The sequence below is a fragment of the Streptomyces qinglanensis genome (genome assembly GCF_900111245.1).
Taxonomy (GTDB): domain Bacteria; phylum Actinomycetota; class Actinomycetes; order Streptomycetales; family Streptomycetaceae; genus Streptomyces; species Streptomyces qinglanensis.
On record NZ_FOGO01000001.1, the window covers coordinates 572,580 to 799,012 of the forward strand.

General features: G+C 73.2%; 194 protein-coding genes, 1 tRNA gene, 1 other RNA gene and 4 pseudogenes (2 of these 200 cut by a window edge). 99 read left to right on the forward strand and 101 right to left on the reverse strand.

The genetic code is table 11. The features are described from left to right. Positions 1-902: the 5' portion of an aldehyde dehydrogenase family protein gene (locus BMX65_RS02475; RefSeq protein WP_074998407.1), read on the reverse strand. It extends 565 nt beyond the left edge of the window; 902 of the gene's 1,467 nt are visible here — the first part of the coding sequence; it begins with the start codon at positions 900-902; its stop codon lies beyond the left edge, outside the window. Positions 903-1,120: 218 nt separating this feature from the next. Between BMX65_RS02475 and BMX65_RS02480 the strand changes: the two genes are divergently transcribed. Beyond that, the gene (locus BMX65_RS02480) at positions 1,121-2,059 is read left to right on the forward strand and encodes a Gfo/Idh/MocA family protein (RefSeq protein WP_074998408.1); all 939 of its coding nucleotides are present in this window, start codon (positions 1,121-1,123) and stop codon (positions 2,057-2,059) included. Here BMX65_RS02480 and BMX65_RS02485 read toward each other — a convergent pair. The 3 genes from BMX65_RS02485 to BMX65_RS02495 all read right to left on the reverse strand — a co-directional run bounded on the left by BMX65_RS02485 (position 2,013) and on the right by BMX65_RS02495 (position 4,769). Continuing rightward, a complete protein-coding gene (locus BMX65_RS02485; RefSeq protein WP_074998409.1) occupies positions 2,013-3,254 on the reverse strand; it encodes an MFS transporter in 1,242 nt (413 codons plus the stop codon). The two genes, BMX65_RS02480 and BMX65_RS02485, sit on opposite strands and share 47 nt — an antisense overlap. Positions 3,255-3,472: 218 nt before the next feature. Further along, positions 3,473-3,910, reverse strand: coding sequence for a MerR family transcriptional regulator (locus tag BMX65_RS02490; protein WP_074998410.1), 438 nt, complete (start codon positions 3,908-3,910; stop codon positions 3,473-3,475). A gap of 61 nt (positions 3,911-3,971) precedes the next feature. Beyond that, positions 3,972-4,769: a putative protein N(5)-glutamine methyltransferase gene (locus BMX65_RS02495; RefSeq protein WP_074998411.1), complete on the reverse strand. Its 798-nt coding sequence runs from the start codon at positions 4,767-4,769 to the stop codon at positions 3,972-3,974. A 402-nt stretch (positions 4,770-5,171) separates the two neighbouring features. Between BMX65_RS02495 and BMX65_RS02500 the strand changes: the two genes are divergently transcribed. The 5 genes from BMX65_RS02500 to BMX65_RS02520 all read left to right on the forward strand — a co-directional run bounded on the left by BMX65_RS02500 (position 5,172) and on the right by BMX65_RS02520 (position 13,338). Continuing rightward, positions 5,172-6,086 carry a S1 family peptidase gene (locus BMX65_RS02500; protein WP_074998412.1) on the forward strand — a complete coding sequence of 305 codons (915 nt, stop codon included), beginning with the start codon at positions 5,172-5,174 and terminating at the stop codon, positions 6,084-6,086. Positions 6,087-6,310: 224 nt separating this feature from the next. Then, positions 6,311-6,958 carry a response regulator transcription factor gene (locus tag BMX65_RS02505; protein ID WP_026004998.1) on the forward strand — a complete coding sequence of 216 codons (648 nt, stop codon included), beginning with the start codon at positions 6,311-6,313 and terminating at the stop codon, positions 6,956-6,958. A 76-nt stretch (positions 6,959-7,034) separates the two neighbouring features. Continuing rightward, a complete protein-coding gene (locus tag BMX65_RS02510) occupies positions 7,035-10,229 on the forward strand; it encodes an alpha-N-acetylglucosaminidase (protein WP_239501797.1) in 3,195 nt (1,064 codons plus the stop codon). A gap of 53 nt (positions 10,230-10,282) precedes the next feature. Beyond that, on the forward strand, positions 10,283-11,407 hold the full coding sequence (locus tag BMX65_RS02515; RefSeq protein WP_107437371.1) for a sensor histidine kinase: 1,125 nt from the start codon (positions 10,283-10,285) through the stop codon (positions 11,405-11,407). 35 nt (positions 11,408-11,442) lie between these two features. After that, on the forward strand, positions 11,443-13,338 hold the full coding sequence (locus BMX65_RS02520) for a hypothetical protein (protein WP_239501798.1): 1,896 nt from the start codon (positions 11,443-11,445) through the stop codon (positions 13,336-13,338). 136 nt (positions 13,339-13,474) lie between these two features. Here BMX65_RS02520 and BMX65_RS02525 read toward each other — a convergent pair whose 3' ends face one another. Continuing rightward, entirely contained in the window at positions 13,475-14,428 is a 954-nt protein-coding gene (locus BMX65_RS02525) for a helix-turn-helix domain-containing protein (RefSeq protein ID WP_074998415.1), read from the reverse strand. Positions 14,429-14,530: 102 nt separating this feature from the next. Between BMX65_RS02525 and BMX65_RS02530 the strand changes: the two genes are divergently transcribed. From BMX65_RS02530 to BMX65_RS02545, 4 genes are all read left to right on the forward strand, one after another. Beyond that, on the forward strand, positions 14,531-15,610 hold the full coding sequence (locus tag BMX65_RS02530) for a saccharopine dehydrogenase family protein (RefSeq protein ID WP_074998416.1): 1,080 nt from the start codon (positions 14,531-14,533) through the stop codon (positions 15,608-15,610). 86 nt (positions 15,611-15,696) lie between these two features. Further along, positions 15,697-16,608: a metal-dependent hydrolase gene (locus BMX65_RS02535; protein WP_074998417.1), complete on the forward strand. Its 912-nt coding sequence runs from the start codon at positions 15,697-15,699 to the stop codon at positions 16,606-16,608. Beyond that, positions 16,605-17,735, forward strand: coding sequence for a PDR/VanB family oxidoreductase (locus tag BMX65_RS02540; protein WP_074998418.1), 1,131 nt, complete (start codon positions 16,605-16,607; stop codon positions 17,733-17,735). Before BMX65_RS02535 ends, BMX65_RS02540 begins: the two co-directional genes overlap by 4 nt. Positions 17,736-17,781: 46 nt before the next feature. Further along, the gene (locus BMX65_RS02545; RefSeq protein WP_074998419.1) at positions 17,782-18,498 is read left to right on the forward strand and encodes a TetR/AcrR family transcriptional regulator; all 717 of its coding nucleotides are present in this window, start codon (positions 17,782-17,784) and stop codon (positions 18,496-18,498) included. A gap of 15 nt (positions 18,499-18,513) precedes the next feature. On the opposite strand, the gene BMX65_RS02550 is transcribed toward BMX65_RS02545, so the two are convergent. Together BMX65_RS02550 and BMX65_RS02555 are read right to left on the reverse strand one after the other, a co-directional pair. Then, a complete protein-coding gene (locus BMX65_RS02550; RefSeq protein ID WP_074998420.1) occupies positions 18,514-19,284 on the reverse strand; it encodes an ABC transporter permease in 771 nt (256 codons plus the stop codon). After that, positions 19,281-20,243, reverse strand: a complete 963-nt coding sequence (locus BMX65_RS02555; protein WP_074998421.1) for an ABC transporter ATP-binding protein — start codon at positions 20,241-20,243, stop codon at positions 19,281-19,283. The genes BMX65_RS02550 and BMX65_RS02555 overlap by 4 nt, the downstream gene beginning before the upstream one ends. Positions 20,244-20,403: 160 nt before the next feature. Between BMX65_RS02555 and BMX65_RS02560 the strand changes: the two genes are divergently transcribed. Continuing rightward, positions 20,404-21,096: a response regulator gene (locus tag BMX65_RS02560; RefSeq protein WP_074998422.1), complete on the forward strand. Its 693-nt coding sequence runs from the start codon at positions 20,404-20,406 to the stop codon at positions 21,094-21,096. 31 nt (positions 21,097-21,127) lie between these two features. Here BMX65_RS02560 and BMX65_RS02565 read toward each other — a convergent pair whose 3' ends face one another. From BMX65_RS02565 to BMX65_RS02585, 5 genes are all read right to left on the reverse strand, one after another. Beyond that, positions 21,128-22,141: a LacI family DNA-binding transcriptional regulator gene (locus BMX65_RS02565; protein ID WP_074998776.1), complete on the reverse strand. Its 1,014-nt coding sequence runs from the start codon at positions 22,139-22,141 to the stop codon at positions 21,128-21,130. Beyond that, positions 22,138-23,799, reverse strand: a complete 1,662-nt coding sequence (locus BMX65_RS02570) for a glycoside hydrolase family 13 protein (RefSeq protein ID WP_074998423.1) — start codon at positions 23,797-23,799, stop codon at positions 22,138-22,140. The genes BMX65_RS02565 and BMX65_RS02570 overlap by 4 nt, the downstream gene beginning before the upstream one ends. Before the next feature lie 73 nt (positions 23,800-23,872). After that, positions 23,873-24,703 (reverse strand): sugar ABC transporter permease, encoded by an 831-nt coding sequence (locus tag BMX65_RS02575; protein WP_074998424.1) that lies wholly within the window; start codon positions 24,701-24,703, stop codon positions 23,873-23,875. 5 nt (positions 24,704-24,708) lie between these two features. Continuing rightward, a complete protein-coding gene (locus BMX65_RS02580; protein WP_074998425.1) occupies positions 24,709-25,635 on the reverse strand; it encodes a carbohydrate ABC transporter permease in 927 nt (308 codons plus the stop codon). 602 nt (positions 25,636-26,237) lie between these two features. Continuing rightward, positions 26,238-27,518, reverse strand: a complete 1,281-nt coding sequence (locus tag BMX65_RS02585; RefSeq protein WP_074998426.1) for an extracellular solute-binding protein — start codon at positions 27,516-27,518, stop codon at positions 26,238-26,240. Between the two features lie 247 nt (positions 27,519-27,765). Between BMX65_RS02585 and BMX65_RS02590 the strand changes: the two genes are divergently transcribed. Genes BMX65_RS02590 through BMX65_RS02600 form a run of 3 tightly spaced genes read left to right on the forward strand, consistent with a single transcriptional unit; the run spans position 27,766 to position 31,459 of the window. Further along, the gene (locus tag BMX65_RS02590; RefSeq protein ID WP_074998427.1) at positions 27,766-29,418 is read left to right on the forward strand and encodes a glycoside hydrolase family 13 protein; all 1,653 of its coding nucleotides are present in this window, start codon (positions 27,766-27,768) and stop codon (positions 29,416-29,418) included. Between the two features lie 25 nt (positions 29,419-29,443). After that, entirely contained in the window at positions 29,444-30,520 is a 1,077-nt protein-coding gene (locus BMX65_RS02595; protein ID WP_107437372.1) for a LacI family DNA-binding transcriptional regulator, read from the forward strand. Between the two features lie 36 nt (positions 30,521-30,556). Beyond that, on the forward strand, positions 30,557-31,459 hold the full coding sequence (locus tag BMX65_RS02600) for a phosphatase PAP2 family protein (RefSeq protein WP_074998429.1): 903 nt from the start codon (positions 30,557-30,559) through the stop codon (positions 31,457-31,459). Between the two features lie 67 nt (positions 31,460-31,526). Here BMX65_RS02600 and BMX65_RS02605 read toward each other — a convergent pair whose 3' ends face one another. Both BMX65_RS02605 and BMX65_RS02610 read right to left on the reverse strand, forming a co-directional pair. Then, on the reverse strand, positions 31,527-34,550 hold the full coding sequence (locus BMX65_RS02605) for a bifunctional [glutamine synthetase] adenylyltransferase/[glutamine synthetase]-adenylyl-L-tyrosine phosphorylase (protein ID WP_074998430.1): 3,024 nt from the start codon (positions 34,548-34,550) through the stop codon (positions 31,527-31,529). Between the two features lie 242 nt (positions 34,551-34,792). Beyond that, positions 34,793-36,154 carry a glutamine synthetase family protein gene (locus BMX65_RS02610; RefSeq protein WP_019358688.1) on the reverse strand — a complete coding sequence of 454 codons (1,362 nt, stop codon included), beginning with the start codon at positions 36,152-36,154 and terminating at the stop codon, positions 34,793-34,795. A gap of 390 nt (positions 36,155-36,544) precedes the next feature. Here BMX65_RS02610 and BMX65_RS02615 point away from each other — a divergent pair, with 390 nt between their 5' ends. Together BMX65_RS02615 and BMX65_RS02620 are read left to right on the forward strand one after the other, a co-directional pair. Next, positions 36,545-37,687, forward strand: a complete 1,143-nt coding sequence (locus BMX65_RS02615) for an LLM class flavin-dependent oxidoreductase (protein WP_074998777.1) — start codon at positions 36,545-36,547, stop codon at positions 37,685-37,687. Further along, entirely contained in the window at positions 37,684-38,352 is a 669-nt protein-coding gene (locus BMX65_RS02620) for an FMN reductase (RefSeq protein WP_074998431.1), read from the forward strand. Before BMX65_RS02615 ends, BMX65_RS02620 begins: the two co-directional genes overlap by 4 nt. Before the next feature lie 67 nt (positions 38,353-38,419). On the opposite strand, the gene BMX65_RS02625 is transcribed toward BMX65_RS02620, so the two are convergent. The 4 genes from BMX65_RS02625 to BMX65_RS34090 form a co-directional block, all read right to left on the reverse strand. Next, positions 38,420-38,989: a hypothetical protein gene (locus tag BMX65_RS02625; RefSeq protein ID WP_074998432.1), complete on the reverse strand. Its 570-nt coding sequence runs from the start codon at positions 38,987-38,989 to the stop codon at positions 38,420-38,422. Between the two features lie 50 nt (positions 38,990-39,039). Further along, positions 39,040-41,373, reverse strand: a complete 2,334-nt coding sequence (locus tag BMX65_RS02630) for a DUF6571 family protein (protein ID WP_074998433.1) — start codon at positions 41,371-41,373, stop codon at positions 39,040-39,042. Continuing rightward, positions 41,370-41,792: a hypothetical protein gene (locus tag BMX65_RS02635; RefSeq protein WP_079171649.1), complete on the reverse strand. Its 423-nt coding sequence runs from the start codon at positions 41,790-41,792 to the stop codon at positions 41,370-41,372. Before BMX65_RS02635 ends, BMX65_RS02630 begins: the two co-directional genes overlap by 4 nt. Before the next feature lie 352 nt (positions 41,793-42,144). Beyond that, complete coding sequence (locus BMX65_RS34090) at positions 42,145-42,633, reverse strand: helix-turn-helix domain-containing protein (RefSeq protein WP_079171650.1); 489 nt, start codon at positions 42,631-42,633, stop codon at positions 42,145-42,147. A gap of 135 nt (positions 42,634-42,768) precedes the next feature. Between BMX65_RS34090 and BMX65_RS02645 the strand changes: the two genes are divergently transcribed. From BMX65_RS02645 to BMX65_RS02660, 4 genes are all read left to right on the forward strand, one after another. Further along, on the forward strand, positions 42,769-42,990 hold the full coding sequence (locus BMX65_RS02645) for a hypothetical protein (protein ID WP_074998435.1): 222 nt from the start codon (positions 42,769-42,771) through the stop codon (positions 42,988-42,990). Positions 42,991-43,142: 152 nt separating this feature from the next. Then, complete coding sequence (locus BMX65_RS02650; protein ID WP_074998436.1) at positions 43,143-44,348, forward strand: acyltransferase family protein; 1,206 nt, start codon at positions 43,143-43,145, stop codon at positions 44,346-44,348. A 27-nt stretch (positions 44,349-44,375) separates the two neighbouring features. Then, complete coding sequence (locus BMX65_RS02655; protein WP_074998437.1) at positions 44,376-45,800, forward strand: sensor histidine kinase; 1,425 nt, start codon at positions 44,376-44,378, stop codon at positions 45,798-45,800. Beyond that, positions 45,797-46,480, forward strand: coding sequence for a response regulator (locus tag BMX65_RS02660; protein WP_074998438.1), 684 nt, complete (start codon positions 45,797-45,799; stop codon positions 46,478-46,480). The genes BMX65_RS02655 and BMX65_RS02660 overlap by 4 nt, the downstream gene beginning before the upstream one ends. A 104-nt stretch (positions 46,481-46,584) precedes the next feature. Here BMX65_RS02660 and BMX65_RS02665 read toward each other — a convergent pair whose 3' ends face one another. Beyond that, positions 46,585-47,799, reverse strand: a complete 1,215-nt coding sequence (locus BMX65_RS02665; RefSeq protein WP_074998439.1) for a S8 family peptidase — start codon at positions 47,797-47,799, stop codon at positions 46,585-46,587. Between the two features lie 128 nt (positions 47,800-47,927). Next, positions 47,928-48,980, reverse strand: coding sequence for a helix-turn-helix domain-containing protein (locus BMX65_RS02670; protein ID WP_074998440.1), 1,053 nt, complete (start codon positions 48,978-48,980; stop codon positions 47,928-47,930). Between the two features lie 142 nt (positions 48,981-49,122). On the opposite strand from BMX65_RS02670, the gene BMX65_RS02675 reads away from it, so the two are divergent. The 3 genes from BMX65_RS02675 to BMX65_RS02685 all read left to right on the forward strand — a co-directional run bounded on the left by BMX65_RS02675 (position 49,123) and on the right by BMX65_RS02685 (position 53,305). Further along, positions 49,123-49,662 carry a hypothetical protein gene (locus BMX65_RS02675; RefSeq protein WP_074998441.1) on the forward strand — a complete coding sequence of 180 codons (540 nt, stop codon included), beginning with the start codon at positions 49,123-49,125 and terminating at the stop codon, positions 49,660-49,662. A gap of 105 nt (positions 49,663-49,767) precedes the next feature. Further along, the gene (locus tag BMX65_RS02680; protein ID WP_074998442.1) at positions 49,768-51,375 is read left to right on the forward strand and encodes a multicopper oxidase family protein; all 1,608 of its coding nucleotides are present in this window, start codon (positions 49,768-49,770) and stop codon (positions 51,373-51,375) included. A 178-nt stretch (positions 51,376-51,553) separates the two neighbouring features. Next, complete coding sequence (locus tag BMX65_RS02685; RefSeq protein ID WP_074998443.1) at positions 51,554-53,305, forward strand: NAD+ synthase; 1,752 nt, start codon at positions 51,554-51,556, stop codon at positions 53,303-53,305. A 94-nt stretch (positions 53,306-53,399) separates the two neighbouring features. On the opposite strand, the gene BMX65_RS02690 is transcribed toward BMX65_RS02685, so the two are convergent. Continuing rightward, a complete protein-coding gene (locus tag BMX65_RS02690) occupies positions 53,400-54,599 on the reverse strand; it encodes an MFS transporter (RefSeq protein WP_074998444.1) in 1,200 nt (399 codons plus the stop codon). 300 nt (positions 54,600-54,899) lie between these two features. Beyond that, the gene (locus tag BMX65_RS02695) at positions 54,900-55,949 is read right to left on the reverse strand and encodes an endonuclease/exonuclease/phosphatase family protein (protein WP_079171651.1); all 1,050 of its coding nucleotides are present in this window, start codon (positions 55,947-55,949) and stop codon (positions 54,900-54,902) included. Positions 55,950-56,422: 473 nt separating this feature from the next. Between BMX65_RS02695 and panB the strand changes: the two genes are divergently transcribed. The 3 genes from panB (at position 56,423) to BMX65_RS02710 (ending at position 59,309) form a co-directional block, all read left to right on the forward strand. Then, positions 56,423-57,250, forward strand: coding sequence for a 3-methyl-2-oxobutanoate hydroxymethyltransferase (gene panB, locus BMX65_RS02700; protein ID WP_074998445.1), 828 nt, complete (start codon positions 56,423-56,425; stop codon positions 57,248-57,250). A gap of 173 nt (positions 57,251-57,423) precedes the next feature. After that, the gene (locus BMX65_RS02705) at positions 57,424-58,425 is read left to right on the forward strand and encodes an ATP-binding cassette domain-containing protein (RefSeq protein ID WP_074998446.1); all 1,002 of its coding nucleotides are present in this window, start codon (positions 57,424-57,426) and stop codon (positions 58,423-58,425) included. Continuing rightward, a complete protein-coding gene (locus BMX65_RS02710) occupies positions 58,422-59,309 on the forward strand; it encodes an ABC transporter permease (RefSeq protein WP_074998447.1) in 888 nt (295 codons plus the stop codon). Before BMX65_RS02705 ends, BMX65_RS02710 begins: the two co-directional genes overlap by 4 nt. A gap of 103 nt (positions 59,310-59,412) precedes the next feature. On the opposite strand, the gene BMX65_RS02715 is transcribed toward BMX65_RS02710, so the two are convergent. The 3 genes from BMX65_RS02715 to BMX65_RS02725 all read right to left on the reverse strand — a co-directional run bounded on the left by BMX65_RS02715 (position 59,413) and on the right by BMX65_RS02725 (position 64,521). Next, positions 59,413-62,781, reverse strand: a complete 3,369-nt coding sequence (locus tag BMX65_RS02715) for an AfsR/SARP family transcriptional regulator (RefSeq protein WP_239501799.1) — start codon at positions 62,779-62,781, stop codon at positions 59,413-59,415. 294 nt (positions 62,782-63,075) lie between these two features. After that, complete coding sequence (locus BMX65_RS02720; RefSeq protein ID WP_074998449.1) at positions 63,076-63,441, reverse strand: hypothetical protein; 366 nt, start codon at positions 63,439-63,441, stop codon at positions 63,076-63,078. 123 nt (positions 63,442-63,564) lie between these two features. Then, on the reverse strand, positions 63,565-64,521 hold the full coding sequence (locus BMX65_RS02725; RefSeq protein WP_074998780.1) for a LysR family transcriptional regulator: 957 nt from the start codon (positions 64,519-64,521) through the stop codon (positions 63,565-63,567). Positions 64,522-64,727: 206 nt separating this feature from the next. Here BMX65_RS02725 and BMX65_RS02730 point away from each other — a divergent pair, with 206 nt between their 5' ends. Both BMX65_RS02730 and BMX65_RS02735 read left to right on the forward strand, forming a co-directional pair. Continuing rightward, positions 64,728-65,738 (forward strand): EamA family transporter, encoded by a 1,011-nt coding sequence (locus tag BMX65_RS02730; protein ID WP_074998781.1) that lies wholly within the window; start codon positions 64,728-64,730, stop codon positions 65,736-65,738. A gap of 110 nt (positions 65,739-65,848) precedes the next feature. Then, positions 65,849-66,646 (forward strand): site-2 protease family protein, encoded by a 798-nt coding sequence (locus BMX65_RS02735; RefSeq protein WP_074998450.1) that lies wholly within the window; start codon positions 65,849-65,851, stop codon positions 66,644-66,646. A gap of 19 nt (positions 66,647-66,665) precedes the next feature. On the opposite strand, the gene BMX65_RS02740 is transcribed toward BMX65_RS02735, so the two are convergent. Both BMX65_RS02740 and BMX65_RS02745 read right to left on the reverse strand, forming a co-directional pair. Beyond that, complete coding sequence (locus tag BMX65_RS02740; RefSeq protein WP_074998451.1) at positions 66,666-66,863, reverse strand: hypothetical protein; 198 nt, start codon at positions 66,861-66,863, stop codon at positions 66,666-66,668. Between the two features lie 81 nt (positions 66,864-66,944). Beyond that, positions 66,945-68,426: an MFS transporter gene (locus tag BMX65_RS02745; RefSeq protein WP_074998452.1), complete on the reverse strand. Its 1,482-nt coding sequence runs from the start codon at positions 68,424-68,426 to the stop codon at positions 66,945-66,947. Between the two features lie 197 nt (positions 68,427-68,623). On the opposite strand from BMX65_RS02745, the gene BMX65_RS02750 reads away from it, so the two are divergent. Beyond that, positions 68,624-69,337 (forward strand): bleomycin resistance protein, encoded by a 714-nt coding sequence (locus BMX65_RS02750; protein WP_074998453.1) that lies wholly within the window; start codon positions 68,624-68,626, stop codon positions 69,335-69,337. Positions 69,338-69,463: 126 nt separating this feature from the next. Here BMX65_RS02750 and BMX65_RS02755 read toward each other — a convergent pair whose 3' ends face one another. From BMX65_RS02755 to BMX65_RS02780, 6 genes are all read right to left on the reverse strand, one after another. Beyond that, the gene (locus BMX65_RS02755; protein WP_074998454.1) at positions 69,464-70,189 is read right to left on the reverse strand and encodes a hypothetical protein; all 726 of its coding nucleotides are present in this window, start codon (positions 70,187-70,189) and stop codon (positions 69,464-69,466) included. 13 nt (positions 70,190-70,202) lie between these two features. Then, on the reverse strand, positions 70,203-70,916 hold the full coding sequence (gene npdG / locus BMX65_RS02760; protein WP_074998455.1) for an NADPH-dependent F420 reductase: 714 nt from the start codon (positions 70,914-70,916) through the stop codon (positions 70,203-70,205). Positions 70,917-71,013: 97 nt separating this feature from the next. Beyond that, positions 71,014-71,565 carry a hypothetical protein gene (locus BMX65_RS02765; protein WP_074998456.1) on the reverse strand — a complete coding sequence of 184 codons (552 nt, stop codon included), beginning with the start codon at positions 71,563-71,565 and terminating at the stop codon, positions 71,014-71,016. Positions 71,566-71,620: 55 nt separating this feature from the next. Continuing rightward, positions 71,621-74,023, reverse strand: coding sequence for a DUF6571 family protein (locus BMX65_RS02770; protein WP_074998457.1), 2,403 nt, complete (start codon positions 74,021-74,023; stop codon positions 71,621-71,623). Positions 74,024-74,036: 13 nt separating this feature from the next. Beyond that, entirely contained in the window at positions 74,037-74,294 is a 258-nt protein-coding gene (locus BMX65_RS32395; protein WP_143081796.1) for a hypothetical protein, read from the reverse strand. A gap of 359 nt (positions 74,295-74,653) precedes the next feature. Then, on the reverse strand, positions 74,654-75,466 hold the full coding sequence (locus tag BMX65_RS02780; RefSeq protein ID WP_074998459.1) for a TrmH family RNA methyltransferase: 813 nt from the start codon (positions 75,464-75,466) through the stop codon (positions 74,654-74,656). 390 nt (positions 75,467-75,856) lie between these two features. Here BMX65_RS02780 and BMX65_RS02785 point away from each other — a divergent pair, with 390 nt between their 5' ends. From BMX65_RS02785 to BMX65_RS02810, 6 genes are all read left to right on the forward strand, one after another. Further along, positions 75,857-76,051 carry a hypothetical protein gene (locus BMX65_RS02785; protein WP_074998460.1) on the forward strand — a complete coding sequence of 65 codons (195 nt, stop codon included), beginning with the start codon at positions 75,857-75,859 and terminating at the stop codon, positions 76,049-76,051. Between the two features lie 198 nt (positions 76,052-76,249). Then, a complete protein-coding gene (locus tag BMX65_RS02790) occupies positions 76,250-77,056 on the forward strand; it encodes an HlyD family efflux transporter periplasmic adaptor subunit (RefSeq protein WP_074998461.1) in 807 nt (268 codons plus the stop codon). Between the two features lie 182 nt (positions 77,057-77,238). Further along, complete coding sequence (locus BMX65_RS02795) at positions 77,239-79,356, forward strand: NHLP family bacteriocin export ABC transporter peptidase/permease/ATPase subunit (protein WP_239501843.1); 2,118 nt, start codon at positions 77,239-77,241, stop codon at positions 79,354-79,356. A gap of 89 nt (positions 79,357-79,445) precedes the next feature. Further along, positions 79,446-82,382 (forward strand): NHLP bacteriocin export ABC transporter permease/ATPase subunit, encoded by a 2,937-nt coding sequence (locus BMX65_RS02800; protein ID WP_425315508.1) that lies wholly within the window; start codon positions 79,446-79,448, stop codon positions 82,380-82,382. Positions 82,383-82,565: 183 nt separating this feature from the next. Further along, positions 82,566-83,573: a hydroxyacid dehydrogenase gene (locus BMX65_RS02805; RefSeq protein WP_079171655.1), complete on the forward strand. Its 1,008-nt coding sequence runs from the start codon at positions 82,566-82,568 to the stop codon at positions 83,571-83,573. 97 nt (positions 83,574-83,670) lie between these two features. Continuing rightward, a complete protein-coding gene (locus tag BMX65_RS02810; protein WP_074998463.1) occupies positions 83,671-85,035 on the forward strand; it encodes an MFS transporter in 1,365 nt (454 codons plus the stop codon). Between the two features lie 72 nt (positions 85,036-85,107). Here BMX65_RS02810 and BMX65_RS02815 read toward each other — a convergent pair whose 3' ends face one another. Next, complete coding sequence (locus BMX65_RS02815) at positions 85,108-85,341, reverse strand: hypothetical protein (protein ID WP_074998464.1); 234 nt, start codon at positions 85,339-85,341, stop codon at positions 85,108-85,110. Positions 85,342-85,480: 139 nt separating this feature from the next. On the opposite strand from BMX65_RS02815, the gene map reads away from it, so the two are divergent. Then, positions 85,481-86,338, forward strand: a complete 858-nt coding sequence (map, locus tag BMX65_RS02820) for a type I methionyl aminopeptidase (RefSeq protein ID WP_074998465.1) — start codon at positions 85,481-85,483, stop codon at positions 86,336-86,338. Positions 86,339-86,465: 127 nt separating this feature from the next. Continuing rightward, positions 86,466-87,152 (forward strand): biliverdin-producing heme oxygenase, encoded by a 687-nt coding sequence (locus tag BMX65_RS02825; protein ID WP_074998466.1) that lies wholly within the window; start codon positions 86,466-86,468, stop codon positions 87,150-87,152. A gap of 79 nt (positions 87,153-87,231) precedes the next feature. Here the strand turns inward: BMX65_RS02825 and BMX65_RS02830 are convergent, their stop codons facing one another. From BMX65_RS02830 to BMX65_RS02840, 3 genes are all read right to left on the reverse strand, one after another. Then, positions 87,232-87,678 carry a hypothetical protein gene (locus tag BMX65_RS02830; protein WP_143081797.1) on the reverse strand — a complete coding sequence of 149 codons (447 nt, stop codon included), beginning with the start codon at positions 87,676-87,678 and terminating at the stop codon, positions 87,232-87,234. Between the two features lie 86 nt (positions 87,679-87,764). Further along, positions 87,765-89,930, reverse strand: a complete 2,166-nt coding sequence (locus BMX65_RS02835; protein ID WP_074998468.1) for a hypothetical protein — start codon at positions 89,928-89,930, stop codon at positions 87,765-87,767. A gap of 22 nt (positions 89,931-89,952) precedes the next feature. Beyond that, positions 89,953-90,414: a hypothetical protein gene (locus tag BMX65_RS02840; protein WP_239501801.1), complete on the reverse strand. Its 462-nt coding sequence runs from the start codon at positions 90,412-90,414 to the stop codon at positions 89,953-89,955. Between the two features lie 195 nt (positions 90,415-90,609). Here BMX65_RS02840 and BMX65_RS02845 point away from each other — a divergent pair, with 195 nt between their 5' ends. Next, positions 90,610-91,803: an RtcB family protein gene (locus BMX65_RS02845; protein ID WP_074998470.1), complete on the forward strand. Its 1,194-nt coding sequence runs from the start codon at positions 90,610-90,612 to the stop codon at positions 91,801-91,803. 102 nt (positions 91,804-91,905) lie between these two features. Here BMX65_RS02845 and BMX65_RS02850 read toward each other — a convergent pair whose 3' ends face one another. The 3 genes from BMX65_RS02850 to BMX65_RS02860 are packed head-to-tail and all read right to left on the reverse strand — an operon-like array spanning position 91,906 to position 94,112. Continuing rightward, entirely contained in the window at positions 91,906-92,481 is a 576-nt protein-coding gene (locus BMX65_RS02850; protein ID WP_074998471.1) for a TetR/AcrR family transcriptional regulator, read from the reverse strand. A 1-nt stretch (position 92,482) separates the two neighbouring features. After that, positions 92,483-93,892: an amidase gene (locus BMX65_RS02855; RefSeq protein WP_074998472.1), complete on the reverse strand. Its 1,410-nt coding sequence runs from the start codon at positions 93,890-93,892 to the stop codon at positions 92,483-92,485. Further along, the gene (locus BMX65_RS02860; protein ID WP_074998473.1) at positions 93,879-94,112 is read right to left on the reverse strand and encodes a hypothetical protein; all 234 of its coding nucleotides are present in this window, start codon (positions 94,110-94,112) and stop codon (positions 93,879-93,881) included. Before BMX65_RS02860 ends, BMX65_RS02855 begins: the two co-directional genes overlap by 14 nt. Before the next feature lie 138 nt (positions 94,113-94,250). Between BMX65_RS02860 and BMX65_RS02865 the strand changes: the two genes are divergently transcribed. Beyond that, on the forward strand, positions 94,251-95,177 hold the full coding sequence (locus BMX65_RS02865) for an MBL fold metallo-hydrolase (protein ID WP_074998474.1): 927 nt from the start codon (positions 94,251-94,253) through the stop codon (positions 95,175-95,177). 196 nt (positions 95,178-95,373) lie between these two features. On the opposite strand, the gene BMX65_RS02870 is transcribed toward BMX65_RS02865, so the two are convergent. Then, positions 95,374-95,736, reverse strand: coding sequence for a MerR family transcriptional regulator (locus BMX65_RS02870; protein ID WP_074998475.1), 363 nt, complete (start codon positions 95,734-95,736; stop codon positions 95,374-95,376). A 95-nt stretch (positions 95,737-95,831) separates the two neighbouring features. After that, on the reverse strand, positions 95,832-96,605 hold the full coding sequence (locus BMX65_RS02875) for an SDR family NAD(P)-dependent oxidoreductase (RefSeq protein WP_074998784.1): 774 nt from the start codon (positions 96,603-96,605) through the stop codon (positions 95,832-95,834). 439 nt (positions 96,606-97,044) lie between these two features. On the opposite strand from BMX65_RS02875, the gene BMX65_RS02880 reads away from it, so the two are divergent. Further along, positions 97,045-98,601 carry a sugar transferase gene (locus BMX65_RS02880; protein WP_239501802.1) on the forward strand — a complete coding sequence of 519 codons (1,557 nt, stop codon included), beginning with the start codon at positions 97,045-97,047 and terminating at the stop codon, positions 98,599-98,601. 136 nt (positions 98,602-98,737) lie between these two features. Here the strand turns inward: BMX65_RS02880 and BMX65_RS02885 are convergent, their stop codons facing one another. Continuing rightward, positions 98,738-99,727 carry a GDP-L-fucose synthase family protein gene (locus BMX65_RS02885; RefSeq protein WP_074998476.1) on the reverse strand — a complete coding sequence of 330 codons (990 nt, stop codon included), beginning with the start codon at positions 99,725-99,727 and terminating at the stop codon, positions 98,738-98,740. A 147-nt stretch (positions 99,728-99,874) separates the two neighbouring features. Here BMX65_RS02885 and gmd point away from each other — a divergent pair, with 147 nt between their 5' ends. The 4 genes from gmd (at position 99,875) to BMX65_RS02905 (ending at position 104,659) form a co-directional block, all read left to right on the forward strand. Beyond that, a complete protein-coding gene (gmd, locus tag BMX65_RS02890) occupies positions 99,875-100,891 on the forward strand; it encodes a GDP-mannose 4,6-dehydratase (protein ID WP_074998477.1) in 1,017 nt (338 codons plus the stop codon). A gap of 120 nt (positions 100,892-101,011) precedes the next feature. Continuing rightward, positions 101,012-103,099, forward strand: a complete 2,088-nt coding sequence (locus BMX65_RS02895) for a CBM96 family carbohydrate-binding protein (protein ID WP_074998478.1) — start codon at positions 101,012-101,014, stop codon at positions 103,097-103,099. Further along, complete coding sequence (locus BMX65_RS02900; protein ID WP_074998479.1) at positions 103,096-103,623, forward strand: hypothetical protein; 528 nt, start codon at positions 103,096-103,098, stop codon at positions 103,621-103,623. Before BMX65_RS02895 ends, BMX65_RS02900 begins: the two co-directional genes overlap by 4 nt. Positions 103,624-103,699: 76 nt before the next feature. After that, complete coding sequence (locus BMX65_RS02905; RefSeq protein ID WP_074998480.1) at positions 103,700-104,659, forward strand: glycosyltransferase family 2 protein; 960 nt, start codon at positions 103,700-103,702, stop codon at positions 104,657-104,659. On the opposite strand, the gene BMX65_RS02910 is transcribed toward BMX65_RS02905, so the two are convergent. Beyond that, positions 104,562-105,758 (reverse strand): glycosyltransferase, encoded by a 1,197-nt coding sequence (locus BMX65_RS02910; RefSeq protein ID WP_074998481.1) that lies wholly within the window; start codon positions 105,756-105,758, stop codon positions 104,562-104,564. The two genes, BMX65_RS02905 and BMX65_RS02910, sit on opposite strands and share 98 nt — an antisense overlap. Positions 105,759-105,911: 153 nt before the next feature. On the opposite strand from BMX65_RS02910, the pseudogene BMX65_RS02915 reads away from it, so the two are divergent. After that, positions 105,912-107,423, forward strand: a pseudogene (locus tag BMX65_RS02915) (O-antigen polymerase); the annotation flags it as partial. Here the strand turns inward: BMX65_RS02915 and BMX65_RS02920 are convergent. From BMX65_RS02920 to BMX65_RS02930, 3 genes are read right to left on the reverse strand one after another with little or no spacing between them, the layout of a single operon-like run. After that, a complete protein-coding gene (locus BMX65_RS02920) occupies positions 107,386-108,801 on the reverse strand; it encodes an MATE family efflux transporter (RefSeq protein ID WP_079171657.1) in 1,416 nt (471 codons plus the stop codon). The pseudogene BMX65_RS02915 and the gene BMX65_RS02920 sit on opposite strands and share 38 nt — an antisense overlap. A gap of 32 nt (positions 108,802-108,833) precedes the next feature. Beyond that, positions 108,834-110,570 (reverse strand): lipopolysaccharide biosynthesis protein, encoded by a 1,737-nt coding sequence (locus BMX65_RS02925; protein ID WP_079171658.1) that lies wholly within the window; start codon positions 110,568-110,570, stop codon positions 108,834-108,836. Further along, positions 110,567-111,874 carry a glycosyltransferase family 4 protein gene (locus tag BMX65_RS02930; RefSeq protein ID WP_079171685.1) on the reverse strand — a complete coding sequence of 436 codons (1,308 nt, stop codon included), beginning with the start codon at positions 111,872-111,874 and terminating at the stop codon, positions 110,567-110,569. Before BMX65_RS02930 ends, BMX65_RS02925 begins: the two co-directional genes overlap by 4 nt. Before the next feature lie 252 nt (positions 111,875-112,126). Between BMX65_RS02930 and BMX65_RS02935 the strand changes: the two genes are divergently transcribed. Then, positions 112,127-112,609 carry an FAD synthase family protein gene (locus BMX65_RS02935; RefSeq protein WP_074998485.1) on the forward strand — a complete coding sequence of 161 codons (483 nt, stop codon included), beginning with the start codon at positions 112,127-112,129 and terminating at the stop codon, positions 112,607-112,609. Here the strand turns inward: BMX65_RS02935 and BMX65_RS02940 are convergent. Further along, on the reverse strand, positions 112,569-113,312 hold the full coding sequence (locus BMX65_RS02940; RefSeq protein ID WP_074998486.1) for a CDP-alcohol phosphatidyltransferase family protein: 744 nt from the start codon (positions 113,310-113,312) through the stop codon (positions 112,569-112,571). The two genes, BMX65_RS02935 and BMX65_RS02940, sit on opposite strands and share 41 nt — an antisense overlap. A gap of 120 nt (positions 113,313-113,432) precedes the next feature. Here BMX65_RS02940 and BMX65_RS02945 point away from each other — a divergent pair, with 120 nt between their 5' ends. Continuing rightward, positions 113,433-114,443, forward strand: coding sequence for an SCO2278 family lipoprotein (locus tag BMX65_RS02945; protein ID WP_476756064.1), 1,011 nt, complete (start codon positions 113,433-113,435; stop codon positions 114,441-114,443). Positions 114,444-114,656: 213 nt separating this feature from the next. Here the strand turns inward: BMX65_RS02945 and BMX65_RS02950 are convergent, their stop codons facing one another. After that, on the reverse strand, positions 114,657-115,487 hold the full coding sequence (locus tag BMX65_RS02950; protein WP_074998487.1) for a bifunctional DNA primase/polymerase: 831 nt from the start codon (positions 115,485-115,487) through the stop codon (positions 114,657-114,659). Positions 115,488-115,703: 216 nt separating this feature from the next. Between BMX65_RS02950 and BMX65_RS02955 the strand changes: the two genes are divergently transcribed. Next, the gene (locus tag BMX65_RS02955) at positions 115,704-116,576 is read left to right on the forward strand and encodes a glycerophosphodiester phosphodiesterase (RefSeq protein ID WP_074998488.1); all 873 of its coding nucleotides are present in this window, start codon (positions 115,704-115,706) and stop codon (positions 116,574-116,576) included. A 75-nt stretch (positions 116,577-116,651) separates the two neighbouring features. On the opposite strand, the gene BMX65_RS02960 is transcribed toward BMX65_RS02955, so the two are convergent. Further along, positions 116,652-117,269, reverse strand: coding sequence for a TetR/AcrR family transcriptional regulator (locus BMX65_RS02960; RefSeq protein WP_074998489.1), 618 nt, complete (start codon positions 117,267-117,269; stop codon positions 116,652-116,654). Positions 117,270-117,403: 134 nt separating this feature from the next. On the opposite strand from BMX65_RS02960, the gene BMX65_RS32675 reads away from it, so the two are divergent. Both BMX65_RS32675 and ddaH read left to right on the forward strand, forming a co-directional pair. Continuing rightward, positions 117,404-117,574 (forward strand): DUF6243 family protein, encoded by a 171-nt coding sequence (locus tag BMX65_RS32675; protein WP_177214175.1) that lies wholly within the window; start codon positions 117,404-117,406, stop codon positions 117,572-117,574. 111 nt (positions 117,575-117,685) lie between these two features. Beyond that, a complete protein-coding gene (gene ddaH, locus BMX65_RS02965; protein ID WP_074998490.1) occupies positions 117,686-118,492 on the forward strand; it encodes a dimethylargininase in 807 nt (268 codons plus the stop codon). Positions 118,493-118,579: 87 nt separating this feature from the next. Here ddaH and BMX65_RS02970 read toward each other — a convergent pair whose 3' ends face one another. The 3 genes from BMX65_RS02970 to BMX65_RS02980 form a co-directional block, all read right to left on the reverse strand. Further along, positions 118,580-119,581, reverse strand: coding sequence for a small ribosomal subunit Rsm22 family protein (locus BMX65_RS02970; RefSeq protein WP_074998491.1), 1,002 nt, complete (start codon positions 119,579-119,581; stop codon positions 118,580-118,582). Between the two features lie 72 nt (positions 119,582-119,653). Further along, positions 119,654-120,826, reverse strand: a complete 1,173-nt coding sequence (locus BMX65_RS02975; RefSeq protein ID WP_239501804.1) for a serine hydrolase domain-containing protein — start codon at positions 120,824-120,826, stop codon at positions 119,654-119,656. After that, positions 120,808-122,433, reverse strand: a complete 1,626-nt coding sequence (locus BMX65_RS02980; RefSeq protein ID WP_074998493.1) for a multidrug effflux MFS transporter — start codon at positions 122,431-122,433, stop codon at positions 120,808-120,810. The genes BMX65_RS02975 and BMX65_RS02980 overlap by 19 nt, the downstream gene beginning before the upstream one ends. Before the next feature lie 159 nt (positions 122,434-122,592). Between BMX65_RS02980 and BMX65_RS02985 the strand changes: the two genes are divergently transcribed. The 3 genes from BMX65_RS02985 (at position 122,593) to rnpB (ending at position 125,397) form a co-directional block, all read left to right on the forward strand. After that, positions 122,593-123,462: an SDR family oxidoreductase gene (locus BMX65_RS02985; protein ID WP_107437374.1), complete on the forward strand. Its 870-nt coding sequence runs from the start codon at positions 122,593-122,595 to the stop codon at positions 123,460-123,462. Positions 123,463-123,669: 207 nt separating this feature from the next. Next, positions 123,670-124,854, forward strand: a complete 1,185-nt coding sequence (locus tag BMX65_RS02990) for a lactate 2-monooxygenase (RefSeq protein WP_074998494.1) — start codon at positions 123,670-123,672, stop codon at positions 124,852-124,854. A gap of 132 nt (positions 124,855-124,986) precedes the next feature. Next, positions 124,987-125,397, forward strand: an RNA gene (rnpB, locus tag BMX65_RS02995) — RNase P RNA component class A. A gap of 1,103 nt (positions 125,398-126,500) precedes the next feature. Here rnpB and BMX65_RS32400 read toward each other — a convergent pair. The 3 genes and pseudogenes from BMX65_RS32400 to BMX65_RS03005 form a co-directional block, all read right to left on the reverse strand. Next, positions 126,501-126,866: a hypothetical protein gene (locus BMX65_RS32400; RefSeq protein WP_143081798.1), complete on the reverse strand. Its 366-nt coding sequence runs from the start codon at positions 126,864-126,866 to the stop codon at positions 126,501-126,503. A gap of 271 nt (positions 126,867-127,137) precedes the next feature. Next, positions 127,138-131,034: pseudogene (locus BMX65_RS03000) on the reverse strand (DUF6531 domain-containing protein); the annotation flags it as partial. Between the two features lie 23 nt (positions 131,035-131,057). Next, complete coding sequence (locus BMX65_RS03005; protein WP_239501807.1) at positions 131,058-131,483, reverse strand: WXG100 family type VII secretion target; 426 nt, start codon at positions 131,481-131,483, stop codon at positions 131,058-131,060. Positions 131,484-131,907: 424 nt separating this feature from the next. Between BMX65_RS03005 and BMX65_RS03015 the strand changes: the two are divergent. The 5 genes and pseudogenes from BMX65_RS03015 to BMX65_RS03035 all read left to right on the forward strand — a co-directional run. Beyond that, a pseudogene (locus BMX65_RS03015) lies at positions 131,908-133,007 on the forward strand (IS3 family transposase); the annotation flags it as partial. A 656-nt stretch (positions 133,008-133,663) separates the two neighbouring features. Next, positions 133,664-133,825, forward strand: coding sequence for a hypothetical protein (locus BMX65_RS33250; RefSeq protein WP_239501808.1), 162 nt, complete (start codon positions 133,664-133,666; stop codon positions 133,823-133,825). A gap of 400 nt (positions 133,826-134,225) precedes the next feature. Next, positions 134,226-134,770: pseudogene (locus BMX65_RS03025) on the forward strand (Uma2 family endonuclease); the annotation flags it as partial. Positions 134,771-135,126: 356 nt separating this feature from the next. Then, on the forward strand, positions 135,127-135,678 hold the full coding sequence (locus BMX65_RS03030; protein ID WP_079171686.1) for a pyridoxamine 5'-phosphate oxidase family protein: 552 nt from the start codon (positions 135,127-135,129) through the stop codon (positions 135,676-135,678). A 195-nt stretch (positions 135,679-135,873) separates the two neighbouring features. Then, positions 135,874-136,749: a universal stress protein gene (locus tag BMX65_RS03035; protein ID WP_074998495.1), complete on the forward strand. Its 876-nt coding sequence runs from the start codon at positions 135,874-135,876 to the stop codon at positions 136,747-136,749. A 276-nt stretch (positions 136,750-137,025) separates the two neighbouring features. Here the strand turns inward: BMX65_RS03035 and BMX65_RS03040 are convergent, their stop codons facing one another. The 5 genes from BMX65_RS03040 to BMX65_RS03060 all read right to left on the reverse strand — a co-directional run bounded on the left by BMX65_RS03040 (position 137,026) and on the right by BMX65_RS03060 (position 141,228). Further along, entirely contained in the window at positions 137,026-137,742 is a 717-nt protein-coding gene (locus BMX65_RS03040; RefSeq protein WP_074998496.1) for a response regulator, read from the reverse strand. Positions 137,743-137,982: 240 nt separating this feature from the next. Continuing rightward, positions 137,983-138,609: a hypothetical protein gene (locus tag BMX65_RS03045; protein ID WP_074998497.1), complete on the reverse strand. Its 627-nt coding sequence runs from the start codon at positions 138,607-138,609 to the stop codon at positions 137,983-137,985. 313 nt (positions 138,610-138,922) lie between these two features. Continuing rightward, complete coding sequence (locus BMX65_RS03050; protein WP_074998789.1) at positions 138,923-139,579, reverse strand: hypothetical protein; 657 nt, start codon at positions 139,577-139,579, stop codon at positions 138,923-138,925. A gap of 270 nt (positions 139,580-139,849) precedes the next feature. Next, positions 139,850-140,713 (reverse strand): isocitrate lyase/PEP mutase family protein, encoded by an 864-nt coding sequence (locus tag BMX65_RS03055; protein ID WP_074998498.1) that lies wholly within the window; start codon positions 140,711-140,713, stop codon positions 139,850-139,852. A gap of 104 nt (positions 140,714-140,817) precedes the next feature. After that, complete coding sequence (locus BMX65_RS03060) at positions 140,818-141,228, reverse strand: nitroreductase/quinone reductase family protein (RefSeq protein WP_074998499.1); 411 nt, start codon at positions 141,226-141,228, stop codon at positions 140,818-140,820. A 377-nt stretch (positions 141,229-141,605) separates the two neighbouring features. Here BMX65_RS03060 and BMX65_RS03065 point away from each other — a divergent pair, with 377 nt between their 5' ends. The 3 genes from BMX65_RS03065 to BMX65_RS03075 all read left to right on the forward strand — a co-directional run bounded on the left by BMX65_RS03065 (position 141,606) and on the right by BMX65_RS03075 (position 144,166). Continuing rightward, entirely contained in the window at positions 141,606-141,758 is a 153-nt protein-coding gene (locus tag BMX65_RS03065; RefSeq protein ID WP_338068924.1) for a hypothetical protein, read from the forward strand. 216 nt (positions 141,759-141,974) lie between these two features. Beyond that, the gene (locus BMX65_RS03070) at positions 141,975-143,363 is read left to right on the forward strand and encodes a radical SAM protein (RefSeq protein WP_074998501.1); all 1,389 of its coding nucleotides are present in this window, start codon (positions 141,975-141,977) and stop codon (positions 143,361-143,363) included. 191 nt (positions 143,364-143,554) lie between these two features. Further along, the gene (locus tag BMX65_RS03075) at positions 143,555-144,166 is read left to right on the forward strand and encodes a dihydrofolate reductase family protein (protein WP_074998502.1); all 612 of its coding nucleotides are present in this window, start codon (positions 143,555-143,557) and stop codon (positions 144,164-144,166) included. A gap of 49 nt (positions 144,167-144,215) precedes the next feature. Here the strand turns inward: BMX65_RS03075 and BMX65_RS03080 are convergent, their stop codons facing one another. After that, the gene (locus BMX65_RS03080) at positions 144,216-144,725 is read right to left on the reverse strand and encodes a DinB family protein (RefSeq protein WP_074998503.1); all 510 of its coding nucleotides are present in this window, start codon (positions 144,723-144,725) and stop codon (positions 144,216-144,218) included. A 379-nt stretch (positions 144,726-145,104) separates the two neighbouring features. Between BMX65_RS03080 and BMX65_RS03085 the strand changes: the two genes are divergently transcribed. From BMX65_RS03085 to eda, 3 genes are all read left to right on the forward strand, one after another. Further along, on the forward strand, positions 145,105-146,826 hold the full coding sequence (locus BMX65_RS03085) for an FAD-binding oxidoreductase (RefSeq protein WP_420856788.1): 1,722 nt from the start codon (positions 145,105-145,107) through the stop codon (positions 146,824-146,826). A 121-nt stretch (positions 146,827-146,947) separates the two neighbouring features. Then, positions 146,948-147,736 (forward strand): peroxide stress protein YaaA, encoded by a 789-nt coding sequence (gene yaaA, locus BMX65_RS03090; protein WP_074998505.1) that lies wholly within the window; start codon positions 146,948-146,950, stop codon positions 147,734-147,736. A 74-nt stretch (positions 147,737-147,810) separates the two neighbouring features. After that, positions 147,811-148,443, forward strand: coding sequence for a bifunctional 4-hydroxy-2-oxoglutarate aldolase/2-dehydro-3-deoxy-phosphogluconate aldolase (gene eda, locus BMX65_RS03095; protein WP_074998506.1), 633 nt, complete (start codon positions 147,811-147,813; stop codon positions 148,441-148,443). Between the two features lie 85 nt (positions 148,444-148,528). On the opposite strand, the gene BMX65_RS03100 is transcribed toward eda, so the two are convergent. After that, positions 148,529-150,136: a TlrC/CarA/OleB/SrmB family ABC-F type ribosomal protection protein gene (locus BMX65_RS03100; protein ID WP_074998507.1), complete on the reverse strand. Its 1,608-nt coding sequence runs from the start codon at positions 150,134-150,136 to the stop codon at positions 148,529-148,531. 233 nt (positions 150,137-150,369) lie between these two features. On the opposite strand from BMX65_RS03100, the gene BMX65_RS03105 reads away from it, so the two are divergent. Beyond that, on the forward strand, positions 150,370-150,921 hold the full coding sequence (locus BMX65_RS03105; RefSeq protein WP_074998508.1) for a hypothetical protein: 552 nt from the start codon (positions 150,370-150,372) through the stop codon (positions 150,919-150,921). A gap of 43 nt (positions 150,922-150,964) precedes the next feature. On the opposite strand, the gene BMX65_RS03110 is transcribed toward BMX65_RS03105, so the two are convergent. From BMX65_RS03110 to BMX65_RS03120, 3 genes are read right to left on the reverse strand one after another with little or no spacing between them, the layout of a single operon-like run. After that, a complete protein-coding gene (locus BMX65_RS03110) occupies positions 150,965-152,248 on the reverse strand; it encodes a bifunctional RNase H/acid phosphatase (RefSeq protein WP_074998509.1) in 1,284 nt (427 codons plus the stop codon). A gap of 25 nt (positions 152,249-152,273) precedes the next feature. Continuing rightward, positions 152,274-153,017 (reverse strand): zinc ribbon domain-containing protein, encoded by a 744-nt coding sequence (locus BMX65_RS03115; RefSeq protein ID WP_074998790.1) that lies wholly within the window; start codon positions 153,015-153,017, stop codon positions 152,274-152,276. After that, positions 153,014-153,943, reverse strand: a complete 930-nt coding sequence (locus BMX65_RS03120; RefSeq protein ID WP_074998510.1) for a Nif3-like dinuclear metal center hexameric protein — start codon at positions 153,941-153,943, stop codon at positions 153,014-153,016. Before BMX65_RS03120 ends, BMX65_RS03115 begins: the two co-directional genes overlap by 4 nt. Before the next feature lie 213 nt (positions 153,944-154,156). On the opposite strand from BMX65_RS03120, the gene BMX65_RS03125 reads away from it, so the two are divergent. After that, positions 154,157-155,503 carry a hypothetical protein gene (locus tag BMX65_RS03125; protein ID WP_074998511.1) on the forward strand — a complete coding sequence of 449 codons (1,347 nt, stop codon included), beginning with the start codon at positions 154,157-154,159 and terminating at the stop codon, positions 155,501-155,503. Positions 155,504-155,857: 354 nt separating this feature from the next. Here the strand turns inward: BMX65_RS03125 and BMX65_RS03130 are convergent, their stop codons facing one another. The 7 genes from BMX65_RS03130 to BMX65_RS03160 form a co-directional block, all read right to left on the reverse strand. Further along, a complete protein-coding gene (locus BMX65_RS03130; protein ID WP_074998512.1) occupies positions 155,858-156,877 on the reverse strand; it encodes a 3-oxoacyl-ACP reductase in 1,020 nt (339 codons plus the stop codon). Positions 156,878-156,981: 104 nt separating this feature from the next. Further along, positions 156,982-158,067: a Zn-dependent alcohol dehydrogenase gene (locus BMX65_RS03135; protein ID WP_074998513.1), complete on the reverse strand. Its 1,086-nt coding sequence runs from the start codon at positions 158,065-158,067 to the stop codon at positions 156,982-156,984. A 48-nt stretch (positions 158,068-158,115) separates the two neighbouring features. Further along, the gene (locus tag BMX65_RS03140) at positions 158,116-158,973 is read right to left on the reverse strand and encodes a MaoC/PaaZ C-terminal domain-containing protein (RefSeq protein WP_074998791.1); all 858 of its coding nucleotides are present in this window, start codon (positions 158,971-158,973) and stop codon (positions 158,116-158,118) included. Positions 158,974-159,331: 358 nt separating this feature from the next. Further along, positions 159,332-160,861 carry an MFS transporter gene (locus tag BMX65_RS03145; RefSeq protein WP_074998514.1) on the reverse strand — a complete coding sequence of 510 codons (1,530 nt, stop codon included), beginning with the start codon at positions 160,859-160,861 and terminating at the stop codon, positions 159,332-159,334. A gap of 84 nt (positions 160,862-160,945) precedes the next feature. Further along, positions 160,946-162,139 (reverse strand): thiolase C-terminal domain-containing protein, encoded by a 1,194-nt coding sequence (locus tag BMX65_RS03150; protein ID WP_074998515.1) that lies wholly within the window; start codon positions 162,137-162,139, stop codon positions 160,946-160,948. Between the two features lie 346 nt (positions 162,140-162,485). After that, a complete protein-coding gene (locus BMX65_RS03155; RefSeq protein WP_079171661.1) occupies positions 162,486-163,835 on the reverse strand; it encodes a hypothetical protein in 1,350 nt (449 codons plus the stop codon). Further along, on the reverse strand, positions 163,832-164,938 hold the full coding sequence (locus BMX65_RS03160; protein ID WP_074998516.1) for a hypothetical protein: 1,107 nt from the start codon (positions 164,936-164,938) through the stop codon (positions 163,832-163,834). Before BMX65_RS03160 ends, BMX65_RS03155 begins: the two co-directional genes overlap by 4 nt. A 222-nt stretch (positions 164,939-165,160) precedes the next feature. On the opposite strand from BMX65_RS03160, the gene BMX65_RS03165 reads away from it, so the two are divergent. The 6 genes from BMX65_RS03165 (at position 165,161) to BMX65_RS03190 (ending at position 171,248) form a co-directional block, all read left to right on the forward strand. After that, positions 165,161-165,796: a class I SAM-dependent methyltransferase gene (locus tag BMX65_RS03165; protein WP_074998517.1), complete on the forward strand. Its 636-nt coding sequence runs from the start codon at positions 165,161-165,163 to the stop codon at positions 165,794-165,796. A gap of 65 nt (positions 165,797-165,861) precedes the next feature. After that, on the forward strand, positions 165,862-166,815 hold the full coding sequence (locus tag BMX65_RS03170; protein ID WP_074998518.1) for an N-acetylmuramoyl-L-alanine amidase: 954 nt from the start codon (positions 165,862-165,864) through the stop codon (positions 166,813-166,815). Between the two features lie 131 nt (positions 166,816-166,946). Next, entirely contained in the window at positions 166,947-167,816 is an 870-nt protein-coding gene (locus BMX65_RS03175; protein WP_074998519.1) for a DUF5336 domain-containing protein, read from the forward strand. A 125-nt stretch (positions 167,817-167,941) separates the two neighbouring features. Beyond that, positions 167,942-168,952, forward strand: coding sequence for an LLM class F420-dependent oxidoreductase (locus BMX65_RS03180; protein WP_074998792.1), 1,011 nt, complete (start codon positions 167,942-167,944; stop codon positions 168,950-168,952). A 205-nt stretch (positions 168,953-169,157) separates the two neighbouring features. Then, entirely contained in the window at positions 169,158-170,198 is a 1,041-nt protein-coding gene (locus BMX65_RS03185) for an alpha/beta hydrolase (RefSeq protein WP_074998520.1), read from the forward strand. Positions 170,199-170,585: 387 nt separating this feature from the next. Further along, entirely contained in the window at positions 170,586-171,248 is a 663-nt protein-coding gene (locus BMX65_RS03190) for a TetR/AcrR family transcriptional regulator (RefSeq protein ID WP_074998521.1), read from the forward strand. Positions 171,249-171,381: 133 nt separating this feature from the next. Here BMX65_RS03190 and BMX65_RS03195 read toward each other — a convergent pair whose 3' ends face one another. The 3 genes from BMX65_RS03195 to BMX65_RS03205 all read right to left on the reverse strand — a co-directional run bounded on the left by BMX65_RS03195 (position 171,382) and on the right by BMX65_RS03205 (position 174,767). Further along, positions 171,382-172,449 (reverse strand): glucosidase family protein, encoded by a 1,068-nt coding sequence (locus tag BMX65_RS03195; RefSeq protein WP_074998522.1) that lies wholly within the window; start codon positions 172,447-172,449, stop codon positions 171,382-171,384. Further along, on the reverse strand, positions 172,446-173,261 hold the full coding sequence (locus tag BMX65_RS03200; RefSeq protein ID WP_074998523.1) for a class I SAM-dependent methyltransferase: 816 nt from the start codon (positions 173,259-173,261) through the stop codon (positions 172,446-172,448). The genes BMX65_RS03195 and BMX65_RS03200 overlap by 4 nt, the downstream gene beginning before the upstream one ends. Before the next feature lie 90 nt (positions 173,262-173,351). Then, positions 173,352-174,767, reverse strand: a complete 1,416-nt coding sequence (locus tag BMX65_RS03205; RefSeq protein ID WP_074998524.1) for a glycosyltransferase family 4 protein — start codon at positions 174,765-174,767, stop codon at positions 173,352-173,354. A gap of 261 nt (positions 174,768-175,028) precedes the next feature. On the opposite strand from BMX65_RS03205, the gene BMX65_RS03210 reads away from it, so the two are divergent. Continuing rightward, complete coding sequence (locus BMX65_RS03210) at positions 175,029-175,682, forward strand: TetR family transcriptional regulator (protein ID WP_074998525.1); 654 nt, start codon at positions 175,029-175,031, stop codon at positions 175,680-175,682. Positions 175,683-175,736: 54 nt separating this feature from the next. Here the strand turns inward: BMX65_RS03210 and BMX65_RS03215 are convergent, their stop codons facing one another. From BMX65_RS03215 to BMX65_RS03225, 3 genes are read right to left on the reverse strand one after another with little or no spacing between them, the layout of a single operon-like run. Beyond that, positions 175,737-176,651, reverse strand: coding sequence for a 5-oxoprolinase subunit C family protein (locus tag BMX65_RS03215; RefSeq protein WP_079171662.1), 915 nt, complete (start codon positions 176,649-176,651; stop codon positions 175,737-175,739). Continuing rightward, the gene (locus BMX65_RS03220; protein WP_239501810.1) at positions 176,641-177,549 is read right to left on the reverse strand and encodes a 5-oxoprolinase subunit B family protein; all 909 of its coding nucleotides are present in this window, start codon (positions 177,547-177,549) and stop codon (positions 176,641-176,643) included. Before BMX65_RS03220 ends, BMX65_RS03215 begins: the two co-directional genes overlap by 11 nt. Beyond that, positions 177,546-178,325: a LamB/YcsF family protein gene (locus tag BMX65_RS03225; RefSeq protein WP_074998526.1), complete on the reverse strand. Its 780-nt coding sequence runs from the start codon at positions 178,323-178,325 to the stop codon at positions 177,546-177,548. The genes BMX65_RS03220 and BMX65_RS03225 overlap by 4 nt, the downstream gene beginning before the upstream one ends. A gap of 124 nt (positions 178,326-178,449) precedes the next feature. On the opposite strand from BMX65_RS03225, the gene BMX65_RS03230 reads away from it, so the two are divergent. The 5 genes from BMX65_RS03230 (at position 178,450) to BMX65_RS03250 (ending at position 182,942) form a co-directional block, all read left to right on the forward strand. Further along, positions 178,450-179,160, forward strand: coding sequence for a GntR family transcriptional regulator (locus BMX65_RS03230; RefSeq protein ID WP_074998527.1), 711 nt, complete (start codon positions 178,450-178,452; stop codon positions 179,158-179,160). Positions 179,161-179,401: 241 nt separating this feature from the next. Continuing rightward, positions 179,402-180,154 (forward strand): DUF969 domain-containing protein, encoded by a 753-nt coding sequence (locus BMX65_RS03235; protein ID WP_074998528.1) that lies wholly within the window; start codon positions 179,402-179,404, stop codon positions 180,152-180,154. Beyond that, the gene (locus BMX65_RS03240; protein ID WP_074998529.1) at positions 180,151-181,119 is read left to right on the forward strand and encodes a DUF979 domain-containing protein; all 969 of its coding nucleotides are present in this window, start codon (positions 180,151-180,153) and stop codon (positions 181,117-181,119) included. The genes BMX65_RS03235 and BMX65_RS03240 overlap by 4 nt, the downstream gene beginning before the upstream one ends. 51 nt (positions 181,120-181,170) lie before the next feature. Continuing rightward, positions 181,171-181,842 carry a pyroglutamyl-peptidase I gene (gene pcp, locus BMX65_RS03245; RefSeq protein ID WP_074998530.1) on the forward strand — a complete coding sequence of 224 codons (672 nt, stop codon included), beginning with the start codon at positions 181,171-181,173 and terminating at the stop codon, positions 181,840-181,842. Then, entirely contained in the window at positions 181,839-182,942 is a 1,104-nt protein-coding gene (locus BMX65_RS03250) for a DUF2891 family protein (RefSeq protein ID WP_074998531.1), read from the forward strand. Before pcp ends, BMX65_RS03250 begins: the two co-directional genes overlap by 4 nt. 456 nt (positions 182,943-183,398) lie before the next feature. On the opposite strand, the gene BMX65_RS03260 is transcribed toward BMX65_RS03250, so the two are convergent. Beyond that, complete coding sequence (locus tag BMX65_RS03260) at positions 183,399-184,268, reverse strand: hypothetical protein (RefSeq protein ID WP_143081799.1); 870 nt, start codon at positions 184,266-184,268, stop codon at positions 183,399-183,401. A gap of 181 nt (positions 184,269-184,449) precedes the next feature. On the opposite strand from BMX65_RS03260, the gene BMX65_RS33255 reads away from it, so the two are divergent. Further along, positions 184,450-184,947: a hypothetical protein gene (locus tag BMX65_RS33255; RefSeq protein ID WP_239501811.1), complete on the forward strand. Its 498-nt coding sequence runs from the start codon at positions 184,450-184,452 to the stop codon at positions 184,945-184,947. Positions 184,948-185,311: 364 nt separating this feature from the next. Here the strand turns inward: BMX65_RS33255 and BMX65_RS03275 are convergent, their stop codons facing one another. The 7 genes from BMX65_RS03275 to BMX65_RS03305 all read right to left on the reverse strand — a co-directional run bounded on the left by BMX65_RS03275 (position 185,312) and on the right by BMX65_RS03305 (position 188,955). Further along, entirely contained in the window at positions 185,312-185,518 is a 207-nt protein-coding gene (locus BMX65_RS03275) for a hypothetical protein (RefSeq protein WP_074998534.1), read from the reverse strand. Next, positions 185,515-185,910: a hypothetical protein gene (locus BMX65_RS03280; protein ID WP_074998535.1), complete on the reverse strand. Its 396-nt coding sequence runs from the start codon at positions 185,908-185,910 to the stop codon at positions 185,515-185,517. The genes BMX65_RS03275 and BMX65_RS03280 overlap by 4 nt, the downstream gene beginning before the upstream one ends. After that, complete coding sequence (locus tag BMX65_RS03285; protein ID WP_074998536.1) at positions 185,903-186,139, reverse strand: hypothetical protein; 237 nt, start codon at positions 186,137-186,139, stop codon at positions 185,903-185,905. Before BMX65_RS03285 ends, BMX65_RS03280 begins: the two co-directional genes overlap by 8 nt. After that, a complete protein-coding gene (locus tag BMX65_RS03290) occupies positions 186,136-186,330 on the reverse strand; it encodes a hypothetical protein (protein WP_143081800.1) in 195 nt (64 codons plus the stop codon). Before BMX65_RS03290 ends, BMX65_RS03285 begins: the two co-directional genes overlap by 4 nt. Before the next feature lie 138 nt (positions 186,331-186,468). Continuing rightward, positions 186,469-186,792: a hypothetical protein gene (locus BMX65_RS03295; RefSeq protein ID WP_244905660.1), complete on the reverse strand. Its 324-nt coding sequence runs from the start codon at positions 186,790-186,792 to the stop codon at positions 186,469-186,471. Positions 186,793-187,055: 263 nt separating this feature from the next. Further along, entirely contained in the window at positions 187,056-188,237 is a 1,182-nt protein-coding gene (locus BMX65_RS03300) for a helix-turn-helix domain-containing protein (protein ID WP_074998539.1), read from the reverse strand. 82 nt (positions 188,238-188,319) lie between these two features. Beyond that, on the reverse strand, positions 188,320-188,955 hold the full coding sequence (locus BMX65_RS03305; protein ID WP_177214176.1) for an HAD family hydrolase: 636 nt from the start codon (positions 188,953-188,955) through the stop codon (positions 188,320-188,322). Positions 188,956-189,174: 219 nt separating this feature from the next. Here BMX65_RS03305 and BMX65_RS03315 point away from each other — a divergent pair, with 219 nt between their 5' ends. After that, positions 189,175-189,432, forward strand: coding sequence for a hypothetical protein (locus tag BMX65_RS03315; protein WP_074998541.1), 258 nt, complete (start codon positions 189,175-189,177; stop codon positions 189,430-189,432). A 485-nt stretch (positions 189,433-189,917) separates the two neighbouring features. Here BMX65_RS03315 and BMX65_RS03320 read toward each other — a convergent pair whose 3' ends face one another. Beyond that, entirely contained in the window at positions 189,918-190,151 is a 234-nt protein-coding gene (locus tag BMX65_RS03320; protein WP_074998542.1) for a ferredoxin, read from the reverse strand. A 171-nt stretch (positions 190,152-190,322) separates the two neighbouring features. Next, complete coding sequence (locus BMX65_RS03325) at positions 190,323-191,909, reverse strand: aldehyde dehydrogenase (RefSeq protein WP_079171663.1); 1,587 nt, start codon at positions 191,907-191,909, stop codon at positions 190,323-190,325. A 194-nt stretch (positions 191,910-192,103) separates the two neighbouring features. Between BMX65_RS03325 and BMX65_RS03330 the strand changes: the two genes are divergently transcribed. The 7 genes from BMX65_RS03330 to BMX65_RS03365 all read left to right on the forward strand — a co-directional run bounded on the left by BMX65_RS03330 (position 192,104) and on the right by BMX65_RS03365 (position 201,366). Then, positions 192,104-193,156, forward strand: coding sequence for a Strvi_7410 family MBL fold metallo-hydrolase (locus BMX65_RS03330; RefSeq protein WP_074998543.1), 1,053 nt, complete (start codon positions 192,104-192,106; stop codon positions 193,154-193,156). A gap of 525 nt (positions 193,157-193,681) precedes the next feature. After that, complete coding sequence (locus BMX65_RS03335; RefSeq protein WP_074998544.1) at positions 193,682-195,013, forward strand: SCO2321 family membrane protein; 1,332 nt, start codon at positions 193,682-193,684, stop codon at positions 195,011-195,013. Further along, positions 195,010-195,876: an SCO2322 family protein gene (locus BMX65_RS03340; RefSeq protein WP_239501812.1), complete on the forward strand. Its 867-nt coding sequence runs from the start codon at positions 195,010-195,012 to the stop codon at positions 195,874-195,876. Before BMX65_RS03335 ends, BMX65_RS03340 begins: the two co-directional genes overlap by 4 nt. A gap of 237 nt (positions 195,877-196,113) precedes the next feature. Next, positions 196,114-197,586 carry an energy-coupling factor transporter transmembrane component T gene (locus tag BMX65_RS03345; protein ID WP_074998545.1) on the forward strand — a complete coding sequence of 491 codons (1,473 nt, stop codon included), beginning with the start codon at positions 196,114-196,116 and terminating at the stop codon, positions 197,584-197,586. Beyond that, positions 197,583-199,391 carry an ABC transporter ATP-binding protein gene (locus BMX65_RS03350; protein ID WP_074998546.1) on the forward strand — a complete coding sequence of 603 codons (1,809 nt, stop codon included), beginning with the start codon at positions 197,583-197,585 and terminating at the stop codon, positions 199,389-199,391. Before BMX65_RS03345 ends, BMX65_RS03350 begins: the two co-directional genes overlap by 4 nt. Continuing rightward, complete coding sequence (locus BMX65_RS03355) at positions 199,388-200,308, forward strand: ECF transporter S component (protein WP_074998547.1); 921 nt, start codon at positions 199,388-199,390, stop codon at positions 200,306-200,308. Before BMX65_RS03350 ends, BMX65_RS03355 begins: the two co-directional genes overlap by 4 nt. A gap of 464 nt (positions 200,309-200,772) precedes the next feature. Continuing rightward, entirely contained in the window at positions 200,773-201,366 is a 594-nt protein-coding gene (locus BMX65_RS03365; protein WP_074998549.1) for a TetR/AcrR family transcriptional regulator, read from the forward strand. Positions 201,367-201,431: 65 nt separating this feature from the next. Here BMX65_RS03365 and BMX65_RS03370 read toward each other — a convergent pair whose 3' ends face one another. After that, positions 201,432-202,601, reverse strand: coding sequence for a steroid 3-ketoacyl-CoA thiolase (locus BMX65_RS03370; RefSeq protein WP_074998550.1), 1,170 nt, complete (start codon positions 202,599-202,601; stop codon positions 201,432-201,434). A gap of 316 nt (positions 202,602-202,917) precedes the next feature. On the opposite strand from BMX65_RS03370, the gene BMX65_RS03375 reads away from it, so the two are divergent. Further along, on the forward strand, positions 202,918-204,168 hold the full coding sequence (locus BMX65_RS03375) for a cytochrome P450 (protein WP_074998551.1): 1,251 nt from the start codon (positions 202,918-202,920) through the stop codon (positions 204,166-204,168). On the opposite strand, the gene BMX65_RS03380 is transcribed toward BMX65_RS03375, so the two are convergent. Further along, positions 204,140-205,048, reverse strand: coding sequence for an AraC family transcriptional regulator (locus BMX65_RS03380; protein WP_074998552.1), 909 nt, complete (start codon positions 205,046-205,048; stop codon positions 204,140-204,142). The genes BMX65_RS03375 and BMX65_RS03380 overlap by 29 nt on opposite strands. Before the next feature lie 138 nt (positions 205,049-205,186). Here BMX65_RS03380 and BMX65_RS03385 point away from each other — a divergent pair, with 138 nt between their 5' ends. Beyond that, positions 205,187-205,597 (forward strand): DUF2000 domain-containing protein, encoded by a 411-nt coding sequence (locus BMX65_RS03385; RefSeq protein ID WP_074998553.1) that lies wholly within the window; start codon positions 205,187-205,189, stop codon positions 205,595-205,597. Here the strand turns inward: BMX65_RS03385 and BMX65_RS03390 are convergent. Both BMX65_RS03390 and BMX65_RS03395 read right to left on the reverse strand, forming a co-directional pair. Further along, entirely contained in the window at positions 205,518-207,776 is a 2,259-nt protein-coding gene (locus tag BMX65_RS03390; RefSeq protein ID WP_074998554.1) for a bifunctional glycosyltransferase 87/phosphatase PAP2 family protein, read from the reverse strand. The two genes, BMX65_RS03385 and BMX65_RS03390, sit on opposite strands and share 80 nt — an antisense overlap. 440 nt (positions 207,777-208,216) lie before the next feature. Beyond that, positions 208,217-209,194 carry a helix-turn-helix domain-containing protein gene (locus BMX65_RS03395; protein WP_074998797.1) on the reverse strand — a complete coding sequence of 326 codons (978 nt, stop codon included), beginning with the start codon at positions 209,192-209,194 and terminating at the stop codon, positions 208,217-208,219. A 127-nt stretch (positions 209,195-209,321) separates the two neighbouring features. Here BMX65_RS03395 and BMX65_RS03400 point away from each other — a divergent pair, with 127 nt between their 5' ends. The 3 genes from BMX65_RS03400 to BMX65_RS03405 all read left to right on the forward strand — a co-directional run bounded on the left by BMX65_RS03400 (position 209,322) and on the right by BMX65_RS03405 (position 210,359). Further along, positions 209,322-209,618: a hypothetical protein gene (locus BMX65_RS03400; RefSeq protein ID WP_074998555.1), complete on the forward strand. Its 297-nt coding sequence runs from the start codon at positions 209,322-209,324 to the stop codon at positions 209,616-209,618. After that, a complete protein-coding gene (locus tag BMX65_RS32680) occupies positions 209,615-209,776 on the forward strand; it encodes a hypothetical protein (RefSeq protein ID WP_162637618.1) in 162 nt (53 codons plus the stop codon). Before BMX65_RS03400 ends, BMX65_RS32680 begins: the two co-directional genes overlap by 4 nt. A gap of 229 nt (positions 209,777-210,005) precedes the next feature. Next, a complete protein-coding gene (locus tag BMX65_RS03405; protein ID WP_074998556.1) occupies positions 210,006-210,359 on the forward strand; it encodes an antibiotic biosynthesis monooxygenase family protein in 354 nt (117 codons plus the stop codon). A 1-nt stretch (position 210,360) separates the two neighbouring features. On the opposite strand, the gene BMX65_RS03410 is transcribed toward BMX65_RS03405, so the two are convergent. From BMX65_RS03410 to BMX65_RS03425, 4 genes are all read right to left on the reverse strand, one after another. Then, positions 210,361-211,020, reverse strand: a complete 660-nt coding sequence (locus BMX65_RS03410; protein WP_074998557.1) for an HAD-IA family hydrolase — start codon at positions 211,018-211,020, stop codon at positions 210,361-210,363. Positions 211,021-211,224: 204 nt separating this feature from the next. Continuing rightward, on the reverse strand, positions 211,225-212,415 hold the full coding sequence (locus tag BMX65_RS03415; protein WP_143081801.1) for a peptidoglycan-binding domain-containing protein: 1,191 nt from the start codon (positions 212,413-212,415) through the stop codon (positions 211,225-211,227). A gap of 157 nt (positions 212,416-212,572) precedes the next feature. Next, positions 212,573-214,561 (reverse strand): MDR family MFS transporter, encoded by a 1,989-nt coding sequence (locus tag BMX65_RS03420; RefSeq protein WP_074998559.1) that lies wholly within the window; start codon positions 214,559-214,561, stop codon positions 212,573-212,575. 261 nt (positions 214,562-214,822) lie between these two features. After that, a complete protein-coding gene (locus BMX65_RS03425) occupies positions 214,823-215,407 on the reverse strand; it encodes a TMEM165/GDT1 family protein (protein WP_074998560.1) in 585 nt (194 codons plus the stop codon). A gap of 493 nt (positions 215,408-215,900) precedes the next feature. On the opposite strand from BMX65_RS03425, the gene BMX65_RS03430 reads away from it, so the two are divergent. Both BMX65_RS03430 and BMX65_RS03435 read left to right on the forward strand, forming a co-directional pair. Further along, a complete protein-coding gene (locus BMX65_RS03430; protein WP_074998561.1) occupies positions 215,901-216,581 on the forward strand; it encodes an HNH endonuclease family protein in 681 nt (226 codons plus the stop codon). 142 nt (positions 216,582-216,723) lie between these two features. Beyond that, positions 216,724-218,442 carry an alkaline phosphatase D family protein gene (locus tag BMX65_RS03435; RefSeq protein ID WP_074998562.1) on the forward strand — a complete coding sequence of 573 codons (1,719 nt, stop codon included), beginning with the start codon at positions 216,724-216,726 and terminating at the stop codon, positions 218,440-218,442. A gap of 47 nt (positions 218,443-218,489) precedes the next feature. Here BMX65_RS03435 and BMX65_RS03440 read toward each other — a convergent pair whose 3' ends face one another. Next, the gene (locus BMX65_RS03440; RefSeq protein ID WP_239501813.1) at positions 218,490-219,338 is read right to left on the reverse strand and encodes a superoxide dismutase family protein; all 849 of its coding nucleotides are present in this window, start codon (positions 219,336-219,338) and stop codon (positions 218,490-218,492) included. A 182-nt stretch (positions 219,339-219,520) separates the two neighbouring features. Between BMX65_RS03440 and BMX65_RS03445 the strand changes: the two genes are divergently transcribed. Further along, a complete protein-coding gene (locus tag BMX65_RS03445; RefSeq protein ID WP_074998563.1) occupies positions 219,521-220,378 on the forward strand; it encodes a DedA family protein in 858 nt (285 codons plus the stop codon). Here BMX65_RS03445 and BMX65_RS03450 read toward each other — a convergent pair. Then, the gene (locus BMX65_RS03450; protein WP_239501815.1) at positions 220,347-221,384 is read right to left on the reverse strand and encodes a glycoside hydrolase family 18 protein; all 1,038 of its coding nucleotides are present in this window, start codon (positions 221,382-221,384) and stop codon (positions 220,347-220,349) included. The two genes, BMX65_RS03445 and BMX65_RS03450, sit on opposite strands and share 32 nt — an antisense overlap. Before the next feature lie 411 nt (positions 221,385-221,795). Here BMX65_RS03450 and BMX65_RS03455 point away from each other — a divergent pair, with 411 nt between their 5' ends. Together BMX65_RS03455 and BMX65_RS03460 are read left to right on the forward strand one after the other, a co-directional pair. Next, positions 221,796-222,689, forward strand: a complete 894-nt coding sequence (locus BMX65_RS03455; protein WP_074998798.1) for a glycoside hydrolase family 25 protein — start codon at positions 221,796-221,798, stop codon at positions 222,687-222,689. Positions 222,690-222,693: 4 nt separating this feature from the next. Further along, entirely contained in the window at positions 222,694-222,960 is a 267-nt protein-coding gene (locus BMX65_RS03460) for a hypothetical protein (RefSeq protein ID WP_074998565.1), read from the forward strand. Positions 222,961-223,253: 293 nt separating this feature from the next. Here the strand turns inward: BMX65_RS03460 and BMX65_RS03465 are convergent, their stop codons facing one another. Beyond that, positions 223,254-223,829 (reverse strand): CGNR zinc finger domain-containing protein, encoded by a 576-nt coding sequence (locus tag BMX65_RS03465; RefSeq protein ID WP_074998566.1) that lies wholly within the window; start codon positions 223,827-223,829, stop codon positions 223,254-223,256. 82 nt (positions 223,830-223,911) lie between these two features. On the opposite strand from BMX65_RS03465, the gene BMX65_RS03470 reads away from it, so the two are divergent. Further along, a complete protein-coding gene (locus BMX65_RS03470; RefSeq protein ID WP_074998567.1) occupies positions 223,912-225,084 on the forward strand; it encodes an epoxide hydrolase family protein in 1,173 nt (390 codons plus the stop codon). A 344-nt stretch (positions 225,085-225,428) separates the two neighbouring features. Here the strand turns inward: BMX65_RS03470 and BMX65_RS03475 are convergent. Beyond that, a tRNA-Val gene (locus BMX65_RS03475) sits at positions 225,429-225,500 on the reverse strand. A 170-nt stretch (positions 225,501-225,670) separates the two neighbouring features. Here BMX65_RS03475 and BMX65_RS03480 point away from each other — a divergent pair. After that, on the forward strand, positions 225,671-226,433 hold the 5' portion of the coding sequence (locus BMX65_RS03480) for a coiled-coil domain-containing protein (protein WP_239501846.1). The gene runs 494 nt beyond the window's last position; the window shows 763 of its 1,257 coding nt (coding positions 1-763); its start codon is at positions 225,671-225,673; its stop codon lies off the right edge, out of view.

The window sequence follows — 226,433 nt, forward strand, 5'->3', positions numbered from 1 at the left end:
AGGGCCGCCACGAACTCGTCGTGGATGTCCTCCTGCACCAGCAGCCGCGACCCGGCCGAGCAGACCTGCCCCGAGTGCAGGAAGGCGGCGTCCAGCGCGTAGTCGACGGCGGCGGCGAAGTCCGCGTCGGCGAAGACCACGTTGGGGTTCTTGCCGCCGAGCTCCAGCGCGAGGTTCTTCACCCCGGGTGCGACGCTCTCCATGATCTTCTGCCCGGTCGCCAGCCCGCCGGTGAAGGAGACCAGGTCCACCTCGGCGTGGGTGGTCATGGCGGCGCCGACCGTCGTACCGGAGCCCAGCACCAGGTTGGCGACCCCGGGCGGCGCCCCGGCCTCCGCGATCAGCCGGATCATGGCGAGGGTGGACAGCGGGGTCGTCTCGCTGGGCTTGAGCACGAAGGTGTTGCCCGCGGCCAGCGCGGGGGCGACCTTCCACGACGCCTGGAGCAGCGGATAGTTCCACGGCGCGATCAGGGCGCAGACGCCGACCGGCTGGTGCACGACGCGGCTGAGCACGTCGGGCCCGGCGTCGACCACCCGGCCGCCGTCCTTGCCGGCCAGTTCCGCGAAGTAGCGGAAGGCGCCCGCCACGTCCTCGATGTCGATCCGGGCCTCGGTGAGGGTCTTGCCGGTGTCGAGGGTCTCGGTGCGGGCGATCTCCTCCTGGTCGCGCAGCAGCAGTTCGTGCACCCGGTAGAGCACGTCGGCACGGACCCGGGTGGGCGCCGCGGACCAGTCGGCCCGCTCGAAGGCGCGCTTGGCGGCGCGTACGGCCAGGTCTACGTCCGTCGCGTCGGCCTCGTCGACGGTGGCGAGCACGGAGGCGTCGAACGGATTGATCACATCCCGGCGCCCGCCCGCGGTGGCCTGCCGCCACTCCCCGTCGATGAACAGCTCCGCCATCGCCCGTCTCCCTCGCTCGCACCCGACCGGCGTCACGATCGCGCCGCGCGGCACCGCTGGCTACGGGACGCACCGGGCGGCGGCGGCTCCGCGGCGATAATCGGCACCGATGGGGCAATCCGCGCCGCTCCCGAGCCGCACCCGCGGCGGTCCGCGGCAGGCGCCGGGCCCGGACGCCGGTACGGGACGCGGCGGGCACCCCCCGTACGCTGCTCGGTATGAAGTTCGGACTGCTGGGCACCGGGCCCTGGGCGGAACGCACGCACGGCCCCGCGCTCGCCGCGCACGAGGACGTGGAACTGGTCGGCGTCTGGGGGCGCCGCGCCGAGCCGGCCCGGGCCCTGGCCGAACGTCTCGCGACCCGGCCGTTCGAGGACGTGGACGCGCTGTTCGGGGCGTGCGACGCGGTGGCGGTGGCCCTGCCGCCGGACGTGCAGGCACCGCTGGCGCGCCGCGCGGCCGACGCCGGATGCCATCTGCTGCTCGACAAGCCCGTCGCCACTGCGCCCGAAGAAGCGCGCGGCGTCGCCGAGGCGGTGGAGCGGGCCGGGGTGGGGTGCGTCGTCTTCTTCACGCTGCACTTCAGCGAACCGACCGGCGGCTGGCTGCGCGAGCAGGCGGCGCGCGGGGCCGCCGTACCGCCACCGGCCACCGATGCCGGGGCGCAACCACCGGCCGAAGGCGGCTGGCTGGTCGGGCGCGCCGACTGGCTCTCCCCCGTCTTCGGCGGCGCCGACTCGCCGTACACCGCCTCCCCTTGGCGGCGCGAGAAGGGCGCGCTGTGGGACGTGGGGCCGCACGCCCTGTCCGTGCTGCTGCCGCTGCTGGGGCCGGTCGCCGAGGTGACGGCGGCACCCGGCGGTTTCGGCGACACCGTGCACCTCGCCCTGCGGCACGCCTCCGGGGCCTCCAGCACCTGCACGCTGAGCCACTCCGTGCCGCCCGCCGCCGCCGGCGTCACGGCCGAGGTGCGGGGCGCCGCCGGCGTGGCGGAGCTGCCCGTGCGGGAGGAGGCCCCGGCCGCCGCCTTCGGCCGCGCCGTGGACGCCCTGCTGCGGGAGGTCCGCACCGGCGAGGCGCACCTGTGCGGGGCACGCTTCGCCGAGACGGTCACCGCGGTGCTGGACTCGGCTCAGCAGCAGTTGCCGACCCGGTGAGCACGGACGGCTTCCGGGCCGTCCGGTCCGGCAGCAGTGCGAGGGCGAACGCGCACAGCAGCAGCGCCGCTGCCGCCACCGGTACGTAGCGGACCCCGGCCGCGCCGATCACCGCTCCGCCGAGGGCCCCGGCCACGCCCGTGCCCAGATAGAGGCCGGAGATGTTCAGCGCCAGTGCCGTCATCCCGGCCTCCGGCCCGGCAGCGGCCAGGACGCTGCCCTGCACCGGGGGGTTGAGACCCCAGGCGAAGACCGCCCAGCAGCCGACCACCAGGGCGAGCACGGCCGCGCCGACCCCGCCCGCGAAGGCCGCCACCGCCGCGGCGCCGAGGGTCAACGCGTGCCCGCCGAGCACCAGGAGCAGCCCGCGGCGGGGTCCCCAGGCGTCCGTGGCCCGGCCCGCGAGCAGCGCCCCGGCGAGCCCCGCCGCACCGACGAGCAGCAGCAGGAGGGACAGCAGCCCGTAGGAGCCGGTGGCGACCTCGGCCGTGTAGCTGCCCAGATAGGTGTAGAACATCAGTCCGCCGCTCGCGGCGAGGAACGTCACGGCGACCACGCGCAGTACGGCCGCCTGCCGCAGCGGCGCGAGCCGGCGGCGCAGCGGGGCGGGTGCCGCGCCCGGCACGGCCGGTGCCGTGGCCAGTACGCCGAGGGCTGCGACGGCGCCCACGGCGGCGATCAGCCAGAAGGTGGCACGCCAGCCGAACGCACCGCCGAGCCAGGAGCCGACGGGGACGCCGGTGAACAGCGCCGCCGTCATCCCCGCGGTGACGTAGCCCAGGTAGCGGCCCTGCGCGCCCGGGGGCGCCCCGGCGGCCGCGGTGGCGAACGCGGCGGCGGTGACGACGGCGGCGCACAGTGCCGCGGCCACCCGGGCCGCCAGCAGCCACCAGTAGCCCGGCGCGAGCGCCGCCGCGATGTTGGCGGCGACGAAGAGGGCGAGTCCGGTCGCCGTCACGGTACGGCGCGCGAATCGCTCGCACAGCACGGCCAGGGTGGGGGCGCCGAGCGCGTAGACGACGGCGAAGACGGTCACCAGCTGACCGGCCGCCGGGACGCCGACGTCCAGGTCGTCGGCGATCCGGGGCAGCAGTCCGGCGATGATGAACTCGTCGGTGGCGGTGGCCACCAGGGTGAGGAAGAGGAGGTGCAGCCAGTTCGGCAGCCGGCCGACGGCCGCGGTCGGGGTACTCATGCGGCGCACGGTAGGTGGTGACACCGGTGTCACCTGCAAGCCGGAGACACCGCTCAGGGGACGGAGACCCGGCCCGGCCCGGAACGGACCGGACCCAGGACGGACCGGACCCAGGACGGACCGGACCGGGCACGGGCCGGCCCGGGGCGTGGACCCGGGGACGGGGCAGGGCACCCGTCCGGGTGGGGACCGGGGTCCCGCGCACGGACGGCCGGTGGTCAGGCGTCGGGCTCCCGGGCGGCGCCGCGGCGGAGGAGTTCGGCCAGCGCTGTACCGGGCTCGTCGGCGCGGAGCTGGGCGATCCGGTGCACCAGCCGGGCCCGGTACCGGTCGAGTTCGGCCGCCTTCTCCTCCAGCGCGGCCAGCCGCCGCTCGTACATCTCCAGCGTCTCCGCGGGGCTGGCCCGGCAGGTGAGGAACGCCTCGGTCTTCATGTCCAGGCAGGGCGCGACCTGGCGGATGTCCTCGGTGCCGAGGCCCGCGGCGAGCAGTTCCCGCACATTGCGCACCCGGTTGACCGCGCTGTCCTCGTAGGTCCGCCAGCCCTTGGCCGACCGCCGGGAGGCGAGCAGTCCCTGCTGCTCGTAGTAGCGCAGGGAGCGCTTGCTCACGCCCGTCCGCTCGGCCAGTTCCCCGATCAGCATGGAAGTCGCCATGCCCGGTCCAACGCGGCGGTGGGCGGCGGGCTTCCCGCCCGACGCCGCGCCCCGCGCCGGGTCACCGGGGCCGGGGGCGTCGGCCCGTCAGGACGGTGGCGGACAGTTCGGGGTCGGTGCTGACGGCGGTCTCCAGTCCGGCGTCGGCCAGGATGCGGGCGGCCGCGGCGGCCTGCCGGGAGCTGGTCTCGGTGAGCAGGGTGCCGCCCGGGGCGAGCCAGTCGGGCGCGGCCGCGGCGACCCGTCGCAGCAGGGCCAGGCCGTCGGGTCCGCCGTCCAGCGCGGGCCGCGGTTCGTGGTCGCGGGCCTCGGGCGGCAGGAAGGGTATGTCGGCGGTGGGGACGTAGGGCACGTTGGCGGTCAGCACGTCGATCCGGCCCCGCAGCCGGTCGGGCAGCGCGGCGAACAGGTCGCCCCGGTGGACGTGGTCGCCGGGCACCGGGAGGTTGCGCCGGGCGCACCGTACGGCGGCGGGGTCGAGGTCGGCGGCGTGCAGTTCGCCGCGTCCGCCGAGGGCGGCGAGCAGTGCCGCGCCGACCGCGCCCGTGCCGCAGCACAGGTCCACGAGGACGGCGTCGGCGGGGCCGGGCGCGCCGGCAGCGGCGCACCGCACCAGGAACTCGGTGCGGCGGCGGGGGACGAAGACGCCCGGGTCGACGGCGATCCGCAGGCCCGCGAACTCGGCCCAGCCCAGTACGTGTTCGAGGGGGTGCCCGGCGATCCGGCGGGCGGTCATCCGGGCCAGTTCGGCCGCATCGCGGGCGGTCTCGGACAGCAGGCGCGCCTCGTCCTCGGCGAAGACGCAGCCGGCCGCGCGCAGCCGCCGGGTGAGTTCGGCCTGCGGGGTGGTGTGGTGCATGGAAGCCCTTCCAGTACTGGAGCGCTCCCGTCGCCCGCGGCGGTCTCCGCTATCTGGTGCGGGGCCGTCCGTCGTGAGGCGAGAGCGCGTGGTCTGCCGGAGCGGAAATGCCTCTCACCTCCCTCTGTCACCGCGTCGAACATCCGTTGCCGGTCGGCCGCACCTTATCCCGAGCGCGGGACCGGTGCACCCGTGGGGCCGCGCCCGGCGGGCCGGCGGCGGGCCCGCCGGGCGGGGTGCCGGCTCGGGGAGCGCACGCGCCGGTCCGGGGAGACCTCCGGTGGGCACGCCAACGCCCCATGGACAAGGGTGAGTTGAGCGGATGGGATGGGCCCCTCCACCGGCGCCGGGCGGCGTGCGCCGGCCGGTGGTCCGGTGCCCAGACGAACGGGAGAAGAGGACATGCTCATCACAACCAGCAAGCGCACTCCGGGAAACCGCCAGGACCGGCGCACCCTCCCCGGCACCGGCAGGACCGCCCGCGCGCTGTGCGCCTCCGCGCTGGGGCTGGGCCTGGCGCTGGCGGGCACGACCGCGCACGCGGCCCAGGACGCGAGAGGCGGCGGGGACTCCGGAGCCGGCACGACGATCATCGGCGGCGGGGAGTCGTCCGAGGAGTACTCCTTCGTCGTCTCCCTGCAGAAGCAGCGCGGCGACGACCCCGACGGCCACTACTGCGGCGGTGCGCTGGTCGCGGCCGACTGGGTGCTGACGGCGGCGCACTGCGTCACCACGCCGGACGGGGTGAACGACCCGGAGGCGTACCACGTGCGGGTCGGCTCCCTGGACCGCACCGAGGGCGGCGAGGTGGCCGAGGTGGCGGAGTTCGTCGTGCACCCGGGCTACACGGCGTACGGGGACGAGGGCAGTGCTCACGATCTGGCACTCATCAAGCTCTCCTCCGCGGTCTCGAAGGCGCCGGTACCGCTGGCGACCCGCACCCCCGCCGCCGGGGACAGCGTCAAGGCGACCGGGTGGGGCTACACGAAGGCCACCGGCAACGACCCCTCGCAGTTGCCCGTCCTGCACCGAGAGGTCGACCTGCCGGTGCTCGCCCCCGACACTCCCGAGTGCGTCTCCGGAGCGGCGGACGGAGACGCCTGGGGCATCCGCGAAGGCGACTTCTGCACCGGCAACCCGGGGGGCCGTGCCGGTACCTGCGGAGGCGACTCGGGTGCGGCGGCGCTGACGCGGGCGCACGGCCGCTGGCTGCTGTCCGGCGTCACCAGCCGGGCCGTGGGGGACTGCGGGACGACACCCGACATCTACCCGAGCGTCGCCGAGCACCGCGACTGGATACGCGGCGTCGCGGGCTGATCCCCGGCTCGTGGATCCCCGGCCTGTCGTGGGCCGGCCCCCGGCTCGTGGGCTGATCCCCGGCGCCGTGCCCGGCCGGCCCGGCGCGCACGACGCGCCCGGCCGTACCGACGGCACCGGCACAGCCGACGACGTCTCCGGTGCCCCGCGGGGAGGGGCGGCCCGGTAGATTCGGAGCGCCCTGCGGCCATCCGGCCCATCCCGTCGTGTATTTGGAGTTTTCCGTGCGTGTCGTGATCGCCGAAGACCTGTTCCTGCTCCGGGACGGGCTCGTACGGATGCTGGAGGCGTTCGACTTCGAGATCGCCGCGGCGGTGGACAACGGGCCGGAGCTGAGCCGGGCCCTGCGGGAGCAGGAGCCGGACGTCGCGGTGGTGGACGTCCGGCTGCCGCCCTCGTTCAGCGACGAGGGGCTGCAGTGCGCGCTGGAGGCCCGTCGCAGACGGCCGGGGCTCCCGGTGCTGGTGCTCTCGCAGCACGTCGAGCAGTTGTACGCGCGCGAGCTGCTGGCGGACGGCAACGGCGGGGTGGGCTATCTGCTCAAGGACCGGGTGTTCGACGCGGACCAGTTCGTGGACGCCGTCCGCCGGGTCTCCGAGGGCGGTACCGCGATGGATCCGCAGGTCATCCAGCAACTGCTGTCGCGGCGCGCGCAGGACGCGCCGCTGGGGAACCTGACGGCGCGGGAGAAGGAGGTGATGGAGCTGATGGCGCAGGGCAGGTCGAACGCGGCCATCGCGGCGCAGCTCTTCGTCACCGAGCGGGCGGTCGCGAAACACACCTCCAACATCTTCGGAAAGCTGGGGCTGCCGCCGTCGGACGACGACAACAGGCGGGTACTCGCCGTGCTCGCCTACCTCGACCGGGGCTGACCGCTTCGTTACCGTGCCTCCCCGTACGTGTCTTTGGTCACATACGGCAGGACATCCGCCACTGGAGGCGCCCCCCATGTACGAGCCGATCAATGAGCGTGAAAGATACGACAATAACTATCAGTCCGGTCATACCGGTACGCACTCCGTGCCCCCGGCCCGCTCCGCTCCCGGCAGACGCGCCGTCCTGGGCACCACCGGAGCGCTCGGCGCGGGTCTCGCGCTGGGCAGCGGGTATGTCCCCGCCATGGCAGCGGACCGGACCGGCACACCGCGCGAAGCGTCCCCCACCGACGCCGCGCAGGCGGCACTGCGGCGGCTGCTCCCCCGGCACGCCGACCAGATCACGCTCCAGCAGATCGGCGGCCCGGAGCGCTTCAAGGTCACCGGCGGCGCGGGCCGGATCCGGGTGGCGGGCACCGGGCCGGTGGCCCTGCTGACCGGGGTGCACTGGTACCTCAAGTACAGCTGCGACGCGCACCTCTCCTGGGCGGGCAGCAGGCTCGACCTCCCCGCGACCCTGCCCGCGCCCCGCGCGCAGCACGCCCGGCGCGCCACCGTGCCCAACCGCTTCGCGCTCAACGACACCCACGACGGGTACACAGCACCGTACGCCGACTGGGCGCACTGGGAGCGCTTCCTGGACATCCTGGCGCTGCACGGCTTCAACGAGGTCCTGGTCACCGCGGGCCAGGAAGCCGTCTACCACCGGATGCTCCAGGATTTCGGCTACAGCGACCGGGAGGCGCGCTCCTGGATCCCGGCGCCCACCCACCAGCCGTGGTGGCTGCTGCAGAACATGGCCGAGTACGGCGGCCCGATCAGCACCGAGCTGCTGGAGCGGCGCACCGCCCTGGGCAAGCGCATCGTGGACCGGATGCGCGAGCTGGGCATGAAGCCTGTGCTGCCCGGCTACTTCGGCACCGTCCCCACCGACTTCGCCCGGCGCAACAAGGGCGGCCGCACCGTCCCGCAGGGCAAGTGGGCCGGGCTGCAGCGGCCGGCGTGGCTGGACCCGCGCACGGCGGCCTTCCGCAAGGCGGCCGCCGCCTTCTACCGGCACCAGAAGGAACTGTTCGGCGCCGTCGACCACTTCAAGATGGACCTGCTGCACGAGGGCGGCGACCCCGGCGACGTGCCGGTGCCGCAGGCGGCGCGGGCCGTGGAGAAGGCGCTGCACACCGCACGGCCGGGCGCCACCTGGGTGATTCTGGGCTGGCAGGAGAACCCGCGCCGCGACCTGCTCGACGGGCTCGCCGCCAAGGACAGCATGCTGATCGTCGACGGCCTCTCCGACCTGGACCGGGTCACCGACCGGGAGCAGGACTGGGGCGGGGTGCCGTACGCGTTCGGCACCATCCCCAACTTCGGCGGCCGCACCACCATGGGCGCCAAGACCCACATGTGGACCGAGCGCTTCACCGCGTGGCGCGACAAGTCGGGCAGCAAGCTGGCCGGCACCTGCTACATGCCCGAGGCCACCCACCGGGACCCGGCGGCGCTGGAGCTGTTCGGCGAGCTGGCCTGGCGGGAGGAGGCCGTGGACCGCGGCGGCTGGTTCGACGACTGGGCGACAATCCGGTACGGCGGCACCGACGGCAAGGCCGAGGAGGCCATGACGGCGCTGCGCGAGACGGCGTACCGGATCAGCAGCAAGGACGGGCGGCCGCACGACAGCATCTTCGCCGCCCGCCCCAGCCTCTCGGCCCGCTCCGGCGCCTACTACGCCACCCACACCCCCGCCTTCGACCTGCCCGCCTTCGACGCCGCGTTCGACGCGCTGCTGGGCGTCGACAAGGCGCTGCGGGACAGCGACGCCTACCGCTACGACCTCACCGACATCGGCCGACAGGCGCTGGCCAACCGGTCCTGGTTGCTGATCGGGCAGCTCCAGGACGCCTACAAGCGCAAGGACGCGGCCACCTTCAAGAAGCTGGCGGCGCTGTGGCTGAAGCTGATGGAGCTGGCCGACGACATGTCCGGCGGCCACCGGGCGTTCCTGCTGGGCCCCTGGCTGGCGGCGGCCCGCGGCTCCGCCGCCTCCGCGCAGGAGCGGGCCGACCTGGAGCGCACGGCCCGGGTGCTGGTCACCACCTGGGCGGACCGCCCGACGGCGGACGGCGGCCACCTGGCCAACTACGCCAACCGCGACTGGCAGGGCCTGATCCGGGACTTCCACCTCCCGCAGTGGCGGGCGTTCCTCGACGACCTGCAGGACGCGCTCGACCAGGGGCGCGCGCCGAAGAAGTTCGACTGGTACGCCCGCGAGGAGCCCTGGACCCGGAAGACCGACGAGTACCCCACCAGGCCGCTCACCGACCCGTACGCCACCGCCACGCGGGTCCGCGACGTGCTGGCCAAAGCCCCCTACCAGGGCTCGCTGAAGGTCGCCGCCGAGCCGCGCGCGGTCGCGCCGGGCGAGGTGAGCACCGTGCGCGCCGTCTTCCGGAACGAGAACGGGCTGAGCCCCACCGGCGCCGTCGACCTCGGGCTGCGCGGGCTGGACGGCGCCCGGGCGCAGGACCCGACCTCGCACCGGGCCGTCAGCCCCGGCGGGACGGCCACCGTGCGCTGGCGCTTCACCGCGCCCGCCGGACGGCAGGGCGCGCCGCTGGAGCCGCTGGAGTACACGGTGGAGGCCGAGAACGGCCCCGCGGGCCAGGAGCGGGTCACCCTCGGCCGGGCCGGCCGGATCTACCGCGCGGGCCCGCTCCCGGGCGGAGTGCGGACGGCCACGACCAACGAGGCCGTCTTCGGGCACCTGGACGGGCGCTGGGCGGTCGACGGCGCCGGGGCCGACCTGTGGCGGGCCACCGCCGAGTTCGGCACCGTCTACCGTCCGCGGGCACTGCGCGACGGCGGCACCGTGACGCTGAAGGTCGTCTCCCAGGAGGACAGCGGCCCGTGGGCGCGTGCGGGCATCGTGGTCCGCAACAGCCTCGCCGAGCCGGACACGGCGGGCTTCGTGAACCTGGCGGTGACCCCGGCCCACGGTGTCGTGCTGTCCTACGACAGCGACGGCGACGGCACCCTGGACACCTACCGGGCCGTCTCCGGTGTCCGGGCTCCGGTGCTGCTGCGGCTCTCCCGGTCCGGGTCCGCCTACCGGGGAGAGCTCTCGACCGACGGCGGGAAGAGGTGGCGTACCGTCTCAACCGTCGAGGTCCCCGGCGCGTCCGGGAGACAGGACGCCGGGCTGTTCATGTCCGCGGCCAACGGCGGCAGCGGTGACCGTGCGCTGGTGGAGTTCGCGGACTGGCGGACCGACTAGCACGGCGCGGACGGGCGGAGAACGGGCGGAGAACGGGTGGAGGTCGCGGGAACGTGACGGAGGACAGACCGCGGGCCGCGGTGCAGTCGCACGAACTGATGCTGGCGCTCGTGCGGGGGCCCGCGCTCGCGGTCGTCACCCTGCCGCTGTCCATCCTGCTGTTCACCCTCTCCCTCGTCTCGATCGTGCTGCTGCCGATCGGGGTGGGCGTCGTGACCACGCCGCCCACCCAGCAGGCCGTCCGCTGGTACGCCGGCCAGCGGCGGCGGCTGGTGCACGCCTGGGCCGGGCTGGAGGTGCCCGAACCGTACCGGCCCTGGCCGCGGGACCTGCGCGGCGGCGTCGTCGGGCAGGTGGAGCGGTGCACCCTGCTGCTCAAGGACCCGGCCACCTGGCGCGACATGGCGTGGCTGCCCGCCGACATGACGGCCGGTTTCGTCACCGCGCTGCTGCCGCCGCTGCTGCCGCTCAACCTCCAGCTCACCAAGAGGATGCTGGAACCCACCCGGGAGATGCTGCTCTCCCGGCGGGTGACGGAGCTGTACGAGACGCGGCACGACGCGGTGGACACCTCGGCGGCCGAACTGCGCCGCATCGAACGGGATCTGCACGACGGCGCCCAGGCCCGGCTGGTCGCCATGGGCATGAGCCTGGGCACCATCGAAGCGCTGGTCGAACGGGATCCGGCCCGCGCCAAGCAGATGATCGCGCAGGCCCGGGAGAACTCCGCCGAGGCGCTGACCGAACTGCGCGACCTGGTGCGGGGCATCCACCCGCCGGTGCTGGCCGAGCGCGGGCTGCCCGACGCGCTGCGGGCGCTGGCACTGCGGATGCCGGTACCCGTCGAGGAGGACATCGAGCTCCCGGGCCGGTTCGAGGAACCTCTGGAGTCGGCGGTCTACTTCGCCGTCAGCGAGCTGCTCACCAACGCCGCCAAGCACGCCGGGGCCGCGAAGGTGTGGCTGGACGTGCTCCACGTCGGCGCGCCGGACGGCTCCGCGATCCGGGTGACGGTGACCGACGACGGCCGGGGCGGCGCCTCCCTCGGCTCCGGCTCGGGCCTGCACGGCGTCCAGCGCCGACTCGCCCAGTTCGACGGGGTGCTGGCGCTGAGCAGCCCGCCCGGCGGACCCACGATGATCACCCTGGAGGTCCCGGCCGGCCACGCGGCCGAGTGAGGTGACCCCCGGCCCGGGCACCTCGTTCTGTGGGTGTGAGTGAGCGGACCGCGACGCTGGACGTCGAACAGGCCGAGCTCGCCCTCGTGGAGCACTACGGGAGGCTGGTCCGGCTCGCGTACTGCGTGCTGGAGGACGGCCCCCGCCGCGCTCCCGCGGCGCACGCGGTGACCTGCGGGGCGCTGCCCCGGAGGTGCACGTCCACGGCGGCGCTTCCCCGCCCGCAGGCGGCGGACGAGGACCCCGTCTACGTGTGGCTGCGGCTGCGGGTGCTCCGCGCGGCGCTGGCCCGGCCGCGGGGCCCGTGGCTGCCGCGCTCCCTCCCCCGCGGCGGAGCCCCGGCCCGTGCCGCGTACGCGCTGCGGCACCTGGAGCGGATGGCCGACCCGGAGATCCGGACCCTGCTGCGCGCCGCCCGCGTACGGGACCCGGACGCGGCACTGGCCGGAGCGGTGAAGGCAGCGGACGCGCCCGGTGGCCCCGGAGCACCCGCCCCCGCCCCCGGGCCCGTCGGAGAGCCGTGCCCCCTGTGCGGGGACGGGGCCGGGGTCCAGCATGCCCTCGACACGGTGCGGCGGCGCCGGCAGCGGCGGAGGGCCGGGGCCGCGGCGCTCGCGGCGCTGGTGTGCTGCGGGCTGCTCGGGGTGCCGGGCGACACCTGGGGGCCGGATGCCGCCGCCCGGCCACCGCTGGTGCGCGGCACCGACGCGGAGCAGGCCCTCGATCCAGGTGCGCTGGTGCGCGCGGGGGCCGGTGCCTGGCGGCGGGCTTCCCGGACGGACTTCGGGGCCTGGCCGGCGCGCGGTGCGCTCACCCGCGACGCATCGTTGCTGCGCCGGGCGCTGGTGACCTGGGCGCGGCCGCGCGCCGACGTCCGGGTCGAAGCCGCACCCGGCACCCCCGAGGGCCCACCGCCCGGACCGCCGCAACTGCTGTACGCGGGGCGGCTGGCGGGGGCCGCCGTGGTGCTGCTGTACGACGGGCTGCGGGTGGCGCGGTACACCGAGCCGCTGGACCCGGACGACGGCTCGGCCGCCGCCGAGGCCGCCGAGGAGGGGGTCTCGCTGGAGCTGGCCCGCACGGCGGGTGCGGCGACGGCGGAGTCCGGGGCCCTGGTCGTGACCCGGCGCGGGGGAAAGGTGCGGTATCTGACGGCGCCGTGGATCACCCGCGCGGCCCGGGTGGACCTCCTGGACCCGGGGGACGAGGCGGGCCGGACGCTCTCCCGCGGCGCGGACGGGGTGACCGGGCCGGTGCCGCTGCCGGTCACGCTGCCGCAGCACTGCGACACCTGGCCGGGGCTGGCGCTGCGGGGAAGCCCGGGGGCGGCCCGGCGCCTGCAGCTCTACACGGACCTGGGCGAGTTGGCCCCGGCACGGCTGACCGACGGCGCCGAGCGGACGCCCGCGACCGGCACCGCGGCCCGCAGGCGGCTGGCACGTACGGCATGCCACCTCCCGGCGGTGCTGGACCGGGGGGTCAGGGCCGTCAACTCCTGGCAGTTCGCGCGGCAGCGGCTGCCGGACGGGGACGGCGAGGCGGCATGGGTGTGTACGAGGGCCGCCACCTGGCGGGGGCCCGGAGCCCGGGTGATGACGCAGTTCCAGCCCCCGGCGGGCGCTCCGGGCCGTCCCGGGGCGGTGACGTCCCGGCTGGAGGACAGCCGGGTGTGCGGGCCGCACGCGCGGGCGGTGCTCACGGGACTGCTGTGGCGGTCGACCGAGGGCCGCTGGTATGTGCTGGCGGCCGGGGACGAGGGCGTCACCCGGCTGCGGGCGCGCGGCGAGGGCCTGTTGGGCGGACCGGCGGAGGCGGTGGGCAACACGCTGGCGGTCCGCGCCGGGCGGCAGGCGTCGGCCCGGCTCTCGGCGACGCGCCGGAACGGTGCCGCCCCGGCCACGTCTCCCGCCCCCGTCGGTCCACCGGACTGACCCGACCCGCACCCCGGACTCCGGCCCGCGGGCGGACCGGTACCGCGCCACCAGGCACCGGGACACCAGGCACCGGGACACCAGGCACCGGGTCACCAGGCACGGGGCCCCGGTTCACCAGGCGCAGGGCCCAGGGTCACCGGGCGCCGGACCCGGTGCTGCGGAAGGTGCGGCGGTAGGTGTCCGGGGGCACGCCGAGGGCGCGGTTGAAGTGGCGGCGCAGTGTGGTGGCCGTGCCCATGCCGGTGGCCGCCGCGATGGCGTCGATGCTGTCGGCCGAGGTCTCCAGCAGTTCCTGGGCGCGCCGGATCCGCTGCGTCAGCAGCCACTGCAGCGGGGTGGTGCCGGTCGCCGTCCGGAAGTGGCGGCTCAGCTGGCGGGTGCTCATGTTCGCGCGGCGGGCCAGGTCCTCCACGGTCAGCGGCCGGTCGAGCCGTTCGTTCACCCAGGGCAGCAGGCCGGAGAGCGGGTGCGTGTCCCGTTCGGGTACCGGCGCGGTGACGAACTGGGCCTGGCCCCCGGCCCGGTGCGGGGGCACGACCAGGCGGCGGGCGACCGTGTTGGCGAGCGCCGAACCGTGGTCGAGCCGGACCAGGTGCAGGCACAGGTCCATGGCGGCGGCCTTGCCGGCGGAGGTGAGCACACTGCCGTTGTCGACGTAGAGCACGTCCGGGTCCACCTCGACCCGGGGGTGGCGGGCGGCCAGCGCCTCGGTGTGCGCCCAGTGCGTCGTCGCGCGGCGGCCGTCCAGCAGCCCGGCGGCGGCCAGCACGAACGCGCCCGTGCACAGGGAGGCGACCCGTGCGCCCGCCTCGTGGGCGGCGCGCACCGCGTCCACCAGGTCGGCGGGCGGGTCCACGTCGACGTCGGCCCAGCCGGGGACGATCACGGTGTCGGCCTCCGGGAGCCGGTCGAGACCGCGGTCGGGCTCCAGTCGGAACCCGCCGAACCGCACGGGGCCCGGGCCGTGGACGCTGAGGCGGTACCAGGAGCCGGCCGCGGCGGGCAGGTCGGTGCCGAAGACCTCATAGGCCACGGACAGCTCGAAGTGCAGCATGCCGTCGGTGACGGCCAGCGCGACAGTACCCATGTCCGAAATTGTACGCAGCATGTCGTTCCGGACACTCACCTCCGTCACTCCGGACCACACAGGATGTCTCCAGTTGCACAGCGAGGACGACGGGAGAATCCGATGGGGTCGGGTCAGGCAGTGACGGTGTTCGGCGCCTACGGGCACACCGGACGGTTCGTGGTGGCGGAGTTGCCGGCCCGGGGATTCGTGCCGATCCTGTCCGGACGCGACGCGGAGAAGCTGCGGGCGCACGCCCCCTCGGCCCCGGAGCTGGAGATCCGGCCCGCCGCCGTGGACGACCCGGCCGCGCTGGACCGCGCCCTGGCCGGGGCGGACGCCGTGCTCAACTGCGCCGGACCGTTCGCCTCGACCGCCGCCCCGGTGATCGAGGCGGCGCTGCGCGCCGGGATCCCGTATGTGGACGTGGCCGCCGAGATCGAGGCCAACCTCGACACCTTCGCGCACTTCGCGGAGCGCGCCGCCGCCGCGGGCACCGTGGTGCTCCCGGCCATGGCCTTCTTCGGCGGCCTCGGCGACCTGCTGGTCACCGCGGCGCTGGGCGGCCTGGAGGCGGCCGACGAGGCGCACATCGCCTACGGGTTGAGCGGCTGGCACCCCACGGCCGGGACCCGCGAAGCCGGTGCGGTCTCCCGGGAGCGCAGGGACGGCCGCCGGCTGCGCTACAGCGGCGGGCGGCTGGAGTACCGCGAGGACGCCCTGCCGCAGCGGACCTGGCACTTCCCCGAGCCGCTGGGGACCCGGACCGTGCTCGGGGAGTTCACCATGGCCGACGTGGTCACCGTCCCCAGCCATCTGGCCGTCCCCGAGGTGTGCACGTACATGAGCACCGAGGCGGCGGGCGACATGGCCGCTGCGGACACCCCGCCGCCGACCGCGGTGGACGCGCAGGGGCGGTCCGCGCAGACCTTCCTCGTCGACGTCGTGGTCCGGCACGGGGGCACGGAGCGGCGCGCCGTCGCGCGCGGGCAGGACATCTACGCCGTCAGTGCCCCGCTCGCGGTGGAGGCGGTCCGCCGGATCCTCGCCGGAGAGGTCCGGAGGACCGGAGTCGCCTCCGCCGGGGCGCTCTTCGACGCGCCGGACTTCCTGCGCTCCCTCTCCGCGCATTTGACGCTGGACCTGCCGCTGGACCTGCCGCAGCCGTCCGGTTCGGGTGCAGGTGCGGGAACTGTGGCGTAGCGGCCCGCCGGTGCACGGTGGGGCGGTTCCCGACCGGAGCCGCCGCACCCCTGTCGCAACAACCTACGCATCAGTAAATTGACAGCATGTCTAATACGGAGCGCACGGAGCTGAAGGCGAGGCGGGTCGCCTTCGACTGGTCGGCCACCCCTCTGCACTGGTTGCCCGGCGACCCGGCGACGACCCACACCATCAACGTGCTGCACCTCCTGCTGCCCGCCGGGGAGCGCTGGTTCGTGCACGTCTACAAACAGGTGCTGCCGCAGATCCGCGACCCCGAACTGCGCAAGGACGTCATCGGGTTCATCGGCCAGGAGGCCGTGCACTCGCAGGCGCACGACGACGTGCTGCCGCACCTCGCGGAGCTCGGCCTCGACCCGGCGCCCTACACCGCGCAGGTGGACTGGTTCTTCGAGAAACTGCTGGGCGACCGCACGCTCCCACCGGGCAGACCGCGCCAGTGGTGGCTGATGGAACGGGTGGCGCTCATCGCGGCCATCGAGCACTACACCGCCTTCCTCGGCGACTGGGTGCTCAACGCCGAGGCACTGGACCGCCGGGGCGCCGACCCGGTGATGCTGGACCTGCTGCGCTGGCACGGCGCGGAGGAGGTCGAGCACCGGTCGGTCGCCTTCGACCTGTTCCTGCACGTCGACGGCGGCTACCGGCGACGGGTGCGCACCTGGGCACTGGCCTTCTCGGCGCTGGTGTTCCTGTGGCAGCGCGGTGCCCGCTTCTTCATGGAGAACGACCCGACGCTGGTGGACGGCCGCGCCGGCTTCCGCGCGTTCCTGCGCGCGGGCCGACAGGGCGTGCTGCCCTCCGCGGGCGCCATGCTGCGCTCCGTACCGACGTACCTCAGCCGCGACTACCACCCCTCGCAGGAGTGCAGCACCGCGCAGGCGGTCGCCTATCTGAACAGCTCGCCCGGCGCCAACGGCCGCCCGCAGCCCGGTGGTCCGCACACCGCCGCCGCATCCGGCGGAGCACTCCGATGACCCGCGCGGACACGGCGCGCACCGCAGCCGTGCTGGCGCTCACCGCGGGCACCGCCCTGCTGGCCAAGCGCGCGATGGGCCGGCGCATCGAGCGCTCCCCGCTGTGGCCGATGCCCGCGCTGGACCGGCCGGTCTCCGGCACCATGGGCCTGCGGCGGACCGGACCGGACCGCTCGGAGCGCACGGTGCGGGTGACCGGACGGCACGCGGTCGCCGACCGGGTCGTCCAACTCCGCCTCGGCGCACCCGACGGCGCCGCGCTGCCGGACTGGGAGCCGGGCGCGCATCTGGACCTCGTGCTGCCCTCCGGGCTGGTGCGGCAGTACTCGCTCTGCGGCGACCCGGCCGAGGCCGACACCTGGACGGTGGCCGTGCGACTGACCGACGACTCCCGCGGCGGCTCCCGCGCCGTGCACGAACAGCTCCACGAGGGCGCGGAACTGCGGGTACGCGGTCCCCGCAACCGCTTCCCGCTGGCCGAAGCACCCGCCTATCTCTTCCTCGCCGGGGGCATCGGCATCACGCCGCTGCTGCCGATGATCCGCGCGGTGGCGGCGGCGAACGCACCATGGCGGCTGGTCCTCGGCGGCCGCACCCGCGCCTCGATGCCGTTCCTGGACGAACTGGCCGCGCTGGACGGCGGGCAGGGACGGGTGACGCTCGTCCCGCAGGACGAGGCGGGCCACCCCGACCTGGCGGGCGCGCTGGCCGGGATGCCGCCCGAGGCGGCGGTCCACTGCTGCGGCCCCGCACCCCTGCTGGACGCGGTCACCGCACTGTGCGAGGGCGAGAGGGCGCCCGGCGGCGGGCTGCACCTGGAGCGGTTCACGGCGCAGCCGCCGGACGCGGCCGGCCCGAACCACCCCTTCGAGGTCGAACTGCGCCGCTCGGGACGCACCCTGGCAGTGCCCGCCGACTCCACGGCGCTGGCCACGGTCCGCGCCGCCTGCCCGGACACCGCCTACTCCTGCGAACAGGGCTTCTGCGGCACCTGCCGCACCAGGGTGCTCCAGGGCCCCGTCGAGCACCGGGACGAACTGCTGTCGGACGCCGAGCGGGACGCGCACATGCTGCTGTGCGTCTCCCGGGCGCGGGGCGCGGGACAGCGCCTGGTGCTGGACCTGTAGGGGCTGCGGGCCGGCGGGCGGGGCGCCGCTCGCTAGGGTGAACCGCATGACGACCGGGGCGCGCCGCAAGAGGAGGATGGGTGTCGAGGAGCGGCGGCAGCAACTGATAGACGTCGCCCTCGACCTGTTCAGCAGACGTTCCCCCGAGAGCGTCTCGATAGACGACATCGCGGCGGCGGCCGGGATCTCCCGGCCGCTCGTCTACCACTACTTCCCCGGCAAGCACAGCCTGTACGAGGCAGCGGTGCGGCGGGCTGCCGAAGAACTGACGGGACGGTTCGCCGAGCCGCCCGAGGGTCCGCTGAGCGGGCGGCTGCTGCGGGTGATGGGACGCTACTTCGACTTCGTCGCCGAGCACGGCCCCGGCTTCTCGGCACTGCTGCGCGGCGGTCCGGCCATGGGCGCCGACCCGGCGCGGGCCCGCACCAGCGCCATGATCGACGAGGTGCGGGCCACGGCCTGTCGCCAGGTGCTCGGCCATCTGGGAGTCGATACCCCCGGACCGCGACTGGCACTGGTGGTCCGCTCCTGGGTGGGGCTCGCCGAGACCACGGCGCTGTCCTGGCTGGAGGCGCCGCAGGCGATGCCGCGCGAGGAACTGGAGAGCCAACTCGTGCACAGCTTCGTGGCACTGGCCGCGGTGAGCGCACTGCACGACGAGCAGACCCGCCGGGTACTGCGGGACATCGTGCGGCAGGAGCCCGAGGACGGTCCGCTGCGCGAACTGGCGACCCAGCTGGCCGCGTCGGCCCCGGACCGCTGAGCCCGCGGACGGATCTCAGGCGTCCCGTCGGCGGGTCACCACCGCGGCCGCCAGCAGCGCGCCCAGCGCCCACACCAGCAGGGCCAGCAGCCCGCCGGGGCGCTCCAGGGTGCCGTTGCCGCCCAGCAGCCAGGCTTCGGAGGCACCCCCGGGCAGCAGGTCGACCGCCGTCTCGCCACCGGGCACCGGATCCAGCGCCACCGGTACCAGGAACAGCAGGCCGAACAGTGCGGTGACCGTGCCCGCCGAGCGGCGCACCACCGCGGCCAGCCCCAGTGTGAGCGTGCCCAGCAGCGCGGCGTGCACCGCGACGGCCAGGAGCTGACCGGCCGTCGCGGCAGCGTCGAACGTGCTCCGGGCCAGGGCCAGTGCACCGCAGACCGCACCCAGCAGCGCGCAGGCCAGCCCGGTGGCGCAGACCGCCGCGCCCAGGGTGAGCGCCTTGGCGGTCAGCAGCCGGACGCGGTCGGGTACGCACAGCAGTGCCGTCGCCGCACCTCCGGTGGCCTGCTCGCCGGTCACCGCCAGCATGGCGAGCGAGGCCAGCACGAGACAGGTGCCGTTCAGTTCGGCCACCACGGCCGGGTCGCCGGGCGAGGCGCCCGGATCGTGGGTGAGCACCCCCGTGGCGGAGGCGACCAGCCCGGTCAGTGCGAGCGCGCCCAGCAGCAGGTACCAGGTCGAGCGCAGGGACACCAGCTTGGTCCACTCGGCGGCCACCGCCCACCGCAGCGCGGTACGGCGCCGGACCGTGCGGGCAACCGGTTCCGTGACGGCGGCGGTCACCGGACCACCTCCGCTTCCCCGGCGGCGGCCCGGTCCGGGACGGCGCCGCCGGTCTGCGCGTACTCCACGCTGTCCGACGTCAGCCGCAGGTACGCCTCCTCCAGCGACGCCTCCTCCGCACGCAGTTCGTGCAGCCGGACATGCGCCCGGTGGGCGAGGTCGCCCACGCGCTCGGCCGACGTCCCGGCCACCGCCAGCGCGTTTGGACCGGTCCAGTCCACCTCGGCGCCCGCCTCCGCGAGCCGGTCGGCCAGCAGCCGCAGCCCGCCGGGCTCGGGCCCCCGCACCCGCACGGTGCGGCGGGTACCGGCGGCGACCACGTCGGCGACGGTCCCGTCGGCCAGCAGCCGGCCCCGGCCGATCACCACCACCCGGTCCGCCGTCAGTTCCAGCTCGCTCATCAGGTGGCTGGAGAGGAAGACGGTGCGGCCCTCGTCGGCCAGGGAGCGCAGGAACGTGCGCACCCAGCGGACCCCGTCCGGGTCCAGCCCGTTGACCGGCTCGTCCAGCAGCAGCACCGCCGGGTCGCCGAGCAGCGCGGCGGCGATGCCCAGGCGCTGGGACATGCCCAGCGAGAAGGACCCGGCCCGCTTGTCCGCCACGTCGGCCAGACCGACCGCCTCCAGTACCTCGGGCACCCGGCGTGCGGGGATGCCGTTGCTGCGGGCCATCGCCAGCAGGTGCCGGTACGCGGTGCGGCGGGGGTGCGCCGCACGGGCGTCGAGCAGCGCGCCGACGGTGCGCAGCGGCCGGTCCAGGCGGGCGTAGGGCCGGCCCTGGACCAGGGCGCTGCCGGAGGTGGGCCGGTCGAGTCCGGTGATCAGGCGCATGGTGGTGGACTTGCCCGCGCCGTTGGGGCCCAGGAAGCCGGTGACCTTGCCGGGCGCCACATCGAGGGTCAGGTCGTCGACGGCGGTCTTCTCGCCGTATCTCTTGGTGAGTCCGCGCAGTGTGAGCATGCCGCGGACGCTATGCGGCGGCCGGAGCGGGGACAGTGCACGCGAGTCGGGGGCACCCTGCACTTTCGTCAGGGGCCGCGGCCACGGCGCACGGACCGTACGGGGGCTAGCGTGAGAGCCTCACCACGGGTGGGCTCACGGGGAGAACGGGGAGGACACCATGATCCGGGTACTGCTGGCAGACGACGAGGCGATGATCCGTGCCGGGGTCCGGGCGATCCTCGCCTCGGCGGGGGACATCGAGGTGGTCGCCGAGGCCGCTGACGGGCGGGAGGCGGTCGCGCTGGCCCAGCGGCACCGTCCGCACGTGTGCCTGCTGGACATCCGGATGCCGCACCTGGACGGCCTGCGGGCGGCGGCCGAACTGCGCCGCACCTGCCCGCAGAGCGCGGTGATGATGCTGACCACCTTCAACGAGGAGGAGTACATCGCCACCGCACTCGGCTCCGGTGCCGCCGGGTTCGCGCTCAAGTCGGGCGACCCGCACGAACTGCTGGCCGGGGTGCGCGCGGTGCACGGCGGAGGCGCCTACCTCTCCCCCACCGTGGCCCGGCACGTGATCACGCACATGGCGGCCGGGCGGCTGGGCCGCCGGGCCGACGCGCGGGCCCGCACCGCGGCGCTGACCCCGCGCGAGCGCGAGGTGCTGGGCCTGGTCGGCGCGGGACTGTCCAACGCCGAGATCGCGGACCGGCTGCATGTGGTGGAGGGCACGGTGAAGACCTACGTCAGCCAGGTCCTCGCCCGTCTGGAGCTGCGGAACCGCGTCCAGATCGCGGTCCTGGCCCACGAGGCGGGACTGGTGCCGGAGGGTACGGGCGACGGCGCGGAAGGCGGAGCGGCGGCGGGCTGACCCCGGCCGAGGCACCCGGCCGCCGCTCCGGTCAGCCGCGGGGCGCGTGCGCCGTGGAGCCCCGGACCACCAGCTCCGGCTGGAAGACGAACTCCGTGTCGGCCCTCGGACTGCCGCCCATCGGCTCCAGCAGCGCGTGCACGGCGGCGTCGGCCATCGCCCGCACGGGCTGGCGGACGGTGGTCAGCGGCGGATCGGTGAAGGCGTTGAACTCGGAGTCGTCGTAGCCGACCACCGACACCTCCCGCGGCACCGCCAGCCCCCGCTGCCGCGCGGCCCGTACCGCGCCCAGGGCCATCGGGTCGCTGCCGCACACGAGGCCCGTACAGCCCGCGTCCAGCAACGCCCCGGCCGCCGCGTGGCCGCCCTCGACGGTGAAGAGGGTGTGCCGGATCGACGGCTCGGCCCCGCAGCGCTGCATGGCGCGGGTGAAGCCGGCCACCTTGCGCCGGGTGGGGACGAACCGCTCCGGTCCGACGGCCAGCCCGATGCGCTCGTGGCCCAGTTGGCGCAGATGCTCGACGGCCATCGCGGCGGCCGCCTCGTCGTCCGGGGAGACGAACGGTGCGCTGATCTCGTCGTTGTACCCGTTGATCAGCACGAACGGCACCCCGCGGGCCGCCAGTCGGGCATAGCGGGAAGGATCGGCCGTCAGATCGGCGTGCAGTCCGGAGAGGAAGATGATCCCGGAGACGTCCCGCTCCACGAGCTGACCGACCAGTTCGTCCTCGGTGGCGCCGCCCAGCATCCGGGTCCCGAGCACGGGAGTGAAGCCGTACCCGGACAGGGACTGCTCGATGACCTGGGCGAACGCGGGGAAGATCGGATTGGTCAACTCCGGGATGACCAGCCCCACCAGCCCCGCGCTGCGCTGCCGGGCCCGCGCCGGGCGCTCGTAGCCGAGCACGTCGACGGCGGCCAGCACCCGCTGCCGGGTCGCCGCGGCCACCCCCGGTCTGCCGTTCAGCACCCGGCTGGCCGTGGCCTCGCTGACCTCGGCCTGCACCGCGATGTCGGCCAGCCGTGCGGTGAGCGCCGCGGTCATCGCCCGGCCCACCAGGCGGTCGTGTCGCCGGGCAGTACCGTCCTGCCGGACTCCGCCGCGGGCAGCGGACCGCTGGCGAGGAGGAGTGCGCCGGTGCGGAAGTCCAGCGCGGCCGGCTCGGTGCCGGTGTTGGCCGCACACACGAACCCGCCGCGGCGGAAGGCCAGCACCCCTTCGGGCGCGGCGAGCCACTGCAGCGGTTCGCCGTCGCCCAGTTCGGGGCGCTCGCGGCGCAGCCGCAGTGCGGTCCGGTACAGCTCCAGGGTGGAGCCGGGGTCGCCGGTCTGCGCCGCGACGGACAGCTCGCCCCACTCCGGCGGCTGCGGCAGCCAGCTTCCACCGGTCCCGAAGCCGAACGAGGGCCCGTCGCCCTCCCAGGGCAGCGGTACGCGGCAGCCGTCGCGGAGGCCGTCCTGCCCGTTGTCCCGGAAGAACGACGGATCCTGGCGTGCCTCGTCGGGCAGTTCCGTCACCTCCGGGAGGCCCAGCTCCTCGCCCTGGTAGAGGTAGGCGGAGCCGGGCAGCGCCAGCATCAGCAGCGAGGCGGCGCGGGCACGGGACACACCGCCGCCGAGCCGGGTGCGGTGGCGGACCACGTCGTGGTTGGACAGCACCCAGGTGGCGGGTGCGCCGACGGCACCGAGCGAGGTGAGGGACGCGTCGACGACCTCGCGGAGCGCTCGCGCGTCCCAGTCGGTGCCCAGATAGTGGAAGTTGAACGCCTGGTGCAGCTCGTCCGCGCGGACGTACAGCGCGGTGCGCTCGGCGCTGGGCGCCCACGCCTCGGCGACACCGATCCGGTCCCCCGGGTACTCGTCGAGCACCTGCCGCCAGGAGCGGTAGATCTCGTGCACCCCGTCCTGGTCGAAGAACGGCAGCTCGGCGGTGCCCAGCAGGCGGAGCTGCTCGCCGCTGCCCATGTCGGGCAGCCCGGCCGCCTTGACCAGACCGTGGGCCACGTCGACCCGGAAGCCGTCCACCCCCAGGTCCAGCCAGAACCGCAGCACGGAGCGGAACTCGTCGCGTACGGCGGGATGCTCCCAGTTGAAGTCGGGCTGCTCCGGCGCGAACAGGTGCAGATACCACAGCCCTGGAGCGCCGGGCACCGGGCTCCAGGCGGGACCGCCGAAGACCGACTCCCAGTCGTTGGGCGGCAACGCGCCCCGCTCCCCGCGGCCCGTGCGGAAGTGGTACCGCTCGCGGGCCGCCGGATCGCCCGCCAGCGCGCGGACGAACCACTCGTGCCGGTCGGAGGAGTGGTTGGGGACGATGTCGATGATGACGCACAGCCCGAGTGCGTGCGCGTCCCGGATGAGCGCGTCCGCGTCGTGCAGCGTGCCGAACATCGGGTCGATGGCCCGGTAGTCGGCGACGTCGTACCCGGCGTCGGCCTGCGGTGAGGCGTAGAAGGGGCTGAGCCAGACGGCGTCCACCCCGAGTGCGGCCAGGTGCGGCAGCCGCTGCCGCACACCGGGCAGGTCGCCCATGCCGTCGCCGTCGCCGTCGGCGAACGAGCGCGGATACACCTGATAGATCACCGCGTCCCGCCACCAGCCGGAGGCGCCGGACCGGGCCGAGGAGGCGGCGTCCGGACACGCGGCCCGGCCGCGCGGGTCCACGGCGCCGTCGGCCTGCGGTGCGCTGCTGTGCTGAGTCATGTCGTCCCTGAGGGGTTGGCGTGGTCCCGCCGTCGGCGGGATACGGATCGGGTTCGCCGCGGAGAGCGTGGGCCTAGGTCTTCGTGGCGCCGGCCGTCAGGCCGCCGACCAGATGGCGCTGCGCGAAGCCGAAGACCACGGCGGCCGGTACGGCGATGACGACGGCCGCCGCCGTCATGGCGCCCCAGTCGGCGCCGTAGCGGTTGACGAAGGTCTGCAGGCCGCCCGCCAGGGTCAGGTTCTCCTCGCCGGTCATGAAGGCCGTCGCGTAGGCGACCTCCGCCCATGCGGTCACGAAGGTGTAGAAGCCGGTGACGGCGATCCCGGGCTTGGCCAGCGGCAGGATCAGCCGCCAGAACGTACCGAAGGGGTTGAGCCCGTCGACCCGGCCCGACTCGTCGATGTCGACGGGGATGGTGTCGAAGAACCCCTTCATCATCCACGCACAGAACGGCACGGCGATCGTCAGATAGGTGATGATCAGCCCCAGCGGCTGGTTGAGCAGGCCCAGCTTCGCCATCGTGTTGTAGAGCGGGACGATCAGCACGGCCATCGGGAACATCTGGGTGATCAGCAGTACCCACATCAGCGGCCGCATACCGGGGAAGCGGAACCGGCTGAGCGCATAGCCGGTGGTGGCCGCGATGAGCACGCCGACCACCGTGGTGCCGACCACGACGATCAGCGAGTTGCCGAACCAGGTGAGGAAGTGCGTGTCGGCGACGACATGCCGGTAGTTGCTGAAGGTGAAGTCCTTCACCAGGGCCGTGGTGAACGACTCGCCTTCCGGCTTGAACGAGGTCACCAGCAGCCACAGCGGCGGGAACAGGGCGCACACCGTGCCCAGCAGCAGGCCCGCGTGCAGTCCGGCGGAGGCGAGCGGGGTTCTCTTCGTCGTTCTCATGGTTGTCACCACGCCTCTCCCTGGCGGCGCAGCGCCCGCCGGTAGACGACCGTGAACAGGGACAGCAGCAGCAGGATGAGCACGCCCCAGGCCGCCGACGTGGCGAAGTCCCGCGGGCTGTTGACGAACGAGAGCCGGAAGGCATAGGTCACCAGGATCTCCGTCGAGTCCTCGGGCCCGCCCCGGGTGAGCAGGAAGATCACCGGGAACATGTTGAACGTCCAGATGGTGCTGAGCAGGACCACCGTGCTGCTGACCGAACGCACGCCCGGCAGCGTGATGTTGCGGAACCGCTGCCAGGGACCGGCGCCGTCCATCTCGGCCGCCTCGTACAGTTCACCGGGTATCGCCTGCAGCGCGCCCAGCATCGCGACGATCATGAACGGTACGCCCAGCCACACGTTCACCGCGATGACCGACACCTTGGCCCACACCGGGTCGCCCAGCCACGGGACGCCGTCGATGCCGCCACCGGAGAGCACCTTGTTGAGCAGCCCGTGCTTCTCGTTGAACAGCATCTTCCAGGCGAAGACCGAGACGAACGCCGGAATGCCCCACGGGACGATCATCGCGACCCGGTAGAACGAGCGCCCGCGCACCTTGCGGTTGAGCATGACCGCCAGCGTCAGCCCCAGCGTGAACGTGACACCGACGCATCCCGTGGTCCACAGCACCGTCCAGCCCAGACGGTCCCAGAAGACACTGTCCGAGAGGATCGCCCGGTAGTTGTCCAGACCCGTGAACTCATAGGTGGCCGGGATGTGGTTGACGCCGATGGTGCGCTCGACGTTTGCCTCGTCGGCGTCGGTGAGCGACAGATAGACACCGCGGCCGAGGGGGTACCCGACGATCAGCCCGATCACCAGCACCACCGGGGCCACCATCGTCCAGGCGTACCAGTGCCGCGCCGCCCAGCTTCTGACCTTCCTCATCCGACCTTCCCATTTCCTCGCCCCCGTCGCGAGGGGGCGACCCCCTCCACGGGGAGCGTTTGCGTTGTGGGGGCACGCCCCCGTCGTTCCCGGCTGCCGCCGAGCGGTCGTGTCGGGGGGCTCCTCCCCCAGACTTCGTCCGGGGGGACCCCCACCCAACGGCCCCCCGCTAAGTGGGCTCCGCCCCCTTAGAAACCCCCAGGCACCACAACTTCTCCCTCCCCCTCCCGCATCCGGCAACCGCCGGAGGACTCTCGACTGCGGGAGCGCTCTTGTGCTGTGACGGACGGCATCAGGACACTTCCCGCAGACAACAGACCAAAGAAAAGGCCCGGAGCAAGGTCCGCAAGGGGCTCACATGAGTGCGGCTGGGGGTCCTAGGGGGCGAAGCCCACTAGCGGGGGGCTGTTGGGGGGCGGAGCCGCCCCAACGCCCGTCCGGCGAGGACAACGGGGGCTCGGGGGCGAAGCCCCCGACAACGAAGCCGCACCCGGCGAACAACAGACGGGGAAACGCACCCCGCAAGGGGACCGCACCCCGCGAAGGGGACCGCACCCCGCGAAGGGGACCGGCGCCCCCGCGAGGGCGGCACCCGGCAAGGGCTAGTGGTAGCCCTTCAGGAGTTTGCGGAACTTGTCGCCCGTCCCCTCCGCGGCCGCCGCAGGCGACTTCCCCCCGGCAAGGACCCCGTCGACGCCGACCCGAATCGGCTCGAAGAGCGAGTTGCCCTCGGCGATCCAGGGCCGCTGGACGGCCTTGGCGACGGCGGGGCGGAAGAACTTCACCATCTGGTTCTTCTTGACGGCGTCTTTCTCGTACACGGACTTGCGGGTGGGCAGGAGCGACAGCTCCTCCGTGGTGCGGGCCTGCACTTCCGCACTGCTCATGTACTTGGCGAACTCCTGCGCGGCCCGCATGTTCTTCGTTCCGGCGTACACGGACAGGTTCCAGCCGCCCTGCGGGGAGCCCTGGGCCTTGCTGCCCGCGGGGACGGGGGCCACGCCGAGATTGTCCGTGTCCTTGTCCCCGTTCTTGAACTCCTTGCCCTCGCGGGCGAGCGCGATGTCCCAGGGGCCGTCGATGATCATGGCGACATCGCCGTCCTGGAACGCCTTGATGCCGTTCTCCTGGCCGTCGCTGGAGTCGGTGACGGCCGCTTTGGAGTCGACGAGGTCCTTCATGGTGGCGAGGGCCCGCACTCCGGGCTTCTCGTCGACGGTGACCTTCTTGTGCTCGGGGTCGATGAGGTCGCCGCCCTCGCCGTAGAGGTAGGGCAGGAACCAGTAGGGGTCGTCGCCGCGCAGGTACAGCGCGGTGGCGCCGGTCTTGTCCTTGATCTTCGCGGCGTTCTTCTTCAGTTCGGCGAAGGAGGTGGGCACCTCGACACCGGCCTTCTTCAGCAGCCGCTTGTTGTAGAAGAGCCCGAGCGTGTCGGTGACCTGCGGCACGGCGTAGGTCTTGCCGTCGAAGCGGGTGGAACCGGCGGCCGTCTCCAGGTAGTCGGAGGCGTTGTCGAGTGCGGGGGTGCCGTCCAGCGGGGCGAGGTAGCCGAGGTTGGCGAAGTCGGCGACCCAGGCGACCTCGGTGCGCATCACGTCGGGTGCGCCGGAGTTGCCGCCTGCGGCGTTCTTGAACTTCTGGTTGGCGTCGCCGAAGTTGACGTGCACGTACTTGACGTCGACTTTCGGGTGTTTCTTCTCGAAGTCCTCGGCGATCTTCCGGTAGGTCGCCTTCTCCCCGTCGTTCGAGGTGTCCCAGTAGGTGACGGTTCCCTCGATCTTCCCGTCGGCGCCGCTCCGGGCGTCGTCCGAGTCACTGCCGCAAGCCGTTGCCGCAAGTGCCAGCCCCGCTATCAGCGCGGTGGCGCCTATGCCACGCCGCATGTCCGATCCCTCCGCAAGGTGAAAGAGGCGCACGCCCGGGCATCTGCCGGTATGGGGCGGCGCCCGGCTGCGGAGGAACGTAACAGCGGTGACACCCAGAAGAAAGACCTTGCTGCAAATTTCTGCAAGATGCCGGGCGGCAGCGGCTGCGGACGTAACTCCGAGGCTGTGCCCGCGTTGTCACCCTTGACACTGGCTTGCCGCACTTCGCGACCCGTACCGGTCCCGAGCCCGATGGGGAAGACTTGTGACCCAGCCCGCCACCACCCGCGCCACCGTCCCCGCGCCCGCGGGCCGTCCGCCGCGGTCCGCCCCGGGCTGGTGGCGGGACGCGGTGATCTACCAGGTCTACGTCCGCTCCTTCGCCGACAGCGACGGCGACGGCACGGGTGATCTGCCCGGCGTCCGGCAGCGGCTGCCCCACCTGGCCGCGCTCGGGGTGGACGCCGTGTGGCTGACGCCGTTCTACCCCTCTCCGCAGGCCGACGGCGGCTACGACGTGTCCGACCACCGCTCCGTCGACCCGCGGCTCGGGGAGCTGTCCGACGTCCGGGCGCTGGTGACCGAGGCGCACGCACTGGGGCTGCGTGTCCTCCTCGACATCGTCCCCAACCACACCTCCGACCGGCACCCCTGGTTCCGGCGCGCGCTGGCGGGCGATCCGGCGGCCCGCGCGCGGTACCACTTCCGCACGGGCCGCGGGGAGCGGGGCGCGTTGCCGCCCAACGACTGGGAGTCGGTCTTCGGCGGCCCCGCCTGGAGCCCGGTGCCCGGCGCTCCAGGACTGTGGTATCTGCACCTGTTCGCGCCGCAGCAGCCGGATCTGGACTGGCGCCATCCGCGCGTACACGAGGAGTTCGCGTCGGTCCTGCGGTTCTGGCTGGACCTGGGCGTGGACGGCTTCCGCTTCGACGTGGCGCACGGGATGGTCAAGGCCGACGGGCTGCCCGACATCGGTGCGGCCCGGCAGGCCCGGCTGATCGGCGCGCAGGAGCTGCCGTTCTTCGACCAGGACGGGGTGCACGAGATCCACCGCGGCTGGCGGCGGCTGCTGGAGTCCTACGGTCCCGACCGGATCGGGGTGGCCGAGGCGTGGACGCCGACCGCGGAGCGGACGGCGCGCTATGTGCGGGCGGACGAGCTGCACCAGGCGTTCAACTTCCACTTCCTGCAGACCGGCTGGGAAGCCGGGGAGCTGCGCCAGGTGATCGAGGAGTCGCTGGCGGCCACCGCCGGTGTCGGCGCCCCGAGCACGTGGGTGCTCTCCCACCACGACGTGGTCCGCGCCCGCACCCGGCTCGGCTCACTCGCCCGGGCCCGCGCCGCCGCGCTGCTGATGCTGGCGCTGCCCGGCTCCGCCTACCTCTACCAGGGCGAGGAGCTGGGCCTCCCGGAGGTGGCCGAACTGCCGCGGGCGGCCCGCCGGGACCCCGCCTTCCACCGCGCGCCCGGCACCGCTGCCGAAGGCGAGCAGGGGATGCGGGACGGCTGCCGGGTACCCCTCCCCTGGGAGAGCGACGGGCCCTCGTTCGGCTTCGGGCCCGGCGGAAGCTGGCTGCCGCAGCCCGCCGCGTGGGGCGCGCTGTCGGTGCGGGCGCAGACCGGCGATCCGCTCTCCACCCTGGAGCTGTACCGCACGGCGCTGCAGTTGCGCCGGCTGCTGCCGGGCCTCGGCGACAGCGCCATGGAGTGGCTCCCGGCTCCGGCGGGGGTACTGGCGTTCTCCCGGCCCGGTCTGGTCTGTCTGCTCAACACCCGGGACGAGGCGGTGTGCACGGCGGCCCCGGGCGAACTGCTGCTCTGCTCCGTGCCGGAGGAGTCCCGGGATGCCATGGAGGCCGGAGCACCCGCGGACCAGTTGCGCATTCCGGCCAATTCCTGCACCTGGTGGGCAGCGTGATCCGCGGCCGGTAAGGTCCAGTCCTGTGACCGCGCGGCTGGCTGACATCGCAGTACAAGCGGGGGTCAGCGAAGCCACGGTCAGCCGGGTGCTGAACGGCAAGCCGGGAGTGGCCGCGACCACCCGCGAATCCGTGCTGGCCGCGCTCGACGTGCTCGGGTACGAGCGGCCGGTCAAGCTGCGCCGCCGCAGCGAGGGCCTGGTGGGGCTGATCACGCCCGAGCTGGAGAACCCGATATTCCCGGCCTTCGCGCAGGTCATCGCGCAGGGCCTCACCCGGCAGGGCTACACCCCGGTGCTCGCCACCCAGACCCCCGGGGGCTCCACCGAGGACGAGCTGACGGAGATGCTGGTGGACCGGGGCGTCGCCGGGATCATCTTCGTCTCCGGGCTGCACGCCGACACCACGGCCGACACCGGCCGGTACGAGCGGCTGCACGGCCAAGGCGTCCCTTTCGTCCTCGTCAACGGCTTCTCCGAGGGGGTGCGGGCGCCGTTCGTCTCCCCCGACGACCGGGCGGCCATGCGGCTGGCCGTCACCCATCTGGTCTCGCTCGGCCACGAACGGATCGGCCTCGCCCTCGGGCCCGAGCGCTTCGTGCCCGTCCAGCGTAAGATCGAGGGTTTCACCCGGACCGTGCGGGAGCACTTCGGCACCGACGGCCGCGATCCCGCCGAGTTCGTCCAGCACTCGCTGTACTCCCTGGAGGGCGGCCAGGCCGCCGCCTCCGCACTGCTGGAGCGGGGCTGCACCGCCGTGGTGTGCGCCAGCGACATGATGGCGCTGGGCGCGATCCGCGCCGCCCGGCAGCGCGGGCTGGCGGTGCCCGGCGACGTCTCGGTCATCGGTTTCGACGACTCCCCGCTCATCGCCTTCACCGATCCGCCCCTCACCACGATCCGGCAGCCGGTCACCGCGATGGGGCAAGCCGCCGTACGGACTCTGCTGGAGGAGATCGGCGGCACCCCGGCGCCGCACAGCGAGTTCGTCTTCCTGCCCGAGCTGGTGGTGCGCGGCTCCACCGCGTCCCGTAGGAGGAGCGGCCCCACGGCCTCCGCCGAGCGGACGACAGCGGGAGGCCAAGACCCGACCGCAGGATGATCGGCCCCTGCCCCCCGTCTGGCAGACTGTCGGGCTATGGGGGCACCGACCACGAGGACCGAAGACAGCAGCCGGCAGGACTCCACCGAAGCCCCGGCGGAGCAGAGCGCTGCGCGCACCGAAGCGGATGCGGCGCAGGCCCCGGCGGGACCGGACACCGCCGCCGACGTCCGCTCCGCAGGGCGCGGACTCCTGGCGCGGTGGCGCACCCCCCGGCATCCCCGGCTGTGGTTCGAGATCGTCCTGATCGCGGTCAGTTACTGGACGTACTCGCTGATCCGCAACGCGGTCCCCGAGCAGCGCGCCGAGGCGCTGCACAACGCCGACTGGATCTGGCGGACCGAGCACACGCTCGGTATCGCCGTCGAGCAGTCGATCAACCACGCGATCGGCGGGGTGACCTGGCTGATCGTCTCGATGAACTACTACTACGCCACGCTGCACTTCATCGTGACCATCGGCGTGCTGGTGTGGCTCTACCGGGCGCATCCGGGGCGGTACGCGGCCACCCGGCTGGTGCTCTTCGCGACGACCGGCAGCGCACTGCTGGGCTACTACCTCTTCCCTCTGGCGCCACCGCGGCTGATGGCCGGCGGGCACTTCATCGACACCGTGCAGGTGCACCAGACCTGGGGGTCGATGGCGTCGGGGAACCTGGCGCAGATGTCCAACCAGTACGCGGCCATGCCGTCGATGCACATAGGGTGGTCCGTCTGGTGCGGCATCACCATCGCGATGCTGGCGCGCCCGCTGTGGGGGAAGATCCTGGGGGTGCTGTACCCGGTGGCGACACTCACCGTCATCGTGAGCACGGCCAACCACTTCTGGCTCGACGCCGTCGGGGGGCTGCTGTGCCTCGCTCTCGGCTACTCCCTCGCCTGTGCCTGGTACGGCCGGCTGCCCCACCGGCTGCCGCGGCTGGCCGCAGCGCCGGTATGAGCGGGCCCCCGCCGCGCGGCGGGGGCCGTCCCGCGGAAGAGCCTGCCCGCCGGTGCGCGGCGGCGCTTCACTCCGCGTCGTAGAAGAGGCGGTCCACGACGGCGCGGGCCCGCCTGGTGACCCGGCGGTAGTCGTCGAGCATCTCGCCGACGTGCCCGGGCTCGTAGCCGAGGTAGCGGCCGACGGCCCCCAGTTCCCGGGACTCGGAGGGGAAGGTGTCCCCCGGCCGGCCCCGCACCAGCATCACCGCGTTGCGCACCCGCGAAGCGAGCACCCACGCCTCGTCCAGCACCTCGGCGTCGTCGGCGTCGATCAGTCCGGCCTCCCGGGCGGCGGCGAGCGCGACCCGGGTACGGGTGGTCCGCAGCGCGGGCAGCTCGGCGGCGTGCCGCAACTGGGTGAGCTGCACGGTCCACTCGACGTCGGTCAGCCCGCCGCGGCCCAGCTTGGCGTGGGTCGTCGGGTCCGCGCCGCGCGGCAACCGCTCGCCCTCCATCCGGGCCTTGAGACGGCGGATCTCCCGCTCGGCGTCCTCGCCCGGTCCGCCCCGCGGATAGCGCAGCGGGTCGATCAGTTCGACGAACCGCTCCCCCAGCCCCGCGTCGCCCGCGACGAACTCGGCCCGCAGCAGCGCCTGGCTCTCCCACACCACGGACCAGCGGTCGTAGTAGGCCGCGTAGGAGCTCAGCGACCGGGCCAGCGCCCCGGACTTGCCCTCGGGGCGCAGATCGGCGTCTATCAGCAGCGGCGGATCGGACGTGGGGAGCTGCAGCAGCCGCCGCATCTCGGTGGCGACGGCGAAGGCCGCCTTGCCCGCCTCGTGCTCGCTGACCCCGTCCCGGGGCTCGTGCACGAACAGGACGTCGGCGTCGGAGCCGTACCCCATCTCGTGGCCGCCGAACCGGCCGACACCGATGACGGCGAACCGGGTGGGCAGCTCGTCGCCCCACTGCTGGCGGACGGCCGCCCGCAGCGCTCCGGCGAGGGTGGCGGCGTTGAGGTCGGTGAGCGCGTCGCCCACCCGGTCCAGCGCCTCGGCGGGCTCCTGCTGGGCGACGTCCTCGGTGCCGTACGCGCCGATCAGGTCACCGGCGGCGGTGCGGAACAGCTCCCGGCGCCGCACGCCGCGCGCCGCGGCGACGGCCGCCTCGGCGCCCTCCGCCCGGCCGACGGCGGCCAGCGTCTCCTGGGTGAGCGCGACCCGCGACCGGGGGCGCAGCCCGTGCTCGTCGCCGAGCAGGGCGACGGCCTCGGGCGCGCGCAGCAGCAGGTCGGGCGCGAACCGGCCGGCGGACAGCACGCGGGCGAGGTTCTCGGCTGCGGCGCCCTCGTCGCGCAGCAGCCGCAGGTACCAGGGCGACTTGCCCAGCGCGTCGGAGACCTTGCGGAAGCCGAGGAGCCCGGCGTCCGGGTCGGCGGAGTCGGCGAACCAGCCCAGCAGCACCGGGAGGAGGGTGCGCTGGATGGCGGCCTTGCGGGTGACACCGGAGGCCAGCGCCTCCAGATGGCGCAGCGCGGCGGCCGGGTCGGCGTAGCCGAGGGCTTCCAGCCGCTGCCGGGCCGCCTGCGGCGAGAGGCGTTCGTGCCCGGCCTCCAGTTGCGCCACGGCGTCCAGCAGCGGGCGGTAGAACAGCTTCTCGTGGAGTCGGCGGACCGCGGCGGCGTGCCGCCGCCACGCCTTGTGCAGTTCGGTGACCGGTTCGCTGCGGTAGCCGAGCGAGCGGCCGAGGCGCCGCTGGTCGGCTTCCGACTCGGGCATCAGGTGGGTGCGGCGAAGCTGGTGGAGCTGGATGCGGTGCTCCATGGTGCGCAGGAACCGGTAGGCCGCGTCGAGTGCGGCGGCGTCCTGGCGGCCCACGTAGCCGCCCGCGGCCAGCGCGTCGAGCGCCTCCAGGGTGGTGGGGCTGCGCAACGCGGTGTCGCTGCGGCCGTGCACCAGTTGGAGGAGCTGGACGGCGAACTCCACGTCCCGCAGTCCGCCGGGGCCCAGCTTCAGCTCCCGGTCGAGCTGGGCCGCGGGGATGCTGGCGACCACCCGGCGGCGCATCTGCTGGACGTCGGTGACGAAGTTGTCCCGTTCGGCCGCCTGCCAGACCATCGGGGTGACGGCGTCCACGTACTCGTAGCCGAGCTGCGCGTCGCCCGCCATCGGCCGGGCCTTGAGCAGTGCCTGGAACTCCCAGGTCTTGGCCCAGCGCTGGTAGTAGGCCAGATGGCTGCTGAGGGTGCGGACGAGGGGGCCGTTGCGGCCTTCGGGGCGCAGGTTGGCGTCGACCGGCCAGATGGTGCCCTCGGCGGTGGTGTCCGAGCAGATCCGCATCATGTGGGCGGCCAGCCGGGTGGCGGCCTTGAGCGCCTGCTCGCCGTCCTCGGCGGCGTCCGCGCCCCGCCCGCCGGCGCCACCGGCGGGCGGCTCGGCGACGAAGATGACGTCGACGTCGGAGACGTAGTTGAGTTCGTGCCCGCCGGCCTTGCCCATGGCCACGACCGCCAGCCGGCAGGCGGCCGCGTCCTCGGGCGCCGCCGCCTCGGCGAGCGCGAGCGCCCGGCGCAGAGTGGCGGTGGCCAGGTCGGCGAGCTCGGCCGCGGTCTGTGCGACGTCGCTGGTGCCGCACACGTCGCGTGCGGCGATCGACAGCAGTGCCCGGCGGTAGGCGACCCGCAGCGCGTCCGGTCCGCCGACGTCCCGCAGTGCCGTCTCGAACTCCGCGATGCCCGGGTTGAGGTCCGCCGACTCGTAGGTGACCAGCGCCTCCCAGTCGTGCGGGTGGGCGGCCAGATGGTCGCCCAGCGCGTCGGAGGAGCCGAGGACGCCGAGCAGCCGGTCGCGCAGCGGCTTGGCCCGCAGCAGGGTGTCCAGCAGCGGCTGCGCGTCCTTGTCGACGGCCTCCAGCGCCTCGATGAGGCGGACGAGGCCGACGAGCGCGAGGTCCGGATCGGCGGTGGCGCCGAGCGCGTCCAGGAAGAGCGCGTCGTCGCGGACCGTGGCCAGGGTGGCGGCGTCGAGCAGGCGGGTGGCGGACTCCGGATCGGTGAAGCCGTGCCGCAGCAACCGCCCGTACCGGCTTCCCCGGCGCCCCTCTGGTGTCACGCTCACTCCCTGCCGTCCTTTCCCAGCCCCTGCCCGGCCCTCGGCCGGGGGTACCCGCCCCCGCAGTGCGCGCCCGCGGAGGGTGCGCCGCGCTCCCGCGGAGGACACCCTCCCGGCTGCGGCGCGGGCCGCCCCTCCGGTCGCCGCGCGAGCCGCCCTCCCCCTGGCTGCGCCGAGCGCTGTCCGCGGCGCCCGAGGTGCTCCGGGCCCGGCGCTGCGACCGGTCCCGCGGGCCGGTCGCCTCACAGCACGGGAAGGGATTTCCGCAGCTCGAAGGCGGTGACCTCGCTACGGTACTCCTCCCACTCCTGCTTCTTGTTCCGCAGGAAGAAGTCGAAAACATGCTCGCCGAGCGTCTGCGCGACCAGTTCGCTGCGCTCCATCAGGCTGATCGCCTCGCCGAGGTTCTGCGGCAGCGGTTCGATGCCCATGGCGCGCCGCTCCGCGTCCGAGAGCGCCCACACGTCGTCGTCGGCGCCCGCGGGGAGTTCGTACCCCTCCTCGATGCCCTTCAGACCGGCGGCGAGCAGCACTGCGTAGGCGAGGTAGGGGTTGGCGCCCGAGTCGAGGGAGCGCATCTCGATCCGGGTCGAGCCGGTCTTGCCGGGCTTGTACATCGGGACGCGGACCAGTGCGGAGCGGTTGTTGTGGCCCCAGCAGATGTAGGAGGGGGACTCGCCGCCCTCGCCCGCGGTGCGGTTGGCTCCGCCCCAGATGCGCTTGTAGGAGTTGACCCACTGGTTGGTGACGACGGAGATCTCACCCGCGTGAGTGAGCAGCCCGGCGATGAACGAGCGGCCCACCTTGGAGAGCTGGTACTCGGCGCCGGACTCGTAGAAAGCGTTCCGGTCGCCCTCGAACAGCGACAGATGGGTGTGCATACCGGAGCCGGGGTACTCCGAGAACGGCTTGGGCATGAACGTGGCCTGGACGCCCTGTTCGAGGGCGACCTGCTTCATGACGAGGCGGAACGTCATGATGTTGTCGGCGGTGGAGAGCGCGTCGGCGTAGCGCAGGTCGATCTCCTGCTGGCCGGGGGCACCCTCGTGGTGGGAGAACTCGACGGAGATGCCCATCGACTCCAGCATGGTGATGGCCTGGCGGCGGAAGTCCATGCCGACGTTCTGCGGGGTGTGGTCGAAGTACCCGGAGGAGTCCGCGGGGACGGGGCGGGTGCCGTCCACCGGCTTGTTCTTGAGCAGGTAGAACTCGATCTCCGGGTGGGTGTAGAAGGTGAACCCGAGGTCCGACGCCTTGGCCAGCGCGCGCTTGAGGACGTAGCGCGGGTCGGCGTAGGAGGGGGAGCCGTCCGGCATGAGGATGTCGCAGAACATCCGCGCGGTACCGGGAGCCTCGGCCCGCCACGGCAGTATCTGGAAGGTGCCGGGATCGGGCTTGGCGATCATGTCGGACTCGTAGACGCGGGCGAACCCCTCGATGGCCGAGCCGTCGAAGCCGATCCCTTCATCGAATGCCTGTTCGAGTTCGGCGGGGGCCACCGCGACCGATTTCAGGAAGCCGAGGACGTCGGTGAACCAGAGTCGGACGAACCGGATGTCGCGCTCCTCCAGGGTCCGGAGGACGAATTCCTGCTGCTTGTCCATGAGCCTATCCTTGCAGGTCGGAGAGGTTCGCTCAGATCCCCCGGCGCACGGGGCCGTCTCAGCATTCCACCACGGGGTTTCCACGGGGTTGCACGCCCCGATCCGATCGTTTCACAGCAGGTGCCGACGAGCACCGCGCACCCGCCCGGGCACGCAGCGCGACCTGTCGCCGGGGCGCCCCGGGGACCGGCCATCGGGATCGCCGACCGGAGCGGCCCGGGACCGGACGGCGGGAGCGGCCCGGGACCGGACGGCGGGAATTTCCGGGCACCCGTGTGCATTGAGGCGGGCAGAGATAGTTCAATGGTCAACCACTTCAGCCTGCAGCCCCGGGCTCAGCAGCAGCCCACAGCCACACGGAGGACGGCGAGCACCATGACGGCCACCCCCATCCAGTTCGGGATCTTCACCGTCGGCGACGTGACGCCCGACCCCACCACCGGGCGGACGCCGACCGAGCACGAGCGGATCAAGGCGATGCTGGCCATCGCCCTCAAGGCCGAGGAGGTGGGGCTCGACGTCTTCGCCACGGGCGAGCACCACAACCCGCCGTTCGTGCCCTCCTCGCCGACGACCATGCTCGGCTACCTGGCGGCCCGCACCGAGCGGCTGATCCTCTCGACCTCCACCACGCTGATCACCACCAACGACCCGGTGAAGATCGCCGAGGACTTCGCAATGCTCCAGCACCTCGCCGAGGGCCGCGCGGACGTGATGATGGGCCGCGGCAACACCGGCCCCGTCTACCCCTGGTTCGGCCAGGACATCCGGCAGGGCATCCCGCTGGCGATCGAGAACTACGCGCTGCTGCGCAGGCTGTGGACCGAGGACGTGGTCGACTGGCAGGGCCGCTTCCGCACCCCGCTGCAGGGCTTCACCTCCACCCCGCGCCCACTGGACGGCGTGCCCCCGTTCGTCTGGCACGGCTCCATCCGCAGCCCGGAGATCGCCGAGCAGGCCGCCTACTACGGCGACGGCTTCTTCGCCAACAACATCTTCTGGCCCAACGAGCACTTCAAGCGCCTCATCGGCCTCTACCGCGACCGCTTCGAGCACTACGGCCACGGCACCCGCGAGCAGGCCCTGGTCGGCCTGGGCGGCCAGGTGTTCATGCGGCGCAGGTCCCAGGACGCGGTCCGCGAGTTCCGCCCCTACTTCGACAACGCGCCCGTCTACGGGCACGGCCCCAGCCTGGAGGAGTTCACCGACCAGACGCCGCTGACCGTCGGCAGCCCGCAGGAGGTCGTCGAGAAGACGCTGACCTTCCGCGAGTCCTTCGGCGACTACCAGCGCCAGCTCTTCCTGATGGACCACGCGGGCCTGCCCCTGAAGACCGTGCTGGAGCAGTTGGACATGCTCGGCGAAGAGGTCGTGCCGGTGCTGCGGAAGGAGATGGCCGCCCGGCGCCCGGCGGGCACCGCCGACGCACCGACCCACGCGGCACGGGTCGCCGCGGAGCGCTCCGCACCGGCTGCCGGACGGACCTCCGAGCAGACAGCGGGAGAGCAGAACGAGAAGGGAGCCGCCGTATGACGTCGCACGACAGCACCCGGGCGGTCCGGCTGGCCGTCGTCTCCGCCGGGCTGAGCGAGCCCTCCTCCACCCGGCTGCTGGCCGACCGGCTGGCCGAGGCGACGCGGGTCGCGCTGCGCACGGACGCCGACGTGGCAGCCGGCATGGACGTCGAGGTCACCACGGTCGAACTGCGGGACGTGGCGACGGAGATCGCGCACAACCTCACCACCGGCTTCGCCGGCGGGTCGCTGCGCGAGGCGATCGGGAAGGTGACGGAGGCGGACGGGCTGATCGCCGTCACCCCCGTCTTCTCCGCGTCCTACAGCGGGCTGTTCAAGTCGTTCTTCGACGTCCTGGAGAAGGACGCGCTCGCCGGCAAGCCGGTACTGCTGGGCGCCACCGGCGGCACCCCGCGCCACTCGCTGGTCCTGGAGCACGCCATGCGGCCGCTGTTCAGCTACCTTCGGGCGGTGGCCGTACCGACGGCCGTGTACGCGGCGACCGACGACTGGGCCGCCCCCGACGACGGCGTCACCCCCTCGCTCCCCCGCCGCATCGCCCGCGCGGGCGGCGAACTGGCGGGCCTGATCGCCCCCCGCGCCGCCACCCGGGACGCACGTCCGGAGGAACCGGACGTGGTGCCGTTCGAACAGCAGTTGGCGGCACTGCGGGTCGAGGACTGAGCCGGGACGGAGCGGCGAGGCCCCTGCCCTTCTCCGAGGGCAGGGGCCTCGTTCGGGCACCGACGGGTCATCCGGAGCCCTTCGCGCAGCCGACGGAGGCGCTCGCATGTCCGGCCGCCCGCTTGGCGAGGGTCAGCAGCTCCTTCTCGTGGTCCCCTTCAGCCGTGGTGACAACACGCACGTCAAGGCCCTCGGGACGCATATACGGGCTCTTCGGCAGCTTCTTACCCTGCTGCTTGCAGGCCGCGTACAGCGTCACCGATTTCGCCCCGCCGAAGCCCTTGCCGTAGGCGTCCACGGTGCGCGGCTGCAGATCGCTGCCTTGCCCCCACACCTCGGTCACGCGCTTCTGCCAGTCCTCGCGAGACCCTGTTCCCTGGACGGTGACACTCATGCCTCCGCCGCCGTTCGCGGAGACCTTGCACCGGAACACAGGGGTCACGCCTGTCACTCTCGCCCAGGATTCCACGGAGAACGATTCGGCCCGGGGCACAAGACGATCCAGCAGATCGCCGTCGTCCTCCCCCGTCACCGCCGAACAGTTCACCCCGTCGGTCGCACTGAACGACTTGAGGCCGCTCCTCTGCGAGACCACCAGCGTGACCGAGAGCGCGACAACCGCCAACGCGAGCAGCACAGCGAGAGATGTCAGCCAGACAGGAGCGCGGCGTCCGGAATCCCTTCCCATCAGCCGTCGTCCTCGGGACGGAGATTCTTGACCTGGTCACCGCTCGTCAGTTCCGTTGCCATCTGACGTCCCGCGCCGACTGCCTCGTTGAATCCCTGCCTGGAGCCTTCCCTGACCCAGGTGTCCCATTCATCCGGATCATACTTCTGGGCTCCAGGGATTTCCGACTGCACGTTCACGTTGTAATTGCGGTCGTGGTCCTTCGCCGCACTCCAGTATTCCGAAGTGATCTTGGCCTGCTGCGCACCCTCGTTCGGCTGATTGTCCATCCCGAATTCACTGGGACCGATGAAGAGCACTCCACCTGACACACCGGTGATCACAGCGTTGGCCACCGGGTGCACCTTGCCCACGGCCAGCGCCACCCCCGTGGCAGTCGAGCCACCTGCGTATCCCCAGGTACTCACACGCTTCATTCCCGTTCCGAACTCCGCGTCGTGTTCCAGCCCTTCATTGATAAGGGTTTCCTGGCGGCCGATGGTGAGAGCGCCGTTCACATATCCGGTCTGCCGAGTTATCCGCTTCACCACGTCCTCGGCCCGGTCCTCCGCATCTTCCGCATTCCCCGGCGTGCCCTCGAACCGCTCAGATTCCGGGAGTTGCGCCTGAATCTCGGGGTCGAGATGATACCTGTAGAGCGTGTCCGCGTAGTTCTGCTGCCCGACGACGATTTCCTTGTACCCCGTCGGATCCTGTCCGACAGAGATAAGGAATCTGGACAGGTTCCTCTCCGAAGCACCATCGTCTCCAAAGTTTGCGACCTCGCCGGCTATCGGGTAGAGGCGCTCGGTCGTCGGGCTGGGACTGCCTTCCAGACCTCTGAAGATGTCGGGCATGTACTCACGTGCAGCTCGTCCCAGGCTGTCGGCCATCTCCAGATGCTCGGTGAGGCGCGTCGGGTGCTCCGCCACGGTCTTGACGACGTTCGACATCAGCTTTGCCTGGCCGCTGTCGTGCACGATCGAGGTCGGTGCCTGGCCAGGCGGGTGCCCCGTCGTACCGGCCTCCACCGCATCACCGAGTGCGTTGCGGCCCGGCTTCCCGTCCGCCTCGAACCAGTCGCGGTCCTTGAACAGGTAGTGGAAGTTGCTGTTCTCGCCCTTGGCCCCCTGGTCTCCGCTCTCGAACGGATCGTTCATGAAGTCCGTGGAGGCATCCGGACTGTGCGACAGGGCCTTCATGAATCCGGTCATCGGATCGGAGCCCAGATCGGCTCCGGACGGGTTGAGATTGAATCCTTGGCCTTGCGCTCTCCAGAGGTCCGATGTCGTACGACCGCTCTTCTCGGCATTGCGCTCTGCCGTCGTGAGACCTTCGCCGTAGCGCTTCAGAAACGAATCCTCGAAGTCACCGCTCCCCATGAGGCTGCTCATGACCTGGAAACCGGACGGACCGGTTCTTCCACCGGGGAGGTCGATGTTCTCCATGCCGTCCCTGACGACCGCCCGTTCCCACTTCTGCATGGCCGCACTGTCCGACTGCGTCGCGGTGGCAAGAGTTGTGCTGAGATGCTTCTGCAGGCCGACGATTCCATCGCCCCTCTTGTCGACCACGGAATATCCGTCGTCCGGCCCTATATATCGCAGATCGGCCCACATGGCCTTCACGCCGTCCGGCGTCATCTTGGTGGCGAACGCCTCGGCGAAGACCTTGTCCTTGCCGTACTTCTTCAGATGGGAATCCAGTTTGTCGAAATCCTTGGGGGTCATTTCGCGCCCCTTCGCGCCGATCTCGGCCGCCTCGACTCCGGCTTCGTACCGTTCGACGAGCGTGTCGCGGTCCGTGTACCGCCCGCCTGCGCCGCCGACCTTCGTCTGCTTGATCCAGGCACGCAACGCCTTCGCGGTCTGGCGGTCGAGCACTTCGGCCTCATGGAGAACCTTCTTGATCGCCTTCTTGTGGCGCTCGACAGCCTTCAACTCCTTGGCGGTGTAGTACTCTCCATCGTCATTGAGGGTCGGTCCATAACCCTTCTTGACATGGAATCCACCATCCCCCCAGGGTTCGACCGTGAAGTGCTCATCCTCCGCCGCCTTGATGGCGTCCTTGAGATCGTCCTGGCATCGCTTCAGGTCCCGCTTGGTGTCCTCGAACACATCGCGAATCGACCTGGCCTCGGTGAGGAGGTCGTTGAACTCCCGCTGGGTCTGCGCGATGAAGGGTTTCGTCACCCCCGCGTTGACACCCTTCCAGCGAGCCTTCCTGGCCCTCCCCACAAGCACATCCTGAGCATATTCAGCATAGTCGTCGAATTTCTTCACCAAATCCGACCACTCGTGATAGGCGGTACCGATCTTCCCGAAATCGGCCGTCCGAAGCGCCTCGAACTTCACTTCGCCCCCGCCTCCCCGGACCGGTCGTCGAACCCTGCCGAAAGCTCCTTCACGCCGAGCAAGGTCACGACGTAGTGCTCATCGCCCGCATGGGCGTTCTTGGTGTAGTCCAGATGGTTCGAGATGTGGCCACACGCATCACTGACGCTGGTGACGTGCTCGAACCAGTAGTCACCTACATCGCGAAGGGCCCCGCCGATGCTGAAATCGTCCTCCAGAGCAAGAGCCGCCTGGTAGGTGGCGAATTGAGCGTCCGTGCCGTGCTTGAAGAGTTTGTCCCACAGCTTGTACGCCGCGTCCCCCACGCTCGCCAAGTCCTTCTGATCCGCTTCCAGGTCCCCCGGTGTATGCGGATCACTGCCGGTGCTGTCAGGCTCCGGAGCCCCGTCGAGCTGCATGCCGATGGAACTCTTGTGCACAGCCCCTTGCTTGAGCTGTGCCCACTCGTCGTCGAAAGAAATGCGGTCGGCCCCCTCCGCCTCGCGGTTCGTCCTGCGTTCGAGTGTTCCCCGTCTTCACGACGGGCGTTGCCCAACGTATCAACGTGCGTATGGTGAGTCACCGGCTTTCCGGCCGACCCAGCACCCCTTGGGTCCGGTGCGCGCCGCGGCTGCCCCCTGCGGTGTCCGACAGCGGAACGACGTGGTGTCCGAACCTGACGTCGTCACAGCTCGGCTGGGCGACGCCAGGGCGACCGCGGCGGATTCGGACAGTCCGTTCACCCGGCGCACGCGAGCCTCGCCCAGGATTTGCCCCGTCCGCCTCCGGAAATCACGCCGGGCGCTCCCCGTCGACCACGCGCCGCAACTGCCCGACGAACAGATCTCCTGCGCCGAATGTGCGGTCGCACGCCTCGGCGAATTTCACGGGAGGCATGAACTCGCCCGGCTCCAGGCGACTCACACAGCTCTGGGTGCAGCCGGTGGCGGAGGCGAACGCCGTCCGGGAGAGACGGCGGGCTCGTCTGACGCGGCGGACGTCCTCACCAAGGCCCGGCGGAATACGCGTCCCCGCCGGCCACTTGCGCGTCCCACCCATGCCGACCGGCCCTTGTGCATCCCTGCACAAGTCGTCGCCGAGCAGCCCCGTGAAAGTAGGCGCCCATAGCGCACCGTCGCAGCTCGTTTCCGTGTTGTTCTCACCACAGGACGTGACCAGCGGACGGCAGGGCAGGCACCATGGAGCGAAGCGAACCCCCCGGCGGCCACCGGGAAGAGGAGTCCCCGCAGCAGGAGGCGCGGCCCTGCGAGGACTGCGCATGGTTCCGCACGATGCTCAACCGGGCGGCGGGGCTCCGGAGCCGCGGGCGGATCTGGAGGCGCTCTTCGGCGCGCATAGGCCGAAGGCACACACCGGCGGCGTCCGGCGCCGGCCGACACCTGCGGAGCGTGTGACATGTGGGCGGTCGGCGAGGTGGCGCAGGACCGGAAGAGCGGGAAGACCGGCGAGATCATCCAGGTGACGGGGCCCGCACCGGTCATCTACCGGCTGATGCTGCACGAGGGCACCCCGCCCATCGTCGTCTACCGGTACGGCGACCAGTTGCGGCGCGTGCCGTCGTCCGCGCGTCAGCCGGAGGAACGAACGTTTCCTCCCCCTGCTCCGTCCTCGTCCTGAACGAGGTCGGTCCGAGCCTCGGCGGCCCGTGCGCACCGCGCGTCATACCCGAGAGGGACATCGCAGGTGCGCTCCGCGGAGGGACGTGCGCGCGGGGGCGGGATTCCTAGCGTCGGCCGGGCATCCGGTCCCCGCACGGAAGGTCCCTGGTCATGGCGATCCGCACCCCTCGCGCGGCGCACGACGCGCGCGTCCCGTTCGCCCACCGCATCGGCGCCGCCACGCCGCCCGGGCGCGACCGGGGCGCCGACGCGCTGCGTGCGCTCGCGGTCTGCGGAGTGGTGTGCGGGCACTGGCTGGTGACGGCGCTGGTGTCCGAAGGCGGCGGACTGCACGGGGCGAGCCCGCTGACGTATCTGCCCGAACTCGTCCCGGCGTCCTGGTTGTTCCAGACGCTGGCGGTGTTCTTCCTGGTGGGTGGCTGGGCGGCGCACAAGGGGTGGGCTGCGGCGCGGGAGCGGGGCGTCGGATACCGGGCGTGGCTGCGGGCCCGGCTGGTGCGGCTCGCGCGTCCGGTGGCGGCGCTGCTGTGCGTGTGGACGCTCGCGACGGGGCTGCTGCTCGTGTGCGGCACCGACGCGGGGACGGTACGGACGCTGCTGAAGCTCGTCGTCTCCCCGCTGTGGTTCCTCCTGGTGTACGCGGCGCTGACGGCAGCCACACCGCTGGTGGCCTCTCTGCATCCGCTGTGGCCGTTCGCCGTCGTGCTGCATGTGGACCTGCTGCGGCTGGCACCGGGCGGACCGCACTGGCTGGGCTGGGTCGATCTGGGTGCGGGCTGGCTGGTGCCGTACTGCCTGGGGGCGGCCTGGTCGCGCGGGGTGCTGCGGGAGCGGAGGGCGGCCTGGTCGCTGCTGCTGGGCGGCACCGCCGCCACCGGTCTGCTCGTCCTGGCGGGGGGCTATCCGGCGGCCATGGTCGGGGTGCCGGGTGCGGCACTGTCGAATCTGAACCCGCCGACGCTGGCGGCCGTCACTTTCGGGCTCGCCCAGTGCGGCGGTGCGCTGCTGCTGCACGGGCCGTTGCGGCGCTGGTGTGCGCGGCCGCGCGTATGGGCGGCTGTGGCGCTGGTCAACCTGTCCGCGATGACGGTCTTTTTGTGGCACCAGAGCGCGCTGCTGGCGGTCACCCTGGCCGGTCTGCGGGCGGGCGCGCCGCTGCCGGGACTGCACACCGCGCCCGACGGGTTCGACTGGGTGCTCGCCAGACTGCTGTGGCTGCCGGTGTTCGCAGCGGTGCTGTCGGCCTGCTGGGCCGTCTTCCACCGGTACGAGCGGGGGCGGCGGCGCCCCCGGAGCGCGAGCAGGGTGGTGGCCGCGGGCTCACCGGCCGGTTCGGCGACGGTGGGGCGTGTCTAGGGTGACGGTGATGACGGGGGTGAGGCGATGAGGGACAGAGCGCGGGGCCTGGGGAAGGGCGTGCGGAACCTGCCCCGCGCGCTGCGCGAGGACCTGTTCGGCTGGGGCGGCACTCCGCGAGGGCGGACGGAGTCGGGCGCCGGAAGCGTGAGCGGCTGGCTGATCTGGCGGCCGATCGTCGTCCTCGTCACGTCGATGGTCGCCTTGGTCGTCGCCATCTTCCACATCAACATGCTCACCGGCGGCCCCTTCCGGATCTTCGGCGCTGCGGACGCGGTGCTGTTCGGGGGTGCGCAGGCAGCCGCGCTGGTGCTGGCCGTCTTCCGGCCGGTGATGGCCTGGTGGGTGGTGACCGTCACCATGGCGGTCATCGCACTGGCCACCGGTCACGCACCGCCCCCGTATCTGCGGCAGTCCCCGTGGACGGTGCCGGAAGTGGTCTGCCAGGCGGGGGTGCTGCTGCTGCTCGCGCTGCGCAGGCGCCCCCGGGCGGCGCTGGGGGCACTGCTGCTGACGGTGCTGAGCGGTGTGCTGTGCGCTGTGGCGAACAGGCAGTTGCTGGGGCCGCCCGCGGTCCGCGACTTCCCCGTGGACGTCCTCGTCCTGACGCTGGCCGTGGTGGTCGGCAGCGCCCTGCACGGCCGCCAGGCAGCGCGCACCGAACTGGTCGTCCAGGAGGAGCGGACCGCCGAGGAGCGCACCCGGCGCACCCTGCTGGAGGAGCGCAACCGCATCGCCCGCGAGCTGCACGACGTGGTCGCCCACCACATGTCCGTCATCTCCATCCAGGCGCAGGCCGCGCCGCATCTGACGGAGAACCCCTCCGAGGAGCTGCGCGAGTCGCTGGCCGGGATCCGGCACAACGCCGTGGAGGCGCTGGCCGAACTGCGCCGGGTGCTGGGCGTCCTGCGCTCCGAGGACGCGCTCACCGACCGGCACGCGCCGCAGCCCACCCTGGAGCGGCTGCCGGAGCTGGTCGCCAACGTCCGGACCGCCGGACTCACCGTGACCACCCGGATCAGCGGCGAGCCCTGTCCGCTGGCTCCGGGCGTCGAGCTCTCGGTCTACCGCATCGTGCAGGAGGCGCTCAGCAATGTGCTGCGGCACGCGCCGGGGGCCGAGGCGGAGGTGGAGATCGGCTACCGCCCCACGGAGGTGACCGTGCGGGTGGTCAACAGCGGGCCGGTTCCGGGCAGTACGGCACGAGCAGGGGCCGCTCCGAGCGCGCCCGGAGCGGGTCACGGGTTGCCCGGAATGCGCGAACGGGCCGCGATGCTGGACGGCACGCTGCGGTCCGGGGCGACGCCGGACGGCGGCTGGCGGGTGGTGGCGGCACTGCCCCTGTCCTCCCCCTCAGGTGCCGCCGGGACCACTCAGACAGCCGAGACCGCCCGGAGCGCCGAGACCGCCGGGGCGGCCCGTACCGCCGAGACCGCCGAGGACCCTTCGTGACCACGATCCGCGTACTGCTGGCCGACGACCAGAAGATGGTCCGCCAGGGCTTCACCGTGCTGCTGGACGCGGAGCCGGACATCACCGTGGTCGGTCAGGCGGTCGACGGGCTGGAGGCGGTGGAGCGCACCGCCGAACTGGCGCCAGACGTCGTGCTGATGGACGTGCGGATGCCGCGGCTGGGCGGTATCGAGGCGACGCGCCGCATCACCGAGTCGCGTACCGGCGGCGCCGCGGACCCGAAGGTCCTGGTCCTGACCACGTTCGACCTGGACGAGTACGTCTTCGAGGCGCTGCGCGCCGGGGCCTCCGGGTTCCTGCTCAAGGACGCCTCGGCCGCCGAACTCGCGGACGCCGTCCGGGTGGTGGCCCGCGGGGAGGCGCTGCTCGCGCCGAACCTGACCAAGCTGCTGATCGAGAAATTCGCCGGGATGCCGGACGGACCGGGTGGGGGCCGGCTCAAGGAGCGGGTCGCCGATCTCACCGAGCGCGAGACGGAGGTGCTCGCGCTCGTCGCACGCGGACTGTCGAACCTGGAGATCGCCGGAGAGCTGGTGGTCGCCGAGCAGACGGTCAAGACCCATGTGAGCCGCGTCCTGGTCAAACTGGGCCTGCGGGACCGCACCCAGGCCGCGGTCTTCGCCTACGAGACGGGACTGGTGCGGCCGGGCCGCCTTTGAGGGCGCCCCGCGGCACGCGACCGCGGCCCGGTGTGTGGGGCACCGGGCCGCGGAAGGTGGGGGGTGTGCCGGGTGTCGTCGTCACCCGGCCGTGTTGCGGGGTGTCACTCGACGATGTTGAGCAGCAGGTTGGGCGAGCCCTGCCCCGGGTTGCCGACGACGTCCTCGGAGGCGCCGTCGGTCAGCGCCTTGGAGACGGCTTCGGGGGTGGCGTCCTTGTGGCCCGAGAGGTAGACCGCCGCGGCGCCCGCGACGTGCGGGGAGGCCATCGAGGTGCCGGAGATGGTGTCGGTGGCGTCGTCGCCGGTGTTCCAGGCCCCGGTGATGTCGACGCCGGGCGCGTACAGGTCGAGCGCGTCGCCGTAGTTGGAGAAGCTCGCCTGCGCGTCCTTGTTGTCGGTCGCACCGACGGTGAGGGCTTCCTTCACCCGGGCGGGAGAGCTGTTCCCGGCGTCCGAGGACTCGTTGCCGGCCGCCACGGCGAAGGTGACGCCCGCCTTGATGGAGTTCTGCACGGCCGTGTCCAGCGCCTCGTCCGCGCCGCCGCCCAGCGACATGTTGGCGACCGAGGGCGACTCGGCGTTCTTGGTGACCCAGTCGATACCGGCGACGACCTGCTCGGTGGTGCCGGAGCCCTGGTCGTCCAGGACCCGGACGGCCACCACGTCGGCCTTCTTCGCCACGCCGTGCGCCTCGCCCGCCACGGTGCTGGCGACGTGGGTGCCGTGGCCGTTGCCGTCCGAGGCGTCGTCGTCGCCGTCGACCGCGTCGAAGCCGCTGGTGGCCCGGCCGCCGAAGTCCTCGTGGGTGGTGCGGACACCGGTGTCGATGATGTAGGCGGTCACGCCCTCGCCCGCGCTGTCCGGGTAGACGTACTTGTCGTCCAGGTTCAGCTCGGGGGTGTCGATGCGGTCCAGCCCCCAGGAGGGCGGGTTGGCCTGCTCGCCGGTGACGGTGTGCTTCTGGTTGGCGTAGACCTTGTCCACCGCCGGGTCGGCGGCCAGCTCCGCGGCCTCGCTCGCGGACATCTTCGCGGAGTAGCCGTTGAGGGCCTTGGTGAAGGTCCTGCGGACCTTGCCGCCGTGGTCGGAGATGACCGAACGGCCCTTCGCCGCAGCCGCTTTGGTGCTCACGGCCGACTTCTTCATGGTGACGATGTAGCTGCCCTTGACGGCCTGCGCCGAGTGCGCGCCGAGCACGGTGCCGTGCGCCGGAGCCTCGGGGGACGCGTTCGCGGGGAGCGCTGTGACGGTGCCGACCGCTGCCGCGGCCACTGCGGCCGAGATGCCGAGGGCGACTTTCCTGCGCGTCACTGCCATGGGGAGGGTTCCTCCTCGTGTGGGGGGTGCGCATGTGGGGTGCGCGATCGGCACGCTAGAGGCATGGTCACGAGCAGGACAAGGGTTCGACGTGCCGCCCGCCCGAAGAGCAATTGCCCAAGCGGTGGTCATACTTGGCGATTCGGGCGCGGCTCGGATGTCCCCGCCTGCGGAAGCCAGCCGAGGCTCGCGGCGCGCATCCCGAGCTGGAACCGGGTCGTCGCCCCCAGCCGGCCCATCAGCCCGTGCAGCCGGCGCTGGAAGGTCCGGTAGCTGATGCCGAGTTGCCGGGCCATCACCTGGTCGGTCATACCGGTGGCCAGCAGGGCCAGCAGCTTGGCCTCCTGTGCGGTCGGACCGTCCGGGGCACCGGGGCTGCGGCCCGCGAGGTACTCCGAGATCGGCAGCGCCCGCCCCCACAGCACCTCGAAGAAGTCGCACAGCACCTCCAGCAGCCCGGAGGGGTGCACGACGACACTGCTGGCCAGCTCGTTCGGCGCGGCGCGCAGCGGGATCAGCGCCATGCAGTCGTCAGCGATCAGCATCTTCGTCGGGGTGTCGGCCATCACCCGGGCGTCCTCGCCCAGTTCGGCCGCCGCGCCGATGTCCGTGTCGAACCGGTGGGAGGTGGTGAGCCCGTCGGTGTCGTAGATGACCCGGTAGTTGACGCCGCGCCGCAGCATCTGGGCCTGCACCGGCATCATGCCGGTCTTCGGGTCCAGCCGGTCGGGGTCGCTGTTGGCGTAGGGCGGCCGGTCGATGCCCCGGATCTCGGCGCGCGCGCTGCGCTGGAGCTGGTCGACCTGGCGGATCACGGCGGCCCGCCCCGTCACGATCTCCACCAGTTCCAGGGGGTCGCGGCCCGCCGCCTGGGCACGGAACCGCGCGGCCAGGTGCTGGATGTGCCGCCGCGTACGGTGGATCTCCTCCTCGCGGGCGAGCAGCAGCGACTCGAAGGCGATCTCCGGCGCCACCGGCAGATAGCGCTCGGCGCCTCTGCTCCCCCGGTCCGCGGGGAAGCGCCCCACGAGGTTGAGTCTCTCCAGCGCGGCGAGCGCGGCCCGCACCCGCGCGGCTCCCACTCCCGCCGCTGCCCGCAACTCGCTGACGGTCACGGCGCCGTCCACCAGTGCCTCGTAGACCTGCTGCTGGACAGGGTCGAGATCAAGAGCCTCCAACATGCTGGGCATCCTGTGCGTGGTGGCGAGTTCACGTCAATGACCGAACGCCGCCACCGCCTCGTCATATATGCAGGAACCCTGCGAATTCCGACGCGGGACACCGGCGGCATACCCCCGGCGGGCATCCGGCTAGGGTGGCTCCATGCGACCCATGCTGACCGGCGAGCGCAGGACCGGCGCCCCCAGCATGTGGTGCGGGCACCTACTGCTGCTCGCCGCCCTGCTGTTGGGGCTCGTCAGCATGCACACCCTCGGGCACCCCGCCGCCGGACCACAGGAGGCGCCGCAGGCCGCCGCACCTCTCTCCCCGTCCGCGGTCCATGACGGGAGCACGGAACCGGTCCGGGCCGCGGACGGGGCGGTTCCCCCGGCGCATCCGGCGCATCCGCCCCGCCTGCGGGACGGCGCCACCAACCCGGCGGCCGGGTACGGGGATTCCACGCCCCCGGAGCCGGAGCACGGCGGCGGGCACGGGACGGGAACCGACCCGCTCTCGGTCTGTCCGGCCGTACTGGGCGCGTGGACGGCCGCCGCGCTGCTGGGCGCCGCCGTCACCGTCCTGGCACCGCGCGGCACGGACGGGCGGGAGCCCTGCCGCAGCCGGATACGGCGCGCTCTGCGTCCGCTGCCGCCGCCGGACACCTCGTCGAGACTCGCGCGGCTGTCGGTCCTGCGGATCTGAGCGGGCTCGCACACACACCGCACCGCCGCGCGGGCGGCCACCGGCCGTCCCGGGGTGCGGTGTGCCTGCGCCCGTGTTCGACACCACACCACGCGAGGTATGCACATGCGTTCCCTTCCCGCCCGCCGGACCGTTCTGGGCGCCGCCGCCCTGACCGCCACCGGTCTGACCGCCGGCTGCGCCGACCGCGGCCGCCCGGACACCGCCGAGGCCGAGGGCGGCGGCCACGTCCGGCCCGACGGCCCCGAGGTCCGGGCCGCCGATGCCCGGCGTCCGCACGGCCGCACCCGGCGGGTGCGGCTCACCGCGACCCGCACCCGGCTCGCGCTGGGTTCCGGAGTCACGGTCCCCACCTGGGCCTACGGCGACCGGGTCCCCGGCGAGGAGATCCGCGCCACCGCGGGCGGCGCCCTGGAACTCACCCTCGCCAACCATCTCCCGGCGGCCACCTCGGTGCACTGGCACGGACTGGCTCTGCGCAACGACATGGACGGCGTCCCCGGGCTCACCCAGCGGGAGATCCGGCCGGGCGCGGACTTCACCTACCGGTTCGCCGTCCCCCACCCCGGGACCTACTGGTTCCACCCCCACTCCGGCCTGCAGCGGGACCGCGGCCTGTACGCGCCGCTGATCGTGGAGGACCCGAGGGAGCCGCTGCGCTACGACAAGGAGTGGGTGGTCGTCCTGGACGACTGGCTGGACGGCGTGGACGGCGCCACCCCCGACAGCGTCCTGGCCGCACTGCGCCGCGGCATGGACCACGGCGGGGACGGAGCCGGCGGAGACGGAGCCGGCGGAGACGGCAGCGGGGACGCGCACGGCATGCACGGCATGCTGGGCACCGGCGCCCGGCCGTCCGCCGCGGCCGGGCCGCCCTCCGGGACCGGGCCGTCCCCCGCGGCGGGCACCGGCAGCCCGCTGCTGGGCGGCGACGCGGGCGACGTGGACTACCCGCACCACCTGGTCAACGGCCGCACCCGGACGGACCCGGAGACCTTCCGCGCGAAGCCGGGCGACCGCGTCCGCATCCGCCTGATCAACGCGGGCGGCGACACCGCCTACCGGGTCGCGCTGGGCGGGCACCGGATGACCGTGACCCACACCGACGGCTACCCCGTCGAGCACACCGCCACCGACGCGCTGCTGCTCGGCATGGGCGAGCGCTACGACGTCCTGGTCACCGCGGGAGACGGGGTCTTCGCCCTCACCGCGCTGGCCGAGGGCAAGAAGGGAACCGCCCGCGCGCTGCTGCGCACCGCACCAGGTGCCGCGCCCCCGGCGGCGGCCCGTCCCGAGGAGCTGTCCGGCACCCCGCTGACCGCGGGGAGGCTGGCGGCCGCGGACGCGGTCCGGCTCGCACCCCGTACGCCGGACCGGACCGTCACCCTGCGGCTGACGGGCTCCATGGCCCGGTACGACTGGGGCATCGGCGGCCGGCAGTACGACCCCCGGCGGCGGCACCCCGTGACGGCGGGCGAGCGGGTGCGGCTGCGCTTCGTGAACACCACCGGCATGTGGCACCCGGTGCATCTGCACGGCCACACCTTCGCGCTGCCGGACGGCGGTCCCCGCAAGGACACCGCGATCGTGCTGCCGGGCAGGACACTGGAGGTGGACTTCGACGCCGACAACCCTGGCCTGTGGCTGGTGCACTGCCACAACGTCTACCACAGCGGGGCGGGCATGATGACGGTGCTCGGCTACCGCGCGTAGTACCCGGGCGCGGTCTCCGGGCGCGGTCGGGCGCGAACGGCGTACCGGAGCCCGCCGGACGGCGGGGTGCGGGTCCCGGGTGCGTCCCGGGGCCCGCCCCCCGGAGGGGCCGGCCGGGGACCCGCACCGGGTGGGTGCCCCGAGCCATAACGTCAGCCCGACGATTACACTCGGGTGCGTGGCTCAACTACGTCTCGCGCTGAATCAGATCGACTCCACCGTCGGCGACCTGGAGGGGAACGCCGCGGCGGTCCTCCGCTGGACCCGGCACTCCGTCGAACGGGGCGCCCACCTGGTCGCGTTCCCGGAGATGATGCTGACCGGCTACCCGGTCGAGGACCTGGCACTGCGCAGGTCGTTCGTGGAGGCGAGCCGCACCGCCGTGCGGGAACTCGCCCGGCGGCTGGCCGACGAGGGGCTCGGCGAGGTGCCGGTCGTCGTCGGCTATCTGGACCGCTGCGCGCAGGCCCGGCCGCACTACGGCCAGCCCGCGGGCGCTCCGCAGAACGCGGCCGCCGTGCTGCACCGGGGCGAGATCGTCCTGACCTTCGCCAAGCACCACCTGCCGAACTACGGGGTCTTCGACGAGTTCCGGTACTTCGTGCCGGGCGACACCATGCCGGTCGTCCGGGTGCACGGTGTCGATGTCGCGCTCGCCATCTGCGAGGACCTCTGGCAGGAGGGCGGCCGGGTCCCGGCGGCGCGCAGCGCGGGGGCCGGACTGCTGCTGTCGATCAACGCCTCGCCCTACGAGCGGGACAAGGACGACACCCGGCTGGAGCTGGTGCGCAAGCGGGCGCAGGAGGCGGGCTGCACCACCGCCTACCTGGCGGAGGTCGGCGGCCAGGACGAACTGGTCTTCGACGGCGACTCGATCGTCGTGGACGCCGACGGGCAGGTGCTGGCGCGGGCGCCCCAGTTCGAGGAGCGGTGCGTCGTCCTGGACCTGGAGCTGCCCGCGGCCGCCGCCACCCCGCCGTCGGGCGAGGTGGACGACGGGCTGCGCATCGACCACCGGGTGGTCTCCGCCGAACCGCTGCCCGCCTACCCGCCGGAGGCCGTCGGCAGCGAGGCACCGCGGCTGGCGGACGACGAGGAGATCTACACCGCGCTGGTGGTCGGACTGCGCGCGTACGTGGTCAAGAACGGCTTCAGCTCGGTGCTGATCGGGCTCTCCGGCGGCATCGACTCGGCACTGACGGCCGCGATCGCCTGCGACGCGGTGGGAGCCGAGCACGTGTACGGCGTCTCGATGCCCTCGCGCTACTCCTCCGAGCACTCCAAGGAGGACGCCGCCGAGCTCGCGGAGCGCACCGGGCTGCACTTCCGCACGGTCGGGATCGAGCCGATGTTCGCGGCCTACATGGACTCGCTGGGCCTCACCGGGCTCGCGGAGGAGAACCTCCAGGCGCGGCTGCGCGGCACGGCGCTGATGGCCCTCTCCAACCAGGAGGGCCCCATCGTGCTGGCGCCGGGGAACAAGTCGGAGCTGGCGGTGGGCTATTCGACGCTGTACGGCGACGCGGTGGGCGCCTACGGCCCGATCAAGGACGTCTACAAGACGAACGTGTTCCGCCTGGCGACCTGGCGCAACCGGGCGGCCGAGGAACGCGGCGACACCCCGCCCATCCCCGAGCGCTCGATCACCAAACCGCCCAGTGCCGAGCTGGCCCCCGGGCAGGTGGACAGCGACTCGCTGCCCGATTACGACGTCCTCGACCGCGTCCTGAAGCGCTACGTCGACGGCGACCAGGGCGCCGAGGCCATCATCGCGGCGGGCTTCGACGCGGAGACCGTGACCCGGGTGCTGCGGATGACGGACCGGGCCGAGTACAAGCGCCGGCAGTACCCGCCGGGCACGAAGATCTCCCCCAAGGGGTTCGGCAAGGACCGCCGGCTGCCGATCACCAACCGGTGGCGGGAGGGCTGACGGCCCCCGCCCGGAGCAGCCGCCGGCCGCGTGGGGCCGGCGGCGTCCCGGCCCGTCGGCCCCGCCGGGCTCGCGGGGTCCGGGACGGGTGCCCCTAGCCGCCGGAGGGGACCTCCACCGGGGCCTCCTGCGCCCGGGCGACCACCCGCGAGTCGCCGCGGTCCAGTACGCCCGCCGTGACGGCGATGGCGAGTCCGGTCAGGGCGAGAGCGGCGCCGACCAGGGTGGGGGAGGTCCAGCCCCAGCCGGCGGCGATGACGACACCGCCGAGCCAGGCGCCGCCCGCGTTGGCGAGGTTGAAGGCCGAGTGGTTCGAGGCGGAGGCGATCGTGGGCGCGTGCGAGGCCGCCCGCATCACCAGCATCTGGACCGGCGTGGTGATCAGGAAGCCGACCGCGCCCAGCAGCCCGACCAGGAGCAGCGCCGCCCACGGGACCGGCGCCGCGAAGTGGAAGGCCACCATCAGCACGGCCATCAGCCCGAGGGCCGTGTACAGGGTGCGGCGCGGCGCACGGTCGGTCAGCGGCCCGGCGATCAGGGTGCCCAGCGTCATGCCGATGCCGAAGAGCGCCAGCACCCAGGTGACCGACGTCTCGGCGAGTCCGGTGACCTCCGTCATCATCGAGGCGAGGTAGCTGTAGACGGCGAAGACGCCGCCGAAGCCGAAGACCGCGGTCAGCAGTCCGAGGACGACCTGGCGGTTGCCCAGGGCGCGCAGCTCGTGGCGTACGCCGCCCTGGTGCTCCAGCGGTATCCGGGGCACGAGCAGCGCGAGGGCCGTCATGGCGAGCAGCCCGATGAGGGTGACGACCACGAAGGTGGCGCGCCACCCGAGCTGCTGGCCGAGCGCGGTGCCGCCGGGTACGCCGACGATGTTGGCGACGGTCAGGCCCAGGAACATGGTGGCCACGGCGCGGGCCGCCCGGCCCTCCCGGACGAGCCGGGCCGCGACCACCGCGCCGACCCCGAAGAAGGCGCCGTGCGGCAGCCCCGCCAGCAGGCGCCCGGCCAGCAGGGTGCCGAAGCCGGGGGCGAGGGCCGAGGCGAGGTTGCCGAGGGTGAACAGCCCCATGAGCAGCAGCAGCATCTGCTTGCGCGGCACGCGGGCGCCGACGGCGGTCAGCAGCGGGGCGCCGAGCACGACACCGAGGGCGTAGGCGGACACCAGGTAGCCGGCGGTCGGTACGGAGGTGCCGAGATCGTCGGCGACGTTCGGCAGCAGGCCCATCATCACGAACTCTGTGGTGCCGATACCGAAGGCGCCCACGGCGAGTGCGAGCAGAGCCACAGGCATGCGGAGAGAAACCTTTCGAAGCGGGCGGGCCCCGGCGGGACGCGGCGTCGCGTACCGGGCACCGGGGAGTACCGCGCGCCGGGCGGCGGGGCGGCCCGGCGCGGAGGGATGCGGTGTGAAGCGGAGTGGAGGAGAAGTGGAGGAGAGCGGAGGGGAGCGGAGTGGAGGAGAGGGAGCGGACAGTGGTCGGAGGCGGCACTGCCCCCTATGTATTGCTCCGCAACAAAGTCTCGCAGCCAGATGTTCCGCGGTGCAAAACGAGCCCGCCGCCGGGGCCGCCCGGAGCGGCCCCGGCCGGTCTCAGTCCGTCAGGTCGATCTTCGCCGCGATCGGCAGGTGGTCGCTGTCCGTCGCCGGGAGCGTCCAGGCCGAGACGGGGTCGGCTCCCTTGAGCATGATCTGGTCGATCCGGGCCATCGGGAAGGAGGCGGGCCAGCTGAATCCGAAGCCGTCCCCGGCCGCGCCCTGCGCGGACCGCATCTGGGAGGTGATGGGCGCCAGCGCGCGGTCGTTCATGGTGCCGTTGAGGTCGCCGAGGAGGAGCACCTTGTCGGCGGGGTCGTGGGCGATCGCCTCGCCGAGCGCCTCCGCGCTGCCGTCCCGCTGCCCGGCGGTGAAGCCGGAGCGGAACTGCACGCGCACCGAGGGCAGATGCGCGGCGTAGACGGCGACCTCGCCCTTCGGGGTGCGCACCGTGGCACGCATCGCGCGCGGCCAGCCCATCTTGATGTCGACGGTCCTGGCGTCGGAGAGCGGGTACTTGCTCCAGATCCCGACCGTGCCCGCGAGCTTGTGGTACGGGTGCGTGCGGTCGAGCGCGGACCGGTAGGAGCCGGCTCGGGACGAGGAGACCTCCTGCAGCGCGATGACGTCGGCCCCGGAGTCGACCAGCGCCTCGGCGGTGCCCCGCGGGTCGGTGTTGCCGGCGTTGACGTTGTGGGTGACGACGGTCAGGTCTCCGGCACCGCCGCCGGTCTTGTCGCTGAAGAGGCCGCCGAACAGGTTCACCCACATCAGTGCGGGCACCAGCAGCGCGACCAGCGCGGTCGCCGAGCGGCGCAGCACGGCCGCGACCAGCAGCACCACGATCAGCAGACCGCCCCACGGCAGGAACGTCTCCCACAGCGAACCCAGGTTGCCGACCGCGTTGGGCACCTCGGCGTGCAGGAAGAACGCCAGCCCCAGGAGCAGCGCGACCGCCGCGAGGACCAGGCCACGCCGCCAGGCGCCCGAACCCCACCGCCCCGGCGAGCTGCCGCCCGGCAGCCGGCCGGACCAGCGGGACCAGAACCCCCGCTGCTCGTCGCCGTCCTCGCGGTATGTGGCCTCCGACGTGTACGCGCGCGCCATCCGCCGTCCTCACTTGCCTGTGCTGGTGCCCGATGAACGATAGGCGATAACGGTTTTCATCCAGTCGAACCCTGCGGTCCCACCGCCGCTTCCGCCCTGATTCCGCTGTGCGGAGTCGAGAGGAGGACGAGGCGCGGCGCTCCTGGAGTTCCGGCAGGTCGGGGCCGGACCGCGACTGTGACACAACCCGGACACCCGGTGGCGGCGGCGGTCCGCCGCGGCGCGCCCCCGCGCCGTCCGGGAGCCCGCGCGCCGTCCGGGAGCCCGCGCGCCGTCGGGGAGGTGGCCCGGCGCAGCCGCCGGTACGTGCCGGGCCGGCGCACGCCGCCGGGGCGCCGCGGCCGGTCGCCGGTCGCCGGTCATGATCCGCTTCCGGACGGGGCCCCTACCGGTGCGCGGAGGGGCGTGCCAGCATGGACCTGGATCCGGAGACGCCGTTGGGGCGCTTCGAGACGACAACAGGAGTCAATGCCATGCCGCAGACGCTCTACGGGGGTACCCGTAATCGCCGTGTGACCGTGCGCGACCTCGCACTCGCCAAAGAGCGGGGCGAGAAGTGGCCCATGCTCACCGCCTACGACGCGATGACCGCCTCCGTCTTCGACGAGGCCGGTATCCCCGTCATCCTGGTCGGCGATTCGATGGGCAATTGCCACCTCGGCTACGAGACGACCGTGCCGGTCACCATGGACGAGATGACGATGCTGACGGCCGCCGTGGTGCGGGGCACCAGCCGCGGCCTGATCGTCGCCGACCTGCCGTTCGGCTCGTACCAGGAGGGAGAGGTGCAGGCGCTGCGCAGCGCCACCCGGCTCGTCAAGGAAGCCGGCGCGCAGGCCGTCAAGATCGAGGGCGGGGAGCGTTCGGCCGACCGGATCGGCCTGCTGGCGCGCTCCGGCATCCCCGTGATGGCGCACGTGGGGCTCACCCCGCAGTCCGTGCACGCCATGGGCTACCGGGTGCAGGGGCGCGGTGAGGAGGCGGCTGCGCAGCTCATGCGGGATGCCAAGGCCGCGCAGGACGCCGGAGCTTTCGCGCTCGTCCTGGAGATGGTGCCCGCTCCGGTCGCCGCCGAGGTGACCCGGGCGCTGCAGATCCCGACAGTCGGCATCGGTGCCGGGAGCGAGTGCGACGCGCAGGTGCTGGTGTGGACCGACATGGCGGGCCTCACCCCCGGCAAGCTGCCGCGCTTCGTGAAGCAGTACGCCGCGCTGCGCTCGGTGCTGGGCGACGCGGCCCGCGCGTTCGCCGAGGACGTCACCACCGGGACCTTCCCGGCCGCGGAGCACTCCTACGAGTGAGCCGGAACAGCGTCGCCGACGGCGCCGTGCACGCGGGCGCCCGGTGACGGTGCCGCGCCGCGCAGCGGTCCGCCGGTGACGGCGCCGGCCCGCCGCCGGCCCGCCGACAGCGCTTCCGAGCGCTGTCGGTGGGCTGTCGGTCGTTTGTCAGTGGCGGCTGCCATATTGGCCGCATGACGCGAGAGAAGACGACGAACGCGGTCGAGGTCCGCGGGCTGGTCAAACACTTCGGGGAGACGAAGGCGGTCGACGGCATCGACCTCGACGTGCGCGAGGGCACCGTGATGGGTGTGCTGGGCCCCAACGGCGCGGGCAAGACGACGCTCGTCCGGATGCTCTCCACCCTGCTGCAGCCCGACGGGGGCACGGCGAAGGTCGCCGGGTACGACGTGGTGCGCCAGCCCCGCGAGCTGCGTCGCACGATAGGTCTGACCGGCCAGTACGCCTCGGTGGACGAGAAGCTGTCGGGCTGGGAGAACCTGTACATGATCGGGCGGTTGCTCGACCTGTCCCGCTCCCAGTCCCGCGAGCGCGCGGACGAACTGCTGGAGCGGTTCTCCCTCACCGAGGCGGCCCGGCGCCCCGTGATGAAGTACAGCGGCGGTATGCGCCGCCGGCTCGACCTGGCGGCCTCCATGATCGGCCGCCCCAAGGTCCTCTACCTGGACGAGCCCACCACCGGTCTCGACCCCCGTACCCGCAACGAGGTGTGGGACGAGGTCAAGAACATCGTGGCCGAGGGGAACACCGTCCTGCTCACCACCCAGTACATGGAGGAGGCGGAGCAGCTCGCCGAGGAGCTGACCGTGATCGACCGCGGCCGGATCATCGCCGAGGGCCGGGTGCCCGAGCTGAAGGCGAAGGTCGGCGGCCGCACCCTGGAGGTCCGCCCGGCGGACCCCGGCGAGCTGCAGCGGATGGTCGGCGCGCTCGCCCAGGCGGGGCTGGACGGCCTGGCGGGCGCCACCGCCGACGAGGCGTCGGGCGTGGTCAGCGTCCCGATCGTCAGCGACGAGCAGCTCACGGCCGTGGTCTCGCTGCTGGGCGAGCGCGGCTTCGCACTCGCCGACATCGCCACCCATCTGCCCAGTCTGGACGAGGTGTTCCTCGCCCTCACCGGCCAGAAGGCCACCCATCAGGACGACGACAACGAGCTCGAGGAGGTCGCGGCGTGAGTACCGCCACCGTCAAAGCGCCCCAATCCGGGGAGTCCCCGACCGGGTCCGGGGCGGGCAGCGGCTCCGCGCCCCAGAAGCCCGGCACGGTGGAGGGCCGGATCGGGCTGCAGGCCAATCTGCGGCACATCGGCGCGCTCGTGCGGCGCAACGCCCTGCAGATCAAGCAGGATCCCGAGTCGATGATGGACGCGCTGCTGATGCCCATCATCTTCACGCTGCTGTTCGTCTACGTCTTCGGCGGCGCCATCGGCGGGGACGGCGCCAGCGGCGACCGGGACCAGTACGTCCAGTATCTGATCCCCGGCATGATGGGCATGATGGGCATGTCCATCGCCATGGCGGTCGGCACGGGCATCAACGAGGACTTCCGCAAGGGCGTGATGGACCGCTTCCGGTCCATGCCGATCGCCCGCTCCTCGGTGCTCATAGCCAAGTCGGTCGTCGAGATCGGCCGGATGCTGGTCGCCGTGACCGTCCTGCTCACCGTGGGCTTCCTGAACGGCTTCGAGATCAACGGCCACTGGCTGGGAATGCTGGCCGCCATCGGGCTGACCGCGCTGTTCGGCGCCTCGCTGCTGTGGATCTTCATCCTGCTGGGTCTGACGATGAACACGGCGCAGGCCGTGCAGGGCGTCTCGTTCCTGGTGCTGATGCCGCTCCAGTTCGGTTCCTCGGTCTTCGTGCCGCCCGGCACCATGCCCGGCTGGCTCAAGGCGTTCACCGACGTCAATCCGCTCACCCACCTCGCCGACGCGGCGCGCGGGCTGATGCTCGGCCAGGGCGAGGTCGCCGGCCCGGTGATGTGGACGGTGATCTGGTCGGTGGGCCTGACGGTCGTCACGGCGCCGATCGCCATCACGAAGTTCCGCAAGAAGACCTGACGGTGCCGGATACCGCCACCGGCCCTGCCGGAGCGGGGCCGGCCGGCCGCGGAGCGGCCGGCCGGCCCCGGGCGCGCGGCGCCCGGGGCGGCGGCGATCCGGTTCAGGCGTCGCGCACCAGGGCGACGGCCTCGGGCAGGGTGAGGCCCGCGCCGGAGGCGTACGCCCGTGCGTACGCTCCCTCGCCGGGCAGCGCTTCCCGCACGACTGCTTCGGCAGCCTTCCGCGACTCGCGTTCGACAGGGTGCGGGAAGTGCCCCTCCGGCAGTTTCGAGAGCCCGTCGTAGGCACCGATCAGGCGCCCGCCCTCGGCGCCCCGGCCGACCAGGGCCAGGGCCCGTGCGCCAGTCAGCAACTGGCTCAGCGTCAGATGCGGGGCGATGGCCTCCGCCACCACCTCGCGAGTCTTGACGATCGACTCCTGGACAGTGGCCAGCGCCTCGGCGCCCCGGCCGTCCTCGACGTACGTCCAGGCCAGCAGACCCTCGATCATCCCGGCGAAGAGCTGCGGCACCCGCTCGGCGAACTGGTCGACGAGCGGGACCAGCAGCTCCCGCGCCTGCGCCGTCCGGCCCAGCCGGGTGAGGTGGATGGCCCACTGCACGGCGGCGAAGTTGGGGCCCTCGCCCCCCATGTGCTCCGATTCCTCGGTGGCCTCCTGCATCAGCCGCTCGCCCTCGGCGGCCTGGGCCGGGTCGTCCAGTTCCACCAGCACCGAGCCCAGCCGGGACTTGAGCTGCGGCACCTGGCTGTGGGCGCCGAGCTGGTCGGCCCGGGCGATGGCGTGCCGGCAGTCCTCGGCGGCGCGCGCGTACTCCCCCCGTGCGGTGAGCGCCTCGGCGCGGCCCGAGAGCGCCTCGGCCTCCCCCCAGGCGTCCCCGACTCTGCGGAAGATCTCCAGGCTCTCCGCCGCGTCCATGGCCGACCGCTCCCAGGTCTCGGGGTGGTCGCTGGTGAGTTTGGCGCGGAGCTGGAGGGCGAAGGCCAGCTCCCACTCGTAGCCCAGTTCGCGGCAGCCTGCCACGAAGGCGTCGGACAGCTCGGCGAGCTTGCCGACCTCGCCGGTCATCAGCCACGCGAAGAACCACATGCAGCCGGGGATCCGGCACACCTGCGGCATCCCCGGCGAGTAGACCCGGGTGATGGTGCGCAGCTCCGCCTGCCGCGCCGGACTCGACAGCTCGTGCACGCCTTCCTCGGCGTCCGCCAGCACCATCAGCCGCGCCCCGCGCCGGGCCTCCCACAACTGCTCCTCGCTCATGGGCGGCGGCTTCGCGGTGCACGGCTCGTACAGCGGCGGCGCGGGCCGGGCCGGGGTGGCGAAGGGGTCGGGGCCGAGGGCCAGCGCGGCGTCCCCCCAGTGGCGCGCGTCGCCGCGGTGGCCGCGGAGCTGCCAGAACCAGCTCATCGACAGGATCATGCACAGCACCTCGTGCTCGTCCCGTGCGGCGACGGCCCGGCGCAGTGCGGCGCGGATGTTGTCGTGCTCGCGCTCCAGCCGGTCCAGCCAGGCGACCTGCTGGGGCCCGCGCAGCAACGGATCGGCGTTCCGGGCCAGTTCGCGGTAGACGACGAGATGGCGGCGCTCGGCATGTTCCCGTTCACCGGGCACCTCGTCCAGCTTCTCGGCGGCGTACTCGGCGACGGTCTCCAGCAGCCGGTAGCGCATCCCGGCCGCGTCGTCATCAGGAGCGGCCACTACCAGCGACTTGTCGACAAGGGAACTCAGGAGGGCGGCGACGTCCCCGTCCGGACCGGCCGGATCCGCGCACACCTCCTCGACCTGCTCCAGTTGGCAGCCGCCCACGAAGACCGACAGCCGCCGCAGCACGTCCCGCTCCGCCGCGTCCAGCAGCTCCCACGACCAGTCGACCACCGCGCGCAGCGTCTGCTGGCGCGGCAGCACCGTCCGGTTCCCGCTGTTGAGCAGCCGGAACCGCTGATCGAGACGGCGGGCGAGCTGACCGGGGGTGAGCGAACGCAGCCGGGCCGCCGCCAGCTCGATCGCCAGCGGCAACCCGTCGAGCCGGCGGCAGATCTCCGCGCACGCCTCCGGATCGTCCTCGACCCGGAACCCGTGACGCGCGGAGGCGCCCCGTTCGGCCAGCAGCCGCAGCGCCACCGGGTCCGGCAGCGGCTCGATCGGGCGGACGAACTCGCCGGGCACGCCCAGCGGTTCGCGGCTGGTGGCCAGCACGCTGACCCCCGGGCACTCCACCAGCAACCGCTCCACCACCCGCGCCGCCGCCTCGACGAGATGCTCGCAGTTGTCCAGCACCAGCAGCATCCGGCGGGCCGCGCAGCGCTCGGACAACTGGGCCAGCGGATCTCCCGCCGTGGGGTCGGAGGCCGCCCGCAGCCCCTCGGCAGTGGTGCCGGTCAGCAACGTCTCGCGCCCGCCGAGCGCGGTGAGCACGGCCTCCGCCGTCGCCCCCTGGTCGTCCGGGTCCCGTACGGCGGCGAGTTCGGCCACCCACACGCCGTCCGCCCACTCCTCGCCGCGCTCCGCGCGGGCCCGCGCCGCCGCCTCCAGCGACAGCCGGGTCTTGCCCGCCCCGCCGGGCCCGGTCAGGGTCACCAGCCGCGCCGCACCCAGCTCCCGGCACAGCGCCTCGATCTCGCCCTCCCGGCCGACGAACGAGGTCAGCCCGGCCCGCAGATTCCCCGGCGCCCGCCGGGACGGCCGTCCCGCGGCGGGCGCCGGGGAACGCTCCGGGACCGGCGCCGGGGGGTCGTCGGCCAGCAGCCGGGCGTGCAGCTCGCGGAGTTCGGCACCCGGGTCGGTCCCGAGCTGGTCGGCGAGCCGGGCGCGGACCGCCTCGTAGGCGGCCAGCGCCTCGGCGGTACGGCCCGCGTCGCGCAGCGCGCGCAGCAGGACGGCCTGGAGCGGCTCGTCGATCGGATGCTCGGCGGCCAACTGCCGCACCGAGGGCAGCACTTCCTCGGCCCGGCCGAGGGCGAGCGCCGCCTCGGCCCGGTGCCGCCGGGCGCCCAGCGCCAGGTCGGCGGCGCGGACCCCGGCGGCCCCTCCCCCGTCGGGCAGATCGGTCAGCGCGGGGCCGCGCCACAGCGCGAGGGCGTCGTCCAGGAGATCGGCGGCCTTGGCGGGGTCGTCGTCCGCGAGCGCGGCGGCCCCCTCGGACGCCAGCCGCTCGAAGCGGTACAGGTCGATGTCGTCGCGTTCGGCCACCAGCCGGTAGCCGCCGTCCGCAGAGCCCACCGCCTCCCGGCCCAGGGACCTGCGCAGCCGTCCGACGAGCGCCTGGAGCGCCGCCGTCTCGTCGGCCGGTGGATCCTCGTCCTCCCCCCACACCGATGCGGCGAGTTCACCGGAGCGCACCGTGCGGCCGCCCGCGAGGGCGAGCGCGGTCAGCAGGGCGCGCAGCCGCGCTCCCCCGATCGGCACGGCGGTGCCGTCCTGGCGGAGAGCCTGGGTGGTTCCCAGAACGCGATAGAGGTAGCGCACCCTCACATACTGCCATCGGCCGCCCGGCACCCGATGGGCAGTCGGCCGGCAACCGGTCGCCGCAGACCGCTCCGGCGCCTAGGGCGGGGACCGGCGGGACGGTTGCCGGGAGTGCCGGGGGACGGCTGCCGGAGGACCGCGACGGTTGCCGGAGGACCGGGGCCGGACCGCGGAGAGGATCCCGGCCGCGGGGCCGCCGGGGTCCGGGCGGGCCGCCGCGTCGTGCGCGTGCCGCCGGACGCCGAACGGGCCGGGAGCACGGTGGAGTCCGTGCACCCGGCCCGTGGCGTACCCAGCCGATCAGGCGCGGCGGCAGTCCTTACCGCGGACCCACCTGGGGGTGTTGGCGTAGCCGGAGTCGCCGTGCCTGCTCACGCAGAGCACCTTGTGGTGGCCGTGCCGGGTCTTGATGGTGAACGGTCCGCGGATGTCGCCACGGCGCGGGGCGTTCATCGCGTGGCACCGACCGCTGCCGACCGCGGCGTGGTGGTGGTCACGGTGGTCCCACTCCAGCCGGTCGCAGACGTAGCCGCGCTTGTGGTGGTGACCGTCGTCCGGCCCGTCACCGGCGACCGCCGACACGGGGGCCATGCCCACCAGCGCGGTCGCCATCGCCGCCACCACTGTCAGGGCCCGTGCGCGGCGGGTTGTTGCCGACTTCCTCATCTGGCTGTCCTTTCCTCTTCCCGCGTCTGCTCCGCCCCTGTCGGCGGGACGTCGGGAGATGTGCATTCGCACCGGTTCAGAACAGCAGGCATCGCGGCTTCTGGTATGGAATCTGCCCTGACGTCACTCTTTGAGCGAGTCCACACCACTCTGTCGGTGGCATTGGCAGCGCGCGGGAGAGGGAACGGCGCTCGCCGCCTCGCGCAGGACGCGAAGCGCCACCCTGACCGCCGGGCGACGCAGCAGCCCGTCGCGGGTGACCGCGAACAACCGGCGAGTGGGCGTGGGCTCCAGGGGGCGCAGCACCACCCCGTCGGGCAGCGGCCCCCGCCCCAGCCGGGGCAGCAGGGCGATGCCCAGCCCCGCGGCGACCAGGGCGACCTGGGTCTGGAACTCGGCCACGTAGTAGGCGACGTCCGGCTCCTGGCCCGCGGTGCGCAGCGTCGTGTGCAGCCAGTCGTGGCAGACGGTGCCCGGCGGCTGGCACACCCAGCGCCGGCCGGCCAGGTCCGCCGTCTCCAGGGTGTCCTGCGCGGCCAGCGGATGCCCGGCCGGCAGCAGCACCTCGCAGGTGTCCACGCCCAGCGGAATGCTGCGCACCCCCTCGGGCGCGGGCATCGGGGTGATGTCCCAGTCGTGGGCCAGGGCCAGATCGATCTCGCCCCTGGCCACCAGCCCCACCGACAGATGCGGATCGACCTCCGACATCCGCAGGTCCAGTTGCGGGTGGTCGGCGGCGAGTTCGGCCAGGACGCGGGGCATCAGCCCGCGGGCGCCGCTGGGGAAGGCGGCGAGCCGCAGTTGACCCGCGGGGTGCCCCTTGCGCTGCTCCAGAGCGACCTCGGCCTGTTCGACGAGGCCGAGCACCTCCTCCGCGGTCCGCACCAGCATCAGCGCGTCGTCGGTGAGGGCGATCCCGCGCCCGGCACGCTCCAGCAGCGCGGTGCCGGTCTCCCGTTCCAGCTTGGCGACCTGCTGGGAGACGGCGGACGGGGTGTAGCCGAGCGCCTGCGCGGCGTTCCCCACCGAACCATGCAGGTGGACGGCGTGCAGCGCACGCAGTCTGGACAGGTCGAGCACGTCTCTGCGCCCCTCTCCGGTTTCCGCGCCGGCACGGCCGCACGGCGGGCACGGCCGCACGGCGGGCACGGCGGGCACGGCGGGCACGGCGGGCACGGCGGGCACGGCGATCCAGCAGCACGGACGATTCAGTATTGCTGAATCCAACCATGAAGAAGTCTGTGCTGGTACTGCACGGTCCGGCCCGCGACGATCAGAGCATGCGTCTGCGTCCCCTCCATTGCGCCCTCGCCGTGCTCGTCACCGCCGTCTGGGGTGTCAACTTCGTCGTCATCGAGGTCGGGCTGCGGCACTTCCCGCCGCTGCTCTTCTCCGCGCTGCGCTTCCTGGTCGCCGCGCTCCCGGCCGTCTTCCTCGTCCGCCGTCCCGGCGTCGCGCTGCGCTGGATCGTCGCCGTCGGGCTGGCCCTGGGAGTGGCGAAGTTCGGGCTGCTGTTCATCGGAATGCGCGCCGGCATGCCCGCGGGCCTGTCCTCCCTCGTCCTCCAGGTGCAGGCGGTCTTCACCGCCGTCTTCGCCGCCGCGTTCCTGCGTGAACGCCTCGGCCGGGTACGGCTGGCCGGTATGGCGGTGGCGCTGGCCGGGATCGCGGTGGCCGGCGCGGGGCAGGGCTCGACCGGCCCGCTGGGCGGCTTCCTCCTGGTCGTCGCGGCGGCCGCGGCCTGGGGCGTGTCCAACGTCCTGACGCGCAAGGCGGCACCCCCGGACGCGTTCTCGTGGATGGTGTGGGTGAGTCTCGTCCCGCCGCTGCCGCTGGCCGCGCTCTCCCTGCTGTTCGAAGGCCCCGCCGCCGACCTCGCCGCGCTGCGCTCCCTCGACCTGAGCGGGCTCGGCGCCGTCTGCTTCGTCGCCTGGGTCGCCACCCTGTTCGGCTTCGCCGCCTGGGGGTTCCTGCTGCGGCACTACGACGCCTCGTCGGTGGCGCCCTTCTCGCTGCTGGTACCGGTCTTCGGTATGACCTCGGCAGCGCTGCTGCTGGGCGAACGCATCACGCCGCTGGACGCCCTGGCCGCCGCGTTGCTGATCGGCGGCGTGACGCTGGTGTCCCTGGCGGGACGGCGCGTGTCCCCGGCGGGACGGCGCGTGTCCCCGGCGGGACGGCGCGATGGACGGGTGGCAGCGGCAGGGGCTCCCGCGGCAGCCGACGCGGAGGCGACCCCGGACGTGTCCCCGGCAGCGTCCGGAGCGGCGCCGAAGTCCGCCGCCGGGGCACCGTAGCCCTGCTCCGGGCCCGCCGGAGGCTGCTCCGGCGGGCCATTCGGCCCCCAACGGCCCGTATCGGGCGCGGGGTTCGCGGGGTCCGGCCGCTGCCGGTACGGTCTGGCTCCATGACCAGCACCGCCACCCACCCGGACCACCACCGGATCAGTCCGGTCTTCCTCGGACTCGTCGCGATCATGGCGGTCTCCGGCTGGGCCGTCTGGGCCGGCTGGGCCGAGGTGACGGGCGTCGCCGTGTTCTTCTTCGTCGTCTCCGGATGGATCATCTCGCTGTGCCTGCACGAGTACGCGCACGCGCGGTCGGCACTGCGGGCCGGAGACGTCTCCGTGGGGGCGAAGGGGTATCTGACGCTGAACCCGCTGCACTACACGCACGCCATGCTCAGCATCGTGCTGCCGGTGCTCTTCGTCGTCCTCGGCGGCATCGGTCTGCCCGGCGGTGCGGTCTACATCGAGCGGGGCCGGATCAGGGGCCGCTGGAAGCACAGCCTGATCTCGGCGGCGGGACCGCTGACGAACGCGCTGTTCGCGGCGGTACTCACGGCGCCGTTCTGGCTCGGCGCCCTGCACGACGTCCCCGTCGCCTTCCGCTGCGCGCTGGCCTTCCTCGCGCTGCTCCAGGTGACCGCCGCGCTGCTGAACCTGCTGCCCGTGCCGGGGCTCGACGGCTTCGGCGTCCTGGAACCCTGGCTGTCGCCCCGCGCCCGGCAGCAGGCGGAGCCCTTCGCCCCGTTCGGGCTGCTGGTCGTCTTCGGGTGCCTGTGGATTCCGCAGGTCAACGAGGTCTTCTGGGATTTCGTCGACACCCTGCTGCGCGGCATGGACGTCTCGGAAGCGGAGACCTATCTGGGGCTGGAGTACTTCCGCTTCTGGGAGGGCGAACCCCAGAACGTGCTCGTCCCCTGAGCGGGCCGCACCAAGGCGGCTAGCGCTCCGCGGCCCCCGCCGTCCGGCGGTGGTAGTACCAGGCCATGTTCGAGGTCAGGCCCGCCAGCAGCACCCAGACGACACCGAGCCAGCTCCCGTTGGCGAAGGAGATCACGGCCGCGACGACGGCCAGGACGCAGATGAGGGTCGCGTAGAGGGCGAGGCCCTTGGGCATGCGGCGGGCGGGGGCTGGCATGGCTCGGTCTCCAACGAGGGGTGCGGTGGTGCGGTGCGGAACGCACGGGTGTGCGCACCGGACATTGTCCCTCACCGTCCCTCACCCCTCCCTGCGGGCGGCGCGGCGCCCGTACAGGACGTCGGCGACGGCCACCGCCAGCGCGCCCGCGACGAAGCACTCGGCGGTGAGCAGGCCGTAGTCCAGTGCGGTCGCCCAGTTGCGGCTGCCGGCCAGCCGGGCGAAGAAGACCGCGCCCACCGCGGCGATCCCGGCGGCCGAACCGATCCGCTGACCGGTCTGGATCACCCCTCCCGCTGCCCCGCCCTGGGCGACGGGCACCGAGCGCAGGGCCAGGGTCTGGTTGGGGGAGATGACCAGCCCGGAGCCGAGCCCGGCCCACAGCATCGGCCCGGTCAGCGCCCAGCCCACACCGCTGTTCTGCACCTCGTGCACCGCGAGCGCCGCGCCCGCGAGACCGGTCAGGACGAGCCCCAGGCCGACGGCGATCAGCGGGCGGCCCACCCGGGTGATGAACCGCCCGCCGACCGCCGACGAGATCGCCGAGCCGATGGCGAAGGGCGTCAGGGTGAGTCCGGCCTGCAGCGCGGTGTAGCCCATGCCGTTCTGCAGGAAGAGGGTGAAGATGAAGAAGATCGTGGTGAACCCGGCGAAGTAGACCAGCCCCAGCAGAGCGCCCAGCGAGTACGAGCGGTCCCGGAAGAGCCGCAGGTCCACCAGGGGCTCCCTGCCCCGGCGCTGGTAGTACCGCTCCCACCCCACGAACGCGCAGATCAGCAGCGCGCCCGCGGGAACCAGCAGCCACTTGCCCTGCCCTTGCCACTGCCGCTCCTCCACGAGGGGCAGCATCAGTGCGAGCACCCCCGAGCCCAGCAGCGCCACACCGACCGGGTCGAGGCTGTGCCGGTGCCCGGTGTCGCGCTCGGCACAGGCGTGCGGCACCAGGCGCAGCGCGAGGAGGAACGCGACGATGCCGATGGGCAGGTTCACGAAGAACACCCAGCGCCATCCCTCCGCCGCGCCGAAGATCTGGATGAGCAGCCCGCCCAGCAGCGGTCCGACCGCGGTGGACAGGCCGATGGTGGAGCCGAGCAGACCGAACGCCTTGCCGCGCTCGGCGCCGCGGAAGAGCTGCTGGATCATTCCGGAGATCTGCGGCATCACCAGCCCGCCGCCCACGCCCTGCACTGCGCGGGACCCCACCAGCCATCCGGCTCCCTGGGCGAAGCCGCAGGCCATGGAGGCGGCGGTGAACAGGACCAGCCCGCCGAGGAAGGCGGTGCGCCTGCCCAGCGCGTCCCCGACCCGGCCGGAGGGGACGAGGACCAGACCGAAGGTGAGGGCGTATCCGGAGACCACCCAGGAGAGGGCGGACTGCGAGGCGGCCAGCCCCTTCTCGATCGCGGGCAGCGCGACGTTCACGATGGAGACGTCCAGCAGGGACATGAAGCCGACGAGGAGGCACACCGACAGTGCCTTCCAGCGCCGCGGATCCGGCGTGTACGGCTGCTCGCCCGCCGTCGACCCGGCCCGCCCGGAGGCGGGTTCGGGCTGCTGTGCCATCAGTGCCTCCCCGGCGGGCGCGCCCCGCGACCCGTCTTCGCCGACCCCATCATGGTCGGCGCGCGGCTCGCATGTCCGCGACGCGCCCGGCCGCCGGGTCGGCGGCGGTGTGCGTGACCTTCCGGTGCGCGGGCGCACACAGCACACGGCTGCACATCATGCACATCAGAGTATTCAAGTTTGACTAAAGTGCGGGCATGGGAGAGACCACCGTTCCGATCATGCCGTGCCGGACCCTCCAGCCCGTTCTCGACTTCTACACGTCCCTCGGCTTCGAGGTGACCTTCGAGCAGCGGCGCCCCAACCCGTACGCGGTCGTCCAGCGCGGCGGCATACACCTGCACTTCTTCGGCATGAAGGACTACGAGCCGACCGCGTCGTACAGCACGTGCTGTATCCGGACCGACGACGTCGACGCCCTGCACGAGACCTTCCGGTCCGGACTCCGAGCGGCCTACGGGCGCGTCCCCGTCCGCGGGCTGCCCCGCATCGGACCGCTCAAGGACACGTCGTACGGAGTCCGGCAGTTCCTGATGACCGACCCCGGCGGCAACTGCCTGCGCATCGCCCAGCCGACCGGCGACGACCCGCGCCACCGGGCGGCGCCGCCGGGCACCTTCCCCCGCGCCCTGCACCACGCCGCCCTCCTCGCCGACGCCAAGGAGGACCTGACCGGCGCCGCGCGGATCGTCGACCGGGCACTCGGACTCCGGGACGAGCAGCCCGCGCCCGCGGAACTGTTCCGCCTGCTCGTACTGCGCGCGGACCTCGCGGAGCGCAGCGGGGACCCGGAGACCTCACGCCGGGCGCAGGCCGAGGCCGAGACGGCCGCCGAGCGGCTGACGGCCGGGGAACGGGAGGCGCTGCGCGACGAACTCCGACGGCTCGCGACGCTGCGGGACGGAACCTGAACGCCCGGTCCGAGCCCGGTCCCGGACCGCGTGGCGCAGGGCTGACCTGTGCCGGGAGCGGACCGGCGTCGCCGGACGGACCGCGCCGGGCAGCCGACCGGCGCCAGTGCACGAGAGCGACCGGTGTCAGTCGCGCCGGCCGGCCGGCGGACCGGCGCCGGGAGCCCGGCCCCGGGCCTGGCTCGCGAGCCGGGTGGCCAGATCCGCGACCTGGTCCTCGGAGAGCCGGGTGCGGTGCTCGCCGACGCTGAGGACGAGGGCGACGTCACCCTGCCCGGTGACCGGCAGCCGCACCGCGGCGACGTTCCCGCTGGAGGTGAGCAGGGCCTCGCCCCGCTTCGCGCGCTGCGCCCGGCCCGCGTAGTCGAGCAGGTCGTCCATGGGGATGCCCGCGTCGTGCTGGATCTGCGGAAGCAGCACGCTGACGGCGTACCCCTTGGCGACGCCGACGGTGAAGAGGCGCACCTGCTCGGTGCCGAGGCGGTAGCCGCAGTCCACCAGCGCGCCGTCCGACTGCGCCAGCGGCGTATCGGCGCCGTCGGGCAGCTCGCCCTCGACGGAGCCGTCTTCGACCGCACCGTGCACTCCGGCCGCGCGCGCCGCGCCCGCCATGTCGTAGCGGACAGGGCAGCGGGATCCCGGCTCGGCGGCCATCCGCCCGACGGCGGCGACACTCAGCGGCGCGGACGCGGACTTCTCACCCCGGCCGACACCCCGGCCGACACCCCGGACGCCGTCGCCGCTGCCGTCGTCCCCGTCGCCGTCCGCACCCAGGCCGGAGCAGCTCGCGAGCACGGCGGCGACCACGACGGCGACCGTCAGGCCGCCGCCGGGGATCCGCCACTTGCCCACCCGGCTCCGCTCCTCAGATGTCGGTGAGACGGACACCCGCGTGCGCCCTGTAGCGCCGGTTGACGGAAATGAGGTTGGCCACCAGGGACTCCACCTGGTGCGCGTTGCGCAGCCGCCCGGCGAACACCCCGCGCATCCCGGGGATCCGGGCGGCCAGGGCCTGCACGATCTCGCAGTCGGCGCGCACCTCGCCCAGCACCATCACGTCGGTCTCGATCTCCTCGACCTCCGGGTCGGAGAGCAGCACGGCGGACAGGTGGTGGAACGCGGCCGTCACCCGCGACTCGGGCAGCAGCGCGGCCGCCTGCTGGGCGGCGCTGCCCTCCTCCGGCACCAGCGCGTAGGCGCCCTTCTTGTCGAACCCGAGCGGGTTGACGCAGTCCACCACGAGCTTGCCGGCCAGCTCCTCGCGCAGCGACTCGATCGTCTTGGCGTGCCCCTCCCACGGGACGGCGACGATGACGATGTCGGACTCCCGCGCGCACGCGGCGTTGTCCGCGCCGCGCACCCCGTGCCCGATCTCGTCAGCGGCCTGCTGCGCCCGCTCGGCGGCCCGCGACCCGATGGTGACGGTCATCCCGCTCCGCGCGAGCCGGTAGGCCAGCCCGCGCCCCTGGTCCCCGGTGCCCCCGAGCACCCCCACCGTCATCCCGGACACATCGGGCAGCTCCCAGGGGTCCTTCTTGGGCGCGGCGGCTTTGGCATCGGACGAGGCAGCAGAAGTCATACGGCGCATCCTGCCATCGCCCGCCGGAGGTTACCCGGCGTCCACCTCGTGAGGGTGATCACGTCGCCCACCCGCGCGCCGGACCACGAGCCGGACCTCACCCCGCGGACCGGTTCCCCTCCTGGCAGGACAGCTTCCCCACGACGTCCGCCATGACGAGCTCCGCCAGCTTGCCGAACACTTCGTGAGCACGGTCCGGATCCTCGCTGAGAGGAGATTCGTCCGCACTGACATCGATCAGAAACCGGGTGAAATCCTTGTCCGGATCCCCGCTCGGCCGCCGGCAGTCCACAGCGGCAACAGCCCCACCGGACCAGGTGGCCACCTCGTACGGCCCCTTGTATCTCCGCGGCCTCTCCGGAGTGTTGTGCGCCTTGATCTGCTCATTCGGGGTAGAAGGGGCCGCCTCGTCGTTCTGTTTGGCCCAGCCACCGACCACACCGGCTTGGGGGAGGCCGTCCACCAGGTAGCGACAGCCTTGCGCCATCACATGCATGTCCCCCCACTCCGCGAGGGAATCCTTCTCCAGCTTCTTCCCGGGGCCGAAGAGAGCCGCATAGTTCTCCTGCCCCAGATCCAGGCCGCACAGGCGCTCAGGGACCGCATAATCCCGCTCGGGTTCACCGGCGCACGAAGCCAGTACCAGCACCGAGGCGACGGCGATCAGCAGAGCGCCCCGACGGCGCCGGACACCAGTAACGCTCCTACTGACTCGGGGGCACACTGCCATGCTGCCCGGCGGAGTGGGAACCCCTCTGAAAAGCATCCAGCGCTTCCCTGCGCGCACCGTCCTTGACCCCCGCAAGAATATCCCCCTCCAAGCCGACTTCTTTTCCGTACTGCACGGCCCAGTCGCGGGCGAAATCTCTCATGTTGGTTTGAGAATCTACATATTGATATCTAGTCTCGTCCTCAGTGACGTGCACCTCTCGGGGGATATCTTTCTTGATCAGCTTCATAATCGCCTCGTTCGCATCCGCCTGAGCCCAGCCGACCGGTGTCGACAGCTGCGCCGCCGGCCCCTCACTCAAGAAACTGCCAGTACCCAGGCTAATTACCCTGTTCACCCACTTGCTTGCCTTGTCCGCCTTCTCATTGAATTCCCGGTCATCACCTATTTTATCCTCGAAGAGTGCGTCCGCCTTCGCCTCACTGAGGATTCCGGAGACATGAGCCGCGCCGGCCACCGCATCTCCGGCGAGGTTCTCAGCCGTACCTCTGTCTACTCCCGGCTTCATCTCACCCAGCACATCGCGCAAGTGATCGAGAGAATACATTTGCTGCGAAGTCTGGATAGCGCCGTAGGCATGGGGCTCTCTGCCCAATTTATTCAGAAACCCTTCAAGATCCTCCACCCCGAAATGAGCTGTAGCCCCATTCGTCTTGTATTCGTCATCACCGGTCACATTCCGTTGCACATCCGCAGGATAGTCGGCGACGATCTCCCCTAGAGCGCCTCGCATGTCGGCGAGATCGCCATCCTTGCTGAGGAGATGCTCCTCACCACCCTCCGCAGGCTTACCGAGGACGCGAACAATTTCCTCCATAACCCCGGCATTCGCCTCAGAATGCTTCGGCAAAAAGGTCGGCGATGCAGCATCGGGAAGTCGACCCGTGGCACCAGCCCTCAATGCCGCCTCCAGTCCGTCTCGAGCGTCCTTGTCGACGACATCCGTGATGTCGTGGGCACCGGTGTCCACGATCTTCCAGTCTCGATCCTTCAGGAGATATTCAAGCCGGTCATTCTTTTCCACCTTCTCATCCGTCAGGTCCGCGTCCGAGGCGGGATCCAGGTAGCCTGCAGCGACATCCGGGTCCTTGGACATGATCTTCAACAGGCCGTCATAGGGGTCATTCTCGAAGTGCTTGCTTGCCATCTCGGGGGGACCACCGTCGGATCCCTTCTTCCCGAATCCCATGTGATCCCAGATATTGGGATCTTTGTCCTCGGCCGAACGCAGATCATCTCCGAGGTCGTAAAGCATCTGCGGAGAATACCCATCCCCGTGCTTCATCAGAGTGAGTAGACTCTGGTAGCCGCGGCCGTAAGTGGCAGTCCCACCGATGCCTCCCGGCTCCTTGTTCTCGATCGTCCACTTCTCTGCGCCGGCCTTGCGCATCCTCTCGCGCCACTCGTCGTAGAAGTGTCCGTCCTTGCTGTGCAGCCAAGCGGTGTACTTCTTGCCGTACTCGGGGGAACTCAGCTTGATCTTCTTGCCGTTCCCGTCCCGGAACACCGGTACCTTGGTGGCCGTGGCCAGGGTATCGGCCAGCGTCTTCTCCATGCCCAGGTACTGGGAGCGGGCTGGGCTCGTCCCGCCTGCCCGGTAGGCGAGGGCGTTCATCTGGTTCGTGACATCGATCAGACCCCGCGGTCCGAGAGAGTTGAGCATGGTGCGGCTGAACTGCTTGTCGTCAGCATTCTCGCGCAGCATGACCTGAAGTTCGTGGCGCTCCTGACGGCTCAGCCCACCGCCCTCCTTCGTGGAGTCCAGTCGAGCGGCCAAGTCGGATGCGCGATGGGCCGCGTACTTCTCGACGTCGCCGACGGCTTTCCCGTTGAAGCCGCCCGACTCCCCCTTACCGTCCTTGTCCCGCGCCGCGGCCTTGAGTGCCTTCATATTGTCGTAGTCGACATCGTCGACGTGCTTGACGGCCTTCTGGATCCGGTGGTTCCACTTGGTCTCCTCGCCTGCACGGCCAGGATCGCGAAGCGCGCTCTGCGCTTCTTCCTCAGTCATTTCGCTGGTGTCGAGATTGCACTTGCCGTACGCGTCGACCTTCATGCCACCGTCTTTGACGGCCTGGTCACGGACCTTCTTCAGGTGCTCCCGGGCCTCGGTCAGCCGACTGTGCGAATCGTCCAGCAAATCGGCAATCTTCTTCGCCTGGTGCTTCGCTGCGGAGAGTTCGTGGAGAGTTGTTCTCGACGACTTCCAGAAAGCGTCCGCAGCCTCGCCTGACCACCCTTTCAGCTTGCCGCGCACGTGATCACGGTAGTTGTCCCGCAGCGTGCCGCAACGCTTCCCCATCGCACGCCAGTTCTTGGCCGTCTCGCTCAGAGCGGAAAAATCCGCGTTCATGACGTCGTGGTACGTCAACTCCATGAAAGCCCCACCCTCACAGGTCGTCGAGGCGGCTTCCGCCGTCCGGGGACGCCACGCTGCCGAAACCACGGACGCGGTCGATCTCTTGATTCTGGAAGACGGTCTTCGTCGCGTTGAGGGCGTGCATCTCGCTGCGCAGTCGAGTCGCGGCCTTCTTCGCCGCCTCGTCCCAGCGCTCCAGGCAGAAGTCGAGCCCCTTCCGGGTGTCCCAGCCCCGCAGCACTCCAGGCGTGGTGTTGCTGCTCCCGAACACGTCCGTGGACGCCGTCACCGCCTGCCCACCCTCACGGACCACGGCCGGGCCCAAGTTCGTCTCGATATACTGAGCGGCCGCGCGTTTGTCGGCCGGGGTTACGGCCAGATCAGCACGGCCCGATCCCTCTTGATGGCCCGGCGCTCCGTCAAGTCTCATGCGGGCCGACTCACTGGTGTGCCCCCACTGCTCCTCCAAGGACAACGTATTCCCCCCCTGCTGGTCAGTGCACTCGATCCCCCGTTGCCCGGCGTCCCGCAGCCCTTCCGCGAGTGTGCGTACCGTGACGAAGCGAGCACTCTACCGGCCTGTTCGTCCGCCGGGTCAACCGCACCGGCGGACGGGCCGATTCCGCGCGGCACCGGTCCCGGGGGTGCTCATCTTCGCTGGCGGGCTGCCTCGTAGAGGGCTGCCGTTGCCGCGCCGGCCGCGTTGAGGGACGAGGCGGCGCCGTGCATGGGGATGTGGACGGTGCGGTCGCAGCGCTGTCGCCAGGTGGCGCTGAGACCGGTGGTCTCGTTGCCGACCAGGAGGAGGAGCGGGCCGGTCAGGTCGGCGTCGAAGAGCGGGGTCTCGCCGTGTTCGTCGGTGCCGACGACGGTGACGCCGCGGCCGGAGAGCCAGTCGTCCACCTGGCGCGGGGAGCCGACGCGGACGGCGGGCAGGGAGAAGAGGGAGCCGGTGCTGGCGCGGACGGACTTGGGGTCGTAGACGTCGGCGGCGTGACCGCTGACGACGAGTCCGTCCGCGCCGAAGGCGTCCGCGGCACGGATGAGGGTTCCGATGTTGCCGGGGCTGGTGGGACGGTCGAAGAGGACGCCGAGGAAGGCCGGGCCGACCGGGATCCGGGCCAGGTCGTCCTGCGGCAGCCCGGCGACGGCGACGAGTTCGGCGTCGCCTTCCTCGCGCTCGCTGAGTTCGGCCAGCAGTTCGGGGGCCATGGCGACGCGCTCGCCGGGGACGGGCGAGTCGAGGAGTTCCTGCGCCCACTTCGACAGCCTGCGGCCCTCGGCGTGGAGCAGGGCGCTGATCGGCCAGTCGGCCTGCACCGCCAGGGAGATCGGACGGACCCCCTGGACCAGGAACTCCCCCGCGCGCTGCCGCTTGGTGCGGTTCGTCAGCAGGGCCTGCCACTGCTGGAAGCGTGCGTTGCGAGTGGTGACCCGGGTACGCCGGTGGACGGTGCGCATCCCGCCGAGAATATCGGGTGCCGGGGCGGCATCCCCCGGTTCCCGTCGGCATCCCCCGGTTCCCGTCGGCTTCCCGCCGAACGGCACGCGGCGCATCGGGCGGCACGCCACCCTCCGGAAACGCCTCACAACGAGGCAGGGCTGTGCCGATTCATCGACGGGCCGTGCACCATGTGGAGATCTTGAGACGAGTGGCGCCTCAAGTGGCGGGCAACTGCGGCGGCGTGTTTCTCTTTCTGGGCAGTCGGGCGGAACGAGTGCTACCGGTTCGTGTTCGCCCGGTTTTCCGGGTGTGCCCGACGCCCGACTGATGAGCGCCCTGATCGGCATTTTGCGCCGCCCGGGGCGAGTCCCCCTCATAACCCGAAAGCAATGAAGGGAAGCGCATTCATGCGTCACCAGATCGAGACCGCCGAGCTTGCCGACGCCGAGCTGGACGCCGTCTCCGGCGGCCTGCTGAACGAGACCCTCGGCTCGGTCGGCGGCACCGTCGACGGCGTCGAGGGCCTGGTCGGCAACACCGTCAACGGTGTGAGCACCGACGGCCTCCCGAGCGTCGGCGTCTCCCTCGGCGCTCAGTCCTGACCTCTCGGCCAGGAGACAGGTGTCCTTGACCGACACCTTTCCCGCGTCATCCCGGAAGTGTTCCCAATTCCTCTGACGTGGGGCCATGTATAAGCCCCGGAACCTCGTTCCGGGGCTTATGCGCACGGTTGCGCACCGCTTTCGACATCCCGGTGAACGATCGCGGAAAAGCGTGAAGGAAGGGTAAGGAAAGGTGCCGTGGAGTTCCGCAAGAAGGCGCTTGCCAAGTTGCAGTCGCCCGAAGAACTCGACGTTCCGGTGCGTTTCGCACGGCCGCAGGGCCTGCTCGTCCTCGTCGTCACACTCGTGGTGATGGCGGCGGGCTGCGTGTGGGCCGTCACCGGAACCGTCTCGTCCAAGCTCACCGCGCCCGGCGTCCTCACCCGTGCCGAGGGCAGCTATCTGCTGCAGAGCCCCGTCTCGGGCCAGGTCACCGCCGTGCACGCGGAGGCCGGGCAGCGGGTCGACAAGGGCGCGCCGGTGGTGAGCGTGCACACGGCCCGCGGCGTACGCGCCGTCCGCGCGGTGGCACGCGGCCGGATCACGTCCCTGGCGGCCGAGACCGGTGCTGTGGTGACCACGGGCGCCGACGTGGCGACCGTCGAACGCGTCGAGGGTCCGGACGATCCCCTGGTGGCGATGGTCTACGTGCCCGCCGACAAGGGGGCGACCGTGCGAGTGGGCGCCACGGTCGACCTGACCGTGGGCTCGGTGTCCGCTGACCGGTACGGCCTGCTGCGCGGCACGGTGCGGGCCGTGGGCCGGACTCCGCAGAGCAAGGAGCAGATCAGCGGCTTCCTGGGGGACGAGGAACTGGCCCGCACCTTCACCCGCGGGGGCCGTCCGCTGGCCGTCCAGGTGCGGCTGGACCGCTCCGCGTCGACCGCTTCGGGGTACGTCTGGTCCCGGGGCGGGGGCCCCGAGTCGGCGCCCGAGTCCGCGACGCCGGTGCGCGGGGCCGTCCATCTCGCGGCGCAGCGGCCCGTCGACTGGCTGCTGCCGTGACCGCCCGTCAGCAGGCCCCCGAGCAGACCCCCGGACCGAGCCCCGAGCCGGGCCCGCGGCAGCGCGCGCAGCAGCACCGGCGCCGACACCGCGGCGGCCCGGCGCCCGCGCCCCGCTCCGGACGGCCGAGGACGGCGCCCAAGGGCGGGCAGCGCAGCGTGCGGACGCCCACGGTGCTCCAGATGGAAGCCGTCGAGTGCGGTGCCGCGGCGCTGGCCATGGTGCTGGGGCACCACGGGCGGCACGTGCCGCTGGAGGAGCTGCGCATCGCCTGCGGCGTCTCCCGGGACGGCTCGCGGGCCAGCAGCCTGCTGAAGGCCGCACGCGGCTACGGACTGACGGCCAAGGGGATGCAGATGGAGCCCGCGGCACTGGCCGAGGTGCGGGCACCGGCCGTCCTGTTCTGGGAGTTCAACCACTACGTCGTCTTCGACGGGCTCGGCCGCCGCTTCGGCCGCCGCGGAGTGCACATCAACGACCCGGCGCGCGGGCGCAGGTTCGTGCCCATGGAGGAGTTCGACTCCTCCTTCACCGGCGTGGTGCTGACCTTCACACCCGCCGAGGACTTCCGCCGGGGCGGCCGCAGGCCGGGGGTGACGGCCGCGCTGCCCGCGCGGCTGCGCGGCACCTCGGGTGCGATGTTCGCGGCGCTGGTGGCCAGCTTCCTGCTGGTCGTCGTCGGCGCCTCGGTGCCCGCGCTCAGCCGCACCTACATCGACAGCTTCGTCTTCGGCGGGCAGGACTCGCTGCTGAAGGTGCTGTTCACCGCCATGGGCGCCGCTGTCCTGCTGACCGGTGTCCTGACCGCGATCCAGCAGGGCAATCTGCTGCGCGCCCGGCTGATCTCCTCCACGCTCAGCAGCGCCCGGTTCCTGCGGCACCTGCTGCGGCTGCCGGTGACCTTCTTCGCGCAGCGCAACCCGGCCGACCTCGTCCAGCGCCTGCAGTCCAACGACACCGTGGCCGAGACGCTGGCCCGGGACCTGGCGGCGGCAGGGGTGGACGCGGTGGTCGTGGTGGGTTACGCGGCGCTGCTGTGGACCTACGACCCGCAACTGACCCTCGTCGGCGTGGGCGTGGCGCTGCTGAACGTGGTGGCGATGCGGGTCGTGGTGCGGATGCGGGCCACCGGGACGCAGAAGCTGCGCGCCGAACGGGCCAAGCTGACCAACATCTCCTACAGCGGTCTGCAGCTCATCGAGACGATGAAGGCGACCGGCGGGGAGGACGGCTACTTCCGCCGCTGGGCGGGCCGGCACGCCGGCACCCTCGACGTGCAGCAGCGGCTGGGCGTGCCGAGCGCCGCGCTGGCCGTGACCGCGCCCACCCTGGCCACGCTCAACAGCGCCCTGATCCTGCTGATCGGCGGGACGCGGGCGGTGGAGGGAGCCATCACGGCGGGGCTGCTGGTCGCGTTCCAGGCGCTGGTCACCAGCTTCACCGCGCCGCTGACGCGGCTGAACTCGGTGGCGGGCCGCATCCAGGACTTCGCCGCTGACGTCGCCCGGCTCAAGGACGTGGAGACCTTCCCCGCCGACCCGCTCTACACCCGGCGCGAGCCGCCCGCCAGCACCCGGCGGCTGGCCGGGCACGTGGCGCTGGAGAACGTCACCTTCGGCTACAACCCGCTGGACAAGCCGCTGCTGAGCGGGCTGTCGCTGGCCGTGGCACCCGGTCGTCAGATCGCGCTGGTCGGCGGTTCGGGCAGCGGCAAGTCCACTGTCTCCCGCCTGATCGCCGGTCTGTACACGCCGTGGGAGGGCGCCATCCGGATCGACGGACGGCGGTTGGAGGACCTGCCGCGCGGAGCACTGGCCGCCTCCGTCTCCTTCGTCGACCAGGACGTGTTCCTCTTCGAGGGCACCGTGCGGGACAACGTGGCACTGTGGGACCCCTCGATCACCGACGACGCGGTGGCGGAGGCGCTGCGGGACGCCGCGCTGCACGAGGACGTGGCGCGGCGCCCCGGCGGACTGCACAGCCGGGTCGAGCAGGACGGCCGCAACTTCTCCGGTGGCCAGCGGCAGCGGCTGGAGATCGCCCGCGCCCTGGTGCGGCGGCCCAGCATCCTGGTGCTGGACGAGGTCACCAGCGCGCTGGACGCGGAGACCGAGGCCGTCATCATCGACAACCTGCGGCGGCGCGGCTGCGCCTGCGTGCTGATCGCGCACCGGCTGAGCACCGTGCGGGACAGCGACGAGATCGTGGTGCTGGACCGCGGCACCGCGGTGGAGCGGGGACGGCACGAGCAACTGCTGGCCGCGCGGGGCCCGTACGCGCGACTGGTCGAGGAGCACTGAGGCATCCGGTGACATACGCCGATCCGACCGGGAACGTGCCGCAGCGTCCCGCGGTGGACCCTGCCGTGGCCCCCGCAGCGCACGGCGCGGTGCACCCCGCAGAGCACGGCGGGACGTACCCCGCGGCGCACGGCACGGGGACCACCGCGGTGACCGACGTGGTCGTCGCGCACTTCGGGCAGCTCGGCGAGGCGGTGGCGCACACACCCGGCGGCGGGCCCGCGCTGGAGGGGCCGCACGTGCTGTGGCTGGTGGCCGGCGGCGCCATGGACGTGTTCGCGGTGGACGCCGCGGGGCAGGGCCACTGGCACTTCCTGGGACGGCTGGAGGCGGGCACCCTGCTGCTCGGCCCCGTCCAGGGCCCGCGGCACACGCTGGTGGGACGCCCGGTGCGCGGCGCCGTGCTGCGCCGGATACCGCTGCTGGAGTTGTTCCCGCAGTTCCAGGAGGGGTACGCCCCCGGCGCAGGCCACGACACCGGCGCGTACCCCGTGTACGACACCGGCGCGTACCCCGCGTACGGCAACGGCGGTGCGCCGGGGTACGGCGGCCAGGCCGCGCTCGGCCCGCTGGAGGACGCCTTCGTACGGGGTGTCGGACGCGGGCTGCGGGCGCTGTTCGAGGCGCCGCTGGACGGCCGCCCCGGACAGGAGCCGCACGGAGCCGGGCAGGAGCCGGCGACCGACGAGGACATCCTGTGGATGCCGGTGGCGCCGGGCAGCGTGCAGTACGGCACCGCGGGCGAGCTGCTGGTCGACGGGGCGACCTGGCAGCTCATGGTCGACCAGCTCGCCCGGCTGCTGTCCACCCTGGACCGCTGGATCGACCGGTTGGAGCGCGCCCACGAGGACCGCACGGCCGCCGGGATGGAGGCGGGCGAGACGGTCCGCGCGGAGGCCGACGAGGCGCTGCTGGCCTCGATCGACACCTCCGCGCGGGGCGGGTCCGGCGGCGCGGGAGAGCGCACCGAGGACAGCACGCTGGCGGTGTGCCGGGCGGTTGCCGAGGCGGCCGGAGTCACTCTGCGGCCGCCTCCCGAAGGGCTCTCCCGGGACGACCGCATGGACCCCGTGGAGCGGCTGGCGCTCACCTCGGGGCTGCGTACCCGCCCGGTGAAGCTGTCCGGCGACTGGTGGAAGGAGAACGCCGGACCGCTGGTGGGCCACCGTGCCGCGAGCGGCGCGCCGGTGGCGCTGCTGTGGCGGCGCGGCCGGTACGAGGCCGTACAGCCCGGCAGCGGCAGCCGGTGGCGGATCGGCCCGTCGAACGCGGACACCTTCGCGCCGCGCGCGGTGATGTTCTACCGGCCGCTGCCCGAACAGCCGCTGTCCGCCCGGCGGCTGCTGCGGTTCGCGCTGCACGGCGCCCGCGGCGACCTGCTCACGCTGGTGCTGAGCGGGCTCGTCGCGGTCGGCCTCGGCGCGCTGGTGCCGGTGGCGACCGGGCAGGTGCTCGGCGCCTACGTACCGGCGGCGGAGAAGGGCCTCATCGTGCAGGCCGCCCTCGGGCTCGTGGGCACGGCGGTGGTCGCGGCGGCGTTCATGCTGCTGCAGAACACCGCGCTGCTGCGGCTGGAGGGCCGGATCGAGGCAAGTCTGCAACCGGCGGTGTGGGACCGGCTGCTGCGGCTGCCCACGCGGTTCTTCGCCGAGCGCTCCACCGGCGAGCTGGCCAGCGCCGCCATGGGGGTGAGCGCCATCAGGCGGGTGCTGTCGGGCATCAGCTCGACCGTCGTGCAGTCCGGCACCCTGGCCGCGGTCAACCTGGTGCTGCTGCTGGCCTACAGCGTGCCGCTCGCCCTCGCGGCGCTGGGGGTGCTGGCGGTCGTCACGGCGGTGTTCGCCGCGACCGGGCTGTGGCAGCTCCGCTGGCAGCGCCGACTGGTCAAGCTCAACAACAAGCTGAACAACCAGGCATTCCAGACGCTGCGGGGGCTGCCGAAGCTGCGGGTGGCGGCCGCCGAGTCGTTCGCGTACGCGGCCTGGGCCACGGAGTTCGCCCGCAGCAGGGAGCTGCAGCGGCGGGCCGGGCGCATCCGCAATCTGAGCACGGTCGTCAACGCGGTCTATCTGCCGCTGGCGATGCTGCTGCTGTTCGTGCTGCTGGCGGGGCCGGCCCGGGGCACGCTGTCCCCCAGCGGGTTCCTCACCTTCACCACCGCCATGACGCTGCTGCTGACCTCCGTCACGCAGTTGACCAACGCGCTCATCTCGTGTGCCGCCGTACTGCCGATGTACGAGCAGCTCAAGCCGGTGCTGCAGGAGCTGCCCGAGGTGCGCGGCGGCAGCGTGCAGCCGGGCACGCTGTCGGGCGCGCTGGAGGTGCGGGACGTGGCGTTCCGCTACTCCGAGGACGGGCCGCCGGTCCTGGACGGCGTCTCCTTCCGGGTGGAGCCCGGGGAGTTCGTGGCGATCGTGGGCGCGAGCGGCTGCGGAAAGTCGACGCTGCTGCGGCTGCTGATCGGCTTCGACCGGCCGGCCTCGGGCGAGGTGCGCTACGACGGGCAGGACCTCTCCTCGCTCGACCAGGCGGCGGTGCGCCGCCAGTGCGGGGTCGTCCTGCAGAACGCGCAGCCGCACGCGGGCTCCGTCCTGGAGTGCATCTGCGGTGCCGAGACCTTCTCGCTGGAAGAGGTGTGGGAGGCGGCGCGCAGGGCGGGGGTCGCCGACGACATCAAGGCCATGCCCATGGGGCTGCACACCATGCTCTCCGACGGCGGCGGCACCGTCTCCGGCGGCCAGCGGCAGCGCCTGATGATCGCTCAGGCGCTGGTACGCCGCCCGCGCCTGCTCTTCTTCGACGAGGCCACCAGCGCGCTGGACAACGCCACCCAGCGCGTGGTCACCGAGTCCACCCGGGAGCTGCGGGCCACCCGCATCGTCATCGCCCACCGGCTGTCCACGGTGCTGGACGCCGACCGGGTGATCGTCATGTCGCAGGGGCGAGTCGTCCAGCAGGGCACACCGGCACAGTTGCTGGCCGACCGGGACGGGCTGTTCCACGAACTGGTGCGCAGGCAGCGGTAGGGGTGGCGGCTGACGCACGGGCGGCCCGGCGGCCGGCGTGCAGACGGCAGGGCGGCCGGGCGGCCGGGCGGCCGGCGTGCGGACGCCCCGAGCGCGCCATTGACCCGCTTCGTACGGGGGATCAAGATGCGGATGGCCGCTCCACGCACCGCCCCGGACCGCCCGACAACCTCCAGGAGCCCCATGCCCCGCAGGCCGGTCGCCGCGCTCGCCATGGACGCAGGGACGGCCGACGCCGTCCTGAAACCTCCCGCCCGGCAGCAGCTCGGCGAACTGACCGAACTCGCCGGACCGGTGCTGACGGACTTCGGCACGGCCGAGGCCCGACACGTGCTGTCCACCGTGGAACTCCTGGTCACCGGCTGGGGCTGCCCGCCGCTGGACGCCGCCGTCCTCGCCCGCGCCCCGGAACTGCGCGCCGTGGTGCACACTGCGGGCAGCGTGCGGGGGCATCTCACCCCCGCGTGCTGGGCCCGCGGTATCGAGGTGTCGACCGCGGCGGCGGCGAACGCGGTCCCCGTCGCCGAGTACACGCTCGCGATGATCCTGCTGGCGAACAAGCAGGTACTCCCCGCGGCACACGCCTACCGACAGCGGCGCGCCCGCGGGGAACTACTCCTGACCGACCCGCTGCTGGGCAACCACCGCAATACCGTGGGCATCCTGAGCGCCTCGCTGATCGGCCGCCGCGTCATCGCTCTGCTGCGCGCCCACGAGCTGCGGGTGCTCCTGTACGACCCGTACGTGGACGAGGCCGAGGCGGCCGCGCTCGGCGCGGTCAGCGCGGGCCTGGCCGAACTGTTCGCCGCGTCGGACGTCGTCAGCGTGCACACGCCGCTGCTGCCCGCCACCCGCGGCCTGGTGAGCGCCGAGCTGCTGGCACTGCTGCGGGACGGCGGCACCCTGATCAACACCGCGCGCGGTGCCGTCGTCGACCAGGAGGCGCTCACCGCGGAGGTGCGCGGCGGCCGGCTGCGGGCGGTGCTGGACGTCACCGAGCCCGAGGTGCTGCCGCCCGGCCACCCGCTGTGGGCGTGCGAGAACGCGCTGATCACCCCGCATCTGGCCGGTTCGCAGGGCAACGAGCTGGACCGGCTGGCGGAGACGGCGCTCCAGGAGGTACGGCGCTGGGCGGCGGGCGAGGGCTTCGCGCACGCCGTGCCGCCCGACGGCAAGGAGCTGTTGGCCTGACCGGGCCGGGGACCGTGCCCGGGGCGGGTCGCCGACGGCGCCTCGCGGGGGAAATCCGGTTGCCGACGCCGTTCGGGCGGCGGAAGGATGCCCCCTCGTGCTGCCCGATCTCTCCCCGTGGCGGGAGTCCCGCGACTTCCGCATCCTGTGGACCGCGGGCCTGGTCACCACCTTCGGCAGCTTCCTGACGTTCGTCGCGCTGCCCCTCCAGGTCAAGGAGCTGACGGGGTCGGCGACCGCGGTGGGCGCGCTGGGTGCCGTGGAGTTGGTACCGCTGATCGTCTTCGGGCTGTACGGCGGAGCCCTCGCCGACGCGTTCGACCGGCGCACCCTGGTGCTGGGCAGTGAGCTCGCGATGGGCGCGGTGGCGCTGGGACTGCTGCTCAACACGCTGCTCCCGCACCCGATGGTGTGGCCGCTGTACGTCGCGGCGGCGCTCAGCAGCGCGCTGAACGGCATCCAGCGGCCCGCGCTGGACGCGCTCCTGCCGCGGATCGTGGCGCACGAGCAACTGAGCGCGGCAGCGGCGCTCAACGCGCTGCGCTGGCAGGTGGGCGGGGTGGCGGGCCCGGCGCTGGCCGGGGTGCTGCTCGCGTACGCGGGGCTGGAGACGGCGTACGCGATCGACCTGGCGACCTATCTGCTGTCCGTGCTGATGGCGCTGCGGCTGACCGCCTCGCCGCCGGGGCACGACGCGGCGAAGCCGTCGCTGCGCGGGATCGCGGAGGGCGCGCGGTACGCGTGGGGCCGCAAGGACCTGCTGGGCACCTACGCGGTGGACGTCGTGGCGATGCTGTTCGCGTTCCCGCTCGCGCTCTTCCCGTTCCTGGCCGACCAGTTGGACGCGGAGTGGGCGCTGGGTCTGATGTACGCGGCACTGCCGTTCGGCTCGATGCTGGTGAGCGCGACGAGCGGCTGGTCGTCGAGGGTGCACCGGCACGGGCGCGCGGTGCTGCTGGCCGCCGCGGGCTGGGGCGCGGCCATGACGGCCGCCGGGGTGGTGCGCAACGTGTGGCTGGTGCTGTTCTTCCTCGTGCTGTCCGGCGCCTTCGACATGGTCAGCGGGATCTTCCGCTCGACGATGTGGAACCAGACCGTCCCGGACGCGCTGCGCGGCAGGCTCGCGGGGATCGAACTGCTGTCCTTCTCCGCGGGCCCGCAACTGGGACAGGTCCGCTCGGGCGGGGTGGCATCGCTCACCTCCGTCCGCACGTCCGTGTGGTCGGGCGGGCTGGCCTGCGTGGCGGGCGTGGCGCTGCTGGCCGCTGCCCTGCCGCAACTCCTGGCCTACGACGCGCGCACCAGCGGGTACGCGCGGGCCGTACGGGAGGCCCGGGGCTCCCGTACGGCCGGGACCTGCCAGGAGGACGGGGACCGTCCGGATCCTCCGGAGGACGCGGCTGCCGGGGGCGGACCGGCTGGGGAACGCCCGGTGGACGGAGCGCCCGGGGCGCGGGCCTGATCCGGTGGGGGCACGGGCCCGCGGGTCAGCCTCCGGCTCGCCCTCGGGCCGGCCGTCGTGCTCGTCCGCGGGTCAGCTTGCGTCCTCGTCCCGGCCGCGCCCGCCGTCCTGCCAGCGCGGGTCGTTCTCCCACTCGGAGGTGCGCTCCCGGGCCGTCTCCAGGGCGTGGGCCGCCTCCTCACGGCTGGCGTACGGGCCCATCCGGCTCTTGCCGGGTGACTGCGGCCCCTCCTCGACGGTGCCGGTCTCGATGTTGAAGAACCACTCTCCGGGCTTGCCGACCGTCTTGCGCTTGAACAGAGCCATGACCACATCGTCCCGCACCCGCGCGCCGGACGCAGCACTGCGGGGACCGGGAGCGCAGGCGGGCGCGGCAGCAGGGCGTCCGCCCGGACCGCGGTGGCGGCCCGGAGCGGGGTGGACGGCCCGGATTAGACTCGCGGACATGTCTGGCCAGTCACTCCTCGTTCCCGGCACGGTCTCTCCGCCCCGGGCCGTACCCGCCTCGATCCCGCGCCCCGAGTACGTCGGCAAGCCCGCACCCACGCCCTACGACGGGCCCGAGGTGCAGGACGCCGCGACGGTGGAGAAGATGCGCCACGCGGGGCGCATCGCCGCCCGCGCCATGGAAGAGGCGGCCAAGCACATCGCCCCGGGCGTCACCACGGACAAACTGGACGAGGTGGCGCACCAGTACATGATCGACCACGGGGCCTACCCTTCCACGCTGGGCTACCGGAAGTTCCCCAAGTCGCTGTGCACCTCGCTGAACGAGGTGATCTGCCACGGCATCCCCGACTCCACGGTGCTGCGCGACGGCGACATCGTGAACCTGGACGTGACGGCGTTCGTCGACGGGGTGCACGGCGACAACAACGCCACCTATCTGTGCGGCGACGTGGACGAGGAGTCCCGGCTGCTGGTGGAGCGGACCCGCGAGGCGCTGCACCGGGCGATCAAGGCGGTCAAGCCGGGGCGCCAGCTCAACATCGTGGGCCGCATCATCGAGTCGTACGCGAAGCGCTTCGGGTACGGCGTGGTCCGCGACTTCACCGGGCACGGGATCAACACCTCCTTCCACTCCGGGCTGATCGTGCCGCACTACGACGACCCGCGGGCCACCACGGTGATGCGGCCCGGGATGACCTTCACCATCGAACCGATGCTGACCCTGGGCACCCACGAGTGGGACATGTGGGAGGACGGCTGGACGGTCGTGACCAAGGACCGCAAGCGCACGGCGCAGTTCGAGCACACGCTGGTGGTGACGGAGACGGGCGTGGAGATCCTGACGCTTCCGTAGCGGACGAACGGGGCAGGGGTTTTCCGACAGGGTGTCGGCAACTGCTTGACTTAGGTAAACCTAAGTAGCAGGATCGCACCGTGTCGGAGCCCCGCACGCCCGCTGCCGTCCACCCTTGGAGTCAGCCTTGCCGTCCACCGCATCCCCCTCCCAGGACACCCCGACGGACTTCTCCGCACTCCTCCGCGCCGCCTCCCACGACCAGCACTCCGAGGTCCGGACCTCCTCCTTCATGAGCGAGCTGCTCGGCGGCAAGCTCGGCGTCGGGGCCTGGACGCGCTACACCGAGCAGCTCTGGTTCCTCTACGCCGCGCTGGAGGAACCCGCCCGGGACCTGGCCGAGGATCCGGTCGCCGGCCCCTTCGTGCGCGGCGAGCTGCTGCGGCTGCCCGCGCTGGAGCGGGACCTGACCCATCTGCACGGCGGTTCGGACCGCTGGCGCCAAGAGCTCGCCCCACTGCCCGCCACCGCCGCGTACGCGGCCCGCGTCGCCGAGGTCGCCCGCACCTGGCCCGCCGGATACGTCGCCCACCACTACACCCGCTACCTCGGCGATCTCTCCGGCGGCCAGATCGTCCGCGACACCGCCGAGAAGACCTGGGGCTTCGCCCGCAAGGGCGACGGCGTCCGGTTCTACGTCTTCGACGCCATCGGCAACCCCGCCGCCTTCAAACGCGAATACCGCACCCTGCTGGACGCCCTGCCCTGCGACGACGCGGAGAAGCGCCGCGTCGTGGACGAGTGCCGGCACGCCTACGCGCTCAACGCCGCCGTCTTCGAAGAGCTGGGCGACCGCTTCCCGAACGCCGCGTAGCCCGACCCGGACCCGGTGCCCGGCCGCGGCCGGGCACCGGGTCCGGGTCGGCGGCACCGGGGTCCGCACCGCGCCGCGTTCACTTCGCGGTGCAGACCTCCTCCTTCTGCTCGCCGCGGACGAACGCCGTCGCGAAGCGGAGGGTGGTGTGCCGGGTGGCCTCCGCGCCTTCGCCGCCCTCGGTGAAGGAGAAGCGGAAGGACAGCGAGTCGGCCCAGTCGGCACCGCACGGCGCGGACAGGTGGATGCGGCGGTCCCCCTGCACGGCCCAGTGCGTGCCGGGGACACGCACGTTCTTCGCGTGCTCCAGGGACTTCAGGGAGACCCGCCGGTCGGCGGCGGTGAGCGGCTTGTCCAGCTCGGTGACCGTGACGTCCACGACGGAGGGTCCGTCGACGATGTTCATCCCGCAGGAGGTCGCGGTCCCGTCGAGCGGCCGCAGGGACCGGTGCAGCTCCTCGCCGTCCGGCAGCAGCGGCTCCACCGCCTCGGACGGCATCCGGACCCCGCAGAACTTCTCCGGCACCGCGTACTCCCGGCCGCCGGAGCATCCGGCGAGCAGAAGCGCGAGCAGAGCGAGGAGTGCCGGAGCCCGCCGGCCGCGCGAGGCTCTCACGGCTTGCCGCGGTGTTCGGAGGAATTGATGCGGCCGTGATCGGCCGCCCCGCTGATCTTGTTCCACGCTCCGTGATCCTCCGAGTAGCCGTCGCGGCCCTGCGCCCAGTCGGAGTTGACGCTGTACCACTCGTTCTTGAGCCCGGTGAGCCGGGACTCCTGGCGCAACGAGACCTGCTTGTTGTCGTCGATGGCCTCGCTCTCGATCCGGGCGTTCTCGTCCTGGACGAGGAGCTTGCTGAGACCGAACGCCGCGTTCGCCACATGGCCACTGCCATAGGGCAGGAACGACGTGGCGGTGGCGGTGGCCAGATAGCCGCCCGTGCCCTTGGGACCCCAGCCCGCGGCCTTGAGGTCCTCGGCCTTCTGGTCGCCGATCGCCTTGTAGCGGGCATCCTCCAGGAAGCCCACCGTGCGGCCCGAACGGTCGAGGCTGTCCCCGGGGCTCTCCTTCTCCGTGTGGATGTCGTCGACCATCGCAGCGTTCATGGACTCGTTGAGCACCTGGTAGGTGTCCGGGTCGCGGGAGATCTGCTTGCTGACCTCCAGCAGGTCCTCCCGGTCGAGCACCTGCTCCTCCGGTGATCCACCCATCGTCATATGGGTGTCCGTTCCGTGGTTGCCCAGCAGCTTGGCCATGTCGTCGCGGAGTTCGGCGGGCATCTCGTCCTTCTGGCCGGCCAGCCGCTCCAGCGCGTTGTCGAGCACGTTGTCGTGCTCCCTGGTGTGCTCGACGAAGGTGGCCGTCGGATCGTCCGGGTTCATGCCGCTGCCCGCCGCGAACAGGGCGTCGGCCAGGGCCTCCCGGGAGGGGAGTTCGACCCCGTCGTCGGGTCCCATGCTGTCGGGCTGATCCTCGTCGAACCACGTCCGGCCGCCCTGGTCCTTGCCCTTGAGGAAGTAGTCGGCCTTCTCCGGGTCGTCGAACACCTCGGTGGCGGCGTCGGGGTTGTGGCTGAGCGCCTTCAGCCAGCCCGTCATCGGGTCGGCGCCGGTGGACTTGTCGCCCGGGTCCAGATCGGTGCCCATGCCGACGAGACCCCAGGCGGAGGGCGCGTCCGGCTTGCTCTTCTCGAACGTGTACATGGCCTCGCCGTACCGGTCGAGGAAGCCCTGGTCGAACTTGCCCTTGCCCATCAGGCTGCTCATGATCTGGAAACCGTAGGGCTTGGCCATGATGCCCTCGTGGCCGAACTGCTTGGTGCCCGCGTTGATCACCTCGGTCTCCCAGGCACGCATCCCGGGGGTGTCCTGACGGGTGGCGTTGCCCAGGGTCATGCCCAGGTTGCCCTGGATGTGGTCGAGCAGTGTGGCCCGCTCCCCCTCGGGGGTGTCGCCGTGGCCGGGGTCGACCAGGTCCCGCCAGAACTGCAGGGTGCCCTCGCCTCCCATCTCGGTCGCGAAGCGCGTGGTGAAGGCCGGGTTGTCCCGCTGGTTCTCCAGTGCGGTGTTGAAGCGCTCCAGCTCGTCGTCGGGCAGCTCCCAGACCTTGACGTCGCCGCCCTTGAGCTTCTTCGCCCAGTAGTCGGCCGCGGCCTTGCCCTGGCGCGCGTCGGCGTGCTTGACGCTGTCCGCGCCCGTGCCGGAGAAGTCGTATTTGCGGTTGGCTATGTGCCGCAGCTCCTCGGAGACGATGCGGTCGGTCTCGCCCGCGTCCCACAGCACCCGCTCGATCCGCTTCTCAGCGGCGCGGATCTGGTCGTCGGTGGGCGGTTCGATCTCCGCGTCGCCGGCGACCGCGGGCGGGGGCACCGAGGCGACGCCGAGGCCCTTGTCGTTGATGTAGATGTTGTCCTCGGCGACGTCGTCGACGATCTTCTCCAGATCGCTCTGGTGGTCGGTGAAGGCGCTGTGGGCCGTCTTCAGCAGCCCGTGCACGTCCTCCGCCTCCCTGCGCAGCTCGCGGAACTGCACGGCGGTCTTGTGGGCGAACTCGCCCGTCGCCGTGGCGTTCTGCCCCTTCCAGTCCGCGCCGAGCACCGCCGCCAGGAAGTCCTGTGCCGTGGTGTCGGGCCTGCCTTTGGCCGCGGCACCCTTCCCGGTGCCGTCGTACAGGTCGCGCAGTTTCTGGACCATCGCCTTCCAGTCGGTGACCGCGGTGTGCAGCTTCCCCAACTTCAGATCGCGCAGTTGCGCGAAGCCCATCTTCTCCGTCTCGGCCACAGTGCCGTCCCCCGTCGGGTGCCTACTTGATCCGGTCGTCCAGCGTCGCGATGGAGGACATCGCTCCCTTGATCTTGTCCTCGTCCTTGTCGTGTTCGGCCCTGGTGTAGTCGAGGTGGTCGGAGAGCTGCCCGCAGGCGTCCTTGAGCGTCTTGAGTTTGGTCTCCCACGCCTCGTTGAGGTCGCCGAGTGCCGCGCCCATGTCCAGACCCTCGCCGGTCAGCGAGGTCGCGGCCTCCCCCGAGGCCGTCGCCGCGTGCCCGCCGTCGGCGCCGAGCTGCCGGCGCAGGCCGTAGGCCATGTTGCCGAGCTTGCCCAACTCGTCGTCCTCGACGACGAGATCCAGGGCACCGCCCGTACCGCACCCCGGATGGTCGGCCGCCGAGTAGCCGTTCAGCCGCATCCTGGTGTCGCCCGCCGCGTGTGCCTTCGCCTCTTCCCATTCGGTGAACGTCACGTCCGCACCCCCGTTCGATCTGTGCATGGTGAAGGATTCAACGTAGGTGGCCGCCCTGTGCGCAGCAACCCGGGCCGTGCGCCCGGCACGCCGAAAAACCTTTGCCCCGGCGGGGGCCTTCCGGCCCACAATGAGGGCCGGGAAGCCCGGCACGGGGGAGCGGGCTTCCCCTCTTCTCGATGGGATCTCATCGATGTTCTGTTACGGGGGAGTTGAACGACCATGACACACGTGGAGATGCCCGGTGCCCGGGTACCGATCCGGATGTGGGCGGATCCGGGCACCGTGGAGGACGTCGCGCTGCGGCAGCTCCAGAACGTCGCCACGCTGCCCTGGATCAAGGGCCTGGCGGTGATGCCCGACGTGCACTACGGGAAAGGTGCCACCGTCGGTTCCGTCATCGCGATGCACGGCGCCGTCTGCCCGGCCGCCGTGGGGGTGGACATCGGGTGCGGGATGTCTGCGGTGCGCACGTCGCTGACGGCGAACGACCTGCCCGGAGACCTCTCACGGCTGCGCTCGAGGATCGAGCAGGCGATCCCGGTGGGGCGCGGCATGCACGACGAGCCGGTGGAGCCCGGACAGGTGCACGGGCTGCCGACCACCGGCTGGGACGACTTCTGGGCGCGCTTCGACGGCGTCGCCGAGGCCGTGCGGTTCCGGCAGGAGCGGGCCACCAAGCAGATGGGCACGCTCGGCGGGGGCAACCACTTCGTGGAGGTGTGCCTGGACACCGAGGACCGGGTGTGGCTGATGCTGCACTCCGGTTCCCGCAACATCGGCAAGGAGCTGGCGGACTTCCACATCGGCCAGGCGCAGCGGCTCCCGCACAACCAGGGGCTGGTCGACCGCGACCTCGCCGTGTTCGTCAAGGACACCCCGCAGATGGCGGCCTACCGGCACGACCTGTTCTGGGCCCAGGAGTACGCCAGGCACAACCGGGCGCTGATGATGGGGCTGCTGCAGGACGTGATGCGCAAGGAGTTCAAGAAGGCCAGGCCCGGCTTCGAGGAGACCATCTCCTGCCACCACAACTACGTGTCCGAGGAGCGGTACGACGGGCTGGACCTGCTGGTCACCCGGAAGGGGGCGATCCGTGCGGGCAGCGGCGAGTTCGGGATCATCCCCGGCTCGATGGGCACCGGCTCGTACATCGTCAAGGGACTCGGCAACGCGGCCTCGTTCAACTCCGCGTCGCACGGCGCGGGGCGGCGCATGAGCCGGAACGCGGCCAAGCGGCGCTTCACCGAGCGGGACCTCGCGGAGCAGACCCGCGGCGTGGAGTGCCGCAAGGACGGCGGTGTCGTGGACGAGATCCCCGGTGCCTACAAGCCGATCGAGCAGGTCATCGACCAGCAGCGCGACCTCGTCGAGGTCGTCGCCAAGCTCCGGCAGGTCGTCTGCGTGAAGGGCTGACCCGCCGGGCCGGGCCACCGCCCCGGCGACCGGCGGCGCTCCGGCAGACCGGGAGCAGCTTCGGCAGACCGGCGGCAGCTCGGCGGCGGGACCGGCAGGGGACTACTGCCGGTCCCCCGCCACGCACGCGGCGGCCAGGCGGCGCGCGTAGGCCGGGTCGAGACCGCCGGGCCGGAAGAGGATGCGGTACATCATCGGTGCCACGACCTGGTCGAGGACCGTCTCCACGTCGGGCAGCCGACGCTCCCCGCGCGCGTCGGCCCGCCGGAGGACGACGTCGATCTGCTCGGCCGCGTAGGCGGAGCAGCGGCCCGCGTTGTCCCCGTCCGGGTCGCCGAGCAGCGCGTCGCGGAGGTAGGACCGGCCGGGGGGCGAGTCCATCTCGTCCAGGAACTGCTCGGCCCAGGCGGCCAGGTCGGCGGCCAGCTCACCGTGGTCCGCCGGGTCCGTCTCGGGCCGCAGATGCTCCACGGCGACGTCCGAGAGCAGCTCCCGCAGGTCGCCCCAGCGGCGGTAGACGGTGGAGGGGGTGACCCCGGCGCGGGCGGCGATCAGCGGCACGGTCAGCGCGCCGCGGCCCACCTCCGCCTCCAGTGCGTGCACGGCGTCGTGCACCGCCTGCTGGACGCGGGCACTGCGCCCACCCGGGCGCGCCATCGCTCTGGCCATGGGCGCCATGCTAAAGCACAGTCGTTGCGTGAGTGCCGGCTCCGCCCGAGGTGCCGCCGACCGGGGCGAGGGCACCGGGCCGGCGGGTCCGCTCGTAGGCGTGCCCGGCGCGCAGGAGCACCGCCTCCTCCCGCGGGCGGCCCATGAGCTGCATCCCGATCGGCAGTCCCGCCCGGTCGTGGCCGACCGGCACGGTCAGCGCGGGTACACCGGTGATGTCGGCGGGAGCGGAGAGGCGTACGTAGCTGTCCGAGACACTCTCGACGGTGCCGTCGGGCCAGTTGCGGTCCGCCCGGCCGGCTTCGGCCGCGGTGGTGGGGACGGTCGGCGCCGCGACGACGTCGACCGTCTCCAGCATGCTCAGCCAGCTCTGCCGCATGAGGGTGCGGGCCCGTTGGGCGCGCAGGTAGTCGGCCGCGGGCAGCAGCGCACCGGCTTCCAGGAGGATCCGCACGTCCGGGGCGTACAGCTCGGGGACGGTGCGCAGCGTCCGCTCGTGGTACGCGGTGGCTTCGGGGACCATCAGGCCCCACTGGACGGCCTGGACGTAGCGGGCCATCGGGATCTCGACGTCGACGAGTCGCGCGCCGAGCTCCGCCAGCCGGCCGATCGCCTGCCGGACGGCCGTCTCGACCTCGGGGTCGACGCGGTCGAAGAAGTAGTTGCCCGGCACCCCGACGCGGAGCCCGGTGAGGTCGTGGGCGGGCCGGGGCGGCGGGCCGGGGTCGCGCGGGGCGTCCCCGGTGAGCACGGCCATGACCAGGGAGGCGTCCTCGACGGTGCGGGTGAGCGGTCCGACGTGGTCCAGCGACCAGGACAGCGGGGTGACGCCGTGCCGGGGGACGAGGCCGAACGTCGGCTTGAGGCCGACCACGCCGTTCAGCGCGGCGGGCACCCGGATGGATCCGCCGGTGTCGGTGCCCAGTGCGAAGGTCGCCGCCCCCGCGGCCACCGCCACGGCGGAACCGCCGCTCGATCCCCCGGCGACGCGCCGCTGGTCCCAGGCGTTCCGCGTCTGCGGCGTGGTGAGGCCGTAGGCGAACTCGTGGGTGTGGGTCTTGCCGACCAGGGCCGCTCCTGCGGCGGTCACCCGCGCGGCGACCGTGCTGTCGGTGCCGGCCCGGTGCCCGGAGCGCACCCGGGAGCTCGCGGTCGTCGGTTCACCGGCCACGTCGATCAGGTCCTTCAGCCCGACGGGGATGCCCGGCAGGGGGACCGCTCCGGGGTCGGCGGCGAGTTGGTGCCCGGCCTCGCGCGCGGCCCGGCGCGCCCGTTCGGCGGTGACCGTCACATAGGCACCCAGCCGCGGTTCGGTCGCCGCGATCCGGTCCAGTACCGAGTCCACCAGTTCCAGGGGGGACAGCGCGCGGGCGCGGAGCTGCTCGGCGGCTTCGGTGAGGGGGAGTTCATACGGCTGCATGGTGCTCCCCCGCCGCGTGCGTGTCCGGGTGGCCGGCTTCGGGTCGGTAGTCGGCCGCGGGCGGCGTGTCGGCGAAGTCGAGTTCGCGCAGGACGGAGACGACGGCGTGGATGTGCTCGGCGGTGGCCGCCACCTGGGCGTGGCGGTCGTCGGGCAACGGGAGTCCGGTGCGGGCCGCCCAGCGGGCCGCTTCGGGCGGGGTGAGTCCGTCGGTCGGCATCAGCGCTCTCCTCTGGTCGGGGCGGTGCGGCGGGGTTCGGCGGCCGGGCCCGGGGGGGCAGGCCGACGGACGAGGTCCGACACCGACAACAAAAGCGAATCCTTTGCGTTAGCCGACCGTAGGAGCTACGGTGCATTAATGCAAACGGTTAGCTTTAGCTCTGCCGAGGTCGTCCCCTCCTGGACCGTGGGCGAGCTCGTGGTCCACCGCGTGGACGAGGTACCGCTGCCCGCCCCGACCGGCCGCTGGCTACTGCCCGGCGCCACCGCCGAGGTCGTCGCCCGGCACGACTGGCTGCGGCCCGACTTCGCCGACCGCGACGGCGCGCTGCGCCTGGCCAGCCACAGCTTCGCCTTCTCGGTCAACGGGCTGCGGGTCCTCGTCGACACCGGCATCGGCAACGGGAAGCCCCGCGCGAACCCGGCCTGGCACGACCTGCGCACCGACTACCCGGAGCGCCTCGCGGCCGCGGGATTCCCGCCCGACTCCGTCGACCTGGTGCTCCTGACCCATCTGCACACCGACCACGTCGGCTGGAACACCCGGGCACAGGACGGCGGCTGGGTACCCACCTTCCCCATCGCCCGCTATGTCACGTCCCGCACCGAGCGGGAGTTCTGGGCCGGACACCCCATGGACGAGGCACGGACCCAGATGTTCCGCGACTCGGTGCACCCCGTCGAGAAAGCGGGGCAGCTCGACCTGGTGGACCTCCCGGAAGCGGGTCTCGACCTCGCCCCCGGCCTGCGACTGCTTCCCACTCCCGGGCACACTCCCGGCCACTTCGCGGTCCGGCTCGACAGCGCCGGAGAGACCGCGCTGATCACCGGCGACTGCGTCCACCACCCCGTGCAACTGCCGGAGCCCGGGATCGGGAGCTGCGTGGACATCGACCCACGGCAGTCCGAGGCCACCCGGCGCACCCTGCTGGCCGCCCTCGCCGACACCGGCACCCTGGTCCTGGGCACCCACTTCCCGCCGCCCACCGCCGGACGCGTAACCGGCGGGGCGGGCCGCCACCGGCTGACCCCCGTCCCCCCGGACAGCGGTCCGGGCACCGACTGACCGGGGCCGGGGCCGGGGGCCACCGGGCAGGCCGCGGACCGGCGTCACCGGAGCCACGAGGACCGATCCCGGAACGCGCGGCACTTGTCCCGGGACGCGAGGCCGCGAGGACCGGCCCGGCACCTCCGTGAGCAGGGCACCTCCGTGAGCACGGCGGCCCCGTCAGCACGGCGGCCCCGTGAGCCCGGCGGCCCCGTCAGCCCGCCGCCCGCACCGTCGTGCTGCGCAGCGCGGCCCGCAGCCGGTCGCGCACCTCCACCTGCGCTGCGATCCGGGCCTCCAGAACGGCGAGCCGCTGTTCGGCGATCCGCAGCCCCTCCGGCGACGGCGGGGCCGTGACCATGTCACCGTCCAGGCAGGCGGCGAAGCAAGCGACATCCTCCAACGTCAGCCCGGCCTGCAGCAGGTGGCGGATGTTGCGGACGCGGACCTCGGCGGACGCCTCGTAGCAGCGGTAGCCGTTGGGGGCGCGGCGGGAGGTGAGCAGCCCGGCCTGCTCGTAGTGGCGCAGCGCCCGCGCCGTCGTCCCCGTCCGCCGGGCCAGCTCGCCGATCCGCATGCCGCCACCACCCCCCGGAGGGAGTAGTACCACAGCGGGTGGCGGCACGGCGCGGGCAGCCGGAGTGCGCTCCCCGGCCGCCTCGCACAGCCCCCTCACGCCAGCACCGCGCCGCCGTCCACCGGCAGCACGGCGCCGGTGACGAACGACGCCTCGGGTGCGGCCAGCCCGACCACGGCCCAGGCCACTTCCTCGGGCCTGCCGACGCGGCCCAGCGGGGAGCGGGCGATCTGCCACTCGCGGATCCTGCGGCGCTGCTCGGGGTCGAGCCCCCGGTGCTCGCCGATGGGGGTGTCGACGGCACCCGGCGCGACGGCGACCACCCGGACACCGCGCGGTGCCAGCTGAACGGCCCAGCTCCGGGTGAGCAGTTCGAGGGCGGTCTTGGAGGCGGCGTAGAGCGGGTTGCCCGGCCAGGCGCGCTGGCCGACGGAGGTGCTGATGTTGACGACCACACCCTGTCCGGAAGCGGCCTCCAGCGCGGGCAGCGCGGCCTGGGTCAGCAGGACGGGCGCGGTGAGGTTGGTGGCGAACTGGGCCTCGACGCCCGCACGGGTGTGACTGCCCAGGCTCTCGCCGCCGACGATGCCCGCGTTGTTGACGAGGACGTCGAGCCGCCCGGTCAGCTCCAGCGAGGCAACCACGATCCGGTCGGGCGCGTCCTGCTCGGTGAGGTCGGCCGGGTACGGGGTGATGGCACCGGCGCCGGGCTCCGCGGCGGTCTCGCGGAGCGGCTCCGGGCGGCGTCCGACGGCCAGTACATGTGCGCCGCGCGCGGCGAAGGCCCGTGCGGTGGCCCGGCCGATGCCCGTACCGGCGCCGGTGACGACGACGGTGCGGGGCTGCTGCGACGTGTTCGTCTCGGTCATCTCGTCCATGCCCGCATCCTCGGACCCTGCCGCCGACGTCAAGGTCAAGTCCGGTCCGGGGCCGGGAGGGTCGGGGCCGGGGCAGTCGGGGCCGGGGCAGTCGGGATCAGGACGGTCCGGGGTCAGGAGGGTCCGGGGCCGGGACGGTCCGTGCGGGGCTCCGGTGCGCGGTCGGACTCCGGGCGGCGGGCACGCGGCGGGCACCGGTTGTCGGGAGGGGATAGTCCCCGGCGAATCACCCGCAAAATACGCGCACCGCCTGACAACCCCCTCCACACTCTCCGCACTTCTCATGGTGAAGTGAACACATGGGCACACAGAGTGCTCATATGACCTAAGGTCTGGGGGTCGGCGCACCCCCGTACGCCTGGGGACGGTTTCGCTGCGCTGTGGGGGTTCCGCGTACCTGGGGGGGTTCATGCGGCGCGACTCTGCGTTCGTGTCCGAGGTGGGGAGACCGGCCGAGCCGGGAGCCGCAGGAAGCGGCAGGGACACGGCCCCGGAGCGGCACGCCGTCCGCGGCAACCGGGAAAGCCATCGGGAAAGCAGTCGGGACGGCGACCCGTACGGCAACCGGGACAAGGCCGGCTGGTACGGGCCGGTCGCACTGGCGGTCGACACCGCGGGGATCGCCCTTCCGGTGGCGCTCTGCTTCCACCGGGCCGGACTGCCCCACGCCGGGGCGGCCACCGCGACGGCCACCGTGATGTGGCTGGCGGTACTGGCAACCCACCGGCGGTACGGACGCCGCTGGCTCGGCGAGAGTCGCGGAGTGCTGACCGCCCTGCACGACTGGCTGACCCTGCTGGGGCTGCTCGCCGTCGTCCGGGGGCTGACGGGAGAGGACTCGCCGCCCGCCGTCGCCCTGCTGGCACTCGCCCCCGCACCGCTGCTCACCACGGTCTGCCGCGCGCTGACTCACCGCCATCTGACCGGCCAGCGGCGGGAGGCCCATGTCGTGCAGCGGGCACTGGTCGTCGGCGAGGGCAGCGCCGTGGACCGCGTGGTCGAACAGCTCGCCAGCCGCACCGACCATCCGTACGTCGTCATCGGCGCCGTTCCGGTGGGCCCGGGAGCCAACCGGAGCGGGGTACCGGAGGCCGGGCGGCTGGAGGCGGCCCCGCCCGGTCCGGACGGCAGCGGTCCGGACGGCGGCGGCCCGGACGGCACCGCCGTTGTCTCGGCGGCCCGGCAGCACGCCGCCGACACGGTGCTGGTCGCTCCCGGCTCGCTGCTGTGCGGCCAGCGGCTGCGCACCCTGACGTGGGCTGTGCAGGATGCGGGACTGCCGTTGGTGATCTCCTCGGGGCTGGCCGACGTGGCCTTGCGCCGGGTGCGCCCGTCCACCGCTGCGGGCCTGCATCTGCTGCACGTCGACCCACCGCTGCGGCGCGGTCCGCAGCTCGCCCTCAAGTCGGCGCTCGACCGGACGGGAGCCGTCCTGGGGCTCGTGCTCCTCGCGCCGCTGCTGGCGCTGATCGCCCTGGTGATACGACTCGACTCGCCGGGTCCCGCGCTCTACCGGCAGACCCGTGCGGGCCACCGCGGCGCGCCCTTCACCATGTGGAAGTTCCGCTCCATGGTCGTGGACGCGGACCGGCTGCGGCCGCAGCTCGCCGCGGCCAACGAGGTGGACGGGCCGCTGTTCAAGATGCGCGCCGACCCCCGGATCACCCGGGTGGGACGCGTACTGCGCCGCACCTCCCTGGACGAGCTGCCGCAGTTGGTGAACGTGGCGCGCGGCCAGATGTCGCTGGTGGGCCCGCGACCCCCGCTGCCGGACGAGGTGGCCGCCTACGGTTCGACGGCGCTGCGGCGGCTGCTGGTCAAGCCCGGACTGACAGGGCCGTGGCAGGTGAGCGGCCGCTCGGACCTGTCCTGGGACGAGAGCCTCGCGCTGGATCTGCGCTACGCGGACAACTGGTCGCTGACCACGGACCTGGACCTGCTGGCCCGCACGGTGCGGGCCGTGGTCGACGGGCGGGGTGCGTACTGACATGGGGCCGCGGGCAGCGCAGCGGGGAACGGCGGCACGGCCGCACGCGTACGTGCCGGTGCGTCGGCGGCGACCGGCGGCCGCAGCACGTGCGGGCGTGGCGGAGCCCGCGAGTCCCGAGGGGGCAGGGCGGGCGTCAGGCCGCGGCGGTGCGCAGCCACCACTCGTAGGTGGAGCGGATGCCCTCCCGCAGCGGGATCGAGGGGCGGAAGCCGAGCGCGAACAGCCGGGAGACGTCCAGCAGTTTGCGCGGTGCACCGTCCGGGCGGGCGGTGTCCCACTCGACGGCGCCGCCGTAGCCGACCACGTCGCGCACCTTCCCGGCGAGCTCGGCGACGGTCAGGTCCGCGCCGCAGCCGACGTTGACCGGCATCGCGTCGTCGTACTCCCGCAGCAGCAGCACGCAGGCCCGCGCCAGGTCGTCGACGTGCAGGAACTCCCGGCGCGGTGTACCGCTCCCCCACAGCACCACCCGTTCCGCGCCGTCCCGCGCGGCGTCGTGGAAGCGGCGGACGAGGGCGGGCAGCACATGCGAGGTCTCCAGGTCGAAGTTGTCGCCGGGACCGTAGAGATTGGTGGGCATCGCCGAGATGTAGGCGGCCCCGTGCTGGCGGCGGTAAGCGCGTATCTGGCTGATCCCCGCGATCTTCGCCAGCGCGTACGGCTCGTTCGTCGGCTCCAGGGCGCCGGTGAGCAGGGCCTCTTCGGTGATCGGCTGCGCCGCGTGCTTGGGGTAGATGCAGGACGAGCCCAGGAAGAGCAGCCGCGGCACGCCCGCGGCGTGCGCCCCCGCGATGACGCTGAGCTGGATGCGCAGGTTGTCCTCCAGGAAGGGCACCGGCTGGGTGGCGTTCGCCATGATGCCGCCGACCTTGGCCGCCGCCAGCACCACCGCGTCCGGCCGCAGTGCGCACAGCCGCCGCCGGGTGTGCTCCGCATCCCGCAGGTCGAGCGCCGCACGGTCGAGGGTGAGCACCTCGTACCCCTCGGCGGCCAGCCGGCGGACCACGGCGGAGCCCACCAGCCCGCGGTGTCCGGCGACGAAGACCCGGGCACCGGGCGGCAGCAGGGTGCCCGCCGGGTCCGGGGTCCGGGCGGGTGCGGCGGTGTGCGGCGTCGGCTCCATGCTGCCGGATTCTGCCAGCCGGAAGCCCCATTGCGGGAGGTGACCGACAAAAACCAGGAAACCGCCCGGCCGGTTCCGGCGGAACCGGCCGCGCCCCTTGTCACCACCACCCACCGCCACCCACCACCACTCCCACCAGGACGGCAGATGGCCAAGAGCGCACTGATCACCGGCATCACCGGACAGGACGGGTCGTACCTGACCGAGCTCCTGATCGGAAAGGGCTACACGGTGCACGGCCTGCTGCGCCGCTCCTCGTCCTTCAACACCGGCCGCATCGACCACCTGTACGAGGACCCGCACGACGAAGGCCGGTCGCTGGTGCTGCACCACGCGGACCTCGCCGACGGTGTCGCCCTGGTCAATCTGCTGCGCGACCTGCGGCCCGACGAGGTCTACAACCTGGGCGCGCAGTCCCATGTACGGGTCTCCTTCGACTCCCCGCTCTACACCGGCGACGTCACCGGCATGGGAACGGTGCGGTTGCTGGAGGCGATCCGGGCCAGCGGGATCGACACCCGGATCTACCAGGCGTCGTCCTCGGAGATGTTCGGCACGGCCCCTCCCCCGCAGCACGAGGCGACCCCGTTCCACCCGCGCAGCCCCTACGGCTGCGCGAAGGTCTTCAGCTACTGGTCGACGGTCAACTACCGCGAGGCGTACGACCTGTTCGCAGTGAACGGGATCCTGTTCAACCACGAGTCGCCGCGCCGCGGCGAGACCTTCGTGACCCGCAAGATCACCCGGGCCGTCGCCCGGATCCGGGCCGGGCTCCAACGGCACCTGTACCTGGGCAACCTGGACGCGGTACGGGACTGGGGGTACGCGCCCGAGTACGTCGAGGCGATGTGGCGGATGCTGCAGGCGGACGAGCCCGGCGACTACGTCGTCGCCACCGGAGTCGCCGCCACCGTACGGGAGTTCCTGCACGAGGCGTTCCGGGCGGGCGGTCTGGACTGGCGGGAGCATGTGCGGTTCGATCCGAAGTACCAGCGGCCGGCCGAGGTCGACGCGCTGGTCGGCGACGCGGCGAAGGCGGAGGCCGAACTGGGCTGGAAACCGCGGGTGACGTGGGGGGAGCTGGCGCGGATCATGGTCGAGGCCGACATCTCCGCGCTCGCGGCGGAGCTCTCCGGCGAGGCGGTGCGCGTCGACCGCGGCTGACGCCCGCACCCGCGGGACACCCTGCCCGCCGCGCACGGCGGCGGGCGGCAGAGCGCACCGAAGCCCGCAGCAGAGGCGGCGGCGCTGCACGAGGCACCAGCGAACAGTGGGGAACAGCAGATGAAACGACGTACGGCCCCGCGCACGGTCACGGCGGCGGCAGCGGTCCTGGCTCTGGCAGCCGCCGCGCTGATCGGCCCGGCCCTCACCGAGCGCGGCACCCCGCAGGCGCACGCGCTCACCCCGCCGGTGGCGATGACGGCAGACGACTTACCGACCTGGCAGACGAACGGCGTCGTGTGGGCCATGGCCCAGTCCGACGGCGTCGTCTTCGCGGGCGGCACCTTCTCCGCCGTCCGGCCGCCGGGCGCGGAAGCGGGCACCGACGAGCGGAAGGCCGTCAACTTCGCGGCGTTCGACGCCGCGACGGGCGCCCCCACCGATTGCCGGCTCGACTTCACCGTGGGCAGCGGCACCGCGACGGTCCGGGCGCTGGCCGTCTCACCGGACGGCGAGACCCTCTACGCGGGCGGCAACTTCGCCGCCGTCAACGGCACCTATGTCAGCCGCGTCGCCGCGATCGACATCCCCACCTGCACGGTGAAGCCCGAGTTCGACGTGTCGGTCTCCTCGACCGTGCACGCGCTGGCCGCCACCGACGACACCGTCTACCTGGGCGGCGCCTTCACCTCGGTGGAGGGCCAGAGCCGCAGCAAGTTCGCGGCGCTGAGCACGGACGGCGAGCTGCGGTCCTGGAAGGCGGACGCGGACGCGACAGGACGCGCGGTGGAGGTCACCCCGGACGGCCGCAGCGTCGTGCTCGGCGGCGACTTCGCCCGAGTCCGGAACACCGACTCGCACGCGCTGGCCGTCGTGGACGCGGACTCCGGCGCGCTCAAGCACGCCTACGGGCGCTCCTTCGTACCGCGCAACTCGGTGGTCAAGGGCCTGTACGTGGACGAGACCGGGATCTACACGGCCAACGAGGGCACCGGCGGCGGCGTGTTCGACGGCCGGATCGCACTGAACCTGGACGACTTCTCGCAGCGCTGGCGGGACACCTGTCTGGGCGCCACCCAGGACGTGACCGTCTACAAGAACGTGCTCTACAGCAGTTCGCACGCACACGACTGCTCCAGCATGGGCGAGTTCGGCGAACTCCACGAACGCCAGCACCTGCTCGCCGAGTCGGTGGACGACCCCACCCCGCTGCTGTCCTGGTTCCCGGACACCGACGACGGCCCGCTGAACGTGGAGCAGGTGGGGCCGCGCGCCATGGTGGTCTCCTCCCGCGGCGGCAAGGACTACATGTGGGTGGGCGGCGCGTTCTCGCGCATCGCCAGCAACGGCAACACCCCGCAGCAGGGCCTGGTCCGGTTCGCCAACGGGCCCGACACCGGCGCCCCGACCGTCCCCGAGGACGTGAACGCGGCCAACGTCCTCGGCGGTGTGCGGGTGTCCTGGCCGGCCAGTACCGACCTGGACGACCGCACCCTCACCTACCGCGTCTACCGCAACGGCGGCTCCGAGCCGGTGGGCACCGTACGGGCCAACTCCTCGTTCTGGGACCGGCCCACGGTCAGCTTCACCGACACCACCACCGACTCCGGCACGGACTACACCTACCGGGTCACCGCGAGCGACGACGGGGACGCCAACACCAGCTCCCGCTCCGCGGGCGCGAAGGTGCGGACCCCGGGCACGCCCTCGGAGACGACAGTCGAGCGGGAGGCGAGTGCCGACGCCTATGTGAACGGCTCCTCGGTCAACTCCACCTACGGCACCCATATGCAGCTCGCCGTCCGCGGCTCCGCCCCCTACGAGAGCTACGCGCGCTTCGCCGTGCCGTCGGCGCCCGACGGAATGGAGCTGGCCGAGGCCCGGCTCACCGTCACCACCAGCGGCGACAGCTACGCGGCCAGCGGTGACACCATCCGGGTCCGCCCCGTCACCGGCAGCTGGTCCGAGACCGGGGTGACCTGGGCCGGGCGGCCCGCGATCGGCCCGACGGCGCTGGGCTCGCTGGACGGCGCGCCGGAGCGGAGCACGGCCTACGACATCCCGCTCAGCACCGACGCGGTCGGCGACGCGGAGGGCGAGAACCTCGATCTGGCGCTCACCGGCACCGGCAGCGACAGTCTGTGGCTGGCGGCCCGCGAGTCCGGGGGCACCGGCCCCAAACTCACACTGACCTTCAGGAAGCCGTGAGCGCCCGCAGGGCGGCGCCGGCGGCAGCTCTCGTGGCAGCCGTCCTGGCGCTGACGGCCGGCTGCGGCACGGGCGGGGACGACGGCGGGGAGGCCGCGAAACGCCCCCGGGCCGAGAAGAGCGCAGGGCACGGCGAAGGCCCCACCGCCGCGCCGGACGACGAGCCGCCGCCCGAGGACGGGCGGGAGCGGCAGCCGGAGGACGAGAAGGACGCGCAGGACCCGAAGGAACCCAGGAGCAAGGACGTACCGAAGGTCCCGCGCGCCTCGCTCTCCCCGGCCACCGGCTCGTTCACCGAGAAGGAGAAGGAGTATCTCGTCGGCCGGGTGCCGCAGGGCCTGGAGCCCGCCGCGGTGCTGGAGGCCGGGCGCACCGCCTGCGCCCGGCTGCGCAGCACGGCCGAGGCGAGCAAGAAGGACGCGATCAGCGCACTGAAGGCGGGCGAGATCGACAACGCCGAGCCCGCCGTGCAGCACCTGTGCCCGCAGTTCGAGCCGCTGCTCGAAGCCGCGGGCCGGAAGTGACCCGGCGCCGGCCACGCCCGGAAGCCGTCCGAGAACCCGAGAAGTGCCGTCCCAGGAAGCTACGGAGAGAGCCCCCGTGCAGAAACTGCCCGTCGTCGTCGCGATACCGACCAGGAACGAGGCCGAGAACATCGCCAGCACCGTCCGGTCGGTGATCGACCACTTCGCGCACGTCGTCGTGGTCGACTCGGACAGCACGGACGACACTTGCGCGCTCGCCGCCGCGGAGGGCGCCGAGGTGCTGCCCTACGCCTGGGACGGCGGCTATCCGAAGAAGAAGCAGTGGTGCCTGGAGCACGTGCACCCGCAGACCGACTGGATCCTCTTCCTCGACGGCGACGAGACGCCGAGCGCGGAACTGCTGGCCGAACTGCGGCAGCTCTTCACTCCGCCGCCCGGGCACACGCTGCGCCCGGCCGCGTTCGACATCCCGCTCGGCTACTGGTTCGCCGGACGCCGGCTCCGGCACGGGTACACCATCGTCAAGCGGGTGCTGCTGGACCGCACCCGCTGCCGCTTCCCGGAGCCCGACGACCTGGCCGCACCGGGCATGGGCGAGCAGGAGGGCCACTACCAGCCGCTGGCCGACCCGGTGGTCCGGCTGCGCTCCCCCATCGAGCACCGGGACCTGGATCCGGTGCGTACCTGGTTCGAGCGGCACAACCGGTACTCGGACTGGGAGGCGTGGCTGGAGGCGCACCCGGTGGTGCGCGAGCAGATCCGGCAGGCCAAGACCCGGCAGGGCCGGCTCTTCCACCGGGCCCCGCTCAAGCCGCTGGTGTCCTTCGCCTACGCCTACGGCTGGAAGCGGGGCTTCCTCGACGGCCGGGCCGGGCTGGACTACGCGCTGGCGATGAGCTTCTACCGCTGGCAGATCGGGCTCAAGGCCCGCGAGGCGGCCGCCGGGGGGCCGGGCGGGGCCGGAGAGCCGGGAGCGGTCACCGCGGCGTCGGCGCCGGGCGGGCGTGGGCACCGGCCCGCTCCCGCACCTGCCCGTACACCTCCCGCAGGGTGCCGACCACCGCGTCGAGGGTGAAGCTCTCGCGCGCCAACTGCCAGGCGGCCCGCGACGCGGCGGCACCGGCCGCCGCGTCGAGCAGTTCCAGCACGGCGCGGCCGACCCGGGGCCCGTTCTCCGGGTCGTCCGGCGCACTGTCCACCACCCGCCCGGCGCCCGCCGCGGCCACGTCGGGTGCCAGGCCGCTGGTGCGGGTGACGACGACCGGCAGCCCCACCGACAGGGCCTCCAGCACCGAGACGGAGAAGGCGTCCTTGATGGACGGCAGGACATACACCTCGCTCTCCCGCAGCCGCGCGAGCACGCCCGGGTGGTCGAGCGCGCCGACGTACTCCAGCGCGTGCCCGACCCCCAGCGACCGGGCGCGCGCCAGCATCTCGTCGGCCAGTGCGCCGGTGTCCGGCCCGGCCAGCACGAACCGCGCCTCGGGGTACTTCTCCAGCACCGTCGGCATCGCCCCGACGAAGTCCTGCGGGCGCTTGCCCTCCTGCACCCGTGCGCAGTACAGCACCGTCGGCGGCCGGCCCGGTACCCGCCGGGTGCCGCGGGCGGGCTGCGGGGCGACACCGTTGACCAGCCGGTACGCCGGGCCCATCGGCTCCGGCGCCACCACCGCCTCGGTCAACTGCCGCTCCTGCTCGGTGAGGTGGAGCACGGCGTCGGCCTTCCGCAGGACCCGGCGCAGCCCCAGCACGTCCACGGCACGGGCCACCCGCTTCTCGGTGGGGTCGATCATCCCGTGCGTCTGCAGCACCAGGGGACGGCCCAGCGCGGAGGCCAGCAGCGCGACCGGGAGCGTGACCAGGTCGCGCATCAGGTGGACATGGACGACGTCCGCAGAGCGCAGCATGCGCGGCGCCGCCGCCAGCAGCGCCGCCGAGGTGATACCGCTGACCTCGAACCGGGGCAGCAGATGGCGGGCCTGGAAGAGGCGGGCCGGAACGCCGTCCACCGTGCGCGGCAGCCGCCGGTCCGCGGGGAACCCGTCGCCCAGGGCCACCAGGGCCGCCTGGTCGCCGCGCGCCCGCAGCCCGCGGCACAGGTTCAGGGCGACCCGGGTGGGGCCGCCGAAGTCGTGGGTGGGCGTGTGCAACGTGACGATGTGCAGCGCCTTCAACGATGTCCCCTCCCGTGGCCGAGCCAATGATATTAGTCGGTACAGCAGCTTTCGCCCTGGTCTTTCATGGTTTTCCCGGCCTTCGCGGCACCCACGGGTTCCGCGCGTTCCGCCTCCCTCCGTCGCGGGACGGCACCGGACCCGGGAGCGGCGATGAGCACCGGCGCTCGCGCCTCCGCGCCGGGGCAGCGGTTCGCCGCGACGGCGCCCCGCGCTGTGCTGTCCCGGGCGCTGGCCGTCCCGCTGGTGGCGGCACTCGTCGCGGTACTGCCCGCGGCGGTCGCCACCCAGCCCGGACCCGGGCCGCACGACGCCGCCTACTGGCTCCAGTCGGCCACCTGCGCCTACTCCGGCACCCGGCTGGCGGCCATGGTGCTGACCGCGCACCGCCGGCTCATCCAGGGCGCGTTCTGGCTGTTCTGCTACATCGCCATGGGAATCGCACCGCTGGCCCAGACCGTGCTGGACAGCACGCCGACCCCGGTGGTCGGGCCGCGCGCGGACACCGTGCTGGCCTCGGCGCTGGTGCTGGCGGGCCTCGTCGCCTTCGACGTGGGTGCCCTGCTGGCCCGCCACCGGCCGCCGCTGCGCAGCCGGATGCACGAGCACCACCGGCCCGCGGCGGTCGTGCGGCCGCGCAGGCTGTACGCGCTGTGCGTCCTGGCGCTGGCGGGCAGCGGGCTGCTGATCGCCCGGCTGGACGGGCCCGGCGTCTTCTTCAGCAACCGGCAGGAGATCAGCGAGACGCTCGGGGGTACGGAGGCCGCCTCGCAGGCGGGCTCGGCGTTCCTGCGCGGGTTCGGCACCGTACCGGCGCTGCTGGCGCTGCTCTTCCTCACCCGCTGGCTGGTGGTCTCCCGCGCGGCCCGCCGCAGACCGCTGGTCCCGGTGCTGTGGCTGGTGATGCTGGCGCTCAACACCGTCGTCAACAACCCGGTCTCCAACCCGCGGTACTGGTTTCTGACGGTGCTGTTCTCGCTGCTGTTCACCGCCTTCCCGCGCAGCCCGGTGATGTACCGGGCCGCGCTGGCGACCGGGGTGGCGGTGGCCCTGGTGGTGTTCCCGTTCGCGGACCGGTTCCGCTACGAGGAGGGCACCGACCGGCCGCGGCAGGCGACGGACTCGCTGTTGGAGCCGCTGACGATGAAGGACTACGACCAGTCCGGCATGCTCGCCAACACCGTCACCTTCGTCGAGTCGGGCGAGGGCCACAGCTACGGGCACCAACTGGCGGGAACCGCACTGTTCTTCGTGCCGCGCTCGGTGTGGGACGGCAAGCCGCACGACCCGGGCACCCGGGTGGGCACCTGGATGGGGATGCCCTATCCGAACCTCTCCTCGCCGCTGTGGGCGGAGCTGTGGCTGGACTTCGGCCCGCTGGGCATGGCGCTGGGCTTCGCCGCCGTCGGCTACGGCGCCGCCCGCGCGGACCGGCGCTACGCACGGCGTACCGCCGAGGAGGCCGCGGCGGGCCCCCGCCCGTCGAGGCGGCGGGACCGGGCCGGGCCGGGAAACGTGGCGGCGGTGGCGGTGCCGCTGGTCGCCGGCTACAGCTTCATCCTGCTGCGCGGCTCGCTGCTCCAGGCCATGGGCCGGGTGGCCATCGCGGTGCTGTGCCTGCTGTTCGTCACCTCATTCCGGCAGGACCGGCAGGACCGGCAGGACCCACGGGACCGGCAGGACCGCCCGCTCCGGCGGGACCGGCGTCCGGCTCCGCGTCGGGCCGGGCCGCTCCAGGGGCCCGGCCGGGGCCGGGAGCGGGCAGAGCCGGATCGGGCGCGCTGACACCGTCCGGGGCCGCCGCCGTGCGCAGCAGCCGGGCCGCGCGCAGCCAACTGGCCGCCCCCTTCGCCGCGGAGCCCAGGCACAGCCCCCAGGCCGCGCCCAGCACCCCGCCCAGCAGGTAGCCGCCCAGCAGGCAGCAGACGGAGGCGAGGGAGAAGACGAGTTGGAGGGGCAGCGTCGTGCGCGGCCGCAGCACCCGCAGCGTCAGCAGCCCGCAGGTGCCCAGCGCCATCGCCGCGTACTGGCTGCCGGTGGCGGGCAGCAGCCGGGCCGCGGAGGCCCAGGTGTCGCCCAGCAGGGCGCGCCCGTAGCCGTCCGGCAGCAGCAGCAGAACGGTGGTCCACGCGGCGGCGAGCGCGGCGAGCACGCCTCCCGCGGCGGCTGCGGCGCGGGCCGCTCGTCGTCCGCCGCCGGTCCGGTTCAGCAGCGGCGGGCCGAACCCGGTGGCGGCGTTGAACAGCACGTTCATCGGCCCGTAGAGCGTGCCGGCGCCCCGCAGCGCGCCCACGGCCAGCGGATCGGCGAGCAGCCCCAGCCCGATGACGGCCAGTTGGCTGCCCGCGTTGCCCACCCCGAACTCGACGGCGAACCGGCGGCCCAGGTGGTCCCGGCGCAGGCAGCGGGCCGGATCCTGACCCGCGCCCCGGGTGTGCCGCCCCAGCAGCCACAGCGCCACCGCGAGCGCGGGCAGCGCCGAGACCCCCCAGGCCAGCAGCAGCCGCGCCGCACCGGCCCCGGACGGCTGGGCGGCGAGCGCGGGCAGGACGGCCGCCAGCCGCAGCACGTCGGCGAGCAGCGCGTACTGGGGCCGGTGCAGGGTGGCGAAGGCGTAGCGAGTGGTCTCCTGCGTCAGCGCGAGCGGCAGCACCAGCGCCAGCGCGGCCAGCGCGGTGCCGGTCCCGCCGCCGACCGCCCACAGCGCGGGCGCGGCGATCACGGCCGGGGCCGCCGCGGCCAGCGCGGTGAAGGCCACCCCCGAACGGCAGGCCCGCGCCACGCGTTCCGGCGCGCCCTGCTCCAGGACGAGGGCCTGGCCCACATAGGCGACGGTGAGGCCGAGGAGCACGGTGAAGACGGTGTAGACGAGGGAGAACGTGGCGAAGGCGTGCACGTCCGACCGGCGCGCGGCCACCACCAGGACGGCGATGTTCGTCGCCGCCGCCACGCCCTGGTCGGCGACGGAGCAGACCAACGCGGTGCGGGCCCGCGGCCTCCGCCGCTCCGGCTCCCGCGCCGGACCGCCGCCGGGGTGCTGCACCCGGATCCCCTCTCGTCAGCCGCCGGAAGCGCTCAACGGTCCAGCACCCGCAGGCCGACGCCCTCGCGGACGAACTCGGCGGGGTAGGAGCGCGCCGGCAGGCCGCGGTCCGGCGGCGCGGCGGGGCCGGGTGCGCCGCCGCGCCCGGAGTCGCCGCCGGTGCCCTCGGAGTGGAGGAGGGCACCGAGCACGCAGCCGCCCGCGCCGGCGACCAGTTCCCGTACCCGGGCCAGGTCGTCCCGCCGCACCTCGCGCGGGTCGCAGACGAGCAGGACGCAGTCGACCCGGTCGATGAGCGCGATGGCGTCGGCGTACGACAGCACGGCGGGCGCGAGCACCAGCAGCACGGAGTCGCTGTCGTCGGCGTGCCCGATGAGCTGGGTGACGGCCGAGGAGGTGAGCGCACGCGGCACTTTGCTGACGCGGTGTCCGGGCACCAGGTCGAAGACGCCCGACTCGCCCGCGTCGATCGGGACGCGGTGCCCGGCGGGCCAGCCGATCGTGCCGTGGCCGGGCGCCCGGGCCCATCCCCCAGCCTCCGGCCGGGAGGTGCCCCCAGGCCGGACGCCGTCCGCGTGCCGCAGCCGTTCGGTGAGCGAGGGGGTGCGCAGGTCGGCCTCCAGCAGCAGCACCTCCTTGCCCATCTCGGCGAAGGACGCGGACAGGTTCACGGAGGCGGCCAGCGCGGTGTCGATGCTGCCGCGCGGCGGGACGACCAGGACGCGGCGGCGGCGCGCGAAGGTCTCGTCGTAGGCGAGCCGGAAGGCGACCGAGCGGTACTCCTCGGCGAGCCGGCCGCCGGCCAGCAGCGGACGGGAGCGCGCGCGGCGGTCGGCCCGCTTCCCGCGGCGGCGCCCGCGCCCGCGCGGCAGGGTGCCCAGTACCGGGGCGTGCAGGGCGCGCACGACATCGCCGGGGGTGCGGACGGCGGGGTCGAAGACGAGCCGTACCCAGGCGGCGAGGAGGCCGAGGCCGACACCGACGGCGGCACCGAGTCCGAGCATCAGCGGCAGGCCGGGACCGGCGGGCGCGTCGGGCGGCACGGCCTCGGTGACGACGCGGCCCGGGGTGGTGTCCTCGGCGCGCAGGTCGCTGATGCTGCCGTTGAGTTCGGCGATGCGGCTGACGACGGAGGAGTGCGCGGAGAGCGTGCCGTCGAGCGCGCCCTCCCGGCCGGAGGAGGCGATCTCCTCGGCGAGCCGGTCGCGCTCCTTCAGCAGCGGCTCGCGCTGCTTCTCGTAGGAGTCGACCATGCGTGCGGCGCGCGCTTCGGCGTCCTGCTCGCGGTTGCCGAGGTAGGCCGCGGCGAAGGCGTTGGCGCCGCGCGCCGCGGCCCGGGGGCTGTGCGCGGTGTAGGAGAAGCGCAGCATCCGGGTGTCGGGCGGGTTGGTGACCTGGAGGTCGGCGGCGAGCTGCTGGGGGCGGCGCCCGGAGTCCAGGGTGTCCGCGGCGCGTTCGGCGACGACGCTGCTGAGTGCGGTGCGCCGCTCGGAGCCCATGCTGGTCCCGCCGGTGGCCGAGGTGGCGCCGCTGCTGTCGAGGGGCAGCGGGCGGACGGTGATCTCGGTGGTGGCGGTGTAGGAGTCGGCGCCGCTGACGCCGAGCCAGCCGCCGCCCAGGACGCCGAGGGCGATGCCGAGCGCGATCAGCCAGCGGTAGCGCAGGAGCTGGCGGAACTGGTCGCGGAGCAGGTCGGGTTCGTCGTCGGGGTGGACGGCGGGCGCCGGGTCCCGCTCGGCTCCGCCGCCGGAGGTGCCGGGGCCGCTCATGCCGGTCCGCCCTGCTGCCGGACCGCGCCGGCCGCGGCGCCCCGCGGGGAGCCGGGCCGGGTGCGGGGACCGGTGCGGTGGCCGCCGGGTGCGGGGGCCAGGGCGCGGGCCTCTTCGAGCAGCGCGGTCAGCCGGGCCAGCGCCGCGGTGCGCCCCAGACGGCCGGTGGCGTACGCGCGGCCCGCGGCGCCGAGTGCGGCGGCGCGGGCGGGCTCGGCGGCCAGTCGGCGGAGGCCGTCGGCGAGCGCCGCGGGGTCCTCGGGCGGTACCAGGACCCCGGCGCCGGAGCGGCGGACCTCACCGGCGGTGCCGCCGCTCCCGGCGACGGAGGCGAGGACCGGGCGCCCGGCGGCGAAGTAGGAGGTGAGCTTGGAGGGGACGCTCATGTCGAGCACGGAGGCCCGCTGGGTGACGGCCAGCACGTCGGCGGCGGCCAGCACCTCGGGGAAGTCCGCCTCGTCGGCGGGCGGCAGCAGTTCGACGCCGGGCAGCGGGGCCGCCAGCCGGGCGAGGTGGCGGCGCTGGTTGCCGTCGCCCATCAGGACGACGCGTAACCGCTCGCCGCGGAGCAGCCGGGCGGTCTCGATCAGCACGCCCAGGCCCTGTTTGAGGCCCATGTTGCCGGAGTGCAGCAGGACCGTCTCGTCCGGCCGCCAGCCGAGCCGGGAGCGGGTCTCCTCCCGGGGACGGGACGGGGCGGATTTGTGCGTCCAGTTGGGGACGGTGCGGATGCGGGACGCCGGGACGCCCAGCGCGGTGACGCGCTCGGTGAAGCTCTCGTGGATGACGCCCACCAGGGTGGCCGCCGCCAGCACGCGGCGCTCCACGGAGCCGGCGAGGGCGGCTGCCCGGTCGCCGCCGCGGATGCCGCTCTGCGCCGCACCGGCGCCCATCAGGTCCTGTACGACCGGTACGAACGGCACTCCGGCGCGGCGGGCGAGCCGGGCGCCCAGCAGTCCGCCCGCGAGGCTGGGGAGTTGGGCGACGACGGCGTCCGGCGGTCCGCCGAGCCGGGGCGGGGCCAGCAGTCCGTGGGCGAGCACGGACGCCTCGTACAGCGCCCGGCGCGCGGCGGTCTGCCGGGGCGGGACGGTGTGCCTGCGGCGGTGCACCCGGACTCCGCCCCGCTCCTCGGTGGCCCGCCAGACACCCCGGTAGGCGGGGTCCGTACGCCAGGCGGGGTAGTGCGGCATACCGGCCAGGACGTGCACGTCCCAGTCGGGGCGCGCGGCCCAGTGCTCGGCGAGCTGGGCCGCGTAGGGCCCGATGCCGGCCTGCTCGGGTGCGTAGTTGGTGGACACCAGCAGCACCCGGCGTCCGGATGCCCCCTCGCGCAGCCCACCGGGCGCGGTCCCGTCTCCGGGCACCGCGTCGCCGTTCACCATGGATCCCCCCACAGGTCCGCCGCTCGTTCCCCCGGGGCAGCGTAACGCCTGCCGTGCGCGCTTTCGCCGACCTGTGCCTGTTTCCCGGCGGTTGTGGTTGCATGCAGCGGTGCGCGGCGGCCGGGGAGGGCTGCAGCGCGGTCAACGGCATGCGTCCTGGGGGGACTTCACATGACCCACACCGTCGGCTACGCACCCGGCGCCTACGACCTCTTCCACGTCGGCCATCTGAATCTGCTGCGGCACGCCCGCTCGCGGTGCGACTACCTGGTCGCGGGCGTGGTCTCGGACGAGATGGCCGAGCGCGCCAAGGGGCGTCCGCCGGTGATCCCGCTCGTCGAGCGGCTGCAGATCGTCCGCAGTATCCGGTTCGTGGACGCGGCGTTCGTGGAGACGGTGCCGGACAAGCTGGAGACCTGGCAGCAGGTGCGGTTCGACGTGCTGTTCAAGGGGGACGACTGGCGGGGTACGCCGAAGGGCGAGAAGCTGGAGGCCGACTTCCGTACGGTCGGCGTAGAGGTCGTCTACTTCCCGTACACCATGCATACCTCCAGCACTCAGCTCCGGCGCGCACTGGACGCGTTGGCCGCCCCCTCCGGCCCGTCCGCGCCGGTCACCCCGGAGGCGGGGCGGACAGCTCCCGGAACCATTTGACCGCGAACGCGGCGAGGAAGAGCGCGTAACAGGCGAACAGGACGGCGTACCCGGCGCGGAACAGCTCCGGGGCGCCGAGCAGCAGGAAGACGGCGCAGAAGACGCCGTGGTCCACCGGGAGCAGCGCCACGGCCCGCGGCGTCGAGGGCCCCGCCGTGTCCGGCTCCGGCCCCGTACGGTCCGGCCGGGTCCGGAGCTTGTCGGTGAGCAGGCCGCCGAAGAAGATCAGCACCGCCACGAGCTGGAAGCCCAGCGGCAGCAGCAGCCAGCTCTCGTGCGGCAGATCCGCGAAGCGGTAGAAGGAGACCAGTACGGCCGAGTGCAGTGCGGTGATCTTGGCGCAGTCCACCACGTGGTCCAGCCACTCCCCCGCCGGGCTGCCCCCGCCCCGCAGCCGGGCGAGTTGCCCGTCGGCGGAGTCCAGCGCGAAGCCGACGAAGAGCGCGGCCCACACGGCCACTCCCAGCGCCCAGGTCGGCCGCACCAGCGCCACACCCGCCACCCCGGCGAAGCTGCACCCGGCGCTCAGCAGCGTCACCTGGTTCGGGCTGAGCCCGGCGCGGTACGCGGCGGCCGCGAAGACCCTGCCGAGCGGCCGGTTGAGGTACCGCGAATAGAGCGAGACCCCCTTGGCCGTCTTCTGCGCGGCCTGTAACCGGCGCAGTGCGCTGCCGAATGCCGCCGCTTCCGTGGCCTGAACCATGCGTGTCCCCCTCGGTCGTCCTGCCGCGCATACTGGGCCAGGCACCGCGCGGCACGCCAGACCCCGCAGGGTAGGGTGCCTTCGCCGACAGCACCGGGAGGGTGGGAACAGGTGAAGGGGTTGAGGGCTGGCAAGCCCCCGCGCATACCGCTGGCAGCGGCCGTGACGGCCGGAGCACTGCTCGCCTCGCTCACGGGCTGTGTGACCGTGCACGGCGAGAGCGCCGTGGTCCCCGCGCTGAGCGAAGCCGAGGCGGCGAAGGTGCTCACGACCTTCGTGGCGAAGAACAACCGCGCCAACACCGCCTACGACGCCGGGTTGAACGCCCGGATCGAGACGGGTGCCCTCGGCGCCATCGACCAGGCGGGCCTCAAGTCCCGCAAGGAGGTCCGCCCGAAGGGGAACCCGGACTACCAGCCGCTGAAGCTGACCGACACCCGCTATCTGATCCCCGAACAGGCGGGCTGGCCGAAGTTCTTCGTCACCGACTCGCGCAGCAACCGCAAGGGGCAGGGCCGCTGGCTCTTCGTCTTCCAGCGCCAGCGGGCCGACGGGCCGTGGAAGGCGTCCTACCTCTCGGTCGTCGCGCCGGATCAGATCCCCCGCTTCGCACGGGACGAGCACGGCCGGGTGAAGGCCGTGCCGGTGGGCGGCGGCTCCGGACTGACCGTCCCGCCGGACGAACTGAGCAAGCGCTACACCCGCTATCTGCAGGAGGGCGCGGGCGACGACTTCGCCGCCGGACGGCACACGACCGCGCTGCGCGAGAAGCGGGAGAAGGCGCTCGAACGCGAGAACGTGCGCAACGAGTTCGCCGACCGGGCCGCGCAGCCGCCGCAGTACGCACCGTTCGGCCTGCGCACGAAGGACGGCGGGGCACTGGTGTTCTTCACCACCCTCCACCACCACAAGCAGACCCTGCCGCGGGGCTACAAGCCGCAGATCAAGGACCCGCTCGTGAAGGCGATGATGTCGGGCACCCCCAAGCAGTCGGTGACCTTCGTCCGGGTCTCGGAGCAGGCCGTCACCGTTCCGGGCAAGCGGGCGCAGGGGAAGTCCGGCGGCGACTCCGGCGGCAAGGTCGTCTTCCTGAGCCGCATCGAGGGACTGACCGCCGCACGCGGCGAGTGAGCCCGTCCCGCCGGGCCGGGGGCGCCCCGGTCCGGCGGCAGCGCGTGCGGCGCCGCCTTCCGCGGACGGCAGCGCCGCGGACGGCGGGGCGCCGCGGCGGCCGGCGCGCCGGAGGGTGACGGCCGCACCCGGCCACCGGGCCCGCGGGACCACCGGCCGGGACCGGGGCCCCGGCCGGGACGAGGTGTCTCCTGGGCGGTCGGCGCCGGGGCGTCAGCGCACCGGCCAGGGGGTGTGGTCCTCCAGGCCCTCCACCGTCACGGCGTACTCCGCACAGGCGTCGGTGAGGGTCTCCAGCAGGGCCAGGGGCTCGGGGAGCGCGTCCCCCGGCTGCGGGGGGCGCAGCCAGTGGACGCCCTCGGCCGTGTCGGGCAGCCGCGAGGGCGGCAGCAGCACATAGCTGCCCCGGCAGTGCCAGCGCAGGCCGGGGTGCTCCTCCATCGTCTCGGGGTGGCTGTCCAATTCGCAGGGCCACCACTCGTCCTCGTCCTCGGGCGTGCCCCGGGTCTTGGTGAAGAAGAGCATCCGGTCGCCGCCGTGCAGCGCCACCGGACCCAGCTCCGGCTCGGCGCCGGGACCGGCCGCCCGCTCCCGCTCCTCCAGCACCGCCAGCGCCGCATACCCCGCCTCGGCCGGGACGTCCAGCACGTCGTGGGCGCGGCCGGTGGCGGTGATGAAGTTGGCCTCCGGTTCGGCCCGCAGCCAGCGCTCGACCTGGGCGCGGTCGGTGGTGGCCTGGGTCTGCCAGGCGAAGGAGACGGGGTGTCGGCCGGGGGTCGGACAGCCGATCCGCACACAGGAGCAGCCGTACCCGGACGGGTGAGCGGCGGGGGCCAGCGGGAACCCGGCCCCGGCGGCCGCGAGCAGGAGCGTTTCGCGGTCCCGGGCCGCTTCCGCCGCGGCAGTCGGCCGGTTGCCCCGGCCGCCCCGGCGCCGGCCCCCGGCGCCGCGGCCCTGGGCCGGGGAGCCGGTGCCGGACGGCTCGGTCGTGCCGTGCTCGGCCCGGCGGCGCAGCCATCGGGCGATCCTGCTCTCGCGTTCCATCTACCGCCTCACTCCGCGACCGGGAACCATGAACTCCGAGGGTACGCAGCCCCGCGGCGCGCTGAGGCGGATTCCACGGATCGCCGATGTTCCCCCTTCCATCCTGCTCCTCCCGGTGGCGGCTCCGGCAGCCGGGGTCGGACGTCACCCGGCGGGGCGCCACCCGGCCGGACGCGCTGCCCGGCAGTCCGTCCGCTCCGCACCTAGTTTGGGATCATGGCGACAAAGGCGGCTTTTGCTCCGATGGTCTCGTTGTTCACCCTGGCTCTCGTCGCGGCACCGTCCGCACCGGCCGCCTCGGCCGGCCGCACCGGCCCCTCGGCTCCCGAGCAGACAGTCAGCCGCCCGGTGGCACCGCGGCTCTCCCGGCTGTCCGGCACCACTGTCACGGCACACCGCGGCGGCGCCCTGGAAGTCCCGGAGAACAGCATGCAGGGGATGGCCGCGACCCGGCGGCGCGGCTACGCACACGTCCTGGACGCCGACATCCGCCGACTGCGCGACGGCACGCTGGTGGCGATGCACGACGACACCCTGGACCGCACCACCGACCAGCACGGCAGGGTCGGCGCACTCGACTGGAAGGCGTGGCAGAAGGTGCGCCTGACGCCGAGGAGCAGCCTGCCGGGGCAGTGGCGGCCGGAACGCCCTCCGGCCGCGCGGGAGATCCTCGACCGGTTCGGCGGGGACATCCTGCTGATGCTGGAGCTGAAGGACCCCGAGGGGCTGCCGCGGCTCGCCCGGCTGATCCGCGAGCGGCATCTGACCCACTCGGTCCTGGTGGAGTCCAACGATCCGCAGGTCGCCGCCGCCGCGCACAGGGAGGGGCTGCTGACGGCGGTGTGGCGTTCGGCACGCCAGGCGGCCGGCGACCGGCCCGAGCGCTGGAAGGACTACGTGACGATGCTCAGCGTCGACCACCGGGCCGCGGCCGGGGACGTGCGCAGGGCCGTGCGCTCGGGGATCACCTACGTCTGGTCGCACACGGTCAACACCCGCGCGGCCCGGGACCGGATGCTGAAGCTGGGCTGCGAGGGCATCGTCACCGACCGGCCGGGCAGCCTGGCACCCACCGGGGTGGAGCCGTAGCGGCGGCGGGTGCCGGGCCGGGAGACCGGCGGCGGGAGTTCCGTCCGCCGTGCGGTCCCCGGTGTCGCGCGGGGTTCAGTCCGCCGCGGACCGCGGGGTGAGCGCGCGCAGGACGAGCTCGACCAGCCCGTCGGTGAACGCGTGGGTCAGCGGGCCGGTGCGGTTGAGCCAGCGCTGCTGGAAGGGGCCGAGCAGCAGCTCGACGGCGAGGTCGGGATCCACGGCGGGGTCGATCTGCCCGGCCCGCTGCGCGGCGCGCAGCCGCTCCGCGTACAGCTTCCGGCCGGGCTCCCGGAGCCGGACGGCGAACTGCTCGGCCAGCTCGGGGTCGGCGGCCGAGGCGACGGCCAGCGCGCGGTAGGGCGCCTCGAACCCGGCGTCGGAGAACTCGTCCGCGGTGGCCCGCAGCACCGCCTTGAGGTCGGCCTCGAGGTCTCCGGTGTCGGGCAGTCCGCTGCCGTGCTCCTCGCTGTGGACCAGGTCGGTGAACGCCTCCAGCAGCACGGCCGCCTTGGAGGGCCACCAGCGGTAGATGGTCTGCTTGCCGACGCCGGCCCGCGCCGCGATCGCCTCGATGGTCAGCCTGGGGTACCCGACCTCGCCGACCAGTTCGACACTGGCCCGCAGGATCGCGGTGCGGGAGTGCGCGCTGCGCCGGGAGACGTCGGGATTCTTCGGGGTCGCGGAGGGCATGCCCCGAATCTAGCAGCGCTTCGAGACGAGACGAACCGTCTTGACAGGGCGGAGCGTCCCGCTCATCCTTTCCTCCGAGGCGAGACGGTACGTCTCGCCTCGATCAGGGTCCGGCACGAGGAGAGGAGACGCTCATGAGCAAGGGACGCGGCGGAAGGATGCTCGGGGTCGGCGGGGTCCGCAGCCACCTGTCCCGCAGCCGGCTCCGCGGCTCCGGGGGCGGCCCAGGCGCTCCCGCGGGCGGGAACGACCCGCAGGCCCGGAAGCGCGAACTGCTGCGCAGGCTCCGGGAGTCCCGCATGTGACCCGCCCGCCGCCGGGCACTCACACGTACTTGACCGGCAATCCACACGAACAGGCTCCTCAGGGAGCACCATGGGCGCACCGCATCACGCACGTTCCCTGAGGAGCCTGAGATGTACGCAACCCGTCGCTATCTGATGTGTCCTCCGTCCCACTTCCGCGTCACCTACTCCATCAACCCCTGGATGGACCCCGGCAAGCCCGTGGACCTGCCCCTCGCGCTCGCCCAGTGGGAGGCGCTCCGCGACCGCTACCGGGCCCTCGGGCACACCGTCGAACTCCTCGACCCGGTACCGGAACTGCCCGACATGGTGTATGCCGCCAACGGTGCGACCGTCGTCGGCGGCCGCGTGCTCGGCGCCCGGTTCGCGCACCCCGAACGCGCCGGGGAGGCGGCCGCACACCGCGACTGGTACCGCGCGCACGGCTTCGGGGACGTCACCGAACCCGCGCACATCAACGAGGGCGAGGGCGACTTCGCCGTCACCGCCTCCTGGCTGCTGGCCGGGCGCGGGTTCCGCAGCAGTCCGCTCTCCCACGGCGAGGCCCAGGAGTTCTTCGGGCGCCCGGTCATCGGCCTCGACCTGGTGGACCCGCGCTACTACCACCTCGACACCGCGCTGTGCGTGCTGGACCCCGAGGCGGAGGACGTGATGTACCACCCCGCGGCCTTCTCCCCCGGGAGCCGGGCCGTGCTCGCGCGGCTGTTCCCCGACGCGCTGCTCGCCGAGGAGTCCGACGCGCTCGCCCTCGGCCTCAACGCCGTCAGCGACGGGCGGCACGTCTTCCTGCCCGAGGCCGCCACCGGCCTCTTCGCACCCCTGCGGGACCGGGGCTACGAACCCGTGCCGGTGGACCTGACCGAACTGCTCAAGGGCGGCGGCAGCGTCAAGTGCGTCACCGCCGAACTGCGGTCCTAGCCGGCTCCGGAAGCCCCGGCCGGTCCCGGGCGGCCCCGGGCGCCCACGGGTCGTCCCGGCCGGGGACGGCGGAACCGTAGCGTGCGGTCACCACGGGTCGCCCCAGGCGGCCTTGCGGGCCGCGCGGTAATCGGCGCCCGCCCGCTTGGTGACGGGACGGCGGTGCACGGCACCGCCGTCCTCGCACAGGTCCAGCAGCACCTGCCCCTTGCGGAGCTGCGGCCTGCGGACGATCCGGGCGCCCGCGGGGGCGCCCGGCACCGTCTCCCGCACCGCCGCCACGTAGCTGAACTTCTCGTCCTCGTACGGCAACTCGCCGCCCTTCACCCGGCGGTGCAGCGAGGAGCGGGCGACCCGCACCGCGAAGTGGCACCAGTCCTGGCCGGGCACCAGCGGGCAGGCCCCGTCGTGCGGGCACGGCGCCAGCACCCGCAGCCCCGCCCCCAGCAGCGCGTCCCGCGCCGCGCGGATCCGCAGATAGCCCTCCGGGGTCCCGGGCTCCACCAGCACCACGGCGCCCCGGGCCGCGCCGGCCGCCGCGTCCACCACGGCGTGCCGGTCCGCCTCGGCGAGCTCCCCCAGCACGTAGGAGACCGTCACCAGATCGGCGGACGCCGGCTCCGGCAAGCCGCCACCCGCCGCACCGCCGCCGCCGCGCAGCGAGCCGCGGCGCCACTCGGCCCCGCGCAGCGCCTCCACTCCGGACGCCAGCTCGCGGCCCAGCGCGAGAGCCGGCTCCGCCCAGTCGAGGACGACCGTCGTACGGGCCGCCCGGTCGGCCCGCCACACGCGCTCCGCCGCCCACACCGCGGCGCCCGTGCCACCGCCCACGTCCAGGTGGCTGCCGGGGGTCCAGTCCCCGGCGCGCTCGGCCAGCTCGGCCAGCGCGGCGGAGGCGGCGGCGAAGGTGGCGGGCATCCGGTAGGCGGCGTAGGCGGCCGCGTCGGTGGCGTCCCGCAGCACGGGGGCACCGGTGGGGGTCTCCCCGCGGTAGTGGGCGATCAGCCGCTCGACGGCGCCCGACGCCTGCCGCGCGGGCAGCCCGTCCAGCGCTGCGGCGAGCGCGCCGCGCAGTTCTTGCTCGATCACTCCACCAGTGTAGGAAGTCCGCCGTCGGTCACCGGGGGCGCCGGCGCCGTGCGGTGACCGACGGCCCGGCGCTCACCGCACGGCGCGGGCCAGCAGGGTGGCCGCCGCGGCGCGCGGCGCGCTGTCGGGGGGCCTGCGTACCGGATGGACGGTGTTGGCGAGAAGCACCAGGAAGGTGTCCGTCACCGGGTCGAGCACCAGGCTGGTCCCGGTGAAGCCGGTGTGCCCGGCGGCCCGGGAGCCGGGCCCGGCGAGTTCGCCCATGAACCAGGGGGCGCCCGTGTGGAAGCCGAGACCGGGCGGTTCCAGGAGCTGGGCGGCCGAGGCGGGCGCCAGGATGCGGGCGGGCCCGTAGGAGCCGCCCGACAGCAGGGTGCGGCACAGGACCGCGAGATCGCGGGCGGTGGAGAAGAGCCCGGCGTGCCCGGCCACCCCGCCCATGGCATAGGCGTTCTCGTCGTGGACCCGGCCGTGGACGAGTCCCCGGTTGAGCTTGGCCCACGGTCTTCGCATGTCCTCGGTCGCGGCGATCCGGGTGCGCCAGGTGCGGGGCGGGTTGAAGCGGGTGTGGCGCATCCCGAGCGGTGTGGTGATGCCCTCCCGCACCAGGACGTCCAGCGTCCGGCCCGTCACCTGGTACAGCACGCTCTCCAGCAGCAGCAGGTTGAGGTCGGAGTACAGGTGGGTCGAGCCGGGCTCGGTCAGCGGCTTCTCGGCCCACAGCAGCTCCGGGTGCTCGGCGGTGTTGTGCTCGTAGAAGGGCAGCTCGGCACGGAGCCCGGAGGTGTGGGTGAGCAGGTGGCGGACGGTGATGCCGTGGTCGGTGACCGGCGCGGCACCCGCCTGGAGGTGGTCGGCGACGAGCGCGTCCAGTGCGAGCGCGCCCCGCTCGACCTGCTGGACGGCGGCGACGGCGGTGAACAGCTTGGTGAGCGAGGCGAGGTCGAAGACCGTGTCCACCCGCATGGGCAGCCACTCCTCCCGCGGCAGCTCGACCGGGAGCCCGGCGGCGGGATCCCAGGCGGCGTACCGCAGCGCCCAGCCGGTGGCGTGCTCCAGCGCGACGCAGGGCCCGCGGCCGGCCAGCACGACGGCGCCGGCGCACCAGCCCGCGGCCGGTAGTGCGTCGGTGCTGTCGGCCAGTGCGGCCAGCCGTCCGTGGTCGAGCCCGGCCCTCTCCCGGAAGCGGCGCCGCGCCTCGGCACCGTCCAGGGAGGCCACGCTCCTCAGTCTCGTACGCGCCATGGGCGGCAGAGTGCCACGAAGGCGAGAGCGGCGAGGGTGACGGCACCGAACTGGACCAGCGCCATGGGCACGGCGGTCTGCTCGCCCGCCACGCCGACCAGCGGGGAGGCGACGGCGCCGACGAGGAACTGCGAGGTGCCCAGCAGCGCCGAGGCCGAGCCCGCCGCGTGCGGGGTCCGCATCAGGGCCTGGGAGTTGGCGTTCGGCATGATCAGCCCCATCCCGGACATCAGCACGCACAGCGCGGTGGCCAGCGGCGCCAGCCCCACGTGCCCGAACACGCCGGTGGTCATCACCAGCAGCGCCACGGTCGCGGCGCCGACCATGCACAGCCCGAAGGCGAGCACCCGGTCCAGGGACACCCGGCCGACCAGGACCTTCCCGTTGAGCTGCCCGAAGGCGACCAGCCCGATGGAGTTGACCATGAACAGCAGGCTGAAGGTCTGCGGCGAGGCGCCGTAGATCTCCTGGACGACGAACGGCGAGGCCGCGACGTAGGAGAACAGCGCCGCGAACGCGAGGCTGGAGGCGAGCAGGTACCCGCTGAAGACCCGGTCGGCGAGCAGTCCGCGCATAGTGCGCAGCGCGTCCGGCAGCCCGCCCTTGTGCCGGCGTGCGGCCGGCAGTGTCTCGGGCAGTTTGCGCAGCACGACGAGGACGAGCAGCAGACCGATCCCGGCCAGGATGCAGAAGACCCCGCGCCAGTCGGTGAAGCGCAGCACCTGGGCGCCCAGGACGGGGGCGAGGACCGGTGCGGTGCCGGAGATCAGCATGAGGGTGGAGAAGAACCGCGCCATGGCCAGCCCGTCGTACAGGTCGCGGACCACGGCGCGGGCGATCACCACCCCGGCGGCGCCCGCGAGTCCCTGGGCGAGCCGGAAGCCGGTGAGGGTGGCGGCGGTGGGGGCCAGCGCACAGGCGAGGCTCGCCAGGATGTAGCAGCCCATGCCGACCAGCAGCGGGCGGCGCCGGCCGAAACGGTCGCTCATCGGACCCGCGACGAGCTGGCCCACGGCCAGCCCGACGAGGCAGGCGGTGAGGGTGAGCTGGGCGCCGGCGGCGGGGATGTGGAGCGCTCCGCCGACCTCCGGGAGGGCCGGGAGGTACATGTCGATGGAGAGGGGCGGGAGCGCGGTCAGTCCGCCGAGGATGAGGGTGAGCAGCAGCCCGGCGCGACGGCGGCGGGTCAGTTCGGGAGCGGCGGCCGCGGCGGTGGCCGACCCGGTGGCGGTGCCGGATGCGGCGGCGGGCCGCGCGGCGGTGGCGGACCCGGGGACGTCGGCCTGCGCGGTGGCGGATCCGGAGACGTCGGCCTGCGCGGCGGTGGCGGATCCGGAGGCGTCGGGCTCCGCACCTCCGGACACGGCGCCTTCGGACTCCGGGCCTTCGGGAATCGCGGCCGGGCCGGGGACGGATTCGGTGACGGTGCGGGCCGCCGGGACAGCGAGTGCGTCCGGGGCGGTGGCGGACGCGGCTTCCCGGGCGGTGCGGCTGCTGCGGGCGGACGGCCCTCCGGGCTGCGGGTGGTGCGGCTGCTGCGGGTGGTGCCGGTGCTGCGGGGTGTCGGCGGGTACGGCGGCCGGTTGCTGGGGGCCGGTCTTGGTCATGCACCTCTCCAGGAGATTGTCACGGACCCGAACATTCTCCCAGGAATTCCGGTACGGGCCCACACGTTTGTTCCCCCTCCCGGGCGCCTCCCGGGTGCGGAGACCGGATCGCCGCGCAGCCGGGGCCGCCCGCCGGGCAGGCCCGCGTACGCTGCGCCCATGACGCGCGAGAACCACCCGACCCACGGGGCACACGAGGCGGCACAGGCGGGCGACGCACCGGGCTCCCGGACCGCCGAGCGGGCCGTGCCGACCGCCGAGAGGCCCGCCGAGAGGGTGCCCCGGACCGCCGGCACGGCCGTGGTGACCGGAGCGGGCTCCGGAATCGGCCGGGCCGTCGCCCTCACCCTCGCCGACGCCGGCTGGACGGTCGTACTCGCGGGCCGCCGCCGGGGCTCGCTGGAGCAGACCGCACAGCTCGCCGGGGGAGCCGCCACCCGGTGCGTCCCCGCGGACGTCACCGACCCGGCCGCCGTCACCGCGCTGTTCGACTCCGTACGGGAGCACGAGGGCCGACTCGACCTGCTGTTCAACAACGCGGGCACGTTCGGTCCCGCCGTACCGCTGGCGGACCTCTCCTTCGAGGACTGGCGCGCGGTCGTGGACGTCAACCTGCACGGCGCCTTCCTCTGCGCCCAGGCCGCCTTCCGGCTGATGAAGGACCAGCAGCCGCGCGGCGGCCGGATCATCAACAACGGCTCGATCTCCGCCCACACCCCGCGGCCCGGCTCGATCGCCTACACCGCCACCAAGCACGCGATGACGGGCCTCACCAAGTCCCTGTCCCTGGACGGCCGCGCCCACGACGTCGCCTGCGGTCAGATCGACATCGGCAACGCCGCCACCGAGATGACGGCCGCCATGTCCCAGGGCGTCCCCCAGGCCGACGGGAACCGTGCCCCGGAGCCGACCATGAACGCCGACGACGTGGCACGCACCGTCCTGCACATGGCCTCCCTGCCGCTGGAGGCCAACGTCCAGTTCGCCACCGTGCTGGCCACGAAGATGCCGTACATCGGCCGGGGCTGAGCGGCTTCCGGGACCGGGCTTCGGCACCGCGGGCCCGCGCCGGGAGACGTACCGCCGGGGCCGGGCCGCGCGGAGGCGAGCGTGCGCGGTCGTTCCTCCGGTGCCCGCCGTCGTTCCTCCGGCGCCCGCCGGTGCCGTCCGGGGTGTGGCCATCGGCCGCCGGGGCCGGGAGACTCGGCGCGCAGCGACCCCCGAAGGAGCCCGCACGTGACCGACCCCGCGCCCCCGCCGGAGAACTTCGCCGGCTACCAGAACGAGATATACCTGCACGGCCTCGAGGACCGGGTACCGCCCTTCACCACGGACGCGACCCGGCTCGGCGCCTCGGCCCGCACCCGGTTGGACGCGGGCGCCTTCGGCTACGTCGCCGGAGCCGCGGGCTCGGGTGCCACCCACCGCGCCAACCGCGAGGCGTTCGACCACTACCGCCTCGTCCCGCGCATGCTCACCGACGCCACCGACCGCGACCTGCGGACGCGGGTACTGGGCACCTCCATGCCCGCACCGGTCGTCCTCGCCCCGGTCGGCGTCCAGTCGATCCTGCACCCGGACGGCGAACCGGCGACGGCCCGTGCCGCCGCCTCGCTCGGCCTGACGGCGACCCTGTCCACCGCCTCGTCCTACTCGCTCGAAGAGGTGGCCGAGGCAGGCGGAAGCGCTCCGCGCTGGTTCCAGCTCTACTGGCCGAACGACGACGAGGTGTGCGTCAGCATCCTGCGGCGGGCGCGCGACGCCGGCTACAGCACGCTGGTCGTCACGCTCGACACCTGGACGCTGGCCTGGCGCCCGCAGGACCTGGACCAGGCGTATCTGCCGTTCATCCGCGGGGTCGGCACCGCGATCCCGTTCTCGGACCCGGTCTTCCGGGCGGGCCTGGACCGGCCCCCGGAGGAGGACCTGGGCGCCGCGGTGCTGCGGTGGGTCCCGATGTTCACGGGGACCGACACCTCATGGGACCGGCTGCCGTTCCTGCGGCAGCACTGGGACGGTCCGATCGCCCTCAAAGGCATCCAGCACCCCGACGACGCCCGCCGGGCCGCCGACGCGGGCATGGACGGCGTGGTCGTCTCCAACCACGGCGGACGCCAGGTCGACGGCGCCATGGCCTCCCTCGACGCGCTCCCGGGCGTGGTCCGGGCGGTCGAGGGCACCGGGCTGGAGGTCCTGTTCGACTCCGGCGTCCGCACCGGCTCCGACGCCCTCAAGGCGCTCGCGCTCGGCGCCCGCGCGGTCCTGCTCGGCCGGCCGTTCGCCTACGGGCTGGCCCACGGCGGCGAGGACGGCGTCCGGCACGTGCTGCGCTCGTTCCTCGCCGACCTGCACCTCACCCTGGGCCTGTCCGGCCACCGCACGCCGGACGACCTGACCCCGGACGACCTCTGGCACCGCTGACCCGGCGCCGAGCCCGCGGCGCCGAGCCCGCGGGGCAGCCGGGGGACGACTGCGGTGTGCCCGGCCGCCCTCCCCGCCGGGCACCCGCACCGCTCCCGGCCCGGCGGCGGGTACGATGGAGCACACGGCGGACGAGCCGGCCGGGCGGCCGCGTCGGGGGTGCCCAGCACCCTCGCCGAGGAACGTCCGGGCTCCACAGGGCAGGATGGTGGGTAACGCCCACCCGGGGTGACCCGCGGGACAGTGCCACAGAAAGCAGACCGCCGGGCCCGTCTTCGGACGGCAGTCCGGTAAGGGTGAAACGGTGGTGTAAGAGACCACCAGCGCCCAGGGTGACCTGGGCGGCTCGGTAAACCCCATCCGGAGCAAGGTCAAGAGGGGCCGCGAAGCGGCCCTGCGCGGATGTTCGAGGGCGACCCGTCCGAGTCCGCGGGTGGACCGCACGAGGCCGGTGGCGACACCGGTCCCAGATGGATGGCCGCCACCCCGGCCGCCGCGAGGCGGCCGAGGCCACAGAACCCGGCGTACAGGCCGGCTCGTCCGCCCCTTCACGGGGCTTTCCCCTGAGGAGGGCCTCTGACCTGCGACGGAGGCCCTTCCCGGCCTTTCAGACGCTTACCACTCTGTACTGAGGGAAGTCCCTCGTAAGTCCCTGGGACAGAGCTGAAAGTCCCTGAAAAATCCCTGGGAGCGCTCGACGAACGGTGGACCGCGGCGCCCGTTTTGGACTCTCGCAACCCGAGTAATCGTCCCTTCACTCTGCCGAAGTGTTCACGTAGCGATACCGACCAGCCCAGCCGGCGGCCCGACGTGTCCGGCTGAAGGGTCAATAGCATGCCGGACGCTCTCTGACTGCAATGAGCACTGCAGCTGGCTGTTGCATGCCTGTCCAAGCGGCCCTCTTACCCCTGTCCTCGGGTACGAGGCCGCTGGTTCAAACCCGGAACCTACGTAGGGCGGGGAGGCCAGCGCCCGTGCTGGGCTGTGTTGCGCGGTGGACCGTGATGCCGAATGCCAGGTCAGTGCGCTCGTGACGGTCCTGCTTTTCGTGCATGGGGTTGCACCACCCAAAGGCGTCCCCGCTCCGCTTGCGCCTCCCGTGGCCGAAGAGTCATTCTTGGAGCCTGGACTGTAACTCACACCTCGATTTCCAGTCCGCCGTGTCGAGGATGCACAAGCAGACTTCCGCGCCGACTCTTCGCCTCCGTCGCGAATGCCTTCCATCGCCGCTGCCCCTAGACATGGGCCCCGCCACGAGTCGCACGTCGGCGGGTCTTCTTCAGCACTCGGCGTTCGCGGCGCGTGCAGCGCTCTGGAAATTCCCTGTCCAGATGACGCTTGGACGCAGCCGCGTCCTTGAACCAGCTGCTGAACTCCTCCGAGCACCCGTGGCCGGAATATCGGGCGGCGTCCAGCCATTCTCTGATCGCACAGTCGATGTCCTCCATCGCGGTGCGGAGGGCGTCGACATGTGTCGCAGAACGAGATCCAGCCACGGTGACCGCTGCGGCGGCTGAGCTGAATTCCGTCCACGTGTCATGGACGGCTACAAAGCCCGCCTGCCACTCCCCAGGTGTGCCACCCTCCGCCCCACAATATTCCGCCATTTCCATTGTTCGGCGGCAAGTCGCTTCGTCTCAGCGACGTCAAGAGTGCTCGCGAAGCCACCTACGTCCATGTTCCGTGATTCTCAACCACCAAAGAGCTCCCAGAGGCTCCCAGTCGTAAGCCACAAATCCCTGGATGCACTTCTCGAACGTCTCGTCCAGACTGTGGCTCCATGGCACGAACCCTGGTTCCTCCAAGTCGCCTACTTCCATGAGACCGTTCTCAAGTATTGCGTACAGGAATTCTCCGGCTACCTCCTTCGGGTTTCTTCCTGAGGAATTTGAATACTCTGTAGCGTAGGCGATTACATTGTCGGCCATGACCCAATCATCCTCGCCGTCTTCAAGGATCTCTCGAACGAGAGGGTGCAGGTATTCATTCACTTGGTCTGACTTAGTTCCCATTGTCGATATGCACCTTCTTCTGAATTTTCCCGGGCTCGGTTATATCGATTGTCTCACCTCCTGACTGCGAAGAGGTCCGCCATTGGATGACGGTTCCATCCTCCAACTGGTACACCTCTGGAATTTTGGGGCCGCGCGGTGGCAGAGGTGTGGCGCCGTCAGTCCATGCGTCGAACTTTGCGCGCAACTCCTTGACGCCGCTGACCACCTTCACCTTTCCAGGCTGTCGGCCGTCGGGCATGCTGTCGAAGTCCTTGCGCACAGCCGCCGGGCATGATGCCTGCCCCAGGGGGTCAAACAACGACAGTGGATTGAGGACGTATGTCTGGTCGTTAGGTGCGGGCGCTAGACCCAGCGGGTCTGGGGTTAGGTAGTGAGCTGTTTCGGGGTCGTAGTAGCGGAAGTAGTTGTAGTGCAGGCCCGATTCCGGGTCGGCGTACTGACCCGGGAAACGGAGTGGGCAGGTGGTGTCGCCGTGGCCGTCGGGCGAGGGGAGCGGGGTGCCCCACAAAGTGGTGCGGTTTTGCCAGACCAGCGCCCCCTCGGAGGTGATGAGTTCTGTGGGGGTGCCCGTCAGGTCGGTGACAATCGCGTGGAATTCTGGGCGGGTTGCCGTGAGCTCGGTGAGTTTAGTGAGGAGTGAGGTGCCGGGCTCGGGGACGAGCTGGGTGTGGTCGGTTTGGGTGAGGGGGCGGTAGGTGCCGAGAGTGTAGTCCCAGGTGGTGGATCTTCCATTGGCTGTGGTCTGCTCGGCGAGGCAGGTGCCGTCCCACGAGAAGATCGTTGTCTCATCCTTCGGCGATCTCTTGGATATCCGGCGGCCCAAGGGGTCGTAGGCATACGTCCACACCCCGCCGTCCGGTGTCGTGACGGCGGTGAGTCGGTCCTCCGCGTTCCAGGTGTAGGTCCAGGTGCGGCGTTGGCCGTTCAGGAGGCGGCGTGTTGTGGAGATCCGGCGGCCCGCCGCATCGTGGTCGTAGGACGTGCGGCCGGCTCGGTGGAGAAGGGTTCATTCGACCTGGCGTTTGCCTGGGGCCGGGTGGTCGGGTGCCTCGGCGTTGGTGAGGTTGCCGGCCGGGTCGTACGTGTATGTTTCCCGCCAGCCGTGCGCGCTGACGCCCGTCACGCGGCCGACCGGGTCGAGGGTGAAGCGGCGGGTGCCTGTGGCCAACTCGCGGATCTCGGTGAGGTGGCCGTCGGGGCGGTAGGCGTAGGTGCGGTGCTGGAGGAGCTCCCGTCCTGATCTCGCCTTCTGTGTTGTGAGGCGGTCGGCCGCGTCCCACTGCTGGGTGAGGGCGATGTCACCGGATCGGCGTTCGGTCTCGCGGCCTGCCGCGTCGTGGACGAAGGTCAGCGTGCCGTGGTCGGTGGCCAGTTCCACAGGCTGGCCTTCGGCGTCGTAGGTCCAGGTGGATGTAAGGCCGGAGGGTGTAGTGCGCTGTATCGGCAGGCCGAGCGGGTTGTAGGTGTAGGAGAGGGTGCGGCCGTTGGTTGTCTCGGTCAGCACGCGGCCCAGCGGGTCGCGTTCGATGACGACCTCGGCGTCGGGGCTGCTGGCCCGGATCAGGTCGCCCCTTGCGTTGTAGGTGTACGTCGTGACGGTGCCCGCGTCCTCATCATGCTGCTCGGTCACGCGGCCGAGCGCGTCGCGGGTGTAGCGCAGTGTCTGGCCTACCGCGTTGGTGCGGGCCGTCAACTGCCCTGCAGGGTCGGGCTCGTACGTCAGTCTCGCGCCGTTGAAATCCGTCTCGGATGTGAGACGGCCTGCCGCATCGTACTCGTAATCCCAGTGTAGGCCCTGTGGGTTGGTCACCCGGGTGAGGCGGAGCGTGGTGTCGTAGGTGAACGTGTATGTGGCGCCGTCCGCGTCCGTACGCGCCACCGGCATGTCCCACGGTCCAGGGGTGTGGCGGGTGGTGTGCCCGGCGGGGTTGGTGTAGGTGAGGAGGTTGCCTTCCGCGTCCCAGGTCCAGCTCTCACGTCCCCCTGCAGCGTCTTCGCGCCAGCGCGGCTTGCCCTCGACCGTCCAGGCCATGCGCGTAACGTGTTCGAGAGGGTCGGTGATTTCGGTGATGCGGCCGAAGGCATCGCGGTCGATGTGGGTGGTGTGGCCCAGCGCGTCGGTCACCGTGGCCGGGAGCCCGGCCGGGGTCGGAGTGATGTGGCGGGTGTGGCCGAGGGCGTCAGTGACGGCAGTGAGGCGGCCGCGCTCGTCGTATGCGTAGTGGCTGACCGCTCCCGCCGGGTCCACCGAGCCTGTGAGGTTGCCCAGTTCGTCGTAGGTGTGCTGCCAGCGCGCGCCGTCGGCTTCCGTCACTTCCGTCGGCTGCCGCAGACGGTTGTAGGTTGCGGACATACGGGACCCGTCCGGGAGCAGTACCTCGGCCAGGTTGCCGTTCTCGTCGTAGCTGTAACGCGTGGTGCGGCCGAGTTCGTCTGTGTGGGAGAGGCGGTCGTGGCCGCGTGCGTCCCATTCGGTGTAGGTCGTGTTGCCCAGCGGGTCGGTCTCGGCCACGACCTGGCCGTCGTCGTTGTAGTGGAAGACGGTGCTGTGGCCGTGCGAGTCGGTGTAGGTCGTGGTGCGTGCGGCGTCGTCGTAGGTGAAGGTGTCGTTGTAGATGCCGTCGGTGCCCTCGGTGCGGATCGTCCGGCCCGCCTCATCGTAGGTGAAGCGGCACCACACCCCGTTGCGGTCGGTCCACGAAAGCATGCGGCCTTCACCGTCGTAGGTGAAGCGCATCGCCTTGCCACTGGAGTTGATCACCTCGGCCAGATTGCCGGCCTCGTCGTATCCGTAGCGCATCACGAGCGTGCCTGGGACTGGTGCCTGCTCCCGCTCGTACGCGGAGGGCGCCTCGTCCAGCAGCCGCAGGGCTGTGACGCGCTGCCCCTCGGTCTCGACGGCGAGGTGATAGCCGCCGGAGTGGCGCACCGCAGTGGGTATCCCGGCCGCGTCGCGTTCCACTTCGATGCGGGCGCCGTTGCGGTCCTGCCAGGATTCCACCGGGAGCCGGAGGGTTGTCTCGTCCTCGGTGGGGCCGGGGTGGGCGAAGGTGCGTGTGACGCCGCTGTCCGGGTCGGTGACTGTCAGCACTCCGTCCGGTTTGCCGTCCCACCCCAGCGGCCAGCGCGGGCCCTTCTCCGGCAGGAGCGGCACGCCCGGCTCCGGGATCGGGTAGACCAGCCGCATGCCGTCGGCAGCCGCAAAAATGACGCCCTGTGGGTCGAGTTGGACCTGTTCGTCCAGGGTTGAGGACCAGCTCGGGCCGAAACACACCCCGGCCCTGTACGACGACACATGAGTACGGGTGAAGTGCAGGGGCAGTGATGCGGGCAGTGACAGGTCGGTCAGCTCCATGAACATCGCCCCGGTGGCGACATCAACCGGCTCCCCCGCACCCGGCACCTTGCTGGTCGGCCGGGAAGCCTTGTTCGGAATGAGTTTCTCCCGCAGCGAGGCCGGCGGGCGCATCATCGGTGGTCTCGCCCCCGGCCCGGGAGCGAAGGGCCCCAGGACCGCGCCGGTCAGGGTGCCGTATTTCGCGGCGTTACTCACCTCCTCCAGGCTGAATCCGTCCTGCTGTCCTGCCAGGATGCGGGCGGGCTGCGCCACGGCCAGGTCCATGGCGACGCTCCCCACTCCGGCGAACACGGCGCTCCGCGCGATACGGGCGAAGATCGTGGCGGCACGAGTTGCCAGGGAGGTGGACTTCTCAGAACTGAGTGTGACGATCCCCGTCGCCGCCGTCACGGCTGCCGCGTCAGAAGCCCCGAGCGTGGGGCCGGTCAGCACAATCCCGGCCGCGATCAGCGCTGCGCTGCCCACGATCTCGCTGCGGATCTGCTTCTTCGTACTGTCGATGTCGTCCGCAAGCTCATCCAGCATTTTCGCCATGTCCCGAGCCGATTCGGGCAAGCTGCGCAGCCAGCCCTTCTCTCCCCTGCCGACATAGCGGGACCAGAACTTCTCGAACGCGTCGATGGCCTCGCCGCTGTTGACCTCCAGGATCCTCTGCGCAGAGTGGTTGGTGTCCCCCCGCACCTCCTCGGCATCCTTCGCGAACGCCCGCCAGGCCCGCGCGGCATCCCGCAACTTGCCCTCATCCCCGGCAGGCCAGATCAGGCCCATCCTCTCGAGGATCTCCCAAGCCTTCTCCAGGGCACTCACGCGCCGCCGCCCCCCTTGTCGCCCTACTTGCCGTGCGCGTCACGGTCGCCGTGCCCGCGGGCGACCTTGGTGAACATGCCCTTGATCAAATCATCGTTGTCGACGTGCCCGTCCTTCATGTCATCAAGCGCCTCATGAATACTCACCAGACCGAGCACCAGCACCCCCGCCGCCTGCTCGATGGAGCGCTGGTTCGACTTGTATTCCTTCGCGAAGTTCTCACCCGTAGGGTCATCGCCCCACGGCTCCCCCAGACCGTCCAGCGCAGTGATCAACGTGGTCAGCGCCCGGCTCAACTTCCGGCTCTGCTCGCCGAAGACCGGCGCCGCGAGCTTCAACTCCGGCACCCCGATCCCCAGCACCTCACCCCCCTTGCCCGCACCAGGCCCGTAGTCGGGAGAAGTGGCATGGTTCAACTGTATCCGCGGAGACTCTTCGGCGTGAGTCATGGCAACCCCCTGCACTGCTCAGTCGAGACGATCGACCGCGTGGTCAGTCGCGAACGATGGACTTGGATCTCCTTGACGGTCACGTCCTTCTCATAGGTGGACTGCCCGTCCGGGAAGGCTGGGTGGCCGTCGGGGCGCTCACTCACCGTGCTCAGCGCCAGACTGACGGACTGGCGACGCCAGGCGGTCGATCCGGATCGCGCTTGCCCCCCCACGTCAAAACGCACTTGAGTGTAGTCAAGCCGTCACCCAGACAGCAGGGGGCCTACTCCACAGGCCCACCACGCGCCTTACGGGGCCATGCGGACACGCCGTCGTCGGAGGCGGGGACTGCTGCATGATCGGGTGACAGCGTGACCTGCCCCACGTCCTGGGTTCCAGATCTGGTCGCTAACTGGCAGCCCTTCGCGAAAGGCTGTCAGTCATGCCTCGTCCCTGTCCTCCGGAGTTCCGGGCGCGTGCCGTCGCGCTGGTCCGTGCCGGCAAGCAGGCCAAGCAGACAGCGGTCGAGCTCGGTATCCATCCCGTCACGCTGTCGAAGTGGTTGCGGCAGGACAACGTGGACAACGGGCGGCGACCGGGAACTCCGTCGAGCGAGTCCGCTGAGCTGCGGGCTGCCCGCCGGCGGATCCGTGAGCTGGAGACCGAGCCGGGGCATCGTCCGGCAGGCGGCGAAGTTCCTCGGCGAGGACACACCCCGCCCAAAAGGCTCTACCCGGTGATCGACCGACTCGTCGACGCCGGGGCTCCGGTCGACAGGTGCTGCCGGATCCTCGGGGTCGCGCGGCAGTCCTACTACACGCACCCCCAGCACGCCCCGGCAGCTGCGCCGCGAGTGGCTCACGGGCCTCATCCGCAAAGTCCATGTGGCATCCCGGGGCACCTACGGCTACCGCAGGATCCACGCCGAGCTCACCATGGCCATGGGTATCCAGGTCTGCGAGCGGACCACCTCGGTCCTGATGACGCAGGCCAGTCCACGGGCTGCCCGGGCCCACCAGGGTCAGACGCCTGCGGGGCGTCGCCACGGCCGAGGACCTGGTCAACCGCACGTTCCACCACATCCGCCCCAACGAACTATGGGTCACCGACATCACCCAGCACCGGACCCGGGAGGGGTGGCTCTACTGCGCCGCAGTGCTTGATGCCTTCAGCCGCAGGATCGTCGGCTGGTCCATCGACTCCCGCCAACCCTCAACACTCGTGGTCAACGCCCTCGACATGGCCATCCGCAACCGCCGGCCCGAACCCGGCAGCATCGTCCACGCCGACCACGGAACCCGGTTCACCTCCTGGGTCTTCGGGGAGAAGATCCGTTCCGCCGGGCTCCTGCCCTCCTTCGGCACGGTCGGCGAGGGCCTGGACAACGCCATGATGGAGAGCTTCTGGTCCTCGATGCAGATCGAGCTGCTCAACCGCAAACGGTGGAAGACGCGGGTCGAACTGGCCAACGCGATCTTCGAGTACATCGAGATCTTCCACAACCGCCGGAGGCGACACTCCGCACTGGGCTACCGCACCCCTACCGTACGAACTACGCTCCGACAACAACCCCATCCCGGCTGCCAGTTAGCCACCGAGACTGGAGCCCAAACGGTGGGGCAGGTCAAGGTGTCACCCAACTCTGCAGCAGTCCCACAAGACCGTGTCGAGTCCGTGAGGGGGCACCTGCCTGAGCGGTATCAAGTCACGGCCGACCTTGGGGTGGGGTCCGGGTTGCGGCAAGGGAAGGCGTTCGCCTTCAGCCCGGACGATGTGCACGGGGACTTCCTCCACATCGAGCGGCAGGTCATCAAGTACAAGTCACAGCTCTACTTCGGCCCGCCCAGGGGGCAAGGAGCGCGACGCGCCGCTCCCTCCCGCCCTGGCCAAACGAATCATCAGCCACCAGAAACGCTTCCCCCCGATCGAGGTCACCCTCCCTTGGCTCGATCCTGAAGAGCCAGACGTTCCCCGGGATCAACGGCGTCTGGTGACGGTCCCGCTGCTCGTCTACACCACCCGCGGGTCAACGATCAATCGGTCGACATGGAACTCGAAGACCTGGAAGCCGGCGCTCGCTTCCGCAGGAATCATCCCGCCGCTCGCTGCACCAAATGGAGGGCGAGACTCCATCCAGGGTCTGGGAGCCCAGCCGAGAGCATGGCTTCCATGTGCTTCGCCATACGTACGCTTCCATCATGCTGGAAGCTGGCGAGTCGATCGTCTCGCTCGCGAAGTGGCTCGGACACTCCGACCCGACGTTCACTCTCCGTACCTACACGCATTTCATGCCGCAGGCCGGCGCGCGCGGCCTGCAGTCGCTGGAGTCCTGGTTCCGGGACACGGCGGGGCGTCCCTGACGGGCGAAAAGTCCCTCACAAGTCCCAGAACCTTGGACGGCTCGCCGCGTCGGCCCTGAACCGCAGGTCACAGGCTTGCTCAGGGGAAAGCGGGACAGAACCCGGCGTACAGGCCGACTCGTCCGCCCCTTCACGGCACTCGCCACAGGCCGGGCCGGATTCGGTCCCGGCGGGACCTTCCCGGGCTCCACACGGCCGCCCGGCCCCGAAACACCCGCCACCGGACAGGGCCGGTGCACGACCGCCGAACGCAGCCCTCGCAGCCCTCGCAGCCACCCTCCGCTCACGAGGGCATCGACTACGCCGACATCAGTCGCGTGGCCTGTGTCCACAGTTCGGGCCGGGGCCATCATCCTGAAGGCGCCTGGAGGAAGCCGTGACCGCCGAACTCCCCGACTGGATGATCCCGTCCAGGCCGAGCGGTTGGGAAGCGGACGACCTCGACCACCTTCCCCAGGCGCCGCGGCACACCGAGTTGATCGACGGAGCCCTGATCTTCAGGATGTCGCCGCGGCGTTCTGGCACTCCCGGCTCGTGGAGAACCTCACCTTCGCCCTGAGGCAAGCCGTCCCCGGCGGATTCGAGGCCGAGCGGGAGATGACCGTCCGCCTCGACAAGAAGAGCCGCCCCGAACCGGACATCCTGGTCAGCAGCGCGGCGTACGACCCCGACCGGACCTGGTGCGCGCCCGAGGAGCTCACCCTCGTCGTCGAGGTCGTCTCCGAGGAATCGGCCGACCGCGACCGGTCGTTGAAGCCCTTCAAGTACGCGCAGGCCGGGATCCCCCACTTCTGGCGCATCGAGGACGAGGGCGGCGCCCCCACGGTCCATGCCTACGAACTCGACGCCATGACCGGCTCCTACGTCGCCACCGGCATCCACCGGGCCCGGCTGAAGCTCGCCGTCCCCTTCCCGCTGGACCTCGACCTCCACGCTCTGGTGCCCTGGCACCCGGCCCACCACGCTCGTCCCGGTCTGCGCGCACCGATCGCGACGCGCACGGTCCTGGCCCTCACGTGGCGAACTGCCGAGCGGCCCCTTCCGGGGCGACTCGGTGGCCAAGTGGCCGCCGTCCGGCCGAGCAGCCGCCCGGCCCGGGACCTTCGGCCCTGGGGGCGGGACCTGTGGGCCTGGCTCGCAGGAGCTGTTCCCTGCTGAGCTTGTACGACATTCGAACTCTTGCAGGGGCCTGATCCCCGGCCACCGATCGGGCCATGTGCACGGGCCGTGCGGGCGTACCGCAGCGGCGCCGTCCGCGGCGCGGCCGTCCCGGGGCTGCCCCGGAAGCGACCGGTGTGACCATGAAGAAGCCCGTACCCGGAGGCTCGGTGCCCCCGGCCCCCGAGACCCGTGCCGCCGACGCCCCGGCCCCGCGCCGCACGGTGCCGCTGGACCGGCACGAGGCCCTGCGGCTGCTGGGCGGTGTCTCCCTGGGCCGGGTGGTCTTCACCGAGCGCGCGCTGCCGACCGTACGCCCGGTGAACCACCTGGTGGACGGCGCCGACGTGGTGATCGGCGTGCCCGACGACACGACCCTCGCCTCGCTCGCCGCTCCTGGCGGAACCTCCGGGGCGGTGCTCGCCTACCAGGCGGATCTCATCGACCCGGTGGCCCATCTGGGGTGGAGTGTGGTGGTGACCGGCTACGCGCACGTGGTGGCGGACCCGGCGGAGCTGGCGCGCTACACCGCCCGTCTGCGCCCCTGGGTGGATCAGCCGACGACGGCGGCCCTGCGGATCCGCGCGGACCTGGTGACCGGCTTCCGGCTGGAGGCCGCCGGTACGGCGCCCCGGGCCCGTGCCGCCGTCACCGCACCGTGTCCGCACCCGGGCTCCGGGCCGGGCACCGCCTGACCGGGCCGGCCGCCTCGCTCTCCGGCCCGGTCGGCCGGGCGGACAGGGCCGGTCGGCCCTCCCTGCGCACACCCGTGCGAGCGGATGCTGAAGCCGTGGGACGACACCGCGCCCCACGACACACCACGAGCATCACGACACATCGGCCCACGGCCCGGAGAGTGACCGTGCGGCGGAGGACAGGCGGGGAAGAGCATGACGGACACGGTGATCACGGCCGGGGTCGACGGCTCCACCGAGAGCATGGCGGCGGTGGACTGGGCGGCCGACGAGGCCGTACTCCACGGCACGCCGCTGCGGCTGGTGCACGCCTGGCTCTGGCAGCCCCTGAACGTGCCGGTCGAGCAGGAACGGGAGACCGAGGAGCGGGCCGCGCACGCGATCCTGCGCGAGGCTCGGGACCGGGTGGCCCGGCGCCACCCGGACCTGCCGTGCACTGCGACGATCCTCCCGGACAAGGCGGTTCCGGCGCTGCTGCACGAGACCCGGCAGGCCCGGAGCCTGGTACTGGGCACCCGCGGGCACGGGCGGCTGCTGGGCTTCCTCCTGGGGTCGTGCGGGCAGCAGGTGGTCGCGGCGGCCGAATGCCCCGTGGTCTCGGTCCGCGCCGTGGACCCGGAAGCCCGCCCGGCCGACGACGCCGAGGTGGTGGTCGGGCAGCAGGGCACCCCGCAGGAGAGCGCCGGCGTCCTGGAGTTCGCCTTCCAGGCAGCCGCTGCCCGGAACGCCACCCTGCGGGCGGTACGCGCCTGGAACCTGCCGCCGGTCCAGACGTACGCGCTGACCGGGCTGGGGGCGATGGAGGAGGCCGACGGCCCCGTCCCGTACGAGAAGAAGGCACTGAGCGAAGCCCTCGCGCCCTGGCGGGACCGCTACCCGCAGGTCCCGGTGGTCGAGCACGTCGAACTGGCCGGCGGCGGACCGGCGCTGCTGTCGGCATCCGCGGGAGCGCGGCTGGTGGTCGTCGGGCGCCGGGTGCGCCGCTCGCACTTCGGCACCCACGTCGGCTCGGTCGCCCAGGCGGTGCTGCACCACGCGCGCTGTCCGGTGGCCGTCGTCCCGCACGCCTGAACCCCGTCGGAGCACATCGACGGAGCACATCGGAAGGGGCCGGTCCGCGAGGCGGTGGGCCGGTCCGCGAGGCAGTGGGCAGTGGGCCGGTTCCGCGAGGGCGGTGGCTCCGGTCCGCGACGGCGGTGGGCGGTTCCGCAACGGCGGTCCGGCCCCGGCCGGTGGCCGGCCGCCGTCGCCGGCCGGGAGGCGCGTCCCGCCACGCCCCCCCGCCTGCGGGCCGGGGCTCGTTGCCGCGTCCGGCTCGCGCGGGCGGAGCGCGGAGAGTGGCAGGGTTCAGTACCGCCGGCGCCGCTCGGGGCCGCCCGGGGCACCGTCCGTCCCGGGTCCGGACATCTGGGCGGCCAGCACGGCCGCCTGCACCCGGCGTTCGACACCCAGCTTGGCGAGCAGCCGGGAGATGTTGTTCTTGACGGTCTTCTCCGCGAGGTAGAGGCGGCGGCCGATCTCGCGGTTCGTCAGCCCCTCGCCCACCAGGGCGAGGATGTCCCGCTCCCGCTCGGTCAGCGCGGCAAGTCCCGGCTGCTGCTCCTCCTGCGAGGGTTCGCCGCGCAGCCGGGCCATCACCCGGGCCGCGGCCCCCGGGTCCAGCAGGGACTGCCCCGAGGCCACGGTCCGTACGGCGGACACCAGGTCCGTGCCGGTGATCTGCTTCAGCGCGTAGCCCGACGCCCCGGCCAGGATGGCGTCCAGCAGCGCTTCCTCGTCGTCGAACGAGGTGAGCATCAGGCAGGCCAGCTCCGGCATCCGGGAACGCAGCTCCCGGCAGACGCTCACCCCGTCGCCGTCGGGCAGCCGCACGTCCAGCACCGCGACGTCGGGGCGGAGTGCGGGGATTCGGGTCAGCGCCTGTTCGGCGGTGCCGGCCTCGCCGACGACCGTCAGGTCGGGCTCGGCGTCCAGCAGATCATGCACACCTCGGCGTACCACCTCGTGGTCGTCGAGCAGGAAGACCTTGACCGTTCCCCGCGTCGTGGCGGCGTCGTCCGTCATCAGGCAGCTCCGTCTGTCCCGGCCCGCCCCCCGCAGGCACGCGGGGGCTTCCTCGTCAGAGTGCCCCGAGCCAGGGCGGATTGACCAGGGCCGACCGGCCCCACCTGGGGTGCCGGCCGGGTGCGCGCACGGCGGCCGGTCCCGAACTCCGCGGCAGGGCACCACGGAACACCGAAGGGGCGGCCGTGGCCGGCCGCCCCTTCGGCATACGTCCGCCTCGTGCTCCCCCTCTCGGGCGGATCAGCGCAGCCAGCCGTGCCGGCGCACCACCGGCTGCCGCTCCCACCAGCGCCCCAGGCCCCAGGTACGGCCCGCGCCGAGCACCGCGAGGACCACCAGGAGAGCCGCGTAGAGCACGTGGTAGTCCACCAGCGGGTTGGTGGACATGCTCGGCGCCCCGTCGGAGAGGTGACGCGCGGGCGGCCACTCGGCGGCCCACATCAGCGCCATCATCAGCGTTCCGGCGACCGCGGTGGCCCGCAGCGCCAGCCCGCTCGCCAGCGCGGCGCCGATGCCCAGCAGGCCCAGCATGAACAGCCAGTCCGCCCACGCCGCTCCCGCCCAGGAGTGGAAGACGTCCTCCAGCGGACCGGCGGAGACGCCGCTGAGGAACCCCCGGGTCGGTGAACCCCCGTCGGCCCAGCCCTTGCCGGCCGGGGTCGCGTAGCCCCAGCCGAAGGTCTTGTCGCCGAAGGCCCACAGGAAGGTGAGAGCCGTCAGCAGCCGAGCCGTGGCCGCGGTACGGGCGAGTGCCGCGGATCCGGCTGCCGCCTGCCCAGCCGGATCCGCTGAGGTGCCGGTGTGCGGGGCGGCGTCGGAGCCGTTCGTCCGGTCGGTGCGAGGTCCTGGTCGCTGGTGCAGTGCCATGGCGGGTTCCCTTCCCCGAGGAGGCGCACTGTGCGTGTCCATGACCACTCTGTCGGCCGCCGCCTCGTGCGGCGCCGGGCGAACGGGGCAGGGCCGCGGTGCTGACGGTCCCTTCGGTCGGGACCATCGGTCCACGGAGGAACCTCAGCCGTGCGGCACCGCGGCCACCGGCGCGGCGCAGGTGCAGCGCCGCGGATGTCGCGGAGCCGCTGCAGGGGCCCAGCCGGGCCGAACGGTCGCGGCGGCCGGACCTCCAGTCCCTGTCCGGCTCGCCGGGCGGGAGGGAGGAGTGGGCCGAGCCGACAGCGGCCGGTCAGGCGTTGATCGTGCGCAGGAAGTGATCGGCGTCCTCCGGCTCGCCGAGTCGGCCGACCTGGATCCAGGATCCGTCGGCGAAGCGGAATCTGAACGTGGCGAACCCGCGCGGCTGGCCCGCCTCGCCTTCGAGCCGGGCCTCCCCGAGCGGAAACTCCGCGACGGGCACGAAGTCCCCGGCCTTCATGGGTGACAACCTGCGGCGTGGGGAGGCGGCCACGCAGATGCGGTCGTGCGCCAGCAGGACCAGTCGCCGGGGGTTGGGCGAGTGGCCGTACCAGCGCAGCAGAAGCCGGCCTGCGGTCAGATTCCAGTCGCCGTCGAAGACGCCGTCGGCCGGGTCGTTCTCGCGGTCGTCCGCAGAACCGGAGTCGCGGGTGGAACGCCGCGGGTCTGCGCTCCCGGTCCCCGGTGTGCGATCGGTCTTCCTGCCCAGCCTGTCGATCAGCATCATCGGCACGACGACGAAGAAGAACACGACGGCGCCGACGTACAGCAGCCAGTGATGCCCCGGCTTCAACCGCCCCTTGCCGGCCGCACGGTGCACATCCTTCGGCGGTACCGGAAGGGGCTTGTGGAGCTCGCACCAGACCAGCGCCACGGGCTGCTCGCCGAGGATCTCCCGCGCCCGTCGATGCACCTTGCGCTTCGCCATGCCCGACATCGTAGACAGGCCCGCCGTCCGCCTCTCCGCCCACCCGGAGACCGCCGGCACGGAGAGCCGGGCATTGGGCAGCCCCCGCGCTCGGCCAGGATCGAGCCCCCCTCAGGCCGCCGGTTGCCGTATGCGTGACGCGTACTGCTCCTGGTGCTGCCCGGGCTGCTGACCGTCCGCCACGCCCAGTCCACCGCCTCCCGGTTCGCACGAAGCCGCAGCAGGACCGCGTCACGGTCCGCGGTCGGGCTGGAGCTCGCGGCTCCCGGCTCACTCCCCCGGCGCTGCCGGAGCGGCGGGTGTCATCAGTGCGTTGGCCTCGGCGTAGGGGATCGCGTCCGCGCCGAAGGTGAAGGTGCCCAGCTCCTGGATCTCGCGGGCCGCGCGGACGACGGCGCCGAGCGCGGCGCGGGAGAGCGCCGAACCCACGCTGATCCGGCGGACGCCCAGCGCACCGAGATCGGTCACACTCAGCCGCAGCGCCGGCGACCCCATCAGCACGTTCACGGGGCGGCCGACGGAGGAGCACACCGCGCGGACGGCGTCGGCGTCCGGCAGCGCGGGCGCGTAGAGCACATGCGCGCCCGCCTCCTCGTACGCCTGGAGGCGGCGAATGGTGTCGGACAGGTCGGGCCGCCCCTGGAAGAAGTTCTCGGCGCGGGCGGTGACGGTGAAGGGGAAGTCGAGTTCCCCCGCGGCGGCCACGGCCGCGGCCACCCGCTCGGCCGCCTCTCCCAGAGGGCGGACGGGGTCGTCGTCCCGGCCGGTGGAGTCCTCGACGGAGCCCCCGACCAGACCCGCCGCGGCGGCACGCCGGATCGTCTCGGCGACGTCGTCGGGCGTCTCGCCGAAGCCGCTCTCCAGGTCGGCGGTGACCGGCAGCGGCGTGGCCTCGACGACGGCTCCGGCGTTGTCGAGGAGCACGTCCCGGGTGACGCGGCTGTCCGGCAGTCCACGAGCGTGCGCCAGGCCCGCGCCGGTGGTGGCCAGCGCCGCGAAACCGAGCCCGCTCAGGATGCGCGCCGTCCCGGCGTCCCACGGGTTGGGCACCACGAAGGGGTCGGGCCCCTCGTGCAGCGCCTGGAAGGTGACGGCACGTCGGTACTGGTCGGCGGCGGCCGCGGACTGCTGCATGGGGCCCTCTCTACGGTGCGGGTTCGCTCTGTGCGCTGTTCCGGGACGCCCTCGGACGCGGACGCCCGCACCCGGTGGCCGCGGTGGGCCCGGGTACTGCCGGGTCAGTCGGCGTCGAGGTCGACGCGGACGGTCAGCAGCTCGGTGCCCACCGCGCGGACCACGGCGCTGTTGAGACGCGGCAGCGCGGCGAGGCGGGCGTACGGGTCGTCGTCGGGGAGGAGCCGGGCCGTCCCGGTGTACCAGCGGCCGGAGACCCGGACCCGCACCCGCGGATCGGCGCGGATGTTGCGTACGTACTGCGCCCGGTCGCCGTGTTCGGACACCAGCCAGAACCGCTGCCCCTCGCAGCGCCCGCCGACCGGTGTGCGGCGCGGGACACCGCTGCTGCGGCCCGTGGTCTCCAGCAGGGTCTGCCCCGGCATCCGGCGGGAGAGCGGATTGACCACATGGCGCTGCAGCGCCGTGACGGCCCGGAACTTCGCCGCGCTCCCCTTGCCCGCCGCTCCCGCCATCTGCGTTCCTTCCTTCGTCCGCCGAGCGGCCCCGCCGCGCTGTCGGCGGGGCCTTCCGTCCACACGCAGCCAGCATGTTGGTTACGGATGTCCAGGAGTCTGCCACCGGCCACTGACAACAGCTCCGGCACGGCGACCGGCGGCCGTCCGTCCCCGCGGCATCCGGCCCCGTCCTCTCTCGCTCTCTCCCGAGGACGCGTGCGACCCGCCCGAGGACGCGTGCGGCCCGCCGCTCCCCGTCGGCGCTCCCCGGATCCTGGACCGCCGTCACGGGTGCGGGCCGCTGCACAGGTGCGGGCCATTGGCCAAAGTTGCACTCTGGAGTTATGACCCCTCCCATCGTCGTACACCCTCCGTCCCAGACCGGTGGACGGAAAGTGACCGCACACACCGAAAGCCTCGGCTTCGCGCACCGGCCCGAGGACGTCGTCGAGTTCCTGCGCCGCGCCGGTCTCGACCCCGCCGAGATCCAGCTCGACGACCCCAACCTGATCGAGTGGCGCGGCGGCGGCCCCGACGTATGGCGGTGATCCTCCGCGGCACGGACCGGGCGAGGCTCCGCGGCGCGCACCTTGCGACGCCCGCGGCACGAGCCGCCCGGCCCGCCGCGGCGCGCTGGGCCGGGCGTACGGAACAAGAGGCAGGTGTGCGGCCGATTCGGGCACCGGAGTACCGTCGGGTACGCCCACGGGCCGCGAAGTGAGGAGCTTGATCACACCATGCCGCCAACGCCGACTCCCCTGCCGATGCCGTCGCACGTGCCGTCGGGGCGGGGCAAGCAGGGCCAGCAGGCCCCACAGGAGCAAGGCAACCGCACCGCTCTGGTCGAGGACCTCATGGAGCGCTTTCCGCACATTCCGCGGGAGGCCGTGCTGAAGGAGGACCTGCTCCGCGGCGGGATGGCCTTCGACGACTCGGCGCTCAGCGACACCGCCGACAAGGCGACGGGCGAGATCAAGCCGAAGTCCTACTTCATCTTCTCCTTCGACCACCGCACCCTGCCCGAGCTGGGCGAGGCCGCGCTGCGGCGGCCGCCGGAGGAGGTCGTGCTGACCGGCGGTCCGTACGACCTGAGCCGCACCGTGGTCTCCGTACGGGTGAACCCGAGCTCGCCGTACCGGGTGCAGGCGGGCGAGGACGGCGCCCTGGGGCTCTACCTGGACGGACAGCGGATCGCGGATGTCGGCCTGCCGCCGATGCCGGACTACTACCGGCACACGCTCGCCAACGGGAAGTCCGTGATGGAGGTGGCGCCCACCATCCAGTGGGGCTACCTGATCTATCTGACGGTCTTCCGGGTGTGCCAGTACTTCGGCGCCAAGGAGGAGTGCCAGTACTGCGACATCAACCACAACTGGCGCCAGCACAAGGCCGCCGGGCGCCCGTACACCGGGGTCAAGCCGGTCGAGGAGGTGTTGGAGGCGCTGCAGATCATCTCGGACCACGACACGCTCGGCGCCTCGCACGCCTACACCCTCACCGGCGGCTCCATCACCTCGCAGGTGCAGGGCAAGGACGAGGCGGACTTCTACGGGCAGTACGCGCAGGCCATCGAGGAGCGCTTCCCGGGCCGCTGGACGGGCAAGGTCGTGGCGCAGGCGCTGCCCAAGGACGACGTCAAGCGGTTCCACGACCACGGCATCCGCATCTACCACCCCAACTTCGAGGTGTGGGACAAGCGGCTGTTCGAGCTGTACTGCCCCGGCAAGGAGCGCTATGTCGGCCGTGAGGAGTGGCACCGCCGCGTGCTCGACTCGGCGGACGTCTTCGGGGCCCGGAACGTGATCCCGAACTTCGTCGCCGGGGTGGAGATGGCCGCGCCGTACGGCTTCGACACGGTGGACGACGCCATCGCCTCCACCACCGAGGGCCTGGACTTCTTCATGTCCCACGGCATCACCCCGCGCTTCACCACCTGGTGCCCGGAGCCGACGACCCCGCTGGGCAAGTCGAATCCGCAGGGCGCCCCGCTGGAGTACCACATCCGGCTGCTGGACGCCTATCGCTCGGCGATGCAGCGGCACGGCCTCTCCTCGCCGCCCGGCTACGGTCCGGCGGGCGCGGGCCGCGCGGTCTTCTCCGTCAGCTCGTTCATGGACACGCTGCCCGCAGAGGAGGGCGCGCCGGTCGCGTGAGGCCGACCGCCCGTCACCGATGATTTCCGCCGAGGGCCCCGGTCTCTCCTCCAGCAGGAGAGACCGGGGCCTTCGCACGCGGGACCCGAAGACACCGGAACACGCGGGAAGCCCGGGAAACGCGGGAAACGCGGGAAACGCGGGAAACGCGGGAAACGCGGGAGACACAGAACGGCGCGGAGGCGAGGACCATGGCCAAGCTGACACTGACCACGATGCTGTCACTCGACGGCGTGATGCAGGCACCCGGCGGTCCCGAGGAGGACCCGCGCGACGGGTTCGACCTCGGCGGCTGGGTGGTGCCCTACGCGGACGAGGGACTGAGCGAGCTCATCGGCGACTGGTTCGCCCGTGCGGGCGCCTTCCTGCTGGGGCGGCGCACGTACGAGATCTTCGCGGCGTACTGGCCGCAGGTCGGCGACGAGGAGGACCCGGTGATCGCCCGCCGGCTGAACTCCCTGCCCAAGTACGTCGCCTCGACGACGCTGCGGACCGCCGGGTGGCAGGGCACCACGGTGCTCGGGGGCGACGTGGTGGAGGCCGTGCGGGAGCTGAAGGCGCAGCCGGGCGGCGATCTGCAGATCCACGGCAGCGGCGTGCTGGCCCGGTCGCTGATGGCGCACGGCCTGATCGACGAGTACCGGCTGCTGGTCTTCCCGGTGGTACTGGGCAGGGGCCACCGGCTCTTCGCGGAGGGCGGCGTGCCCGCGGCGCTCGCGCTGGAGACCGCCGAGGCGCTGCCGTCGGGCGTCACGATGCAGACCTATTCCCCGGCGGGGCGGCCGGCGTTCGGATCGTTCTGAGCGCCGCCGGCCGGCCGGCCGCCGTTCGGCGGGCCGGCCCGGCTCCGGTTCAGCGGCCGGTGGCGCCGTCGGTCTGCTCACGGAGGATGTCGGCGTGGCCCGCGTGCCGGGCCGTCTCCTCGATCATGTGCACGAGGATCCAGCGCATCGTCGGCGGCGGGGTCGCACGCAGGGAGCGCACCCCGGGGCGGTCGAGGTCGTCGCAGTCGGCGACGACCGCGTCCGACGCGCGGATCGCCTCCTGGTATGCGGCGATCAGGGATTCGCCGGTCTCGCCCGGCCCGGGCGGCGCGTCGTCGTCGAGGAGCTCGCCCTGCCCGGCGTACGCATGGCCGAACCAGTTGCGCTCCACCAGGGTCAGATGCCGCACCAGGCCCAGCAGGCTGGTTCCGGAGGGGACGCCCGGGGCGAGGCCGACCTCGTCGGTGAGTCCGGCGGCCTTGGCGATCACCGCCTCACGCAGATACCGCAGGAACGCCAGCAGGGTTTCCTTCTCGCCACCCGCCACATCAGGGGGCCTTACATCGCCACGCGCAGAAAAGCCGGTCACATCAGTCATGCCGCCGACTGTAACCAGAATTGGCTGGCGGGGGTGCGGTGGTGCTGGTTGGCTTCCGGGGTGACCGCCACCCGCACCCCGCCGCCGCACGGCGCGGCCGGTCGTCCCGGGCGGCCCGCCGGACCGGCCCGCGGGGCAGGACGCGCCGCCGTGCGGCGCGCTTCCGGCCCGCGCCGCCGGTCCGCACTCCGGGCACCGGACGGAACCGCGTCACCCTCCGGTCCGTCCCCTCCCACGGCGGAGTGGATCTTCGTCGAGGAGCGGTGGGACGAGCGGGGCGGGGGGCGGCGCACATGCCGGGAACGGCGGCGGGGCGGGGCGCGGACTGCCGCGGGACGACGAAGCGGCGGGGAGTGCGACAGCGGCCAGGGGGATGCGGATGACGGGGTGCGGGACGGGTCCGGGGAACAGGACGGACACAGCGAACGCCGCGAACACCAGGAACACAACGGACGCCGGGAACACGGCGAACACCGGTAACACGGCGAACACCGGGAAGGCCGGAAAGGCTGGAAAGGCCGGAACCGCCGGGAGCACAGCGGGCAGGACCAACCCGGCGAGCGCTGCGGACCCGGCGAGCGCAGCGAAGGCTGCGAAGGCTGCGAGCACGACAAGCGCGGCGCAGGCCGGGAAGTCCGCGAGCCCGGCCAACGCGGCGGACACCACGAGCGCGGCGTGGACGGCGCTCGGCAGCGGGCTGGACGGAACGTTGCTGCGGCCCGGGGACCGGGATTTCACCGCGGCCCGCAAGCTGTTCAACCCGCGGTTCGACGCGGTGCGCCCGGCCGCGGTGGCGTACTGTGCGGGGCCCGGCGACATCGCCGAGTGCCTGGCGTTCGCGCGCCGCAACCGGATACCGGTGTCGGTACGCAGCGGGGGCCACTCGTCCGCGGGCTGGTCCAGCGGCAACGGCCGGCTGGTCATCGACGTGCAGCGGCTCGCCGGGGTGCACGCCTCCGGACGCCGGGCCACGGTGGGCGCCGGGGCCAAACTGATCGACGTCCACGCCGGTCTGGCGGCGCACAAGCGGACGATACCGGCCGGCTCAGGCCCGACCGTGGGGATCGCGGGGCTGGCGCTGGGCGGCGGGATCGGCGCCGTCGCCCGCGCCTACGGGCTGACCTGCGACAGCCTCACCGGGGCCAGGATCGTCACGGCCGACGGCACGCTGCGCGAGGTGTCCGCGGACGGCGGCGCCCGGGACGCCGAGCTGTTCTGGGCGCTGCGCGGCGCGGGGAACGGCAACTTCGGCGTCGTCACCTCGCTGGACTTCCGCACCCATGTGGCGCCCGGCTGCCAGACGTTCTTCCTCTCCTGGCCCTGGTCGCGGGCGGCGGCCGTGGTGCGCGAGTGGCAGCGGTGGGCACCGGTGGCGCCGGAGGAGATCTGGTCGCATCTGCGGCTGTCGGCCCCGGCGGGCGGCCGGCCGGGCAGTGTGCGGCTGGGCGGGCTGTCACTGGGGGCGCGCCGCGAGGTGGAGACGCAACTCGACCGGCTGGCGGGGCGGATCGGCACGACCGCCGACCTGTCGCTGCGCAGGCACGGCTACCTGGACGCGCTGAAGGTGCTGGGCGGCGTCTCGGGCTGGACGCTCGCCCAGGCGCACCAGCGCGGCACCCTGCCCGGCCGCACCAAGCGGGGGAGGGTCGCCCGCGAGTCGTACGCCGCCCGCTCCGACTTCTACGTCCGCCCGCTGCCGCTCGCCGGGATACGGGCGCTGCTCGACCGGGTGGAGCGGGTGGCCGAACTGCGCGACGGCGGCGCCGGAAGTGTCGTCCTCGACGCGCTGGGCGGTGCCGTGAACCGGCCCCGGCCGGACGCGACGGCCTTCGTGCACCGGAACGCGCGCTTCCTGGCGCAGTACACCGTCGCCTGGCCGGACGCCTCCGGCGCCGAGACGGTGGCGGGGCACCGCGGCTGGCTGGATGCCACCCACGCCGCGATGCGGCCGTGGGCCAGCGGGTTCGCCTACCAGAACTGCCCCGACCCGGCGCTGCGCGACTGGCGGCGGGCCTACTACGGTGCCAACGCCGAGCGGCTGGCCGAGGTCAAGGCCGTGTACGACCCGGACCGGGTCTTCTCGTTCCCGCACGCCGTGTGAGCGCCCCGCGGCGGTGATCCGGGCCCGGACCCGTACGCTGGGGTCCCCTCCGGCGGCCGGAGGGAACCGCACCACCGGCGTCGCAGGCGGGCGCCGTACCGAGGAACCGAGGAGAAGTGCCGTGCTCGTGCTGCTGCCGCCGTCCGAGGGGAAGGCCGAGGGCTCGCGGGGGCGCCCGCTGGACCTGGGCTCGCTCTCCCTTCCGGGGCTGAACCCGGCGCGGGAGACGGTGCTGGAGGAGCTGGTGGCGCTCTGCCGGGCCGACGAGGAGAAGGCACGCGGGGTGCTGGGGATCGGCGAGGGGCTGCGCGGCGAGGTCGCCAAGAACGCCCGGCTGCGGACCGCGCCGACCCGTCCCGCCGGGGAGATCTACACCGGGGTGCTCTACGACGCGCTGGAACTGGCCACCCTCAGCACGGCGGCCAAGCGGCGGGCCGCTCGCTCGCTGCTGGTCTTCTCCGCGCTGTGGGGGGCCGTCGGGGTCACCGACCGGATCCCTTCCTACCGGCTGTCCGCGGGTGTGAAGCTGCCGGGCACGGGTGCGCTGGGCGCCTTCTGGCGCGGCCCGGCGGAGTCGGTGCTGCCCGAGGCGGCGGGCGGCGGGCTGGTGCTGGATCTGCGCTCGTCGGCGTACGCGGGCATGTGGAGGCCCAAGGGCGAACTGGCGCGCCGCACGGCGACCGTGCGGGTCCTGCAGTCCCGGCTGGTGGACGGGGTGGAGAAGCGGTCGGTCGTCAGCCACTTCAACAAGGCGACCAAGGGCCGCATCGTGCGGGCGCTGCTGGAGTCCGGTGCGGCGCCGAAGACCCCCGCGGCGCTGGCCGGGACGCTGCGCGAGCTGGGCTACACCGTGGAGGGCGGCGAGGGTCCGGACGCGCGGGCACTGGATGTGGTCGTCACCGAGCTCTGACCCCTCCGGCCGAGCTGGTTGCACATACCGCAACGCCCGTTGCGAGGCATGCTGCCCGCGGGCACGATACGGGCATGACTTCCGCGCCCTCCCTGCTCGACCTCGCCCCCGTCCTCCCGGTCGTCGTGCTGGAGGACGCGGCGGACGCCGTCCCGCTGGCGCGGGCGCTGGTGGCCGGTGGCCTGCCCGCGATCGAGATCACGCTGCGGACCGGCGCCGCGCCGGAGGCGATCCGGGCCGTCGCGGACGCCGTCCCCGAGGCGGTCGTCGGCGCGGGCACGGTGCTGGGTCCGCGGGACGTGGAGACCGCGGTGGCGGCAGGCGCGCGCTTCCTGGTCAGCCCCGGCTGGACCGACGCGCTGCTGGAGGCCATGCGGGCCTCCGGAGTGCCCTTCCTGCCCGGCGTCTCGACCGCCTCCGAGGCGATGGCCCTGCTGGAGCGCGGCGTGACGGAGATGAAGTTCTTCCCCGCGCGTGCGGCGGGCGGCACCGGCTATCTGAAGTCCCTGGCCTCCCCGCTGCCGCGGGCCCGCTTCTGCCCGACCGGCGGCATCACCGCCGACGACGCGGCCGACTATCTGGCGCTGCCCAACGTCGGCTGCGTCGGCGGCACCTGGATGCTGCCCGCCGACGCGCTCGCGGCCAGGGACTGGGAGCGGGTACGCGGGCTCGCCGCCGAGGCCGCGGCGGTACGGCCGGCCCGGTAGGCGGTCCGCCTCCGCGTGCGGACGCCGACCGCGCACACCACGGCCGACGTCCGCACCAGGACCGCCCCGGCACCGCGGGGTCCGTTCACACCGCGACCGCGCCCCCGTCCAGCGCGAGCCGCGCCCCGTCGAACCGCCCGCGCAGCGCCCGGTCGTGCGTCACCAGCACCACGGCGCCCGGGTATCCGGCCAGGGCCTCCTCCAGTTCCTCCACCAGCGCGGGGGCCATATGGTTCGTCGGCTCGTCCAGGAGGAGCAGGTCCGCGGGGTCCGCGACCAGGCGGGCCAGCTCGATGCGCCGACGCTGGCCGTAGGAGAGGCCGCCGACGCACAGGTGCAGTTCCGCCGGGCGGAAGAGGCCGAGGGACAGCAGGGACTCGGCGTGGTCCTCGGCGGATCCGGGACGGCCCAGCGCGAAGACCTCCGCCACCGTCAGGCCGGGCGGCCACGGCGTCTCGTCCTGGCGCAGATGGCCGACCCTGCCCGGCACGTGTACCGCGCCCTCGTCCGGCCGCAGCTCGCCGGCCAGCAGCCGGAGCAGAGTGGTCTTCCCCGCGCCGTTCGGTCCGGTGACCAGCAGCCGGCCGGTGGGGCCCAGAGTGAAGGAGTCCAGGCGGAGGCGGTCTCCCACCCGTACTCCGGTGAGTTCGGCGGCTTCGCCGGACCCGGCCGCCGCAGCGCGGAGACGAGCCGTGAAGGACAGCGGGTCGGGCGGCGGCGCCACCGGATCGGCCCGGAGCCGGTCGACGCGCTCGCGGGCATTGCGGATGCGCGCCATCGCGCCGTGCGCGCGGCCGCGGGCCCGGAAGCCGCCGTGCCCGAAGTTGGCCAGCGGCGCCTTGCGCGGAATGCCGTCGAGGCGGGCGGCGTTGCCGGTGGCCAGCCGCTCGTTGCGGGCCAGCTCTGCGCGCCACTCCTCGTACTCCTGCAGCCGCCGGCGGCGGTCGGCGGCCTTGGCGGCGCGGTAGCCGGGGTAGCCGTCGCCGTAGCGGGTGATCCTCCCGCCGTCGGCCTCCAGGATCGTCGTGGTCAGGCGCTGGAGGAAGACGCGGTCGTGCGTGACCGCGAGCACCGTCCCGCGGTGTGCCCGCAGTTGCTCCTCCAGCCAGGCGACAGCCCCGTCGTCCAGGTCGTTCGTCGGCTCGTCCAGCAGGAGCAGCTCCGGGCGGCCCGCCAGGACAGCGGCCAGGGAGAGCCGGGAGCGCTCGCCGCCGGAGAGCGTGCCGATACGGCGCTCGCGGGACAGCCCGGGCAGGCCGAGGTGATGCAGGGCGGCGTCCACCCGGTGGTCGGCCGCGTAGCCGTCGCGGGCCTCGTAGCGTTCGAGCAGCGCGGCGTACGCGTCGGGGCTGCCGCCCTCGCCGAGTGCCCGCTCGGCCCGGCGCAGCTCCGCCTCCAGCGCGCGCAGGTCCGCCAGCGACAGGTCGACGGCCTCCTGGACCGTGGCGGTCGGCGGGAGCGGGAGGGTCTGCGGCAGGTAGCCGACGCCGCCCGCGGCGATCACGGTCAACTCGCCGTGGTCCGGCTGTTCCCGGCCCGCGAGGAGCTCGAGGAGCGTGGACTTGCCGGAGCCGTTGTCGCCGATGAGCCCGGCCTTCTCCCCCGGTTTGAGCGTGCAGGAGACCTGGTCGAGGACGGTGCGGCCGGAGTAGCGCTTGGTGACGCCGCGAAGGGTGAGTTGTGAGGTGCGCATGGGTCGGTCCCTCCTGGCCCGGGACGGGCCGGAACGAGGTGAGTGACTGCACGGCGGGGCGCGGCGACGGCGGAGCGGTGCTCTACGCGGTCGGCGCCTTTGATCTCACAGGGACCCCATGGGCAAGAAGGTACGGCACACCGGGGACTTCGGCAAGACGATACGTCTCGCCTCGCTCATGCCTTCCGAGCCTCCCCGCGCGGGGCCGCCACCGGCGCCGGTAGGTTGCCCGCATGGCGACTGACAGCGCACCCGGTGGCGACGGGGTGATGTGCCCCGGCTGCCGCGGCGGCGACACACGGCCCGTCTCCGAGGCGCGCACCGGCAAGGGCGCGCTGCGCAAGGAGTTGGGCACCCGGCTGGCCAAAGGGCCGGAGAAGACCGGCGACGGCTGCATGCACTTCCTGGAGGGCATGGTGCTCACCGGAATGGGCGTGGCACTCGCCTGGACGGGCGTGGACCAGGACAAACCGCTCTACCTGGGCGGCGGCATCCTGCTGGCCGCCGTGTGCTTCGTCGGCACGGTCGTCGTGGTGCGCGAGGACCGGCAGGAACAGGACGCGGAGGCGGCCGGCGCGGCGCGGGCCGACGCGCTGTGGGCGCCCGCCCGCTACTGCTACGGCTGTGAATCCGTCTTCTGCCCCGGCGGGGAACCCTGGCCCGGCGTACTGACGCCGGAGGAGTTCCGCACCTACGTGTGGACGGAGGCCGGCTACGCGGACCAACTGCCCCGGCACGCGCCCCGGAGCGGGTCACGCGGGGGCCGGCACCGGGGCACCGGCTAGCGCACGGCCGCGCGGGTGCCCCGGTGCGCCCCGGTGCGCCTCGTCACGGGCGCAGGTGCCCCGTGTCGTTCAGCAGCCGCAGCGAGGCGTTGCCGTCGGCGTAGTAGGCGACGGCGGAAAGGGAACCGGCCGACAGCTCCATCCGGAACAGCGCCTCGGCCGGGGCGCCCAGCGCGAGCCGGGCCAGCGTCTTGACCGGCGTCACATGGGTGACGAGCAGCACGGTGCGACCGGCGTAGCGGGCCAGCAGCTTGTCCCGGGCCACCGCGACCCGCCGGGCGACCTCCTCGAAGGACTCGCCGCCTCCGGTGGGGCGGGCCCCGGCGGAGGCCAGCCAGGCGTCCAGGTCCTCCGGGTGGCGCTCGCGCACCTCGGCGAAGGTGAGGCCCTCCCAGGCGCCGAAGTCGGTCTCGCGCAGCCCCTCGTCGGTACGGACGCTCAACCCGAGGCGGTCCGCGACAGCGGCCGCCGTCTCCTGGCAGCGGCGCAGCGGCGAGGCGACCACGGCCTGGACGGTGCCGCGGGCGGCGAGCGCCTCGGCAGCCGCGGCGGCCTGCCGGCGGCCGACCGCGGAGAGTTCGGGGTCGGAGCCGCCGCTGCCGGAGAACCGCTTCTCCGGCGTGAGCGGCGTCTCCCCGTGCCGCAGCAGCACGAAGGTGGTCGGGGTGCCGAGATCGGGCCCCCAGCCCGGGCGGGCGGCGGGAGCGGCGGTCCCCGCCGTGCCGGGCCCGTCGTCCGCCGCGGAGGAGGGCGCGGTCGCCGCGCTTCCCGTGCCCCCGGCGGCGCCGGACCCGGTGCGGCCCGCAGTGGATCCGCCCCGGCCGGTGCCGGACCCGCTCCGCCCCGCGCCGGGCCCGGTGTCGAGCTCCGCGCGGGACGCGTCCGGCTCCCAGCGCGCGCCCCGCTTCCCGGCGTCCATCGCCTCGTTGGCGAGCCGGTCCGCGTGCTTGTTCTTCTCGCGCGGGATCCACTCGTAGCTGACCGCGTCCGGCGGGAAGACCGCGGCGGCCTCCGCCGCGAGGGGCCGCATGTCCGGGTGCTTGATCTTCCAGCGGCCCGACATCTGCTCGACGACCAGCTTGGAGTCCATCCGCACCAGCACCGCGGCGTCGGAGTCGAGTTCGTGCGCGGCGCGCAGCCCGGCGACCAGGCCCCGGTACTCGGCCACGTTGTTGGTGGCCCTGCCGATGAACTCGGCGGTCTCCCGGAGGGTCCCGCCCGAGGCGGCGTCCTTGACCACGGCGCCGTATCCGGCCGGGCCGGGGTTGCCGCGCGAACCGCCGTCGGCCTCGACGACGAAGGTGCGGCGCACCTGTCCCCCGCTCATCGCACGCCCTCGCCGGCCGCCGGGCTCACAGCCCCGACTCCGGGGTGCGCACCAGGATGCGGCGGCAGTTCTCGCAGCGCACGACCGTGTCCGCGGGCGCCTCGCGCACCTCGTTCAGCTCGGTGATGTTCAGCTCCAGCCGGCAGCCCTCGCAGCGGCGCTGGTAGAGCTTGGCGGCGCCCACCCCGCCCTCGCGCTCCCGGATCTTGTCGTAGAGCTTGAGGAGTTCACCGGGGACGGCCCCGGCGACCGTCTCGCGCTCCCTGCGGACACCGGCCAGCTCGGCGTCGATCTCCGCCAGCGCGGCGTCCCGGCGCACGGTGGCGTCCTGCACCTTGGCGCCGACGGACTCGACCCGCTCGCCCAGTTCGGCGGAGCGCTCCGCGGCGGACTCGCGGCGCTCCATGACCTCCAGGACGACGTCCTCCAGGTCGCTCTGGCGCTTGGCGAGCGAGGCGATCTCGCTCTGCAGGTTGGCCAGGTCCTTGGGGTTGGTCACCGCGCCCGAGTCGAGGCGCTGCTGGTCGCGGACCGCGCGCTGGCGGACCTGGTCGACGTCCTGCTCCGCCTTGGTCTGCTCGCGGGTGGTGTCGCTCTCCTCGGTCTGCGCGGCCACGAGCAGGTCGCGGAGCTGGGCGAGGTCGGCGTCCAGCCGCTGGATCTCCTCGTGCTCGGGAAGGGTCTTGCGCTTGTGCGCGAGCTGCGTCAGGCGCGTATCGAGTGCCTGGACGTCGAGCAGGCGGATCTGATCGGCGGGCGCGGCGTTCAGTTGGGGGCTCCCGGAGTGAGGTCGTGGTCGGTCGGTGCGGTCTGCTGGGCCGTGGCCGCGCGGGAGAGCGGTGACTCCTGCGGCAGCGAGGGCGCGTGCGCGGTCCACGGGTCGGTGACGGTACGCGAGACCTCGGTGCGCAGGTCCCAGCCCTCCCGTTCGGCGACGGCGTCGAGCTGCGCGGCCGCCTGCTCGCACCAGGGCCACTCGGTGGCGAAGTGCGCGGCGTCCAGCAGGGCCAGCGGGGAGTGCTCCCGCGCCTCGGAGGCGGGGTGATGGCGCAGGTCGGCGGTGAGGTAGGCGTCGACACCCGCGGCGCGCACGGTCTCGAAGAGGCTGTCGCCGGAGCCGCCGCACACGGCGATCGTCGCCACCGGCATGGCGGGGTCGCCCGCGGCGCGGAGGCCCTGCGCGGTGACGGGCAGCGCGGCGGCGGCCCGCTCCAGGAGATCGCCGAGCGGCAGCGGGCGCTCCAGTTCGCAGATCCGGCCCAGTCCGCGCCGGCCGGCGGGGTCGGTGGGGTCGGGCACCAGCGGCCGCAGCACGCGCAGCCCGAGCGCCCCGGCGAGCGCGTCGGAGACGCCGGGGTCGGCGGTGTCGGCGTTGGTGTGCGCGACGTGCAGGGCGACGCCGTTGCGGATCAGGGTGTGCACGACGCGGCCCTTGAAGGTGTCGGCCGCGACGGTGGTGGTGCCCCGCAGATAGAGCGGATGGTGGGTGACCAGCAGCTCGGCGCCCTTGGCGACGGCCTCGTCGGCGACCTGCTGCACAGGATCGACGGCGAACAGGACACGGCTTACACGTGCTTGCGGGTCGGAGACGTCGCCGCAGACGGTGCCGACGGCGTCCCACTGCTCGGCGCGGTCGCGCGGCCACAGAGTGTCGAGCGCGGCGATGACTTCGGAGAGTGTGGGCTGTGCTGGCACGGGGGCAAGGCTACCTGTCCGCGGCAGCGGCGCTCCCAGCCCGGTGGGCGCACGCGCACGCACCCGGCAGCCGCCCCGGTGCGGCCGGTACGGCGCTCCTGGACCTCCCGCGGGCGAACACGAATTCGGTCACTCGTACGCGTGAAGCGGTTCATCTCCCGCTGTCCGCGCACGAATACGGGGCCTAGCTTCGTGACCGGAGGTGACCGAAACATGACGGTGAGTGCCGCCAGGGTCATGAACGAGAGCTTCACGGTCGCGGCGGACGGCTCCTACGCCGCCCGGCTCACCGCGCACGCCGGGACGGAGCTCTGGTATCCGGAGCGCTGGACGCTCGACGGACCGGAGCCGTACGCGGTGCCGCTCCCCGTCGAGCAGCCGGAGGACGCGGACAGCGGCGTACTGCCGCTGTCGGACGGGCGGGTGCTGATCGCCCGCCGGACGCAGGGACGTTGCTCCCTGGCACTGCTCTACCCCTCGGGCCCGGAGACCGGCGAGCGACGGCTGGGCACCGTGGAGACGGACGCGCTGCGGCTGCTGCCCCCGGCGCCCTGCGGGACCCGCGCCTATGCGCTGGCCCGGGAGCCGGACGGCCGCACCACCGGTGTGTGGCTGGTGACCGACGGCTCGTCCCGGCCTCCCACCCGGCTCGCCCGGCTGCGCGGCCGCTGGTCGGGCGGCGCGTGGCTGGACCGGGAGGGCCGGATGCTCGCACTCGACACCCCAGGACCGGACGACAGCGGCCCCACCAGGACCGTCGCGGTGGACCTCGGTGCGGACGGCGAGACCTCCCCGCTGCTGGAGATCGCCGAGGGCAGCGACGACCGGCTGCTGCTCGCCGACCCGGACAGCGGCCTGCTGCTCGTCCGCTCGGACGCACCCGGCGAGCCGCGGCTGGGCTGGGGGGTGCTGGGCAGCCACCGCCCGGTCCGGTTCCCCGAGGCGCTGCACCCCCGGGGCACCCGGCTGACGCCGATCGCCGTCCAGCCGGGGCAGCCGCTGCTGCCCGAGCGGTGCGCCGTGGCGCTGCGCGTGGACGGGCCGCAGGGCACCTGGCTCGCCGTGTGGCGGCCCGGCCTGCGCGAGCTGCGGCACCTCGCGAGCCCGGCCGGGTGGCTGGCGGGGCACGGGCTGTGGACGGCCGACGGCGAACTGCGCGTCCCCTGCTCGACGGCGCACAACCCGTGCGGACTGGCCCGGATGCGGGCCCCGCTGCCCGATCCGGAGGCCCCCGAGTCCACACCCGCACCGGCGCCCGCGCCCCCGGCTCCACCGGCCCCGGCGGAGCGGAGCGCGGCTCGGGCGCCCGCCGCGCCGGGCGGAGAACCGCCGCGCGCCGCGCCGCGGCCGCCCGAGCGGCCGGAGTCCGCGGCTCCGACCGTCGGTGACGTCACGGCTCTACAACATCACGATCACGGAGGGCCACCCTCCGGACTGCTGGGTTCGCTGGTGGGCAGAAGGGTTTCCGCAGGCAGTACGGCGCCGTTCGGGGCCCTGGAGGACCCGGCGCGGAAACCGGTCCCGCTCCAACAGGCCCCGCTGCCCAGCGGAACGGCGTGACCAGCGGATGAAACGCCCTGAAGGACGTCGCCCCGGCTCGATAAACTCCGCCGGGTACGACGGCAGAGCAAGAGATTGACGGAGTGACATCACGATGTCCGACACCCAGACCGAGACGCACAGCACCACGCAGACGGCCGGCGAGGGGACTCACCGGGGGAAGCACAGGGGGGAAGCCGCCGCACAGGAGGAGCAGACCGTACCGGCGCAGGGTCGGCACCGCCGTCCCGAGCCCGCGCAGTAGCCGACGGCAGGCCGTCGGCCGGCGCCGCCCAGGCGCAACGGCGTACGGCGGGGCCCCGGCCACCTTCCGACCGGTGGTGGCCGGGGCCCCGCCGTGTGATCTGCCCGTCTTCAGCCCTTCCGCAGGCCCAGCACCTCGACCGCGGCGAAGGTCTCCTGCGGGGAGCGCTCGGCGAAGTACGGGGTCAGCAGCCCGTCCAGCTCCCCGACGGTGAACAGCTCCGCTGCGGTCTCGAAGGTGACCGCCACCCGTGGCCGTTCCAGCAGCGCCACCATGCCGCCGTGCACCACCAGCACCTGCCCGGTGATCCGGGCCGCCGCGGGCGAGGCCAGATATCCCACCAGGGGTGAGACATGTTCCGGCGCCAGCGGGTCGGGCCCCCGGTCCGGCACCTCGAAGCCCGCGAAGACGTCCTCGGTCATCCGGGTGCGGGCACGCGGGCAGATGGCGTTCGCGGTGACCCCGTACTTCGCCAGTGCGGCCGCCGTCGAGGTGGTCAGTCCGACGATCCCGCCCTTGGCGGCCGCGTAGTTGGGCTGGCCGGGCGAGCCCGCCAGGAACGCCTCGGACGAGGTGTTGACGATCCGCCCGTAGACGGCGCCGCCCGCCGCCTTGGCCGCGGCGCGCCAGTGCGCGGCAGCGAAGTGGGTGGTGTTGAAGTGGCCCTTGAGGTGGACGCGGACCACCGCGTCCCACTCCTCCTCGCTCATCGAGAAGACCATCCGGTCGCGCAGGATCCCGGCGTTGTTGACCAGGATGTCCAGCGAACCGAAGGTGTCCACGGCCAGCCGGACCAGCTCGCGGGCCTGTGCGAAATCGGCCACGTCTCCGTGGTGGGCGACCGCTTCGCCGCCGGCGGCCCGGATCTCTGCGGCGACCGCCTCTGCGGGCGGCTGCGGTTCGGCGGACGGCCGCGGCGCCGCGCCACCCTCCGACGCCGGCTCCGCCGCCTCGGGCGAGGGCGCCGAACCGGCGGCGGCAGCGAGGTCGTTGACGACGACCCGGGCCCCCAGCCGCCCCAGCTCCCGTGCCTCGGCACGCCCCAGCCCGCGCCCCGCGCCGGTGACGACGGCGGTCCTGCCCTGCAAACAGTCCTGCAAAGAGTCCTGCGCACTGCCCTGTACGGACATACGGTCCCCTCCCTGGCTCGGCTCGCGGTGGCGGAAGACCCTCGCACCCCCCTCCCCGGAGGCGGCCCCACCGGAAGGGCTTCCCCTCCGGTGGGGCCACTCCCCTAGAGCGAGATGCTGGTGCGGAGAGCCTCCCCGGTACGCATCTGGTCGATGGCCTCGTTGATCTCCTCCAACCGCACCCGGTGGGTGATCATCCCCTCCAGATCGATCCGCCCGGCCCGCCACAGCGCCACCGCGCGGTCGTAGGAGCGCAGCACGTCACCGCCGCCGTAGAGGGAGGGCAGGATGCGCTTCTCGTCGAAGAACAGCTCGAACATGCTGAACCGGAGCTCGTCGTCCGCGGCGCCCGCGCCCACCACGCACAGGGTGCCGCCGCGCCGGGTGGCGTCGTAGGCGGTGCGGGCCGTCGCCGACCTGCCCACGACCTCGAAGACGTGGTCGAACCCCTCGTCGCCGGTCACCCGGCGCTTGGCGTCGGCGAGCCCGTCGGGCGCGACCGCCTCCGTCGCGCCGAAGCGCAGCGCGGCCTCGCGGCGCCCGGCCACCGGGTCGACGGCGACGATCTGCGCGGCACCGCAGGCCCGCGCCCCCTGCAGGACGCTGATGCCGACCCCGCCGCAGCCGATGACGGCCACCGAGGAACCGGCCTCCACCCGTGCGGTGTTGAAGGCCGCGCCCAGCCCCGTGGTGACGCCGCAGCCGATCAGCGCGGCGATCTCGAACGGCACGTCGTCCGGGACGGGCACCGCGCAGGGCGCGTCGAGGACGACCTCCTCGGCGAAGGTGCCGGTACCGGCGAAGCCGAACACCTCCCCGCCTCCGGCCCCGGTGCGGCGGAAGTTGGGGGTGCCCGCGTTCATGAACCCGGCCAGGCACAGATGGCGCTGGCCGCGGCGGCAGGCGGGGCAGTCGCCGCAGGCGGGCAGCCAGCACACCACGACCCGGTCGCCCGGCGCGACCCGCGTCACACCCTCCCCCACCTCCAGCACTTCGCCCGCTCCCTCGTGTCCGGGCACGAACGGGGCGGGCTGCGGCAGCACCCCGCTCATCGCCGACAGGTCGGAGTGGCACAGCCCCGTCGCCCTGATCCGGACCCGCACCTTGCCGGGACCGAATCCGGCCGGTTCGACGTCGTCCAGCACGTCGAGCCTGTCCTGCCCGGTCTCGCCCAGTACTGCTGCGCGCATGTCGGCTCCCTCCGGAGGCGCTGATCGGGATGTGCGGGTCGGCTGCGGTCAGGTGTGGGTGAGCACGGCGTCGCCCAGCACGGGCGCGTCGTCCCGCTCGGCGGCGGTGGCCGTCAACTGGAGGCGCCCCTGCGTGAGGCGCCAGGCGCGGATCCGCAACGTCTCGCCGGGGAAGACGACCCCGGAGAACCGCACCCCGTACGAGGCCACCCGGGCCACGTCGCCGTCCAGCACCCCGTCCACGACGGCCTTGAGCGCCATCCCGTACGAGCACAGCCCGTGCAGGATGGGCCGGTCGAACCCGGCGAGCCGGGCGAACCCGGGGTCGGCGTGCAGCGGATTCCAGTCGCCGGAGAGGCGGTAGAGCAGCGCCTGGTCCTCGCGGACCGCGCGCTCGACGGTGACGTCGGGCTCCCGCTCCGGCACGTCCACACGGCCGGACGGCCCGCGCACGCCGCCGAAGCCGCCTTCGCCGCGCACGAAGATCTGGGCCTCGGTGGTCCACAGCGGCCCCTCCGCGTCGGCGACCTCCGTGACCAGTACCAGGACCGCGGCCTTGCCCTTGTCGTAGACGTCGGCCACCCGTGCGGTGGAGGTGGCCCGGCCGTCCACCGGGATCGGCCGGTGCAGGGCGACGGACTGCGTGCCGTGCAGCACTGCGGCCAGATCCACGTCGATACCGGGTGCCGAGAGCCCGCCGACCACCCCCATGCCCCCACCCGCGACGGTGGCGAACGACGGCAGGACGTGCAGCCCGCTCTCCAGCGTGTAGCGCAGTTCGGCCGGGTCGGTCGCGGGCGTGCCCGCGCCGAGACCGAGGTGGTAGAGCTGGATGTCCTTGTGCCCCCAGGCGATCTCGGTGCTGCGGGGCTCGGCCGCCAGGGCCTTGGCTACGTCGATGGGCATCGGACGCTGGGCTCCTTGCTTCTCGGGTTCCTCGGGTTCCTCGGGTTCCTCGGGGTTCTCCGGGACCTCCGGGGGCCCCGGAGTTCGGGGAGGTTCCTCGCGGGTACGGGCGTCGGTCACCCCGGTGGAGCGCACTCCGCACACAGGTGGAACACGTTCTAACCGATCGACCCCTGTATAACGCAGCCCCCGGAACAAGGGAAGAGTTGATGTCGCGTCAGGCAGCGGGACGCGGGCCGCGCCGGAATGCGACCGGACGGGAACCCCGGCGCGGCCGGAGGGGGCCGGGGCGGTCCGCAGGGCACCGGCGGGCGAGCGCGGCCGACGGCCGCCGCGCCCGTGCGTCGGCCGACGCGGGCTACGGCGCCTCGGCGGACGTCGGGTCGGCGGACGTCGGGTCGGCGGACGTCGGGTCGGCTGCCGGGGCGGCTGCCGGATCCGCCGCCGCGGGGTTCCGGTCGCGCACCGTGCGGGGCAGCGCGACGAGCATGAACAGCACGCACGCACCGAGCAGTACGGCGCCCGCCCGGAAAGCACTGCCGTATCCGGCGGCCAGCGACGCGGGGTCGTGCCGCCCGTCGGTGCGGGCCGCGGCGACGGTCGAGAGCACCGCCAGCCCGAGCGCGCCGCCCATCGTGCGGCCGGTGCCGAACAGTCCGGAGAGCAGGCCCGCTTCGCCGGGGTCGTCGGTCGCGGTGGCGATGGTCGCCAGGGGCGTGGCGGCCAGCCCGGCGCCGAGTGCCATCAGCACACCGGGCGCCAGGACCGTCGTGGCGTAGGCGCCGTCCGCGTCCATGGTGCTCTGCCACACGTAGCCCGCTCCCGCCATGGCGGCACCCGCGACGGCCAGCAGCCGGTCTCCCGTCCGCGCCATCAGGAACGGGGCGATCTTGGAGCCGAGGACGATCGTCATCGAGTGCGGGATCAGCGCCAGTCCCGCCTGCAACGGCGTGTAGTCCAGCACGTTCTGGGTGTAGAGGGAGAGGAAGTACCACATGGCGAACATGGCGAGGCCGTTGATGAAGATGGCGGCGTTCGCCGCGGACACGGCCCGGCTGCGGAACAGCCGCAGCGGCACCAGCGGTTCCGGGGAACGCGCCTCGACGGCGACGAACAGCGCGAGCAGCAGCAGTCCGCCGGCCAGCGGCCCCAGCGAGCCGGCCGCGGCCCAGCCCGCGCTGTCCGTGCGCACGATGCCGTAGGCCACCGCGCCCAGCCCCAGCGTCACCAGCAGCGCACCGGGCACGTCCAGCCGCCGCACCGAGTCCTCCCGGCTCTCGGTCAGCCACCAGGCAGCCGCCGCCAGTACCAGCACGCCGACCGGAACGTTGATCAGCAGTACCCAGCGCCAGGACAGCGCATCGGTGAGCACCCCGCCCACCAGGCCGCCTGCCGCGCCGCCGCCCGCGCCGACCGCCGACCAGGTGGCGACCGCCTTGGTGCGGGCCGGGCCCTCCGGTACGGACGTGGTCAGCAGCGTGAGGGTGGCGGGTGCCAGGATCGCGGCGCCCGTGCCCTGGATCCCGCGGGCCGCCAACAGGTGCCAGGGCTCCTGGGCCAGGCCGCCCGCCAGGCTCGCGGCGGTGAACAGCGCCAGCCCGGTGAGGAAGACCCGCTTGCGGCCGAAGAGGTCGGCGGCCCGGCCGCCGAGCAGCATCAGGCCGGAGAAGGTGAGGGTGTAGGCGTTGACCACCCACTGCAGCCCGGTCTCCGAGAGGGCGAGGGTGGCACGCATCGAGGGGAGGGCGACGTTGACGACGGAGACGTCGAGCACGACGAGGAACTGACCGGCGCAGGCGGCCAGTACGACCGCCCACAAGCGGGGCGCCTCGGCGGCTGCGGAGCCGGATATGGGGCGGGAGCTCGCGGGCTGTGCGGTCTGCGGCATGCGCGTAGTGTGACACCTGCCGCCGGGCCGCTCGCGTGCGTTTTCCGGGCAGTGCCGACTCCGGAAGCGGGGGCCGCCGCCCGGTCAGCGGCGCAGCAGCGTCACCACCGCGGCGCCGCCCAGTCCGATGTTGTGGGCCAGGCCCACGCGTGCGTCCGCGACCTGCCGCCCGCCCGCCTCGCCACGGAGCTGCCACACCAACTCGGCGCACTGGGCGATGCCGGTGGCCCCCAGCGGATGCCCCTTGGAGATGAGGCCGCCGGAGGGGTTCACCACCCACCGGCCCCCGTACGTGGTCGCGCCCGAGGCCGCCAGCTCGCCGGAGTCGCCCTCCGCGCACATGCCGAGCGCCTCGTAGGTGAGCAGTTCGTTGACCGAGAAGCAGTCGTGCAGTTCGACCACGTCCACGTCCTCGATGCCCAGTCCGCTCTCCCGGTACGCGCGGCCGGCCGCGGCCCGGGACAGCGGGCGGCCCACCACGTCGATGCAGGAGCCGGAGGCGAAGGTCTCCTCGGTGTCGGTGGCCAGCGCCTGTCCGGCGATCTCCACGGCCCGCCCCTGGAGTCCGTGGGCGCGGACGAAGCGTTCGGAGGCGACGAGCGCGGCCGCGGCGCCGTCGGAGGTCGGCGAGCACTGGAGCTTGGTCAGCGGGTCGTGGACCGTCCGGGAGCCGAGGACGTCCCGCAGCGTGTACACGTCCTGGAACTGGGCGCGAGGGTTGGCGGCCGAGTGCCGGTGGTTCTTCTCGCCCACGGCGGCCAACTGCTCGCGGGTGGTGCCGTACCGCTCCATGTGCTCACGGGCCGCGTTGCCGAAGAGCTGCGCGGTGGGCGGTGTCGCCGCGAAGCCGTGCCGCGCCGCCATGATGCCGTAGTGCCGGGCGACGGGCGATGCGGCGAAGTCCCCGCTGTCCGCTCCGGCGCCCAGCGCGCCCTTTGCCATCTTCTCGAAGCCGAGCGCCAGCACGCAGTCGTCGGCCCCGGAGGCGACGAACCTGCGGGCCATGGCGAGTGCGGTGGAGCCGGTGGCGCAGTTGTTGTTGACGTTGTAGACGGGTATGCCGGTGCGGCCGAGTTCGTAGACGGCGCGCTGCGCCGCCGTGGAGGACTGGTGGCAGTGGCCGACGGCGGCCTGCTCGACCAGGTCGTATCCGATCCCCGCGTCGGCAAGTGCGGCGCCGCCCGCCTCCTTCGCCATCTCCCAGTACTGCCAGGCGCGCGATCCGGGCTTCTCGAACTTCGTCGTCCCGACTCCGACGACGAATGCTGTGCCGGTCATCCGTACTCCTCCGTCTCGGGGCTGCTCCGTCCTGGGCTGCTCCGTCCTGGGTTGCTCCGTCCTGGGTTGCTCCGTCCTGGGGTGTTCCATTCCGGGGTGTTCCGTTCCGGGGTGCCGCGGCAGGTGGGGTTTCCGTGCGGGCGGATTCGCGGGGCGCGGGAGCGCGCCGGGCAGGGGTGCTGTCACGCCGGGGAGCCGGACCGGACCCGGGGGTGCACGGTAGAACACGTTCCATTCGGAAGGAAGGCGCAGGGAAGGTGCGGACGACGGCTCCCGCCGCGGCCCGGACGGGAGCCGGGCGGAAGCCGGGCGGAAGCCGGGCGGAAGCCGGGCGGAAGCCGGGCGGCTACTTCGGCTGCTCGGGTCCTGTCACCCGCACCGTGCCGCATCCGACGCGCTTCGCCTCGGCCGAGACGTAGTCGGGCAGCAGTGCGACCGTCGGGTCGTGCTCCCTGACGAGGGAATCCTCTCGCTGCACCAGGAAGGCCACCGGGCCGGTCTGACAGGTGGCGACATAGACGCTCATGTCGCCGAAGACGCTGCCGAACCCGTCGCCGTGGAACCGCGGGTTCCCGCTGTATCCCAGCGGAATGACGAACGACGCCAGGCGCGGGTCCTCGATCGTGGTGAGCCGGACCCCGTCCAGCTCGAAGTCCCGGCCGTACTCGCACGAGTGGGCGAGCCCCGAGACGTCGCCGGTGGTCCGCATCGCGCGCGCGTAGTCGTCCTTGCCCGTCAGCCAGGACGGCGCGCGGACACCCTTCAGCCCGCACAGCCGGTCCTTCGGGTACGCGCCGGGCTGCTGCCGATCCACGACCCGGGCCAGTTCGCCCGGTTCCGGATAGCGGCCCCGGCACTTCTTCTCGGCCAGCACGCCGTTGGCCAGCTCGACCACCGCGTCGGCCATCGCGGCCCGGTAGCGGCGCCGCTCGGCCGGATCGTCGTTGTCGGACGAGCCGAGGCGGCCCGAGGAGAGCGAGACGACGGTCGGCGGGTCGTCGCGCCGCCCGCCCACACAGGACTCGGGCAGCGCCAACCAGGCCCGCCCGGCCGAGACCATGCCGGGGAGGTCGCCGCCCAGCGGCACCATGACCGGGGAGAGGAACTGACGTGTCCACGCGCGGGCACCCCCGCCGTCGAACTGCGCGAGCTGCTGGACCCGGACCGATATCTCCCACTTGAGCTCGTCGTCTTTCCACCGCTGGAGCCGGCACTCGGTGCGGTAGGCAGCCGAACGGCCGGCGCTTCTGAGCGACAGTTCCCGGGTGCGGATCTCCCCCTCGGAGAACAGCCGGTCGACGGTGTCCCCCGAGAGCGAGCCCCAGCACCTGTCCCGGGAGGTGAACGGCAGCTCCCCGGCCTGCCAGGCCAGGCCCCCTGCGGCCAGCAGGGCGCCCACGACGGCACCGATCACGGCCGCGCCGGACCTCCCCCGCACCAGACGCCGCAGCCACCCCGACGGCCGCGGCGCGGGGCGCGGTTCCGCAGCCGCGGGGGACTCGGGGGCCGGCTCCGCGGCGGACCCGGGGGCCGCAGCCTCGGACTCCGCGGACGGAGCAGCGTCCGGTACGGAGTCCTGCCGCGGAGCGGGCCGCTCGGTGTCGGGGGCCGGCTGCGGACCGGACCGGGCGCCCTGCGCAGAGCCCTGCTTCTCCTCGGACATCTGGTCCTTCTCCCTGTGCTGTTCGCCGCTCATGACCCGGGTGCCACCGCGGGGCAGCCGAGGCGGTCGGCGACGGAGTTGGCGGCGGCCGCGAACACCCGGCGCGGATCGGGGTCGGCGTGCGCCGCCAGGAAGGCGTCCAACTGCAGGAAGAAGACGGTGGGCCGACCTGCGCAGGTGGCGGTCAGCAGCCCGTGCTCCTCGCCGACCTCGCCTGTGCCGCGCCACCCCTTGCCCGGGGACCCGCCGTCCGCCAGGCCGGTGAACAGGGCCGTGAGCCGGGGTCGGGAGACCGCCGCGAACAGCGCGGCCCGGACGGGGTTGCGCACGTCCGCGGTGTCGAGCACCGAACAGGTCTGCAGATCGTCGCGCACGGCACCGACACCGGAGTCGTAGTGGTCGTCCGCGTCCAGGGCGAACCGGAGGCCGGGAATCCGGCACAGCTCCCCGCCCTGCGCGGTGAGGCCGTCGTCGGCGTCGGCCCGGGCGAGCGGCGAGACGGCCTCGAACGGCTCCTCGGGAGCGCAGCCCGACGCGCGGGCCGCCGTACCGGCCAGCGACAGCAGCAGGTCGGCGACCTCCTCCTCGCTCCCCATGGACGCGGGCAGCGGAGAGGTCCGGACCCCTTCGACGGTCACCGCGGTGGGCAGCCCGTCCGCGCTGTCGCACCCCTCCGGGAGGACGAAGACGGCGCGCGTCCTGCCGACCAGGCCGGGCAGGCCGTCCGGCAGCGGTGCCGAGTCCGCGTCCAGGTAGGTCCGCAGCCAGTCGCGCCGCTCCTTCGAACCGCGCGGCACCGTCGCGACCTCGGCCTCGATGCGCTCGTCGTACTCGCTGCCGCTCTTGTCCCGGAGCGCTACCGAGCAGGTGGCGCGCCGCCCTTTCCGGGGCGGCGCCGACTGCTCGCCGCTGCGTTCCTCGTCCTCGGAGTCCGCCGAGTTCTCGTCCAGGACGCGGGGAACCCGGTCGCCCTCGCGCACCTCCCAGGCGCCCCAGCAGTAGCTCTGCCGGTCGAAGGGCCAGGTCCCGGTGGCCCAGGTGCCCAGACCCGCGCCCGCCAGTACGGCGATCCCGAGCAGGATGGCCAGGCTCCTGCGGCGACGCGCGGCGGACACCGCGGCGGATCCCGCGGGCATGTCGCTTCCTGTCACTCCACTCCCCCTGTGTGCCGGGACCGGCGCCGCCGCACTCCCGGATCGACAGTCCGTCGAGGCTACCTGTCGCCCGGAGGGGTGACGGCGGTAGGGCAGCATGGCAGCGAACGGGCGCACGCCGGGCGTGCGCCCCCGCCGCGCGCGAGCGCGCCGGCGGCACCGGACAAGAACAGACGACGGCGGACAACAGCAGAGGAACGCGTGATGAACCCTCAGGTACCCGAGGCCGGCACACTGGCCGCGTTCGAGGCGGCGAAGGGTTTCATGCCGCTGGACGAAGGGCTCGCGCTGTACGCGGCCGCCGCCGAGGCAGGCGCCCTCGGACTGCCGCTGCTGGAGGTCGGCACGTACTGCGGCCGCTCCACCCTGCTGCTGGCCGACGCCGCACGGCAGGCGGGCGTGACGGCGGTCACCGTCGATCACCACCGGGGCAGCGAGGAGCAGCAGCCGGGGTGGGAGTACCACGATCCGGAGGTCGTCGATCCGGTCGTCGGACGGATGGACACGCTGCCCGCCTTCCGCCGCACGCTGCACGCGGCAGGGCTGGAGGAGCACGTCGTCGCGCTGGTGGGCCGCTCGCCCCGGGCTGCCGCGCTGTGGGGCACGCCGCTCGGGCTCGTCTTCGTCGACGGCGGCCACACCGAGGAGCACGCCACCGCGGACTACGAGGGCTGGGCGCCGCATCTGGCGCCGGGCGGGCTGCTGGTCATCCACGACGTCTTCCCCGACCCGGCCGACGGCGGCCAGGCTCCGCACCACATCCACGAACGGGCCCTGGCCTCGGGCGACTACATCCCGGGGCCCGCGACCGGGTCGCTGCGCGTGCTGCGGCGGAGGTGAGGAGGCGGGAGGGGCCTCGGACCCCGCGGGAGGCAGGCTCTACCATCTACGCCTGTGTCGAATGGATGCGCTTCGTGAAGCGGCGGACAGCACGGCGGACGGCGGCCCTGCTGATCGCGGGGGCCGTGTGCGCGGGGGCGGCCGGATGCGGGCTGTCCGGCGGCCACGGCGGCAGCCCGGGCAGGAGCGGCAAGCCCTCCCGCTCCTCGTCGGCCGGGAAGACCGCCGGGAAGACGGCCGGGAAGGATTCCGGCAAGGAGACCGGCAGGAGCGGCAGCGAGCACGGCGGTGCGGACCGCCACGACAAGGGCGGCGGAGGGCATTCCGGATCGCACCCGCACGGCAAGGACCCGCTGCGCGGCAAGGTGATCGTCATCGACCCCGGCCACAACCCCCGCAATCGCGACCAGCCAGACAAGATTTCCCGGTCCGTCGACATCGGCACAGGAAAGAAGGAGTGCGACACCACGGGCACCGCGACCAATTCCGGTTACAGCGAGGCCGAGTTCACTCTCGCTCTCGCGCACCGCGTCCGCACAGAGCTGCGGAAACGGGGAGCGACCGTGAAGTTCACCCATGACGGCGAGGAGCCGTACGGCCCGTGCGTCGACGAACGCGCGAAAAAGGGGAACCGGGCGCACGCGGACGCCGCCGTTTCCCTCCATGCGGACGGCGCTCCCGGTGGCAGCCGCGGTTTCCATGTGATTCTTCCCGCATCCGTGCACCGGGGCGACGCCGACACCCGGGCCGTCGCGGGCCCCTCCCGGCGGCTGGGCACCGACCTGCGCGACGCTTTCCGCAAGGCCACCGGCACACGCCCCGCCAACTACCTCGGGAATGGCGAAGGTCTGGACACCCGGGACGATCTGGGCGGTCTCAACCTGAGCACCGTCCCCAAAGTCTTCCTCGAATGCGGCAACATGCGGGACGCGGCCGACGCGGCACTCCTCACCTCCCGGAAGTGGCGGGAAAAGGCAGCCCGGGGGGTCGCGGACGGAATCACCGCTTTCCTCACCTGAGGGGGTGGGGGAAACGGGGAATCGTGGAACCGACAGGCGAACCCCCGGGGTCTACCCGTAGTGTCGTCCGTACGATGGGGTGCTCACCCCCGGCAGACCTCAACCATGACAAGACCGACTAAGGACCCCACGTGAACATCCGCTCGCTCACCCGAGGCGACGGCGCGGTGATAGGAGCAGCGGTGCTGCTGTTCATCGCTTCGTTCCTCGACTACTTCTCCGCAGACTGCGATGGCTCGTCCTGCCCCGAGATGCCCAACGCCTGGGACACGGACATTCTCCAGCTCACTCTCCCGTCGATCTTCCTGGCGGGGCTCATCGGCACCGGTCTGCTGGTCGGTGGTCGTTTCCTGCCGGAGGGCCGCAAGTTCGGTGCGGTCTCGCTCCCGCAGGCGGGTGTGACGCTGCTGCTGGTCGCGCTGTGGTCCTCTGTCTGGAAGATGGCCGTCGCACCGGACCAGGCCGACATGGGGGCCGGCGCCATTCTGGCGCTGATCTCGCTGCTGATCGGCGCGGTGATCGCGATGATCACGCCGGTCGTCCCGGCCCTGGCGGCCCCGCTGGTGCCCGCGAACACCGGCGGCCCCGCGCCGTACGGCCAGCAGTACCCGCAGCAGGGCGGCGGCTACGGCTACCCGGGCGGCCAGCCGGGTCCCTACGGGCAGCAGCCCGGTCAGGGCCAGCCGCCCTACGGGCAGCAGCCGGGCCAGCCGCAGGGCGCCCAGCCGGGCCAGCCCGGCCAGCCGGGCCCCGGCCAGTCCCTCGGCGGCCAGCAGGGTGCCGCACCGGGCGCCCCGGACCCGAACTTCCAGCCGTTCTGGTTCGCCGTCCCGATGGCGCGCCCGCTCTTCCCGGAGGACGGTTCGCCGCAGCCGATCGCCGAACTGGCGCCGGGCACCTGGTACCTCGCGGTGGAGCAGCGCGGTCAGGCCCTGATCGCGCAGACGCAGGACGGCCGGCGCGGCGTCCTGCAGGACACCTCCAACATCCAGCGCGGCTGAGCCTCCCGCTCCGCACCGCCCCAGCGGCCCCCCGCCCTTCCGGGCGGGGGGCCGCTGCCGTACGCTGCCGGACCAGCGAACTGACTCGCTGTCAACTGCGCTCTTCGGAAGGGGAGATGGCGCACATGCGGCTCGGACTGGCGCTCGGCTACTGGGGGCGCGGCCCCGACCCCCGCGATCTCGAACTGGCCCGGCAGGCCGAGGATCTCGGCTACCACTCGGTGTGGACGGCCGAGTCCTGGGGATCGGACGCGTTCACCGCGCTCACCTGGATCGCCGCGCACACCTCCCGGATCCGGCTGGGCACCGCGGTCGCACAGATGGCCGCCCGCACCCCGACCGCCACCGCCATGCACGCGCTCACCCTCGACCACCTCTCCGGCGGCCGGATGCTGCTGGGGCTGGGGCTGTCGGGTCCGCAGGTGGTGGAGGGCTGGTACGGCCGCCCCTTCCCGGCCTCGCCGCTGACCCTGACCCGCGAGTACGTGGACGTCGTGCGGCAGGTGCTGCGCCGCGCGGCGCCCGTCCGACTGGAGGGCCGCTACCACACCCATCCGTACGCGGGCCCGGACGGCACCGGCATCGGAAAGCCGCTCAAACCGATCACGCACCCACTGCGACCGGACCTCCCGGTGCTGCTGGGCGCCGAGGGCCCCAAGAACGTGGCGCAGACCGCCCGGATCGCCGACGGCTGGCTTCCGCTGTACTGGTCGCCCACCCGGGCCGCCGCCTGGGACAGCGCGCTGGCAGAGGCACCGCCGGGGTTCCTGGTGGCGCCCATGGCGCAAGCGCGGATCTGCGACGACGTGGCGGAGGGGCTGCTGCCGGTGAAGGCGATGCTCGGCTTCTACGTCGGCGGCATGGGGCACGCCCGCCGCAACTTCCACGCCGATCTGATGGCGCGCATGGGCTACGGGGAGGCCGCGGAGCGCATCGGAGCCCTGTTCGCCGCCGGGCGCCGCGAGGAGGCGGTGCGGGCCGTGCCGGACGCCTTCGCGGACGAGATCTCCCTGGTCGGGCCGCGGGAGCGGGTGGCCGAGCGGCTGGAGCTGTGGCGCAGCGGTCCGGTGACCGACCTGCTGGTGACGGCGGCGGACCCGGTGACGCTGCGGGTGCTGGCCGAGTTGAACGGGTAGCGCCTCGAGTCGGGAAACCGACGTCCCGCGAGGTGGTCGAGGCTCTCGCCGGCGGTCGTCGCAAGCCCCCGCTCACGCAGTGGATTCCCGACCCGGGACACCAGGGCGGAATCCGGGGTGTGTCCCCGATGCCGTCGGGGCCGGATTCGGTTCATATTCGGGAGTACGACCGTAGTCCCTCCGAGTTCCCTCCGAAGGACCTCCTATGGCTCCGCCCACGCCCGGCAGTTCTCGACGCCACGTCCTCGCTTCGCTCGCCGCACTCGGCGTACTGGCTCCCGCCGGTCCGGCCGGCGCCGCCCCCCTGCCCACCGGCGCCGGGCGCCGCGGGCCACAGGTGGTGCACGCGGAGGACGTAGGCGACCGCATCACCGACCTGACGCTCCGCTCCCCGGCCCTCGGCGGGAAGGGAGCCGTCCGGCTGCTCACCCCGAGGGGCTGGCGCCGGCGCCGCAACGGGGCACGCTGGCCCACGCTCTACCTGCTGCCCGGGGGTGACGGCGACCATCTGATGTGGACCCGCCATCACGGCATCCACCGGCTGGCCGACCTGCGGGACACCCTCGTCGTCATGCCCGACATGCCGCTGTACGGTTTCGCCACCGACTGGTGGAACCACGGCGCCGGCGGCCCGCCCCGGGTGGCCACCTACCACCTCGGCGAGGTCATGCCCCTGATGGAACGGCACTTCGGCGCCGGGCCACATCGCGCCGTGGCCGGAGAGTCGCAGGGAGGCTTCGGCGCCCTCTCCTACACCGCCCTCCGGCCGGGCCTGTTCCGCGCCGCAGCCGGCTACAGCGGCTACGTCCACCCGCTCCAGCACCCGCACACGGTCCGGGCCGGGATGACCTACCTCGGCCTCGACTGGCTCGCGCTGTGGGGCCACCCCGTACGGCAGCGCCGGATCTGGGAGGCACCCGACCCTGTCCGTCTCGCGCACCGGCTCCGCGGCGTCCCCGTCCATCTCTCCTGCGGAGACGGCCGGCTCGGTCCGCTCGACCCGCCGGGGACGGAGCCCGACGAGCACGTCCCCGGCCTGGAGGACCCCGAGAACCCGTTCCCGGAGGACGTGTACTCGCCGACCGAGGCGATCATGCGGGAGGAGAACGAGACGCTGGCTGCCCGACTCAGGACGGCGGGTGCCCGGCTGACCACCCGCTTCTACCCAGGTACGCACGACCCCGCCTACTGGTCGCGGGAGTTCCGGGCGTCTCTGCCGCTGCTCCTGGCCGCCCTGCACGGCTGACCGGCTCCCTCCCGCGCCCCGGGCGGGGGCCGGGATCGGCCAGGAGCGATCGCGCCGAGGGCCGGAAGGGAACAGCCGATGGCCGCCCGTGCGACCGAGGAGCCCCGTCCCGCTGGACCCGGAAGATCACCGTGCCGGGGGCGAGGCAGGGGGTGGTCACGACGCCGATGGTCATGCCGAGGGGCGCCACCCGAGAAGCCCTGCCAGTCCTCCGCCCGGATTCCGCGGCGCGCGGAGTGCTCCCACCCTCATACAGTGACCGAACGGTCGTCCACCGAGTAGGCTGCGGTTCCGGCACTTAGCGGCACTGACCGGCACTGACGCACCGGAACAGCACGGGGCGGCGCTGCGCCACACCGGCGCAGCGCGGACGGAGGGCGGAGGAGCGTGGCGGCGACACGGCTCGACGGACGCGTCGAACGCGGCAACCAGACCCGGCGACTGGTCCTGGACCGCGCCGCGCGGATCGCCTCCGTGGAGGGGCTGGAGGGGCTCTCGCTGGGGCGGCTCGCGAAGGAGCTGGAGCTGAGCAAGAGCGGGGTCTTCACCCTGTTCGGCTCCAAGGAGGAGCTCCAGCTCGCGACCGTGGAGGCCGCGCGCACCATCTTCACCGAGCACGTCGTGCGGCCCGCGCTGGAGGCACCCGCCGGGCTCGTCAGGATCGTCCGGCTGTGCGACCGCTGGCTCGCCTACTCCGAGGAGCGGGTGTTCCCCGGCGGCTGCTTCTTCTTCTCCGTCGCCGCCGAGTTCGACGCGCGCCGGGGCCGGGTCCACGACAGCATCGTGCAGGCCCGCACCGCCTGGTCCGCGTTCGTCACCCGCACCCTGGAAGAGGCCCTGGACAGCGGAGAGCTGGCCGAGGACACGGACATTCCGCAGCTCGCCTTCGAGGTCATGGCACTACTGGAGGCCGCCAACGCCGACTCGCTCCTGCTCGACGAGGAGCAGCCCGCCGGAGTCGGCCCCTACCGCCGGGCGCGCCGGGCCATCCTCGGCCGGCTCGCCGGTGCCGCGGCGGACCCCTCGGCGCTGCCGGCCGCGGCCGACTGAGAAACCGCGACGGCCGAACGGCGGCGGACAGCCGCAGGACGGCGCACGGCCGGAATCCCCGGCGACCGGGTGGACCGGAACGGCTGCCGGGGGCGTACCCGCCGGGCCGGACCGCGGTCCGGTCCGGCCGGGGTCAGCAGCAGTCCGGCTCCAGTCCCGTCGGCAGTTCGTCGCCGCGGAAGACCTGCACCGTCGCGTCGTCCCCGCCGAGCGCGGCCACCGCCAGCAGCACCGCGGCCGCCGTCCAGGCCGTCCGCTCCTCGGGCCAGACCGCCTCGTCGTCGAAGACGTACCCCGTCCAGTACATGCCGTCCTCGGCGCGCAGGTGCTGCATCCAGCGCAGGATGTCCAGCGCGTGGTCCGACTCGCCCGTCGCCCACAGCGCCAGGGCCAGCTCCGCGCTCTCGCCGCCGGTCACCCACGGGTTGGGGACCACGCAGCGCACGCCCAGACCGGGCACGACGAAGCGGTCCCAGCCCTCCTCGAGGCGCTCCTTTGCCGCGGCCCCGCGCAGCGCCCCGCCGAGCACCGGGTAGTACCAGTCCATCGAGTAGCGGCTCTTGTCCAGGAACCGCTCCGGGTGGCGGCGGACGGCGTGCCCGAGCCATCCGGCGGCCAGCTCCCAGTCCGGCTGCGGCTCCTCCCGCCGTTCGGCCAGCGCCAGCGCGCACCGCAGGGCCTGGTAGACCGAGGAGGAACCGGTCAGCAGCGCCTCGGCGGTGGCGGTGCCGTCCGCGTCGCGCTTCCAGCCGATCTGGCCGCCCGGCTGCTGGAGGCGCAGCACGAACTCCACGGCGGCCACCACCATGGGCCACATCCGGTCGACGAAGGCGTCGTCGCCGGTGGACAGGTAGTGGTGCCACACGCCGACGGCCGGGTACGCGCAGAAGTTGGTCTCCCGCGTGCGGTCGGTGGGGCGGGCCGCGTCCCCGTCGGCGTAGGCCGCGTACCAGGAGCCGTCCGGCAGTTGGTGGGCGGCCAGCCAGTCGTAGGCGGCCGCCGCGCGCTCGTGCTCCCCGGCGGCGTCCAGCGCCATCGCGGCCTCGACATGGTCCCACGGGTCGAGATGGTGGCCGCGGAACCACGGCAGGGCACCGTCCTCGCGCTGTCCGGCCAGGATGCCCTCGACGGTCGACCGGGCCTGCGCGGCGGTCAGCACGCCGGGCAGCACCAGCCGCTCGGTCCGCTCCGGGCTGGTCACTTGGCCGCCGCGGCGGACTCGTCCGACACCTGCCGGCCGGCGGTCGCGCCCGTCGCCTCGCCGGTTCCCGGGAGGGGGGAGAGCGGGGGCAGATGAGGTTTGGTGGCGTAGGCGACGAAGCTCTTGCCGATCAGCGGGTCGAGGGCGCGCTCGGCGACCCGGGTGGCCAGCGGGCGCTTCATGATGTCCCACACGAGCAGTTTGTGGTAGGCGCGCACCGGAAGGGCCGCCCGGTCCCCGTCGCGGTCGACGCCGAACGCGCACTTGAGCCACCAGTACGGCGCGTGCAGTCCGTGCGCGTGGTGGGTGCCGTAGGGGCGCAGTCCGGCCTCCCGCAACCGGGCCAGGAGTTCGGTGGCGCGGTAGATGCGGATGTGGCCGCCCTCGACCTCGTGGTAGGCGTCGCTCAGCGCCCAGCACACCTTCTCGGGACCGTAGCGCGGCACGGTGACCGCGAGTCGGCCACCGGGCCTGAGCACCCGCACCATCTCGGCCAGGACGCCCTTGTCGTCCGGGATGTGCTCCATGACCTCGGAGATGATGACGACGTCGAAGCTGTCGTCGGGGAAGGGCAGCGCGAGCGCGTCGCCCTCCATCGCGGTCGCCGTCGCCCCCTCGGGGGCCTCACCCGCCTCGGCCATCGCGGCGAACCAGGTGGCGACCTCGCGGATCTCCTCCGCGTTGCGGTCGAGGGCGACCACGCGGGCGCCGCGCCGGTAGCACTCGAAGGCGTGCCGCCCCGCCCCGCAGCCCAGGTCGAGCACGCGATCGCCGGGGGCGAGCGGGAATCGGGAGAAGTCCACGGTCAGCACGGGGGATCAGCCTTCCACATCAGTGTCTGGGGGCGGGGAGCAGGGGTGTGGCGAGCAGGGTGCGGGCGGGGTCCGGGTACGGCCGTCCGCTCACCGGCTCTGGGCGAGTGCGGCGGGCGCCTCCGCGGGGCGTCGCGCCGCGGGTGGCCGGGTCCGGCGGGACGGCTCCCCCATGGCCGCGCGGTAGCACTCCACGGTGCGCAGCGCCGCCTTCTGCCAGGTGAACTTCTCCAGCACACGCTCCCGTCCGGCCGCTCCGAGCCGGGCCCGCAGCTCCGGGTCGCCCAGCAGCCGCACCAGGCCGTCCGCCAGCGCCCCGGCGTCTCCGGGCGGCACCGCCAGACAGGTCTCGCCGTCCCGCCCGGCCACCTCCGGGATCGCTCCGCCGGTGGTGGCCAGCAGCGGGGTGCCGGTCGCCATGGCCTCGGCCGCGGGCAGCGAGAAGCCCTCGTAGAGCGAGGGCACACAGGCGACCTGCGCCGAGCGGACGAGTCCGGCCAGCTCCGCGTCGCTGATGCCCTTCACGAACTCGACGGCCCCGGCCAGCCCGTGGGCCGCGATCGCCTCGGCGACCGGCCCCTCCTCGGGACGCTTGCCGACGACGACCAGATGGGCCTCCGGGCACTGGATGCGCGCCTTGGCCAGCGCCTCGATCAGGAACACCAGGCCCTTGAGCGGGACGTCGGCGCTGGAGGTGGTGACGATCCGGCCCGGCACCTCGGGCACCGCGGGATCGGGGGCGAACAGGCTGGTGTCGGCGCCGATGGGGACCACGTCGATGCGCTCGCGCGCCACTCCGAGATCGTCGGCGATCTCCTGCCGGGAGGAGCCGGAGACGGTGACCACCGAGGGCAGTCTGCGGGCGACACGGCGCTGCATGCGGGTGAAGCCGTACCAGCGGCGCACCGAGGCGTTCTGCCGCCAGCCCGTGGCCGCGTCCAGCTCCAGGCGGCGGTCGACGGTGATCGGATGGTGGATGGTGGTCACCAGCGGTGCGCCCAGCGCGCGGGGGCCGCCGAGCAGGCCGTAGCCGAGCGTCTGGTTGTCGTGGACGACGTCGAACTCGCCGTGCCGCGCGGCCAGGTGGCGGCGGGCGCGGAGCGAGAAGGTGAGCGGCTCGGGGAAGCCCCCGGTCCACATCGTGGCGACCTCCAGCAGGTCCACCCAGTCGCGGTACTCGCCCCGGCGGGGGGTACGGAAGGGGTCGGGCTGGCGGTACAGGTCGAGGCTGGGCAGCTCGGTGAGGGTCAGCCGGCCGGGTGCGGCCGCGGGCCGCTCGGCGGGGGCCGGCCGGCCGCGCACGGCGCCGGGCGGCGGTTCGGGCCGGCCGGGGTCGTCGAGCACCGGGTAGGGCTGCGCTCCGATGACCTCGACGCTGTGGCCGAGGCGGGCGAGTTCCCGGGACAGATGGCGTACGTAGACGCCCTGGCCGCCGCAGAAGGGGTTGCCCTTGTACGTCAGCAGCGCGATGCGCAGCGGGCGGTCGGTCACGGCCTCTGCGCTCACTCGCGGCCCCCTTCGTCGCTGCGTTCCGCCGGAGCGTAGCCGCTCGCGCTAACCTAGAACAAGTTTCAGGATTCACTTTCGGGAGGGCCCGGATCCCGTGCGCGTACGCCGCGGACCCGTGCCCGGACTCAAGAATTTACCGGCCAGTCACTTCGGGCGAGCCGCCGCGGCAGGTGATTCGCGCCACCTCGGCGGCGCCTGCAAGAATGCACGGCTCCCCACAGGGCTTCAGAACGCCACGGAAACGGGACCAACAACGCGATGCCGACACCGCCGCAGCCCAGACCCAAGCCCCGGAGCGGGGCCGGTGCCCTGCCGGACCCGTCCCCCGCCGCGCCGCTGACCGAGCGCCAGGAGGCGCGGCGCCGCCGCATCCTGCACGCGAGCGCGCAGCTCGCCCGCCGCGGCGGGTTCGACGCGGTGCAGATGCGGGAGGTCGCGGAGTCCTCGAACGTGGCGCTCGGCACCCTCTACCGCTACTTCCCCTCCAAGGTGCATCTGCTGGTCGCCACCATGCAGGACCAGTTGCAGCAGATGCACGCGACCCTGCACAAGCACCCACCGGAGGACACCGGAGCCGCGGCCCGGGTGGCCGCGACCCTGATGCGCGCCTTCCGCGCCCTCCAGCGCGAGCCCCAACTGGCGGACGCCATGGTGCGGGCCCTCAACTTCGCGGACCGCTCGGTCAGTCCGGAGGTGGACACGGTCTCGCGGCTGACCACGGCGATCATCCTGGACGCGATGGGCCTGCAGGACCAGCCCACCCCCGAGCAGCTCTCCGCGGTGCGAGTGATCGAACACACCTGGCACTCGGCGCTCATCACCTGGCTCTCGGGCCGGGCCTCGATCGCCCAGGTGAAGATCGACATCGAGACGGTCTGCCAACTGATCGAGGTGACCGCTCCCCGGGACTGACCGGCCCCGCGGCCCCCGGGACCGGCCCGGCCCGGCCCGCGCCGCCGCCGTTCGTCAGCGGGGCGGCGGGACCCCGGCGGACCCGCGGACCGACCCGGAACGCACCGGCGTGAAGCGGACGGCCGTACCGGGTGCGGCCTGCGCCGCGGCGCTGAGCGCCGCCGCCGGGACGACGCCGATCACCGGATAGCCGCCGGTCGTGGGATGGTCGGCGAGGAAGAGCACGGGCCGCCCCTCCGGCGGCACCTGGATCGCGCCCAGCGGCATGCCCTCGCTGGCCAACTCCCCCTCCCTGCGGCGGGCGAGGGCCGGCCCCTCGGTCCGCAGGCCGATCCGGTTGCTGGCCGCCGACACCCGGTAGGTGCCGGTGACCAGCGTGCGCAGCCCCTCGGCGGTGAACCAGTCGTCCCGCGGCCCGTAGCCGACGGGCAGCACCAGTTCGGGCCCGGGCACGCGCCAGGGAGCCACGTCCGGAACGGCGCGGCCTCCGGCCGGGGAAGGGGCCCCCAGCGGAAGCACCGCCCCGTCGCTCAGCGGGGCCGGTCCGAGCCCGGAGAGCAGATCGGTGGCACGGCTGCCGAGCACCCGGTCGGCCTCGACGCCTCCGGCGAAGCCCAGGTAGGAGCGCACTCCGTGGGTGGCGGCACCCGCCTCCAGGACCGCACCGGCCCGGAGGCGCACCGGCTGCCCCCAGGGCGCCGGCCGCCCGTCGACCGTCACCGGGCAGGGCGCCCCGGTGACCACGGCCGTGGTCGGGGCCAGCACCCGCACCGCACAGCCGGTGAGGGTGGTCTCCAGCGTCGCGGCGCTCTCCGGATTGCCGACCAGCAGGTTGGCGAGCCGGTGCGCGGTCAGGTCGAGCGCCCCCGAGCGGGGCACCCCCAGGTGCGCGTACCCGGGGCGGCCCAGGTCCTGGACGGTGGTGAGGGCTCCGGCCCGTACGGTCTCCACTCCGCCGTCAGCGGTCACGGCCGCTCCCCTCGGTCCGGGGGCCGTCCGCGTCCGACGGCCGGCTCCCCTCGGCCGGGAGCCGGTTCCCGCGGTCCGAGGGCCCGCGCCCGTCCCGCGTTCCGTCGCCGCCCGGCGGGCTGTCTCCGTCCGCTGGTCCGTCGCCGCCCCGTGGCCCGTCGCCGTCCGGTGGCCCGTCACCGTCCAGAGGGACGAAGCGGACGCGGGTTCCGGGGGCCAGCAGCGCCGCCGGGGTGCGGGCGGTGTCCCACAGCACGGTCTCGGGAGCGGTTCCGATCAACTGCCAGCCCCCGGGCGAGGAACGCGGATAGACACCGGTGTAGGCACCGGCGAGTCCCACGGCACCGACCGGCACCCTGGTGCGCGGCGTGGCGCGGCGTGGCACGTGGTACGGCTCGGGCAGCCCGGTCAGATAGCCGAAGCCCGGCGCGAACCCGCAGAACGCGACGCGGAACTCGGTGGCCGCGTGCCGCCGGGCCACCTCCTCCGGCGCGACGCCCCACAGCGCAGCGACGTCGGCGAGGTCGGGGCCGTCGTAGCGGACGGGTATCTCGACCACCGTCTCGCTCCCTGCGGTGAGCGGCGGCACCTGCCAGCCGGGGAGTTCCGCGGCCAGCCGCCGGGCCTGCGCGCTGCTGCCGAACTCGTCGAGCAGCACCGTCCTGGCCCCGGGCACGATCTCGCCCACCGGCGGCAGGCTGCCGTCGGCCCGGCGGCGCAGCAGTTCGGCGTGGAGGGCCTCCGTCTGCTCGGCGGTGGCGAGCTCCACCAGCAGTCCGCTGCTGCCCACCGGGCGGATCACCGGCGGGGTGGGCACGGCGGCCCGGTCCGCGACGGCGGCCGGGCCGGGGGCGGCAGGCGGGCCGGGGGCGGCGGTCGGGTCGGCCGGGGCGGTCATGCGAAGGCCCGGACCTGGACGCCCGCGGTGGCCAGTTCCGCCCGGATGCGCTCGGCGAGCCGGGCGGCCGCGGGAGTGTCGCCGTGCACGCAGAGCGAGCGGGCCGCGGTGCCGAGGACGGTGCCGTCGGCCGCGGTGATCTCCCCGTCCCGGGCCAGCCGCACCGAGCGCTTGACCACCTGCTCGGGGTCGTGCAGCACCGCGTCCGGCTCGGAGCGCGGTACCAGGGTGCCGTCGGCCCGGTAGGCGCGGTCGGCGAACGCCTCCTCGACGGTGGGCAGTCCGGCCCGCTCCGCGGCGGCCAGCAGCCGGGAGCCGGGCAGCCCCAGCACGGGCAGCGGCCCGCCCGCACCCGTCGCGGCGCCGGACATCCGGATCCCCGCGACGACGGCGGCCGCCTGCTCCGCGTCGTGCACGGCCCGGTTGTAGAGGGCGCCGTGCGGCTTGACGTAGGCGACGGCGGAGCCGGCCGCGCGGGCGAACACCTCCAGGGCGCCGATCTGGTAGGCGACCTCGGCGGTCAGTTCGGCGGCGGGCACATCCATCGCCCGGCGTCCGAAGCCGGCCAGGTCGCGGTAGGAGACCTGGGCGCCGATGCGGACGCCGCGCTCGGCGGCCAGCTCGCAGACGCGGCGCATGGTGACGGGGTCGCCGGCGTGGAAGCCGCAGGCGACATTGGCACTGGTGACCGAGGCGAGCAGGGCCTCGTCGTCGGTGAGCTGCCAGCGGCCGAAGCCCTCACCGAGGTCGGCGTTAAGGTCGATCTTCCGGTCCATCGGCAGCAACGTAAGCGATTGTTGAACAATCCGGCAAGAGGTCCGCGGTCTCGCACTCCGCGACACCCCTGTCACCCGCCGCATCCGGGACCGGCCGGCGCCCGCCCACCCGAGGGAGACCACGATGACCGCCGACCCCTCCGCCGCCCTGTCGGCGCTCGCCGCCGACCGGGGACTGCTCGGCCGCACGAGCACGGCCGAGCGCGTGGCGGCCATCCTGCGGGAACGGATCGCCCAGGGGTCCTTCCCGCCCGGCATCCGGCTCTCCGAGGAGCGGATCTGCACCGCGCTGGGCGTCTCGCGCAACACACTGCGGGAGGCGTTCCGGCTGCTGACCCACGAGCGGCTGCTCGTGCACCGGCTCAACCGGGGCACCTTCGTGCGGGTGCTGAGCGACACCGACATCGAGGACATCTACCGGGTGCGCCACCTGATCGAGTGCGCTGCCGTACGGGGGCTGGGTGCGCCGCCGTACGACGTGTCGGAGGTGCGGGCGGCCGTCTCGGCGGGCGAGCGGGCCGCGGCGGAGGGGCGGTGGCAGGAGTGCTCCACCGCGAACATCCGCTTCCACCAGGCGCTGGCCGGACTGGCCGGGAGCGCCCGCACCGACGAGATGATGCGCGGCGTACTGGCGGAGCTGCGCCTCGCCTTCCACATCATGGGCGACCTGCGCCGCTTCCACGACCCGTACCTGACCCGCAACCAGGAGATCGTGCGCGCCCTGGAGGCGGGTGACGCGGCGGGCGCCGAGCACCTGCTGGACACCTATCTGGCGGACTCGCTGCGGCAACTGCTGGACGCCTACCCCCAGGAGGCGACGGACGCCGACACCTGACGTCCGACCCGCGTACGACGCACCGGGCCCGCGGGTGACACGCGGGCCCGGACGTGCCGCTCCAGCCGCAGCACGGTGCGCGGGCAGCGGCGCTTTCCGGCCACGCTGTCCGCACACCGGCGGGTCCGGCCGCGGAGCAACCGGAGGATCACATTCCAGATAAGTGATGTGCCTCACTCTTGTCGGATCGTTCAACAATCCCCTAGCCTCCCGAGGAATTCGCTCACGGAAGGCGGACGAGATGATCGTTCTCCTCGGCGTCCTCGTAGTGGTCCTCGGCTTCGCGACGCGCCGTAACCCCCTGCTCGTCGTCGGCGTGGCGGGGATCGTCACCGGACTGCTGGGCAAGCTCTCCCCTGTCGAGATCCTTCGGACCTTCGGCGAGAGCTTCGCGTCCAGCCGCTCGGTGACGATCTTCGCCATCACGCTGCCCGTCATCGGCCTGCTGGAGCGCAACGGCCTCCAGCAGCAGGCCCGCACGCTCATCGGCAAACTCGGCACCAACCTCACGACAGGGCGCTTCCTGACCCTGTACCTGCTCCTGCGGCAGCTCACCGCCGCCGTCGGCCTGCAGACCATCGCAGGGCCCGCGCAGAGCGTCCGCCCCATGATCGCGCCGATGGCGGAAGCCGCCACGGAGCGCCGCAACGGCGGGCGGCCGCTGCCCGACAAGGTCCGCGAGAAAGTCCGCTCGCACTCCGCGGGCACCGACACCGTGGGCCTGTTCTTCGGCGAGGACTGCTTCCTGGCCATCGGCTCCATCCTGCTGATCACCGGCTTGGTCAACAGCACCTACGACACGCATCTGGAACCGCTGCACCTCGCGCTGTGGGCGATACCCAGCGCCGCGTGCGCCTTCCTCATCCACGGCGGACGGCTGCTGCGGCTGGACCGCGCGCTGGAGCGTGAACTGGTCACCGCGAACGCACAACTGGCCGTCGAGCGGGAGAACGCGCAGGACGGCCGCAGCGAGGAAGACGGGGCTGCCAAGTGATCAAGTCCGAGTGGTTCTTCTGGCTCGTCGGAGCCGTCTTCCTCGCCATGGCGGCGCAGATGGTCTTCGACCGCACCAACCCCAAGCGCCACGGCACCGCGGCCTTCTGGGGCCTGCTGGGCCTCTGCTTCTTCTACAGCACCTGGGTCAACGAGAAGTCCCTGCCCGCCGAGCCGCTGGGCGTGGCCGTCCTCGTGCTCATCTGCCTGGGCGGGTTCAACCTCACCGGCAAGGGCAAGCCCGACACCACCGACGAGGGCGAACGCGCCCGGCTGGCCGCCCGCTTCGGCAACAAGCTGTTCATCCCGGCGCTGACCATTCCGCTGGTCGCCATGGTCTGCGCCGTCCTCGCCGACAAGTGGCGGATCGGCGGCACCCCGCTGCTGGAAGAGGGCAGCGAGACCATTCTGGGTCTCGGCCTGGGCGCCGTCCTGGCACTCGGCGTGGGCATGTGGGTGCTGCGCGAACGCCGCCCGAGCGTGCCGCTGCACGCCGGCCGCGGGCTGCTGGAGTCGATGGGCTGGGCCCTGCTGCTGCCGCAGTTGCTCGCCGTGCTGGGCGCGATCTTCCAGGCCGCGGGCGTCGGCGGCCAAGTCGGCAAGATCACCGAGTCGGTGCTGCCTGACGGGCAGAAACTGGCCGCCGTCGCGCTGTACTGCGTGGGCATGGCCGTCTTCACCATGATCATGGGCAACGCCTTCGCGGCCTTCCCCGTCATGACCGCCGCCGTCGGCTGGCCGGTGCTGATCGAGCAGATGGACGGCAATCCGGCCGCCGTGCTCGCCGTCGGCATGCTCGCCGGGTTCTGCGGCACGCTGTGCACCCCGATGGCGGCCAACTTCAACCTCGTCCCGGCCGCGCTCCTCGAGCTCAAGGACCAGTACGGACCGATCAAGGCCCAGGTGCCGACCGCCGGGGCGATGCTGGCCTGCAACATCCTGATCATCTATCTCTTCGCGTTCTAGGCGCCGGGGGCCCGCGGCCCCCGCGCCCGAGCGCCGGGCGGAGCTGAGCACATGTCATCCACCTCTTCCACCAGGGTCCTGGTCACCGGATTCGCGCCGTTCGACGGCGCGGAGGTCAACCCCTCCTGGCAGGCGGCCCGACTGCTGGCCGCCGAACCGCCGGACGGGCTCGACGTCACGGCCACCGAACTGAGCTGCGTCTTCGGCACCGCGCTGGAGGAACTGCGCACCGCGGTGGACGCGGCGGGACCCGACCTCGGACTGGTGCTCTGCCTCGGCCAGGCCGGCGGGCGCACCGACCTCACCGTCGAACGCGTCGCCGTGAACGTGGACGACGCGCGCATCCCCGACAACGCCGGCCGGCAGCCCGTGGACGAACCAGTCGTGCCCGGCGGCCCCGCCGGATACTTCAGCACCCTGCCGATCAAGGCGTGCGTGGCCGCGGCGCGGGCCGCCGGGATTCCCGCATCGGTCTCCCAGACCGCCGGGACCTTCGTCTGCAACCACGTCTTCTACGGCCTCGCCCACCTGCTCGCGACCGAACGCCCCGACGTACGGGGCGGCTTCGTGCACCTGCCGTTCTCCCCGCAGCAGGTGGCGGGCCGCCACCCGGCCCCGCCCTCGCTCTCCGTGGCCGACGCCGTGACCGGGCTGGCCGCGCTGCTCCAGGCGGCCGCCCGCACCACCACCGACCTGCGCGAACCGGGAGGGGCCACACATTGAGCACGGCACCGGACGCGGCGGCGGACCCGGCCCTGCCCGACCACGCGGCGGCGTTCGCCGAGGTGGCCCTGGCCAACATCACCCGCGAGTACCCGAACGCGCCCGCACACCTGTACGCCGGGCCCGAGGAACTCGTCCCGCCCCGGCTGCTCCACCCCGCCTTCTACGGCGCCTACGACTGGCACTCCTCGGTCCATATGCACTGGCTGCTGCTGCGCCTGCTGCGGACACCGTGGCGGAGCGGCGACCAGGGGCGGCGCACGGCAGTGGTGCGCGCGCTGGACGCGCACCTCACCCCCGACGCGCTCGCGGTGGAGACGGCCTACCTGCGCGCTCACCCGTCCTTCGAGCGGCCCTACGGCTGGGCCTGGCTGCTGGCCCTCACGAGTGAGAGCGCCGCGGACAATCCGGAGCACCCGGCCGCAGAAGGAGCAACGCCCCCGGACGAGAGCGGTGCTCCGGCGGCGCGGCGGCGCTGGCGGGCGGCACTGGCCCCCGCCGCGGAGACCGTCGCCGACCTGGTCCTGGAGTGGCTGCCGAAGGCGACCCGGCCGGTACGGCACGGCACCCACGCCAACAGCGCGTTCGCACTGGGCCTCCTGCTCGACAGCGCCGCACGCGCCGGACAGCCGCAGCTCCTGGCGCCCGTCGAGGCGAAGATCCGCGCGTGGTACCTCCCCGACCACGGGGCGGCCACCCGGTGGGAGCCGTCCGGGCAGGACTTCCTCTCCCCGCTGCTCTGCGAGGCGGACGCGGTGCGACGAGTGCTGCCGCAGGACGAGTTCGCCGCGTGGCTGGAGCGCTTCCTTCCCGAACTCGACCACGTCACCGGGCCGGAGTTGCTGCCCCCGCCGCACGTCCCGGACGCCGCCGACCCGCAGCTCGGGCACCTGCTCGGGCTCTGCCTCAGCCGGGCCGCCGCACTGCGCGGCATCGCCGCCGCCCTTCCGTCCGGCGACCCGCGGACGGCCACACTCACCACGGCGGCCGAGGCCAACCTGGCCGCGGGCCTCCCGGCGGCCGTGTCCGGCGACTTCACCACGGACCACTGGCTCGCCACGTTCGCCGCGCTCGCCCTGGGCAGCGGGATCGCCGACTGACAACCGGGGCCCGCGAAGTCCATGGCCTTGACGAACTCCGGCCGTACCGTGACGCGGGGCTGATCTTCTCAGTTCTGCGAGCACGAAGCGTGAAACCCTTCACCAAGGGTGATCACGCGGCCGGGTCGTCCCCGACATGGAGCTCGTTCACCCACCCCTGGGCCGCCGCGAGGTTGTCAGCAGTGCCGACAACCTCGTACGCGAACCCGCTCCACCCCTCCAGGACGCGCGGCTCGTCGGGCCGCAGGGTCCGGCGCCGCCGTGCACGGGTCGATGGCGCCGGTAGGCGTCCATCGGCGGCCGACGCCGTTTCTCGTACGGCGCGAGCGGGTCGTCGGCGCGTTTCTCGTACGGCGCGAGCGGGTCGTCGGCGCTCACCTGCGGCACGGCGCGGGACGGCTGGTTCGGTGGTCCGGGTCGGCGGCTGCCAGGCCCGAGACCTCAGCACCGGATGGCCTACCGCTGCCGCGTAAGGATGTACCGCTCACCCGAATCCGGCTCGCCGATCCAGGTGAAGACCGTCGGGTGTTCCTCCGTACCGCCGATGTTCCAGCCGGAGGACAGGCTCTCGCAGTCCGCGATGCTGAGCTCGAACGGCCGATCGACACCGTCGTTCTCGGTCAGCTGCCAATTCCCGGTGCAGTCGGAGGCACCGGACTGCTCACCCGTGGCTTCGTACTCGTTGACGCCCTTCGCCGTCACCGTGCCGTCCGCCTCGAAGCGGAGGCTTCCGCCGTCGCCGTCCGTCCAGGTGCCGACCATGTCGGCTGCAGTGAGCCGGGGCGGTTCGTAGATCTTGAGGATCCCCGAGCCGTACGCCGCGGCCCCGACCGCAAGCGTCACCGCGAGCAGCCCCAGACCGCCCAGCGCCACGCCCCCGAGCACCCGCCATCGGGCCCCGGGCTTTCCGGGGTTCCCCGCCGCCCGGGCGCACAGGGTCGCGGGCGCCAGCCCGACGATGAGGCTGAGGGCAAGGACGGGATAGACGAGCAGGTCGCCGGGGCCGCCGAAGTCGGCCAGGAGCATGCAGGAGCCGATGAGCAGCGCCAGGGCGGTGGCAACGACCGCCACAGTGACCAGGGTGAGCTGCCGGCTGTCGCGCCGCCCCGTACGGCGGGCCACCGCACGCCCGAGGAGGACCAGGGGAAGCACCGCCGTCGCCGAACCGGCCAGCCCTGCGATCACCGAAATGACTGCCACCAGCACGAGCGCGAATACGGTGCCGAACAGCCATCCCAGGCCGCCTTCGCCTCCGTGGTACTCGGACTGCAAGCTGTACAGGACGGCGACCAGCGTGGCGATCACGGTCTCAGCCCCGATTGCCACAGCCCCGACGGTGAACACCGCAGCGTTCCCGCCGTCCGGAGGCCGCGCGGGCATGAACCCCTGCGGCGGCACACTCGGATTCCCAGGAGCCCCCGGCGGTGTCAGCCCCCATTTCGGCGGCGCGGTCTGCGTCATGCGTCCCCCCTATGTCCAGGAACATCATGCACCTAGGCACACCGGCGTGATCAAAGGGGGGGTAAAGCGCTCGCTTCCCGCGATCGAGCAGCGACTCCGGCAGGAGGTCCGGACGAACCACGAAAGGTGCCCCGCCACCAGCGACTTCCGTCACAGGGACGAGGCACCTTTCGTCGGTGCTTCGCGGGAGGCAGAGACCCACCTCGAACACCTCGCGATCACCCGGAAGACCCTCACTGGCCTCGCCGAGCGGCTCCCGGCCGTTCCGCCGGCCCTGCCCGAGCACCCGGACTGCCCCCGCATCCTCGGTGTCCTCAACGATGCGACCGGACCGCTACGGGCCCGGGACGTCTGCGAAGCCCTCGATCACGAACTGCTGCCGAAGACCATCGAGGGCACCCGCGCCAAGCGGAAACGCCTGGTCAAGCTCGGCATCCTCACCGAGATCGACATGGGCAGCTTCGCCAGGAGGCAAGAGCCGACCGAAGCCCCGCGACCGGCGATCCTGCCCCAACCTCACTGGGAAACGGACATAGCATCATGAACCACCCTCTGAGAACTCTTCCGACAGCAGGTTCGCCGACAACGCAAGACCCCACCCACACGCCGCACATGAGGCGACACGTGGGCGGGGCTCGGCTCACTTCCCAGCGACTGAGGCGTCGGTGCTCATCCAGTCCGAACGAAGGGCCGGGATGAGGCGAGGCAGACGCCCATGGCACCTCGACTCGTGCGGCAGCGACCACACATGCCAGCACGGCAGGCAGCGCACTGCTCCGGCATGCTCAGGGTCGCCCATCGCGCCACCGCCGCACTGCGGACCCTGCCGCATGACAACTCCCTACGCGGCTACGTCGAACTCGCCCAGTTCGGCACCGCCCAGTTCGCCCGGCGCAAGTCCTGTCGCCTCAGCGGGAGACAGGTGCGGTGTGCAGCCGCCGCACTCCCGCGTGCTTCTCCTCGCAGTGGAGGTGCAGGACGTCGTGGAGGACGGCCTCCAACTCCGGCTCCTCCTGGTGCTGGGCGCGGGTGATCTGGGAGCGGTACTGGTCGCAGTAGACGCACGGCAGGTAGTCGCGGTCTGCGGTTTCGGGGCCGATGTTGGTCGGGGTCATGGCGTGTCGTGCGGTTCGGCGATCTCGACAGGGAGCGCCGCCCGGCGGTCGGGGCAGGCGGCGAGGAGGACCAGGGCGGCCTCCATCTGCCGGCCGCAGTCCTCGGGCAGGCTGTCCAGCGGCACCACGAACGTGGCGAGATCGCTGTGGAGTCGGGCGGCTTGTTGCAGGTCGGCTGCGTAGCGGGTCCCGAGGCTGGCCGGCCAGGTCAGCTTCTGGTGCCGGGCGTGCCAGGCGACGCGCCGCAGGCAGTCGGCCCGCGGACCGGGGCCCGTCAGGTTCCATGAGGCGTGGAGGAAGGGCGAGCCGAGGCTGCGGCGGCCGTGCCGGTGCAGGTGCTCGCGCAACTGACGGCGCAGGGACTGGACGGGGCTGTCGGGGTTGTCAGGCACGCCGGGCCTCCTGCGCAGCGCGTGCGGCCTCAAGCTGCTCCTGGCGTGTCTCCATCGCGGCGATGGCTTTCACCGCGGCGGCTGAGGTGGTCCGCTGTCGGGCCAGCGGCCGGGCGCACGGCAGGCACGCATACGCGCCGCCTCCAGCCCCAGACCCCTGCTCGTGGACGACGATGAGCGCGACGTCGTCGGCCGGGCCGTCGTGCCACGCGCAGTATCCGGCGGTCATTTGGCCTTCTCCGTCTCTGCTGGTGGGCAGGCGCAGGTGCCCTGCGCGGTGATCCAGTCGGGCTGATCGTCGTCGCTTGATGCGGATTCGGTGCCGATCACGACGGACGGCAGTACGCCGCAGCGTCGGCACGCCACCCGCTCGGCGTCGATGACCGCGCGCACGGCGGTGACGGCAGGGTCATGCGGCACGGCGACCACGTTCCGGGTGGCAGCGCGGGCACCGGCACGGAGGCCATGCGGATGAGACCGGCGGCTGCTTGGGACGGACGGTGCGCTCTGAGGTCCAGGTGCGGCCGCCGTCGCGGGAGACGCGGATCTTCAGGGCGCTCATGCGCTGCAGCTCCCTGGGAGTCGGCGGCCGAGCTCGCGCAACCAGCGGAGCCTGCGCTCCAGCGCGGCGTCGTACTCGGCACGCTCCTCGACCGTGGCCGGACGCACGTCGCCGAGACGGGCGCGCCACTCGTAGCCGGTCGCGGTCACCAGGACGTACCGCAGCGGAGGGCCAACAGAGACGAGTTGAACCCGGCCCACCCACGCCGGCTCCGACGGCACGGTCTGCCGCGTGGCCTCATCCACCACGTAGTCACCGCGCCCATGCTGGGCGGCGCCCGCGGTCATCGCACGCCGACCAGGAACTGGTGCTTGCTGCATACGACAACTGGCCAACTTCGAGGCCGACCACCGTAGGTCACCTGCATCGTTCCTGCGGGCGACAGGCCATCGTGCACGACCCCGCACACTATGCACGCCTCGCCGTGGAGACGGGCGATACTGATCGCCGGTTGGGTAGCGCCCTTCAGTAACCTGTTCTGGAGCATCCCGCAGCCCATCTGCGTGCCGGTTTCGGACACTCAGATGGTGCAGTGGAAGAGCTGCCACAACTGCTACATGGTGTGGCAGCTCCGCTCACTCGGTCATACCGCGCGACACCAATCCGCGTAGTTGGAAAGATCCTCACGGTCGGCACGCTTCAACCGGCGCAGTGTGGCGATGTCCTCGCGCACCCACCTGTGGTCCCGAGCGTGCTGCGGGGCGATCCTCCGAGCGACCTTCAGCGACTCGAACGCATCGTCCACCAGTCCAGCCCACAACTGAGCACGGCCTACCTCGATGTAGAAGCCCGAGCGGCGTTCGGCCGGCAGACCGCGAGGGGGAGCCCACTCGTGCGCGAGGTCCAGAGCCCGTTGAAGGTGTCGGCCACCGAGACTCACGGCCAGGGAGACCTCGTGGGCGCGAACCGATGACGGGCCGAACGCAGTCCCGTAGTAGACCCCTTCCGGTACCGCATCGGCGCAGCAGCGAGCCTCGCCGATATGCATCATTGCGGTGTCCTCGCGCCCTGCTCGGCCCGCGATGACCGCAGCCCGCATGTGCAAGGTCCCCCGGGCGGCGACCTCTGGGGCGCCGGATGTGCGAGGAGCAGTGTCCAGGGCTGTTTCCAGTGCGCGCAACCCCGGTTCGTGTGCCTGGGCCGCGAAGAACGTCTCAGTACGCACGTAGGCGACAACCGCATCAAGCAGCGGATCCTCTGCTGCTGGCGCGGCCCACCGCATCAACTCCACCAGCCGCGCCGACAGGTCGCGGTAACTGAACTTGTAGGTCACCGCGTCCGCTGTGCGGTACGCCGCTACCAGCAGCCGGGCAACCTCCAGCCGATCCGCCCCGCGGGCTGCGTCCAACGCCCGCGCGAGCTCCTCCAGCAGACCTGGCCCCTTGCGGGCGATGCGCAGATACTGGGCCCCGATCCGCCAGTCGACTGCCTCTGAGACTGCCGCACGCAGCTCGTCGAGGGAACGTACTGGTCCGTCTTCCGGGAGATCATACGCTGCAATCGCCCGGGACAGCTCGGGGATCTCGTCGTGCACTCGCGAGTCAGTGTGCCCGCGGTGGCCCAGCAGACGCGCCGGATCCACGCTCAAGGCCGTGGCCAGCGCTTCGATCACGTCGTCTCCGGGCAGTCGCGCACCTCGCTCGATCGCGCGCACCATGCTGTAGGAGACGCCCGCTGCATCGGCCAGTTCCTTCTGCGTCAAGCGGGCGAGTCGGCGGGCAGCAGTGACACGTTCCCCGATTCCCTGGCGCGGATCAACGGGCATACCGGTACTCCGTTCTGTGCAGCCACACGGAACGGTAGCGCGTGGTGCCCCTTCAGGCTGAGCCTTTGATGGGGCACCACGCCTAAGAAGTCAGGGCCTCGGGCAAGTCGAGAATGCTGCTGACGCAGAAGTCCGGTGCCGGGTTATCCGTGTCCGCCCACAGGTGACCCCAGGGGCCACGGCGTAGCAGGCAGGTGCGCAGTCCAGCGCTCGCAGCCGGCGCCACATCGTTCGCCGGGTGGTCGCCCACGTACAAGGTGGCGGCTGGGTCACTGCCCACGGTGGCCAGGACGCGGGCGAAGAAGCGGACATCGGGCTTGGCGCACCCCCACTCTCCGGAGGTGGAGACCGTCTCGGCTGGCAGGTCGAGGTCCCGCAGAAGGCGACCCGCGCGAGCGGTCTGGTTCCCGGCGATGTGTACCTGGTAGCCAGCGGCGCGGAGAGCTGTCAGGCCGGGGCGTACATCGTCGTACAGATCCGAGTCATCCAGCACCTCACCGAAGCCTGCGGTGTCCATACGTGCGCGCTCGGCAGCCACGTCTATGCCGGGGCGCAGTAGCTGGATGGCGTCAGCGTTGTCTCGTCCTTGAGCGACTACGGCGCCGACGAGAGCGGAGAGAGTGTGTCGCGGGACGTCGAGCCAGTCGGCCCAGCGCCCCCAGTAGCGGTCGTCGCGGGTGAGGGTCTCGCCGACGTCGAAGACGATGCTGGTAATCATCAGCGTCAGGCTACGGGTGTCCTGCTCTGTAGCGGTGGGGTCCGCCGGGTCTGCGAGATGCGGACCGGGCGCTGCGGGCGCACGGTGGTGTCATGGCACCGATCACCGTGCATCCGCCCGACGCCGAGGGTGGTCGGGCGGGTGGTGGTCCGCGGGATGTCCTCGACCTGCTGGAGGGAGTCGGCCTGGAGGCCAGTCGGCCCGCTAAGTTCCTCGCCCATGAACACATCTCAGCACGTCAAGCTGCGCCTTGGGTTCTTCGAAGGCTTCGAGGTCGTCACCGGCCTCCTCCGCGACAGCGGCGCCCACCGCATCGAATCTCGCTGCTTCGTCCTCGACCGTGACATGGACCCAGGCCAGACCACTGCACTCGTACAGCTCCTGGAATACAGCCACCGGCATGTCAGCCACCCCGTTCGGGTCGAAGCCCCAACGGTGAACGGGGCGGCCTACTCGGCACAGAGTGCGGAGCTGTAACGGTGGTGGGGAACCATCGCTGACTGGCGATGACCTACCGAGACGATGTCGCCCACCGGTACGTCCGGGTCCCAGCGCGGGGCCTGCAGGCTGTAGCAGACCCGGCCGGGCCCCGCTCGCTCTGCGGCCCGCGGGTGCCGTCCTTTCCGTCCGCGGCGAGGGGGGAGAGACAGCGGTGCCGCCTGCGCCGAGCACACTGCTCGGCCCGCCGTACCGGCCGTGCCGTCACCGCCGTCCACATACTTCTGACCTGCAGCTATTCAGGATGAAAGGTTCGGTGTGCTGGACCTACTCCGGCCCGGCGCAAATTCAGCCCCGAACTACTGCGCACTCCAGTCATTGCCTGCTCCACCGACGATCGAAGGTGTGGTGACGGCCTCGGATCGTCCGGCGGCAGAATGGACGATGACGCGAAAGCGCATGGCAGAGGCGCCCGCACACGCGGGAACACCCGTACGCGGGGACGGTGGCGCCCCGCCGGCCGGTCAGTCCTCCGGCGGGAAGACCGGTTCGCCCGTCCCGGCCAGGGTGAGGGAGATCGCCTCGACCGGGCAGCCCTCGGCGGCGGCCAGCACCTCCTCGGCCGGTTCCCGGTCGGGGACGACGGGGCGGGAGCGGCGGGCCGCGTCCAGCCGGAACGCCTCCGGTGCGCTGCTCACGCACATTCCCGACCCGACGCACAGGTCCCGGTCCACCTCGACATGCCAGCGATCGGTCATCGGCCCTCCCCTCCTCGGGTGTTCGCGCGGGCTGCGGCGGGGCGCCGCGCGGGTTTCGCAGGTGTGCACGGACTCCGCGGGGTCGGCGTTCCGGCCGGAGGCCGGACTCTGCGGGTTCCGCGGGTTCCGCGGGTTCCTCGGACTCTGCGGGCTCCGCGGGTGCGCTCGGGGTCATCCCTCCGCGGGCAGGTGGATCATCTTCTGCTCCAGGTACTCGGCGTACCCCTCGGGGCCGAACTCGCGTCCGATGCCGGAGTTCTTGTAGCCGCCGAACGGGCCGAGCATGTCGAGGCTGAAGGTGTTCACGGAGTAGGTGCCGGTACGCACCCGGCGTGCGATGTCGATCCCGTGCTCCGTGTCGGCGGTCCACACGCTGCCGGAGAGGCCGTAGTCGGAGTCGTCGGCGATGCGGACCGCTTCGGCCTCGTCCTCGTAGGGCAGCAGGCAGACCACGGGGCCGAAGATCTCCTCGCGGGCGATCCGCATCGCGTTGTCGACGTCGCCGAAGAGCGTGGGTTCGACGTACCAGCCGGTGGGCATGGCCGCGGGACACCCGCCGCCCGCCAGGACGGTGGCCCCCTCCCGGCGGCCGAGGGCGATGTAGTCGAGGGAGCGGCGGCGCTGGCGTTCGGCGACCAGCGGGCCGACCTCGGTCGCCGGGTCCAGCGGATCGCCCACGGTCAGCGCCTCGGCGGCGGCCGTGAAGCGCTCGGCGATCTCGTCGTAGCGGCTGCGGGGTGCGAGGACGCGGGTCTGGGCCACGCACGCCTGGCCGTTGATCATCCAGGCGAACGGGGTGATGCCCGCGACCGCCGCGTCCAGGTCCGCGTCGGGCAGGATGACGGCGGCCGACTTGCCGCCCAACTCCAGTGTGACTCGCGTCAGATGGCGGGAGGCGACTTCCATGACCCGCTTTCCGGCGGCCACCGAGCCGGTGAAGGACACCTTGTCCACGCCCGGGTGCCCCACGAGGTACTCGCTCACCTCGCGGTCCGCGGGGAGGATCGACAGCACGCCCGGGGGCAGCCCGGCCTCGTCCACGATCCGGGCGAGCAGATAGGCGTCCAGCGGCGTCTCCGGCGAGACCTTCAGCACCGCCGAGCAGCCGGCCAGCAGCGCGGGCGCCAGCTTCGCGGCGGCGGTGAACTGGGGCACGTTCCACGGGACCACGGCCGCCACCACCCCCACCGGCTCCCGGCGGACGAGCAGCGGCCCCAGCGCCCCGGCCCGCCGCTCCTCGTGCGGGAAGTCGGCCGCGATCTTCAGCGCGGAGTCCCACACCATCATCGCGGCCAGCGCCTGCACCAGCAGCCCCGAGGTGCGGGGGCTGCCGTTCTGGGCGCTGACGAGGTCGGCGATCTCCTCGCTGCGGGCGGCGAACGCGTCCCGGATCCGGGCGACGGTCTCGATCCGCTCGGCCAGCGGCAGCCCGGCCCACACCCCGGAGTCGAAGGACTCGCGCGCGGCCCGTACCGCGCGGTCCACGTCCTCGCGTGCAGCGGCCGGCACGCGGCCGATGGGCCGCTCGGTGTGCGGGGAGACCACCTCGATCGTCTCCGCGCCCGCCGGGTCGGTGAAGGCGCCGCCGATGTAGAGCTGCCGGTGCTCGGTGTACGCGAGGCCGGCACTCCCACCGGAGTCGGCAGTCCCACCGGGGCCGGCGCTTCCATCGGAGCCGGCATTCCCGCCGGAGCCGCCGGGGTTGTCGGGGCCGTGGGGGCCGTGGGGGCCGTGGGGGCCTTCGGGGTTGTCCGTCATGACCGTGCCCTCCCTCCTCCGGCCACCCTCCGGTGGCCGCGGCGCGCGTTCCGGGCACCCGACGTCCGCATGTGACGCCCGACACCTTGCTGACAGCGCATCAGAACTAGTACCAGTTCTAGTTCCAGGGAACAATGCCTCTGCCGGCCCGCCAACCGTCCCGCTCGCGCACACCATCGGGGGAGCTGCCGTCCATGACGAACGAGCCGCAGGTCACGAAGCACGGGGGCGGGATCTGGAGCATCCCGGTGCCCATTCCGGACAACCCCCTGGGCCACACTCTCGTCCACGTGATCGAGACGGACGCCGGTCCCGTGCTGATTGACACCGGCTGGGACGACCCGGCCTCCTGGCAGGCGCTGCGCGACGGCCTCGCCGCGTGCGGCACCTCGGTCAACGCGCTGCACGGAGTGCTCGTCACCCACCACCACCCCGACCACCACGGCCTGTCCGCACGGGTGCGGGAGGAGTCGGGCGCCTGGATCGCCCTGCACGAGGCGGACGCCGCCGTCGTCCGGCGGACCCGCGACGTGGACCCGAGCCGGTGGCTGGGCTACCTCGTCGAGAAGCTCGCGGCTGCCGGTGCCCCCGACACCCATACGGCGCCGCTGCGCGCGGCCCTCGCGGAGGGCCGGGGCGGGCGGCCGCCCGGGAGACGGGCCGCGCTGCCCGACCGGGGGATCGAGCCGAACGCGCTGGTCGCTCTGCCGGGCCGGCGGCTGCGCGCGGTCTGGACCCCGGGGCACACGCCAGGACATGTGTGCCTGCACCTGGAGGAGCGGCATCCGGGGCGGGCGGGACCGGGCGGGCGGCTCTTCTCCGGGGACCATCTGCTGCCGACCATCAGCCCGCACATCGGCCTCTACGAGGAACCGGACGACGACGGGAGCAGCGACCCGCTCGGCGACTACCTCGACTCCCTGGAGCGGATAGCCGACCTGCGGCCCGCCGAGGTGCTGCCCGCGCACCAGTACGCCTTCTCGGACGCGCGGGCCCGCGTCGACGCGCTCACCGCACACCACGCGGAGCGCCTCTCGGATCTGCGAGCACTGCTCACGCAGCGGGATCTCACCCCCTGGCAACTCGCCGAGTCCATGCGCTGGAACCGCCCCTGGGAGCAGATTCCGTTCGGATCCCGCACCATCGCCGTCGCCGAGGCCGAGGCCCATCTGCGCCGGCTGGTCAAGCTCGGCCACGCGGAAGCCGTATCCGGGAGCCATCCCGTGGCCTACCGGGCGACCGGCTGACCCGGCGGCCCCGTCACCGGCCGGCCCGGCAACCCCCGTCACCGGGACCGCACGGCCGGGCCGCGGTCCGCCGCCGTACGCCCGCGGACCGGACCGCCCACCACTTGCCGCACGCCCGCGGACCGGACCGCCCACCATGGCCGCAAGCCTGCGTACCGGGCCGACCCGACAGCCGCGCGAGCCACCCGGCTACAGTGGCCGACAGCCAGACAACGCCTCCGCCCGGGGGAAGCCGGTGCGAATCCGGCGCTGACCCGCAACCGTGAGCGGTCCGCCACACCGTCGCGTACGTCGGACACAGATCGCGTCCCGCGATCCGTCCCGCGTCCGCCGCGCGGCACGGCCGACCGCGAGCCGGAGCGCCCGTGCGGAGGCGGGCTCCTGTGGCCGCCCAGGCCACCGGCCCGTCGAGGTATACGGAGCCGAGCCCGGTGCACCGCGGTGCGGGCCGCGCAGTCGCGCGCCCGCCCGGCGGGGCGGCCGTGCCCGGCTGCGGTCCGCTCCCGTCATCGAAAGGCATCCGCAATGTCACCGCGCCGCCGCCGCGCCACGGTCCTCGCCGCCGCCACCGTGCTGAGCGCGGCCGCCGCACCCGTGGCATCCGCCGCCGCACCCGCCGCGACAGCCACGTCCGTCGCGGCGTCCCCGGCCCGGACCACGGCGTCCGAGCTCCCGGACGGTCTCTACGGAACGGCCGACCCCAAGTACGACGGAGTGTGGCGGCAGTCGATGGCGCTGCTCGCACTGGACGGCGCGGAGGCCGTCCCCGCACGGAAGGCCGTGGACTGGCTCACCGGCCAGCAGTGCGCCGACGGCTCGTTCACCGCGTATCGCGCCGAACCCGGCAAGAAGTGCGACCCGGACGAAACCCCGGCGGACGTCAACGCGACCGCGCTGGCCGTCCAGGCGCTCGCCGCCGTGGGTGGCCGGAGCGACGCGGTGCGCGAGGGGCTGGAGTGGCTGGACTCGATCCAGAACAAGGACGGCGGCTGGGGCTTCGGGCCGCACGCCGACTCGGACGCCAACTCCACCTCGCTGGTCATCGGCGCGCTGCAGGCCGCGGGCCGGAACCCCGCGAAGACCACGGCCGAGGGCGGCGGCTCGCCCTACGACGCACTGCTGTCCTTCCAGCTCACCTGCGGCTCGAAGGGGATCGAGGACGCCCCGGGCGCCCAGGGCGCGTTCGCCTACCAGCCGGACAAGAAGGGCAGGCTCGCGCCGAACAACGACGCCACAGCGGCCGCCGTCCTGGCCGCGCTGGGCGAGGGCGCGCTGCCCGAACCACCGGCCGAGGACGCCGAGAACACCCCGGTCACGCCGCTGAAGTGCGCTTCGGGCGCGGACCAGGAGAGCGGGAAGGGCGTCCCGGGCGGCCGCAAGGCAGCCGCGGGCGCGGGAGCCGCCCACCTGGCCGCGACGCTGAAGAAGAACGGCGGTCACTTCACCTCGGTGGCGCCGGGCTCCTCCGACGAGCAGCCCGACTACGCGAACACCGCGGACGCCGTTGTCGCGCTGGCCGCGGGCGGGCACCGGGACGCAGCCGCCTCCTCGCTGTCCTGGCTGGCCGACAACCTCGGCAAGTGGGACAAGGCGCGAAACGATCCGGCCGCCATCAGTTCCCTGATGCTGGCCTCCCGCGCCACGGGCGGCGACCCCGCCGAACTCGGCGGCACCGACCTCCTCTCCCGCCTCAACCACACCGGCCCGAAGCCCGCCAAGATGCCCGAGGACGACGCCTCCGAGAAGAAGGACTCCGGCGCCACCATCCCCATCTGGGCCTTCGTCCTGATCGGCCTCGCCGTCGGTGCCGGATTCGGCATCCTGCTGAGCGGCCGCCGCAAGAGGCAGCAGCCGTGAGGGCCCGGATCCCCGCCGGCGCCGTGAAAGCCCGGATTCCCGCCGGGAGCTGCGGACTCGGCACGGGCGACCGGGCGGCGACGCGGAACCGGGCTCCGCGGTGGGGTGCGACCGCGGCGGCCGCGCTCGCGGGCCTCGCGGCGCTCGCCGCCCTCGTCGTGCTCCCGGCCCCGGAGGCGCACGCCGCCACCGCGCGGCTGCCCGCCGCCGAGTCGAGCGGCTACCGCTACTGGTCCTTCTGGCAGCGGCAGGAGAACGGTTCCTGGTCGTACGCCACCGAGGGACCGGCCACCCAGCGCCCCGAGGACGGAGACGTCCTGGGCTTCCGCTTCGCGCTGAGCGAGGATTCCGACCAGGCCGACAAGCCGCGCGGCGCCGTCGGTTTCGCCGCCGCCTGCGACGGGACGAAGGCCGGGAAGGAGAGCAAGCGGGTGGCCGTGCGGATCGACTTCGGGACCCGCGCGGACGCACCCGGCGGCGAGTCCGGAGACCCGCCCGCTGCCCGTACCGGCTGCGCCCGCATACCGGAGAGCGGCACCGCGGCCGACGCCCTCGCCAAAGTGGCCTCCCCCCTGCGTTACAACGCGGACGCCCTGCTGTGCGCCATCGACGGCTACCCCGCGAAGGGGTGCGGCGAACAGGCGGAGGGCAGCGGCGGAAGCGGCAAGAACGACGGCGAGGGTGACGGGGGTCAGGGGGACGGCGAGGGGAGCGCGGACACCGGGGGCCGGAGCGCGGACGGCGAGGCCGACGGCGGTCAGGGGGACGGCGCGTCGACCGCGGCGGGGGTGGCGGCGGGTGCGGCGGCCGTGGCGATCCTCGGCGCCGCGGCCCTGTGGCAGGCCCGCCGCCGAAAGCGCTAGCCGATGCCCCGCCCCACGTCCAGAGCACCGCTCTCCCGGGCGGCGGCGTCCCCGCGGCGGACGGCGCGCCCCGGAGCGCGCTCCGTCCTCGGCTTCCGCACCCGTCCCCGTCCGGCACCGGGAACAGGGTCCGGGAAGGAGCCGCGGCCCGGGCGAGGAGCAGCACCGGGAACGGATTCCGGGGCAGAGCACCGGGCAGAGCGCCAGGCGGGTAAGCGCCGGGCGGGTACCGGAGCGGTGGCCCGCTCTCCGCTGCGAGCACCGCTCTCCACCCGTAGCACCGCCCTGCACCCGGGGGCGTGGTGGCTCTGGGCCCTGGGTCTGGCCACCGCCGCCTCCCGCACGACCAACCCCCTCCTCCTCGGACTGCTGATGACGGTGGCGGGCTACGTGGTCGCGGCCCGCCGCACCGACGCGCCCTGGGCCCGCTCCTACACCGCGTTCCTGAAGCTGGGCCTGCTGGTCCTCACCATCCGCCTCGCCTTCGCCTTCCTCCTCGGCTCCCCCATCCCCGGCAGCCACGTACTCGTCGAACTCCCGGAAGTGCCGCTGCCCGACTGGGCCCGCGGGGTACGGATCGGCGGACGGGTCACCGCCGAGGGCATGGTCTTCGCGCTGTACGACGGGCTCAAGCTGGCGACGCTCCTGGTCTGCGTCGGAGCCGCGAACGCGCTCGCCAACCCGGCGCGACTGCTGAAGTCCCTGCCCGGAGCCCTCTACGAGGCGGGCGTCGCGGTCGTGGTGGCGATGACCTTCGCCCCGCACCTCGTGGCCGACGTACGGCGGCTGCGCGCGGCGCGGCGGCTGCGCGGGCGGGACGACCGCGGGCTGCGCGGGGTGGCGCAAGTCGCACTGCCGGTCCTGGAGGGCGCGTTGGAGCGCTCGGTCGCGCTCGCGGCGGCGATGGACGCACGGGGCTACGGCCGGACGGCGCGCGTTCCGGCCGCGGTGCGCCGCACCACCACGGCGCTGACGCTCGGCGGGCTGCTCGGCGTGTGCGCGGGTACCTACGGCCTGCTGGCCGCCGCCGGCGCCGGGTTCGGGCTGCCGCTCCTGCTGGCGGGCCTGGTCCTCGCGCTGGCCGGGCTGCGGCTCGGCGGCAGGCGGGCGGCCCGCACCCGGTACCGCCCAGACCGCTGGGGGATCCGCGCATGGCTGGTGTCGGCGTCCGGTGCCGCCGTCGCCGCGCTGCTGATCGCGGCGGCCGATGTGCTGCCGGGCCCGATGAACCCGCCGGCCGTCCCGCTGGCCGCGCCCCCGCTTCCGCTCTGGCCCGCCGCCGCCGTCCTGCTCGGCCTGCTGCCGGGCTTCCTCGCGCCCGCCCCGGCCCTCCCGGAGAACCGGCCCGGTGACCGGCCCGGTGACCGGCCCGGTGACCGGCCCGGTGGCGGCCGTGCACCCGCCGGTGCCCGCCGCGCGCCCTCGGCCGACGCGCACTCGGCCACATCGGCCACCGCACCGGCCACCGAGCACCCCCGGGCCGAAGACGAAGGCGACGACGCCAGCGACAGCGGCGGCAGCAGCAGCGGCAGCGGCAGCGGCAGCGGCAGCGGCAGCGGCAGCGGCGCAGCCCGAACCGACCGCACCGACATCGGCAGCAGCAGTGATCCGCGCGAGCGGGAGGCGGGGCCCTGCGCGCGGACGGCACCCAGGGCCCGGATCCCGCGGGCGCTGCGGGACCGGCAGCACGACGAGGAGAGCACCCGGTGATCACCTTCGAGCAGGTCAGTGTCGTCCACGACGGCGCGGACGGCCCCGCCTTCCCGGTGGTGGACGCCCACATACCCGAGGGCGAGCTGTGTCTGCTCGTCGGCCCCAGCGGGGCGGGCAAGTCCACCCTGCTGGGCACCGTCGCGGGCCTGGTCCCGCACTTCACCGGCGGCACCCTGCGGGGCCGCGTGACCGTGGCGGGCCGCGACACCCGGACGCACAAGCCGCGCGAACTCGCGGACGTCGTGGGCACGGTGGGCCAGGACCCGCTGGCCCACTTCGTCACCGACACGGTGGAGGACGAACTGGCCTACGGCATGGAGTCCCTGGGACTGCCGCCGGGGACCATGCGCCGCCGGGTCGAGGAGACCCTCGACCTGCTCGGCCTCAACGAGCTGCGGGACCGCCCGATCGCCTCCCTCTCCGGCGGCCAGCAGCAGCGCGTGGCCATCGGCTCGGTCCTCACCCCGCATCCCCGGGTGCTCGTCCTCGACGAACCCACCTCGGCGCTGGACCCGCCGGCCGCGGAGGAGGTCCTGGCCGTGCTGCAACGGCTCGTCCACGACCTGGGCACCACCGTTCTGATGGCCGAGCACCGGCTGGAGCGCGTGGTGCAGTACGCGGACCGGGTGCTGCTGCTGGCGCCGGAGGGCGAGCGGGGCCGGGACCGGGCCGCAGGCCCGGCGGACGCGGACATCCCCGGGTCGGGTGCCGCCGGTTCCGCGACCGCCGGTTCCGCGACCACTGGTTCCGCCACCACTGGTTCCGGAACCTCGGGCTCCGGCGCCTCGGGCTCCGGCGCCACCGCTCCGGAGCCGGCGGGCGGCGGCGCGGAGCCGCGGGGCACGGCACGGATCGGCGATCCGGCCGCCCTGCTGGCGGTCTCCCCGGTGCGGCCCCCGGTGGTGGAACTGGGCGAACTGGCGGGCTGGGACCCGCTTCCGCTGTCGGTACGGGATGCCCGCCGCCGTGCGGACACGCTGCGGCGGCGGCTGGCGGACCGGCCCGCGCCCGCTGCCGCGCCCGCTGCGGCGGACTCCCCGGCAACGGAGGCACGACCGGTCGCCGAGGTCTCCCGGCTCGGCCTCGTCCGCGACCGCGTCACCGCTCTGCACGAGGTCTCCCTCACGCTGCACGCCGGGCGCACCACCGCGCTGATGGGACGCAACGGCGCGGGCAAGTCGACCCTGTTGAACACGCTCGTGGGGATGCACCGGCCCAGCTCCGGCCAGGTCTCCGTCGGCGGCCGGACCCCGCACCGTACGCGGCCGGCCGAACTGCTGCGGCACGTCGGCCTCGTCCCGCAGGAGCCGCGCGACCTGCTCTACGCGGAGACCGTCGCCCGCGAGTGCCGTACCGCGGACGCCGACGCGGACGCCGCACCGGGCACCTGCCGGGCGCTGGTCTCCCGGCTGCTTCCCGGAGTCCCGGACAGCACCCATCCCCGCGATCTGTCCGAGGGGCAGCGGCTGGCACTGGCGCTGTCGATCGTCCTGACGGCCCGGCCACCGCTGCTGCTGCTGGACGAACCGACCCGGGGACTGGACTACGCGGCAAAGTCCCGGCTGGTGCTGCTGCTGCGCGAGCTGGCGACGCAGGGCCATGCGATCGTGCTCGCCACCCACGACGTCGAGCTGGTGGCGGAGCTGGCGCACCGCGTCGTCGTCCTCGCGCAGGGCGAGACCGTGGCGGACGGGCCCACCGACGAGGTCGTCACCTCCTCACCGGCCTACGCTCCGCAGGTCTCCAAGATCCTGGCCCCGCAGCCCTGGCTGACGGTCGGCCAGGTGCGGGAGGCGCTGTGAGCCGCCCGGCGCCGGGCACCGGCCGGGCCGTACGCGGCGACCGGGCCGTGCGCGCGGTGCGGCTGGGTCCGCGGTCGGTGGCGGCACTGGTGCTCACCAGCGCCACCGGTGTGGCGGCCTTCGCCTGGCCCCTGCTGGCCGACCGGGCGTCCGGGCTGGCGCACTCGCGCGACGCCCCCTGGCTGTTCGCGGCGCTGCTCCCGCTGCTGCTGGCGGTCGCCGTGGCGACCGTCTCCGAGACCGGGCTGGACGCCAAGGCGGTGGCCATGCTGGGCGTGCTGGCGGCGGCCGGTGCCGCACTGCGGCCGCTGGGGGCGGGCACGGCGGGCCTGGAGCCGATGTTCTTCCTGATGGTGCTCTCCGGCCGGGTGCTGGGGCCGGGATTCGGGTTCGTGCTGGGTGCCGTCTCGATGTTCGCCGGGGCGCTGCTGACGGGCGGGGTGGGCCCCTGGATGCCCTTCCAGATGCTCACCATGGGCTGGGTCGCCATGGGTGCCGGGCTGCTGCCCGCTCCGGCCACGCTGCGCGGCGGCCGGGAGCGGGTCCTGCTCGCCGGCTACGGCGCGGTGTCCGCACTGCTCTACGGGTTGATCATGAACCTGCAGGGCTGGCCCTACATCGCGGGCCTCGGCTCGGGCCTCTCGTTCGTGCCCGGTGACCCGCTGCCGGAGAATCTGGCCCGGTACGGGGCATATGTGCTGGCCACCTCGCTCGGCTGGGACGTGCCCAGGGCGCTGCTGACCGTGGTGCTCACCCTGACCCTGGGGGGCACCGTGCTGCGGGCGCTGCGCCGGGCCACCCGGCGCGCCGCCTTCGAGGCGGCGCCGGTGTTCGCGGAGCCGGCCGCGGGCGCGGGCGAGCGGACCGGCGGCGGGACCTCCGCGCCGCCGGGATCCGGGGGATCATCGGCGGGGTGAGGTCCCGTGTTCCTGCCCGACCCCGACGGGCAGGAACACGGGTCTCAGGGCGAGCCCGCAGTCTGCGGAAGCTCGCGGCTCTGCTCCCGGCGGCGCGGCGCGCCGCCGCGGTCCGGGACCTCCGGTGCGCACCGGAGCCGGTTTCCGTACGGGGAGGGGCCTGCCCGGGACGGGCGCGGCCGCACGGAGGACGGCCCCGCAGCGCACCGCTTCGCGGCGGGCGCCTTCGCGGCGGGCGGCGGACGGCCCGGTGGCGGCGCCGTGGTGCTCGGGCCGGCGACGACCGGAGCCGCATCCGGCCCGGTCCCCGCCGGCTCACCCGAGCGCGCCGCGTACCGCAGCGGGTACTCGACCACGCTCGGGTCCCCCGTTCTTCCCCGTTGAACTGGAGAACGATCGTTCTCCAACCGGGCAAGACAGTATCGTAGAGAACGGCGGTTCTCAAGACGTGGGGAGAACGGGATATGGACAGCGACGCCACGACCGAGGCGCGCATCCTCAGCGCGGCGGATGCGCTCTTCTACGCGCACGGCGTGCAGACCGTGGGCATGGACCGCGTCCGGGACGCCAGCGGCGTCTCGCTGAAGAAGATCTACAAGTGCTTCCCCTCCAAGGGCGCCCTGGTGGAGGCGTATCTGCGCCGCCGGGACCGGTGGGCCAGGAACGCGCTGGAGGAGCGGGTGTCCCGGCACACCGACCCGGAGGAGCGGGTGCTGGCGGTCTTCGACTGGCTCTACGACTGGGTGGACGGGCCGGACTTCCACGGCTGCGCGTTCATCAACGCCTTCGGCGAACTGGGCGCCGACTCCCAGGGGGTCGTCGACGCGGTGCGCGAGCACAAGGGCGCCGTCCGCGGCTATCTGCGGGACCTGGCGCACGAGACCGGCGCGGCGGAGCCGGAGTGGCTCGCCTCGCAGTTGGCCGTGCTGCTCGACGGCGCGATGAGCAACGCCTCCATCACCGACTCCCCGGCCCCGGCAGCGCACGCACGCTCCGCCGCGGAGACACTGCTGCGCACCGCGACCGCCCCGGCACCCGCCGCGGACCCGGCCCGGTAGCCGCGGCCGGAGGCGCGCACCGTCGCCCGCGGGCGCCGAAGAGCACGGCCCTGCGGCCGCAGCCCCTACAGTCGCTGCAGGATGGTGGCCGTGGACAGGGCGCCGCCCGCGCACATGGCGATCAGGGCGAACTCCTTGTCGGCGCGCTCCAGTTCGTGGAGCGCGGTGGTGAGGAGCCGGGCGCCGGTCGCGCCGACGGGGTGGCCGAGGGCGATGGCGCCGCCGTTGACGTTGACCTTCTCCAGGTCCTGCTCGAAGACCTGGGCCCAGGAGAGGACGACCGAGGCGAACGCCTCGTTGATCTCGACGAGGTCGATGTCCCCCAGGGACATCCCGGCCTTGCCCAGCACCGCACGGGTGGCGTCGACGGGCCCGTCGAGGTGGAAGTGCGGGTCGGCACCCACCAGCGCCTGTGCGACGATCCGGGCACGGGGGCGCAGCTTCAGCGCCCGCGCCATCCGCTTGGAGGCCCACAGCACCGCGGCGGCCCCGTCGGAGATCTGCGAGGAGTTGCCGGCCGTGTGGACGGCGGTGGGCAGCACGGGTTTGAGCCCGGCGAGGGCCTCCATGGAGGTGTCGCGGAGCCCCTCGTCGCGGTCGACGTGGCGCCACATGCCCTGCCCGGCCGCCTGCTCCTCCTCGGTGGTGGGCACCTGCACCGCGAAGGTCTCCCGCTTGAAGCGCTCCTCGGCCCACGCGGTGGCGGCGCGCTCCTGGGAGAGGAGGCCGAGCGCGTCGACCCGCTCCCGGGACAGGCCGCGGTGGCGGGCGATGCGTTCGGCGGCCTCGAACTGGTTGGGCAGGTCGACGTGCCACTCGTCGGGGAAGGGCTTGCCCGGACCGTGCTTGGATCCGCTGCCCAGCGGAACGCGGGACATGGCCTCGACGCCGCAGCCGATGCCGACGTCGATGACCCCGGCGGCGACCATGTTGGCGACCATGTGGTTGGCCTGCTGGGAGGAGCCGCACTGGCAGTCGACGGTGGTGGCCGCGGTCTCGTAGGGCAGGCCGACGGCCAGCCAGGCGTTGCGGGCCGGGTTCATGGACTGCTCGCCCGCGTGGGTGACGGTGCCGCCGACGACCTGCTCGACGCAGTCGGCGTGCAGACCGGTGCGGTCCAGGAGTTCGCGGTAGGTCTCCCCCAGCAGATAGGCGGGGTGCAGGGTGGCCAGGGCGCCGGAGCGCTTGCCGATGGGGGTGCGCACTGCTTCGACGATGACGGGTTCGGCGGCCATGACTCGTCCTCTCCAGCCCGGCTGGCTCCCCACCAGCACAACTAGTACGCGTTCTAGTTCTCCGGACAGTGTGCGGAGCGCACGCGCCGCGACGCAAGGGTCTTGCACACCCCACAGCACACACACCCGCACGCTCCGTGCACGGGAACCGGGCCGCGCCTCTTGCCTCTTGTAGAACCCGTTACTACCTTCGAGGCGGTTCTGACGGAACGTCAGGAGTGCCGGTCGGTGCGCCAGCACGCCGCCACCGCGCTCCGGGCACCGCGCGTGCCGCGGACGCCGCCGTCAGCACGCCGACGATGGAGTGGAGCTGCCGATGTCCTCCTGCCCCGCGCTGCCCGACGGGTTCGACTTCACCGACCCGGACATCTATCAGGACCGCGTCCCGCTGCCCGAGTTCGCCCTGCTGCGCGAGACCGCGCCGGTGTCGTGGATCCGGCAGCCGCGGGGCGTGGCGGGCTTCGACGACGAAGGGTACTGGGCGGTGACCCGGCACGCGGACGTGAAAGAGGTCTCCACCCGCCCGGAGCTCTATTCCTCCAACCTGAACACCGCCGTCATCCGGTTCGCCGCGCACATGAACCGCGAGCAGATCGACATCCAGAAGCTGATCATGCTCAACATGGACCCGCCCGAACACACCCGGGTCCGGCAGATCGTGCAGCGCGGCTTCACGCCCCGCGCCGTCCGCGCGCTGGAGACCGCCCTGCGCGAGCGCGCCACCCGGATCGTGCAGAGCGCGCGGGAGGACGGCAGCGGCGACTTCGTCACCGACATCGCCGTCGAACTGCCGCTGCAGGCCATCGCCGAACTCATCGGCGTCCCCCAGCAGGACCGCTCCCGCATCTTCGACTGGTCCAACAAGATGGTCGCCTACGACGACCCCGAGTACGCCATCACCGAGGAGGTCGGCACCCGCTCGGCGGCGGAGCTCGTCTCGTACGCCATGACGATGGCCCAGGCCCGCAAGGAGTGCCCCGCCCGGTACGCGGGGGACGACATCGTCAGCCGGCTCGTGGCGGCCGAGGGCGAGGGCAACCTCAGCGCGGACGAGTTCGGGTTCTTCGTGATCCTGCTGGCCGTCGCGGGCAACGAGACCACCCGCAACGCCATCAGCCACGGCATGCACGCCTTCCTCACCCACCCCGGGCAGTGGGAGCTCTTCCGCACCCAACGGCCCGCAACGGCGGCCGAGGAGATCGTGCGCTGGGCGACGCCCGTGGTCTCCTTCCAGCGCACCGCCACCCGGGACACCGAGCTGGGCGGGGCGCGGATCACGGCCGGGGACCGGGTCGGCCTCTTCTACTCCTCGGCCAACAACGACCCGGAGGTCTTCGCGGACCCGGGCACCTTCGACATCACCCGCGACCCCAACCCGCACCTCGGCTTCGGCGGCGGGGGCCCGCACTTCTGCCTGGGCAAGAGCCTGGCCGTGCTGGAGATCGACCTCATCTTCCAGGCCGTGGCCGACCTCGCGCCCGGGATCCGGCTGGCCGGACCGGCGCCCCGCCGGCTCCGCTCGGCCTGGATCAACGGCATCAAGGAGCTGCGGGTCGACTACCGCTGACCCCGGGCCGGCAGCCGGCCCGCGGCGCACCCCCGGCCCGCGCATAGGCGCCCGGTGTGACGCCGTAGCAGCGGACGAACCAGCGGTGCAGGTGCGCCTGGTCGGCGAACCCGCAGACCGCAGCGGCCTCGGCCGCGGTGGCGCCCTCAGAAAGCATCCGGCGGGCACCCCGCAGCCGCAGTTGCCGCTGGAAGTCGCTGGGCGGCATCCCCAACTCCGCGCGGAAGGCGCGGTAGAGGGCGAACCTGCTGCAACCGGCCGACTGCGCCAGCACCTCCGCAGGAACCTCCCGGTCCCAGCTCTCCGCCAGCAGTTCCCGGGCCCGGCGCACCGCCGCCGAACCGACGCGCGGGGCCGTCGCGCGGGCCGGGGTGCGCGCGCCCCGGCGCACCATCGCGACCACCGTCTCGGTGAGCCGCTCCTCCCGGACCAGCGCGCTCGCGGCGGGCCCGCCCGCCAGGGCGGCGTGCAGCCGCAGCAGCGCCGTCCGCAGCACCCGGTCGGTACGCACCGGCTCGGGGAACAGCGGCATCGGGGCGTCCCGGCCGACGGCGTCGGTGAGCACGGAGCGCACCAGATCGGGCCCCAGGTGGACGATGCGGTAGGTGAAACCGGCCGGTGCCGCCGACTCCCCGTCGTGCGGATCGTCCGGGTTGAAGGCCATCACCATGCCCTCGGCACTGGTGTGGTCCCCGCCGCGGCAGCGGAACCGCTGAGCTCCGGTCTCGGTCACCGCGAAGGAGTACGCGTCGTGGCTGTGCCGGTGGAAGGCATGGCCGGTGAAGTGGGCCCGCATGGCCTCCAGCGGCTGGTCCGGCGCGCGCCAGTAGCGCACCCAGTCGCCGGGCGCTGCACCCGCCGGCCCGGATCCCTCACCCATACCGCGGCCCTCCTGTACGTCCCGCCTCTCGGCGCGTTCCCCCAGGTCACAGTCTGCCAGCCCGGCTGCCGGGCCGTCGCGCCGCAGCCGCACCGGCGTTCAAGACAGCCGGGGCCGGGCGCACGCAGAGTCGGACGCATGCGTTTCGACACCAAGGCCGCCGTGCTGGTCCGCCCGGACCTCGCGGACTGGCAGAAGCTCAATGTGACCGCGTTCCTGGCCAGCGGAATCGCCGGCGTCTCCGACGAGGTGACCGGCGAGCCGTACGAGGACGGCTCGGGCAACCGCTACCTGCCGCTGCTCCGCGAACCCGTGCTGTGCTTCGCCGCCGACCGGGAAGGGCTCGCCGCGGCCCATCGGCGCGCACTCTCCCGCGGGCTGGCACTCGCCGTCTACACCGACGAGATGTTCGCCACGGGCAACGACGCCGACAACCGCGCGGCCGTGCGGGCCGTCGAGGCGGAGAAGCTCAGTCTCGCCGGGCTGGCGCTCTACGGTCCCCGGAACTCGGTGGACCGGGCGGTGAAGGGGCTGAAGCTGCACCGCTGACAGCATCCGGGCCGTCCGGGCCGTCCGGCAGGGCCTCGGGGCCGCTCCGCGTGCCGGGCGGCCCGTCGGCGGCCCCGTCGCCCTGGGCAGCACCCCAGTCGGATCCGTCGGCGGCCCCGTCGACGGACCCGCCCCCGCTTCGCGCGTCCGTGCCCCGTATCCCGGCGAACAGCCGCTGGCCGTAGAAGCCGGCCGTCACCACGGCGACCCCGCCCACCGCGTCGAGCAGGTAGTGGTTGGCGGTGGCCATCACCACGAACGTGGTCAGCAGTGGATAGAGCGCACCCAGCGCCCGCAGCCAGCGGTTCCGGGTGAGCAGGAAGACGACGACCGCGCACCACAGCGACCAGCCCACGTGCAGCGAGGGCATCGCCGCGTACTGGTTGGAGAGCTGGGTGAGCGCGCCGAAGTCCGGGTCGGACAGGTCCTGCGGGCCGTGCGCCGTGTCGATGTAGCCCAGCCCCGGCATCAGCCGCGGCGGTGCCAGCGGGTACAGCCAGAAGCCCGCCAGCCCCAGCAGGGTGGCGAAGCTCAGCGCCGTGCGCGCCGCGCGGTACTGCGGCGCCCGGCGCACGTACAGAAAGCCCAGCAGGACGATCGGCACCAGGAAGTGGAACGTCGTGTAGTAGGTGTCCCCGGCCTCCCGCAGCCATTCCGTGCGCGCGGCCAGCTTGTTGAGGCTGTGCTCGACGTCCAGGTGCAGGAACCGCTCGGCGGCCAGTACCTGGTCCCCGTGCCCCTCGGCGAGGGAGCGCGAGTCGGGCGCGTGGCCGCGGACGTAGGAGTAGGCCCAGTAGCCGACCCGGATCAGCAGCAGTTCCAGCATCAGGTTGGGGCGGCTGAGCGGGCCCGAGGGCTGCGGCGCCGCCCAGGCGGGGGCTTCCCGCAGCAGGAACGGCACGGCGCAGGAGGCCAGCAGGGCCGCCAGCAGCACCGCGTTCTCGCCGAGCATGCCGAACGCGGCGATCTTGGGGACGAGCGCGCTGCCGTCCAGCGTCATCACCATCACCACGAAGACCGGCCACACCAGCCGGTCCCCGGTGCGCCGTCCGACGCGTCCCACGATCGCCAGCAGCACCCACAGCTGCTGGTGCTGCCAGGCGGTCGGGGAGGCGGCCACGGCGGCGCAGCCCACCACGGCGGCGGCGAGCAGGAGCTGTCCGTCCCGCGCGTAGCGCACCGCCCGGCGCAGCGCCAGCCATCCGACGGCGGGGACCAGCACCGCCAGCAGCACCGCCTCCGGCGCCCCGTGCAGTCCGGCCCGCAGCAGCGCTCCGTGCAGCGACTGGTTGGCGGTCGCATCCGCCGCGTCGCCCAGGCCGACCCCCGCGACGTGGTGGATCCAGTAGGTCCACGAGTCGTCCGGCATGGCGGCCCAGGCGGCCAGGGTGCAGATCAGGAACGTCCCGGCGCCCGAGACGGCGGCCCTGCGGCGCCCGGTGAGCCACAGCAGCGGGACGAAGAGCAGGGTGGCGGGCTGCAGCGCACCGGCCACGCCGATGAGCACGCCCTGCGCCTTACCGGCGAGCGCCACCACGGCCTGCCCGCGCGGGCCCGCGAACGGCCCGCCCGCCGGACCGCGTTGCTCCTGGTGCCGGTCCGCGCCGCCCGCCAGCCAGCCGACCAGCACCAGCAGCACCGGCAGAATGCTGGTCTGCCCGAGGTGGAAGGTGTTGCGCACCGGGATCGAGAGCACCAGCAGGCTCAGTGCGGCCGGGAGTGCGAAGAGCGCGGTGCGCCGCGAGACCGGCCCGGGCAGCGCCCGGACCGCCACGGCGCCGACGGCGGCGACCAGCAGCAGGGTGCCGAACGTCCAGACCACGCCGAGCCCCTGCTCGGCGGCCCGGGTGAGGGGCTTGAGCACCAGCCCCGCGAACGGCGTCCCGGTGAACGCCGCGTCCCCGTCGTAGAGCGAACCGTGCACCCGCAGCACACCGCTGTCGCCGGTCCAGGCGAACAGGTCCACGAGGCGTTCGTCCCGGGGAAGCCGCAGCACGGCGACCGCCTGCCGGACGGCCAGCGCCAGCGCCAGCAGCCACAGCCCCGCCAGCAGCATCCCCGCGCGGGAGCCCAGCCGCCCCCACGGCCCGGGGAGCCTCCGCAACGGCCCGCCCCCGGACAGGTGCCGTTCCCCGCCCCGGTCCGGCCCCTCGCCGTCCACCACCGTTTCCGCCGCCACGCCCCGCCGTCTCCGTCCTGTCCGCCGGTGTTCCGTCCGCGTTCCCCCGCGGACACCCGGATCTGCTCCACCCCCCGAGGGCGAGCCCTCAGGTTCAGACGCGAGAAACCTACTCGCTACCTGACATCTCCGCGCGCCCGGCCACCTGGACGGCAGGAGCGGGCCGCACCGGCGCGGCCGGCTCGCGACACCGGCCGCACCGGACCGGCCACGGCGCGGGGCGGAGCGGGTGCGTCGGTGCGGGGCCGGGCACCGGGGCGCGGCGTCCCCGGGCGGTGCGGCGTCCCCGGGCGGTGAGCCGTCGTGGGGCGGTGCGGCAGGATGGGCCCATGAGCATCGTCAAGATCAAAAACGCTGTCGAGCTACGCACATAAGCAGTCTCCCGGGCCACACTCCAGATCCAGGGCAGGCACGGGGGCCGGGCCGACAGGCAGGAACCGTCAGCAGCGAGCCTCTGCCTTGGCCAGAGCGTCGCGGTGCTCCTTCGTCCACGGCGCCCGTTGCTGGTCGGCAGGCAAGCCCGCCAGTCCGGCCCTTATGTGGTCGGCAGCGTCCGCGTACGCCTTCAGCCCCAGGTTCGCCAGGCCCAGGTTCAGCCGCTGGAAGTTCGGAGTCAGCCAGTACGCCGTACCCGGCGGCTGGTCCTGGGCGGCGTCGGACAGGCCCATGGCTTCATCCAGGAGCCGCCGCGCGGCGTCCGCCTGACCCAGCTCACCCAGCCCCTGAGCCACCTGGGCGGCGTCGCCCATGCGTTGGGGTGCGCTGGCGCCCGGCGTGTAGTACGCGGCGGAGAACCAGCGAACCATGCCACGGGGATTGCCTTGCTGGCGCGCGATGTACCCCCGGAAGTTCAGGGCCTGGGCCGCCAGCGTGCCGGAGCCCACCTCGTCGGCCAGCTCCTCCGCTTCGGCCAGCCGCTCAACAGCCTTCGCGTCCTGGCGCGTGGAGGCGTACAGCCACCCCATGAACTGGACTGACTCCGCAGCGATTTCGGCCAGAGCGGCACGGTGCGGGCCCCGGGACTCCTTCAACAGGCCCAGAAGCGTGGCTGTCTGGGCCTCCACGGGCCCGATGAGCGGGGAGGGGCCCAGGGTGTCGTCAAGCCTCCGCTGGACCGCCAGGACGTCCCCGAGGGCCTCCACGGCCCTGCCGTCGATGCGGGTCGGGTGAGCGATGGCGTGCGCGACGCGCTCCCCGCTGTCCTCCGCCAGGCCGGCGGCCAGGCTCACCAGTTCCCCGCCGGCATCCAGGAGCCTGTCCAGGGCCTCTGCCAGTTGCGGCGAAGGGAGTTGCTTCCCGGCCAGGACACGCGACAGGTACGCATGGTCGTAGACCAGCTCCCGGGCGGCTGCGCGAATCGACATGCCCCGAGCCTTCAGCGCGGCACGCACGGTCTGACCAAATTCCCCGCCCGTCATGGTGACAGGGTACCCAGTCACCGCTCAGTCACCATCTGTCATCAGTGGAAAAGGGGAGGCTGGCTCGCACAGGCGCCCCGGCGACGCGGCGAACGTCCCGGGGCCGGCCGACTGCGAAGGAGTCGACATGAGCACACTACGGCGCCTGCCCTGGGACGGACCCGAGGGCAAGCCTGCCTACGTACCCGAGGGCGGGCACGGGGAGATCACCCGACTTGCCGACGCGACGGAAGCCAAGATCCTGACCATGGCCCGCGTGGACGCGAAGCGCGCCCGTTCCCTGGCCGAGGAGGACAGTGTCAGTCCAGCGGAATTGCGCCTGGCCGTGTGGTATCTGGCCAGTGCCGTGGAGGAGGCTGTCAGGGTTGCCGACCTTCGCGGAGAGCGGCTGCCGGGCCTGGACAGCGAAGGGGCGATCCGATGACGTACCCACTGGAGACCCAGGCGTACCCGCCGTGTGAGTGTCCCCGCTGCCGACCGGCCCGGGAACGTGAAGCCCGGGAGCTGGAGGCGGACCTGGCCGGACTGACCCGCCAGGCGGACAGCGACACGGACACCCCGGCGGACGCCTCCGGCCAGTAGGCGGTCAGCGCGGACAACGACAGAAGCCCCAGCGGCCACCTGACGGACAGGCGCCACTGGGGCTTCGCCGTGAACGGACATGCACGGACCGGGCTACGGACAGACCCATTGCGGGGCGGGGCGGGGCGGGTGCGTCGGTGCGGGGCCGGGCACCGGGGCGCGGCGGCTCCGGGCGGCGCGGCGTCCCCGGGCGGTGAGCCGTCGTGGGGCGGTGCGGCAGGATGGGCCCATGAGCATCGTCAAGATCAACGCGCTGACCGTACCGGACGACCAGCGGGAGGTGCTGGAGCAGCGGTTCGCCGCGCGCAAGGGCTTCGTGGAGAGCGCCGACGGATTCGAGTGGTTCGAGCTGCTGCGTCCGTTGGAGGGAAGCGACCGCTACCTCGTCTACACCCGGTGGCGGGACGAGGAGTCCTTCCAGGCGTGGATGAACGGCCCCATGAAGGAGGCCCACCAGCAGGCGAAGGGCGACGACGGCGGCGCGGGGGCCGGCGACGGGGGCGCCGAGCGGCCGAAGCCCGCGGCGACCGGCTCGGAGACCTGGTCCTTCGAGGTCGTGCAGCAGGCGCCGCCGAAGAAGTGAGTCAGCCCTCGAAAGTGAGGCGCACGCGCCCGTCCTGAAGGCGGGTGGCGCGCACCCGGTCCAGGTCGGCGACGTGCACCGTGGGGCCGTGTTCCGCGGCGCGCGGGCCGACGCCGACGACCGGCATCCCGGCGGCCAGGCCCGCGGCGACACCGGCGCCCGAGTCCTCGAAGGCGACGCACTCGTGCGGCGGGAAGCCCAGCTCGGCGGCGCCCTTGAGGAAGCCCTCGGGGTCGGGTTTCCCGGCGCCGACGTCGGTGGCGGTGACCCGGACCGCGGGCATGGCCAGCCCCGCGGCCGCCATCCGGGCCGCGGCCAGCTCGGCCGTCGCGGAGGTCACCAGGGCGTGCGGCAGGTCCCGGAGCGCCGCCAGGAAGGCGGGGGCGCCGGGCACGGGGACGATCCCCTCGGTGTCGGCGGTCTCCCGGGCCAGCAGGACGCGGTTCTCCGCGCGGTTCTGCTCCATGGGGCGGTCCGGCAGCAGGGTGGCCATCGTCAGGTGGCCCTGGCGGCCGTGCGCGACCGACATGACGTGGTCGGGGTCGAGTCCCTGCTCGGCGGCCCAGCCCCGCCAGACCCGGGTGACGACGGCGTCGGAGTCGACGAGGGTGCCGTCCATGTCGAGCAGCAGCGCGCGGACGGTGAGCTGTGGTGCGGGCATGCGGAAGGCTCCCGGGGTCGCGGTCGGCGCGCTGGGCTCGCGCGGGGCGGGCGGCCTGGCGGGCTCATGGGCGAGGAAGGACAGATGGCCCGCCCGCCGGTCAGGGACGCCCCTTCCGTCAGGCCAGGGGCACGGGCGGGACCATTTGTTTCCTCATCATACAAAGCGGGAGCGGCTCCGGGCCAGTCCGGGCGCGGCCCGGGCTCACCCCGAGGTGCGGGCCTCCAGGTGGCGGCGGGTCGCGGGACCGTACTCGCCAGGGGCGTCGTCCCACAGCCGGTAGTGCGCCTGGTACCGGAAGACGGCCTCCTGGACCCGCGAGGAGTAGCCGCCGTCCTCCTCCGCCCGCAGGTCGTAGTAGCCGGCCTGCTTCAGCCTGCGCTGGAGTTCGACGACCGCGACGCCGGTGTCACCGGGGCGCAGCGTCTCCCCGGTGGGGCGCTCCGGGTGCTCCGGGCGCGGGCGCACCCGCTCCCGCCCTCCGGACCGGCCCGGCGGCTCCGAGACGTCCTGCCGACCGCCCCCGGAGGGCGACGGGCTCGCCGTGTGCTTGCCGCTGTCGCGGTCGGCGCGCGGGGTCGCCGCGGCGCTCGACCGGGCGGGGGACGGCTCGGGGCGCTCGCGCTGCGGCGTCGGGGTCGCGGACGGGGTGGCGGGGGGCGGGTCCTCGTCGGGCGCTGCGGTGGGCATGTGGCGCAGCGCACGGCCGTCCGCGGCGCGGCTGCCGTCGTCGGTCAGCAACTGGGTGGTCAGCAGGCCGCCGCCGAGCACGGCGGCCACCCCGACACCGGCGAACACCGCGGTGCTGGGTCTGCGGCGCTCGGCCATCCGGCGGTGCCGTGCCGGAGGCGGCCCGGCGGTCGCGGAGCGCTCCGCGCGGCGGAGGCCCGCGGCTCTCGCGGCGTCGGGCCCTGCGGCGTCCGCGCCGTCCGGTCCTGCGGCGTCCGGGAGTTCGGCCGTCTCCGCCGCTTCGTGGGCCGCGGGCGGAGCGAGGTCGGGCAGCGGCACATGGGCGCCCGCACGGGCTTCCGGCACCGGCGGCGGACCGGACCCTTCCGCCGCGCCCGCCGGAGCACCGACTCGGTCCTCACCCGGGGCTTCCTCGTCCGGCGCCCGCACGGGATCGCTCCCCAGCAGGCGCACATAGGGGCGGATGTGCAGCGGATCGGCGGACGCGGGCTCCCGTGTGGTGCCCCGGACCGGCTCCCGGACCTCCGGGTCGCCGTCCTGCCCGGCTCCGCCGCCGCAACCGGCCCGGTCGGCGGGCGTGCACTCCGCCGCACTCCGGCCGCACCCGGGACATGGTCCGTCCCCCGCCATCCCGCTCCCCTCCCCCGGCACCAGCACGCCGTCCGGTTCACGGCCGCCGTGCCCGAATCGCCAGTAACTGTCCAATGCTGGACGATACGCGGTCCGGGTCGGTCAGGGTCAAGCACACAGGAAAAGCCGACGGGCCAGGAAAGGACCCACGGCGGACGAGTCGGCCGATGTCGCGACAGCCGGTGCCGCGACCAGCCGGTGCCGCGCCGCGCAGCCGCCCCGGCCGCTCGGCTCACCCCGGCCGGGGCGGCTGCGACCGGCCGCTCTCCGCGGTCAGTTCGCGCACCAGCTCCGTCAGGTCGGTGGGGCGGTCGGGCGTCCACCAGTCCCCCAGCAGTTCGGCCAACTCCTGCTGCCGGGCGTCCGCGAGGGCCCGGGCCGCCTGCTCACCGCGCGGCGTGGCCACCAGTTCCAGACCGGCCCGGGTCGCCAGCCCGCGCTCCTCCAACTCCCGTGCCCCTTCCGCGACGACGTGCGACGGCACCGACCCGGAGTCCTCCAGCAGCGCGGGCTCGACGGGACCGTCGTAGTGGACGCGCAGCAGCATCCACACGGCGGCGGGGGCCAGATCGAGTCCGGCGCCGCGGGCGATCTGCACGTACAGGCCGTGCCGGCCCTCGATGGTGCTGAGCCGCGAGAGGGCGCGGGTGACCTCGTCGGCCGAACTGCGCTCGACCGGGCAGGCGCCCAGCGTCTCGCTCTCGTCCGGCACCTGCACGCTGCGGCGCAGCCGCTGCTGACGCAGCAGCCAGGTCAGCGCGAAGGCGAGCGCCGCCAGCGGCGCGGAGGAGAGGAAGACGTCCGTGATGGAGGCGGAATAGGCGTCCAGCACCCCGCGCCGGGCGCCGGGCGAGAGCCGGCCGATCGACTGCGGGTCGCGCCGCAGGGTGTCGGGGCTGATCCCGGCGGGCAGGGCCCTGCCGCGCAGCGCCGCGGAGAGCTCGCCGCCCAGCCGGGAGGCGAACAGCGCGCCGAAGACCGCCACCCCGACCGCGGCGCCCACCGAGCGGAAGAAGGTGATGCCCGAGGTGGCCACGCCCAGGTCCGCGTAGCCCACGGCGTTCTGCGCGACCAGCACCAGCACTTGGAGCACCAGGCCGAGGCCGAGGCCGAAGACGGCGAAGTAGCCGCCCATCTCCCACTGCGAGCTGTCCGGGGTCATCCGGTGCAGCAGGAGCAGCCCGACCGTGGTCACCGCGGTGCCCAGCACCGGGAAGACCTTCCAGTGCCCGGTGCGGGTGATCAGCTGCCCGGAGAGGGTGGAGGAGAACAGCAGCCCCAGCACCATGGGCAGCATGTGCACCCCCGACATGGTGGGCGTGATCCCGTGCACGACCTGGAGGAAGGTGGGCAGATAGGTCATGGCGCCGAACATGGCGAACCCGACGACGAAGCTGATCGCCGCGCACAGGGTGAAGTTGCGCACGGCGAAGAGGCCCGGCGGCAGGACCGGCTCCGCCGCCCGCCGCTCGACCGGCACGAAGCAGCACAGCAGGATCAGCGCCAGCACCGACAGCCCGTAGACCTGCACCGAGTCCCACGGCCAGGTGGTGCCGCCCAGCGAGGTGACGAGCACGACGCAGGTGGCGGCGGACGCGATCAGGAATGTGCCGAGGTAGTCGATCCGGTGCCGCTCGGAGCGCACCGGGATGTGCAGCGCGAGCGCGATGACCGCCATCGCGACGGCGCCGACCGGCAGGTTGACGTAGAACACCCAGCGCCAGTCGAGGTGCTGGGTGAAGAAGCCGCCCAGCAGCGGTCCGAGCACGCTGGTCGCTCCGAACACCGCGCCGAACAGGCCCTGGTAGCGGCCGCGCTCCCGAGGCGGCACCAGATCCCCGACGATCGCCATGGACAGGGTGATCAGCCCGCCGCCGCCCAGGCCCTGCACCGCGCGGTAGCCGATGAGCTGCGGCATGTCCTGCGCCGCCCCGCACAGCACGGAGCCCACCAGGAAGATCACGATCGCGGCCTGGAAGAGGCGCTTGCGCCCGTACTGGTCGCCGAGTTTGCCCCACAGCGGGGTGGCCGCCGTCACCGCCAGCAGGTAGGCGGTCACCACCCAGGAGAGGTGGTCCATGCCGCCGAGGTCGCTGACGATGGTGGGCAGGGCTGTCGCCACGATCGTCTGGTCGAGTGCGGCCAGCAGCATCCCGAGCAGGAGCGCCCCGATCGGCAGCAGCACCCCGCGGGGCGCCGGTGCCGCGTGTTCCCCGCTCATACGCCCACGATGCCGCGCCGGGCGGCGCGCGGCCCGCCGGCCGCCTCTGTTCGGGGGACAGCGCGGCGGGCCCCGGCGGGCTCCCGCGGCAGGCCCCGGCGACGGGCTCCCGCGGCGGGCCCCAGCGGCGGACCCGGCGGCGGACCCGGCGGACCGGCTGCACCTGCGCGCGGCGGCTCCCGCAGCGGACCGGCGGACCGGCGGACCGGCGGACCGGCGGGCGGCCGGCCCACGGCCCGACCGCCCGGCGGCGCCCCCCGGCTACGGCGCGAGCGCCTCGTAGAGGCTGAAGGCGGCCAGCGCCAGCATCAGCAGCGCTGCCACCCGGGTGATCAGCCGCAGCGGGACGTACTTCATCAGGGTGCGGCCCCCCAGGATGCCCAGCGCGGCCACGGCCCACAGGGCGAGGACAGCGCCCAGGCCCACCGAGAGGGGGTCGTCGTAGCGGGCGGCGAGGTTGGCGGTCATGATCTGGGTCAGATCGCCGAACTCGGCGACCAGGATCAGCATGAAGCCGCTGCCGGCCACCTTCCAGAACGACTGGTCGGCGGGCGTGCGGGCCTGCTCCTCCTCGTCGTCGTCCTGCTTGAACAGCAGCATCGCGGCGCCCAGCAGGAACAGCACGCCCACGATGCCCTGCACCAGCCGGTGCGGCAGCAGGGTGAGGACGCTGCCTGCCGCGACGGCGAGCGTGACGTGCACGAGGAAGGCCGCGGCGACGCCCGCGAAGACGTAGGAGGCGCGGTAGCGGGTGCCGAGCATCAGCCCGGCCAGGGCTGTCTTGTCCGGCAACTCGGCGAGGAAGACGACGCCGAACACGACGGCGGCGACGGAGAGGCTGAGCACGGGGTCCTCCGTGGTCGGGCTGCCGCACCGGCGCGAGCACACACTTCGGCACGGCAGCGTCTTGGCTGCCGTGCACAGGGGCACGGGTGCGGACACTGCGGGCCGAAGGTCTCGCTGGCGCGACGCCGCCACCTGTGGCGGACGTCACGCTCCGGGCGCCGGGTCCGCGCGCGGCGGGCCAGTGTGTCGACGGTCCGGCGAAGAGCTACTCCCCTTCAGACACCTACGACTCTACGCGACACCCGCCCCCGGGCGCGATCGACGCTCCGCCGCACGACCCCTCCGGTCCGCCCCGGTCCCGCGGCCGCGCGGGCCGCGGCGACCAACTCCCGTACGACATCCGTCGGATGGGTGTACCGCGGGTGGCCGGAGGCGGATTCCCGGGCAGGCTCTTGATGTGACGTGCACACGACCGTCAGGCTGTGTGCCGCACCGCCCGAAGCAACGACTCTCGCAGAACTGCTCGACTTCCCCCCACATCACGGGAGTTCGCATGGCACACACGCACCGGACAACCCTCACCCGCTACGCGCGTCGACACTGGACGGCCCTCCTGGCCGTCCTCGCCGCCGCCGTCAGCAGCCTGCTGGTGGCCCTCACCCTGGGCGCCTCCCCGGCCGCGGCCGAGCCCCCCGCACCGCCGAGCGCGTCCGAGGCGCGCACGATGCTCGACGGCCTGTCCGAGAAGGCCGAGGGCTCGATGGACGGCTACTCGCGGGACAAGTTCCCGCACTGGAGCAGCCAGGGCGACAACTGCAACACCCGCGAGGCCGTCCTCAAACGGGACGGCGAGGGCGTGGAGACCGGCGACGACTGCTACCCGACGAAGGGGAGCTGGACCAGCCCCTACGACGGCGAGACCTGGACCCAGCCCTCCGACCTGGACATCGACCACGTCGTCCCGCTCGCCGAGGCGTGGCGCTCCGGTGCCTCCGGCTGGACCCAGGACAAGCGCGAGGAGCTGGCCAACAACCTGGAGATCGCCCAGTTGCTCGCGGTCACCGACAACGTCAACCAGGAGAAGGGCGACAAGGACCCCGCCCAGTGGATGCCGCCGTCCTCCGGCTACCACTGCACCTACGCGCGCATGTGGGTCTGGGTCAAGGACACCTACGGCATGACCGCCGACGCCGAGGAGAAGGCGGCCCTGGAGAAGGTGCTCTCCGGCTGCTGATCCGCGGACCCCGGCCCGCTGCCGCCGCCTCCGGCGTCCGGGCCGGAAGCTGCCGGAAACTGGTCGGACAGCTCCCTCGTTCCGTACGGTGCGGGTCCAAGGCCCGCACCGTACGGGTGCCACACGGACGAGGGAGATGCGCATGACCGGCCTCCGACTGGGCCCGCTGCTGCGCTACGTCGACCAGGACACCGCCACCGTCTGGGTGGAGACCTCCGGACCCAGCCGGGCCGAGGTGCACTGCGAGGGCACGACCGCCGGCGGCTCCGCCCGCACCTGGCAGGTCGCCGGACACCACTACGCGCTGATCACCGTCGTCGGGCTGGAGCCGGGCACCGAGACCCCCTACCGCGTCACGCTCGACGGCGAACAGGTCTGGCCGCTGCCCGACTCGCCCTTCCCCACCAGCACCATCCGCACCCTGCCACCGCCCGAGGCAGCGCCCGAGGAGACGGCCCCGCTCCGGATGGCCTTCGGGTCCTGCCGCTGGGCCGCCCGCCCCGCGGGCTCCCGGCACGACCCCATGGGGCCCGACGCACTGGACGCGCTGGCCCACCAGATGCTCTCCGGCGGCCCGCGGCCGGACGTGCTGCTCCTGCTGGGCGACCAGGTCTACGCGGACGAGACCTCCGAGCGGGTCCGCGCGAAGCTCGCCCGCAACCGCGACCTGGCCGAGCCCCCGTGGGGACAGGTGGCCGACTACGAGGAATACACCGAGCTGTACTACGAGTCCTGGCTGGACCCGGAGGTGCGCTGGCTGCTGTCCACCGTCCCGAGCTGCATGGTCTTCGACGACCACGACGTGATCGACGACTGGAACACGAGCGAGGCGTGGCAGCGCGAGATCCGCGCCACCGACTGGTGGCGCGAGCGCATCCTGGGCGGTCTGACCTCGTACTGGGTCTACCAGCACCTGGGCAACCTCTCCCCCGCCGAACTCGCCGAGGACCCGGTACTGGCAGCCGTGCGGCAGGCCGACGACGGATCCGCGCCGCTGCGCGCCTTCGCCGAACGCGCCGACCGGGACCCGACCGCGGCCCGGTGGAGCTACCGCCGCGACTTCGGCCGGGTCCGGCTGGTGATGATCGACACCCGGGCCGGCCGGGTGCTGCCCGAGGACCAGCGGCGGATGCTCGACGACGAGGAACTGGACTGGCTGCACGAGCAGGTGCTGGACGGCGGCCCGGGCTCCGTCGACCATCTGGTCCTGGGCACCTCGCTGCCGTGGCTGCTGCCGCCCGCCGTGCACGGCCTGGAGAGCTGGAACAACGCGCTGTGCTCGGGGGCACGCGGACCGCGCTGGGCCCGGTTCAGCGAGAAGCTGCGGCAGCGCGCCGACCTGGAGCACTGGGCGGCCTTCCCGCGCTCCTTCCGCGCACTGACCGAACTGATCGAGCGGGTGGCGACCGACCAGGAGGCCCCCGCCTCGGTCAGCGTCCTCTCGGGCGACGTGCACCACGCCTACGTCACCGAACCGGAGTTGGACGGGCTGAAGGTCTCCGGGGGCGGCCGGCGGTCCCGGGTGGTGCAGCTCACCTGCTCGCCGATACACAACGACATCCCCGCGGTGATGCGCTCGGGCTTCCGCTTCGGCTGGAGCCGGGCCGGGCGGCGGCTCGGGCAGGCGCTGGAGCGGCACGCCCGCACCGAGAAGCCGCCCTTCCGATGGCGCCGCACCGGGGGCCCCTGGTTCGGCAACATGCTGATGACGCTGACCCTGCACGGCCGCGACGCCTCCTACGCGCTCCACCAGGCGCGTCCGGCGACCTCAGCGCCGGACGGCACCCCCCGCTCCGGCCTGGAGCGCGTCTTCACCGGCCGGCTCGACCAGGCCGGCTCCCCCGCGGCCGGGGCGGGCTGACAGCCGCTCATACCCGGAGGCCGGGCATCCGGCCGCCGCTCGGCGGATCAGCCGCCGCTGAGCGGAACCGTGAAGCAGCCCAGCCGGGCACCGGCCTCCCCCGCGTGCCCCTGCCCGGTCCGGGTCGCCCGCTCGTGCAGCACGACCGAACCGGCCCCGCCCGGCCGGAAGGTCCAGCCGTGCCGCGAGACGGCGCTGCCCCGGCCCGCGGAGTCGGTGGTGACGTCGAGCCACACCTCGTTGCGCGGATTGGCGTAGCGGGGATCGGTGGAGGGCTGCCGGGGGTCCCGGCGGTGCTGGTAGTGCGGCCCCGCGTCGCCGGGCCGGCCCCCGCACGGCCGGGTGTGGACATGCGCCCCGTAGGTCCGGTGCGGGAGCAGGCCGCGCACCCGCAACCACACGGTGGTGCCGTGCCGGGTGGCCCGCCGCGCCACCGTGATGCCGGACCCGGCCGGGACCCGGGCGAGGTCGTAGGTGACGGCGTCGGGGCGGATGAAGGCGTTCGCGGGCGAGAACTGGTCCTCGCGCACCAGGAACGGCTGCTGGAACGGCTGCCGGTCGGCGGCTTGGGCGGTGCGGTCGGTGCCGTGGGGGCTGTCGGCGGCGTGGGGGCCGTGGCCGCCGTCGGTGCCGTGGGTGCCGTGGGTGCCGTGGGTGCCGTGGGTGCCGTGGGTGCCGTGAGTGCCGTCCGCCGCCCGCCGGAAGACGGCGCCGCCGGGCGCCGCGTGGGCGGCGCCGTCCGGACCGGCGCGCCCGCCGGGGTACGCCCCGTGCGACGGGACGCCGTCCGCGGCCCGTTCCCCGGCCGTGCTCGTCCCGCTCCCCGCGAGCAGCGCCGCCACCGCCGTGGCGGCCGCGGCTCCCGCCGCTCCCGCGGTGCGCATCCGTACCCTCATCCCGGCCTCCACTGCCGCCTGGTGCTCTGCTGGTCCGATCTTGTGAGATCGGCGTCCGGCGGGACCGCAGGAGTGTCGCGGCACGCCCCCAGCGCCCCTGAGCGAGGGATCCGGGCGTACGCTGTACGGCGGTAGACCGCCGAACGGCGAGAGACCGGGCAGGGGAAGAAACGGGGACAGCAGTGCCGGAAATCCTGGGGTCGGTGACCGGATCCCCGTGGATCTACGTGGTCATCGCCGTGTCCGTACTGCTCGATGTCTTCGTGCCCGTCCTGCCCAGCGGCGTCCTGGTGATCGCCGCCTCCACCGCAGCCGCCGGGACCACCGCCGCGGACGCCGCCGACCTGCCCAGCGCCGCAGCACGCAGCGCGGCCGGGACCGGCCAGCCGGTCGAGGTGCTGCTGCTGATGCTCTGCGCCGCCTGCGCCTCGGTGCTGGGCGACTTGGCCGCCTGGCGGCTGGCCTGGCGAGGCGGCGACCGCTTCGACCGGGCCGTCGCCCGCTCCCGCAGACTCACCTCCGCGCAGGAGCAGCTCGGCCGCGCGCTCTCGCAGGGCGGCGGCGCCCTCGTCGTGCTCGCCCGGTTCGCACCCGCCGGGCGCTCGGTCGTCAGCCTCACCGCGGGCGTGACACACCGCAGGGCACGGGAGTTCGTGCCCTGGTCGGCGCTGGCCGGAGTGGCCTGGGCCGCCTACAGCGTGGGGCTGGGCTACCTCGGCGCCCAGTGGCTGGGCGCCAGTTGGCTCGGCACGGCCGTCTCGGTGCTGGCGCTGTTCCTGGCGGGCGGGCTCGCCGCCTACCTGATACGGCGTGAGCCGGACGCCGGTACCGACGGCGAGGCCGCGGGGGAACCGGAGCAGGCCGACACCTCCCCCGCGCCGGGCCCGACGCGGGAGGTGTCCACCGCGGGCTCCCTGCTGCCCGGCCCCACCACGTTCCCGGTGCTGCCGGTCTTCGCGGCACTCCCGGCGATGCGCGCGGGCGGCGACGCCGCCGAGGAACCCGCCGTCACCACCGCGCTCCCGTCAGCGCCCGGGTGAACTCCCAGGGCCGCTGGGCCACTCCCGAACAGCGGTCGGCCGCCGGATAGGGCAGCGTGCCGCACGGCCGGTCCCGGTTGACCGACCAGAACGCCAACCGGGCCAGCCGCCGTTCGCGCGCGTAGCGCGCGATGGTGCGGAAGTCCGCGACGGTGACGCGCTCCTGATGTCCCGTGATGCCGTTCATGGTGGAGATGCCGCTGTGCGCGTACGCGGTGGCCGCGTCGTAGCCGTACGCCGCACGCAGCCGCGCGGCCAGTCCCTCGGCCGCCCGCACCGTGGCGCGCCCCATGTCCAGCTCACGCGCCTGCTGCAGGCCGCTCGCGGTGGTGGGCGGCCCGCTCCCGAAAGCGAACGGCATGATCGTCCAGGAGTCCGGTTCCAGACCGGCCCGCGCGGCCGTCCCGATCAGCCGGGCGTCCGGCCCGCTCCGGCTGCTGGGCAACGTCACGTGGACGGCGAGCCCGGGGTGGGCGGCCTTGACCCGCTTGAGCGCCTCGACCGTCCGGCGGCGGGCCGCGGCGCTCTCGTAGGCGCGCGTCTCGATGTCGATGTCGATCGCGCGCAGCCCGTAGGCGCGGATCACCTTCCGGTAGGCCCGGGCCAGCGCCGCGGCGTCCGCACAGTCCTGCTCCAGCTTGCGTCCGCCGCCGCCGCCGAACGAGACGACGGGCTCGCCGCCCGCGACCCGCACCGCCCACAGGGCGCGCTCGTCCGCCCCGCCGGTCAGCGGCCGCACCCCGTCCCAGCGCGGCTCGCACCCGCCCGCGCTCAGCATGAACGCGAAGGTGAACCCGTCCGCTCCCGTCTTCCGCAGGACCGCCCCCGGATCGGGCGGATCACCCCAGCCCAGCGAGTAGTACGGCGCGACGACCGGCCGCGGGCGCTCCGCCGCCGCGGCCGGATCGCCGCTCCCCGTCGCCGCTCCCAGTACGGCGAGCACAGTCGGCAGCAGTACCGCCGCCCGCCCCGCCGGTCCGCGTCCGCGCGCTCTCGTCGCCCTCATGCCGGCCATCCCAGCCCGCGGCGGTCCGTCCACCCGGCAGCCACCCCAGCAGTTCATACCAACTGATGAACATCTTTGGCCGATCGCCTCGCGCGGTCCGGCGGCCGGCGGTTCGGCGACCGGCGGCTGGCGGCCGGCGGCCGGTGGCGGCGGTCACGGTGACGGCGGTCGCGGTGGCGGTGACGGTCGCGACATCGGCTGCGAGCCGGGGGGCGCGCGGCCGCGCAGCCGCACAGGACGTTCCCGCAGCCGCCCGCCGACGGCACGGAGCCCTCGGCCGCCGTCGTGGACCAGCCGTGCCGGGCCGGCTTCTTCCGGATCGGACAGGAAGAGGCGCTCCAGGGAGCTTCGACCGGTCGATTCGCGGGAAAGTCCGCAATATCACCTATGCGCCGGGCCCGGGAGCGGACGATGGCGGATCACATCAAGGGCATCGACGTGGCGTCGTACCAGTCCGAGAACTACGGCACGCGGGGACTGGACTTCGTCATCATCAAGATCACCGAGGGGACGTCGTACACGAACCCCAAGTGGGTGGCACAGCGGCAGACCAGCCGGGACGCCGGACTGGTCACCGGCTTCTACCACTTCGTCAGACCCGGCAGCATGAAGGCCCAGGCCGACTACTTCCTCTCGAAGATCAACCTGCGCGCCGGGGACGTCCTCGCCCTCGACTGGGAGGACTCGGGCGTCTCCTCCGCCGACAAGGACACGTGGATCAGATATGTGCAGGGCAAGGCCGAAGGGCACCGGGTCCTGCTCTACTGCAACGTCGACTTCTGGCTGAACCGCGACACGTCCTCGTTCGCGGGCGACGGTCTGTGGATCGCCCAGTACAACGGCCGCCCCGGACAGCCGAGCATCCAGCACCCGTGGCTGCTCCACCAGTACACCAGCGACCCCATCGACACCAACCTCGCCCGGTTCGACAGCCGCGCGGCGATGCGCGCCTGGGCGACGGGCAGTCAGGAGGACGACATGCCCAGCCAGAAAGACCTCTACGACGGAGCGTGGGAACTCGACGGCCAGATGACCGTGCCCTGGGGCAGCGACACCAACCCCCAGTGGAAGCCCAAGAGCGTCCTCATCCACATCGGCGAAGTCGCACGGGAGACCCGGGGCCGCGTGAAGGGGCTGGAGAACGCGGTCGCCGAACTGACCGCGAAGGGCGCGGCCCGGGACGCCGTCCTGGCCAAGCTCGCGGAAGGCGGCGGACTGACCGCCGCCGAGATCCAGGCCGCGGCCGAGGCAGGCGCCCGAGCCGCCCTCGACAGGCTCGCGGACGCGCTCGCCACGGAGGAGTGACCCCATGCAGGCGGACACCAAGCGCGCCATACGCACCGTCCTCCAGACAGCCGTGGCCCTGGCCGTCCTGCTGCCGGCGATCGTGGACGCGTCCGGCATCCCGGAATCCCTGCCGTGGGTCGCCGGATCTCTCACGGTCGCCGGAGGTCTGGCGCGGGTCATGGCCCTCCCCGGAGTGCAGCGACTGCTGCCGGAGTGGCTGCGCACGGGAGGCGATCCGGACGGCGACCTCGCCGGGCCGGGGCTCCGCGCCCGCGGCAGCGGCGAGTGACACCACAGCACCACGGGGGTCGGCTGCCGGGTCCTCCCGGCGCCGGCCGCCCACGAGCCGGCGGCCCGCCGGGCGGGCCGGGCTGTAGGGGCCTGCGGTCTCAGCCGCCGCTCGGCTCCCGCCTCCAGGCGCCGCCTCCCGCGCAGTCGGTGAAGTCCGCGCCGTCGGTGGAGTGACCGCCGTCGGTGGAGTCCGCTCCGTTCATCCGCGCATCGGCGCGCTTCCCCCGACGTTCTCCGGCCTGCGAGGGCGCCGCCGGGCAGAGCCCGCCCTCCGGAGGGACCGGGGGACGCTCACTCCGCCGGTCCGGAGTCCTTGCGCCGGCTGGCATTGAAGCGCGCCTTCTTCTGACGATTCCCGCACGTGTTCATGTCGCACCATTTGCGGGTGCGGCTCTGACTGGCGTCGAAGAAGGCGGCCCGACAGGTCGGTGATGCGCACAGGGCCAGTTTCCCGTCTCGTTCACCGGCGATGATCTCGATCGCATCGGCGGCGATCACGCTGAGGGCGTCCTCCACACGCGCATCCGGACCGAGCTGCCATTGCCGCTTGCCCTCGGGCGTCAGAATCGCGGCGGCCCGCCCCTGAACGCTGCGGTCGTTGATGACCTGGACAGCGGGTGCGGGGAGAGCGTCCCCGAGGGCGGCCGCCGTCGCGGCGAGGGCGATCGACTCCCGCAGCTCCCGCGCGAGTTCGAGCTGGGCGTCGGCGCAGGAATCCACGACGAGGCCGTACACCGCCAGCCAGTCGACGAGCCGCTTCGGGGTGGGAATGCGCTCCACGGCGTCACCATGACGCTCCGTCAGAGTCGCCGTGAAGCTGGTGGCCAGCACATTGCCGAGGCGGAAGTCAGGGAAGCCAGTACGCATGGAACCACCATAGCCGGTTGCAACTCGACATGGCGCCATGCTAGAACCGTCTATGCCGGTTCCGCAGTGACCAGGAGGTCTCATGTCCCGTCCGACCAGCGACGTCGAAGCGTTTGAAGCCCACGCACCTGAAGCCGACCTCGACGAACTGCGCGCACGACTGGCCGCGGCGCGGCTGCCGGAAGCCGAGACCGTCCAGCGCTCCGCACCCGGCCCCGGCCGGTGGGGCCAGGGAGTCCCCCTCGCCGACCTCGCCGATGTCGTGGACTACTGGCGCACCGGATACGACTGGAGAGCCTTCGAAACGCGCCTCAACCGGATCGGCCAGTTCCGCACGGCCATCGACGATCTGCGCATCCATTTCCTGCACCGCCGCTCCCCACGCGCCGACGCCACACCACTGCTCCTGACGCACGGCTGGCCGGGCAGCATCGCCGAGTTCATCGACGTGGTGGACGAGTTGGCGGAACCGGAGAACGCGGACGCGCCGGCGTTCCACGTCGTGGCCCCCTCCCTCCCGGGCTTCGGCTACAGCGACAGGCCGACCACCACCGGGTGGGGAACCGAGAAGATCGCAGCCGCATGGGTGGAACTGATGGAAAGGCTCGGCTACGGCACCTTCGCAGCCCATGGCGGCGACTGGGGAGGCAACATCACCACGGTCCTCGGCGGCCGGTTCCCGGAACACGTCCTCGGCATCCACACGACGTTCGCGGAGGCACCGCCCGGATTGACGACGGACGGACTGACAGAGGTCGAGCGCACCTGGACCGAGGAGACCCGCCGTTTCTGGCGCCACCGCGCGGCCTACGCGAAGCAGCAGGCCACCCGGCCGCAGACCATCGGCTACTCGCTCGTCGACTCACCGGTCGGACTTCTCTCCTGGATCCTCGACAAGTTCGCCGAGTGGTCGGACACCGAGGACAGCCCCTTCGAGACCATCTCCCGGGACCGCATTCTCGACGACGTCACCCTGTACTGGCTGACGCGGACCGGCGCATCGGCGGCCCGCATCTACTACGAGAGCCACAACTCGCTCGATCCCGAACTCCGGGTCGACGTCCCGTCAGCGATCACCATGTATCCCCGCGACATCGAGAAGAGTCCCCGCCCCTGGGCACAGGAGCGGTACCGGCAGATCGTCCGCTGGAACGCGCCCGAAAGCGGCGGACACTTCCCGTCGCTGGAGGTTCCCGAATATTTCGTCAAGGACCTGCGGGAAGGTCTCAGGGCAGTACTTGCCACCAGCCGGTGAACCCGCAGCCCGGCGCCCCTGACCGCTGGCGACGGCAGCGCGCCGCTGTGAGACCGGGCCCGCCGGACCTCGGCGATCACCAGCAGCGACCGGGCCGTGCCGGTGGCCGGAACGGGGAGCCGGTCCGGCCACCGGATGCGCTCCAGGCCCGCGCGGAGAAGCCCACGCCGAGCGGCTCACCGGACACAGGTGGACACGGACAACGCCCGGCCCAGCCACGGCCGGCCTCATCCGGCACCGCTCACGGCCGAGGAGACGGCCCAGGAGGCCGGGCCTGGCGGCCCGGAAACAGGTCAGGGGCCAGCCGACTTCCGTCGGCGGGCCCCTGACCTGCATCTATGGTGTGGGCACAACTGGGATCGAACCAGTGACATCCTGCTTGTAAGGCAGGCGCTCTACCGCTGAGCTATGCGCCCGGAGCACGTGCGGGTCGACAGCGTACCTTGCCTGGTGGCAGACAGTGCAAACGTGAGGTGCGGGAGCACTCTGCGAACGAATCAGCTCGTGTGTTCGTTGAGCCCAGGTGGGAGAATGAGCACCGGTCCAGGAGTCACAGGCACATACGGGGAGAGGTTACGTGACGGCGATGAACGGCGGTGGAATCCGCCGCTGGGGCTGGGGCAGTGGCCGCGCGGAACAGCTCCGGGCCGACGCGCAGACCGCGAAGGACTCCGCCGCCGCCGCGTTCTACGAACTCGACACCGCCCAGCGCGAGCTGCGCATCTCCATAGAGACCATCAGCGCCGTCGACAACTCGCCCGCCGGCCGCAAGGCCGCGGCGGACTTCGCCGAGCTCGGCAGGCGCATCGACAGCGTCAGCCACGACTACATCACCGCGGTCGACTCCCACGACCTCGACCGCGACGATCTGGACGGCGCCGCCGCCTCCCGCGCCCGCGCCGAGCTGGACCGGGCACGGGGCGAGCTGGAGCGGGCCAAGGGCGACCTGGACCGGTTCGCGCAGAGCCTCGGCCCGCTGCTGAGCAGCGCGGAGAACCAGCTCGCCCGCCTCGCACCCGCCGTCGAGCGGGCCCGGCAGTCGCTGCTGGGCGCCAGCAACGCACTGGATGCGGTGCGGGCCGAAGGGCTGCGCGCCGACGACCTCGCGGCGCGGCTGGCGGCTCTCTCACCCGAGCTGACCAAGCTCAACGAGGGCGCGGGCACCCACGGGGTGCAGGGGACCGTCCAGCGCGCGGACCAAGTCGTACGGGAGGCCGAGGCGATCCGCGCGCAGGCCGAGGGGCTGCCGCAGCAGGCGGCCGACATCGACAAGCGGATCGCCTCCCTGCGCACCCGCACCGAGGCGCTGCAGAACCGGGCCGGGCAGGTGGAGCCGGTCCTCAGCGAAC

What these genes read in the sequence shown, in the direction of transcription:
- BMX65_RS02480 (WP_074998408.1), top strand. Translation starts at nt 1,121, where the DNA reads ATGAAGTTCGGACTGCTGGGCACCGGGCCCTGGGCGGAACGCACGCAC.
- BMX65_RS02485 (WP_074998409.1), bottom strand. Translation starts at nt 3,254, where the DNA reads ATGAGTACCCCGACCGCGGCCGTCGGCCGGCTGCCGAACTGGCTGCAC.
- BMX65_RS02490 (WP_074998410.1), bottom strand. Translation starts at nt 3,910, where the DNA reads ATGGCGACTTCCATGCTGATCGGGGAACTGGCCGAGCGGACGGGCGTG.
- BMX65_RS02495 (WP_074998411.1), bottom strand. Translation starts at nt 4,769, where the DNA reads ATGCACCACACCACCCCGCAGGCCGAACTCACCCGGCGGCTGCGCGCG.
- BMX65_RS02500 (WP_074998412.1), top strand. Translation starts at nt 5,172, where the DNA reads ATGCTCATCACAACCAGCAAGCGCACTCCGGGAAACCGCCAGGACCGG.
- BMX65_RS02510 (WP_239501797.1), top strand. Translation starts at nt 7,035, where the DNA reads ATGTACGAGCCGATCAATGAGCGTGAAAGATACGACAATAACTATCAG.
- BMX65_RS02525 (WP_074998415.1), bottom strand. Translation starts at nt 14,428, where the DNA reads ATGGGTACTGTCGCGCTGGCCGTCACCGACGGCATGCTGCACTTCGAG.
- BMX65_RS02530 (WP_074998416.1), top strand. Translation starts at nt 14,531, where the DNA reads ATGGGGTCGGGTCAGGCAGTGACGGTGTTCGGCGCCTACGGGCACACC.
- BMX65_RS02535 (WP_074998417.1), top strand. Translation starts at nt 15,697, where the DNA reads ATGTCTAATACGGAGCGCACGGAGCTGAAGGCGAGGCGGGTCGCCTTC.
- BMX65_RS02540 (WP_074998418.1), top strand. Translation starts at nt 16,605, where the DNA reads ATGACCCGCGCGGACACGGCGCGCACCGCAGCCGTGCTGGCGCTCACC.
- BMX65_RS02545 (WP_074998419.1), top strand. Translation starts at nt 17,782, where the DNA reads ATGACGACCGGGGCGCGCCGCAAGAGGAGGATGGGTGTCGAGGAGCGG.
- BMX65_RS02555 (WP_074998421.1), bottom strand. Translation starts at nt 20,243, where the DNA reads ATGCTCACACTGCGCGGACTCACCAAGAGATACGGCGAGAAGACCGCC.
- BMX65_RS02560 (WP_074998422.1), top strand. Translation starts at nt 20,404, where the DNA reads ATGATCCGGGTACTGCTGGCAGACGACGAGGCGATGATCCGTGCCGGG.
- BMX65_RS02565 (WP_074998776.1), bottom strand. Translation starts at nt 22,141, where the DNA reads ATGACCGCGGCGCTCACCGCACGGCTGGCCGACATCGCGGTGCAGGCC.
- BMX65_RS02570 (WP_074998423.1), bottom strand. Translation starts at nt 23,799, where the DNA reads ATGACTCAGCACAGCAGCGCACCGCAGGCCGACGGCGCCGTGGACCCG.
- BMX65_RS02575 (WP_074998424.1), bottom strand. Translation starts at nt 24,703, where the DNA reads ATGAGAACGACGAAGAGAACCCCGCTCGCCTCCGCCGGACTGCACGCG.
- BMX65_RS02580 (WP_074998425.1), bottom strand. Translation starts at nt 25,635, where the DNA reads ATGAGGAAGGTCAGAAGCTGGGCGGCGCGGCACTGGTACGCCTGGACG.
- BMX65_RS02585 (WP_074998426.1), bottom strand. Translation starts at nt 27,518, where the DNA reads ATGCGGCGTGGCATAGGCGCCACCGCGCTGATAGCGGGGCTGGCACTT.
- BMX65_RS02600 (WP_074998429.1), top strand. Translation starts at nt 30,557, where the DNA reads ATGGGGGCACCGACCACGAGGACCGAAGACAGCAGCCGGCAGGACTCC.
- BMX65_RS02610 (WP_019358688.1), bottom strand. Translation starts at nt 36,154, where the DNA reads ATGGACAAGCAGCAGGAATTCGTCCTCCGGACCCTGGAGGAGCGCGAC.
- BMX65_RS02620 (WP_074998431.1), top strand. Translation starts at nt 37,684, where the DNA reads ATGACGTCGCACGACAGCACCCGGGCGGTCCGGCTGGCCGTCGTCTCC.
- BMX65_RS34090 (WP_079171650.1), bottom strand. Translation starts at nt 42,633, where the DNA reads ATGCGCAGTCCTCGCAGGGCCGCGCCTCCTGCTGCGGGGACTCCTCTT.
- BMX65_RS02645 (WP_074998435.1), top strand. Translation starts at nt 42,769, where the DNA reads ATGTGGGCGGTCGGCGAGGTGGCGCAGGACCGGAAGAGCGGGAAGACC.
- BMX65_RS02650 (WP_074998436.1), top strand. Translation starts at nt 43,143, where the DNA reads ATGGCGATCCGCACCCCTCGCGCGGCGCACGACGCGCGCGTCCCGTTC.
- BMX65_RS02655 (WP_074998437.1), top strand. Translation starts at nt 44,376, where the DNA reads ATGAGGGACAGAGCGCGGGGCCTGGGGAAGGGCGTGCGGAACCTGCCC.
- BMX65_RS02665 (WP_074998439.1), bottom strand. Translation starts at nt 47,799, where the DNA reads ATGGCAGTGACGCGCAGGAAAGTCGCCCTCGGCATCTCGGCCGCAGTG.
- BMX65_RS02670 (WP_074998440.1), bottom strand. Translation starts at nt 48,980, where the DNA reads ATGTTGGAGGCTCTTGATCTCGACCCTGTCCAGCAGCAGGTCTACGAG.
- BMX65_RS02675 (WP_074998441.1), top strand. Translation starts at nt 49,123, where the DNA reads ATGCGACCCATGCTGACCGGCGAGCGCAGGACCGGCGCCCCCAGCATG.
- BMX65_RS02680 (WP_074998442.1), top strand. Translation starts at nt 49,768, where the DNA reads ATGCGTTCCCTTCCCGCCCGCCGGACCGTTCTGGGCGCCGCCGCCCTG.
- BMX65_RS02690 (WP_074998444.1), bottom strand. Translation starts at nt 54,599, where the DNA reads ATGCCTGTGGCTCTGCTCGCACTCGCCGTGGGCGCCTTCGGTATCGGC.
- BMX65_RS02695 (WP_079171651.1), bottom strand. Translation starts at nt 55,949, where the DNA reads ATGGCGCGCGCGTACACGTCGGAGGCCACATACCGCGAGGACGGCGAC.
- panB (WP_074998445.1), top strand. Translation starts at nt 56,423, where the DNA reads ATGCCGCAGACGCTCTACGGGGGTACCCGTAATCGCCGTGTGACCGTG.
- BMX65_RS02705 (WP_074998446.1), top strand. Translation starts at nt 57,424, where the DNA reads ATGACGCGAGAGAAGACGACGAACGCGGTCGAGGTCCGCGGGCTGGTC.
- BMX65_RS02720 (WP_074998449.1), bottom strand. Translation starts at nt 63,441, where the DNA reads ATGAGGAAGTCGGCAACAACCCGCCGCGCACGGGCCCTGACAGTGGTG.
- BMX65_RS02735 (WP_074998450.1), top strand. Translation starts at nt 65,849, where the DNA reads ATGACCAGCACCGCCACCCACCCGGACCACCACCGGATCAGTCCGGTC.
- BMX65_RS02740 (WP_074998451.1), bottom strand. Translation starts at nt 66,863, where the DNA reads ATGCCAGCCCCCGCCCGCCGCATGCCCAAGGGCCTCGCCCTCTACGCG.
- BMX65_RS02745 (WP_074998452.1), bottom strand. Translation starts at nt 68,426, where the DNA reads ATGGCACAGCAGCCCGAACCCGCCTCCGGGCGGGCCGGGTCGACGGCG.
- BMX65_RS02750 (WP_074998453.1), top strand. Translation starts at nt 68,624, where the DNA reads ATGGGAGAGACCACCGTTCCGATCATGCCGTGCCGGACCCTCCAGCCC.
- npdG (WP_074998455.1), bottom strand. Translation starts at nt 70,916, where the DNA reads ATGACTTCTGCTGCCTCGTCCGATGCCAAAGCCGCCGCGCCCAAGAAG.
- BMX65_RS02770 (WP_074998457.1), bottom strand. Translation starts at nt 74,023, where the DNA reads ATGGAGTTGACGTACCACGACGTCATGAACGCGGATTTTTCCGCTCTG.
- BMX65_RS02780 (WP_074998459.1), bottom strand. Translation starts at nt 75,466, where the DNA reads ATGCGCACCGTCCACCGGCGTACCCGGGTCACCACTCGCAACGCACGC.
- BMX65_RS02785 (WP_074998460.1), top strand. Translation starts at nt 75,857, where the DNA reads ATGCGTCACCAGATCGAGACCGCCGAGCTTGCCGACGCCGAGCTGGAC.
- BMX65_RS02795 (WP_239501843.1), top strand. Translation starts at nt 77,239, where the DNA reads ATGGAAGCCGTCGAGTGCGGTGCCGCGGCGCTGGCCATGGTGCTGGGG.
- BMX65_RS02805 (WP_079171655.1), top strand. Translation starts at nt 82,566, where the DNA reads ATGCCCCGCAGGCCGGTCGCCGCGCTCGCCATGGACGCAGGGACGGCC.
- BMX65_RS02815 (WP_074998464.1), bottom strand. Translation starts at nt 85,341, where the DNA reads ATGGCTCTGTTCAAGCGCAAGACGGTCGGCAAGCCCGGAGAGTGGTTC.
- map (WP_074998465.1), top strand. Translation starts at nt 85,481, where the DNA reads ATGTCTGGCCAGTCACTCCTCGTTCCCGGCACGGTCTCTCCGCCCCGG.
- BMX65_RS02840 (WP_239501801.1), bottom strand. Translation starts at nt 90,414, where the DNA reads ATGCACAGATCGAACGGGGGTGCGGACGTGACGTTCACCGAATGGGAA.
- BMX65_RS02845 (WP_074998470.1), top strand. Translation starts at nt 90,610, where the DNA reads ATGACACACGTGGAGATGCCCGGTGCCCGGGTACCGATCCGGATGTGG.
- BMX65_RS02850 (WP_074998471.1), bottom strand. Translation starts at nt 92,481, where the DNA reads ATGGCGCCCATGGCCAGAGCGATGGCGCGCCCGGGTGGGCGCAGTGCC.
- BMX65_RS02855 (WP_074998472.1), bottom strand. Translation starts at nt 93,892, where the DNA reads ATGCAGCCGTATGAACTCCCCCTCACCGAAGCCGCCGAGCAGCTCCGC.
- BMX65_RS02860 (WP_074998473.1), bottom strand. Translation starts at nt 94,112, where the DNA reads ATGCCGACCGACGGACTCACCCCGCCCGAAGCGGCCCGCTGGGCGGCC.
- BMX65_RS02865 (WP_074998474.1), top strand. Translation starts at nt 94,251, where the DNA reads ATGCAAACGGTTAGCTTTAGCTCTGCCGAGGTCGTCCCCTCCTGGACC.
- BMX65_RS02870 (WP_074998475.1), bottom strand. Translation starts at nt 95,736, where the DNA reads ATGCGGATCGGCGAGCTGGCCCGGCGGACGGGGACGACGGCGCGGGCG.
- BMX65_RS02875 (WP_074998784.1), bottom strand. Translation starts at nt 96,605, where the DNA reads ATGACCGAGACGAACACGTCGCAGCAGCCCCGCACCGTCGTCGTCACC.
- BMX65_RS02885 (WP_074998476.1), bottom strand. Translation starts at nt 99,727, where the DNA reads ATGGAGCCGACGCCGCACACCGCCGCACCCGCCCGGACCCCGGACCCG.
- gmd (WP_074998477.1), top strand. Translation starts at nt 99,875, where the DNA reads ATGGCCAAGAGCGCACTGATCACCGGCATCACCGGACAGGACGGGTCG.
- BMX65_RS02895 (WP_074998478.1), top strand. Translation starts at nt 101,012, where the DNA reads ATGAAACGACGTACGGCCCCGCGCACGGTCACGGCGGCGGCAGCGGTC.
- BMX65_RS02925 (WP_079171658.1), bottom strand. Translation starts at nt 110,570, where the DNA reads ATGAGCGGCCCCGGCACCTCCGGCGGCGGAGCCGAGCGGGACCCGGCG.
- BMX65_RS02935 (WP_074998485.1), top strand. Translation starts at nt 112,127, where the DNA reads ATGACCCACACCGTCGGCTACGCACCCGGCGCCTACGACCTCTTCCAC.
- BMX65_RS02940 (WP_074998486.1), bottom strand. Translation starts at nt 113,312, where the DNA reads ATGGTTCAGGCCACGGAAGCGGCGGCATTCGGCAGCGCACTGCGCCGG.
- BMX65_RS02950 (WP_074998487.1), bottom strand. Translation starts at nt 115,487, where the DNA reads ATGGAACGCGAGAGCAGGATCGCCCGATGGCTGCGCCGCCGGGCCGAG.
- BMX65_RS02955 (WP_074998488.1), top strand. Translation starts at nt 115,704, where the DNA reads ATGGCGACAAAGGCGGCTTTTGCTCCGATGGTCTCGTTGTTCACCCTG.
- BMX65_RS02960 (WP_074998489.1), bottom strand. Translation starts at nt 117,269, where the DNA reads ATGCCCTCCGCGACCCCGAAGAATCCCGACGTCTCCCGGCGCAGCGCG.
- BMX65_RS32675 (WP_177214175.1), top strand. Translation starts at nt 117,404, where the DNA reads ATGAGCAAGGGACGCGGCGGAAGGATGCTCGGGGTCGGCGGGGTCCGC.
- ddaH (WP_074998490.1), top strand. Translation starts at nt 117,686, where the DNA reads ATGTACGCAACCCGTCGCTATCTGATGTGTCCTCCGTCCCACTTCCGC.
- BMX65_RS02975 (WP_239501804.1), bottom strand. Translation starts at nt 120,826, where the DNA reads ATGGCGCGTACGAGACTGAGGAGCGTGGCCTCCCTGGACGGTGCCGAG.
- BMX65_RS02980 (WP_074998493.1), bottom strand. Translation starts at nt 122,433, where the DNA reads ATGACCAAGACCGGCCCCCAGCAACCGGCCGCCGTACCCGCCGACACC.
- BMX65_RS02985 (WP_107437374.1), top strand. Translation starts at nt 122,593, where the DNA reads ATGACGCGCGAGAACCACCCGACCCACGGGGCACACGAGGCGGCACAG.
- BMX65_RS32400 (WP_143081798.1), bottom strand. Translation starts at nt 126,866, where the DNA reads ATGGGAACTAAGTCAGACCAAGTGAATGAATACCTGCACCCTCTCGTT.
- BMX65_RS03005 (WP_239501807.1), bottom strand. Translation starts at nt 131,483, where the DNA reads ATGACTCACGCCGAAGAGTCTCCGCGGATACAGTTGAACCATGCCACT.
- BMX65_RS33250 (WP_239501808.1), top strand. Translation starts at nt 133,664, where the DNA reads ATGCTGGAAGCTGGCGAGTCGATCGTCTCGCTCGCGAAGTGGCTCGGA.
- BMX65_RS03030 (WP_079171686.1), top strand. Translation starts at nt 135,127, where the DNA reads ATGAAGAAGCCCGTACCCGGAGGCTCGGTGCCCCCGGCCCCCGAGACC.
- BMX65_RS03035 (WP_074998495.1), top strand. Translation starts at nt 135,874, where the DNA reads ATGACGGACACGGTGATCACGGCCGGGGTCGACGGCTCCACCGAGAGC.
- BMX65_RS03040 (WP_074998496.1), bottom strand. Translation starts at nt 137,742, where the DNA reads ATGACGGACGACGCCGCCACGACGCGGGGAACGGTCAAGGTCTTCCTG.
- BMX65_RS03045 (WP_074998497.1), bottom strand. Translation starts at nt 138,609, where the DNA reads ATGGCACTGCACCAGCGACCAGGACCTCGCACCGACCGGACGAACGGC.
- BMX65_RS03050 (WP_074998789.1), bottom strand. Translation starts at nt 139,579, where the DNA reads ATGGCGAAGCGCAAGGTGCATCGACGGGCGCGGGAGATCCTCGGCGAG.
- BMX65_RS03055 (WP_074998498.1), bottom strand. Translation starts at nt 140,713, where the DNA reads ATGCAGCAGTCCGCGGCCGCCGCCGACCAGTACCGACGTGCCGTCACC.
- BMX65_RS03060 (WP_074998499.1), bottom strand. Translation starts at nt 141,228, where the DNA reads ATGGCGGGAGCGGCGGGCAAGGGGAGCGCGGCGAAGTTCCGGGCCGTC.
- BMX65_RS03070 (WP_074998501.1), top strand. Translation starts at nt 141,975, where the DNA reads ATGCCGTCGCACGTGCCGTCGGGGCGGGGCAAGCAGGGCCAGCAGGCC.
- BMX65_RS03075 (WP_074998502.1), top strand. Translation starts at nt 143,555, where the DNA reads ATGGCCAAGCTGACACTGACCACGATGCTGTCACTCGACGGCGTGATG.
- BMX65_RS03080 (WP_074998503.1), bottom strand. Translation starts at nt 144,725, where the DNA reads ATGACTGATGTGACCGGCTTTTCTGCGCGTGGCGATGTAAGGCCCCCT.
- BMX65_RS03085 (WP_420856788.1), top strand. Translation starts at nt 145,105, where the DNA reads ATGACGGGGTGCGGGACGGGTCCGGGGAACAGGACGGACACAGCGAAC.
- eda (WP_074998506.1), top strand. Translation starts at nt 147,811, where the DNA reads ATGACTTCCGCGCCCTCCCTGCTCGACCTCGCCCCCGTCCTCCCGGTC.
- BMX65_RS03100 (WP_074998507.1), bottom strand. Translation starts at nt 150,136, where the DNA reads ATGCGCACCTCACAACTCACCCTTCGCGGCGTCACCAAGCGCTACTCC.
- BMX65_RS03105 (WP_074998508.1), top strand. Translation starts at nt 150,370, where the DNA reads ATGGCGACTGACAGCGCACCCGGTGGCGACGGGGTGATGTGCCCCGGC.
- BMX65_RS03110 (WP_074998509.1), bottom strand. Translation starts at nt 152,248, where the DNA reads ATGAGCGGGGGACAGGTGCGCCGCACCTTCGTCGTCGAGGCCGACGGC.
- BMX65_RS03125 (WP_074998511.1), top strand. Translation starts at nt 154,157, where the DNA reads ATGACGGTGAGTGCCGCCAGGGTCATGAACGAGAGCTTCACGGTCGCG.
- BMX65_RS03130 (WP_074998512.1), bottom strand. Translation starts at nt 156,877, where the DNA reads ATGTCCGTACAGGGCAGTGCGCAGGACTCTTTGCAGGACTGTTTGCAG.
- BMX65_RS03135 (WP_074998513.1), bottom strand. Translation starts at nt 158,067, where the DNA reads ATGCGCGCAGCAGTACTGGGCGAGACCGGGCAGGACAGGCTCGACGTG.
- BMX65_RS03140 (WP_074998791.1), bottom strand. Translation starts at nt 158,973, where the DNA reads ATGCCCATCGACGTAGCCAAGGCCCTGGCGGCCGAGCCCCGCAGCACC.
- BMX65_RS03145 (WP_074998514.1), bottom strand. Translation starts at nt 160,861, where the DNA reads ATGCCGCAGACCGCACAGCCCGCGAGCTCCCGCCCCATATCCGGCTCC.
- BMX65_RS03150 (WP_074998515.1), bottom strand. Translation starts at nt 162,139, where the DNA reads ATGACCGGCACAGCATTCGTCGTCGGAGTCGGGACGACGAAGTTCGAG.
- BMX65_RS03155 (WP_079171661.1), bottom strand. Translation starts at nt 163,835, where the DNA reads ATGAGCGGCGAACAGCACAGGGAGAAGGACCAGATGTCCGAGGAGAAG.
- BMX65_RS03160 (WP_074998516.1), bottom strand. Translation starts at nt 164,938, where the DNA reads ATGCCCGCGGGATCCGCCGCGGTGTCCGCCGCGCGTCGCCGCAGGAGC.
- BMX65_RS03165 (WP_074998517.1), top strand. Translation starts at nt 165,161, where the DNA reads ATGAACCCTCAGGTACCCGAGGCCGGCACACTGGCCGCGTTCGAGGCG.
- BMX65_RS03170 (WP_074998518.1), top strand. Translation starts at nt 165,862, where the DNA reads ATGCGCTTCGTGAAGCGGCGGACAGCACGGCGGACGGCGGCCCTGCTG.
- BMX65_RS03180 (WP_074998792.1), top strand. Translation starts at nt 167,942, where the DNA reads ATGCGGCTCGGACTGGCGCTCGGCTACTGGGGGCGCGGCCCCGACCCC.
- BMX65_RS03185 (WP_074998520.1), top strand. Translation starts at nt 169,158, where the DNA reads ATGGCTCCGCCCACGCCCGGCAGTTCTCGACGCCACGTCCTCGCTTCG.
- BMX65_RS03210 (WP_074998525.1), top strand. Translation starts at nt 175,029, where the DNA reads ATGCCGACACCGCCGCAGCCCAGACCCAAGCCCCGGAGCGGGGCCGGT.
- BMX65_RS03220 (WP_239501810.1), bottom strand. Translation starts at nt 177,549, where the DNA reads ATGACCGCCCCGGCCGACCCGACCGCCGCCCCCGGCCCGCCTGCCGCC.
- BMX65_RS03225 (WP_074998526.1), bottom strand. Translation starts at nt 178,325, where the DNA reads ATGGACCGGAAGATCGACCTTAACGCCGACCTCGGTGAGGGCTTCGGC.
- BMX65_RS03230 (WP_074998527.1), top strand. Translation starts at nt 178,450, where the DNA reads ATGACCGCCGACCCCTCCGCCGCCCTGTCGGCGCTCGCCGCCGACCGG.
- BMX65_RS03235 (WP_074998528.1), top strand. Translation starts at nt 179,402, where the DNA reads ATGATCGTTCTCCTCGGCGTCCTCGTAGTGGTCCTCGGCTTCGCGACG.
- pcp (WP_074998530.1), top strand. Translation starts at nt 181,171, where the DNA reads ATGTCATCCACCTCTTCCACCAGGGTCCTGGTCACCGGATTCGCGCCG.
- BMX65_RS03275 (WP_074998534.1), bottom strand. Translation starts at nt 185,518, where the DNA reads ATGACCCCGACCAACATCGGCCCCGAAACCGCAGACCGCGACTACCTG.
- BMX65_RS03285 (WP_074998536.1), bottom strand. Translation starts at nt 186,139, where the DNA reads ATGACCGCCGGATACTGCGCGTGGCACGACGGCCCGGCCGACGACGTC.
- BMX65_RS03295 (WP_244905660.1), bottom strand. Translation starts at nt 186,792, where the DNA reads ATGCAGCAAGCACCAGTTCCTGGTCGGCGTGCGATGACCGCGGGCGCC.
- BMX65_RS03300 (WP_074998539.1), bottom strand. Translation starts at nt 188,237, where the DNA reads ATGCCCGTTGATCCGCGCCAGGGAATCGGGGAACGTGTCACTGCTGCC.
- BMX65_RS03305 (WP_177214176.1), bottom strand. Translation starts at nt 188,955, where the DNA reads ATGATTACCAGCATCGTCTTCGACGTCGGCGAGACCCTCACCCGCGAC.
- BMX65_RS03315 (WP_074998541.1), top strand. Translation starts at nt 189,175, where the DNA reads ATGAACACATCTCAGCACGTCAAGCTGCGCCTTGGGTTCTTCGAAGGC.
- BMX65_RS03320 (WP_074998542.1), bottom strand. Translation starts at nt 190,151, where the DNA reads ATGACCGATCGCTGGCATGTCGAGGTGGACCGGGACCTGTGCGTCGGG.
- BMX65_RS03325 (WP_079171663.1), bottom strand. Translation starts at nt 191,909, where the DNA reads ATGACGGACAACCCCGAAGGCCCCCACGGCCCCCACGGCCCCCACGGC.
- BMX65_RS03330 (WP_074998543.1), top strand. Translation starts at nt 192,104, where the DNA reads ATGACGAACGAGCCGCAGGTCACGAAGCACGGGGGCGGGATCTGGAGC.
- BMX65_RS03335 (WP_074998544.1), top strand. Translation starts at nt 193,682, where the DNA reads ATGTCACCGCGCCGCCGCCGCGCCACGGTCCTCGCCGCCGCCACCGTG.
- BMX65_RS03365 (WP_074998549.1), top strand. Translation starts at nt 200,773, where the DNA reads ATGGACAGCGACGCCACGACCGAGGCGCGCATCCTCAGCGCGGCGGAT.
- BMX65_RS03370 (WP_074998550.1), bottom strand. Translation starts at nt 202,601, where the DNA reads ATGGCCGCCGAACCCGTCATCGTCGAAGCAGTGCGCACCCCCATCGGC.
- BMX65_RS03375 (WP_074998551.1), top strand. Translation starts at nt 202,918, where the DNA reads ATGTCCTCCTGCCCCGCGCTGCCCGACGGGTTCGACTTCACCGACCCG.
- BMX65_RS03380 (WP_074998552.1), bottom strand. Translation starts at nt 205,048, where the DNA reads ATGGGTGAGGGATCCGGGCCGGCGGGTGCAGCGCCCGGCGACTGGGTG.
- BMX65_RS03385 (WP_074998553.1), top strand. Translation starts at nt 205,187, where the DNA reads ATGCGTTTCGACACCAAGGCCGCCGTGCTGGTCCGCCCGGACCTCGCG.
- BMX65_RS03395 (WP_074998797.1), bottom strand. Translation starts at nt 209,194, where the DNA reads ATGACGGGCGGGGAATTTGGTCAGACCGTGCGTGCCGCGCTGAAGGCT.
- BMX65_RS03400 (WP_074998555.1), top strand. Translation starts at nt 209,322, where the DNA reads ATGAGCACACTACGGCGCCTGCCCTGGGACGGACCCGAGGGCAAGCCT.
- BMX65_RS32680 (WP_162637618.1), top strand. Translation starts at nt 209,615, where the DNA reads ATGACGTACCCACTGGAGACCCAGGCGTACCCGCCGTGTGAGTGTCCC.
- BMX65_RS03405 (WP_074998556.1), top strand. Translation starts at nt 210,006, where the DNA reads ATGAGCATCGTCAAGATCAACGCGCTGACCGTACCGGACGACCAGCGG.
- BMX65_RS03410 (WP_074998557.1), bottom strand. Translation starts at nt 211,020, where the DNA reads ATGCCCGCACCACAGCTCACCGTCCGCGCGCTGCTGCTCGACATGGAC.
- BMX65_RS03420 (WP_074998559.1), bottom strand. Translation starts at nt 214,561, where the DNA reads ATGAGCGGGGAACACGCGGCACCGGCGCCCCGCGGGGTGCTGCTGCCG.
- BMX65_RS03430 (WP_074998561.1), top strand. Translation starts at nt 215,901, where the DNA reads ATGGCACACACGCACCGGACAACCCTCACCCGCTACGCGCGTCGACAC.
- BMX65_RS03435 (WP_074998562.1), top strand. Translation starts at nt 216,724, where the DNA reads ATGACCGGCCTCCGACTGGGCCCGCTGCTGCGCTACGTCGACCAGGAC.
- BMX65_RS03440 (WP_239501813.1), bottom strand. Translation starts at nt 219,338, where the DNA reads ATGAGGGTACGGATGCGCACCGCGGGAGCGGCGGGAGCCGCGGCCGCC.
- BMX65_RS03450 (WP_239501815.1), bottom strand. Translation starts at nt 221,384, where the DNA reads ATGAGGGCGACGAGAGCGCGCGGACGCGGACCGGCGGGGCGGGCGGCG.
- BMX65_RS03455 (WP_074998798.1), top strand. Translation starts at nt 221,796, where the DNA reads ATGGCGGATCACATCAAGGGCATCGACGTGGCGTCGTACCAGTCCGAG.
- BMX65_RS03460 (WP_074998565.1), top strand. Translation starts at nt 222,694, where the DNA reads ATGCAGGCGGACACCAAGCGCGCCATACGCACCGTCCTCCAGACAGCC.
- BMX65_RS03465 (WP_074998566.1), bottom strand. Translation starts at nt 223,829, where the DNA reads ATGCGTACTGGCTTCCCTGACTTCCGCCTCGGCAATGTGCTGGCCACC.
- BMX65_RS03470 (WP_074998567.1), top strand. Translation starts at nt 223,912, where the DNA reads ATGTCCCGTCCGACCAGCGACGTCGAAGCGTTTGAAGCCCACGCACCT.